The following is a 229,524-nucleotide window of genomic DNA, read 5'->3' on the forward strand; positions in this document are numbered from 1 at the left end:
GTGGGGCATCGCAACGGTGCCAACCATGCCAATCCGACCCGCATTCCTCACCACGAGCCGTCACGGAACTTACTATTTCAGAATCGTGACTCCGAAGCCCTTGCGCTCAGCATTCGGCCTGCAACGAGAAATCCGGCGCTCATTGAAAACCGACAGTCTTAGACTGGCGCTTCGCTGCGCACGGCAATACGCTGCACGCTTTGAAGCTGCTTTTGACAGGGTGCTACGCGTGGTTGACCAAGACGATTACGTTCCGACAGACGCAGATTACGAGCTCTACATTCATGAGATAGAGCAAGCTGAGTCTGCTGGCGCATGGGCGAGCCACTCGGCTGAACCAGCACAGAGCACCAAATCGGCCATTTCAGACGAAGATTGGCAAAAAATCGAAATTCAGCAACGCTGGAATGCCATAGCTGAAGTGCTAACCGGCAATGCTAAGCGGGCTATCCCTGAGAGCCAGAGGGGCCTCGCAGATCAGATTTTTACCGCAGGCAATGGAATCCCGTTCACAAGATTCCGGAAGCTGCTGCCAAAGCTATTAGATGAGCTAGCTCTGCAACAGCTCAGTAGGCCGGACGCAACCGCAGCAGCGCCAGCCTCGGCCCCCGCACCGTTAGTGCCAAAACTTCCAGGCCCTACCCTGTATGAGCTTTGGATGCTTTTACGTGAGACTGACCAGCGCCTGAACAGAAAAAAATCAGCCAGCGCCCACGCTGACGAAAAGGGACACGCCCTCAGGCTAACCATTCTGAGCGGTAACAGGCCGTTTGACTCTCTTTCGCTAGAAGATATCAACCAGCTGTATCAAGCCACTAGGCAGGTCAAGGCCCTTCGCGGCAGAAAAATTCCGCCGCCGGACTCACCTATTGAATCGATCCTTGCCTCGCAAGGGGATGATCTGATTAGCGGCCCAACCATTGAAAAGATGATAATCCGGCTCAGCGTGCTGCATAAATTCGCTTACGCCAAAGGCTACACAGACATCGAGCCAGGCAAAACTGAAGTTCCATCTGTCAACACTGAGGCCGGGCGTATCGCTCGACAGGACAAACCGTTCTCAACCCAAGAGCTGCACGCGATCTTCTCAGGCTATCTCTATGAAGGAACTGATAGCGGCTCAGCCAATCTTGTCTTCCCGTACCAATTCTGGCTTCCGCTGCTTGGCATCTTTACTGGAGGGCGACTCAATGAACTCTGCCAGTTGGAAACTGCTGACATTACTCAAGAGGTGGGTACCGGAATTTGGTTTGCTCGACTCGTTGAAGAAGGCACAAAATCGCTGAAGAACGATAACAGCAATCGATTCATGCCTATCCATAGCGAACTGATCAGAATCGGCTTCTTGGATTTTGTGGCGCAAGCTCAAAAAGAAGGTCGGAAAAACCTATTTTCGGATGGGCTCACCTATCAGAAAATCAAAGGCTGGGGCGGAATCGCGACCACCTTCTTTACCCGGATGCCAAGCGCTAGCACAACGTATGGAGGCTATTTCTATAGCATCGGTATTCGCAAGCGTCTCTCTGATGGCAAGCCCGACGGAAAGAAATTCCATGCTTTCCGCCATACCTTTGTTGATCTGCTTCGGAACACCAGTGATGAGGCTGACCGACTAATCCCAGCCTTCACTGGGCACGCGGCGAAGAACAAAAATCAGTCTGATGATTACGGTTCAGGGTATTCGCTCTCAAAACTCCATCGGGTGCTGCACACCGTACAGTTTCCCGTATGCCTCTCAGGCATCACCTATGCCGACTTTGAACAGCGACTGGGGCACATACTGAATCCTTGTATTCAAGAGCACCGCGATACACACGGCCTGAACCCAGCGCAGCAGCCGGTCGGCTAATCTCCGTAGCCATTATCAGAGTGACCCAATCAAATTGTCACCGGGTCGGCTCGCTCCGATTGCAGGCAGTCTTGTTGTACAGACTCAACCGTTCTACGATCAAGCGGCATCATGGCGGTGGCACTACACACGGGTCGACCTGGATAGTCGTCTAACCGGACACAGGGGCCGTCGAATTACTGTTCACGAGGATGGCTTCATAGACGGGCACCCTCGAATGATCCCGGATAACTAACATGTCATTCTCGTTCTCAATCCCTATTAACGGGCCGAAAGATACTCTAAAGCTGACGGTAAACGCTGGGCAGATGCTATTTGTCCTTGGTGCGAATGGCACTGGAAAATCGAGCCTTCTACAGTTGTTTGCTTCGGTTGGTGGCGACCAGACGCGGCGCATCACCGCTCACCGCCAGACTTGGTTTCGATCAGGATCACCCACGTTCACCGGCAAACAGCGCGCAGATTATGGGCAGCATGTACTCAATCATGATCGGCAGGTAGACGCGCGTTGGAAGGATGAATACTCCGAGCAGCGCGCTCAGATGGCGATCTACGACTTAGTCAACTCTGAGAACGTGCGAGCCCGCGAAATCACGCGGGCCGTGGACGCAAAAAAAGTAGACGACATCGAAAGGCTTTCCGCTAAGAGGGTGTAGACAAAATAAAGTAAGCTGTTTGTCCTTTGCCTACACAGCATTGCACCATGCCTAAGGAAGGTCTGAAAAAGCCTTTTCTTCAAAAGTCGAAGCCAGTAAATACAGGCGCTCCAGCCCGGTTCCTCTCCAAAAAAATGGGCTTTTTCAGAGGATACCTAAGAGGGTGTAGACAAAATCATGTAGTGAGTCGGCGCGCGAGTATTCGAGCCTCAGCCAACCAAACCCATGCCTCGCTTACCGCAAAAAGGCGATCATGATGCATGATCAGTCGCCGAGCTCTCTCATTCCAGGCATGAGTTCGCTCCACTACCCATCGCTTGGGCATGACCACAAATCCAGTCTGAACAGGCTCCACGGAAAATAGATCGCCTTGTTCAGAGTGCCATTGCCCTGTTCTTCTGTTATTCGGGCCACGGATCACTTGAACATCGATAGCGTGCAGTTGATGGGTGCGCTGTGCCCATTTTCCTGCGTACGCACTATCAACAAAAAGCGTGCTCAGTGACGGATATTTTTCCTTCGAGTACGCCACCGCATCATCCGCCGCGTCACGATCCTGCACGCTTGCAGCACTGATACTGACAGCCAGCAGCAGGCCCAATGTATCGACAATCAGACTTCGTTTACGCCCCTTCACTTTTTTGCCTGCGTCGTAGCCGCTGTCACCGCCTTGAGGAGAACTGCGGGTCGACTGTGAATCCAGGATCGCTGCTGACGGGCTGTCAGCGCGTTCTTCCCGCTCACGCCATTGAGCTCGCAAGCGATCATGCATTTGCTCGAACTTGCCTTGAGCGCTCCACCGGCGGAACGTTTTGTAGACATTGTCCCAATGAGGAAAATCGCGGGGTAGCATTCGCCATGAGCACCCCGTGCGTACGACATAGCAACAGGCTTCCAGCAACGTGCGCCGAGAGTGAAGCGGTGGCACTCCTCGTCCGCCCTGGCTTTCAAACAGGTCGGCGACCAGTGCCCACTCGGTATCTGTCAAGCAACTCGGATATAGCTGCTCCGGCAGTTGGCGGCGGTGGGTTTCATTGTAGCCATAGGCTTTATTAGGTTCAGGTGACTGAAAACTTCCCTTGGCCCGCTGCTTTACACGCGTAATCCCTGCCATTTTCAACGCTTTTGCAAAGGTGTCGGGATGCGCAGTGATACCGGTTTCGGCGAAGAATACGAGCGCCAATTCGGCCTGGCTGGAATAGGGCTGTGCATGAGCGAGTTTCACCAGCACGGGATAGTGCTCGGCGGCAATCGAGCGAGGACGTCCGGTTTTAGGCATGGCTTGAGGGCTATTCAGACAAGGGAGTGAAAGTTTAATTTATTTTGTCTACACCCTCTAAGGAGACGCTGATTTATTCTAAAACCCAGCTGTTGCCCCCAGATAAATCAAGGCCTCCAGAGCGTTGCAGGGACGAAAAATCGAATAAATCAGCGCCTCCCTAAGGAACTTAAATTCAAAAACACAGTCTCAGGTTACTTGCAAAAGGCCCGTTTCAAATGAAACGGGCCTTTTTCATGGGCGACTCAAATTACTCTGAGCGTCAGACAATCCGCGCCGATTCTACCGAGCGCTCAAGACGGATCGCCACGAACTTCGACGTTGGCGTGCTGCTGCCTTCGCCGACGCTCTCCAGCGGCACCAGCGGGTTGACCTCGGGATAGTAAGCCGCAGCCTGACCTGCCGGGATATCGAACGGCAGCAGCGTGAAGCCTTTGACGCGGCGTTCGCGGTTGTCGCCCCAGATCGAAATCAGGTCGGCCTTTTGACCCGGCTGGAAGCCCAGGCGAATGATGTCCGCCTCATTGACGAACAGCACGTCGCGCTGACCTTTCACGCCGCGATAACGGTCGTCCAGGCCATAAATAGTGGTGTTGTACTGATCGTGGGAGCGCATCGACTGCATGATCAGGTCCGGCACCTCACCGGTCGAGCTGATGCCTTCGTGGATCAGTTTGAGCGGCAGCGTATTGGACTTGAAGTTGGCGCGGGTCGACGCGGTATTCCAGCGCCGCGCACCGGCTGCGTTGCCCAGATAAAACCCGCCAGGATGCTTGATGCGCTCGTTGAAGTCCTTGAAGCCGGGAATGGTGTCGGCGATCAGCTCACGAATACGGTTGTAGTCTTCCACCAGCCACAACCAGTCCACCGGTTTTTTGCCCAGTGTCGCGTTGGCGATACCGGCAATGATGGCAGGCTCCGAGCGCATCTGCTTCGACAGCGGCTGCAACTGGCCGTTGGAGGCGTGCACCATGCTGAACGAATCTTCCACGGTGACGGCTTGCGGGCCGTTGGCCTGAATGTCGATGTCGGTACGACCAAAGCACGGCAGAATCAGTGCGTCTTTGCCGTGGAACAGGTGGCTGCGGTTGAGCTTGGTGCTGATCTGCACCGTCAAATCACAGTTGCTGAGGGCTTCGGCGGTACGATGGCTGTCCGGGGTCGCCTGCGCGAAGTTGCCGCCCAGCGCGATGAACACCTTGGCGCGGCCTTCGGCCATGGCGTGGATCGCTTCGACCACGTTGTGCCCGTTGTCACGCGGCACCTGGAACTGAAAGCGTTTTTCCAGCGCATCGAGGAAGAACACCGGCGGGCGCTCGTTGATGCCCATGGTGCGGTCGCCTTGCACGTTACTGTGACCGCGCACCGGGCACAGACCAGCTCCAGGGCGGCCAATGTTGCCGCGCAGCAGCATCAGGTTAGCGATTTCCTGAATGGTCGCCACCGAGTGACGATGCTGAGTGATGCCCATCGCCCAGCACATGATGACGTTCTTGCCTTTGGCGTACATGCGCGCCGACTGCTCGATGTCAGTCAGCGGCAGGCCGGACTGCTCGACGATCTCGTCCCACGATGTTTCATCGATGGCCGCCAGGTAATCCAGCACGCCTTCGGTGTGTTCGTTGAGGAATGCGTGGTCAAAAACCGACGGTTCATTCGCCAGTTGTGCATCACGTTCCCATTGCAGCAGGAACTTGGCCATGCCGCGCAGCAGCGCCATGTCACCGCCCAGCGCAGGGCGGAAATAAGCGGTATTGGTCGGGCGGTCGCCGTTGGTGAGCATTTCAACCGGGTGCTGCGGGTGCTGGAAACGCTCCAGACCGCGCTCTTTGAGCGGGTTGACGCAGACCACCTGAGCGCCGCGCTGTACCGCTTCACGCAACGGTTCCAGCATGCGCGGGTGGTTGGTGCCGGGGTTCTGGCCGAGGACGAAGATGGCATCAGCGTGTTCGAAATCATCGAACGTCACGGTGCCTTTGCCGACACCGACGCTTTGCGACAGTGCAACGCCACTGGCTTCGTGGCACATGTTCGAGCAGTCAGGGAAGTTGTTGGTGCCGTAGGCGCGCACGAACAGCTGATATAGATAAGCCGCTTCGTTGCTGGCGCGGCCCGAGGTGTAGAACTCGGCCATGTTCGGGCTGGGCAGGTTGTTCAGGTGTTTAGCGATCAACGCATACGCGTTATCCCAGCTGATGGGCTTGTAACGGTCGGTTTCTGCGTCGTAAACCATCGGCTCGGTCAGGCGACCCTGATATTCGAGCCAGTAATCGCTCTGCTCCAGCAGCGAGCTGACGCTGTAGCGCGCAAAAAAGGCCGGGTCAACGCGGCGCTTGGTGGCCTCCCAGTTGACCGCCTTGGCGCCGTTCTCGCAAAACTTGACCATGCCGCTTTCCGGCGAATCACCCCATGCGCAGCCCGGGCAGTCGAAGCCGCCGTTCTGGTTGGTCTTGAGCATAATGCGCAGGTTTTTCAGCGCGTTGTCACTGCCCAGCCATGCCTGAGTCACGCTGATCAGTGCGCCCCAGCCGCCTGCTGCGCCTTTGTACGGCTTGTAGCGGGGGGTAGGTGTCTTGTCGGCTTGATGATGAGTGCTCACGGTTGAATCTCCATCGCAGGGCTATAAACCCGCGGCGCACTGTGCTGCGGCAGGTGAATTAAATTGAGGTTGTGACGGCGAGCCCATTGCAGGGCAAGTCCGGTGGGCGAAGACAGGCTGACCAGGGTCTGGATGCCGGCGCGCAATACTTTCTGAATCAGTTCCAGGCTGCAGCGGCTGGTCACGATAGCAACGCCGCCGACGGTCGAAATGTCCTGGCGCACCAGCGCGCCGATCAGCTTGTCCAGCGCGTTGTGGCGGCCGATGTCTTCACGGCCCATCAGCAACTGGCCATTACCGTCCATGAACACCGCCGCGTGCACGGCGCCGCAATGACGGCCGAGGGGCTGGAATTCGCCGATGCGTTGGCGCAGACCTTCCAGCCACTCAATCGGCGGCAAAGGCGCGCCGGGCAGGACGTTCAGTTCCGGCAGCGCCTGTTCGACCGCTTCAACACCGCACAATCCGCAGCCGCTGGTGCCCGCCAGTTGCCGACGCTGCTGCTTGAGTTCCCAGAAAGCGCGGCTGGCGATTTCGACCTCGGCCTGCATCGCCGAGGCGCAACCGCTGAGTTTGAAGTCGTAGATTTCATCGGGCGAGGCAATGATGCCGCTGCCCAGGCTGAAGCCGACGATGAAGTCTTCCAGATCGGTTGGGCTGACCAGCATGACGGCCTGGCTGATGCCGTTGTAAGCGATGGCCAGCGCCACTTCTTCGGCAAGCGCGTTGCGTGCAGCGTCCTTGCCCTCGAGATTCGAGTAGCTGTAAGACTGACTTGCGTCGGGGGCGGGCGCAGAAACGGGCGCCGAGCTGACCTTGCGCGTAACGGGCATGGGCTTAGATACCGGCAGATTGACATCTGCAAGACTAGGCGTCTTATCAGCTACCGTCTAATCGCTAGTGCCAATGCCCCGATAGATAACGTCGATCAGCGTTTCAGCGGGGGATCTCCGCGACCAGTGCAAAGCACGCTTCAGCCAGCGCAGACCGCGGTGCACTGCGGCGCATGATCAGCCCGAGCCGCGCCAACGTGCGCGCATCGGCAATCGGATGCAGGCGCAAATGCTCGGTGAGCGTTTCCAGGCCACCGTCCAGCGGCATGATTGCGCAGCAGAATCCGCCATGCACCGCTTGTAGCAACTGATGAACGGCATCGGTCTGGATCAGTGGATGAGGCTGCAGGTTGCGACTGTGGAAGTTATGGTCGATTGATTGGCGAAAATGCATGCCGCTGGTCAGCATGCCCAAGGGCAGCTCGACCAGATCCGCCCAGCTCAGCGGTTCCTCGCCACACGAAAAATGCCGCTGGTCGTACAGCAACCCCATGCGCGTGTCGTCCAGGGTCAGCGAATCGAAACGCTCGTTGTCCAGTCGCTCCAGATAAGACACGCCCAGATCGATGCGATTGCTCGCCAATTGCTCAAGCACTTGTTCGGAACTGAGTGATGACAGCTCGAAGCGCAGGTTGGGGTGCATCTGATGCAGCCGGTGCAACAGCGGCAACGGATCGAAACTCGACAGTGGCACTACACCCAGGCGCAGGGTGCCGACCAGATGGCCTCGGCACGCGGCGGCCTCAGCCTGCAGGCCGTCATAGGCTGCCAATACGGTACGCGCCCACGCCAGGACCCGTTCGCCGGGCGCCGTGAAACCTTCAAAGCGCTGGCCGCGATTGACCAGTGGCAAGCCAAGCTCTTCCTCCAGATTGCGCAAACGCATCGACAGCGTCGGCTGGGTGATATTGCAGCGCGCAGCCGCCTGGCCGAAATGTCTCGTTTCATCGAGGGCGATCAGAAATTTGAGTTGCTTGATGTCCATATTCTCTCCGGTGGGCAGTCCAGACCGCCGATTCTACGCGTCCAGGCTGAACCATGGTCGAGCAACGTTGGTCGGAAGCCTGCAGCCCTTGATTTACAAGGGCTACACTTTTAGCGGCATTCATCGAACCACACTATGGGAGAACCAGAGAATGAGCCTTATCAGTTTCCTGAAAGAAGCAGGCGAGAAAATTCTGGACGCGCTGACGCCAGACAAGGCCAACGCCGACGAAGTGTTGAAAGAGCATATTTCCAAAGTCGGTCTGGGCAATCCCAATGTGCAGACCGAAGTCAACGGCAGCACTGTGATCGTCAAAGGCCAGGTCGCCAATCAGGAGGAAAGGGAAAAGATTGTCGTGACGCTGGGCAATATTCATGGCGTGGATAAGGTCGACGACCAAATGACTGTTGCGGGCGGCGAGACTGCTGAATCTCAATACGTCGAAGTGAAGTCGGGCGACACCCTAAGCGCTATTTCCAAGCGCGTGTATGGCGATGCCAACCAGTACCAGAAAATATTCGAAGCCAACAAGCCGATGCTGAAGAGTGTCGACAAGATTTATCCGGGTCAGAAGCTTCGTATTCCGAAGTGATCTGAAGCACGTGCCCACTGAGAAGTGGGCACGCATTCGCTTCACAACCCTTTAACCAACTCGCGATAGTCGTCTACTGCGGCAAACTCTTCGGTGTCTTTCGGGCCTTTCTGGCTGTTCGGTTGACGGACTGCCAACAGATGGGCCACGCCAAATTGCCGGGCGCTGCGCAGGACCGGCAAGGTGTCGTCGATAAACAGGCTGCGTGCCGGATCAAAATCCGTTTCGGCCTGCAAGGCGTCCCAGAATTGCTGGTTTTCTTTCGGGAAACCGTAGTCATGAGAGCTGATCATGAGCTCGAAGTAGGGCGCCAGCTCGATGCGCTCCATTTTCAGCGACAACGAATCTCGATGCGCGTTGGTGATCATGATCACGCGCTTACCGGCGTCCTTGATGGCGGCCAGAAAGGTTTCTGCATCGGGGCGCAGGGCAATCATGTGCGCGATTTCACGTTTCAGGTCGCGCACCGATAGTTTCAGCTCTTTACTCCAGAAATCCAGGCAATACCAGTTGAGCGTGCCCGCGTTGTTTTCGAACAGGGGTTTGAGTTCCAGCCAGGCCATGGCGAAGCTGACGCCATGTAATTCGGCATAACGCTGCGGCAGGTGTTGCATCCAGAAGTGTTCGTCGTAATGCAGGTCGAGCAACGTGCCGTCCATATCCAGCAGGACGGTATCGATTTCGCTCCAGGGCATGGAAAGCATTCTGGCCTCGTCAGGGGTGAGTGTCGGGCAAGCATATCCGACACAGACTTCAGGAAAAGCTCGGTATAGTACCTCGTTCATGTAAAGGAGCCTGTCATGCGTCAGAAACCTACCGTACTTGCTCGTGCAATCGTTGCCAGCAGTCGTCTGTTCCGCGTTGAAGAGCTGCAACTGCGCTTTACCAATGGCGTCGAGCGGACCTATGAGCGTCTGGCCAGCAAAGGCGGCCCCGGCGCAGTGATGATCGTGGCCATGCTGGATGCCGATCACGCCGTCTTGATCGAAGAATATTGCGGTGGCACCGATGAGTACGAGTTGTCTTTGCCCAAAGGTTTGATCGAGCCGGGCGAAGACGTGCTGGACGCCGCCAACCGTGAACTCAAGGAAGAAGCGGGGTTCGGTGCGCGCCATCTGGAGCTGCTTACTGAACTGTCGCTGTCCCCGGGCTACATGAGCCAGAAAATCAAGGTGGTGCTGGCGACCGACCTTTACGAGGAGCGGCTGGAGGGTGACGAGCCCGAGCCGATTCGGGTCGACCGGATCAACCTGCGGGAACTGTCGAGCCTGGCGCAGAATGCCCAGTTCAGCGAAGGCCGCGCGCTGGCGGCGCTGTACCTCACCCGTGACCTGTTGACCCAGCGTGGACTGTTCCAGCCATGACCGATTCGCTGAAAAACCTGCCCCATCCGCTGCTCGCCCCGGTGATAGAGCTGGCACGACTGGCCGGGGACGTGATCCTGCCGTTCTGGCGTGCCAACGTCACCGTGACCACCAAAACGGACGATTCCCCGGTAACCGCTGCCGATCTGGCTGCCCATCAGGTGCTGGTCGAGGGCTTGCAAGCGCTTGATCCGAGTATTCACGTGCTGTCCGAAGAGGACGCCGACATCCCGCTCAGTGAACGGGCAACGTGGCAGCGCTGGTGGCTGGTCGATCCGCTGGACGGTACCAAGGAATTCATTTCCGGCAGTGAAGAGTTCACCGTCAACGTGGCGCTGATAGAGAATGGTCGCGTGGTGTTCGGTGTGGTCTCGATGCCGACCAACAACCGTTGTTATTTCGGCGGTGCCGGGCTGGGTGCCTGGCGCAGCGATGATATTGATCATGCCGAGCCGATTGCGGTGCGCAATGAGATTGGCAGCGGGCAGACGTTTACCGTGGTCGCCAGCCGCCGCCATTCCAGCCCCGAGCAGGAGCATTTGCTGGCCGGCCTGGCGAACGGGCTTGGGCCGCTGCAATTGACCAATATCGGCAGTTCACTGAAGTTCTGCTTGCTGGCCGAAGGCGCTGCCGACTGCTATCCAAGGCTGGCCCCGACCTCGCAATGGGACACCGCTGCGGCACAAGGCGTGCTTGAAGGCGCTGGAGGCGCGGTGTTGCAACTGGACGGCAAACCTTTCAGCTACCCGCCCCGCGAATCGCTACTCAACCCATTCTTCCTGGCCCTGCCCGCCAACGCCGCCTGGCGCGAGAAACTGCTGGTGCTGGCACAGTCCTGAAGGCAGGGGTGATCCGCATTGCTCGCCCGGCTCACACATAAGCTCGTCAACCCTGCAGATCGCGAAGACGATGGTTCAGACGATGAGTTTTCGTGCGCTGGCTTCACCGGTGCAACACAAACTGCCCGACAAACCGCACGGCCTGTTCTTCGCTGTCCTGCGCGCTGATGCCGGTGTGCAGGGTCAGGCGGGCGCGGCCTCGGCGTTGGTAGGTGGTGATGAATTTTTCCCACTGCGTCGCATCCGGCGCATCGCACCGGGCAATTGCATCGCATCGCACCGGCAGTGGATAACTGATCTGCCCGTCCTGAATCACGATATGGCCGTCGGTGATTCCCGCTTCGTGCAGCCTCAGGTGTAACCAGCCCCAGCCTGCCAGCACTGCGCCGCAATACAGGCTGCCGCCGAACAGCGTGCTCTTGTGATTGACGTTGGGGGCCAGCGGCAGGTGCAAACGCAGCGTATGGTCGCGCCAGTCAATCACCCGCATGCCCATGTCGCGGGTCAGCGGAATGTCGTGGTGCAGCACCCGTTCCAGCTCGCGGGCTGCGTCGCCTTCGGGCTCAATCGTTGTCATCGGAGGCTCCGCTGCTGTCGCCAAAATTCAGACCGTGCTTGCGCAGTTTGTCGTGCAGGGTTTTGCGTGGCACGCCCAGCGCTTCGGCCAGGCTGCGCACCGAGCTGTGCGGACGCGCCAGCTCGGCGGCGATCAACGCTCGCTCGAAGCTTTCGACCTGATCGCTCAAGCCTCCGCCCGGCGGCGGAGCCTGCTCGGCGTCACCGCCTTCCAGCTCCAGTTCCAGTCCCAGCGCGAAGCGTTCGGCGGCGTTTTGCAGTTCGCGGACATTGCCTGGCCAGTTATGGCGCAACAATAGCGCCCGCTGGCCAGGCTTGAGCTCCTGTTTGGGAATACCGTGGCGCATGCTGGCCGCATCGGCGTTGTGCTCGAACAGCATAAGCGCGTCTTCACCACGCTCGCGCAACGGCGGAATGCGCAGCGAAGCCACGTTCAGCCGGTAATACAAGTCAGCCCGGAAGCGGCCCTGATCGGCAGCCTGACGCAGATCTTCCTTGGTCGCCGCGATGATGCGGATATCCAGCGGGATCTGCTGATTGCTGCCCATCCGCTCAACCACGCGCTCTTGCAGCAGACGCAGCAGCTTGACCTGTACATCCAGGCTCATGCTTTCGATTTCATCGAGGAACAGCGTGCCGCCATTGGCAAACTCGAACTTGCCGATGCGCCGCTTTTGCGCGCCGGTAAACGCGCCGGGCTCGTGGCCGAACAGTTCGCTTTCAACCACCGACTCGGCCAGTGCCCCGGCGTTGATCGCCACGAACGGGCCGTTGCGGCGGTTGGACAAATCATGCAGCGCGCGGGCGACGACTTCTTTGCCGGCGCCGGTTTCACCCAGGATCAGCACATCGGCGCGCGTTCCGGCCAGAGCGCCGATCTGTTCGCGCAGACGCAATATCGAAGGCGACTGGCCGATCAGCCGGGTGCTCAGTTGCTGGCGGTCGCTCAGTGCCAGACGCAGGCTGCGGTTATCCAGCACCAGTCGGCGTAATGCCAGGGCGCGGCGCACGCTGTCGAGCATGGCGTCGCTGGCAAAGGGCTTTTCCAGAAAATCGTAAGCACCGGCGCGCATGGCTTTCACCGCCAGCGGCACATCGCCATGGCCGGTGATCAGCAGCACTGGCAGGTCGGGGTCCTGTTCGTGAAGTTGATCGAGCAGCTCCAGACCGTCCATGCCCTGCATGCGGATATCACTGACCACCACGCCCGGCCAGTCGCGACCGATGCGTTCGGCCAGGCCAGTGGCCTGGGGCAGCGACAGAACGTTCAGGCCGGCCAGGTCCAGCGTCTGGCGCAAGGCCTGGCGCAGGTGCGAATCGTCGTCGATCAGCACCACTTGAATCTGGCCGTCGATGGCTGTGTCCGAACTCATGCGGAAAGGTCCTCTGGCGGTTGAAGATTGGCCCCGGAAGCCCCCGCACGCAGGCGCAGGGTGAGTAGCGCGCCGCCGCCGGGATGGTTGGCGAACAGCAATTCGCCGCCCAGCGCACGCATCAGCGTATCGCAAATCGCCAGGCCCAGCCCGAGACCCTGAGTACGCGTCTTGGTGGTGAAGAACGGCTCGCGGGCCCGCGCCAGTGCTTCCTGAGAAAAGCCGGGACCGTTGTCGCGAATGTACAGGTTGACGCCCTCGGCGGTTTGCTCGGCACTTATCCACAGCCTGCGCGGCGGACCTTTTTCGGTGAGGGCGTCCAGCGCGTTGGCCAGCAGGTTGCCCAGCACTTGTCGCAAACGGGTCTCGCCAGCCTGCACCCACAGCGTCGCGTCCGGCAGATCGCGGATCAGCTCGACTTCCATGGCCCGCCGCCGCTTGGCCAGCAACGCCAGTGCGTCGTCCAGCGCCGGTTGCAGCGCGACACTTTCAGGCGCGTGACGGTCACGTCGGGCGAAGGCGCGCAGGTGAGCGATGATCGAGGCCATGCGCCCGGTCAGTTCGCTGATCAGCTTGAGGTTGCCGCGCGCCTCTTCGGTGCGCTGGTGATCGAGCAGCACTTCGGCGTTCTCCGCGTAACTGCGGATGGCGGCCAGCGGTTGATTCAGTTCATGGCTGATGCTCGCCGACATGGTGCCCAGCGCGGTGAGTTTGCTGGTCTGGACCAGTTCGTCCTGAGCCTGCACCAATTCCTGCTGCGCCTGTTCGCGCTCCAGCACTTCCTGACGCAGGCGGCTGTTGAGGCCTTCCAGATCGCTGGTACGTTCGATCACGCGCATCTCCAGCTCGCGCCGCGCTTTGGCTTCGAAGGCGATACGGTCCAGATAATGGCGACGACGCTGCATCATCAGGCCCAACAGCAGCATCAGCACCAGAAGTGTCGCGCCGCCAATCGCCAGCACGGTGCGTACCGGGCGGTCGATCAGGGCACGCGGGGCGAGGATGTTCACGTTCCAGCCGGTTTCTTCGATGGCTTGGGTCTGGGTCAGCCAGGCATGTTCATCGATGCGCAACGGTCGCGGATCATGAGTCGGATAGGGCTGTATGGCGGTGATGGTTTTTTTCTCTTCCTCCGACAGGTCGCGGGTCGCCCGGAAGCGCCATTCGGGGTTGGAGGTCAGAATCACCACGCCGTTCTGGTCGGTCAGCAGCAGTTGTTCGGGTGTCTTGCCCCACAGGGTTTCAGTGTGGTCCAGATCGACTTTGATCACCAGCACGCCGATAACCCGATCACCGTCACGTACTGGCGCGGCGAAGAAGTAGCCGCGCTTGACCGACGTGGTGCCCAGGCCGAAAAAGCGTCCGGTCCGGCCCGCCAGCGCATCGATGAAATACGGGCGGAACGAGAAGTTGCGGCCGATGAAGCTGTCTTTCTGCTCCGAATTCGAAGCGGCCAGGGTCAGGCCGTTAGCGTCCATCAGGTACATGACATCCGCGCCGGTCTGGCGCGTGATGTCGCTGAGCAAGCGATTGGCGTTTTCCAGCGTCGTGCTGTCTTTCGGGTCGGCCAGCAGGCCGCGTAACGCGGGCAGGTCGCCGAGAATCTGCGGCAGGGTTTCGTAGCGGTGCAGGGTGCCCAGCAGGTTGGCGACGTACAGGTCGAGGGTCTGACGGTTCTGATTAGCCAGCACGTTTCGGTAGTAACGCTCGGCCAGGTGTTCCAGCGGCCACAGCAGCGGCGCCAGGCACAGCGCCAACAGGGCAAGGCTGCGCCAGCGGGGGCGGGGCGGCAGAGTGGGGGTCATGGTCATCGATTGGCCGTCGCCGAAGGGTTGACGATGCCGGTTGCGAGGAGTCGCAACCGGCAACAGAAACACCCGGTCGATCCTGACGTGGGCATCAGGCGCTTATTATGCCCGCCGCCGACGTGTCAGGCACCCGGACATTGCGCCACGGTGCCTGCGGTTATTCACTCAGGGAAACAGATCGGCTTCTTTCAGGCGTTTGCCTTGCTGATCCTTGGCCGACAGACTCGGCTGGCCGTCCAGCTGCCAGTCGATGGCCAGGTCCGGGTCGTCCCAGGCGATGCAGCGCTCGGCCGAAGGCGTGTAGTAGTCGGTGGTCTTGTAGAGGAACTCGGCATGCTCGCTAAGTACCACGAAGCCATGCGCAAACCCTTCCGGAACCCATAACTGACGGGCGTTTTCAGCGGACAGCTCGACGCCGACCCACTGACCGAAGTTCGGCGAACTGCGGCGGATGTCCACAGCCACATCCAGCACTTTGCCGACGGTGACGCGCACCAGTTTGCCCTGGGCGTTTTCGATCTGATAATGCAGGCCGCGCAGCACGCCTTGTTGCGAGCGCGAATGGTTGTCCTGCACGAACTGCCGGGTCAGGCCGGTAGCTTCCTGAAAGGCTTTGGCGTTGAAGCTTTCATAGAAAAAGCCTCGTTCATCACCAAAAACTCTGGGTTCCAGAATAAGGACTTCCGGCAATTGTGTGGCTACTACGTTCACGTGACTTCCCCTGCAATCTTCGATAAATAGTGGCTGTTCGACAGTCTGCACTCAGGTGTGCCAATCGAAAAGTGCGGCGATCAGGCGATCAGATCTTTGTTTTCGCTGAAGCCCAGTCGCTCGCCCTGATAGCTGCCGTCCTGAACCCTGCGGCACCAGTCCAGATTGTCCAGATACCACTGCACCGTCTTGCGCAGCCCGGACTCGAAGGTTTCTTCAGGTGTCCAGCCGAGGTCTTTGTCGATCTTGCTGGCGTCGATGGCGTAACGCTGGTCGTGGCCCGGCCGATCAACCACGTAGGTGATCAGGTCGCTATAGTGCTGAACGCCTGCCGGATGGTGCGGGGTCAGTTCATCGAGCAGCGTGCAGATACCGCGTACCACGTCGATGTTCTTCTGCTCGTTATGGCCGCCGATGTTATAGGTCTCGCCGACCTCGCCCTCGGTGACCACTTTGAGCAGTGCCCGCGCGTGGTCTTCGACGTACTACCAGTCGCGCACTTGCAGGCCATTGCCGTACACCGGTAGCGGCTTGCCCGCGAGGGCGTTGAGAATCACCAGCGGGATCAGTTTTTCGGGGAAATGGAACGGGCCATAGTTATTGGAACAGTTGGTCACCACCACCGGCAGGCCATAAGTGCGATGCCAGGCGCGAACCAGGTGATCGGACGCAGCCTTGCTTGCCGAGTACGGCGAGCTGGGCGCATAGGGTGTGGTTTCGGTGAATAGATCGTCGACACCGTGCAGGTCGCCATACACTTCATCGGTGGAAATATGGTGGAAACGGAAGGCCTGACGTTCGGCCTCCGGCAGCTTCAGCCAGTAGGCGCGCGTGGCCTCCAGCAGGCTGTAAGTGCCGACGATGTTGGTTTGCACAAACTCTGCCGGGCCATCGATGGAACGGTCGACGTGGGATTCAGCCGCCAGGTGCATGATCGCGTGCGGTGCGAACCGCTCCAGCACTGCGCTGACCTTGGCTTGATCGCAGATATCGGCCTGCACGAACTCATAGCGTGTGTTGGTCGCAATCGACTGCAGCGACTCAAGGTTGCCGGCGTACGTCAATTTGTCGAAGTTCAGCACGTCGTGTTCGGTGTTGTTTATCAGATGGCGGATCAGTGCGGAGCCGATGAAGCCCGCGCCCCCAGTGACGAGTATTCGCATGAACTGACCTTCTTGTGAGTTCTGAAAGTAGTGCAGCATAGCGCTTGAGCGTGTATGACAGGATGAGGCCATTAAACCTGAGTGGGGCGCTGAATAGAACTGCCGCAGATTTCCCGACCTGAGGTGCCGCGCCGGTTTGGTGGCGAGCGTCAATCGCCCTATAGTTGTCCGATTGCCCGTGAAGCGCTGTCCATTGCATCGGGGTGTGACAATAATTGAGGTCTCCCATGCCGCTCGCCACGCTTATCCGCCGCTCCAGCCTGCCTTGCCCCGATGTCAGTGTGGATCAGGCGCGGCAATTGCTCGCGCAACATTACGGGCTGAGCGGCGTGTTGAGCGCCTTGGGGAGCCAACAGGATCGTAACTTTTTGCTGCAAACCGACACGCGGCGGTACGTTCTTAAAATCTGCCATGGCGCTTATTCGACTGCCGAACTGAGCGCCCAGCACGCGGCCTTGCAACACCTCGGCCGCCACGGCGCTGTCAACGTGCCTGGCGTGATCCGTGCCAATGATACCGAGCAATTGTTGTCCGTCGAGATCGATGGGCAGGCGGTGCATGTGCGCGTGCTAGAATTTATCGACGGGCAATCGTTGGGGCACGCCGGGCATCTGAGCCGCGCGGTCGTGGTCGGGCTTGGCGAGCTGTGCGCGCGGGTCGATCTGGCGCTGGCCGATTTCGCACACCCAGGCCTTGAGCGTATTCTGCAATGGGACCCGCGTCATGCCCATGCGCTGATCAAGCATCTGTTGCCGGTGCTCAAGGATGCCGGCGCCCGCGCCTGCGTGATCGAGGCGGCAGAGCAGGCTCATCATCGTTTGTTGCCATTGATTGCGGCGCTACCGATGCAGGCGGTGCATCTGGACATCACCGAGCACAACGTGGTCTGGCAACGTGATGGTCGCCGTCAATGGCAGATACAGGGGCTGATCGATTTCGGTGATCTGCTCAGCACCTGGCGAGTGGCCGATCTGTCGGTCACCTGCGCCGCACTGCTGCACCACGCCGATGGCGATCCGCTGTACATCGTGCCTGCGGTGGTTGCTTATCACGCGCTCAATCCACTGAAGACCGAAGAGTTGCAGGCGCTCTGGCCGCTGATCGTCGCCCGCTCTGCCGTGCTGGTGCTCAGTAGCGAGCAACAGGCGAGTGTCGAGCCTGACAACACTTATATTCAGGCCAATCTGGCGGGCGAATGGAACATTTTTGACGTTGCCACTTCGCTGCCAATGGCGTTGATGGAGACGGCAATCCTGCAGGCCGTGGGGATGGATTTACCTTCCGTCGAGCAGCCAGCTTACCAACCGCTGCTGCCCGGTCTGCAAGGGCTCAAGCCGACACAGGTCGATCTGGGCGTGCTCAGCGAGCATTTCGTGGCAGGCAATTGGGAGCAGAGCGGGATTGATGAATATTTGCTCTCGCAAGCGGCCGGTGGTCACGGGCTGGCGGTCAGCCGTTTTGGTGAGTACCGCCTGTCACGCACTCTGCCTGACTGCGCGAAGGAGCCTGAAACATTCGCGTTGCACGTCGAACTGCATGTACCGGCCGAGACAGCGCTGCATGCGCCGTTCAACGGCACGCTGCGCCTGACCGCCGATGCTGCGTTGCTGCTGGTCGGCGACGGCATCACGTTGAAACTGTGGGGCGTGCTGCCGGATGCTGCGTTGTCTGGTCAGGTTCAGGCTGGCGCGCTGATCGGGCAGGGAGGCGGCTCGCTGCTGCTGCAATTGTGTACGGCGCCAGAGCTCAACCCGCCGCTGTTCACCACACCGTCATGGGCCGCTGCCTGGCGCCGGTTTTGCCCATCACCCTCGACCTTGCTGGGCTTCGATTGCGACGCGCCAGCACTGGAAGATGCCGCGCTGTTGCTGGCGCGTCGTGATGCCAGTTTTGCCCGTTCGCAGAAACACTATTATCAGGCACCGCCGCAGATCGAGCGCGGCTGGCGCAATCATTTGATCGACATGCACGGCCGCTCGTATCTGGACATGCTGAATAACGTCGCGGTCCTCGGCCATGGCCATCCGCGCATGGCCCACGAAGCGGCTCGGCAGTGGTCATTGCTCAACACCAACTCGCGTTTTCATTACGCGGCGATTGCCGAGTTTTCCGAACGCCTGCTCAAGCTGGCACCTGACGGCATGGACCGGGTGTTTCTGGTCAACAGCGGCACCGAGGCCAATGATTTGGCAATCCGGCTGGCGTGGGCCTTCAGCGGCGGGCGCGACATGCTCAGTGTCTTGGAGGCCTATCACGGCTGGTCGGTGGCGACCGATGCCATTTCCACTTCAATCGCCGACAACCCGCAGGCACTCAGCACCCGGCCGGACTGGGTGCACCCGGTCACCGCACCCAACACGTATCGCGGGCCGTTTCGTGGCGCGGACAGTGCGCCGGAGTATGTTCGCAGCGTCGATCAGGTGCTGGTAACGCTGGCCGGGCAAGCGCGCCAGGTGGCGGGGTTCATCTGCGAACCGGTGTACGGCAATGCAGGCGGTATTTCGTTGCCGCCTGGCTATCTGCAACAGGTCTATCAGAACGTTCGCGCGGTCGGCGGTGTGTGCATCGCCGATGAAGTGCAGGTGGGTTATGGCCGTCTCGGTCATTATTTCTGGGGCTTTGAAGAGCAGGGCGTGGTGCCGGACATCATCACTCTGGCCAAAGGCATGGGCAACGGCCATCCGCTGGGCGCGGTCATCACCCGTCGCGAGATTGCCGAGGCGTTGGAGGCCGAGGGCTATTTCTTCTCGTCCTCCGGTGGCAGCCCGGTGAGTTGCCGGATCGGCATGGCGGTGCTGGATGTCATGGAAGAAGAAAAGCTGCGGGACAACGCGCGGATTGTCGGTGATCACTTCAAGGCGCGATTGCAGGCGTTTGCCGATAAACATCCGCTGGTGGGCGCGGTGCACGGCATGGGTTTCTACCTGGGCGTGGAACTGGTTCGCGACCGCCAGACCCTCGAACCCGCCAGCGAAGAAACCGCCCGGCTCTGCGAGCGCTTGCGCGAACTGGGCATCTTCATGCAGCCCACCGGCGATTACCTGAACATCCTGAAAATCAAACCCCCGATGTGCACCACCCGCCAGAGTGTGGATTTTTTCGTCGATAACGTGTCGAAGGTCCTTTACGAACTGGAATAGAGGACGCAGAGCGTCCGGAACGGCATACCCACGCAGAGTGAAGTGACCCCGAAAAATGGGGCTAAAACCGCAGCATCATCCGGAGTCAAGATCACTGTGGGAGTGAGCTTGCTCACGAAGATGATAGTCCAGGCGGCCTATTTCCTGGGGCTGTACCGCGCTTTTCGTGAGCAATGCGGATCGCCGCCTTGGTTGCCCCACGAGACTTGTATATAACGCTGGGCACTCCAGCGTCGGAACGCATTGCCCGCCACGAGTGAGTGCCAAGCCAGACAGATATGCAGATTTATATCGGTATAAATTCTATCTATTCATTTTTATTATCGGCTTTAACCTTTTAATACCGATTTTTATCCGCTATAAAGCCCCCCATAATCGTCATCGCTTGTCTGCTATGGTGTTAAGTCCCCTGCAACCGCCCCTGGAGAAATTTTCATGAGCCGTATCGTTTCTGTCGCCGCTACCCAGATGGCCTGCTCCTGGGATCTGGAAGCCAACATCGAGACCGCTGAAAAGCTGGTGCGTGAAGCTGCCGCCAAGGGCGCACAGATCATCCTGATTCAGGAGCTGTTCGAAACTCCGTACTTCTGCCAGAAGCCGAACCCGGACTATCTGCAGCTGGCGACCACCCTTGAAGCCAACGTCGCGATCAAGCATTTCCAGAAAATCGCCAAAGAACTGCAAGTCGTATTGCCGATCAGCTTTTTCGAGCTGGCGGGTCGTGCGCGTTTCAACACCGTTGCAATCATCGACGCAGACGGCACCAACCTGGGCATCTACCGCAAGAGCCATATCCCGGACGGCCCTGGCTACCACGAAAAGTACTACTTCAACCCGGGCGACACCGGCTTCAAGGTCTGGCAGACTCGTTACGCAAAAATCGGCGTCGGCATCTGCTGGGATCAGTGGTTCCCGGAGTGCGCGCGCAGCATGGCGTTGCAGGGCGCAGAAATCCTCTTCTACCCGACCGCCATCGGCAGCGAGCCGCATGACAAGACCATCAGCTCCCGCGACCACTGGCAGCGCGTGCAACAAGGCCATGCCGGCGCGAACCTGATGCCGCTGATCGCCAGCAACCGTATCGGCAATGAAGAGCAGGACGGCTACGACATCACTTTCTACGGCTCGTCGTTCATCGCCAACCAGTTCGGTGAAAAAGTCGCCGAACTCGACGAAACCGAAGAAGGCGTGCTGGTGCATAGCTTCGACCTGGACGAACTGGAGCACATTCGCAGCGCCTGGGGCACGTTCCGTGATCGCCGTCCGAACCTGTACGGTGCGATCAAGACCCTCGACGGTTCGCTGGAGTCCTGATCGCCATGACCACGCTCAACAGCACGCCACGCGCCGACGGTTTCCACATGCCAGCCGAATGGGCGCCGCAGACCCAGATCTGGATGGTCTGGCCCGAGCGCCCGGACAACTGGCGCCTCGGCGGCAAGCCCGCGCAGGCCGCCCACGTTGCCATCGCCAAGGCCATCGCCCGCTTCGAGCCGGTTACGGTGGCGGTGTCTGCCGGGCAATACGACAACGCCCGAGCACGTCTCGACATGCCGAACATCCGTGTTGTGGAAATGAGCAGCAACGATGCCTGGGTGCGCGACAGTGGGCCGACCTTCGTCATCAACGACCGGGGCGAAGTGCGTGGCGTGAACTGGGAATTCAATGCCTGGGGCGGCTTCAACGGCGGGCTGTATGCGCCGTGGAACCTTGACTCGCAGCTGGGCAGCAAGGTGCTGGAAATAGAGCGTTGCCCCCGTTACGCCACCGAAGGTTTCGTGCTGGAAGGCGGCTCGATCCACGTCGATGGCGAAGGCACCCTGATTACCACTGAAGAGTGCCTGCTCAATCGCAATCGTAATCCGCACCTGACCCGCGAGCAGATCGAAACAGTGCTCAGCGATTATCTGGCTGTGGATAAGATCATTTGGCTGCCTGATGGCCTGTTCAATGACGAAACCGACGGGCATGTGGATAACTTTTGCTGCTATGTGCGTCCGGGTGAAGTGTTACTGGCGTGGACCGATGATCCCGAAGACCCCAACTACTCGCGTTGTCATGCGGCGATGAGTATTTTCGAAAACACCCTGGATGCGCAGGGGCGCTCGTTTATCGTTCATAAAATGCCGATTCCCGGCCCATTGTTCGCCACAGAAGAAGAATGTGCCGGTGTGGATCAGGTGCACGGCAGTCAGGAACGCAACCCATCGGTGCGTCTGGCCGGTTCCTACGTGAACTTTCTGATCGTCAATGGCGGCATTATCGCGCCGAGCTTCGATGATCCGATGGACGAAAAAGCCCGTGAAATCCTGCAAAAGCTGTTTCCAGAGCACGAGGTGGTGATGGCACCTGGCCGGGAATTGTTGCTGGGTGGCGGCAATATCCACTGCCTGACGCAGCAACAACCAGCCCCCTACAAAGGGTAATACTTCGTAACTAGTTGTATCTTGCAGTAACTTAATGGTCTCGATCTTGCTCTACTAAGCCCATCATCTGATGGGCTTTTTTATACGTTACTGTATAACCTCCCTCATCAGATTTATCAGCGTTGACAGTAAATTCGATTGGCGTAAACCCGTTTTACTAGCTTGACTGTCACATGGCATCAGTAGATTTAGCCCCTCATGAATCAAGAGGTTTTCGTTATGAACGCAGTGATGAGCCCGCAGTACGTTCGTGGTTTATCTGCTTCTCACAGTAACGAGGCCCGCCAGGTAATGGCGGATTGGTTAAGGATGACCAGGCCCGCGAAACCCAGGCCAGACGTGCGCGCAATGCTGTTGCAGCGTTACCCGGCCGGCCTGTTCAACGACGCCGAGTTTGAAGCGCTGCTTCACGTGCTGACAGATTAAGTCACACACCGGGCTTCAGAGCGGCCACTTGTGCGTTTGACACCCTCAGGCACCGGGACTAGGATTCGCGCCCCACTGCCTGTGGCCCCATTCCTTGTACGTGCATCAGTAGTCCTCCACTGCAATGACTTTGTGCGGCTCTCTATACTGCTTGTTCAGAGGCTGGAAGCCAGGACGGCCATGAGCCGTCGCCACAGCGCATGTCAATTTGCAGGAAAAAGGAAGACAAGATGCTTAACAAACGTATGGGTATGCTCGCTTTGGGCATCATCAGCGCCAGTCAGGCCATGGCCCAGGGACAGGCAGATTCAAAAGGGTTTGTCGAAGACAGCAGTCTGAACGTCAACCTGCGCAACGCTTACATCAATCGCGACTTCAAGAATGGCCGTGAAGACAAGTCCGAATGGGGTCAGGCCTTCATGGGCACCTTCGCGTCCGGTTTCACTCAAGGCACGGTTGGCGTGGGCGTCGATGCCTTCGCGTTGTACGGCATTCGCCTTGATGGTGGCAAAGGCCGCAGTGGTAATGGCGGCATCGACTTCTTCAAGCAGGGTGACAGCGGCGCTGCTGCAGATGACCTGTCCCGCGCAGGTGCTGCGGTAAAAGCGCGCTTCTCGAACACCGTCATCAAGTACGGCGACCAGATGCCGCTACTGCCGGTACTGAGCTACGACAACTCCCGACTGCTGCCGGAAAGCTATACCGGCACGATGATCACCTCCAAAGAGATCGACGGGCTTGAAGTGGTTGCCGGACGTTTCACGCAGGAAGCGCGCAAAAGCGCCGAAGGCCGCGACAGCGGTGACCTGAAAAGCATCAACGTCTATGGCGCCAGCTACAAATTCACCGATGAATTCAGCGCCGCGTTCTACGCCTCCGACAACGAAGACGTGCTCAAAAAGCAGTACCTGAACCTGAACTACGTTTTTGCCTTGCCGGAAGATCAGTCGCTGACCCTCGACTTCAACGGCTACAAGACCACGCTGGATAAAGACTTCACCACCAGCGATGCGCGTGACAACAAAATCTGGAGCCTGGGGGCGACCTGGGCAGTCGGCATTCATTCCTTCACCCTGGCGCATCAGCGCAGCAGCGGCGACATGGGTTACGCCTACGGCGGCTACCGCAACGACGGCGGTTTCGGCGATGGCGGCAACACCATCTACCTCGCCAACTCCTACTGGTCCGACTTCAACGGCAAGGACGAGCGCTCGTGGCAAGCAGCCTACGGCATCGACCTGTCCGGGCTGGTCCTGCCCGGCCTGAGCTACAAAGCCGCCTACGTGCGCGGCGACAACATCGATGATGGCACCGTTGGCAGCGGCGACGGCACCGAGCGCGAGATCTTCAGCCAGCTGACCTACGTCGTCCAGAACGGCCCGGCCAAAGACCTCTCGATCCGCCTGCGCAACTCATTTCTGCGCGTGTCAGACGATGCACAGGCTTACAACAGCGACGGTAACGAGACCCGCATTTTTGTCGATTACCCGATTAGCGTTTTTTGATGGGGGAGGCGGCTTGACGAAAAAGTCGCCTGCGTCTTGATCGTGCCCACCGCTCCAGCGTGGGCATGCCTCTCGTGACGCTCTGCTTCACAGGCGGCCATTGCAGGGCTACGTCTACCTCCGCTCTAAAGCCGATGGCCCTCAGTCCGCGATCAACTGCACGAACACTGCGAAGCTGCCAAGGAAAATCCAGAAAAAGCTGAACAGCCAAGGGGTGCGCTTGGAGAACAGCAGGGACTTTTTCGGCCCGGTCTCGCTGGATTCCCAGTCGCTGAACAGTGGCGAGTCATCATAGGTCAGCCCGATCACCGGTTCGCTGCGCAACAGTTGTGCTTGCTTGTGATGCCAGTGCTGAATGATGTCGCACGCCGCCCGAATACCGGGCCAGGCGAACAGCGTGCTGAGCAATCCCAGCAACGCCAGCATGGGCGGAACGACGAGCGTGAACATCACGCCCCACTCCGGGTTCATGTTCGCCATCGACGACGCATAGGCAATCACCAGAAACGACTGTGCCGACAGATACGCGTTGGTGCGGTTGGACAAGTTGGTGGTTTCGTAATGAATTTCGCGCCGATAAAAATCCAGCCGTTCCTTGGGCGAGCCAAATAGCTTGGTCTGCTGCTCATCTGCCACAGTCTGAGGCGTCTGATCCGTAATGATTCTGGGCACTAGGCTTTCCGATGTATAAAAGATGTTGCATAGACCTTGATTCGCGTCGCACAGTTCGGCGTAAATCCCCGGTACAGAGACCGTTCATCCTGTAGGAACTACTGACCGAGAAGGAATTCGTCGTGAGCGCCACACCGACTTTGCAGACTGATCGGCTATTGCTGACACCACTTCGGCTGGAGGATGCAGCCAGCGTCCAGCGGTGCTTCCCGCACTGGGACATCGTGCGCTATCTCAATAACCGCGTCCCTTGGCCCTACCCGGAAGAGGGTGCGCTGCGTTACATCGAGGACGTCGCACTGCCCGCCATCGCCCGAGGCACGGAGTGGCACTGGATGATCCGTCTGCAAAGCGCTCCTGACGACATTATCGGCAGCATCACCCTCATGACCCAGCCCGGTAACAACCGCGGCTTCTGGCTGCACCCGAACTACCAGCGCAACGGCTATATGACGGAAGCGTGCCAGGCCTTCAACCGTTACTGGTTTGAAGTGCTGAACATGGACCTGATGCAGGTTCCCAAGGCCGTCCTGAATGAAGCGTCCCGCCGCATCTCGATCAATGAGGGCATGCGGGTGGTGGGCACGCATGAAGATGAGTTTGTTGGTGGGCGGTATGCGGTCGAGGTCTGGGAGATGACGAGGGAGGAGTGGAGGGCGAGGGGGCAATAGTTTGGTCCATGCTTTGATCAGTCCTCTCCTGCTTGCAAAAACGAGCCTTTACCTCAGCGTAAAGACTAATGTCATTACACATGGAGGCCGCTCTGATGGCATCTATAAATATTCGTATCGATGACGATCTCAAAGCGCGTGCTTTCCGGGAACTGGAAAAGCTTGGCGTTACCCCATCTGAACTGATGCGTCAGACCCTGCAGTACGTAGCAGAGCGCGGACAGCTACCATTCAAGACAGTCTTGATGACCGAGGAAGATGCAGCGCTACTGGCGAAAGTGCGTGAGCGTCTTGTTGCTCCACAACGGGTCAAGGTTTCATTGGATGACTTATAGCCTTGAGTTCGATGCCCGTGCTTTGAAGGAGTGGCGCAAATTAGGTCCCATAGAAAATTTTTTTGGGGTTAACGGCAGTGGTAAGGACTCTCGCTGCGCAGTTCCTCGCCGGTCTTGGCGTCACGAATGATCACCGTAGCACCCGGTGCGTTAAGGCAGAAGGCGTTACGTATAGGGTAAATGTTATGGCCCTGGGCGACGAAAGTGCCGAGCTTTTCTATCTGTGCGCCGGAAGCGTCGTGGGCCGTCACGGTGTATTCGCCCGACATGGTCAAGCAGCCGCTCAGAGCCAGTAGCAAGGTGACGCAGATTGTATGTTTCACAGGTAATGTCCTTAAGGAGGCGCTGATTTATTCGATTTTTCGTCCCTGCAACGCTCTGGAGGCCTTGATTTATCTGGGGGCAACAGCTGGGTTTTAGAATAAATCAGCGTCTCCTTAAAGATTTCAATGCCGATTCTTCCAGAATTGAGCGATGTATTTGTAGCTTCATTCTGCCGATTCACAGGCTTTCAACGGTTCCTCAGTGCGCAATGCACAGACATCGAAACCATAACGCCGGGTGTAGCCCGCTCGGCTCATACATACAAATCGCTATGCCCTCTCCTAAAAGCCGATACCGACGCCGGCGCTGCTGCCTTTGCTGTCGGTGTTTTGCTGGCTGGTGTTGTTGGCGGCCAGCAGGTTGATGTCGCCGTCGGCCATCAGGCTGGCATCTCGCCCGGCCTTGATCTGGCTGCCTTGTACGGTGATGTCGCTGTCTGCACCGGCGCCGGTCGCGCGCAGGCGCACGTCGTTACCGGCGGTGATGGTCGACCCGGCGGCGCTGTCGCTGGTCTGGGTGGTTTTGCTTTCGTTTTTCTTGGTGCCCAGCGACAAGGGAACTATTGGTTTTTCTGATAACTGCGTTATTCGTAATGATAATTTTTTAAGTAGAGTATTTTTTCTGAGTAATCCTCATGTATCTTTTTGTACAAATGTCATCCAGTAGTCATACGCCTCCCGGAGCCGTTTGCTAGGGAAGGTCTGAAAAAGCCTTTTCTTCAAAAGTCGAAGCCAGTAAATACAGGCGCTCCAGCCCGGTTCCTCTCCAAAAAAATGGGCTTTTTCAGAGGATACCTAGTTTTTGTTCCGTCAGCGATACCGCATATAAAAGCATTAACGACTCTTATCGGGTTTATCGGCATGACGTTCTGCCCGAGTATTACGGGTTGACCGTAATCTGCATTCTTTTTACTTCCTTTGAGTTGTGCCCAATGTAATTTTGTATTGTTCTTCACAGAAACTTCGCCATAATACATCCCTGCATGAACTGCTAGGGAGGCGCTGATTTATTCGATTTTTCGTCCCTGCAACGCTCTGGAGGCCTTGATTTATCTGGGGGCAACAGCTGGGTTTTAGAATAAATCAGCGTCTCCCTAGCGATAATTCTTCATCAGTTAAGCTAGTTTTTTCTGGTGGTTTTTTACTGATATTAGGCTCTGCTTGTTTTTCACCTTTTCCGTGGTGTGAGCGATTTTTCATAATTCTATGGGCAAGCCATTCGCCAAGAGTATCTAAAGAGCTTGGAGTAAAGTCCGCGCTCCAATCCTCAAATCCAGGCGTCTTCCATATTTCATGGATTAAGTCGTCTAGGGAAGGTCTGAAGTAGCCGGATGTTTTCCGGCTACCGAGTCCTCAGCACTTTTCAAAAAACGATGCATGTCGAAATTTGCTCAATTATCTTCGCTTTTTAGCTCTTTCGGCCGCTGCAAAGCCTTTTGCGGTAACCATTTCCTGCATTACACGCGCACCTCTCCTGCGCTCGCCAACAAATGTCGGCGGGCCATCCACAGGTTTGACAGGGCGAACAACGTCACCATCTGCGCGGTGTTCTTGGCCAAGCCCCGAAAGCGCACTTTTTCATAGCCAAACTGGCGTTTGATGACCCGAAACGGATGCTCGACCTTGGCGCGAACCTGGGCCTTGGCCTTCTCGATTTTGCGGATCGCCTTGTACAAAATACTGCGTTTTCCGTGCTTTTTGTAAGTGCTGCGGCGGGCGGCAATCTGCCAAATGACCTTGCGCCCAGCGTGTTCTTCGCGCTTCTCGACCCCGGTGTAACCTGCGTCGGCGCAGACTACGTTTTCCTCGCCGTGCAGCAGTTTGGCAACCTGCGTGACGTCTGCCACATTGGCCGCTGTTACTACCACGCTGTGCACCAGGCCTGACTCGTCGTCGGCGCCGATGTGAGCCTTGGCGCCGAAATAGTACTGGTTACCTTTCTTGGTTTGATGCATCTCAGGATCGCGTTTGCCATCCTTGTTCTTGGTCGAACTGGGCGCGTGAATCAGCGTGGCATCGACGATGGTGCCTTGACGCAACGACAAGCCACGGTCGCCCAGATAACCATTAATTACGCCGAGAATCCCGGTCGCCAACTCGTGCTTTTCCAGCAGACGACGGAAGTTGAGAATGGTGGTTTCGTCTGGAATTCGCTCCAGGCTCAGGCCTGAAAACTGACGCAGGATGGTCGTCTCATACAGCGCTTCTTCCATCGCCGGATCGCTGTAGCCGAACCAGTTCTGCATCAGATGAACACGCAGCATCGCCATCAGTGGGTAGGCGGGCCGGCCACCTTCTCCTTTTGGATAATAGGGCTCAATCAGGGCAATCAAACCTTTCCAGGGCACCACCTGATCCATCTCGATCAGGAACAATTCCTTACGGGTCTGCTTGCGCTTGCCGGCATACTCGGCGTCGGCGAAGGTCATCTGTTTCATCATCGAAAAGCTCGGCGACTGGTGTCCGGAGATTTTGCCAAATTAGGAAGTCTTTTTCAGAGTTTCCCTAGAGGGTGTAGACAAAATAAATTAAACTTTCACTCCCTTGTCTGAATAGCCCTCAAGCCATGCCTAAAACCGGACGTCCTCGCTCGATTGCCGCCGAGCACTATCCCGTGCTGGTGAAACTCGCTCATGCACAGCCCTATTCCAGCCAGGCCGAATTGGCGCTCGTATTCTTCGCCGAAACCGGTATCACTGCGCATCCCGACACCTTTGCAAAAGCGTTGAAAATGGCAGGGATTACGCGTGTAAAGCAGCGGGCCAAGGGAAGTTTTCAGTCACCTGAACCTAATAAAGCCTATGGCTACAATGAAACCCACCGCCGCCAACTGCCGGAGCAGCTATATCCGAGTTGCTTGACAGATACCGAGTGGGCACTGGTCGCCGACCTGTTTGAAAGCCAGGGCGGACGAGGAGTGCCACCGCTTCACTCTCGGCGCACGTTGCTGGAAGCCTGTTGCTATGTCGTACGCACGGGGTGCTCATGGCGAATGCTACCCCGCGATTTTCCTCATTGGGACAATGTCTACAAAACGTTCCGCCGGTGGAGCGCTCAAGGCAAGTTCGAGCAAATGCATGATCGCTTGCGAGCTCAATGGCGTGAGCGGGAAGAACGCGCTGACAGCCCGTCAGCAGCGATCCTGGATTCACAGTCGACCCGCAGTTCTCCTCAAGGCGGTGACAGCGGCTACGACGCAGGCAAAAAAGTGAAGGGGCGTAAACGAAGTCTGATTGTCGATACATTGGGCCTGCTGCTGGCTGTCAGTATCAGTGCTGCAAGCGTGCAGGATCGTGACGCGGCGGATGATGCGGTGGCGTACTCGAAGGAAAAATATCCGTCACTGAGCACGCTTTTTGTTGATAGTGCGTACGCAGGAAAATGGGCACAGCGCACCCATCAACTGCACGCTATCGATGTTCAAGTGATCCGTGGCCCGAATAACAGAAGAACAGGGCAATGGCACTCTGAACAAGGCGATCTATTTTCCGTGGAGCCTGTTCAGACTGGATTTGTGGTCATGCCCAAGCGATGGGTAGTGGAGCGAACTCATGCCTGGAATGAGAGAGCTCGGCGACTGATCATGCATCATGATCGCCTTTTTGCGGTAAGCGAGGCATGGGTTTGGTTGGCCGAGGCTCGAATACTCGCGCGCCGACTCACTACATGATTTTGTCTACACCCTCTAGGAAACCAGGGGCGATTCAGTTAGCTGCCACCACTCATAAAAATGGCCCCTACGCTATTGTCGAGCGAAGGGGCCAATTTGAAATCGCACCTGTTATGGATATTTCAACAGCTTACCGACCTTGGAAAGGCACTGGCACCGTCAGACTGTCGGCACGTTAAACCTCACGTGAGGGGTTAACGGCCTGCTCGGCCTGCAGGATAGTTTGATGCATGCGATTGATGTGCTCGACAGCGGTGTGACCTTGGGCCAGATGATAGACAAAAATCTCGCTCGTCTTGGTGAACCTATGGCCTATGCGCACGGTGTACGAACGGAACATCCAGCTGAAAAACCCCGTGTAGTACATGGCATCTTCAATGTCACGCCATTTGACACCGCGAACCCCTTTGCTCCAAGGCAAAATTCCTCGAAAAATCCATACGCCAATATCATCTGTATAGAGGCGAACACTTTTGAGGAAAAGTATCCTGTAAATACCTATAGCCAGCGAGACCACCAGTACGAACACGCTGAACGTAATGCCAATCTTAAAGGCCGAATCAGATTGAGCATTATGTTTCGTCCACGAGCCGATGCCTAACGACACAGCAATCAAAAAAATTGACGTCATGATCACGTTGGCATATGCAAGCCAAGACAATCTGTAGACAGCGTGCGCCGGGGTGTCGCGGGTAGGGTGTTCATATCCGTTCACGGTGCTAGCTCCTTTAAGGAGACGCTGATTTATTCTAAAACCCAGCTGTTGCCCCCAGATAAATCAAGGCCTCCAGAGCGTTGCAGGGACGAAAAATCGAATAAATCAGCGCCTCCTTAAAGACGACTGTTGGTTGAGAGATAACGGTTTCATACGGTCACTCCCTGTTTCATTCCTTGAACGCTATCGAGCCACCTCGTTAGGGCTTCTGCCACGCATGGCGGAGCCATGTGGCCAGCAAATTCTCTCAGTAGATGCAAATATTTTGGGTCTGAAAGCTGACATAAGTGCAGGTTTCGGACTGTGTTATATTCTCGCTCGGACATCATCTTCTCTCACAGGTTGGTTTTGTTCACGCTGGGGGATGGTTACAGCCATTCCCCAGCATCTTTTAAACTGATTCGATTTCACCCTCCTACAAATCCGCTCAAACGCTGAATGCTTCAAATGACGCAATGACGCTATTTTTTGCTTTCCGTGAGGCTATTGGGCAGCTCCGGCTCTATTCATAAATTCTTCCAGTGCCTGCATAGTGACTTTCTTCACGCTGACTCTGTGGTCCAAAGCAAATTGGTCTACACGCCTTTTAAACTCATCTGGGACGCGCAGATTCATAGGCACGTCTTTTTTGGCTTATGGTTTTTCGGTGTTGTTACCAACAACCGTTGATAGGTCGTCGCTGCGGGGTGGCGTGCCTTTGCCTGTTACTCGTGAAGGCGGCTTAGGAATGTTAACCATTTGAACTCCTCATATAGCGTCAATGCGTCAAATGACGCTTTTGTCATTTTGCGGCAGAGAGCTTATGCGGTCAACAATAGATTGGACCAAACGATCTGCCTGTTCTCGAAGCCCTTTGTGAGAAACTTCGGTCACGGAAAATCCAGAGTCATGGGCACGGCGATACAACACTTTTTCATACAGCGTGCCAGCAAGTAAATGATAAGGTGTTGCAGAGAGATACGAGCGAGCCTCCACAATTTCTTTGTCACTGTCGCCTCCACGAACTAATGCCAAAGCGATTCGGTCTGGTGAAATGCCGTGTTTATCCACCAACCTGTTAGCCAGTCGAACGGTAGGGGTTAGGTCATCAAGACTGAGACCGGTCGGAAGAATCATAAGATCAACTGATTTACCCATGTCGACCGTACCGGCATGTCAACGCCAACTAAAAAGTGACCCCCTTCCGTGCTAAATCGCCAACTTAGTTTTGACCACCCTCGGGTTCATATTTTCGAGCCGGTTCGGCCCGAGAAGAGTTGGTTCCTGCTTTGCGCTTGTCCTTGAGTCGATAGCTTTCACCTGTCATCTGCACGATATGGGCATGATGTAACAGCCTGTCCAGCATGGCCGCTGTCAGTGTTTGATCATCCGCAAAGGTTCCGGCCCACTGGGTAAACGGCAAGTTACTCGTGAGGATCAGGCTGCCTTGCTCGTAGCGCTTGGCGACAACATTGAAGAACAGGTTGGCTTCATCACGACCAAACGGCAGGTAACCGATTTCATCGATGACCAACAACCCGGGGGCCATCACCACACGACTGAAGTATTCCTTGAGCCGTTCCTGGCGGTGCGCAGCGGTCAGTTGCAGCATCAAGTCAGCCGCAGTGACGAAGCGGGTTTTGATACCGGCCATCACCGCCCGGTAGGCCAGCGCGATGGCCAGGTGGCTCTTGCCTACACCACTAGGCCCCAGGAACACGATGTTCTCGGCACGTCCAACAAAACTCAGTGCTGCCAGCTCCTGGAGCTGTGCCCGAGGGACGCCGGTGGCAAACGCGAAGTCGTATTGCTCCAGCGTTTTCACGGCGGGCAGCGCGGCAGTTTTCAGCAGGGCCTGTCGAGAGCGTTCACTTCGGGCATCGGTCTCGGCAACCAGCAGCTTTTCGAGGAAGTCGGCAAAGCTGTCTTCGCCGCTTGCTGCTTGTTGGGCCAGGTGCGGCCAGTCCACCCCGACGCGCTCAAGCTTTAGCCCCTTGCATAGTTCTGTCAGGCGAGCATGTTGAAGGTTCATGCTCTCACCTCCAGCAGTTGCTCATAAACCGACAGCGGATGCTGCAAGCTCTCGTACGGCAGGACCCGCCCCAGGCGTAGGCCTGGGGCGGGTTGTGGGCGCAGGCTCTGTGTTGGCAGTGGTAATAGTACCTGCTGCTCTTGGGCCAGACGTACCGCCGGTTGAACACCCGTCGTGCCGTGAATCCGCTGATGAGCGACTTCGTCGAGCCATTGGCCGATATGTGCGTTGGCCGTCACCACATCCAGCGTCAGACCCGCACTCTTGAGCGTAGCGGCCAACGGGGTAATGAAACTGCCCTTCAGATACCCGTTGAAGCGCTCAACCTTACCCTTGGTCTGGGCACGGTAAGGGCGGCAGACCTTGGGAATAAAACCAAACTCATCGGCCAGCGCAGCCAATCGGGGATGCCAACGATGCTGGCCCTCCCCAAAAGCATCTCGCTCGGTGATGATGGTTCCGGCGTTATCAAACAATGCCTGCTCGGGCACGCCGCCAAAGTAAGCGAACGCCTCCCGAAGCCCTGTCAGCCAGGCTTCGCTGTCCTCTCGCTCGGAGAAACGGACAAAGCTTGCTCGACTAAAACCAAGTGTCGCCACGAACGCCTTAAGCGGCTGACGGCCTCGTCGAATGGTGGTGAAGTCCACCTGCATCTGCTTACCGGGCAGAGTCTCGAAACGTACCACCGGCTCTTCTGCCTTACGTTTGAAGGGGCGAATATAAGCCTTCAGACGACTGACGCCGCCGCTGTACCCCAATGCCGTGATCTCACGCAGCAGGACGGTCGCCGGAATCCAGTGCGGGCGCGCCGCCTCAATACGCTCGTGCAGGTAGTCCTTGAAGGGGTCGATTTTGCACGGACGTGCGGGTCTCACCTTGTCATTGGGTAGCGACCGGGCCTTTCGCAGGTACTTGCGCACGGTGTTACGCGAAATACCCAGCTCACGGGCGATGAATTTGATGCCATGGCCCTGACGGGCCAACACTTTAATTTCCACAGACTGCTCCTGGGTCAACATATTGGCAGCTCAAAGCCGCCAGTTTTACCCAGGGGGGTCAATTCTAGGTTGGCGTTAGGGGGTCATTTTTACAGTGGCGGTGACACCGGCAGTCGCTTGAGGGCCCCCATCAAATATAAGCAAATCTACGTCATCTGAGCTGGAAGCCTTGAGCGCTTGGCTAAAAGTTCCAAACGTCTCCACCCTTATTATGGGCTCAATCCCAGCTTTCATACGGCGCAGGTTCCAGTCGTGACACGTGGATTGGTCAATGTCCAAGTCGCAGATTTTGACTGTCCATCCAGCTGATGCATACGTCGTAGCAAGAGCGCGAGCAATGGCGCTCTTGTAAACGCCCCCTTTTTGAGATGCCGTACCGATACGAAGTGCCATACCGCCTCCAGTCAAGTTCAGTGCGTTATTGCGTTATTGCGTCAATTAACGCAAGTAATCGTAATCCTCATTCATTGCACAAGCAAGAGAATTATAACGCTTTGACGCTTTGACGCTTTGACGCTTTGACGCAAAATTAGGTAGGGATATAGCTCAGAACGTAATATGGAAGGAAACCAATCATCATGGCGTAAAAGGTAGGCTCATTGTGACCTAGCTCTAAAGGGTCGCGTTTAGGCCGATTGATCCATAGCTAATGAGCAGAGCTTCGTCGGGTATACCAAAATGGGCCATATGATGACGACTCTCAATGTTGCGCGGGTGTACCTGCGTGTCAGTACTGAAGACCAGGACTTGCAGCGCCAAGAAGCGATCATTGGCAATGCGCGAGCATCGGGCTACTACGTGGCTGCGGTCTATCGCGAAAAAGCCTCGGGCGCTCGATCCGACCGTCCCGAGCTGTTGCGCATGATCGAGGACCTGCAACCAGGTGAAGTCGTCATCGCTGAGAAGATCGACCGAATCAGCCGTCTTCCCTTGCTCGAAGCAGAAAGGCTTGTAGACGCGATCAAGGCTAAGGGCGCACGCTTGGCGGTGCCTGGCATCGTCGATTTATCGGAATTGGCTGAGGCATCCAGTGGCGTCGCCAAGGTGGTGTTGCAAGGCGTACAAGACATGCTGTTGCGTGTGGCACTGCAAATTGCGCGTGACGACTTCGAGGACCGGCGAGAGCGACAGCGGCAAGGCATCGACTTGGCCAAGAGCGCTGGTCTATATAGAGGACGCAAGCCGAATGCTAAAGTGCATGAACAGATCATTGCCCTTAAAAGCGGCGGGTGTAGCATTGCAGAGACTGCGCGGCTGGCGGGTGTCAGTGTCAGCCAGGTAAAGCGTGTCTGGGCTCAGAACCAAGAAAAAACTAAGTTCTGAACGTAGCAAGACGAGGCAGTGCAGGCGCATGATTTTTAACTATAAACAGAAAGGAAGCCTATGGCTTGGATCTGAATATAATAGGCCATCATTCAAGCAAGGAGCAGTATCTATGCCCATTGAAGACATTAAGCAGCTGATTACCAAGACGCATCAAGGTCCGGCCCAGAAACTTCTAGATGACGGCTGGACGCTGCTGGCCGTATGCGTGAAGCAGGACGGTGCTGATCAATACGCAGAATATCACTTAGGGCATACTGAAAAGGCCGAGACGACGGCAATGAAGATATCACCGGCGGCTCTGGCCAAAGCCGCAGAGAAGAAAAGCTAGGGTGAGGCTTTACAATAACGGGGGCCATGTTCATTTTCCCACGCAAGCAAGCAAACCCCAGACTTGATGGACTTTTTTTGAGCCTTCGGGACGTAAGCCCCCGCCCAGGGGACTGGTCTACACTTCTGCGGGGTAGTGGTTGAGGCGAAGACGCAGGTGATTCCCAAGAGGAGATAATGGGCACGACTCAAGCAGTGGAAGTGGAGGCAGATCTGTTGTTGGAGGCATGGAATCAGCAGTGGCTTATACAGGGTAATGATGTGTTGTGCCGCAGGTGCCATAAGCGACAGCGCTTGGTTGGAGCGCATGAGGTTTTTATCCACTCTCGCGCCTGCATGTGGCATGTGCTGAAAAAAAAACACTACTCTCCGCTTGGTTGGGCTCACATATTACTGACAGGCGAATACCTCTGGCCCAAGCCGTAAGTTCTTAACGTGTCATTTCGCCCCCAACCGGAACCGACCCCTCAGTACAGAATCTTGGGGCATTTGACAAAAGTGGAATTAAAGTACGTTAAAGCAGTCAGGCCATCTGCCGGATACGTACCAAGTCCGTGAATGCCGCCACGTCCATCAACCACGCTTGCTGGGCAGGCGTATAGGTCTGATGCAGGCCACGAGGCAAGACGAGTTGCAGGCACTTGCTCGCCATTTCGTCGGTCTGGTGCGTGGAGATAGCTGTTTCCAGGGTCAGCAGGTGTTTGTTGTTGATCCTGTCAGCCTCAGCGAGCACCTGCCGCCAGCGATCCTTGCAGGTTGATTTCACGCCCAGCATAGTAAGCTTCAACGAGTCATACGCCGGGTTGTGGTATTCCGCCATGCCAGGGAACAGAAAATCCGGCTTCGCCTTGTTTTCTGTGACAGCGGTGCGTGCGTAGCGCAAACCGTTTTCCGCAAACAACAGTTCAAGATGGTTTTCCAGCGCAAGGCCGACCCGGCTCTTGCGACGATTTTGCACCGACAGAGAAAATGACAGGAAGCCATCCACGTCAACGCCTACATCCACTTCGCCTGCGAATCCTTTTGATAAACGGTCGGCGATAAGGTAGCGTTCAAGCGTGCGAAACAGGATTTCTTCGCGCTCCATCCAAGTCATTATCACGAGGTCTGGTTCGGCGCGTGCGTCAAGGTCTTTAAGGGTCGAACGTGCATAAGCCGAAAATTCGCGGGTGGTTGGAAACTTCCCTTTGAATTTTTCAAGCATGACATCAAGGTAAGTTTCGGCAGATGTCTCGACTACAACGCCGATGCTTTCCAGAATGAAGCGCGATGCAAATTCGATGCGATCCTGTTCCGTTTCCAATTCGGATTTAACAGAAAATCCGGGATGTGCAAGATCGGCAAAACCAAACAACCATTCAATCTGCCTGGCGATGCTCGACCCGCTTTCAGCAATGACAACCAGCAGACTGCCATCGCGGGGCTTCGCAATCACAAGCAGATCGCCAGCAGCAGCATTCAGCGAAACATTGGTCGTCTTGAAATATAGGCGATATTCCCAGCGCATTACACCACGTTCGTTTCGTGCCCGCTGCCGTGCGTCATACCATGTCAGCGTACTGTCTTCGACTATGGGTTCATCGTCTTGGTCGGTGAGATACATCAGCTTTGCCTGATATTGCACCTTGCCTTCCGGCTCGCCCAGAATCTCCCGCAAGCCCTCTACGCCGTTGAACTCATGCTGGTGCGATTTGATGACATCGGCTTCGACCGCGCTCAAACGCTTGGCTGCGACGCCCTCGAAATACTCGGACAGATACCCTCGTTTCATCCCCGCTCCTCGATAAATCGGGCACTGCCTTGAAGCCAGTCGGCAAGGCTTTGTGCGACTGCCTCAATGTTTTTACTCGCACCACGAATGGCGCATTCCCAGACGATGCCAACCCGCCACCCGCTCGCAAGCAGGGCTTCGCTCGCTTTGTGATCGTTTGTGCGGTTCCGTTCGATTTTATCTTGCCAGAAGTCCGGGCGCGTGCTGGGCCATTTAAACAACGGGCAGTCATGTCTATGCCAGAAGCATCCATGCACGAATATCACTGCATGGTAACGTGGCAGCACGATATCGGGCTTGCCCGGTAATCGCGGACATGGAGACGGAACCGGAAGCCCTTACGGTGCAGCAGACTTCGAATCAGAATTTCCGGTTTCGTGTTGCGCCCCCGTATGCTGGACATCAGCCTGCTACGGGTGGCACTGTCCACTACATCGACCATCAGGCAAACAACGGCAACGCAAGCGGAGTGCCGTCACGCTCATGCGCTATCAGCGCCTGAACGTGGGGAACCATGATGCGGGCCACTTCCTGCATGACCGGCATCACGACACTATTGCCGAACTGGCGATACGCTTGCGTATCGCTTACCGGGATTCTGAACGTATCGGGAAACCCCATCAGACGTGCGCACTCTCGTGGCGTAAGGCGGCGCGGGCGTTTCTTGCCTTGATTGACCAGAATTTCCGAGCCATCCTTGTGATACCGCGCAGACAGGGTGCGCGTCACACTATCTGGAAACGCCATGCCAAAACCGAAGCCGTTACCGGCTGCGCGGTGTTTTTCGGCGTAAGCTTGGAGGTAGGCCCACAGGTTAGGCGTCAGTGTGTATTTTGGTTGAACAACACGTTTTTTGTGATCGAAAAATCTGTCTTCGTCCCATGGCAAAACGCGTTCTGTTCCATCGGTCTTGTGCAGGATCGACGCCAGACGTGGCCCGTCTGTTGGCAGGCGCAAGTCGTCCCATGAAAACCCTGTTTTCTCGCGAAAGCCGACGATGATAATCCGCTCGCGGTGCTGCGGCGTGAAATGCTGGCCGTCGATTACCTTGTAATGCACATCGTAACCAAGCTCTTCTCGTAGCGTTTGCAGGATTACCTCGAATGTGTTGCCCTTGTCGTGCGAAAGCAGGTTTTTCACGTTCTCCAGCAGGAACGCCGCAGGCCGTTTGGTAGAGATCATGCGGGCAACGTCGAAAAACAGCGTTCCCTGGGTGGTGCATTCAAAACCGTGTGGCCGTCCGAGCGAATTCTTCTTGCTCACCCCAGCGATACTAAACGGCTGGCATGGAAAACCGCCCAGCAGTACATCATGATTGGGCACGTCTTCAGCAGGAAATGGCACGATATCGCCGACGAACTGGTGGCGGTCGCCATAATTTTCGATGTAGGTTTTTTTCGAGAAGTCGTTCCACTCGCTTGTGAACACGCATTCACCGCCATGCGCCTCGAAGCCCATGCGAATACCACCGATGCCCGCGAACAGATCAACGAAGCGAAAGCGATGATCGCCAGTCACAGTACCAGTTGTCAGCGTTTGCAGCATGTCGCGCAACGCCGGTTCAAGCATGGTCGGACACGGAGTCTCCCCCTTTTCCCAGCGTCCTATGGTTTTGGCATTCTTTCCGACGCGCTCGGCGATTTCGCGTTGGGTAAAACGGCTTCGTGCCTGCTTAAGCAGTTCAAGCGGCTGGGCATGTGTCATTTTTTCCTCTCTGGGTATATTTACGGACATTATGACCTATATCATTCCCTTTACATAGGATTTTCTGAAAGGGGTTGTAAGCCGGAATCCCAGAAATTTCCGTCATGGTTTGGAAGCCAGTACGGGTGCGGATTAACGCCAAACAGTTATTTTCCGGCTGCGACGTCGCCAAGCCGAAAACTGTTTGATTGAGCGGCCAAAAGGGGTCGGTTTCGGCAGGGGGCGAAATGACACTCTAAGAGGGTGTAGACAAAATCAAGTGGTAAGTCGACGGGCGAGCATTCGAGCTTCGGCCAACCATACCCACGCCTCGCTCACATCAAATAACCGATCGTGATGCATGATCAGTCGCCAGCGAAGGGCAGCATTACCGGATTGCTGGGCTCAACCTGCTCACCGCAATCATTATCTACTGGAACACTATCCACATCGGTAACGCGGTCACCGAACGACAAAGGGAAGGGCTAGATGTGCCACCCGAACTTCTGGCACACATCTCTCCGCTTGGTTGGGCTCACATATTACTGACAGGCGAATACCTCTGGCCCAAGCCGTAAGTTCTTAACGTGTCATTTCGCCCCCTGCCAGAACCGCCCCCTTCCAGACATTGCACCAGGCTCGCGTTGCGGTAGGGCTACCGGATTACGCATCAATCCGGTCTCCCTTTCTGGAAGGGCCGGATCTATACCCAGGCACTTCTTTTCGCAAGCAAACGCATGTGCAGATTTGCATAAGAGAGATGTCCTGCATTAAGGGATATTTCCTGCCCAGAAATGCTGATGGTTCGCTCTTCCAACTCTAGGCAGTAGGCCTACCTAGTTTGTCATACTCAATACTTCACCTGAATGGAAATTTCGGGCATTCCGGCTTACACCCCCTATTTGCAATGTCGCGTGGCCAACGCCTCAATGCGCGGATTGAATTCTTCTGGCCGCAGGCTCTCCAGTGGGCCGTGTTGCGGCCACACCTGGAGAACATTGGCGCGTCGCTGAGGTATCGGGCCACCGCAGTATTGCGAACAGGGCAGCCTGCGGCTGCAAATCGCCCGTTCTTGCGATCGCGTAGCAGCAGAAACATGGATTTGAGCTTTGTCATGAGGCCCATTATTGATCATCATGAAGCCTGCTTACCCACCGTTGCTGCTTCAGATGAGTCCAGCCTACACACCTCGACCACTCAAAAACCTCTTCACCGCCAATCAATGCTGGGCACACCTCCTCGAGGAGGGCGGCTTGCGCGACATCGAAGTCGAGTCCGTCACCAAAATGCTGGCCTGCGGCACCTCGATCCTGGGCGTCAAACACTACACCTGCGGCAACGACAGCTGCCCGCACGCCAAATACCTGTGCAACACCTGCAGCTGCCGCGCCTGTCCATCCTGCGGCAAAAAAGCTACCGATCAGTGGATCGCCAATCAACAGCACCGCTTACCCGAGTGTACCTGGCAACACCTGGTGTTCACATTGCCTGACACCCTGTGGCCACTGTTCTTTCATAACCGTCACTGGCTCGATGCCTTGTGTCGCCTGGCCGTCGACAACCTGCTCTATGCGGGCCGACGCCGGGGCGTGGAGGTGGGTGTTTTCTGCGCCATCCACACCTACGGCCGGCGACTTAACTGGCACCCCCACATCCATGTCTCGGTCACCTTGGGTGGGATCGATGACGCAGGTGTCTGGAAAGATCTGTCGTTTCATCCATCAGCCTTGCGTCGGCGCTGGATGTGGAATGTACGCCAGTACCTGCTCAGTCAGTGGGAGCACACCACCGTCCCACCTGAAAACGCTCATCTGCAGAGCGAAAATGACTGGCGTCACCTTGTGCTCAACGCCGGTGGTCAGCACTGGCACATCCACTTGTCGAAGAAGACGAAAAACGGCCGAAAGACCGTCAATTACCTGGGCCGCTACCTGAAAAAACCGCCCATCTCGGGCAGTCGTCTGGCGCACTACACCTCCGGTGCCACGTTGAGCTTCACCTACCTGGATCACCGCACCAAGACCTATCAGCAGGAAACGCTGAGCCAGACCGACATGCTGCGCCGGGTGGTGCAGCACATCCCCGAAAAGCACTTTCGGATGATCCGGTATTTTGGATTTCTGGCCAACCGCGTCTGTGGCCGACAGCTACCCCGGGTGTATGAGGCGCTACGCATGGAAAGGCGTGGCAAAGCGCCAAAACTGTATTTTGCGCAGATGAGCAAAGCGTTCTTGCAGCGGGATCCGTTCAGCTGCGTGCTGTGCGGAGCGCAGATGGTGTACACCGCAGCCATCGCCGGCCTGACGGTGCAGGGCTTGATCAACAACGCTCAAAGCATCGCGCAATTGAGGTACGTGCCGGCCTGATACGGGAGAGGTGCGTCCAAAATCTGGAAAAGGTACAGAAAAGTCGCTTTCAATCCATTTTTCGGCGTGGGTGATGGGTGAAAAAAGCTTTTTGCCGACATCGACGCCACGTTGGCATCACGCAGAGGGTGCCTTTTTAGGAGGATTACCCTGTATAGGAATTATTGAAATTCCTATACATCAAGCCTTTCCAGGGCACCACCTGATCCATCTCGATGAGAAAGCGCTCGCGGCGAGTCTGCTTGCGTTTACACGCGTACTGGGGGTGTACGCCGGAATCCCAGAAAATTCCGTCGGAAAACATCACCAGAGTGGTTCCTGGCTGCTTGTGTTACCCGATACGGTTTTCCGTACATATTTGGCCGCTCAATCAAGCCGTTTTCGGCTTGGCGGCGTCGCTGCCGGAAAACAACTGTTTGGCGTCAATCCGCACCAGTACTGGCTTCCCGCCCATGACGGAAATTTCTGGGATTCCGGCTTACAACCCCATTCAGGTGAAGTATTGAGTATGACAAACTAGGTGGGCCTACTGCCTAGAGCTGGAAGAGCGAACCATCAGCATTTCTGGGCAGGAAATATCCCTTAATGCAGGACATATCTCTTATGCAAATCTGCACATGCGTTTGCTTGCGAAAAGAAGTGCCTGGGTATAGATCCGGCCCTTCCAGAAAGGGAGACCGGATTGATGCGTAATCCGGTAGCCCTACCGCAACGCGAGCCTGGTGTAATGTCTGGAACACAGCGCAATCTAGTTTACGTTTGAGATTGTCCTGATCGCCATTAAACCCAGGGGTGTTGAGTGGTATGTCCTCGGACGTAGCAACAAGGATGTCGTAAGCAGCTCGAAGCTCATCAAGAGCACCTTCGTCCGTCAGATTTAGACATAAACCTAAGGAGGCGCTGATTTATTCGATTTTTCGTCCCTGCAACGCTCTGGAGGCCTTGATTTATCTGGGGGCAACAGCTGGGTTTTAGAATAAATCAGCGTCTCCCTAAGTCGATCACAGCGCCAACGACAAATGGCCGCTTGATCGCCCCTTTGCCACGGCCGGAGTGCTTTTTGATGTGTTGGGCATAGCTCAAAGCACGCTCTGGACTGTTTTCCCAGAAATATGCGCCTTCACCCAACCAGTCATAATCATTGACACTCTGAGCAACATGCTCACCAGCGAGCACAGCTTCCCCGATTTTTCGATCGCAACCGTGAAAACCGAGAACAAATGAGGGAAGCTGTTGATACATCAGCGATAGGCGGCCTTCAGCTGGCCGTTTGTGTTATACACGCCTGTTTTAAGGCGGAAAGCCTTAGCTTCAGCAGGATCGCCAGCAAGAATCTGAGCCAGCTGGCGAAATCGCTCCGCAGCTTCAATATGCGGGTTTTCAGTCTTGCTGGTTTTTTTGGCTTTTGCAGTCATGTCGACCTCCCAGAGGGATCGGCTGGATGTACGCTCATTTTATAGACAATCGAAGGGTTTGTCAGTTGACATTTAGTGATGACCCACTGCAATAGTCATGCGGTGGGTATTGCCCCATCGGACTTGTTCGCTGCTTCGGCAGCAGCACCTTCATGCCCTTGTGACCAAGCGTATGCTGAGGCTTATCCAACCATTGCTTCCCAATCCGTTTTCGGTTTCGGGTCGACCGGTCCGGCCTTTCCAAGGACATATACGGATCCGACGCGCTCACGCTGTGTGATAGCTAACAACTTCCCCCCTTCCTGTTGGATTCGCTGATTGGCTTCTTCAACGCCCAATGCTTCCACCAGTTGAAACGCTTCATGCAGCTGCATTAATAATCCCCCATATACTCACTTGCGGTTTTCGGCGCGCCCTCACCCAAATATCCGATCTTAACCTTAGCTTGGTTCTGTGCCCACACACGTTTTACCTGGCTGACACTGACCCCCCGCCAGCCGCGCAGTCTCCGCAATGCTACACCCGCCGCCTTTAAGGGCAATGATCTGTTCATGCACTTTAGCATTCGGCTTACGTCCTCTATATCGACCTGCGCTCTTGGCCAAGTCGATGCCTTGCCGTTGTCGCTCTCGCCGGTCCTCGAAGTCGTCACGCGCTATTTGCAGTGCCACACGCAACAGCATGTCTTGTACGCCTTGCAACACCACCTTGGCGACGCCACTGGATGCCTCGGCCAATTCCGATAAATCGACGATGCCGGGCACCGCCAAGCGTGCGCCCTTAGCCTTGATCGCGTCTACAAGCCTTTCTGCTTCGAGCAAGGGAAGACGGCTGATTCGGTCGATCTTCTCAGCGATGACGACTTCACCTGGTTGCAGGTCCTCGATCATACGCAACAGCTCGGGACGGTCGGATCGAGCGCCCGAGGCTTTTTCGCGATAGACCGCAGCCACGTAGTAGCCCGATGCTCGCGCATTGCCAATGATCGCTTCTTGGCGCTGCAAGTCCTAGTCTTCGGTACTAACACGCAGGTACACCCGCGCAACATTGAGAGTCGTCATCATATGGCCCATTTTGGTACACCCTTGTGAGACAAGTGGATGAGGCGCTTTTTGCGTCTCAATAGGGTGGCTTTTCATTTTTGATATGATAAGTTCTCAACTTCTAGAGCCTAAAGAGACAAACCTGACGATGGCCCTTTACGGATACGCTCGTGTTTCCACAAGTGATCAAGATTTCGTTCTGCAAGAAAAAACTTTGCGTGAAGCGGGTTGTGATGTGGTGCGCGCCGAGAAGAAAAGCGGGGCTAGCCGGGTTGGTCGGACGGAGTTGAAAACACTGCTCGATTTTCTGCGCCCTGGCGATACATTAGTGGTGACGCGTGTTGATCGTCTTGCACGAAGCATCAAGGATCTTCAAGACATCGTTTATACACTCAAAGAGCGTGGGGTTAGTCTCAAGGCGACGGAGCAACCAATCGATACGCAGAGCGCAGCCGGAAAAGCATTCTTGGACATGCTGGGCGTGTTCGCTGAGTTTGAAACCAACCTGCGACGAGAACGGCAGCTTGAAGGAATTGCTGACGCTAAAGCTCGTGGTGTTTACCGGGGCCGCAAACCGTCGATTGACCCGCTGGAAGTTCAGCGCTTATGGATCGAAGAAAATCTAGGCGCCACAGAAATTGCCCGAAAGCTTGGCGTTGGTCGTGCTTCAGTGTATCGAGCTCTAGCTCAAAATGGACGCCAAGCGTAGTTCCATTCCTGTTGACTCGTTGCTGCAATTGCGGCAACGGCTCGACCGCTTGCCGAAGAAAAGCCCGGAGCGGGCTACACAAGTGGCCGCGATAGCTGAGTTGTACGGCGTGTCCCCCAGCACCGTGTACCGGGCGCTGAACCTCATCCATAAACCCCATACGGTCCACCGTGCCGATCGCGGTAAGCCGCGTGTATTGCAGCGGGCCCAGCTGGAACGCTACTGCGAGCTGATCGCTGCGCTCAAACTACGTACCACTAACAAGCAAGGGCGGCACCTCTCCACTCGCCGTGCTATCGAGCTGTTGGAAGATTACGGGGTGGAAACTGAGCAAGGCTTGGTCAGAGCACCCAAGGGTATTCTGACCCGTAGCACGGTGAACGAATACCTCGGTCGCTGGCTCCTGAATCAGTCGCGATTATTGCGGCAACCGCCCGCCGTTCGGTTTCAGGCTGAGCACAGCAATGACTGCTGGCAATTCGACCTGTCACCTTCCGACCTCAAGCACATCGACAAGCCTGAATGGATTGACCCGAGCAAGGGTGAACCGACGCTGATGCTGTTCAGCGTGGTAGATGACCGCAGCGGTGTGGCTTACCAGGAATACCACTGCGTTTACGGTGAAGACGCGGAAACGGCGCTGCGCTTTCTGTTCAACGCCATGGTACCGAAGGCTGACCCGACCTTTCCGTTCCAAGGCCGTCCCAAGATGATCTACCTGGACAACGGCCCCGTGGCCAAACGTCGCGTTTTCCAGAACGTCATGCAGGCGCTCGGCATCGAGTGGCAGACGCACATACCGGCTGGCAAGGATGGCACCCGCACCACGGCTCGCTCAAAGGGCAAGGTTGAGCGGCCCTTTCGTACCGTGAAGGAAGCTCACGAGACGCTGTACCACTTCCACAAGCCGGAAACCGAGGTGCAGGCCAACGAATGGCTGATGCGTTACCTGGTGCGCACCTACAACGTGCAAGGCCATCGTTGCGAACCGCATTCGCGTATTGAGGACTGGCTGGCCAACCTGCCCGCCGAAGGCCTGCGCGAGATGTGTACCTAGGAGCAGTTCTGCCGCTTCGCTCGCGAGCCAGAGAGACGCAAGGTTGGCATTGATGCACGCGTCACCATTGAGGGCACAACCTTTGAGGTCGAGCCTGACATGGCGGGAGAATCCGTGGTGTTGCTCTGGGGACTGTTTGATAACGAGCTGTATGCTGAGTTCAATGGCGAGCGCTTCGGCCCTTTCTACCCGGTGTCCGGACCCATTCCGTTGCATCGATACAGAGCGTTCAGCCGTGGCAAGGCCGATGAACGATCCGAACGCATCCGTTCACTGGCCGATCAGTTAGGCCTGCCCATCGCCGCGCTGGCCGGGAACGACGTGAGGCTGACACCGTCCGCCGTTCCCGTGGAGTTGCCACGTCTGCCCTTCGATGCCGAAGCGCATGAGTACCACTTTCCCAGTGTTATCGCCGCCAAGCTGGCCGTCGCCAACGAACTGGCGCAGCCATTGGCCAAGCTTTCGAAAGAGGATCTAGCGTTTATCCACCAGGTGGTGAGCGAGACCTTGATTCGACGGGTTGTCCTTGAACGCGTCAGAAGCTACTTCCGCAACAAGAAAACAGGAGACGAACATGCGGGTTGAAGTGATGCATCACTACGGGCTGACTTTGCCGCTGAACCAGGCCGGTTATTTTGAGACTTCCCACCATCAGCAACTGATCAAAGACATCAAGGGCGCGATCTTCGAAGGCCGCCTGATTGCGCTCTGTGGCGTCATCGGCAGTGGCAAAACCGTGATGCTGCGACGGCTTCAACAGGTGATGGAGGCAGAGAAGAAGATCACCGTGTCCAAGTCCCTCGCCATTGAGAAGCACAGCATCAAACTGGCCACCTTCATCGCCGCGCTCTACTACGACCTGTCCACCGAAAAACAGGTACGCATCCCGACCCAAGGGGAAAAGCGTGAGCGCGATTTGCGCGAGCTGGTGAAGAAGAACAAACGCCCAGTGGCGCTGTTCGTAGATGAGGCCCATGACCTCAATGGCCATACGCTGACCGGACTTAAGCGCTTGATGGAGCTGGTCGAGGACGGTGACGGTCGGTTGTCGGTGGTGCTGGCCGGGCATCCCAAACTGCGCAACGATCTGCGCCGGCCGACGATGGAGGAAATTGGCTACCGCACCGACATCTTCTCACTCGACGGCATCGCTGGCAGTCAGCGTGAGTACATCCACTGGCTGCTGGAGACCTGCACGGAGGCAGGGTTGACGCTGAATCGATTCTGACCGAAGACGCCATCGACCTGCTCGCCACCAAGTTGCGCACACCGCTGCAAATTCAACTGCACATCAGCCTGGCCTTGGAGGCCGGTTACCTGACCGGAGAAAAAACCTGTCTCAGCGGAGTTGGTGGAATCCGTGCTGTCGCGACAACTGGATGATCTGGAACCAACCCTGACGCGCCATGGCTACCGCATCAAAGATTTGGTTGAGCAGTTTGACGCCAGACCCACCGAGATCAAGGCGCTGTTCAGTAACGCACTCGATCCGGCCCGAGCCGCTGAACTGCGCGACAGAATGCTGGCCGCGGGGTTACCGATCTGAGGCCTAGGGAGCCGCTGATTTATTCGATTTTTCGTCCCGGCAACGCTCTGGAGGCCTTGATTTATCTGGGGGCAACAGCTGGGTTTTAGAATAAATCAGCGTCTCCCTAGGCGATTTGCAGTTGATCTGCCCACTCAGATACCGCTAAAGACAAAAGCCCAGACAGATACAAAATGACCGTGATCGATGCAGGCCTATCGTATCATATGTTTGAAAATTCAACCGAGCCTAACGAGGCGCTCCGCAATATTCTTGCCTTGCGCGAAGGGCTTTTGATGGAATTCATCACCGTCGACTTTGACAAGTTGATCGACCGATCTGCATCCTGCCTTGAATACCCCCTTCAACGGTCTTTGGAGGACTTGGCTGATGAAGAACCGTTCAACGGGTCCCAGATGGCAAGTCGATGACTCGACCCAATACCAAAGATACTAGCCGCAGTGACTTTCTCGGGGGGCAAGTTACGCTTCTCGGTATAGGTGTCCACTGCTCGCTGAAGGAGGGATGATGCACCGGTGTTACAATTCCCGACCTTGTCAGTTGTGTGCGGCGGCAATCTTTGAAATTTGGGGGTGGAAGCCACCAAGTTGTCACGGCGTTGAGCATCTACTTTCGGCTTAAAGCCTGCAGATGGGACTCCTGTTCCGTCGCGGCCCAACATCTCGTCCTGGTAAAGCTGATGAAGCGTAAACTGTCTCTTAGCTTCCAGCAGGTCGATGCTGTCCACGTTAGATACTTTCTTCAGCTGAGCTTTTCGCCCGATGTCTTTTGGTAGATTTTCAAATGCGCGAAGATCCCGCTCCGGCGCTGCCGGCCTTGCGACCCTGTAATCATCTGCCTTCTTTGGCCACATTTCCATCGTGGACAAAGGCAGAAGGCGATAGATAGAAGAAATCTCGTTGTGCCGCTCCAATGGATCAACGGCATCACCCCTAACCGCACAATAGGCGTCATAAAAGTCTTCGCGAGTAGCAAATGACGCTCCAGCAAGCGCTGAAATCGCAGCCTTGACAGGCGCCGATAACTTACTAGAAGTTTTCGAATCGGACCTGCCTACAAGATGACCGAGCAGTTTCTCATCCAAGGCCACAGGGCCACGTTTCGGATCACCTCCTACCCCATACAAAACTGCGCCACTTTTTCGCCCCCTGTTGGGATGACCAGCGACCACATAGCCATGCGTAGGAATGACGTAACCCCGCGTATTCCTATTAACGTAATACACAGGAACCTTAGACAACGTTTCAGCGCCCCTGAACTTCAGTTCTTGAAGTACAGTTTTAAAGGCTTCCCGCTCATTTCCTTGAGGTAGCAAAGGAAATCTGCCGGGATGTCGTGCGTCTACTACCTTACCATCGCTGTCGCACTGGAAATCGATCAAGGCCGCTTCCCCTTTGATAACACGCGTTGCCCTCATCCACCCATCGCCTAGATCGAGTATCGTTGCGTCTGGCTTCCCCTTTCCATCGGCCATGAATGCGACGAACGCCTGAACACGAGACTCGGCATCTCGCATCCCCAGCAGGGATTGAATCTTGTGGCTGATTTTCCCAGCAACTCCGTTTGCCTGTGTCCAATTTGTCCTCTTTTTCTCAGCATAAAGACCAGCTACTTTTTGCGAATCGCCGGCGATTTTACTGCCCACCACTTGCCCAGGCACGCGAGCTTCAGGGCCGCTGGAAGCGGCACGTGTTGGAGCGTAGCGCAAACCATCGGGACGGGCACGCGAGGCTTCGAGTTGCCCCTGCCCATTACCGCCCGCTTGGCAAAGCGTCAACTTTGGCTCGACGACCTCACGACTGCGCATAGACGTTTCGCCCTGGTAGCTCGATACCTCATTCGATTGCGGCAAGAGATCGTTGGCACGCAACTGCTGAAGTAGCTCTCCGGCCTCTTTCGCCAGGGAGCGGAGATCATCCCGAATAGGCGAATCTGGACAATTTTCCGTCAATGCCGCCAAAGCATCCGGCAACCTCTCAAGTTCTAAAATCGTATCGGCGTGAGGATGGAGCAAAAGAGCAACTTCGTTGGAAGCGTTACGGAGGTTTTCACTCAGTTCCGCAGTGCGGGCCTTTGCCATGCAAATAAAACTGCTAAACTTCACGTAGGAAGGCATGCCGACTGGCTTCTCGGCTAGAATATCGGGGTCAAGCTGGATCAGCGCCAAAAGATCCGGAACGCCCCGCACCTTCGCGTGCGCCTCACCGGTCATCTGGCTTATTGACTGATGCAGCCGCGCCTTTTTCAGATTTTCACAAACCTGAGCCAGCAGATCATAAGAAGCATCAGATGCAGGAGTGTGTGCCAGCTGGCTTTTGCATCGGTCTATCATACCTTTGAGTGTCTGCTGTTCGTCGCGACCCAACCAATGCCCGCCCTGATCGCCCATCGCCGCGTCTGCAAGCTGATTAGCTAGTTCGGCGAGATCCGGAAACGCCGGGGTCTTTTTCTCCAACTCACGCTGAAGGGTACCCAGAAGGCTTGTGAAGTCCTGCGCAGAGGCAGTGGAGGTCCGTCCGAACGCCGCATTCAGTTCACCAGACGCGCCGAACGCACGAGTAAGAACCTGCTGCGGCGATTGCGCATGACTGTTTTCGGCTGAAGAGGAAGTACCAGTAAAACTTGGCGGGAATGAATGAGAGGTGCGGATGATCTGAGCTGGACTCATTGGTCTATTCCTTACTATAAGCAGTGTAGCTTTCCATAAGACGACATGAGTGGTGCTCCAACCAGAAAAGTTCCTGTAGGCGCGGTAAAAATCCATCGCTGCCTACACTGCCAAAGCACACAAGGCAGGCTGCGGGCTCAGCTTAAAAACCAAGGCTATTTCTACATTCAGACCTCATCTTTAGCCTGGTCCTGTGCCCAGATACGTTTTACTTGGCTGACACTTCCCCCCGCCAAACGCGCAGTCTCAGTACTGCTACACCCACCGTTTAAAGGGGAGCTCGCAGAATTCGGAAAAAATCGTACGGAAAGCAATGTCGGCAGGAGGCAGGTCCCTCGTCTCGCTTGGGCTGTGTCCTTGTTGCATAGGAATTTCAATAATTCCTATGCAAGGTAATCCGCCGAAAAAGGTCCCCTCGGCGCGATGCCAACGTGGCGTCGATGTCGGCAAAAAGCTTTTTTAACCCATCACCCACGCCGAAAAATGGATTGAAAGCGACTTTTCTGTACCTTTTCCAGATTTTGGACGCACCTCTCCCGTATCAGGCCGGCACGTACCTCAATTGCGCGATGCTTTGAGCGTTGTTGATCAAGCCCTGCACGGTCAGGCCGGCGATGGCTGCGGTATAAACCATTCGTGCTCCGCACAGCACGCAGCTGAACGGATCCCGATGCAAGAACGCTTTGCTCATCTGCGCAAAATACAGTTTTTGCGCTTTGCCACGCCTTTCCATGCGTAGCGCCTCATACACCCGGGGTAGCTGTCGGCCACAGACGCGGTTGGCCAGAAATCCAAAATACCGGATCATCCGAAAGTGCTTCTCCGGGATGTGCTGCACCACCCGGCGCAGCATGTCGGGCTGGCTCAGCGTTTCCTGCTGATAGGTCTTGGTGCGGTGATCCAGGTAGGTAAAACTCAAGGTTGCGCTGTTGGTGTAATGGGCCAATCGGCTGCCCGAGATGGGCGGTTTTTTCAGGTAGCGGCCCAGGTAATTGACGGTCTTTTTGCCGTTTTTCGTCTTCTTCGACAAGTGGATGTGCCAGTGCTGACCACCGGCGTTGAGCACAAGGTGACGCCAGTCATTTTCGCTCTGCAGATGAGCGTTTTCAGGTGGGACGGTGGTGTGCTCCCACTGACTGAGCAGGTACTGGCGTACATTCCACATCCAGCGCCGACGCAAGGCTGATGGATGAAACGACAGATCTTTCCAGACACCTGCGTCATCGATCCCACCCAAGGTGACCGAGACATGGATGTGGGGGTGCCAGTTAAGTCGCCGGCCGTAGGTGTGGATGGCGCAGAAAACACCCACCTCCACGCCCCGGCGTCGGCCCGCATAGAGCAGGTTGTCGACGGCCAGGCGACACAAGGCATCGAGCCAGTGACGGTTATGAAAGAACAGCGGCCACAGGGTGTCAGGCAATGTGAACACCAGGTGTTGCCAGGTACACTCGGGTAAGCGGTGCTGTTGATTGGCGATCCACTGATCGGTAGCTTTTTTGCCGCAGGATGGACAGGCGCGGCAACTGCAGGTGTTGCACAGGTATTTGACGTGCGGGCAGCTGTCGTTGCCGCAGGTGTAGTGTTTGACGCCCAGGATCGAGGTGCCGCAGGCCAGCATTTTGGTGATGGACTCGACTTCGATGTCGCGTAAGCCGCCCTCCTCGAGGAGGTGTGCCCAGCACTGGTTAGCGGTGAAGAGGTTTTTGAGCGGTCGAGGCGTGTAGGCAGGACTCATCTGAAGCAGCAGCGGTGGGTAAGCAGGCTTCATGATGATCAATAATGGGCCTCATGGCAAAGCTCAAATCGATGTTCATTGCTCCCCGGCCCTCATATTTCCCCGCAGGCTGGGAACTGCCGGCTGGTGCGGCTCCACTAACACTTCCGTGCTCTCTACAAGCAATCGTATTTTTTGGTTTACGTATAGAGCCTAGTCATTCATTCTATTTATAAGAACCAGACAAGAGGACAAGTGCTATGAACAGGCTTCACAAGACCAGTCTGCTGGCGGCTATATTGACCGCATCCCCCTGCATTATGGCAGCTAAGGAGACGCTGATTTATTCTAAAACCCAGCTGTTGCCCCCAGATAAATCAAGGCCTCCAGAGCGTTGCAGGGACGAAAAATCGAATAAATCAGCGCCTCCTTAATGGTATCTATATCGCGCCGGAAACGTTTGCTGGTTGGGAGGGGAACTGGGTTTCTCAACCACACAAGAAACACTCCATTAAAGAGTTTTCCACTGCTTTATATCTTTCAGTGGATAAAAGTCAGAAGGGAGGAACATTGACTAACTGTAGTTATTCACTAAGCGGAGATAATGGCGTAATAGATCTTGAGTATCGAAAAGCAGGAAATGAGAATAGACTAAAGACACTTATCGTTTCCATTGAAGGTCAGCACAATTGGATTAAAGAGCGTGGCGCGGTTGGAATTCAAGGATATGAATGTACAAAGTCAGCATCTGAGTGTCAGTTCGTTCCGCTGCGGCTAAACGAGGACTGATGAGTTTATGCATGGGGATTTTAAGATGCCTATGCATCAAGTTGACGTTATGAAGAAGGCGTCATGTCTTCATAGCCCCCTTCGAGGAGATGTGCCCAATACTGGTTAGCGGTGAAGAGGTTTTTGAGCGGTCGAGGTGCGTAGGCTGGACTCATCTGAAGCAGCAGCGGTGGGTAAGCAGGCTTCATGATGATCAATAACGGGCATCATGACAAAGCTCAAATCAATGTTTCTGCTGCTACGCGATCGTAAGAACGGGCGATTTGCAGCCGCAGGCTGCCCTGTTCAGAGTGCCATTGCCCTGTTCTTCTGTTATTCGGGCCACGGATCACTTGAACATCGATAGCGTGCAGTTGATGGGTGCGCTGTGCCCATTTTCCTGCGTACGCACTATCAACAAAAAGCGTGCTCAGTGACGGATATTTTTCCTTCGAGTACGCCACCGCATCATCCGCCGCGTCACGATCCTGCACGCTTGCAGCACTGATACTGACAGCCAGCAGCAGGCCCAATGTATCGACAATCAGACTTCGTTTACGCCCCTTCACTTTTTTGCCTGCGTCGTAGCCGCTGTCACCGCCTTGAGGAGAACTGCGGGTCGACTGTGAATCCAGGATCGCTGCTGACGGGCTGTCAGCGCGTTCTTCCCGCTCACGCCATTGAGCTCGCAAGCGATCATGCATTTGCTCGAACTTGCCTTGAGCGCTCCACCGGCGGAACGTTTTGTAGACATTGTCCCAATGAGGAAAATCGCGGGGTAGCATTCGCCATGAGCACCCCGTGCGTACGACATAGCAACAGGCTTCCAGCAACGTGCGCCGAGAGTGAAGCGGTGGCACTCCTCGTCCGCCCTGGCTTTCAAACAGGTCGGCGACCAGTGCCCACTCGGTATCTGTCAAGCAACTCGGATATAGCTGCTCCGGCAGTTGGCGGCGGTGGGTTTCATTGTAGCCATAGGCTTTATTAGGTTCAGGTGACTGAAAACTTCCCTTGGCCCGCTGCTTTACACGCGTAATCCCTGCCATTTTCAACGCTTTTGCAAAGGTGTCGGGATGCGCAGTGATACCGGTTTCGGCGAAGAATACGAGCGCCAATTCGGCCTGGCTGGAATAGGGCTGTGCATGAGCGAGTTTCACCAGCACGGGATAGTGCTCGGCGGCAATCGAGCGAGGACGTCCGGTTTTAGGCATGGCTTGAGGGCTATTCAGACAAGGGAGTGAAAGTTTAATTTATTTTGTCTACACCCTCTAAGGAAGGTCTGAAAAAGCCTTTTCTTCAAAAGTCGAAGCCAGTAAATACAGGCGCTCCAGCCCGGTTCCTCTCCAAAAAAATGGGCTTTTTCAGAGGATACCTAAGTTACTGTTTTAACTAAGGAGGCGCTGCAAAAATAGCCAACTGTCCCCACCCTTGGCACACTAAGTTCCTTCAACAGCTCCCTCTCCGTGAGCGTTACGCGCGTGCAGAAGACCTTCTCCGAACTCGAATATACCGGCAAGAAAAAGCAGACTCGCCGAGATCGCTTCCTGGCTGACCTTGAACAGTTGGTGCCCTGGGCCCTGCTGGAGGCGCAAGTGGCGCCGTTTTATAGCAACACCGCAGGCAAGCGCGGACGCCCTGCGATAGGGGTGTCGCGCATGTTGCGCATGTACGTCGTGCAGCAGTGTTTCGGTTTCTCCGATGAAGGTTGCGAAGATGCCGTCTACGACAGCCAGGCCATCCGCGGTTTTATGGGTATCGACCTGGGTCGCGAGTCTGCACCGGATGCCACCACCTTGCTGCGTTTTCGCCGCTTGCTGGAAGTCCATCAGCTAACCCGGCTGCTGTTTGAAACGATTAACCAGCATCTGGCCAGCCGGGGGCTGCTGCTCAAGGAAGGCACTATCGTCGACGCTACTCTGATCGCCGCGCCGCCCTCGGTCAAGAACCGAGAAGGCAAGCGTGATCCTGAGATGCATCAGGCCAGGAAAGGCAATCAATGGCACTTTGGGATGAAGGCCCACATTGGTGTAGACGCCACGTCGGGGCTGGTGCACAGCGTAGTAGGGACGGCCGCTAACGTGGCGGATGTCACCCAGGTTGGCCAGTTGCTTCACGGTGACGAAACCTATGTTTCGGGTGACGCTGGATACACCGGTGCGGCCAAGCGACCGGAGCATGCTGAACGGGACGTTATCTGGTCGATTGCAGAACGGCCAAGCAGTTACAAGCAGCACGGCGAAGGCAGCGTGCTGTATCGGGTCAAGCGCAAAATTGAATATGCCAAGGCGCAACTGCGTGCCAAGGTCGAGCACCCCTTCCAGGTAATCAAGGTGCGCTTCAATCATCGCAAGGTTCGCTACCGTGGGCTGGAAAAGAATACAGCGCAGTTGTTCAGTTTGTTTGGGTTGGCCAATCTGATGCTGGCCAAGCGGTATTTACAACAGACGGCAGGATAAATCCGTCTGAAAGGCGGGACTGGCCCGCCTTTCAGCAAAATGAGGGCAGAAATCTGCTCGAGAAACGTAAAATAAGGCCGGCAGGTTGAAAAAAACCGGCTTGGAAATGGGGACGGTGCAAACGGGTTAATTGTTCAGCGTCTCCCTAAGAGGGTGTAGACAAAATCATGTAGTGAGTCGGCGCGCGAGTATTCGAGCCTCGGCCAACCAAACCCATGCCTCGCTTACCGCAAAAAGGCGATCATGATGCATGATCAGTCGCCGAGCTCTCTCATTCCAGGCATGAGTTCGCTCCACTACCCATCGCTTGGGCATGACCACAAATCCAGTCTGAACAGGCTCCACGGAAAATAGATCGCCTTGTTCAGAGTGCCATTGCCCTGTTCTTCTGTTATTCGGGCCACGGATCACTTGAACATCGATAGCGTGCAGTTGATGGGTGCGCTGTGCCCATTTTCCTGCGTACGCACTATCAACAAAAAGCGTGCTCAGTGACGGATATTTTTCCTTCGAGTACGCCACCGCATCATCCGCCGCGTCACGATCCTGCACGCTTGCAGCACTGATACTGACAGCCAGCAGCAGGCCCAATGTATCGACAATCAGACTTCGTTTACGCCCCTTCACTTTTTTGCCTGCGTCGTAGCCGCTGTCACCGCCTTGAGGAGAACTGCGGGTCGACTGTGAATCCAGGATCGCTGCTGACGGGCTGTCAGCGCGTTCTTCCCGCTCACGCCATTGAGCTCGCAAGCGATCATGCATTTGCTCGAACTTGCCTTGAGCGCTCCACCGGCGGAACGTTTTGTAGACATTGTCCCAATGAGGAAAATCGCGGGGTAGCATTCGCCATGAGCACCCCGTGCGTACGACATAGCAACAGGCTTCCAGCAACGTGCGCCGAGAGTGAAGCGGTGGCACTCCTCGTCCGCCCTGGCTTTCAAACAGGTCGGCGACCAGTGCCCACTCGGTATCTGTCAAGCAACTCGGATATAGCTGCTCCGGCAGTTGGCGGCGGTGGGTTTCATTGTAGCCATAGGCTCTATTAGGTTCAGGTGACTGAAAACTTCCCTTGGCCCGCTGCTTTACACGCGTAATCCCTGCCATTTTCAACGCTTTTGCAAAGGTGTCGGGATGCGCAGTGATACCGGTTTCGGCGAAGAATACGAGCGCCAATTCGGCCTGGCTGGAATAGGGCTGTGCATGAGCGAGTTTCACCAGCACGGGATAGTGCTCGGCGGCAATCGAGCGAGGACGTCCGGTTTTAGGCATGGCTTGAGGGCTATTCAGACAAGGGAGTGAAAGTTTAATTTATTTTGTCTACACCCTCTAGGTATCCTCTGAAAAAGCCCATTTTTTTGGAGAGGAACCGGGCTGGAGCGCCTGTATTTACTGGCTTCGACTTTTGAAGAAAAGGCTTTTTCAGACCTTCCCTAATGACCATGGCGCAACTCCAGCAACTATCAGTCTTGAATTGACCACACTGAATCAAGCAGGTAAGCAAATGCTTCAGGAGCGGGTCAGCAAGGTTCTCGGGACAGGATCAGGGTCGTTGGCAATGGATGTCTCCAATAAGACGGCCGCGAGTTGCTACGAATACTCCAAACAATTAGTTCAAGTTTCCGACCGGGGATTTATTACCACCTCGGCTGCGATTGCCCACCACCATACTTCCATCCACACTAGTAAACGCTGGCCGGGCGGTACATTGGTGATTATCTCTGGGACGACGGACACGGACAACAAACGGTGCTTAATTATCATCAAGGCCGAACAGCAGGCTGGTTTCACCGAAACTGAAGAGGACGGCAAGATTACTCTCGCTTACCTTGAAAATCTGATTCTCACACCGCAATCTAAACTTTATAAGATCGGTATTTTTTATGAGACAGTTGCCAGAACCAACGGTGTTGTGGATGACCTGCATGCGCATGTATTTGACAGCAACATCAAATCCGATGACGATCGTCAAGCTGCGAAATATTTCTATTCTAGCTTCTTAGGGAGGCGCTGCAAAAATAGCCAACTGTCCCCACCCTTGGCACACTAAGTTCCTTCAACAGCCTCCCTCTCCGTGAGCGTTACGCGCGTGCAGAAGACCTTCTCCGAACTCGAATATACCGGCAAGAAAAAGCAGACTCGCCGAGATCGCTTCCTGGCTGACCTTGAACAGTTGGTGCCCTGGGCCCTGCTGGAGGCGCAAGTGGCGCCGTTTTATAGCAACACCGCAGGCAAGCGCGGACGCCCTGCGATAGGGGTGTCGCGCATGTTGCGCATGTACGTCGTGCAGCAGTGTTTCGGTTTCTCCGATGAAGGTTGCGAAGATGCCGTCTACGACAGCCAGGCCATCCGCGGTTTTATGGGTATCGACCTGGGTCGCGAGTCTGCACCGGATGCCACCACCTTGCTGCGTTTTCGCCGCTTGCTGGAAGTCCATCAGCTAACCCGGCTGCTGTTTGAAACGATTAACCAGCATCTGGCCAGCCGGGGGCTGTTGCTCAAGGAAGGCACTATCGTCGACGCTACTCTGATCGCCGCGCCGCCCTCGGTCAAGAACCGAGAAGGCAAGCGTGATCCTGAGATGCATCAGGCCAGGAAAGGCAATCAATGGCACTTTGGGATGAAGGCCCACATTGGTGTAGACGCCACGTCGGGGCTGGTGCACAGCGTAGTAGGGACGGCCGCTAACGTGGCGGATGTCACCCAGGTTGGCCAGTTGCTTCACGGTGACGAAACCTATGTTTCGGGTGACGCTGGATACACCGGTGCGGCCAAGCGACCGGAGCATGCTGAACGGGACGTTATCTGGTCGATTGCAGAACGGCCAAGCAGTTACAAGCAGCACGGCGAAGGCAGCGTGCTGTATCGGGTCAAGCGCAAAATTGAATATGCCAAGGCGCAACTGCGTGCCAAGGTCGAGCACCCCTTCCAGGTAATCAAGGTGCGCTTCAATCATCGCAAGGTTCGCTACCGTGGGCTGGAAAAGAATACAGCGCAGTTGTTCAGTTTGTTTGGGTTGGCCAATCTGATGCTGGCCAAGCGGTATTTACAACAGACGGCAGGATAAATCCGTCTGAAAGGCGGGACTGGCCCGCCTTTCAGCAAAATGAGGGCAGAAATCTGCTCGAGAAACGTAAAATAAGGCCGGCAGGTTGAAAAAAACCGGCTTGGAAATGGGGACGGTGCGAACGGGTTAATTGTTCAGCGTCTCCCTAGGAGGGAATATTCGCATGTAGCTCAGACGTCCCTGCCAAGCGTGGAGATCAAACGTATCACAGGGCATGGCCTTTTGCTGTCATCATTTCCTCTTCCACCGTCTTGGACATTCAAAGGTGCAAAGCTTCTAGGTTCTCTGAGCGACGCGTAAACTGATGAGTAACTGTTCATTTGTACAGTATTCTATGCGAGGCAACAAGGAGCTATGCGCACGGCTCTCGACCTTAGGTCAGATTCGATAGGCTAGATTTGGTCCAGAATGTAGTTGAATAGCTTAGGGCTTGCGCGCGAGACCTTATCTGACGAGTCGACAGACTCAGGTATTCTCGTAACTGCGCTCGTGCGTATCTGCTTGTATTTACGGGAGTTCTGCTGCCTGTCACCAGGGGCAAGCTTGGCCAACAACAGACTGCTACTGCTGATGTAAAGGAGCAGACATCCTATAAACAATTGCCAGAAGGCTACGGCACAACGCCGAGAACGTTTACGCCCTTTAAAGTGCACTTACAAAAAAGGGCCCTGCTCAGACTGTGTGAAAACCTAGCAATCTGCGCAGCGCTCAAAGAAAATGCTCCGTATCGAAAGATACAGAGCATTTTTCGTTATGGCCTACATCCAAGGTGAGTCCCGCAGCCAGACCAGCCTATTCCCGGTCTCGCTGGAAGAGTTGATCCCCGAGGATCACCTCGTTCGTGTCATTGACCTGTACGTTGCCAGGCTCGATCTGGTGCAACTGGGCTTCGATAAAGCGATTCCAAAAAGCACGGGGCGCCCTGCTTATGATCCCGCCGATCAGCTAAAACTCTACCTCTACGGCTATTTTCAGCGGATTCGCTCATCGCGACGTCTTGAAGCCGAGTGTCAGCGCAACATCGAAGTGATGTGGCTGATCAACCGGCTCAAGCCCGACTTCAAGACCATCGCCGATTTTCGCAAGAACAATAAACCCGCCTTCATCGCGACCTGCCGTGCTTTCGTTCGGTTTTGTCGCACGGCAGGCTTGATCGCCGGTGAGTTGGTGGCCATCGACGGCAGCAAGTTTCAGGCGGTCGCATCCTCACGGCGTCATGTGAATTTGAAGCAGCTCAAGCGCCAGGAAGAAAAACTGGATAAGCGCATCGCTCAGTATCTGGCCGAGCTGGATGAGGCCGACAAGGCTGAAACCACAGATTCAATTGATCGCAGCGCAATCAAGGTAGCCCTGGCACAGCTTGAGGCTCGACAACAGGATAATCAGAGTTGCCAGGCACTGATGCGTTCGATGGGCATCGAGCAGTTCAACACCCATGAAAGCGATGCCCGAATGATGCGCACGGCCAAAGGGCCACGTGTGGCCTACAACGTGCAAACCGTCGTGGACGCCGAGCATTGCCTGATTTTGCATCATGAGGTCACCCAAGATGGCGATGACCGAAAGCAACTGGAGCCGATGGCCAAGGCCGCCAAAGCAGAGTTACAGCAAGATGATCTGACGGTCACTGCCGATGCCGGCTACTCCAATGGCAAGCAGTTTCAGGCCTGCGAGGATGCTTCGATTACGGCCTATGTACCGCCCAATCGTTCGAAAAACCCTGGCAGTCAGGAAGAGCAGCTCTTTGAGCGAAAAGACTTTATCTATGAGACCGGACACGATCGTTTCCAGTGTCCGGCAGGCAAATGGTTAACGCTAAAACAGCACAACAAAGGTGATCGGATCTATCAGGCTGAGGTCGATGACTGCGCCAACTGCGCGCTGAAAACGCAATGCACTCGAGCCCGGCGCCGTTATGTCTCACGACATGCCCATGAAGAGGCTTTCGAGCGGATGGAGCAAAGAATGCAGGCGCATCCTGAGATGATGGCCAACCGAAGATCCATCGTTGAGCACCCCTTCGGCAACCTCAAGCAATGGCTATTTGGTAATGGCCGTTTCTTGCTGCGACAACTGGAGGGTACAAAAGCTGAAATGGCCTTGGCGGTGAATGCCTATAACCTGAAACGAGCGATTAAAGTGCTCGGTGTGCGCCATCTGATGGCTTTGATGGGCTGAGCGGACATTTTTTTCGTCTGCTGCCAATACAAAAAAAACGCCCCGAACAAGTCGGGGCGTTTGCTTGGGCCTTCATCAGTGTGTTTTCACACAGTCTGAGAAGGTGGGTTTTTTTGCAGCCGACAGAATCAATTACTTGATTTTGCCTTCTTTGTAGATCACGTGCTTGCGTACAACCGGATCGAATTTTTTGATTTCGATTTTATCCGGGGTAGTACGTTTGTTCTTGTCGGTGGTGTAGAAATGGCCTGTACCAGCGCTCGACACCAAACGGATCAATTCACGCATGATTCTCTCCCTTAAATTTTGCCGTCGCGACGCAGTTCAGCGAGCACAACTTCAATGCCACGCTTGTCGATGATACGCATGCCTTTAGCAGATACGCGCAGACGAACAAAACGCTTCTCGCCTTCAACCCAGAAGCGGTGATGCTGCAGGTTTGGCAGGAAACGACGACGGGTTTTGTTGTTTGCGTGGGAAATGTTATTCCCAGTCACCGGACCCTTACCGGTAACTTGACATACTCTCGACATGCCTCAGCCCTCTAAAACCACATGCCCAACCCGGCATGGGTTGGCCGCTTAATCTCTCAGTCATTTGGCGCCAGGCGCCGCGTTTCTTTAAGGGTCTTACCGGCTACACCTACAGTGAAGGAACCGGGCCCCTAGAAAAGAGCGCTGCTTTATACCAGAAACCCCAAGGTGCAACAACAGGCAAAGCACTTTAGTGCAGCGGAGCAGCCCTCGCATTGCTGTGTGCTCAAGCATTGGCGGGCGCGCTGGCAAGCCGACCGCTCGTCGCGCCATGAAGATTGTTCTGCGTCAGCACATAGTCTAGGGTAAGTCCCTCACCAGACTGCACCGGCAGATGGGCCCCTTTCTGATCTGAACAGGAAATACCGCCATGCGTCTAGCTGCACTCCCTTTTTTGCTGGTTCCGCTGTTGCTTCCGATTGCAGCCCAGGCCACCAGCCTCGCGGTCTGCACCGAAGCCAGCCCTGAAGGTTTCGACGTTGTGCAGTACAACTCGCTGACCACCACCAACGCGTCGGCAGACGTCTTGATGAATCGTCTCGTGGACTTCGATGCCGAAAGCGGCAAGCTGGTGCCGAGCCTGGCGCAAAGCTGGACCGTGTCGGCCGACGGCCTGACGTACGATTTCAAATTGCGCGCCGGGGTGAAATTCCATACCACGGACTACTTCACACCGACTCGCGAACTGACGGCAGACGATGTGCTGTTCAGCTTCCAGCGCATGCTCGACCCGCAGAACCCGTGGCACAAAGTCGCCCAAAGCGGTTTTCCGCACGCGCAGTCCATGCAGTTGCCTGCGCTGATCAAGCATATTGAAGCGCCTGACCCGCACTCCGTGCGTTTTACGCTCAATCGCGCCGACTCGACCTTTCTTGCGACGCTGAGCATGGGGTTTGCCTCGATCTACTCGGCTGAATACACCGCGCAATTGCTGAAAGCGGGCACCCCGGAAAAGCTCAACAGCCAGCCCATCGGCACCGGGCCGTTTGTGTTCAAGCCTTTCCAGAAAGATGCAGTGGTGCGCTACGAAGCGTTCAAGGACTACTTTGCTGGCAAGTCTGATGTCGACACGCTGGTGTATGCCATTACGCCAGACGCCAATGTGCGTTTGCAGAAGATCCGCCAGAACGAATGCCAGATCGCCCTTTCCCCCAAACCACTGGATATTCAGGCGGCCAGCAAGGACAACTCGCTCAAAGTCGAGAAAACCGAAGCGTTCATGACCGCGTTTGTTGCGATCAACAGTCAGCATCCGCCGTTCGACAAGCCGGAAGTGCGCCAGGCGCTCAACCTTGCTTTCGACAAGGACAATTACCTGAAAGCGGTCTTTGAAGGCACCGCTGTAGCGGCCAACGGTATTTATCCGCCGAAAACCTGGAGCTATGCCAACGACCTTCCGGGGTATAAACATGATGTTGCCAAGGCCAAAGCATTGCTGGCCAAGGCAGGCGTCAAAGATGGTTTCAAGACCACTCTCTGGACGCGGCCTTCCGGCAGCCTGCTGAATCCGAACCCGGCCCTGGGTGCCCAGTTGTTGCAGGCTGACCTGAAACAGATCGGTATCAACGCCGAGATCAAGGTGATCGAATGGGGCGAGCTGATTCGGCGCGCCAAGGCCGGTGAGCATGATCTGTTGTTCATGGGCTGGGCGGGCGACAACGGTGATCCGGATAACTTCCTGACCCCGCAGTTCTCCTGCGCGGCCGTGCAATCGGGCACCAACTTCGCCCGCTATTGCGACAAGACGCTGGACACGCTGATCACCGATGGCAAGTCCACCAGCGATCAGGCTGCGCGCAGCAAGCTTTATCAACAGGCCCAGCAGCAGATTCAGCAGCAGGCACTGTGGATTCCCCTCGCCCATCCGACCGCTGCAGCGTTGGTCCGCAAGGACGTGACGGGGTATCAGGTCAGCCCGTTCGGGCGGCAGGATTTTTACAAGGTGCAGGTGAAGTAAGTCGCGGGCTTGCATCTTTATGATGCGCGCGCCTCTTCGCGGACAAGCGAAGCGTCGCCCGGTCCGCTCCCACAAGGTTGCCGTGAGCTCTTGTGGGAGCGGACTTGTCCGCGAAGAGGCCCGTACAATCGCCGAAAATGCAGTGTTCGCCGCCCGAGCCCTCCTTCCCGCACTCGTCGGCAATTAAGGCCCTACATCAAGCCCTTCTCCACCATCGACAGCGGCTCGCCGTCGCCGATGATCACGTGGTCCAGCACCTGCACGTCGACGAGCAGCAGCGCCTCCTTGAGGCGCTTGGTCAGGTCGATGTCCGAGCGGCTGGGCGTGGTGATGCCCGAAGGATGGTTGTGGCAGAGAATCAGGCTGGCGGCATTGTGCGCCATGGCGCGTTTTACCACCTGGCGCGGGTGCACATAGGCGGCATTGATCGTCCCGTGAAACAGTATTTCGAAGGTTATGGCCCGGTGCTTGGAGTCCAGAAAAAGGCAGCCGAACACCTCGTGGGGTTCGTGCCGAAGCAGCGCCTTGAGGTAGCTGCGCACCTGAGCCGGATTTTCCATCGCTGAATCCCTGCGCAAGGACTCGGCCATGTGCCGACGGGCCATTTCCATTACCGCTTGTAACTGAGCAAACTTTGCAGGCCCCAGACCCAACTGAGAGGTAAACGCAGACAGGTCTGCGTCCAGTAATGGCCTGAGCCCGCCGAATTGATTCAGAAGATGACGCGCGAGGTCGACAGCGCTTTTTCCGGCCACCCCGGTACGTAAAAAAATAGCCAGCAACTCGGCGTCGGAAAGCCCCTTTGCCCCCAGCTCCAACAAGCGTTCCCGCGGGCGTTCTGCCGCGGGCCAACTGCGAATACTCATAGCACCTCCATGTGATTGGGCACCGCTGTCCCGCTGCGGTCGCTGTGCTATCTTAGCCCATCTTTTTTGCGCGACGATCTGGCCTGGGGAGGCGTCAAGTCGCGTAATTCACTCGATCAAAAAGGCAGGTCTATGCAGCGGCTGTATCGAAAACGCATCGTTCTGGGCGTCGGCGGCGGCATCGCGGCCTACAAGAGCGCCGAACTGGTCCGTCGTTTGCGCGATCAGGGCGCGGAAGTGCGTGTGGTGATGACCAAAGGCGGCGCGGAGTTCATCACGCCGCTGGCCATGCAGGCGCTGTCCGGGCATCCGGTGCATCTGGACCTTCTCGACCCGGCCGCCGAAGCTGCGATGGGGCATATCGAACTTGCCAAATGGGCCGATCTGATCCTGATCGCTCCGGCCACCGCTGACCTGATCGCACGCCTTGCTCAAGGTGTCGCCAATGACCTGCTGACCACCATTGTGCTGGCCACCGACGCGACCGTCGCCATCGCCCCGGCGATGAATCAGGCGATGTGGCGCGATGCGTCCGTGCAGGCCAATACCCGTCTGCTCGAAGAGCGCGACTTCCGGGTGTTCGGCCCGGCCTCCGGCAGTCAGGCCTGTGGCGATGTCGGCTTCGGGCGCATGCTGGAAGCCAACGATCTGGCCCAGTGCGCCGCTGATTGCTTCCAGCGTCATAGCCTGACCGGCAAGCATGTCCTGATCACCGCAGGCCCGACTCAGGAAAACATCGACCCGGTGCGCTACATCACTAACCACAGCTCCGGCAAAATGGGATTTGCCCTGGCCGAGGCAGCGGTCGAAGCCGGTGCCCGCGTCACGCTGATCACCGGGCCGGTCAACCTGCCGACGCCGGATCGCGTCTCACGCATCGACGTAGTCAGCGCTCGCGACATGTTGGCGGCCTGTGAGGCGGCGATCCCGTGCGACCTGTTCATCGCATCGGCAGCGGTGGCCGACTACCGTCCGGAAGTTGTCGCCCCGCACAAATTGAAGAAAGATCCTGCAAGCGGTGATGGCTTGCTGCTGCAGATGGTCCGTAACCCGGATATTCTGGCCACCATCGCCACCCGCCCCGATCGCCCGTTCAGCGTCGGTTTCGCTGCCGAGACCGAACACCTGCTCGACTATGCCGCACGCAAGCTCAAGGACAAGAACCTCGACCTGATCGTCGCCAATGATGTGGCCAACCCCAGCATCGGCTTCAATAGCGAAGAGAACGCTTGCAGCGTGATCGACCGGGCGTTGCACGCAACGCTTTTTGCCCAGACCAGCAAGGCCAAGATTGCTCGCCAGCTGATCACTTTTATCGCCGACCGCATGACTCAGGTTTAATTACGAATGCACGCTCTACAAGCCAAGATCCTCGACCCCCGCATTGGCAACGAATTTCCGCTCCCGGCCTACGCCACTGTCGGGTCAGCCGGCCTCGACCTGCGCGCCATGCTCAAGGAAGATACCGTTCTCGAACCGGGTCAGACCCTGCTGATCCCTACCGGCCTGTCGATCTACATCGGCGATCCGGGCCTTGCCGCCCTGATCCTGCCGCGCTCCGGCCTGGGTCACAAACACGGTATCGTGCTGGGCAACCTGGTTGGCCTGATCGACTCGGATTATCAGGGCGAATTGATGGTGTCCTGCTGGAACCGTGGCCAGACCGCCTTCAAGATTGCCGTCGGCGAACGAATGGCCCAGTTGGTGCTGGTGCCGGTGGTGCAGGCGCACTTCGAACTGGTTGAGGCCTTCGACGAAAGCCAGCGCGGCGCAGGCGGCTTCGGTCATTCCGGAAGTCATTGATCGTCAATTGATCCTTTCGGGGTCAGCCTCAGGGAGAGGTCGGTGAAAGGCAGTCAGCATAGCGCTTCGAAACAAGCCACACCGGCCGAGCACTCACCTCCGGCCGCGACCCTTCATGCTCTGGCTCCGGGCCTTGTGCCTGCGGCTATCGGCCTGATCATCGCAGCGGCCATAGTCTGGGTCGCGCTGATGACCGGCCCGCAGCAGCAGAGCCAGCTTGCGCACGCCTGGGGCGGCAGTCAGGCGGCCGCAGTCAGTGTGGCGCTGCGGCAGATCAACGCCGACACCCAGGCTGCCGCCGCTGGCGCAGCACTGGTTCAGGCGTTGCAGGAAAACACTGCGACGGCATTGGCGGCTGCACAGGCGGGGCTTACTCAATGGGGCGGTCTGGCGGGTGCTCGGCTGTTCCCCAAGGGGCTGGCCGACGTCGATCAGCAAGGTGCGCTGCCGGTCAGTTTTGCGACGCTGGATATGCTGAACAAGGCCGCGCAAGGCGAAATCGTTGCCCCCGAGGCCCGCAAGGTCGGCGAGCGCTGGTTGATCTACAGTGTCTCGCCGGTGCGTGCGGGCGCAACTCAGCCGGTCTTGGGCACGTTGTTGCTGGCATTCGACATGCAGCGCCTGCTCGGTGCCGTGCCTGCGCTTCCCGCCGAAGCCGGGCAGATTATCCTCAGTCAGCAGTTTGGCAATGCGCCTGCTCAGGTCTTTCTGCAGCGCGGCCAGGCCGGCGATAGCGAGCGGCAGAGCTTCGATACAGGCTATGCCGGCTGGAAACTCGAATTTACGTCCGGTCCGGCACTGGAAAATTCACCGCCCGTCCTGCTCCTGTTGCTGGCGTTTCTCATCGCTGCAGCGGGCGTATTGCATGGTCTTCATCTCCATGAGCGGGCCTTGCAGCGGCGAATTTGTGCCGACGCGCGACAGCTGGATCAGCTGCTTCAAGAACTCTCGCGCGGAAAAGCCGTCAAACCCTTCGGTTTGAGCCTGCCAGCACTCAGTGGTCTGGCTCAGGCCCTTGCTCGTGTTTCGCTACGTATCCAGCCGCAGGCAGTTGCCGTCTTGGCTGTGGGCGAACGGCACGGCGCAGATATTACCGAAAGCAGTGCTTCGCCTGCAGTCGCTGCATCGCGCACCGACTGGACCGATCCGCTGTTCCAAGATACCGATATTCTAGATATCGACCTTCTCGACGAAAACCAGGACTTCCTGAGATCGGAGCATCCCCTCGTTATGAATAGCCCAGCTTCCGTGGCACCCCAACTTCCCGAGACTATTTTTCGCGCTTACGACATCCGTGGTGTCGTAGGGGATACGCTCAATGCCGAAACGGCCTATTGGATCGGTCGTGCGATCGGCTCCGAAAGCCTGGCGCAGAACGAGCCTAACGTCAGCGTTGGCCGCGATGGCCGCCTGTCCGGCCCGGAATTGGTACAGCAACTGATTCAAGGTCTGCACGACAGTGGTTGCCATGTCAGCGACGTCGGTCTGGTGCCGACGCCTGCCCTGTATTACGCCGCCAACGTGCTGGCGGGCAAGACCGGCGTGATGCTGACCGGCAGCCACAACCCGAAAGACTACAACGGTTTCAAGATCGTCATCGCCGGCGATACCCTCGCCAACGAACAGATCCAGGCGCTGCACGAGCGCATCAAGACCAATAACCTGACTTCGCAGAAAGGCAGCATCACCAAAGTCGATATCCTTGATCGCTACTTCAAGCAGATCAAGGACGACATCGTCATGGCGCGCAAGCTCAAGGTCGTGGTCGATTGCGGCAACGGCGCAGCAGGTGTGATTGCCCCGCAGCTGATCGAAGCGCTGGGTTGCGAAGTGATTTCCCTGTTCGCAGAAGTAGACGGCAACTTCCCGAACCACCATCCGGACCCGGGCAAGCTGGAAAACCTGCAAGACCTGATTGCCAAGGTCAAGGAAACCGGGGCTGATCTGGGCCTGGCGTTCGACGGTGACGGCGACCGCGTCGGTGTCGTGACCAACGCTGGTAATGTGGTTTATCCGGACCGCTTGTTGATGCTGTTCGCACTGGATGTACTCAAGCGCAATCCTGGCGCCGACATCATTTTTGACGTCAAATGCACCCGTCGCCTGTCGCCGCTGATCAGCGAGCACGGCGGTCGCCCGGTGATGTGGAAAACCGGTCACTCGCTGATCAAGAAAGAAATGAAGAAAAGCGGTGCGCTGCTGGCCGGTGAAATGAGCGGCCACATTTTCTTCAAGGAGCGCTGGTTCGGTTTTGACGACGGCATCTACAGCGCCGCGCGCCTGCTGGAGATCCTCAGCCAGGAGTCAGCGAACGCCGAAGACCTGTTCGAAACCTTCCCGAACGATATTTCGACTCCGGAAATCAACATCAAGGTGACGGATGTCACCAAGTTCAGCATCATCGAAGCCCTTGAGAAAGATGCACAGTGGGGCGACGCCAAGCTGACCACCATCGACGGTGTTCGTGTGGACTATCCGAAGGGCTGGGGTCTGGTTCGCGCCTCCAACACAACACCGGTCCTGGTGTTGCGTTTCGAAGCTGAAACCGAAGCCGAACTGCAGCGTATCAAGGATGTATTCCACGCCGAGCTGAAGAAAGTTGCCCCGGATCTCGACCTGCCATTTTGATTGCTTTTCCTTTTGACTGGAGCCCTGAATGACCCTCGAACGTGATGCCGCCTCTAATGTAGCCAAGGTCCTTTCCGAAGCGTTGCCGTACATTCGCCGTTTTGTCGGCAAGACGCTGGTGATCAAGTACGGCGGCAACGCCATGGAGAGCGAAGAGCTGAAAACCGGCTTTGCGCGCGACATCGTGTTGATGAAAGCGGTTGGCATCAACCCGGTGGTGGTGCATGGCGGCGGGCCGCAGATCGGTGATCTGCTCAAGCGTCTGTCCATCGAGAGTCATTTCATCGATGGCATGCGGGTCACTGACGCGCAGACCATGGATGTGGTGGAGATGGTGCTGGGCGGCCAGGTCAACAAGGACATCGTCAACCTGATCAACCGCCATGGCGGCAGCGCTATCGGTCTGACCGGCAAAGACGCTGAGCTGATTCGTGCGAGAAAGCTCACCGTCACGCGCCAGACGCCGGAGATGACCAAGCCTGAAATCATCGACATCGGTCAGGTGGGCGAAGTGGTTGGCGTCAATACCGGCCTGTTGAATATGCTGGTCAAGGGCGATTTCATACCGGTCATCGCACCTATTGGCGTGGGCCCGGAGGGCGAGTCCTACAACATCAACGCCGATCTGGTGGCGGGCAAGGTTGCCGAGGCCCTCAAGGCCGAGAAGCTGATCCTGCTGACCAACATCGCCGGATTGATGAACAAGCAGGGCGAAGTATTGACCGGTCTGACCACCGAGCAGGTCGATGGCCTGATCGCCGACGGCACCATCTACGGCGGCATGCTGCCCAAGATTCGTTGCGCGCTGGAAGCGGTTCAGGGCGGGGTCAACAGCTCGCACATCATCGACGGTCGAGTGCCCAATGCGGTCTTGCTGGAGATCTTCACCGACAGCGGTGTCGGCACCCAGATCACCAATCGCAAGCGGCATTGATTCAGGCAGCACCCAAAGCCCCGTGAGCTGACGCTGACGGGGCTTTTTTGCGGGTGATTGCTGGCTGGCTTCAGTCCGCCGCGCGACGCAGATTTGTGACGCGGAGCGTCACCCAAGGCATTCCTATCTCAACTATCGTGCGACGCTCCGCGTCGGCATGCCGTTCCGGACGCTCCGCGTCCGGTCTTGAAGGCGTAACCTACTGCGTCAGCCGCTGCACGCGCGCGCGATCTTCGGCAAAACCGGCTTCGGCTTTTACTCGCGCAGCCTGATACCCGGCGATATCGGTTTGCAGCTTCTGCTGTTGATCACGCAGGTCGGTCAGTTGATCGACGAGCGTTTGCGGAACCGGGCGCCCTGCGCGCTCCAGGTCGGCGGCCTGGCCTTGCAGGTTGCGCTGTTGCGCAGCAAGCCCCTGAATGTTGCCTTGGGCAACGCCGACCAGCGCATCCAGTTCGGCGAGCTTGCGGGCTTTGACGCGGTCTACCTCCCCTACGCTGCTGTACAGGCTTAACAGCTGTGCATCGGCGGCGGCCTGGCGCTTGTCGGCTTCGGCCTGGCGAATCTCCTCGGCAGTCGGTGCGGGCGGCACCACCTGTATCACCCGGCCACGGCCATTGAGCACTTCATACCCTTTGGCGATGTAGTCAGGTGGTACGCCTTGCGTATCGATCACTGTCACACCGCGACCGTCGACATAGCGGTAAAGGCGAGCCTCGGGCGCGTCGGCGGCCTGGGCGGCCAAGGATGCAAGCATGCCCAGAGAAAGCCAGAGCCCTGCAACGCTCAGCGCACCGCAAACCCAACCCTGCCTTGTGCCGACGACTGCCATAGGTCTGCCTCAGATCCCGTATTGCGCGCGATAAGCCTCGACAGCAGGCAGATGCTGCTTGAGCTGCGGATCGTCAGCGAGGAACTCGAGCACTTGATTCAGTGACACGATGCTCACCACCGGAATGCCGAAGTCGCGCTCGACCTCTTGGATTGCCGACAGCTCGCCGTTACCACGCTCCTGACGATTGAGGGCGATCAGCACGCCAGCCGCCGTCGCGTTCTGATCCTTGATGATCTGCATGACTTCGCGGATTGCGGTACCGGCAGTGATGACATCGTCGATGATCAGCACATTGCCCGCCAGCGGAGAGCCGACCAGGCTGCCACCCTCGCCGTGCGCCTTGGCTTCCTTGCGGTTGAAACACCACGGCAGGTCACGGTCATGATGTTCGGCCAGCGCCACGGCGGTCGCGGACGCCAGCGGAATGCCTTTATAGGCCGGGCCGAACAGCACGTCGAAGGCAATACCGCTCTCGACGACTGCCGCCGCATAGAAACGCCCCAGCTGCGCCAGCGCCGAACCGGTATTGAACAACCCGGCATTGAAGAAGTACGGGCTGGTGCGACCGGACTTGAGGGTGAACTCACCGAAGCGCAGAACACCGCGATCGATGGCAAAACGGATGAAATCGCGTTGATACGCTTGCATGAAAAAAGCCCCGAATACCACGGATTTAGCTAATTGGTTTGAGCTCGGGTATCATACACGCACGTGATTTTTGGGGCCATTTATGCGGATCATCAGTGTGAACGTAAATGGCATTCAGGCGGCAGTCGAGCGCGGTTTGCTCAGTTGGCTGCAAGCTCAGAATGCCGACGTCATCTGCTTACAGGACACCCGCGCCTCCACCTTTGAACTGGATGATCCAGCCTTTCAGCTGGATGGCTACTTCCTTTATGCCTGCGAAGCCGAGGTTCCCGCTCAGGGTGGCGTTGCGCTTTATTCGCGGTTGCAGCCAAAGGCGGTGATCAGCGGACTGGGCTTCGAGACAGCCGACCGGTACGGGCGTTACCTGCAAGCGGATTTCGACAAGGTCAGTATTGCCACCCTGCTCTTTCCATCAGGGATGAACGGCGATGAGGACCTGAATCAGAAATTCAAGCTCATGGACGATTTCGGCAAATACATGGACAAGCAGCGCCGCAAGCGTCGCGAGTACATCTATTGCGGGTCGCTCTACGTGGCGCAGCAGAAGCTCGACATCAAGAGCTGGCGTGACAGCCAGCAGTCTCCTGGTTTCCTGGCGCCCGAGCGTGCCTGGATGGACGAGATTGTCGGCACCATGGGCTACGTCGATGCCCTGCGCGAAGTCAGTCGCGAAGGCGATCAGTACAGCTGGTGGCCGGATAACGAGCAGGCCGAGATGCTGAATCTGGGCTGGCGCTTCGATTGTCAGATCCTGACACCGGGTCTGCGCCGCTTTGTGCGCAGTGCTCGCCTGCCACGTCAGCCACGTTTCTCGCAGCATGCGCCGCTGATCGTGGACTACGATTGGACCCTGACTATCTGATACTCAGGCTGACAGTTCAGCTGGCAGCGCACACAAAAAAGCCGACTCAATCAGACTGTGTGAAAACCTAGCAATCTGCGCAGCGCTCAAAGAAAATGCTCCGTATCGAAAGATACAGAGCATTTTTCGTTATGGCCTACATCCAAGGTGAGTCCCGCAGCCAGACCAGCCTATTCCCGGTCTCGCTGGAAGAGTTGATCCCCGAGGATCACCTCGTTCGTGTCATTGACCTGTACGTTGCCAGGCTCGATCTGGTGCAACTGGGCTTCGATAAAGCGATTCCAAAAAGCACGGGGCGCCCTGCTTATGATCCCGCCGATCAGCTAAAACTCTACCTCTACGGCTATTTTCAGCGGATTCGCTCATCGCGACGTCTTGAAGCCGAGTGTCAGCGCAACATCGAAGTGATGTGGCTGATCAACCGGCTCAAGCCCGACTTCAAGACCATCGCCGATTTTCGCAAGAACAATAAACCCGCCTTCATCGCGACCTGCCGTGCTTTCGTTCGGTTTTGTCGCACGGCAGGCTTGATCGCCGGTGAGTTGGTGGCCATCGACGGCAGCAAGTTTCAGGCGGTCGCATCCTCACGGCGTCATGTGAATTTGAAGCAGCTCAAGCGCCAGGAAGAAAAACTGGATAAGCGCATCGCTCAGTATCTGGCCGAGCTGGATGAGGCCGACAAGGCTGAAACCACAGATTCAATTGATCGCAGCGCAATCAAGGTAGCCCTGGCACAGCTTGAGGCTCGACAACAGGATAATCAGAGTTGCCAGGCACTGATGCGTTCGATGGGCATCGAGCAGTTCAACACCCATGAAAGCGATGCCCGAATGATGCGCACGGCCAAAGGGCCACGTGTGGCCTACAACGTGCAAACCGTCGTGGACGCCGAGCATTGCCTGATTTTGCATCATGAGGTCACCCAAGATGGCGATGACCGAAAGCAACTGGAGCCGATGGCCAAGGCCGCCAAAGCAGAGTTACAGCAAGATGATCTGACGGTCACTGCCGATGCCGGCTACTCCAATGGCAAGCAGTTTCAGGCCTGCGAGGATGCTTCGATTACGGCCTATGTACCGCCCAATCGTTCGAAAAACCCTGGCAGTCAGGAAGAGCAGCTCTTTGAGCGAAAAGACTTTATCTATGAGACCGGACACGATCGTTTCCAGTGTCCGGCAGGCAAATGGTTAACGCTAAAACAGCACAACAAAGGTGATCGGATCTATCAGGCTGAGGTCGATGACTGCGCCAACTGCGCGCTGAAAACGCAATGCACTCGAGCCCGGCGCCGTTATGTCTCACGACATGCCCATGAAGAGGCTTTCGAGCGGATGGAGCAAAGAATGCAGGCGCATCCTGAGATGATGGCCAACCGAAGATCCATCGTTGAGCACCCCTTCGGCAACCTCAAGCAATGGCTATTTGGTAATGGCCGTTTCTTGCTGCGACAACTGGAGGGTACAAAAGCTGAAATGGCCTTGGCGGTGAATGCCTATAACCTGAAACGAGCGATTAAAGTGCTCGGTGTGCGCCATCTGATGGCTTTGATGGGCTGAGCGGACATTTTTTTCGTCTGCGCCAATACAAAAAAAACGCCCCGAACAAGTCGGGGCGTTTGCTTGGGCCTTCATCAGTGTGTTTTCACACAGTCTGCAATGTCGGCTTTTTGTGTTGCTTGTGAACGCTATTTGATCAGGCGCCAGGTAAACGGATAGCGATAATCCACGCCGTCGTTGGCTTTCACTCCGGCGATGATCGCCAGCACTGCCGCGCCAATGCCTACCAGCGTCAACAACGCAAAGCCGATCACCAGCAGGATCAGCAGCATGCTGATGGTCGCCGCAATGGCTACCGTGATCTGAAAATTGAGCGCTTCCTTGCCCTGCGCATCGATAAACGGGTCGGAGTCTTTCTTCAGCTGCCAGATAATCAGCGGCCCCAGCAGGTTGCCGAACGGGAACACCAGCCCGGCAAATGCTGACAAGTGACAGAACATCGCCCACTGACGAGCGCTTTGCGGCGGTTTGCTCAACGGTTGCAAGCTGTCACTCATTTTCAGACTCCCAAAAGTATCAGTCGGCCAATGCGGCACGCTGCAGTTCGAACAATTCGGTCATGCCTTTCTGGGCCAGTGCCAGCATCGCATTCAGCTCTTCGGGCTGGAACGGCGCGCCTTCGGCAGTGCCCTGTACTTCGATGAAACCGCCGGCACTGGTCATCACCACGTTCAGGTCAGTTTCGGCGGCGGAGTCTTCAAGGTAGTCCAGGTCGAGCACTGGTTCACCTTGATACATGCCGACGGAAACCGCCGCAATCATCTGCTTGAGCGGGTCGCCGCCTTTCAGGCCGCCACGCTTCTTGATCACCTTCAGCGCGTCAGCCAGTGCAACCATCGCGCCGGTAATGGACGCGGTGCGAGTGCCGCCGTCAGCCTGAATGACATCGCAATCGACATACAGGGTGACGTCGCCCAATTTGGACATGTCGAGTGCAGCGCGCAGCGAACGACCGATCAGGCGCTGGATCTCGAGGGTGCGGCCGCCCTGCTTGCCACGGCTGGCTTCACGCTGGTTACGCTCGCCGGTAGCACGCGGCAACATGCCGTACTCGGCGGTCAACCAGCCCTGGCCCTGGCCCTTGAGGAAGCGTGGTACGCCGTTTTCGACGCTGACGGTGCAGATCACCTTGGTATCACCAAACTCGACCAGTACAGAACCCTCGGCGTGTTTGGTGTAGTTGCGAGTGATGCGGATCGAGCGGAGCTGATCGGCGGCGCGACCACTTGGACGTTTCATCTGGGATACCTGTACTGAGACGGAAAACTGTCGGTCATTATAGAGGCCACAGCTGCCGCTGGGCATCTCTAAAACTCGCCGTGGCCAAACCTGTGTGATTCGCAGGCTCTGAAAAACGGCGCGAAACGCCTGTGCATAACGATTTGCAGCGCTTTGTATCTCTTGTCACGTTGCCGGATTGGGAGCGGGCGTCGCACTGCGCTACAATCCTGCGCCTCTGCAGCCAGTCGGCTTTCACGACACCCACGACCGCCGACCTGGCGCGTTCATGGACTGAATCAAGAGGTACTTCGCATGGTGCACAGTATGACCGCCTTCGCCCGGGTAGAGCGGGCCGGCGCCCAAGGCACGCTGAGCTGGGAGTTGCGCTCGGTCAACCACCGCTACCTCGAGCCGCACCTGCGCCTGCCGGAATCATTTCGTGATCTGGAAGGCGCGATCCGTGAAGCGCTGCGCCAAGGGCTGTCGCGTGGCAAGGTCGAATGCACCCTGCGCTTTGTCGAAGAAACCGCCGGCAAGCCGCTGCAAGTCAACCGCGAGCGTGCCGCTCAACTGATCGCGGCGGCAGAATCGGTTGCCGGCCTGATCAATCAGCCGGCAGCGCTGAACCCGCTTGAAGTGCTGGCGTGGCCCGGTGTACTGGTGCCCGACGCCAATGATCCGCAGGCGCTGAACGCCGACGCGCTGATGCTTTTCAATGAGGGACTGGCGGAATTGAAGGCCGGGCGTGGTCGCGAAGGTACCGACCTGGCCCGGCTTCTCGACGAACGGTTGACGGTCATTGTCCAGGAAGTTGCCACCTTGCGTACGCTGGTCCCGCACATGCTGGCCGCCCAGCGTCAGAAGGTGCTGGATCGCTTTGCCGACATGAAGGCCGAGCTGGATCCGCAGCGTCTGGAGCAGGAAATGGTTTTGCTGGCGCAGAAGAGCGATGTCGCCGAAGAGCTGGACCGCCTCAGCACGCACGTTACCGAAGTGCGCCGCGTGCTCAAGGCTGGCGGTCAGGCGGGTCGCCGTCTCGACTTCCTGATGCAGGAGCTTAACCGCGAAGCGAACACACTGGGCTCCAAGGCCTTTGATCCACGCAGCACGCAAGCTGCCGTCAACCTTAAAGTGTTGATCGAGCAGATGCGTGAGCAAGTGCAGAATATTGAGTAAGGCTAAACCTGACATGACCCATATCACTGGCACCCTGTACATCATTTCCGCCCCGTCCGGCGCGGGCAAGACCAGTCTGGTCAAGGCGTTGATGGACGCTCAGCAAGAGCCCCAGCACGGCGCGCAGGCAAAGATCCGCGTTTCGGTCTCGCACACCACACGCGCCATGCGCCCCGGCGAAGTAGACGGCGTGAACTACAACTTCGTCGATCGTGCCGAGTTCCTGCGCATGATCGAACATGGTGATTTTCTCGAGCAGGCCGAAGTGTTCGGCAATCTGTATGGCACCTCGCAAAGCCATTTGCAGCAGACGCTGGATGAAGGCCACGACCTGATTCTGGAAATCGACTGGCAAGGCGCGCGTCAGGTTCGGGCGCAAATGCCGCAGGCACGGTCCATCTTCATTCTGCCGCCGACCCAGCAGGCCTTGCGTCAGCGTCTGACCAACCGGGGTCAGGACAGCGACGAGATCATCGAAGCGCGTATGCGTGAAGCGGTCAGTGAAATGAGCCATTACAACGAATACGAGTACATTGTGGTCAACGACGATTTCGCTGGCGCGCTGGAAGACCTCAAGGCCATTTTCCGCGCCAATCGCCTGACCCAGCAGCATCAGCAGGAACAGTACAGCGAGCTTTTTCAGGAGCTGCTGGCCTGATCGAGCGGTTTTCAGGCATCGGCTTACAGCTTAAAACCTTACCGTTTGTGGCTTGCCGCTTGATGCCTGACCTTGTCCGCTTGTAAACTACCGAGTCCGCTCGCCCATCCGGGCATCGCGCATCCGCATTTGCTACGAGGAATACCCATGGCCCGCGTAACCGTTGAAGACTGCCTAGAACACGTGGATAACCGCTTTGAGCTGGTCATGCTCTCCACAAAGCGTGCCCGTCAACTGGCAACCGGTGGCAAAGAGCCAAAGCTGGCGTGGGAAAATGACAAGCCTACCGTTATGGCACTGCGCGAAATCGCTGCTGGCGTGATGGATTATTCTGTAATTGCAGAAGCCGAAATCGTTGAAGATGAGCCATTGTTCGCAGCGTTCGAGGACGAGTCCAACGAGGCCGTCTAAGCCTATGCCGGGTCGACGCGGTACGGCGCAGGGTAAAAGCCATTGGCAGGGGGTAGCGCCTTGCCGAGCATAGACGCCCTCGCCGACAGACTGTCGGCCTACCTCGGCAAAGACCAGGTCAATCTGGTCCGCCGAGCGTATTTCTATGCCGAACAAGCCCACGACGGCCAGCGCCGTCGCAGCGGCGAAGCCTATGTCACCCACCCGCTCGCGGTGGCCAATATTCTTGCTGACATGCACATGGACCATCAGAGCCTGATGGCTGCGATGCTGCATGACGTCATCGAAGACACCGGTATTGCCAAGGAAGCGCTCAGTGCGCAATTTGGTGAAACCGTCGCGGAACTGGTTGACGGGGTCAGCAAACTGACCCAGATGAATTTCGAGACCAAAGCCGAAGCTCAGGCGGAAAACTTCCAGAAGATGGCCATGGCCATGGCGCGCGATATTCGCGTGATTCTGGTCAAGCTCGCCGACCGGCTGCACAACATGCGCACGCTGGAGGTTCTGTCCGGCGAGAAGCGTCGCCGCATCGCCAAGGAAACCCTCGAAATCTACGCGCCCATCGCCAACCGGCTGGGCATGCACAACGTGCGTATCGAATTCGAAGACCTTGGCTTCAAGGCCATGTACCCGATGCGCTCCTCGCGAATCAACCAGGCGGTCAAGCGCGCCAGGGGCAATCGCAAGGAGCTGGTCAACAAGATCGAAGAGTCCCTGAGCCATTGCCTGGCAGTCGACGGTATCGAAGGCGATGTCAGCGGGCGGCAGAAACATCTTTACGGTATTTACAAAAAGATGCGCGGCAAGCGCCGGGCCTTCAACGAGATCATGGACGTTTACGCGTTCCGTATCATCGTCGACAAGGTCGATACCTGCTATCGCGTGCTGGGTGCTGTACACAATTTGTACAAGCCATTGCCCGGCCGCTTCAAGGATTACATCGCGATTCCAAAGGCCAACGGCTACCAGTCGCTGCACACCACGCTGTTCGGTATGCACGGCGTACCTATCGAAATCCAGATTCGCACCCGTGAAATGGAAGAAATGGCCAATAACGGGATTGCCGCGCACTGGCTGTACAAGTCCAGCGACGACGAGCAGCCCAAGGGTACTCATGCTCGCGCTCGGCAGTGGGTCAAGGGCGTGCTGGAGATGCAGCAGCGCGCGGGCAACTCGCTGGAATTCATCGAAAGCGTCAAGATCGACCTGTTTCCGGACGAGGTCTACGTGTTCACGCCGAAAGGCCGGATCATGGAGCTGCCCAAAGGCTCCACCGCCGTAGACTTCGCCTACGCGGTACATACCGATGTCGGCAACAGCTGCATTGCCTGCCGGATCAACCGTCGACTGGCCCCGCTGTCCGAACCGCTGCAAAGCGGCTCCACGGTCGAGATTGTCAGCGCTCCCGGCGCACGTCCGAACCCTGCATGGCTGAACTTTGTCGTCACCGGCAAGGCCCGTACGCACATTCGTCACGCGCTCAAGCTGCAACGCCGCTCCGAGTCGATCAACCTTGGCGAGCGCCTGCTGAACAAGGTGCTCAACGGTTTCGAATGCAGCCTGGACAAGGTGTCCGAGGAGCGTATCCAGTTGGTGCTGACCGAATACCGGGTCGAAGTGCTGGAAGACCTGCTTGAAGACATCGGCCTGGGCAATCGCATGGCCTATGTCGTCGCCCGTCGTTTGTTGGGCGAGGGCGATCAGTTGCCAAGTCCGGAGGGTCCGCTGGCCATTCGCGGCACCGAAGGCCTGGTACTCAGTTACGCCAAATGCTGCACGCCGATACCGGGCGACCCGATTGTCGGTCACCTGTCTGCTGGCAAAGGCATGGTCGTGCACCTGGATAACTGCCGCAACATCAGCGAAATTCGTCACAACCCGGAAAAATGCATCCAGCTCTCGTGGGCCAAGGACGTTACCGGCGAATTCAACGTCGAATTGCGTGTCGAACTGGAGCATCAGCGCGGCCTGATCGCCTTGCTGGCCAGCAGTGTCAACGCGGCCGATGGCAATATCGAAAAAATCAGCATGGACGAGCGCGATGGTCGCATCAGCGTGGTTCAACTGGTGGTCAGCGTGCACGACCGTGTGCACCTGGCCCGCGTGATCAGGAAATTGCGCGCCCTTGCCGGGGTCACTCGTATTACCCGGATGCGCGCGTAACCAATTCAATAATAAGGAGTTTTCATGACCAAGACTGTCATCACCAGCGAAAAAGCCCCAGTGGCCATTGGCCCTTACTCTCAGGCGATCAGAGCTGGCAACACCGTCTACATGTCCGGACAGATTCCGCTGGACCCAGCCACCATGGAGCTGGTTGAAGGCATTGAAGCGCAGATCATTCAGGTTTTTGACAACCTGAAGTCGGTTGCCGAGGCCGCGGGTGGTTCTTTCAAGGACATCGTCAAGCTGAACATCTTTCTGACTGACCTGTCTCACTTTGCCAAGGTCAACGAAATCATGGGCACTTATTTCTCGCAGCCTTACCCGGCTCGCGCCGCTATCGGCGTTGCTGCATTGCCGCGTGGTGCCCAGGTCGAAATGGACGCGATTCTCGTCATCGAATAACTCCCCCGACGGAGCGTGCCTTGCGCTCCGTTTTCCCTGAAGGAAGGAATCCGTTATGCGCTCTGCGCTCGTCATCTCGCTGCTCGCCGTTATTCTGGGCGGCTGCGCCAGCCACGCCGACCGCAATCCGGACGGCACCTGGATCAACCAGACCGCCATCGATGCTGCCGTCAAGCAAGGCAACCTGCGTCAGGCACTGCTCGCCAATGGCCCCAACCTTGAGTGGAAGGTCAACACCAAGGCTAATCAGGCCATTTATTCCAATGGTTTCGAGCTGGGCGAAGGCAAAATCGTCAGTGCTGCCGAAGGCAAGCTGCACATCGATTTCTACGGTAACTTCTTCGAAGACCTGAGCGTGAAGGGCGACGAACTGGTTCAGGCCGCCAGCGAGTCAGGTCCGGAACAGCACTTCCAGAAGCCTGAGAAGCCGGCACCCGAAGGCGCGCAGCCAGGCAGCAGCTTCGAGCAAGCCTTGTACGGCGCCTACATGGGCGGCAAGTGGACGATCGTCGAAGGTGACGGCCAAGGCAGCACCGTGCAATTCATGCCCGATGGCAGTGTGCAGGGGCTTCCGGAAAATGATCGTTTCGCGCTCTGCCTGGCCGGTGATTGTGCGGCCATGAGTGGCGAATACGACAGTATGTGGCTGGAAAAGGCCGAGAAAGGCAATCCGTGGATCTTCGCCCGCAAAGGCAAACAACTGGAAATTTTCCAGGCAGTGAACAATGCCGGCGCGGACCAGATGCCTGAATTGCGTCCTGGCCCACGTCGCTGGTTGCTGGAGCAGCAGTAATCGCTTGATGAATCAGGAGTGCCGTTTCAGGCGCTCCTGATACGCGTTCTTTTTAGCCCAGCAAGGCCGCATAGCCAGCGCGGTAATCCGGGTACATCGGTGCCCATCCCAGCGCTCGGGCCCTCGCATTGCTACAGCGTTTGCTGCCGACGCGCTGCACGCTGACGTCTTCCGACCATTCGGTCACGCCCAGGTATTCACGTATCCACGCCACCACATCGGCCAGCGCGGCAGGATCGTCGTCGACGCCCAGATAGCAGCTTTCCAGTGCCACGCCGCGGTGGTCCGCTTGCAGCAGATGCGCCAGCAGGCTGGCTGCATCATCGGCATGAATACGATTGGCATAGACCGGCGGATCGATCCTCACGCTGTGCCCCTGACGCACTCGATTCGACAAGTCGCTGCGGCCAGGACCGTAGATGCCCGTCAGTCTCGCGGCGGTAGCAGGCAGCCCGCTGTTCAGCGCCAGCTGCTCGGCTTCCAGCATGACTGTGCCGGTGTAGCTGCCAGGCTCGGTGGTCGAGTTCTCATCGACCCATTCGCCATTCTGCTGACCATAGACGCCGCTGCTGGAGACGAAGATCACCCGTTTTGGCCGCTGCCCGGACTGCTCCAGCCAGCCCAGAACATTTCTCAGCCCTTCGACATAGGCCATACGATAGCCCGCTTCGTCACGCTGGGAAGGCGTGGCGCAATACACCACATAGTCGAGCGGCGCAGTCGGCCATTGCTCAGGCTTTTCAGCCCTGAACAGATCGCCTTCGACACCGATCACCCCGTCCGGGAGCTCTGAAACCGTACGTCGCAGCCCATGCACAGCCCAGCCATCCGACATCAGCCGGATGGCGAGCCGAGAGCCGATATCGCCGCAACCGGCGATCAGAAGGGAGGGCGCAGTCATTCGAAATCTCCAAGATGAAGGTGGCATCAGCACCTTAAAACGCTTCGTAAAAGCACGATCATTGACGTGAATATGTAAAAAAGCTACCACATTGCTTTTGTTAACAAGAACGATTTGCAATAATGGCAGCCCATTTGTTCCCTGTGAACGTCGAAAGCACCACGCGACGTCTGGAACCATCCCCTATTTCTCTCTCAGGTCCGGCCAGCATGACACGCGATCAATCAATCGCTTCGCCAACCAAGCTACCTCGCTTGCCTCGCGCATGGCGCGGTATCGCGGCCCTAGTCTTGGGCCTGATGCTCGCGCCGATGGCACTTGCGGATCAAGCAGCACCAACGTCTGCACCTGTCACTGCTCCGGCAGCGACTGCGCCAGTTGCAACCGATGTCGCTGCACCTGACGCGGCGCCTGCGCAGGCGCTCGAGCCGGTAGCCGAGGACAACAGCCTGGGCATGGCGCATGACCTGTCGCCATGGGGCATGTACCAGAACGCCGACGTGGTCGTCAAAGCCGTCATGATCGGCCTCGCCATCGCTTCGGTCATCACGTGGACCATCTGGATCTCCAAGGGCTTCGAGCTGCTGGGGGCCAAGCGCCGTTTGCGTGGCGAGATCGTCAATCTGAAGAAAGCCCGCTCCCTCAACGAAGCCAGCGCCAGCGCCAGCAAGGAAGGCACGCTGGCCCACCTGCTGGTGCACGACGCCCTTGAAGAGATGCGTCTCTCGGCAAACAGTCGTGAGCGTGAAGGCATCAAGGAGCGGGTCAGCTTCCGTCTCGAGCGTCTAGTGGCGGCTTGCGGCCGTAACATGAGCATGGGCACCGGCGTGTTGGCGACCATCGGTTCGACTGCGCCCTTCGTCGGCCTGTTCGGTACGGTGTGGGGCATCATGAACAGCTTCATCGGCATCGCCAAAACCCAGACCACCAACCTCGCTGTGGTTGCGCCAGGTATCGCCGAAGCCTTGCTGGCAACCGCACTCGGTCTGGTGGCCGCGATTCCGGCGGTAGTGATCTACAACGTCTTCGCCCGCTCCATCGCCGGTTACAAGGCTCAGGTTTCTGACGCTTCAGCGCATGTTCTGTTGTTGGTCAGTCGTGATCTGGATCACCTGCCAGAGCCGACCGAGCGCAATCAACAACAACCGCACATGGTCAAGGTGGGCTAATACGTGGGCCTGCATCTTAACGAAGGCGGCGACGATCTCGCCGAGAACCACGAAATCAATGTGACGCCGTTCATCGACGTCATGTTGGTGCTGTTGATCATTTTCATGGTGGCTGCGCCGCTGGCAACCGTTGATATAAAGGTCGACCTGCCAGCCTCCACGGCGAAACCGCAGCCCAGGCCTGAAAAGCCGGTTTTCCTCAGCGTCAAGACTGACAAGAGCCTGTATCTGGGCGACGAGAAGGTTGCGCGCGAGCAGATCGGTCAGATCCTGGATGCCCGCACCAAGGGCAAGAAGGACACCACGATCTTCTTCCAGGCCGACAAGGGCGTGGATTACGGTGATCTGATGGAAGTCATGAACACGCTTCGGGGTGCGGGTTACCTGAAGGTCGGTCTGGTGGGTCTTGAGACGGCTGGTAAGAAATGATCAGTACGCGCCAAAAACTGACGCGCTATAGCGGTAGTCTGTTGTTGGTGCTGGCCGTGCACGCGATTGCGATCATTGTTGCCCTTCGGTGGCCCGCCTCTCAGGCGATCGAGTTGCCACCGGCTGCCATGATGGTCGAGCTTGCGCCGTTGCCAGAGCCTGCACCGCCGCCACCTCCTCAGGTCGTTCAGCCACCACAGCCGCCTGCACCGGAAGAGCAGGCGCCGATGCCGGAAGTCGTTGAGGCGCCAAAGCCGGAAATCGTGGTGCCCAAAAAGGTCGAAAAGCCCAAACCCAAGCCTCAGCCGCCAAAGCCGCAGAAAAAGCCTGAGCCGCCTCAGGAAAAGCCTGCTGCTGAGAAGCCGGTCGATACACCGCCGACGACGGCCAAGCCAGAGAAGTCGACTGCACCGACGCCGCCAGCTCCTGCGCCTTCGCCACCCAGTAATGCATTGCCAAACTGGCAGGGCGATTTGTTGAGCCATCTCGGCAAGTACAAGAAATACCCTGAGGATGCGCGCCGTCGCGGCATGCAAGGTGTGGCCCGCCTGCGCTTCGTGGTCGACGCTGATGGCAACGTGCTGTCTTACTCGATTGCCAATACGTCAGGCAGCCCGGCGCTGGATCGGGCAACCATGGAAATGATTCGTCGCGCTCAGCCGCTGCCCAAGCCGCCCAAGGAAATTCTCAACAACGGCACCATAGAAATCCTCGCGCCGTTCGTTTATTCGCTGGATAAACGCTGAATCGCACTTTTGTTACGCATCAGTGCTTCTGATAACGTGCGTCTATCGATTGCACCCGCTATGCTGGGGCCGCAACTTCATGGACGCACGTTATGACCCTTACAGAATTGCGCTACATCGTTACGCTCGCCCAAGAGCAACACTTTGGCCACGCTGCCGAGCGCTGCCACGTCAGCCAGCCAACGTTGTCGGTGGGTGTCAAGAAACTCGAAGACGAACTCGGTGTGCTGATTTTCGAGCGCAGCAAAAGCGCTGTGCGCCTGACACCGGTAGGCGAAGGGATCGTGGCCCAGGCCCAGAAGGTGCTGGAGCAGGCTCAGGGCATTCGCGAACTGGCCCAGGCTGGCAAGAATCAGCTGACCGCGCCGCTGAAAGTCGGCGCGATCTACACCGTCGGTCCTTATCTGTTTCCGCACTTGATCCCGCAACTGCACCGGGTCGCCCCGCAGATGCCGTTGTACATCGAAGAAAACTTCACTCACGTATTGCGCGACAAGCTGCGTAATGGCGAGCTGGACGCAGTGATCATTGCCTTGCCGTTCCACGAAGCGGACGTACTGACTCTGCCGCTTTACGATGAGCCGTTTTCCGTGCTTATGCCGGCTGGTCACCCGTGGACTCAGAAAGAGACCATCGACGCTGCTGCGCTGAACGACAAAAGCCTGCTGTTGCTGGGCGAAGGCCACTGCTTCCGTGATCAGGTTCTGGAAGCCTGCCCGACGCTGGGCAAAGGCAACGAAGGTGCGAAGCACACGACGGTCGAGTCCAGCTCGCTGGAAACCATTCGCCACATGGTCGCTTCGGGATTGGGCATTTCGATCCTGCCGCTGTCGGCAGTCGACAGTCATCACTATGCTCCCGGCGTGATCGAAGTCCGCCCGCTGACGCCGCCAGTGCCGTTCCGTACGGTCGCCATCGCTTGGCGTGCAAGCTTTCCGCGGCCGAAAGCCATCGAGATCCTCGCTGACTCCGCACGCCTGTGCTCAGTGGCTCGTCCGAAAACAGAAGCGAGCTAGGCAGAAAAACAATGAGCGAGCTTTCCAAAGTCTCGGTCACTGCGCTCAAAGGCGTCGGTGAGGCGATGGCAGAAAAGCTGGCCAGGGTCGGTCTGGAAAACCTGCAGGACGTGCTGTTCCATCTGCCGTTGCGTTATCAGGACCGGACCCGCATCGTGCCTATCGGCGCGTTGCGTCCCGGTCAGGATGCAGTGATCGAAGGCGTCGTCAGTGGCGCCGATGTGGTCATGGGCAAGCGTCGCAGCCTGCTGGTTCGTCTGGGCGACGGCACCGGCGTGGTCAGTTTGCGTTTCTATCACTTCAGCAATGCCCAGAAAGAAAGCATGAAGCGCGGCACGCACCTGCGTTGCTTCGGCGAAGCTCGTCCCGGTGCGTCCGGTCTGGAAATCTATCACCCGGAATACCGGGCGATTACCGGCGATGAGCCTGCGCCTGTCGAGCAGACGCTTACGCCGATCTATCCCACCACCGAAGGCCTGACTCAACAGCGTCTGCGCCAGCTGTGCCAGCAGAGTCTGGCAATGCTCGGCCCTAAAAGCCTGCCGGACTGGCTGCCTGAAGAGCTGGCCCGCGATTATCAATTGGCACCGCTGGATGATGCGATCCGCTACCTGCATCATCCGCCCGCCGATGCTGACGTCGATGAGTTGGCCCTTGGGCATCACTGGGCCCAGCACCGGCTGGCGTTCGAAGAGCTGCTGACTCATCAGCTTTCCCAGCAACGCTTGCGTGAAAGCCTGCGCTCGCAGCGTGCCCCGGCACTGCCGGTGGCGAAGAAACTGCCGAAGCAATTTCTCGCCAACCTCGGTTTTGCGCCGACCGGTGCTCAGCAACGGGTCGGCAAGGAAGTGGCTTACGACCTCAGCCAGCCAGAGCCGATGCTGCGCCTGATTCAGGGCGACGTGGGCTCGGGCAAGACGGTGGTCGCTGCGCTGGCCGCCTTGCAGGCGCTGGAAGCGGGTTATCAGGTGGCGCTGATGGCGCCTACCGAAATTCTGGCCGAGCAGCACTACATCAATTTTCAACGCTGGCTTGAACCGTTGGGCGTCGGTGTAGCCTGGCTGGCGGGCAAGCTCAAGGGCAAAGCGCGGGTTGCGTCACTGGAGCAGATTGCCAGCGGTACACCGATGGTGGTCGGCACACACGCGTTGTTTCAGGATGAAGTGCAGTTCAAGAACCTGGCCCTGGTGATCATCGACGAGCAGCACCGTTTCGGGGTTCAGCAGCGTCTGGCGCTGCGTAAAAAAGGTGTCGGCGGCTTGATGTGCCCGCACCAGTTGATCATGACCGCCACGCCGATTCCGCGCACGCTGGCCATGAGCGCCTACGCCGATCTGGATACCTCGATCCTCGACGAACTGCCGCCCGGCCGGACGCCGGTCAATACCGTGCTGGTCGCCGACAGCCGTCGTCTGGAAGTCGTCGAGCGCGTGCGTGCCGCCTGTGCCGAGGGTCGTCAGGCGTACTGGGTCTGTACTCTGATTGAGGAGTCCGAGGAACTGACCTGTAAAGCCGCCGAAACAACGTATGAAGAACTCAGCAGTGCGCTGGGTGAAGTGCGCGTCGGGCTGATCCACGGACGCATGAAGCCCGCTGAAAAAGCCGCAATCATGGCCGAATTCAAACAGGGTGCGCTGCAATTGCTGGTGGCGACTACCGTGATCGAAGTTGGCGTCGACGTGCCGAATTCCAGCCTGATGATCATCGAAAACCCCGAACGCCTCGGCTTGGCCCAACTGCACCAGTTGCGTGGCCGGGTAGGGCGCGGCAGTGCGGTCAGTCATTGCGTACTGCTTTATCACCCGCCGCTTTCCCAGATCGGACGCCAGCGGTTGGGCATCATGCGCGAGACCAACGACGGTTTTGTCATTGCCGAGAAAGATCTGGAATTGCGCGGACCTGGTGAAATGCTGGGCACACGGCAAACGGGCCTGCTGCAATTCAAGGTTGCTGACCTGATGCGCGACGCCGATCTGCTGCCGGCGGTACGCGATGCGGCACAGGCTCTGCTTGAGCGTTGGCCGCAACACGTCAGCCCACTATTGGATCGATGGCTGCGTCATGGCCAGCAGTACGGCCAGGTGTGATGCAGGCTACGCTTTGAAAACCGCGTGCGACCCAAAATGAATAACGTGGTTATACTTCAAACAATGTAGGAATTTGGACAAAGACCATGACAGAAGTTGCCCACGTCAATGATTCGCACCACGCGCCGCCTGTTATCCGGCAGTTGCTGGAAAAGTTGGCGATCAGCTATCACGAAGTCCTGGACGACAAAAACCTGCCTCCTGCCCGCAAGGTTCAGGCCGTACTGGTCGAAGACGCCGTCGGTGCCTTGCTGATTCTGTTTCCGCAAAGCCAACTGCTCGACCTCAGCCGGATCACCGAACTGACCGGCCGCCAACTGACCGCCGTGCCGCATGAGCGGCTGACGCGCATGCTGACCAAGCACCACCTGCAAGCGTTGCCGGGGCTCCCGGCATTGACTAGCTCGCCGTGCCTGTATGACGAACGCTTGTTGCAGGAGCCATTGCTGCTGGTCGGCTCGGGTGAGCCGGATTTGTGGCTGGAAATCAGCAGTGACGATTTCAAGTCCATGCTGAGCAAGGCCAGCGCCGCGCATTTCGGCCAGTCCGTGGCGGCGATTCATCCCAACCTGGATCGTCCCTATGATGATCCGGCAGAAATCACCCAGGCCATGCACGCTTTCACGGCACGCCGTATCCAGCAGCGTCTGGAAGCGACGCTGGAAATTCCGCCGCTGGCAGGCACCGCACAGAAAATCATCAAGCTGCGGGTCGACCCGGACGCAACCATCGATGACATCACCGGCGTGGTCGAAACCGACCCAGCGCTGGCGGCGCAGGTTGTCAGCTGGGCAGCATCGCCTTACTACGCGTCGACCGGCAAGATTCGTTCGGTCGAAGACGCGATCGTGCGCGTGCTGGGCTTCGACCTGGTGATCAATCTGGCACTCGGCCTGGCACTGGGCAAAACCTTGAGCCTGCCCAAGGATCAACCGCAACAGACCACGCCTTACTGGCAGCAGTCGATCTACACCGCAGCAGTGATCGAAGGCCTGACCCGTGCCATCCCGCGTGCCAAGCGCCCGGAAGGCGGCTTGACCTATCTTGCCGGCCTGCTGCACAACTTCGGCTATCTGCTGCTGGCGCACGTGTTTCCGCCGCACTTTTCGTTGATCTGCCGCCAGCTTGAGGTCAATCCGCACCTGCATCACAGCTACATCGAGCATCACCTGCTGGGCATCAGCCGCGAGCAGATCGGCGCCTGGCTGATGCGCTACTGGGACATGCCGGACGAGCTCGCCACTGCACTGCGCTTCCAGCATGACCCCGACTATGCAGGTGAACATCACGCTTACGCCAACCTGGTCTTCCTCGCCGTGCGCCTTCTACGCGCCAACGGTGTAGGTTCCGGGCCTCAGCAAGAGATTCCTGACGAACTCTTCGAGCGTCTGGGCCTGACCCGTGAAAAGGCCAATGAGTCGGTCAGAAAAGTGCTGGAAGCCGAGGTCCTGCTGCGCGAACTGGCTTCGCAGTTTGGTCAGTGATCGACCGCTCAGCGCTTTGAAACAGGGGCGAAAAGGGTAGTGATATGCCTTGCTCGCCCGGTCTGTGTTTCAAGTAACGGATCTTCATCGCACTAGCCTCTTCGTGAGCCATGTGGATCGCCGCCCCGGTCACTCCCACCCGTGATGTTGCGATGTGCTGCGTTGTACAGGGCCAGTTCACCCAGGCTCACCCTCATCCCCCGGTAAATCCTCATCCAGATGCAGCCATGGCAGCCGGTTTTCTATCCAGATATGGCGAGACGGCGCTGCCTGTTCGGGGTGGTCGAGCGTTGCGATGGTGACGTCTATCTCGTCCGGGCTGTTGCGGGTGAACAGCGCCATGTGGGCCCCGCAGTTGCCGCAGAAATAACGGACGCAGGTCGAGGCGGAATCGTAGGTGGACGGGCTGCCTGTCAACCAGCGAAAGGAATTCAGCGGCACGCTGATCCAGGTCATGACGGTTGCGCCCGATGTCCTTCGGCAGATGGAGCAGTGGCAGTGCGCGATGTCCCGCAACGGGGCGTCGAACTGATAGCGAAGGCTGCCGCAATGGCAACCTCCTGCATGGCTCTGGCTCATCGGCATGCCTCCTGGTTATGGGCTATAACCCTTGTGACAATAAAAATTTCATAACCACCGATTGAAAGGTCGGTGAAAGCTTGGGCCATTAGCATCAGCCCACTTCCGGCAAAAAGACCGGTTGGCCAGGAACGGATTCCGAGGTGTTTCAGGCCCAATTAACAACAATAATGGTGATTCCGATGCTTGCTGATTTCTCAATCCGTACCCTCCTTGCGCAACCCCTCCACGTACCGCTCCTACTGAGCTGAATCGTTCATTTCAACGTTCTGTAGCCGTATTACGTCTGGAGTATTCCCATGCTGACTTTCCTTGGCTTTGCCATGGTTATTGCGTTCATGTACCTGATCATGAGCAAGCGCCTGACCGCGCTGATCGCCTTGATTCTGGTCCCGATCATCTTCGCTTTGTTCGGCGGCTTCGCGTCGCAGATCGGCCCGATGATGCTTGCCGGTATCACCAAGCTTGCGCCGACCGGCGTGATGCTGATGTTCGCCATTCTGTACTTCGCGCTGATGATCGATTCCGGCCTGTTCGACCCGGCCGTGCGCAAGATCCTGAAAATGGTCAAAGGCGACCCGATGCGCATTTCGGTCGGCACTGCCGTACTGGCGCTGGTGGTGTCCCTCGACGGTGACGGCGCGACCACCTACATGATCTGCGTGGCCGCCATGCTGCCGCTGTACAGCCGCGTTGGCATGAGCCCGCGCATCATGGCCGGCGTGATTATTCTGGCCGGCGGCGTGATGAACATGACGCCATGGGGCGGCCCGACGGCTCGTGCGGCCAGCGCCCTGCATGTCGATGCATCCGATATCTTCGTTCCGATGATCCCGGCCATGCTGGCCGGTGTTGTGGCGATTCTGGCAATTGCCTACTTCTACGGCAAACGCGAGCGCGCTCGTCTTGGCGAACTGCACTTGCAGGGTGATGACGTTGACCACAGCGAGATCAGCGTTTCGCAATTCCCTGATGCCCGTCGTCCAAAACTGATCTGGTTCAACGGCGCGCTGACCCTCGCGCTGATGGTCGCCCTGATCATGGGCCTGTTGCCACTGCCGGTGCTGTTCATGATCGCGTTCAGTATCGCGATGATCATCAACTACCCGAACCTGCAGGATCAAAAGGACCGCGTCTCGGCCCACGCCGGTAGCGTGCTGGCGGTGGTCGGCCTGATCTTCGCTGCAGGTATCTTCACCGGAATCCTGTCCGGCACCGGCATGGTCGACGCGATGTCGAAAAGCCTGCTGGCGGTGATTCCGGAAGCGCTGGGTCCCTACCTCGCGGTGATTACGGCGCTGGTCAGCATGCCGTTCACCTTCTTCATGTCTAACGACGCGTTCTACTATGGCGTACTGCCGGTGCTGTCGGAAGCCGCCTCCCACTACGGCATCAGCCCGGTGGAAATGGCTCGCGCTTCGATCGTCGGTCAACCGGTTCACTTGCTCAGCCCGCTGGTGCCTTCGACCTACCTGCTGGTTGCTCTGGCCGGTATCGAGTTCGGTGATCACCAGCGTTTCACCCTGAAATGGGCGATTCTGGTCTGCATGTGCATCCTGGTCGCCGCGCTGCTGATGGGCATCTTCCCGTTCTACAGCAGCATGTAAGCCTCGCGACCTGTCACCAAGGCTCGCCGTCGACTTGAACGTTGACGGCGAGTTTTTGCGTTGTGGGTGTTCAATTACTTGAAGGCCGATACTGCAATGCTTCGGCCAGATGGCTGCGAGTGATTGCGTCTGCCTGCTCAAGATCTGCCAGGGTTCGGGCTACCTTCAGCAGCCGATGCGCTGAACGCAATGACAGCGTCAGACGCTCGCAGGCAGTTTCCAGCCAGCTTTCGTCGGTGCTCGACAGCGCGCAGTGTTCATGAAGCCCTGGCAGGTCAAGAAACGCATTGGCGCAGCCCTGACGGCGTTGCTGACGTTCGCGAGCCTGCGCGACCACCGCTGCGGCACTTGCGGTGTTTTCACTGGTGGTAGGGTCGGGGTTGAGCGCGGTGGCTTCACGGGCGACGGTCAGGTGCAGGTCGATCCGGTCCAGCAACGGGCCTGATAGCTTGTTGCGATAGCGCTGCACCTGCTCGGTGGAGCAACGGCAGCGTCCGGTCGGTTCGCCGAGATAGCCACAGGGACACGGGTTCATCGCCGCTACCAGCTGAAACCGCGCCGGAAAGCGCACGCGATCCCGCGCCCGGGAAATCACGATATGCCCGGATTCCAGCGGCTCTCGCAACACCTCCAGCACGCGGCGATCAAACTCTGGCAGCTCATCGAGAAACAAAACCCCGTGGTGGGCGAGGGTAATTTCACCGGGTTGCGGACGACTGCCACTGTCGGCTTTCGAAATAACTGAGAAAGGGCTAGGCTAGAGGCCTTTGTTGGCCATAAAACGCTTCTGAAATTACTGAGAAGAATGTCGGTAATAAATGAGACCAGATAAAAAATGATCGGAAATAAATGCGACCAAATTAAACCGGTCCGGAAGATCAAGCCGACTCGCCGTAGCATTTCAGGAGTGATGGCTTTCAAGGGGCTCGGTGGTGTTGCTTTCGAATCGTCGTTGGAAAGGGATTTTTTGAAACGGATGCGGTTCTCTCACCAGGTCGAGTCGGTTATCTCCCAACCGGTTGAGGTTCCTTTCACCGACTCTTTGGGCCGTCCCCAGATCTACACTCCTGATTACCTTGTTTTCTATCACCAGCAGCACCTGCCCTATTTCGGCGCAATGCAACCGCTGCTGGTGGAGGTCAAGCCGAGGGAGCAATGGGTAGAAAATTGGCGAGACTGGTCAGGTAAATGGAAGGAGGCTCGCCGGTTGGCCCGTAGCCAGGGGTGGCAGTTCCGCATTTATGATGAATCGCGCATTCGCGGTCTCCCGCTCGAAAACATTGTGTTCCTGGAACGTTTCGAGCGAATGATTTTTGAACAAGGCGACATCGTTGCTGTGTTGAAGACGCTGCGTGAGATGGAAGTCGCCCCAGTGCACTACCTTCTGGCACGGCACTTCAATGGTATTTTCCGTGACCGGGGCGTGTCGCTGCTTTGGCACTTGATCGCCACGCGTCAGGTCGACTGCGACATCACCGAACCTCTGAACCACGATCTCGAACTGTGGGTCCCCGATAATGAAACTGTATGAAGACGACACCAGCGAGCACCTGGTTCCGTTTGAACCTGCTCGGTCACGCGTTGCCATTGAAGTCGGCGCGATGGTGCGCCGGGACAAGGAAATTTACCGGATCGTTCAAATCCTAGATCTACAAACGGTGATCGGGACCGAGGTCGAGACGGGCCGCAGTGCGGCCCTTCAAATTATCGACCTCAGAGCTGTAGATCCGGAGAAACTGGACGGGCTGTACGTTAACCACGATATCAGCAGCATCAGTTCGGATGCCTGGGCTATAGCGCAAAAGCGCTATTCCGCGATTCTGCCTTTATTGGGCAACACGGTGTTGTCCAAAGAGACAGTGGCAGCGCGTGCGAAGGCCACCGGGATCAGCCCGGCAACCCTTTATCGTTGGCTGGATCGTTACAGTCGATGGAATGAGGTTCTGGCTCTTGTTCCGCGCAAGCGCGGTTGGCGCGAGGGCAGCACACGTCTTTCTGTCGAAGGAGAAAAGCTCGTACAGGACGTGCTGGATGATTACTACCTGACGGTGCAGAGGTACACGGTTCAGTCCACGATTTCGGAGATTGAGCGCAGAGCGCGAGCGCTCGATATCCAGCCTCCTGGCGCATCTGCTATCAGGGCGCGGATTAGGCAGATTCCCGAGGTGGTGAAGCTTCGTCGGCGTGGTTATGCCGAGCAGGCGAACAACAGACACACTCCTTCAGTCGGACAGTTTCCGGATGAGGGCTATCCGCTGGCCGTTGTGCAGATCGACCATACCCCGGTCAACCTCATTGTGGTGGACGAACGACATCGTAAGCCAATTGGCCGGCCTTGGCTCACCCTCGCCATCGACGTCTACTCCTGCATGATCGTTGGTTACTACTTGGCGTTCGAGGCGCCTTCCGAGACATCTGTGGCGATGTGCATCGCACATTCAATACTTCCCAAGGAGGCTTGGCTGGCTGCTCACGACATTCGTGGTGAATGGCCTGTTTGGGGGTTTCCACGAACAATTCATACTGACAACGGTGCTGACTTCCGGGCGCAGAACATCGTGGATTCCTGTAAGAACTACGGGATAGACAGCGTCTTCCGGCCATCCAAAGTTCCAAAATACGGTGGTCGAATTGAGCGGGTGCTTGGCACTTTCATGAGAATGGTGCATGAGCTGCCAGGCACTACCTTCAGTAACCCTCAGGAACGCGAGGGCTATGATTCGGATGCTAAAGCCGTTCTCACGATGGCGGAATTCGAGGTATGGCTGGTTCGATCAATTTTGAAGTACCACCAGACCTATCACAAAAAGATCCACATGAGCCCTGCTCGCAAGTGGCAGTTGGCGTTCTTCGGCAATCGGGAGGTTGATCCTCTGGTCAGTGTGCCGGCGCGGCCCACCGATCCTTTGGCTGTCCAGTTGGATTTCCTACCATCGGTTCGCAGGACTGTGCAGACGTACGGTGTGCAGTGGGATCTGTTCTACTATTCCGAAGCGCTGCGTCATTGGATCAATCAAAAGGATCCCGCGACCGGGAAGGCAATCAAGTTGCTCTTCAGGCGTGACCCGAGGGATGTCAGCGTCATTTGGTTCTATGACCCTGTTCTGAAGCAGTATTTTCGCGTACCGGCCTCATACCAGGCATTCCCTGCGGTGACGCTTTGGGAATATCACGCTGCCAAGGATAAAGCTGTCAGCGAAGGGCGGGGGAACATTGACGATGCATTGATCGCCGAGTACGCCGTCGAAAACCGAAAGCTAGTCGAGGAGGCTTCTGCGACCAGCAAGAGAGCTCGCAAAGACGCTCAGAAGAGTCGTACCCACAGCAAGAAAGGTACACCGGCCCAACCCACAAAGCCCGTAGCCAAGCTGGTGCTGGATCTCGTGCAGGAGGATTCTGACCTGCTTATGCTTTCGGAAGTCGAATCGACAGGTGAAGTCGAATGAGCACATACGACCACATCCATCCTGATTTTCGACCAGTGTTGCAGTTGAGCGACCGGGAACGGATCCTCTTCATAGGAGAGGAACGTTGGATAGGTTATGCATTGGCTCGCACAATCCTCGACACGCTCAATGATCTGATTGTCATGCCCAAGCGAGCCCGCATGCCTAATTTGCTGATCGTGGGGGATTCCAATAACGGTAAGACGACCGTTATCAGGCGATTTCAGAAAACGCATGGCGAAGGGTACGTCGACGAAAATGATGATCCGGTCCGCCCCCTGATTTTGGCAGAGGCCCCATCGACTGCTGACGAGAAGGCGCTGTATGTGGCTCTTTTGGAACAGCTATGGATGCCTTACAGGATCACGGATACCAAGTTGGCGTTGCGCTACCAGGTTATTCACTCCTTCCGCGAGCTTAAGGTCAGAATGCTGATCATTGATGAGTTCCATTCATTGCTCACAGGCTCTGCAATCAAGCAGCGTGAGGTGATGAACGCTTTGAAGTCCCTCTGCAACGAGCTGGTGATTCCAATCATTGGTGTTGGAACCACGGATGCTGTTCGCATCCTCCATCATGATCCACAACATGCCAGTCGCTTCGATGTTATCAAGCTCGATCAATGGAAGCTCGATCCCGAATTTCAGCGCATGCTCAAAGGCTTTGAGTCGATACTGCCTTTGAAAAAGCCTTCTGGGCTGGCACATCCAGACAAGGCTCGGCGTGTACACGCGATTTCCGGCGGTAACCTTGGGAATGTACACCGGCTTCTGATGGAGTGCTCGAAGCAGGCCATAGTCTCCGGCAAGGAATGCATTGACATAGAACTCATCGAGAGCATGTCATGGTTGCGTCCTACTCGTGGCATCCGGGAGCAGTCTCTGTAAACCCGGTCTGGCCTCTTAGTAAACCGCTGCTTACGGACGAGCTTCTGACTTCCTGGATTATCAGGATGGCTCTGGCTCACGGCTGCTCACCAGCAGCGTTGACAGCAATCGCATGGCCTGGCACTAGGGCTTGGGCAAGTGATTTGGATCGATCTGTTTCAGTGAGTAGGCTTGCGGTTCTGAGTAAGCAGTCGGGTGTGCCCTGCGCAAGCTTGCAGTCTGCTACCCTCAAAAATGTTATGACTTCGATTGTGCGTCAGCCGCACAGATTACTGCGCGCAAGCTGGCCTTGGCTGACGGTACTGGGTTGTCGAGGCGGTCATCATAGCGGAGGGCTGCAATGCTGCCCGGATTGCATTGCGCAATCCAATTCACGTTTTTTCATCCAGTGGCGTTTGGCCTGGCATACCTGCTGCCCTATACATGGGGTGCAGTTGATTGAGCGGTGCGGGCATTGTCTGGCGCCTATGCAACCGGAGCTGCTGAGAGCCGGTGCTTCGCTCAGTGATTGCTACAGGTGCGGTGCTGCGCTAAGCGATGGCGCTCGGTGCGACGCTGCAGAAGCTGCGCTGGCTTTCCAGATATACGTGGACGAAAACATTGGCCGCTGGCCCTTGTACGGCTCATCGCCACTCGACTTTCGCGATTGGTTAACTGTTGCACGAACTTTGGTGAGCTTTGCTCAGGCAGCAGTGCGTCGCCATAGCGCTGCGGCTGAAAGATTCTTCGAATCACTAGGTATACCGCTTGAGTCCCTTCAACCGATTCCGTTGGGGTTGCCCCTTGAATACCTGTCTCCCGCTGAGCGCTCTGTCCTGCTCAGCATCGTGTGGGTGATAATGTCAGCCGGGCCACAAAGATTTATCGAAGCGGCACGGCATGAGTCACTTCCAGCCTCGACGCTGCATTTACCCACCAGTGGTTCTCCTCCAGTTTTGCTGGATCTGGTCGCCGCATTGCAGTCGCCCAGGCATCATCTGGTGAGCGGTGTTGACCGTGAACATCCCAGTAGCCCCGCGCAAACGCTGCGTATGTGGTTGCGACTGAAACGAAAGGTCAGACGACGTGGTATCCGTTGAACATTTGGCTCGCTGTGAATGCGACGGCTGCGGCCGTGCCATTGAGCAGCCTAAGAGGATTTACCAAGAAAAGCGCTATTGCGGCAACTGCTACCCGCGGCTGTTCAAGCGTCGACTATGTCCTGCCTGTGGCAATTTCGCCAGACTCCCGACATTCGATAAGACCGCTCGCTGCAGTGCCTGTTTAAGACGCGGTTCTTGTGCCCGATGCAACAAAGTCGATTTTAAGATAGGGCGGATCACCCCCTATGGGCCTGTATGCAAACCCTGCGCAGTGCACTTTCGTGAACCGGCAATCTGTGACGCCTGTGGAACGCTTTCTCAGCGAACAGCGAGGAACTCGCTGACCGGCAGATTGCTCTGCCCAAAATGCAGCGGCCCTGCTGCCGAAACCTGTCCTGATTGCCGGCGCCATCGCGTACTGATTTCGGAACTTGATGGTCGCAAGCGCTGCAAGGTATGCATTGAGCAGGGTGTGCTTGCGTGCGCGACTTGTGGTGTCAGCACACCAGCCGGGCGAGGCAAGGAATGTGAGAGGTGCTATTGGGAGCGAACCTTCCAAAAGCGCCTGGCAATCAATACCAGCGGTTTAAGCGTGCTATCTATGGCGCAGCGATTTGAGCGTTTCGGAAACTGGGTTTTGCTTGAGCTCGGACCCAAGGCTGCGGCCTTGAAAATCAACACCTATTACAAGTTCTTTAAAGAGCTCGAAAACGTCTGGCAGGGTGTGCCTCAGTACTCTCAGCTGCTGCGGCATTTCTCAGCCGAAGGATTGCGCCGTTCTCGTGTGCCGATGAGCTGGCTGAGCGAGTTCGACGGATTAGTGGTGTGCGAACAAGCCCGTGAGGAGGATTCGGAGCACCGACGTGTGCAGGGCATCATGGAGCAACCCCGAGAGTCTTGGCCTCAGCAGTTGATCACTGGTTATCACCGTATGTTGCAAAGTCGGCTGGCGGCCGGTGACATCAGTTTACGGTCCATCAGGCTCGCCTTGCGATCTGCTTCTGACCTTCTGGATCATTCGCGACTGAAGGCTGCCGCCATGATTGACCAGAAAGTACTCGACGGCTATTGGCGTAAGTCGCCGGGGCATGTGGCAAGTGTCACGGGGTTCGTCGGGTACTTGAATCAGGTCTACAACGCAGGGCTGAACTCTCGCCCGGATCCGAGGTGGGCAAGGCAACAGAAACAAGCGAAGCGCGAGAGAGAGCTTGTCGAATTGCTGCCACAACGCGACGAGACTAGCGATTTTGAGTCACGATGGATCGTTAAAGCCTTGGCTTATTTCCATGGGATTGGCAGGGTCAGTCGCAAGGGGCTGGTATATACGCCGGCAACCTACCAGGGGACTGCTGGATTCAACATCGAATGCTCACAAAGGGGGCTCTGGGTGCCATCAGCGAGCACCTATGAGCGAACCATAGAAGAATGATGGTGAGTCATGGAGGCTGACCTGCTGTTTGCTTTCGACCTGACTGCCACGTGGAGATTTACAGGCATGGCGGTCTTCCTTGGAAAAAGCTTGCTGAAACCTCAATCCTCTCGCGCTTGACCACCGCGGGACACTAGTGGTGACGGGACAGAGATCCAGGTTAGCTGAGCGTGATCCCAAGCTCGCTGAATTTGTTGATGAGGATGCTCCGGTAAAGAATTTCTTTATCGTGTTTGCCGTGGTTGAAGGTGACGTAGTCTGCTGGGTAGAGCTTGTTGAGCTTGCTGAACACCCCTCTGTAGCCAACGATTCTTCGGCACAGCTCGTTGACGAAATTTTTGAACGCCTCTTCATTTTCGCTGAATTTCATCAACAGTCCGGCAGATCCGGGGGGTATTTCACCTTTTTTGCCGTCCTTGCGCTGAACCTCGACGCAAAAATAGTTGCCCTTGATGGTTTTGATGCGCACGATCAGTATGCCTCGTCGCAGTCCAGCGCTCCGGTCCAGATACAGCCAGGACCGCACATCTGATGGCAGATCCTCTTCATTTTCGACCGCGAGTTCAACAATACCGAGGGGCGGCTTACTGCTGAATCGCGCCACGGGTGTGTACCAGTCCACGCGCAGAATCTGTTTCGGATTTTCAGCGCCAATCGACTTGAGCGCTTTCCAGATGTCCATGAAAAAGCCTTGGGTTTCGAGCACCACGTCGAGCGCAGCCTCATGCTCCTCATCCGATACCGTCTCTAACTTGCCAACTTGCTTTCCACTTCCCGTGCCGGTACCTGCGGAAACTCCATCTGCCTCAGGTGGTGCTGGCCCAAGGCGGCTTTTGTTGGCCTTCACCACGGATTTTGTTTTCTTCACTGGGCGCTTTGCGCCGAGTACTTTAAAAGGCGCCGCTTTCGCCTCATAGATTTCGGCATGCCGATCCGGCTCAACCGTGGATCGTTCTTGGAGAAACTCTTCGAGAGCGGCGCTTTTGATTGGGCGTGGCAGCACGAGCCTTCCCAAGCCATCCACACCTTCGCTGCTGTCGAACTTTAGCTTCTGAAATTCAACTTCCGGACCTTTGGGCATGTTCGTTCCCATAAGATCCAAGCACAAAAACGTTTTCCCGCCATTCAGCCATTTACCCCGGGCGAGGATTTCACCAGGGCCTTCGAGCCAGGGTCGGCATTCGAGGAGTATGGGCTTGCCCGGTGACTGGGAAATAAACTGCGAATTCACTCTCTTTACAGCGCTGGTTGTGCGTGGGTCATAAAGTATATGAGCCAGAAACACCGCATCGAAGAAACGCATTCTCGGGCCGGGGCGAACCAGCCAGACTGGCAGATTACGTTCTGCTACCGGGTTCTGAAAAAGAACGTTAGAAACATCGCTCCAGCGCAAATTGGCTAAAGCCCTGCAAATCTCCATGTTTCTGGCATAGGCACGTACAAAGTATTCGGTGCACGGGATCAGCAGATTGCGACCATCATCGAGCGAGAAGTTGAGAAGTTGAGAAGTTTGCAGCGATCGTCGTTTCCCAAGATTAGCGGATACTCCTCATCTGCAAAGAGGTGCCCTTGACCTGAAGCGATGAGCGCTCTGCGTGAGGTAGTCCGCCACTTCCCTGCATTGAAGTTGACCGCAAGCCTCTCGGTGTCGAGCTCGGTGTCAGAAATGCAGCGACCATTGCGCCAAATGGTGCCGACCCTGTAATGGGGAAGGCTAGGGAGACGCTGAACAATTAACCCGTTCGCACCGTCCCCATTTCCAAGCCGGTTTTTTTCAACCTGCCGGCCTTATTTTACGTTTCTCGAGCAGATTTCTGCCCTCATTTTGCTGAAAGGCGGGCCAGTCCCGCCTTTCAGACGGATTTATCCTGCCGTCTGTTGTAAATACCGCTTGGCCAGCATCAGATTGGCCAACCCAAACAAACTGAACAACTGCGCTGTATTCTTTTCCAGCCCACGGTAGCGAACCTTGCGATGATTGAAGCGCACCTTGATTACCTGGAAGGGGTGCTCGACCTTGGCACGCAGTTGCGCCTTGGCATATTCAATTTTGCGCTTGACCCGATACAGCACGCTGCCTTCGCCGTGCTGCTTGTAACTGCTTGGCCGTTCTGCAATCGACCAGATAACGTCCCGTTCAGCATGCTCCGGTCGCTTGGCCGCACCGGTGTATCCAGCGTCACCCGAAACATAGGTTTCGTCACCGTGAAGCAACTGGCCAACCTGGGTGACATCCGCCACGTTAGCGGCCGTCCCTACTACGCTGTGCACCAGCCCCGACGTGGCGTCTACACCAATGTGGGCCTTCATCCCAAAGTGCCATTGATTGCCTTTCCTGGCCTGATGCATCTCAGGATCACGCTTGCCTTCTCGGTTCTTGACCGAGGGCGGCGCGGCGATCAGAGTAGCGTCGACGATAGTGCCTTCCTTGAGCAGCAGCCCCCGGCTGGCCAGATGCTGGTTAATCGTTTCAAACAGCAGCCGGGTTAGCTGATGGACTTCCAGCAAGCGGCGAAAACGCAGCAAGGTGGTGGCATCCGGTGCAGACTCGCGACCCAGGTCGATACCCATAAAACCGCGGATGGCCTGGCTGTCGTAGACGGCATCTTCGCAACCTTCATCGGAGAAACCGAAACACTGCTGCACGACGTACATGCGCAACATGCGCGACACCCCTATCGCAGGGCGTCCGCGCTTGCCTGCGGTGTTGCTATAAAACGGCGCCACTTGCGCCTCCAGCAGGGCCCAGGGCACCAACTGTTCAAGGTCAGCCAGGAAGCGATCTCGGCGAGTCTGCTTTTTCTTGCCGGTATATTCGAGTTCGGAGAAGGTCTTCTGCACGCGCGTAACGCTCACGGAGAGGGAGGCTGTTGAAGGAACTTAGTGTGCCAAGGGTGGGGACAGTTGGCTATTTTTGCAGCGCCTCCCTAGGGTCTGTTCCCGTTTGCACGTAACCCATTGATCCTTATGAGAACAGCCCCGTATTGTTGGAGTTCTCACACAACACCAATACGAGCCTGCAATGCCCCGATTAATGCTCAGTGATGAGCACTGGCCGAAGCTACGAGAAATTTTGCTACACGAATCGATCTACAACAAGCGAGATTTGCGCACCACGGTTGAAGGCATGCTGTATCGCATGCGTGTGGGTTGCCCTTGGCGAGACCTGCCGAAAGCGTTTGGAAACTGGAGCAAGGTCTACAAGCGGTTCAATGCCTGGTCTGCTTCAGGCAAGTGGGTCAAGGTGCTTGAGGTGCTGATGACTGATCCTGACATGGAGTGGGTCTTCATTGATGGCAGCTATGCCAAGGCTCATCAGCACAGCGCAGGTGCTGCCAGCACGCAGGACCAGGCCATCGGAAAAAGCCGAGCCGGTAACACCAGCAAGATTCACCTGGCTGTAGACGCTTGTGGGCTGCCTATTGCATTTGACGTGACCGCAGGCCAGACCAATGATTGTTCGCAGGCGGCCTCGTTGATTGCCAAGGTGCCCGATGCAGAAGTGATCATTGCGGACAAGGGCTACGACACTGAAGCGATACGGGCTCAGGTCGAGCAGCAAGGCAGCAAAGTGGTGATTCCACGAAAGCGCAATTCTCTGAAAGGGAACGCAGATCTGGACAAAGGGTTATATCGCAATCGACATCTCGTAGAAAACGCCTTCGCCCGGTTGAAGCATTTCCGGGCGGTGGCTTCTCGATTTGACAAACTCAAGAGAAACTATGAAAGCGTCATAGCAATGGCCTGCGCTTTTCTGTGGCTACCAATGTGAAACGGGAACAGACCCTAGGGAGACGCTGAACAATTAACCCGTTTGCACCGTCCCCATTTCCAAGCCGGTTTTTTTCAACCTGCCGGCCTTATTTTACGTTTCTCGAGCAGATTTCTGCCCTCATTTTGCTGAAAGGCGGGCCAGTCCCGCCTTTCAGACGGATTTATCCTGCCGTCTGTTGTAAATACCGCTTGGCCAGCATCAGATTGGCCAACCCAAACAAACTGAACAACTGCGCTGTATTCTTTTCCAGCCCACGGTAGCGAACCTTGCGATGATTGAAGCGCACCTTGATTACCTGGAAGGGGTGCTCGACCTTGGCACGCAGTTGCGCCTTGGCATATTCAATTTTGCGCTTGACCCGATACAGCACGCTGCCTTCGCCGTGCTGCTTGTAACTGCTTGGCCGTTCTGCAATCGACCAGATAACGTCCCGTTCAGCATGCTCCGGTCGCTTGGCCGCACCGGTGTATCCAGCGTCACCCGAAACATAGGTTTCGTCACCGTGAAGCAACTGGCCAACCTGGGTGACATCCGCCACGTTAGCGGCCGTCCCTACTACGCTGTGCACCAGCCCCGACGTGGCGTCTACACCAATGTGGGCCTTCATCCCAAAGTGCCATTGATTGCCTTTCCTGGCCTGATGCATCTCAGGATCACGCTTGCCTTCTCGGTTCTTGACCGAGGGCGGCGCGGCGATCAGAGTAGCGTCGACGATAGTGCCTTCCTTGAGCAGCAGCCCCCGGCTGGCCAGATGCTGGTTAATCGTTTCAAACAGCAGCCGGGTTAGCTGATGGACTTCCAGCAAGCGGCGAAAACGCAGCAAGGTGGTGGCATCCGGTGCAGACTCGCGACCCAGGTCGATACCCATAAAACCGCGGATGGCCTGGCTGTCGTAGACGGCATCTTCGCAACCTTCATCGGAGAAACCGAAACACTGCTGCACGACGTACATGCGCAACATGCGCGACACCCCTATCGCAGGGCGTCCGCGCTTGCCTGCGGTGTTGCTATAAAACGGCGCCACTTGCGCCTCCAGCAGGGCCCAGGGCACCAACTGTTCAAGGTCAGCCAGGAAGCGATCTCGGCGAGTCTGCTTTTTCTTGCCGGTATATTCGAGTTCGGAGAAGGTCTTCTGCACGCGCGTAACGCTCACGGAGAGGGAGGCTGTTGAAGGAACTTAGTGTGCCAAGGGTGGGGACAGTTGGCTATTTTTGCAGCGCCTCCCTAGGGGGATGGACATCGCCCTGTTATTGCGCATCGCAGGACCATACCACCAGACAATGTAGTCGCCTGACCAATCTTGAGTTTTGGGATCAGGATTTCTGAGATCTGGCCTTCCGTATGCAAAATTGCAACGCGTCACTGCTTCAGTCACCGACCGCTTTCTCCTGGCTTTCAGCTCAATCTATTCCGCGCTTCATCGGCTCACCGATGTGCTGCTTACTTGATATCACTATCCAGTGTAAGGACCAAGCGCTCTGATGTGAACTCTCTGGGGCCTGTTGTCACGGCAATCGCGTCTTTGGGAAAAGGGCTCTAGCTAGAGCCTCGTCCATCAGAAATAACTGGTGTGAACACCGATCTTCTTGAAACGAATGTCATTAATGGGGCATGACCTGATCTCGTCGCCAGATGGTTCCAGCAATGGCAGCTGGCTTGAAGTCAGTGATGCCTGCAGAGCCCAATGGGGAAGTGGCTTGTAGTGGAGGATCAAGACTAAGCGTTTGCCCGGTGCTGAGCTGTAGCTGTGTGAAATACACATCGTATGAGTCGTTGATCTTGTTGATCAGACGTCCAAACAAGCGGCTACCTCGTGCGATTGCCACGTTGTCGTAGTCGTCGTAAACATTCTCGTACACCATCGCCGCAACATAGTTCGGGTCCACACGCTCCAGCGTCAGATTGAGGAACGTCCCTTCAGTTACCTCATACGGTACGCTTACGGGGCGCTGAGCGACTGCCGCCGGCTGTTGAGCCTGCGCCCAACCTGCAAAAATCAATACGTGAGTCACCACAGTGACCCAAACGAGTTTTTTACCTACCATCAATAACTCCTGACATCAGCGAGCCACCACGCGCAAACAACTCGCATTGGACGAAAAATTATTTTATGAATCTACTTGGGCGATCATCAATCGTCAGCGTCTGACTGCGCCTTGCGAGGCACCGATACCGACGGAGTGAAAAACATGGTGCGTTGAGAGGCCGGCATCAGGATGTCAGTTGACTTGATGCTGCTGCCTTTGCGGCGCTTGGTTCGCCTATCCTTGTCGAAGACTTCGATGTCCTTGCACAGGATCGGCAGGTGAAGCGCTTCACGAACGATGCTCTCGTTAGCCATAGTTCCGTTGGCCATGCCCCTCATCATCATTCTAAACGACTGCGTTGGCCGGTCGTAGATCTTGCGTGGCAGAAGTTCAGATAGCTCCGTCTCGATCCGCTTGCCGGTCACGCCATCGAAAAAATGCTCTTCACCGAAACCCAGGTTTCGCTGATCGGTCACCTGAATGTCGCGCTTGGTGTCGTAGCCAACAAACAATGCAGGCGTCATGGAGTGCGAAAAATGGTTGCCGTACTTCCAGTGGATTTCTTTCATTACCGCATTGGCGCGATAGCTATTGGCGAGGTGGATGAACCAGTAAGTCCTTGGATTGGAACCGAAGGGTGTAATAAAAAAGACCGTCATGAATTCCGCACCGCTTTCTTTAAGGAGCCGCTGATTTATTCGATTTTTCGTCCCTGCAACGCTCTGGAGGCCTTGATTTATCTGGGGGCAACAGCTGGGTTTTAGAATAAATCAGCGTCTCCTTAGGGTCGATAAAAAAGAAGGTGAAGTTATGCGATGCCCATGCGGCAATCTCAGGAATTTTGGTGGTGTAATCGCCTTGGATGCAGTCTGCTGCAACGCAGGAACTCGAATCGTCGTCGAGAAAGCTTTTCAGCTTTGAGAAGGCTTCTTTGTTTTTCTCGATGTATAAGGCGCGAAATTTAACTTTGCAGCCATGGACCTCTTCGAGCGACTTGGCGCAGTCTTTCATCAGCTTCAGTGAAATACCAATAGAGGTGTCGCGTAAATCCTCTGATTCTTCAGACCACGGTCCAGCGAAACAGTCTACGTAATTGATATCTGTTTCATTTCTGCCAATAATCATGAAAAGCCGTTGGAGATAGGTCTTTAGAATCGTGTGCTTTACGTAAGCCTGTTCCCGACCGTGGTACTCCACTGGTATCGCCGCCATAACACTTCCCTGTTGATGCGCTCGTTCACTGGTTAGCTAGGGAGGCGCTGATTTATTCGATTTTTCGTCCCTGCAACGCTCTGGAGGCCTTGATTTATCAGGGGGCAACAGCTGGGTTTTAGAATAAATCAGCGTCTCCCTAGACGAACAAGATGGATATTTCGTAGTGGCGATACGATATCTGAGCCGTTACGGGATGGCTACGCTGAGGACGTCCAGCGAGCTGTCGCTTTCTTGGTCATTACGCCCTAACAGAAGCATTCCTTCTTTGGCTTGTGTGAGCAATTCCTCTACCCGATTTGTTCCGGGGGTAGTCGAAAGCATTTCGATGGGCATTCTACCTGAAAACTGCGACTTGGGTTTGGAGAGCCAGCACTTAGCTTTTTCGACGTCCCCACAGAAAGATTCTGCGAGGGCCAAGATATGTGCGATTCGATAGAGGTAATCACTTTCGCTGTTACTCAGCCGTGCATCGCTCGATTGCAGTGGCTGTACGTCAATATTCACGATTCCAATAGCCCGCAATCCCTGAAGGCTGCTCCCTGTCAGCCCCGTCTCCACCAGCTCGTGGAGCTGCCCATCGGTTGCATCTGTTGAGATGTTGAGATGTTGAGATGTTGAGATGTTGAGATGTTGAGATGTTGAGATGTTGAGATGTTGAGATGTTGAGATGTTGAGATGTTGAGATGTTGAGATGTTGAGCAAATATCTCAAGCGGTGGCGATAGGTGCGAGAGAAGTCTTGCCGCGCAGCCACCCCGATCCTCGCCTGCCGCGTTGCCAAGTCTGATATCGGCCTCAGGATGATTGAGCGTCCGACAACATCAACCGCCAGATCATCGCCGATTGCCAAAGCCATTTGGTTCAACAACTCACTTGGCAAATTGATGATGAGATCGCCGCTACAATCGTTGGTCTCTTGGCATTGAATCGTCCACAGATGATGACTACTCATATCCGGCCACCTCGAACCTTCTAATGACGATGTATTTCAGCCTGGAGTTGCTCACTATCACTGCCCCACGAGGGCGTTGAGCTCATCAAGAGTGATCCCCTGTCGATTGCCCCAGCCAAGTAAAACGTACACGGTGTTCTTGGTCAGGAAATAACCTGCCGATTCAAAACCGATCTGAAAGGATATGCGCACCCAATCGCGGGGTTGGTAGCGTCCACGGCTGTCGAGACAACACACAGCGTGTAGACCAAAACCGGTTCCAATCCACGCGTGTGTGGCGCATTGAGTTCTTCGGCGTTGACGTCAATGTCCAGAATGGTCCAGTCGCTGACCAAGCAATATGGACGGGAAGCGAATTTTTCCTGTACAGCAAGGGCGGCTTCCTTTAGGGATAAACTGCACCCATCTGTCGGCTTACCTTGTCCGCTGAAAAGCCTTGCCAATCCTGTCAGGTTCATCATCAGTTCCTACCACATCAGCGATGTGCGTACATTCTGCGCTTCCTCATAAGACAGCGCTGGGGTCGTCCGATCCGGTCACATTTCTATCGGAGCCCTGATGCCAGAAGCTCTCTTCTATAGATCCTGAGTAACCCACTGAAATATAGGACTAACGCATCACTACGCTCCGGTTTGCGCCTGCGGACCTCAAGATCTGCGCCAATGGTATTTACTAGTAATCAGGATATTTGTGTTATCTGAACGCCTGCTGTCTGGAGCAGGTGGTACAACGTGGCAATTTTCGTGCGGCCCCCGCGTTTGGCACAATATGTGAAAATCACGCGCTGCTTGGCTCGGGTGAAGGCGACAAAAAATCCGGCGGTTGCTTCAATCTCATCGTTGGAAAAACTCCACCATGCTCCGTCGTCCAAGCCAACAAAGATGACAGTGTGATACTCCAGCCCTTTGCTTTTGTGAATGGTCATCAGTGGAATGGCATTGACGCCTTCATAGGTGTCGAGTGCCGAAGGCCAATCTGCACATTTGATTGCACAGTTAAATAGATGTGTTGCAGCAGCGTCGAGCACCTTTTCGAGCCATTCTCCTTGTGCGTAAGCAGGGTGTCGGCTCTTGAGGTGGCCAAGTCCAACAAAGCCCATGACCTCATCAACTAGTGATCGTGCGGCTTTCAGCGTAGTCGGTAAACTTGACCGGTTCGCACCAAGCCAAATCGCGCAGGCGTCCAGTTCGCGTGTGAGTTTGGAGTGCCCGATTTCATCGTCGAACTCGACTCCCCGCAACGATGCCATCCATTTTTGGCATTCAGACCAGTAGCGTCCTGCCCGGAGTGTCATGGATAGGCGAAGTAGCGAAACCAGAAGTACCGAGACCTCCTCGACGAGCAACTCCTGCAACATAATCGCTCCGACCAGCCCTGCCTCATTGCGTAAGCTCAGTCCCTGAGCCGTAAAAGCCGGCTCTAGCACCTCGGCATATTCCCCCGCCTTCTGGCGAACAAGGAGAACGAAATCGCGTGGTGTGAGTTTGCCCGACGCGATGTTCGACGCAACAGATACGGCTAGATTGTGTGCTTCTGCATGTGGGCTGGGGAAGTCGAAAACCGTGCAGCTTTCTTCGTTAATCGTACCTGCCGTCTGTGAAATGGGTTCAACCGCTGCGATGTCCAAGGCCTGAGCCAAAATATGCTGGATACGTACCAAGTCAGGCGAGGAGCGGTAGTTGTTGTAGAGGGACGTCCGCTTAGCCGAAAAATCTGCGTCGAATTCGGAGAAAGGGTCATCCATTGCCATAGCCCAGCGCATGATTTGCTGTTTGTTATCACCGACGGCGGTTAATACGGTGTCAGTACCTCGGAAAATGGTACTCACAAGATCGTATTGGACCTGCGTCGTGTCTTGGAACTCGTCCATGAAAAGATGAGAGTAAGTCAGCCGAAGCGCGTCACGTGCCATGGAATTAACTCGCAGTAAAAGCTCTGCGAGTCTGCCTATCATGGGGAAAGACAAGACACTTTTTTCACCACCGTGGAGGGATGCCCGCCAGAATAAATCCGCAGCCCATTGGCCGACGGTCGGACACAGCCATCCATCAATCGGGAGCGGTTGGCCGAGTACATAGTTGCGCTCGAATATTTTCGGTCCGACTGCGCGTAGATCCGCCCTTGTGCCAATTGTCGTTGGAGGCAAGCCAACGTCTTGAAAGAGGAAGTCTTTGTAGTCGCGCTCGTAGTAGCTTGTGATTTCGTAATCGGGTCGGGGTCGCCAACGCTCGGGCAGTGATTGGCCGAAGCGATCGACCAGGCTCTTTGCAAACGCATCAAACGTCATGGAGTCCAAACGACCGGCATGGTCAGGGTGACAGCGCTTTCGCACGCGGCTGGCGAGGTTGGAGGCAGCATCTCTTTTGAAACTGATCGCAAGAATACGTCTAGGCGCAGGTGCTGCACCGGTTTGTAACAAATAGGCGGCACGCTGCGCGAGTAATTCAGTCTTGCCCGCGCCGGGGCCTGCGATGACGGATCGGTTTACGTGTGAACAAACCACCTCAAACGCGTGCTTTTCAAGAGATTTTACCCCTACCGGTTTCCAGTTTTCTGAGCTGACTCTTCGCGACGATAAGGTCATGTTCAGTCCCGCCTCAACGACGCGGAAATGTGTTTGAGCACTGAAGCAAGCACAACTGGCATGTGCGCTACCAGTTGCGCCTTTGTGATATGAGTCAACGCTGCAAGGTGGGTTGCAGGCTTACTGTTAGTGAGAAAGTGGTAGCGGTAACTCGGGAATTGAGGGGGATAACCAACAAAGGGCCCTGTGTAGGCTTTTAATCCGGGACCTGCCGTTCCCAATACCACTTCGGCGGCTTTGTCAGCGGCCATGCGAGAACCCCCGCGCTCGGGGACGATGGCTGCATAGGCGGCAGGGAATGCTTCCAGCATTGCTAGATCTAAATCCAGCGGTGAGGAGAAATACACTCCATGAGCTTTTAGGTTGTTGTTGATCCATGACAGGAGGCCGCTATGATCGACCGAATCAGGCCAATTATGCATGTTCGCTAAGTCGGCATCGGATAAGATGCCAGTTGTAATTCTCAGCACTTCGGCTTTCGGTGCACCGAACTCGATCAGCTTTTCGATCGCCGTTTTGACTCGTCTAAAACCGCCTCCATCGCGCCCTAGGTCAAGATCCAACAGCGTGGCGTGAGGAATACCCAGATGTTTAAGCAAGCGCCAAAAATGCTGAACATGACGTCCACCCAATGGGACAATAGCGACAAAGGCTGGATCGATCAGCAAATTCAGCGCCTCTGCGAGTCGCGGTAAAACAATTCTTTCCGAATCTCCCTCAACCAGCAAAACAAACCGCGCAAAATAAAGCTCTGGGTAGGCCAACATCGCACCCCTTACAAACTTGCTAGCCTCCACGTCGTTGACTGGAAGCTTAATCCGCTTGACCGTAGACACGCGCGTTTTGGGGTCGCATCTACAGTATCGAACTTCCGTCGGATTGACGCGGCTAAGTACTGCGGGTGAGTGACTGGTGACAATGGCTTGCGCGCTGCCATCGGTTGTGAGTGATCGGACTTGGCGGATGATGCGAGCAAGGAAATATGGCGAAAGGTGGTTCTCTGGTTCCTCCAAAGCGAAGATCGTCAACGCAGGTATCCGCAGAGCGTCACTTCGGAAGCCCTCAATTGATCCCGCTACAACCTCACGCTCTAGGTCGAAGACGGCCGCAGCCAGAGCGAAGTAAAAGAGCGATTGTTGACCGTCGCTGAGCGCCTCGATACCGCGCTCCTGACCGTCAGGTCCCTGCTCGAACATGACTGCAATTTTGTTGACGACCTCCTCGAACCTGCGACTTACCAGACTCAGGCGCGGATTAGTGTCGACGACGTCATCATGAAGTGCCGACCACCGCGTCTGTAGAGCTTCTGTGATTGCGGCAATTGCCGCTTCTTCCTCGAAGGCAGAGGCAAGATTTTCGGTAGCGTCATGAACCGCCTCTTCGGTATCGGACGACCACTCGATCGCGCGTAACAAACGAGCCGCCAATGCTCCGGCAGTCGCCCGGGTCTGAGCAGCAGCGTCTCTGCTTGCCGGTGTGTAATACAACTGAATTAATCCCCGATCGGCTACGGAGACGGGGTGGCACTTGTCTTCTGGCGGTGCATCGTCGAGCGTGTCGACCCAGTGCAGGGTTTGCGAAACCTCGCCTTCCACGGTTCCATCGTCCTCCCACTGAGCGTCAAGCCGAAGACGACAGACGGGAGCATCGTCTGGTCGCTCGATTAGCATATGCCGAAATGAAGGTGCGATCGTTTCTGGCGTTGCAGTTCCATCAATCAGTTCGGGAAGGGCGATCAAAACCTCAATGTAGAGGTGCTTTGATTCAAGACTGGTGGGATCGTCATCAGGTCCCAAGTGAAAGTCCGAGCGACGTACGGTGCGTTGTGCCCGAGTCACTCCAAACAGCTTCGCCAACGCGTGTAGAAGCGCAGTTTTCCCTGCCGCGTTGGGGCCGACGATGGTCGTGATCTTTGGCGAGATTGTTACGCTGATAGGACGGGGCGCAAAGCAACGGAAACCAGATAGGACGGCAGATTCGATTAGCACAGGATCCCTTCCTCTATGCCGCGACGGATATGGGTTTATCGCGGGCTGACATAGCGTAGGCAGGAGAAGAGCGTCTTGCCACTAAGAGCGCTGAATTTGAAGCACTAAAGGAGCAAATTAGCCCCTTAGGAGACGCTGATTTATTCTAAAACCCAGCTGTTGCCCCCAGATAAATCAAGGCCTCCAGAGCGTTGCAGGGACGAAAAATCGAATAAATCAGCGCCTCCTTACCAATCACTGGTCTTGTCCTTTCAGGAAGAGGCATCGCGCTCTGTCGCACTAAAGGCAGTGCGCCCGCACGATAGGGCAAATCGTAGCCTCATTTGGTGTGCTCACCGAAATAAGAACCACCGGCCCGAAATTCGTCACGCGTCGAGACCAAGCTCGACGCGTGAGGGTGGACGCAACAACTGGCTCTTTGCTGGATCACTACGCAGTGGACAACGGGCGGCGGCAATCATGAGCTTGATCCGTATGCGTATCTGAAAGACGTGTTCACGCGTCTGCCGACGCAGCGGGCGAGTGAAATCGATCAGCTGTTACCGCATAAGTGGCAATCGGTTTAATCACGCAAGGCGTGATGGACGGACGCATGCGGCGAATTTCAACAGCTTGCCAGAGAGCAAATATTTCCCAATAGGCTAGGAACTGCAAGCTGGTGCGGCTCCACTAAAACCTCCGCCCTCTCCACAAGGGTAAAAATGAGGACTGCAGGCCTGCTCCTGCACCGTAATTTTTTTGACAAAGAGGTTTTCAATGAATCGCATTTCAACCAGCTCAGTAAATTCCAGCTTCAATTACACGGCCCCTACGGAGGAAGCGCAAAACCGCTTCGCCTCAGCGCCCGACAATTCCCCTCTAGTTGTCACCACAACATCTATCGCCCAAGCGTCGGAAGGGCTACAAAGGCCGGGGGCAACGCTAAGCATGCAGGCCCAGCGACTGCGCCAATTGATGGGGAGCCCGTCTGAGCAGTGCCGGAGGGACACAATGTTAGCTAAAGCTTTTGATGCTCAACGCCTAAACATTAACACTCAAGCAGGCTCTTCCAACAGCCCACACTTGAACGCTCTCAACACGCTCCAACAACGACACTTCAAACCTGCGGCTGGTGGGCTAGAAATCCCAGTTACATCCAACTCCTTATTGGGCGGTGGCAGGCAAGTCTATCAAATTGGCTCATCGTCACGCGAGCTAAGCCACCGACCGGTCAATGATCAGGACCGCGCGCCCTTCAGGGCGCTTGAGCGGCTGCACGCCGAGTTGTTTAGAGGTGGGCCGATTGAGTTTGTGCCTAGAGGCAGCAACGTGTTGGCCTCAAACGTGAGGGATGTCGACATGGACGAGTTCGATGTCATCAACTCTAAAGACGGCTGCCAAGGCATTGGCACCACTGGCCTGGGACCCTGCATTGCAGTGTGTGCAAGAGGCATGGATAGAGAAGGGCTTCCGGTGCTGGGTGTCTATCACCACAGTGGTATCGGCTCACCAGAGGATACCATGGCTACTCTCGATCAAGCGATGCGCGATAAAGGTGCTTTGCAAATCAAATACTCCCTGGTAGGCGGCATGATCATGCCTAAAGAGGAAGAGGCTGGCAGCTATGACGACGAGCTAAGCTTTTTGGCATTGAAAGGCAGTTATTCAATCGAAGGGGCGCGCTTGCATGTATCCGAAGGCGAAGAGGACGTGCATACCGGCGAGTACAACAGTGTCAATGTTCTGCTGATGCCTGACCGCGTTCTGTACGGTCGCGACACGCTCTACTGCTGAGTGGGTTGTGGTGAAAGTGACCACTACACAGGTACCTGGTCAGATTCAGTGCAAAAGAATTTTTAGCCCGAATTTTGCTAGCGCGTCAAAGCTCACGGCGAGATATCTAGGGGGGATTGGGATGCCTGTATCGTTTAAAGGATGAACAGGCATTCTCCTGTGTCGATCAGTTTTGCGTAGGTGTGGATCTATCAGAGCTTTAGGGAGGCGCTGCAAAAATAGCCAACTGTCCCCACCCTTGGCACACTAAGTTCCTTCAACAGCCTCCCTCTCCGTGAGCGTTACGCGCGTGCAGAAGACCTTCTCCGAACTCGAATATACCGGCAAGAAAAAGCAGACTCGCCGAGATCGCTTCCTGGCTGACCTTGAACAGTTGGTGCCCTGGGCCCTGCTGGAGGCGCAAGTGGCGCCGTTTTATAGCAACACCGCAGGCAAGCGCGGACGCCCTGCGATAGGGGTGTCGCGCATGTTGCGCATGTACGTCGTGCAGCAGTGTTTCGGTTTCTCCGATGAAGGTTGCGAAGATGCCGTCTACGACAGCCAGGCCATCCGCGGTTTTATGGGTATCGACCTGGGTCGCGAGTCTGCACCGGATGCCACCACCTTGCTGCGTTTTCGCCGCTTGCTGGAAGTCCATCAGCTAACCCGGCTGCTGTTTGAAACGATTAACCAGCATCTGGCCAGCCGGGGGCTGCTGCTCAAGGAAGGCACTATCGTCGACGCTACTCTGATCGCCGCGCCGCCCTCGGTCAAGAACCGAGAAGGCAAGCGTGATCCTGAGATGCATCAGGCCAGGAAAGGCAATCAATGGCACTTTGGGATGAAGGCCCACATTGGTGTAGACGCCACGTCGGGGCTGGTGCACAGCGTAGTAGGGACGGCCGCTAACGTGGCGGATGTCACCCAGGTTGGCCAGTTGCTTCACGGTGACGAAACCTATGTTTCGGGTGACGCTGGATACACCGGTGCGGCCAAGCGACCGGAGCATGCTGAACGGGACGTTATCTGGTCGATTGCAGAACGGCCAAGCAGTTACAAGCAGCACGGCGAAGGCAGCGTGCTGTATCGGGTCAAGCGCAAAATTGAATATGCCAAGGCGCAACTGCGTGCCAAGGTCGAGCACCCCTTCCAGGTAATCAAGGTGCGCTTCAATCATCGCAAGGTTCGCTACCGTGGGCTGGAAAAGAATACAGCGCAGTTGTTCAGTTTGTTTGGGTTGGCCAATCTGATGCTGGCCAAGCGGTATTTACAACAGACGGCAGGATAAATCCGTCTGAAAGGCGGGACTGGCCCGCCTTTCAGCAAAATGAGGGCAGAAATCTGCTCGAGAAACGTAAAATAAGGCCGGCAGGTTGAAAAAAACCGGCTTGGAAATGGGGACGGTGCGAACGGGTTAATTGTTCAGCGTCTCCTTAGAGAGCTTCTCACCACTGAGCATGATTCAAACGAAATGCCGAGTTCTCTCCAGAATTCTAGCGAGCAAGCCTGCTTCGACAGACGAGACTGCTGGTCGGCGGAACTCTACGACATTACATTCAGCTAAAGGATAGGCGTGTGAAGACTCTATGATCGTTGCCACAGGCAGGTACGATTGATCGCCGATGTCCAAAGCTTCGAATGACAAAGTCAGCTGAGTGCCCTGTTCTGAGTAATCAAATTCATCAACGATTTTCATAAAAATGCTCCAATGCTGCTACCGATAACCGGTTGATCTCAAATGCCGCGCGAGGATAAACCCTGAACGATGAGAGATTCAAGAGTCGGAATAGCTTCCATTGTGACAAAAGCGACGGGATGAGCCTCCCTGGTTTGCATAACGCCCTCCGAGTTTTTCCGACCTTTGGGGTGAGCAGAGAAGAAGCGAAGAAATCGTGAGGGCGCTACGCCATCGAACGGCATCACTCTCACCTTATCCGTTTCATTCTCATTTTCAGTTATAGCATCCTCGTGAAGCTTCGTCGCAAGGCTCTTCCGGTAGGGCTCCAAAAAGTAAACCTCACGTACACCAGCTGCGACGATGTGCCGCGCACATGAATGACATGGATACGTGGTCACAAATAGTTTCCCATCACGGATTTTCCCGCCATCGGTGCTTCCAGCACTGAGTAAAGCATGCATCTCGGCGTGCACAGCACGAGAAAACTCAATCAGGCTCTTGAGTTGGGATTTCTTCCGTATTGCCTTGTAGACCTTTTCGCGGTTTGCTTCATCGATGAGCCCTTCGCTCGATAGCAAATCGACGATAGCGTTCGAGATGACCTCTTTCTCCTGATCGTTGGAGCATCGACCGCCTTCGAGGTTCCAGCAGCGTCGATCTTCATCTGGGGAGCTTCCATAAGACTCTGTCTGGTAGAGCCCGCCGAAGGCTTTGGGTACGTCATTCCACCCCGTTGCTAATATTTCCCCTTCCTCGCTTGTAATTGCAGCGCCGACCTGACGGGAGAGGCATGCGGAATTTCGTGCGGCGGAAAATGCTGCATACATAGCGCGCTCGTTGAGGGTTGGCGTCGCGATGACTGTTCCCAAAATGAGATCAAGGAATCGTTTAACGCGTCCTTTGCGATGCGTGTCGGTCGTTTTTTCTACGCGTAAGAAGAAGTCTGCTTGCGGAAAGGTGTCTTCGACTCGTTGCCCGTGATCCATCTCTTCGCCGGAGTCTCGATCGATCAGATCGTGAATCTGATCGCCTTGGCCTTTGTAGCGTTCTAGCCTGGTGATTCGTAGCTCAATCGGGGAATAGACGCCTACCACATGCAGCATGTCCCCGTAGACGGAGCGCAGCAGGCGGAGTTCGTCGATATGTTTAATTGAGTCGATAATGTGGCAATAGCGGACAGTGATCTTTGGAGTCGGCGGCGAACCCGAAGTGTCGAAAAGGTCAGGCTCTTGAATTTTTTCAGCAGCCTGCTGCGCTTCTTCTCGTTCAAGGGTAATTCGACGAATGGCGAAGCGCGCCAAGATCTCGTTTCCATGTTCTTCGCGAAGTTTGTTACCTGCTTCAATTAGCTTGAGGATCGACTTCTCACCCGTCAGCGACTTTTGCTTACGGATTTCGTCACTCAGCCTGATGATGTTTACTTTTTCGTAGTTGTAATCGGTGCCAAGTAGCAGTTCCTGGAATGTTTTTGCCACGTCGTGCAACGGTGTTCCCATCGGTCCGCACAACGCGATAACAATCTCTGGAGTGATCGTTTTACCGATTGCACCGATGTCGTCGAAATGCCCGCCTTTATTACTGTTAGCCGATGCTATGAGACGAAAATCCGGAGCTGCCATAACGATCCCTGCTGGTAGGTGAGCTTCACTGGTGAATCATCGCACAATGACATCACCGTTTAGTAGCTTTGCGTTAAATAGCGTCTCCAAGCGTAGTCAGCAGTCGCATTAATTTCGAGAATTTCTCATTTATTTCGAAAACCGACAGCCACCGCCCACCAACGCCGGCCCCGATGCCGAGTGATGCGGTTGCCGAAACGGCCGCTGCGGCCAACTGGTCAGCGGCACCTGACTGGCGACCGACTGGATCGCCGCCACTTCCAGCGCTTCGTGCTCATCCAGCGGCGGCAACAAACCCGGCAGGCGACTGGCGAGCAACGTCTTGCCGGTGCCAGGCGGCCCACTGAACAACAGGTTATGTGCACCGGCAGCGGCAATCACCAATGCACGTTTCGCTGCGGTCTGGCCCTGCACTTCGCTTAAATCCGGATACGGCTTGGGCTGGTGCAACAGACCGCTGGACTGATACGGCGCAATCACCGTGCGCCCGTTGAAATGCGCGACCAGCTCCAGCAAATGATTGACCGCGAGCACCCGCAACCCCGACGCCAGACAGGCCTCCTCGGCATTCACCGCCGGAATGATCAGTGTCCGCTCCGCAGCACGCGCCGCCAGCGCAGCAGGCAACACCCCCTGAATCGGCCGAAGCGCCCCCGACAGCGCCAGCTCGCCCAGACACTCAACATCCTGCAACGCAACCAACGGGATCTGCCCGCTCGCCGCCAACAAACCCAGCGCAATGGCCAGATCAAAACGACCGCCATCCTTGGGCAAATCAGCCGGCGCAAGATTGAGCGTGATACGCCGCGCCGGAAAATCCAGCCCGGAATTGAGAATCGCACTGCGCACCCGGTCCTTGCTCTCCTTGACCGCCCCCTCCGGCAAACCGACCAGCGTCAGGGCTGGCAGGCCATTGGTCAAATGCGCTTCAACAGTGACCGCCGGGGCTTCCACTCCAACCTGGGCACGACTATGGACGATAGCCATCGACATGGATCATTCCTTGATATGGGCGATGGGTGGGTATGGTGCTTTATTTGAGGCGCGGGGGTGGGTGGGGAATGGATACAGGGTGTGAGGGGGAGAAAGGTGTCACAAATTAAAGATGGTACGGCCTACGCCCTGAGAACGTACTTGCACACCTGCCTAGCGTTACAGCACGATGCCTGGCTCAAGACTAAGGACAGACACGATGATCAAGCCCCCTGAACAAGAAACCTCAATGTGAACTCACCTGTTTGTAAGGTTGGGAACGAAGATCTCGGTAACCGCATGATGAAGGTTGATCATGCGGGTGAGCATGGTGCGATCTGTATCTACAGCGGGCAATTGTTGATGGCCCGGCTTTTCGTTCCGAGCATGGTGGACGAGCTCAAAGAGTTTCTCTCCCATGAGCGACGCCATCGAACAGTCTTTCAGGAGGAACTGCAACGTCGTAATTATGCCCGCTGCCGCAGTTATTGGTTGTGTGGCATCGGCGGCTTGGCATTAGGTCTTCTGACTGGCATCTGCGGCCGCAAAGCCATTGTCGCTACTACCGTCGCGGTTGAAAGTGTGGTGCTCAAGCATTTGGCGCACCAGCTTGATGTGCTCGTCAATATTGATCCCTATGCGGTGGCGGCCATTACTTCGATTGTGGAGGAAGAGCAGCATCATCATGACCACTCAGCGGCCCAGATTGATGTGCGCGATCCTTGGTTTCGAATGCTGACGCCCATGGTGACGGCATGGACTGAGGCCGTAATCTGGATGGGTATGCGCTCTTGAAAACGTGTATGACGCGTCGGTTTTAGTTCAGCTCCAGAATCTGCTGCTCCAACTGGCGATTTCGTTGCTGCTCATTGGTCAATGGCTTGCCAATTCCCGGCTCACCCAACAGTTCGGCCTTTTATTGCTCAACCATCGCCGCACTGCCGTATCACTCAGATTCATGTCGAGACAGACCGAGTTCACACTCTGCCCCTGACCAATGATGAGCTTGCAGACATCAAGCTTGAAGGCTGCATCGAATTTTCTGTATTTCTTGGTCATGGTGATTCCTCAATGGGTGTAGTGTCACCCACTGAGGTGTCCGGGGTTATTAGACCACTACACTGGACGCTTCGAGCGCCTGCTATCGCGTCGGCTATGAAAGCCCGTCGCAATTCAGCAGGGAGTACAGCCGTGAGTTTGGCTGTCCGCCTTCGACAGATCTCAGCCGAGTGCGGCAGATCGGCTGATATCCCCGTCCGACATCAGCGTCCGGGCGCGGTCGACCGCGCATATTGGTCCTGACTGATCCACCCGGTAAACGAACGATCATCGGCATTGATGAACTCGTCCGGCTTGTGCCCCTGCTCCATGCTGCCCGGCCCGCAGACCACTGCCGGGATGCCTGACTGGTTGAACGACCCACCTTCGGTTCCGAAGGCAACCGTGCCGAACGCGCGGGAGCCACAGAAACCGGCGATCAATTCCGCCGCCTGGCGGTGCAGGGGACTATCCAGCCCCGGATAGCTCGGCAGTTCCGTGAAGCGAATCTCGCTCCGGGCACTGACCATCACGTCACTAATTATCCAAATGAAGGAAAAGTCCCACATGACTTGCCGAAGGGCCGCATTGCAGGTCGTCGTAATGGCAAATAAAGCATTGTATTAACGAATAACGTTAAGCTTTAATCATGATTGTGAGCTTTAAATGTATGCACACGAGATCTCTATTTTTTCATGGCAAGACGCGGTTATGGCCATCAATCAAGTCTGTTGCCGAGCGCAAGCTTGCAATGCTTGATGCTGCTACCTCGACGCTGGATTTGCGTTCTCCGCCTGGTAACCGACTGGAGGCGCTCGATGGAAGTCGTTCTGGCCAATACAGCATCCGTATAAACGCTCAATTCAAGATTTGCTTCGTCTGGGGCACCAACGGCCCCGAGGATGTGGAAATTGTCGATTATCACTGAGGTACCCCAATGACCAAAAACGGAATGCGCCCTGTCCACCCAGGCGAGGTCTTGAAAGAGGAATATCTTAAACCGATGGGGCTGACCGCTGCAGCTCTGGCCAGGGCCCTCAACGTGTCGACGCCGACGGTGAACGACATTGTGCTCCAGCGCAGAGGCGTGAGCGCTGATGTGGCGCTGCGTCTTGCTGCATGCCTTGATACGAGCGCCGAGTTCTGGCTGAACCTGCAACTCGCTCACGACCTGCGCAAGACAGAAATGGAAAAGGGCGCTCAGATTCGTGACCAGGTCACGCGCCTGGCCTGCTGTGCATGACAATGCTCAGCGCTGCAGCACTGACAGCAATACAAGAGAAGCCCTTATTCGGCTTTTTCAGTCCCTGCGGCCCCGCCGACTTTCCCTTCCAGCTCGGCCATTTTGGCCTCCAGCGCCTCAAGACGGGCGCGGGTGCGGGTGCGGGCGAGGACGGCCATCTGGCTGTCGAATTCTTCGCGGCTGACCAGGTCCAGTTTGCTGAAGCCACTTTGTAGCAGGGCCTTGAACTGAGTTTCGAATTCACTGCGAGGGACGGGCGTTTCGCCATTGAACAGGCGCGAGGCGTGGCCGCTGAGGGCGTCGAGGAAAGCTTTGGGCGCGATCATGATGATTTTCCTGAATCAGTTGGGCAGCAGTGTAACACGCAGCGTCTATAGTCATTTCTGGAGGTGTCAGGTGCACGCTTATGGAGCGTCGCCGGATGCAGGTGCGCACCATGCTTGTGCGTTGCCTGCGGGCGGGGTCGTCCATTACCGCCCTGAATACGCACAAGAGCCTGTATTCAATGAATATTCACGAGATGGCAAGCTTTCTGCTTAGTGGCTTATGACCCATGCACTGATGCAGTCGCTGTGACGAATGCAGTGCGGCAGGCGGAGCGGGGATGTGTTTCGTCACAAGCGGTTTTCTGGCGTCGGTCTGGCCTGATCAGGCGGCCGACACGTTACAAAGCCAGACACTGCGCTTAGACTTGAGTCGGGTTTGTTTTCCTGGGGCAAGTCCACCAATTCGGGAGAAAGTTTTCATGAAGCTAGTCACTGCCATCATCAAGCCGTTCAAATTGGATGACGTGCGCGAGTCGTTGTCTGAAATCGGCGTGCAGGGCATCACCGTTACTGAAGTCAAAGGCTTCGGGCGTCAGAAGGGTCACACCGAGCTGTACCGCGGTGCTGAATACGTCGTCGACTTTCTTCCAAAGGTGAAGATCGACGTTGCCATCGATGACAAGGATCTGGATCGCGTCATCGAGGCCATAACCAAGGCCGCCAACACTGGCAAGATCGGTGACGGCAAGATTTTCGTGGTCAATCTGGAACAGGCCATTCGCATCCGTACCGGCGAGACCGATACAGACGCTATTTAAGCCGCCAAACCCCAACGCCCCAGGAGAAAACAATATGACTCTGCGTCAATTCGCAGGGCTCGGTGCCCTGTTGTCCCTCGCATTACCTGGTCTTGCCCTGGCGGCTGATCCAGTGGCCGAGCCGGTGCTGAACTCTGGCGACACCGCATGGATGCTGACCGCGACCGCTCTGGTCCTGTTCATGACCATTCCCGGCCTCGCGCTGTTCTACGGCGGCATGGTTCGCTCAAAAAACATTCTGTCCGTGATGATGCAGTGTTTCGCCATTACCGGCCTGATCAGCATTCTGTGGGTCGTTTACGGCTACAGCATTGCGTTTGACACAACCGGTATGGAAGCGGGCGTCGTCAACTTCAATTCCTTCTTTGGCGGTATGGGTAAAGCGTTCCTGGCGGGTATCACGCCGGCGAGCCTTACCGGTCCTGCTGCATTGTTCCCTGAGGCGGTGTTCGTCACCTTCCAGATGACCTTTGCAATCATCACCCCCGCGCTGATCGTCGGTGCTTTCGCAGAGCGCATGAAGTTCTCCGCGATGCTGATCTTCATGGGTATCTGGTTCACGCTGGTCTACGCGCCAATCGCTCACATGGTCTGGGGCGGCGTCGGTGGTCTGATGTGGGACTGGGGCGTTCTGGACTTCGCAGGCGGCACCGTGGTGCACATCAACGCCGGTGTAGCCGGTCTGGTGGCGTGCCTGGTACTGGGCAAGCGCAAAGGCTTCCCGACCACCCCGATGGCTCCGCACAATCTGGGTTACACCCTGATCGGCGCAGCAATGCTCTGGGTCGGCTGGTTCGGTTTCAACGCCGGTTCCGCCGCTGCAGCCAACGGCACTGCCGGTATGGCGATGCTGGTGACTCAAATCGCTACCGCTGCCGCCGCGCTGGGCTGGATGTTCGCCGAGTGGCTGACGCACGGTAAGCCAAGTGCGCTGGGCATCGCTTCGGGTGTGGTTGCCGGTCTGGTTGCCATTACTCCGGCGGCCGGTACTGTTGGCCCGATGGGTTCTCTGATCATCGGTCTGGCTGCAGGCGTGATCTGCTTCTTCTGCGCCACCAGCCTGAAACGCAAGCTTGGCTACGACGACTCCCTGGACGCCTTCGGTGTGCACGGTATCGGTGGCATCGTCGGCGCGATCCTGACCGGCGTGTTTGCAGCCCCGGCACTGGGCGGCTTCGGCACCGTGACTGACATCGGCGCTCAAGTCTGGATTCAGTTCAAGGGCGTTGCATTCACCGTCGTCTACACCGCGATTGTGACCTTCATCATCCTCAAGGTGCTGGATGCCGTGATGGGTCTACGGGTCACTGACGAGGAAGAATCGGTTGGTCTGGACCTTGCGCAACACAACGAGCGTGGCTACAACCTGTAAGCACTAGCCCGCCAAAAAGAAATGCCCGGTGTCCGGGCATTTTTTTTGTCTGAGGTTTGTGGATAAACCCGGTGTTTTTGCTGTCATTGATCTTGCCCGCGTCAATGATCCCGGTTCGATGACGCAGCGCAGGTGACGTGATTGCAGGTGGCTGTGCAGACGTAGTCGTGAGCATTGCCATGACGGTCTTCGTCAACTTGCAGGGAAGCCGGTTTATTGCGCGCTTTGCTTTTTTCTCAGTCGAGTTAGAATGCGCGCCGAAGGTGCGGAGAACGGTATGTGGCATCAATCCAGAATCGCCTTGCGGGCCAGGCCTCGTGGGTTTCATCTGGTTTCCGACGAAATACAGGCAGGCCTGCCTCCGTTGCGGAATTGTCGTGTCGGATTGCTACACTTGTGGCTGCAACATACCTCGGCGTCGTTGACCGTCAACGAAAACGCCGACCCGGCGGTGCGTCGTGACTTCGAGCGTTTTTTCAACCGGCTGGTGCCCCAGGGCGTTGACGGCTATGAGCATGACGACGAAGGCCCTGATGACTTGCCCGCACATTTCAAGGCCAGCCTGCTGGGCTGTCAGTTGGTTTTGCCGGTAACGGAAGGCCGACTGGCGCTGGGCACTTGGCAAGGTATTTACCTGGGCGAACATCGAGACGCTGCCGGGTCTCGTAACGTCCTTGCCACCCTCCAGGGTGAATGGACATAACCGCTGGAGTCAGCGGTTGTTGAATTTTTCCGGCCACCTTAGTAATTCCGGGTGGTTGGGCTATAACTAATCAGCTTTCGCAAGTCATGAGGTAGAACATGAGCGACGACGACATTGATGACGACTTGGTAGACGACGTAGAAGGCGAGGATGACGGTGAGGAGCTTGCAGCTGCTTCTCCGGAAGACGAAGCGGTCGAGGTAGACGACTCCGACGTTCCGGCGGCACCCGCCAAAGGCAAGGCCAAGGCCGCAGTTTCGGTCGAGGAATTGCCCAGCGTAGAAGCCAAGAACAAAGAGCGGGATGCACTGGCGCGTGCCATGGAAGAATTCCTGGCGCGTGGCGGCAAGGTGCAGGAAGTGGAGGCCAATGTGGTCGCTGATCCGCCCAAGAAGCCTGAAAACAAGTACGGCAGCCGTCCTATCTGAAGTTGTGACTGCCTTGTGATAAAGAAAAGCCCGCCGTCGCTGCGGGCTTTTTCTTGGGCGCGTTTTGTACGGGGCGGGGCTAGGCCCAGCGGGCGAGTACTTCCGGCAACTGCGACAGGTTGTGGATCTCGGCATCCGGCAGCCTGTCGGCATCCCAGACTTTGCCTTGCGGGTTGTACCAGATGGCACGCATACCTGCCTGTTGAGCGCCTGCGATATCGTCGCTGGGGTGGTCGCCGACGTGGACAGCCGCGCTGGCGTCGGTCTTGCCGCGTCTGAGCGCTTCGAGAAACAGCGCCGGGTCGGGTTTGCCGATACCCAGGTCTTCGGCGCACAGGGCGAAGGTAAAGTAGTCCGCCAGCCCCAGCCGCCGCACATCGGCATTGCCGTTGGTGATCACGCCGAGCGTGAAGGTCTTGGCGAGAATTTCTAGGGTGGGTTGCACATCCGGGAAAATCTGCACCTGATGGCGGCCATGCAGGAACACTTCAAATGCCTGATCAGCGAGATCCTGCGCTTCGTCGGGCTCGTAACCGGCGTCTTCCAGGGCATGAAACAGCACCCGCCGCCGCAGTGCGCTGATCCGGTGCTTCAAGGTGGGATCAGCGGCCACCAGGCGTGAGCGGATCTCCCATAGATGCTCGACGGGAACGGGGCCGAGCCTGGGCGCGTGCTCGGCCAGCCAGTCACGCAGCGTGGCTTCGGCACCGACGATCGCCGGTGCGGTATCCCAGAGCGTGTCATCGAGGTCGAACGTCACCAGCTTAATCATCTGCAGATCCTTTACGTTTGGCGCGTGGATGGGCACTGTCGTAGACCGTCGCCAGGTGCTGAAAGTCCAGATGCGTGTAGATCTGCGTGGTTTTGATATCGGCGTGGCCAAGCAGCTCCTGCACCGCGCGCAGGTCTTGCGATGACTCCAGCAGATGGCTGGCAAATGAATGACGCAGCATGTGCGGGTGCAGGTTCTGCCCAAGCTCGCGCTCGCCAGCGGCCTTGACCCGGTTCTGCACCGCACGTGGCCCGAGCCGTTTGCCGTGTTGGCTGACGAACACTGCGTCGTCCTGCGGGTTGGTCAGGGCGCGCAACGGCAACCATGACTCCAGCGCCTTGCGCGCCTTGCTGCCGACCGGCAACACGCGTGTCTTGCTGCCTTTGCCGAGCACTTGCACCAGCCCGGCGCGCAGGTCCAGTTGATCAAGGTTGAGCCCGGTCAGTTCGGACAGCCGCAACCCTGACGAATAAAGCAGCTCCAGAATGGCCTGATCACGTTGCGCCAGAAAGTCTTCCTCGACAGCACCGTCGAGCAGTTGCGCCGCGCGGTCGGTGTCCAGGGTCTTGGGCAGGCGTCGCTCGCCTTTGGGCGGCGACAGGCCGTTCGCGGGGTCGTGCTGGCAGATGCCTTCCCGATTCAGGTATTTGTAGAACCCGCGCACGGCCGACAGCATCCGCGCCAGGCTGCGCGAGGACTGGCCTTGCTGATGCTGGCGGGCCGTGAAACTGCGCAGGTGCTGGATATCCAGATTCGTCCAGCTCGACAACCCGGCTTTCTGGCAGAACGCGAGCACTTTGCCCAGATCGCGTCGATAGGCTTCGAGCGTATGCGGCGACACCTGGCGCTCACTGCGCAGGTGCATGCAGTAGGCATCCAGGTGGTGTTCCATGGCTAGCGAACCGAACGTAGCGAGTGGGCGAAGCGAGGCAGCAGGCGGCTCAGTACGTCAGCGATGTAACTGAGGAACAGCGTACCGACCGAGCTTTTGTAGTGCTGAGGGTCGCGGCTGCCGATGGCCAGCACCCCATGCAGGCCTAAGTGGTTCAGGCTGGCGATGGCGGTCGAGCCGACTTCCCCGGCCTGTTCTGCGCCAAACAGAAAGGCCAGTTCATGCTCGCGCAGGGCGCCGCAGATGATTTTCTCGCCAATCAGGCCGCCGATGGCTTTCTGGGCCTCGGCAGTGCTGACCCAGCGCCCCACCGGCATGGGGTTGTCGCTGAACAGAATCAGGCTGACAAAGGGCACCTGAAAGTCCTGACGCAGGCTGTCTTCCACCGCAATCACCAACTCGTCCAGGCTTGTAGCGTCCATCAGCGCAAGGTTCAGGCGGCGGGTCTTTTCGAACAGTCGGTCGTTGTCGCGGGCGACGTCCATCAGTTGCGAGAGGCGATGGCGCATTTCGATATTGCGCTCGCGCAGCAGCTTGAGCTGGCGTTCGACCAGCGAAACGGTGTCGCCACGCTGGTGAGGAATGCGCATCGACACCAGCAGCTCGTCGTGCTCGGCGAAGAACTCGGGGTGCTCGAGCAGGAAAGCGATGACCGCCTCTGCTTCAAGGTCTGGCGCTGCGCTATCGACAGGCGATTCGCTGGGGGGGCTGGTGGAAGCTGGAGGCTGGTCGGTCATCGTATGTACTCGCTTAAAGACGAACTTGGCCTTCGTAGACCCGAGTCGCAGGGCCGGTCATCATGACGGAGTGTCCCGGGCCGGCCCATTCGATGGACAGGCGACCTCCGGGCAGGTCGATCAGCAGTGGCGAGTCCATCCAGCCCTGGCTGATGGCAGCAACTGCCGCCGCACACGCCCCGGTGCCACAGGCCTGGGTTTCCCCGGCACCGCGCTCCCAGACCCGCAACTGCGCGCGCTGGCGATCGACAATGTGGAGGAAGCCGACGTTGACCCGTGCCGGAAAGCGCGGGTGATGTTCGATTTTCGGGCCGAGCGTGTGCACGGGGGCATTGTTGATGTCATCGACGCGCAGCACGGCGTGCGGATTGCCCATCGACACAGCGGCCAGCTCGACCGTCTGCCCGTCGACTTCGACCGAATAGCGGGTGGCTTGCTGCGCTGCCTGAAACGGAATTTCTTCCGGAGCAAAGCGCGGCGGGCCCATGTCGACGCTGATCTGCCCGTCGCTGCGGATATCCAGTTCGATGATGCCGCCCTTGGTCTCGACGCGGATCTGCTTCTTGGCGGTCAGACGCTTGTCGAGCACGAAGCGCGCGAAACAGCGTGCGCCGTTGCCGCATTGTTCAACCTCGGAACCGTCCGAGTTGAAGATTCGATAGCGAAAGTCCACATCCGGGTTGTTCGGCGCCTCGACCAGCAATAGCTGATCGAAACCGATACCGGTGTGGCGGTCGCCCCACTGTTTGGCGTGTTTGGGCAGGATATGCGCGTGCTGACTCACCAGGTCGAGGACCATGAAGTCGTTACCCAGCCCGTGCATCTTGGTAAAACGCAGCAGCATGGGATTACTCCGGCAGCAGGCTTTCGCCAGCGAACAGCTCGGCCACGGTTTCGCGACGACGCACTTCAAAAGCCTGGGAACCGTCGACCAGTACCTCAGCGGCACGGCCACGGGTGTTGTAGTTCGAGCTCATGACAAAACCGTAAGCGCCGGCCGAGTGCACCGCCAGCAGATCACCTTCGGCCAGGGCCAGTTCGCGGTCCTTGGCGAGGAAGTCGCCGGTCTCGCAGATCGGCCCGACGATGTCGTAGGCACGCGCTTCGCTGTCGCGCGGGCGTACCGCGGTGACGTCCATCCAGGCCTGATACAGGGCAGGGCGGATCAGGTCGTTCATCGCCGCGTCGACGATAGCGAAATCCTTGTGTTCGGTGTGCTTGAGGTACTCGACCCGGGTCAGCAGCACGCCCGCGTTGGCCACAATAAAGCGCCCTGGCTCGAACAGCAGGCCCAGATCCCGGCCAGCGAGCCGCTCGCGCACGGCCTTGATGTAGTCAGCCGCCAGTGGAGGCTCTTCATCGCGATAACGCACGCCAAGACCGCCACCCAGATCAATGTGGTGCAGGTGGATGCCGCAATCGCCCAGCCGGTCGACCAGATCCAGCAAGCGATCCAGCGCATCGATAAAGGGTTCGAGGGTGGTCAGTTGCGAGCCGATATGGCAATCGACGCCGATGACTTCCAGATTCGGCAACTGCGAGGCACGAATGTAAACGTCTTCGGCAGCAGCAATGGCGATGCCGAACTTGTTTTCTTTCAGGCCTGTGGAAATGTACGGGTGGGTGCCCGCGTCCACGTCCGGATTGACGCGCAGCGAGATCGGCGCACGAACGTTGAGTTCGGCAGCCACTTCTTGCAAGCGCTCCAGCTCGTCGGTGGACTCGACGTTGAAGCAATGCACGCCGACTTCAAGCGCGCGGCGCATGTCTTCGCGGGTCTTGCCAACGCCGGAGAACACGATTTTTTCGGCTTTGCCACCAGCCGCCAGCACACGCTCCAGCTCGCCGCGGGAAACGATGTCGAAACCGGCGCCGAGACGCGCCAGGACATTGAGTACGCCCAGGTTGGAGTTGGCCTTGACCGCAAAGCAGACCAGATGCGCCATGCCGTCCAGCGCATCGGCGTAGGCACGGTATTGCGCTTCGATGTGAGCGCGCGAGTAGACGTAGGTCGGCGTACCGAAGCGCTCGGCAATGCCGGACAAGGCTACCCCTTCCGCGAACAGCTCACCGTCGCGGTAGTTGAAGGCGTCCATTTGAATCCCTTAAAGGTGCTGTGATTGCGATTTGGCTTGTTCTTCCGGGGTTTTGGTGTCGTCCGGCAGATACAGCGGGCCTTTCTGGCCACAGGCTGTAACAAGACACGCGACCGCGACCAGCGCAGCAAGCGAAGAGATCAGGCGCTTCATGGCGAAATCCTTTGTAAAAGCATTAATTGCGCCCGAGTATACCGACCACCCGGCGGCTTGCCTATGCGAGGGCCGTCCCGTCTGGCGGGCCTCGGGCATTATTACGATGATGAAACACAAACTGACGGGTAAGCTTTGCATTTGCCTGGCGGCGTCCGTATCTTGCCCGTCTGCGCCATCAGCAGACAATTATCGAGGTTTCCGTAATGAGTTTGACCGAAGCGCGCTTTCACGATCTGGTCGATGCGACTCAGCAGAATATCGAAGACGTCTTCGACGAGAGTGGTCTGGATGTGGATCTGGAAAACTCGGCCGGGGTGCTGACCGTCAAGTTCGAAGGCGGCACGCAACTGATTTTCAGTCGTCAGGAGCCGCTGCGTCAGCTCTGGCTGGCCGCTAAATCGGGTGGTTTTCACTATGACTACAACGAAGAGACTTTTTGCTGGGCATGCGATTCCAGTGATGAGCTGCTGAGCGAGATGCTTACGCGCTTTACCAAAGAGCAGGCCGGCGTCGAGCTGGATTTCTCCGAGATCTGATCGTGAGCCAGACACCCGCTCGTCCGCCCAAACCGCTTTTCAGTAACGTCAGCCCGGCGGTCGCTTCGCCTTGTATCAGTCTGTGTCGGCTCGATGAGCAAAAGGTCTGCCTGGGGTGTTTTCGCCACGTCGAAGACATCCGCGAATGGCGCTCGGCCGATGATGACCGGCGTCGGCAGATCCGCCGTGAAGCAGATGAACGGCGCGCTGGCTTCGAGGCAGGCCAGGCTGCGGGCTGAGCGCTGGCCGGGTTGTGTATTTGTTGCGCTGTGTTAGTGTCGAAGGCTGCTTCTCCCGATGGAGAGGCCCGTAAACCCCGCCCGTACCGGCGGGGTTTTGTTTTATTCATGGAGAATAAAGGAGTCTGCCCAGACCATGACCACTGCACCTGCCATCATCCTCACCCGACTCGACGTACAGCGTCTTGAGACTCTTATCGCCAGCCAGGACGAAGACACGCCGGGCCTTCAGGCGTTGCAGGCCGAACTGGATCGCGCCGAACAAGTGGTTGGCCACGATGAAGTGCCTGCGGGCGTTGTGACCATGAATTCACGTGTGCATTGCCGTGAAGAAGTCAGCGGCAAGGATTACCACCTCACACTGGTCTATCCGCAGGATGCCGGGGTAGAAGGCACTGTTTCGGTCCTCGCCCCGATGGGCTCAGCCCTGCTCGGCCTGCAAGTCGGCCAGCACATCGACTGGCCCGCTCCGGGTGGCAAGACCCTCAAGCTGACGCTGCTGGCAGTGGAATATCAGCCGGAAGCTGCGGGCGAGTACGAGTAACCGAAAAGCGGGGCCTCCGGAGCGGACCGACCGGCGCTCCATTTGTCTGCGATCTCGGTTTTGTTGGAGCGGACCGGGCGACGCTTCGCTTGTCCGCGATGGGTTGCAAGGCAACCCCAAAACGAGCAGCCTCGGCTGCATCTGATATACCGAGGCGGCCGGTTTTACTGTCGGTTCCCGACAGATCGCGGACAAGTCCGCTCCCACAAAAACCGACAGATCGCGGACAAACGAAGCGTCGCCCGGTCCGCTCAAAAACACTGGGTTCCTAGCGACAAGGGCACGTCACGCCTGCGCCATCGCCTCGTTCAGCAGTTTTTCCAGCGCAGCCTTGTGCCGCAGGAAGAGGATGCTCTGCCCGTGCTTGCCATCCAGCAGGCCGGAAAGGTCGAGGTCGGTGATGTAGCAGCGGTAGCGCTGCGGCTCCTGGCGCTTGCCGAGGATCTGTTGCGCAACGGCGGCGTACAGTTGATCGCCATGCTCCAGCTCGGAAAACTCGCTGTTGTCGCAATACAGGGTGACGTTGATCTGCCCCGGTGAGGCCTCTTCGATGATTGCCTGCACGTCGTAATACGGCCTGTCCGCAGCCGTGGGGGCCGGGCGATGTTCGATGCGCCGCGTGACGGCCGCACCGGACGGCAGGACCTGATAGTAGAGCGTTTCCAGCAAAATAGGCTCGAACGGGTTATCCAGCGGCAGTGAAGCGCCTCGGCGATAGTCCAGCGAGTGAAGAAAGCGCTGCAGCGGCATCAACAGGCTGTGTTCATCGTGATACGGCACGCGCTGGTGCCAGAGCGAATTGTGCTCATCCAGCACGTACAGGTCGGCATCCGGTTCGTTGATCCGGTAAAACACCTGAATGCACTCCGGTTGCCCGAACGGCAGGATCAGCGCCAGGTCATGGTCATCCAGCGCGTGGGGGTCGAGATGCAACGGGCTGTACGTCGGCAGTTCTTCGCCCAGGTATTTGAACAGCCCGGGCAGGCTGTTGACGACGATATGACCGACCCTGCCTGGCGCGATCTCCAGAACGTGGTATTGCTGCTGCACCTGAATCAAATAGCGATGATTGAGTTTTCGGGCGAGCAGCAACTGCGCCGTGCTGATCAGTTCCTCGACCCGCTGAGCGATGGCTGGCGCCCGGTTGTGGCAAAAGCACCGCACGCGAATCTGCGGCTGCTGACCGTGCTCCGGCAGGCTGGCGAGCAGTTCGCTCATGCAGTCGAGTAGGGCATGCGGCCCGTCGTAGCGGCTGACCAGCGTTTCGTTCCAGGTATTGAGCGTGATCTGGTCCAGCGTCAGCACCAGGTTCTCTCGAACGCCCGCGTAGCTGAGCGAGTCGGTGCGCTGCGTGGTCATCAGAATGTTGAGGTCGCGGTGATGCTTGAGCGGGTCGACCCCGACATTCACCAGCAGCAGTATTTCCTTGGGCACGGCGGGTTGCAGCAGCGCTGCGTCGCTGACGTCAGCCAGTGGCAGCTCGATGCTTTGCTGCAAAGCGCCGAGCAGATTGAACAGCTCGAATTCGGTCAGGTCGCTGATGCCCGGATGCAGCGCCACGCGGGTCGTGGCGTCGATCACGCTGTTGCGATGGCACCAGGTCAGGATATCGAGCAGTTCACGGCTGCGCTTGATCGGCGAAAAGTCCGGCCATTCATGTATGCCCAGGTTGCCGTTGTACAGCGCCCATTGATGTTTGCCCGGTTCACGTTTATTGGGTGAATTGACCAGCGTCAACGTGTCTTCTGCGAGGTCTAGCGCAATGCCCGGGTTGATGAATTCGATCTTGCCCGCCTTGCGCTCGAAGGCGGCATAAAGGCGGCGCCCGAGGATGGTCAGGTCGCGTGCGTCCAGTGCATCAGCGTTGCTCTGGGTGCGGGCAAACCGGGTCTGAAAGCGATAGCTGTAATTCAGCTCGTTGACCAGCGCGCGTCGCTCATGAACCACCTGGCGGACTTTCCACTGGCTGCGGCTGTCGAGCAGGGTCAACTGGCGCTCGTCCCATCCCCATTCCGAGGTCAGGCGCTCCAGCAGCAGGCGTTGCCAGCCATTACTGCGAAGACGGGGTGAGCCGGTCAGCTTCTTGTTGACCTTCAGGTACAGGCTGCGCCGCACCAGCTCCAGGCGCTCGGGTTCGTTACGCGCTTGCAGATGCTCTTCGATGCGCCGGTAAACGACTACGTAGGGGTCCAGCTCATCCAGGTCCAGCTGGTTGGCGAACACCGCTTGTTTGAAGCGCAAGCTCAGGCATTGCACGCGCGGATGTTCGCTGGAATACACCTCGATCAGCAGCAGTTTGAGCACGGACTTGTAAGGCGACTCAATACCTTTGAAGAGTTGCCACAACCCGGCACCGACAAACTCTGCGGGCGGAATAGGCGACATCGGCCCCAGATCGAGCACTTCGCTGGCGCGGATAAAGCGTTTGCTGAGCAGCGTGTGGGTGTAATCCTCGTAATTTTGTTCTTCATAGACCGGCACCAGCCACCACATCGGCGTGCGACCCGCGAGCCAGATCGCGGTGCGATAAAACTCGTCGAGCAACAGGTAATGCTGGGTGGTGCCGCAATCGTCAGAGCTGAGCTGTGAATCGCGGTCGCCGCGCCGGAATCGCTCCGGGTCAATCAGGAAAAAATGCGCCTCTGCGCCCATCGTGGCGGCCCACGCTTCAAGTGCCTGGCACTTCTTGCGCAGCTCGATAATAGCGTCCGGTTCCAGCGCGCTGTCATGGCAGACCCATACGTCCATGTCGCTCTGTTCAGCCTGGGCCAGCGTGCCGAGGCTGCCCATCAGAAACAGGCCGTGGATCGGCTGCGCAGGATTGCCGTGCCGTGCTTTATACGAGAAAGAGCGCGTCAAGCGCTGCGCTTCGCTCAGTACCGGCGCGTCAGGCTCGTACTGCGAGACGCCCGCAGGCGTGCTGCCGGAAACGTAGCCGGGCAACAGCGGATGATTGACGTGAAAGAACAGCGGCAACAGTGTCATGACGCTCTGTTGGCGAGTCGACATGCCTTCCAGGGCACGCGCGTATCTCCCGTCATTGACCGACAGGAAGCGGTTACGCAACTGGCTGAGCACCTTGCGGTCGATGCCCTCGTCCAGATCAGGGCGAATTTCAGGGTTACGCGTCATCACAACTCAAGGCATCTGGCCCGGGCAGGCGTGGAATTACTGAGCAAGATGGCGAAGAAGGTTTGCAGCCGAGAGAAGCGGGTTCGGTCGGGTTGCCATTCAGGCGCCAATGGCTGTTATCGGCCGACGTTCCGATAAGTGAAGGGCCTGCGACATTTTTTGCTACGCAGGCCCTGCGCGGTTCAAGCTGCCTGTTTCGAGACGCTGAGAATGGTCAGCAGTGACTGCGCATGCTGGGCAGCCTCAAGCCCGAGGCTGGTCAGATAGCCGCCATCGACCTGGGTCGTGAGGCCTTTTTCGAAAAGTCTTTGTGCTGCTGCGACGGCAGTGGGGGCGGCGACGTGATGAACTTTGAGGCCTTCCTGGGTGTTTCCCAGATTGAACAGTGCAAGGATTTCCAGTTCGGCAACCAACTCAGGGGTATACGACATAGCTACTCCAGACTTTTTATAGTGATACGACCTCGCCGGCTGGCGGGTGTGTCTGGAATCGACGTGTCGGTGTCTGTGCTCGTCGGTTCTAGAGACCGTTGAAGCCGGCTTGGCGTGATAGCCCCGGAGGATCAAGCGGCAGCGGGGCCTCTGCAGTGTAGACAGCGTCTGAACGCTTTGCAGCATATATCTCACCGGCATGGTGGCGGCGGGTGGTTATTTCTCGGGTGGCAACTCGGGCAGTGCGCGCAGTGCGGCTTCGTACCATTGCGTGTCGAACGGGCGGTCCTGCTCAAGCAGGGCATCGATCTCGATGGCCAGAACGTGTGCCATCATTTCAAGAATGTCTTCGCGCTCGTAATTAACCAGGCTCAGCATGTTGAACACGGCTTTGGCCGCTGGCGGGTTACCGGCTTCGATCTGGTTCTCGATGGCTTCGATCAGGGTCGAGGCAGCAAATTCTTCTTCGTCATTGTCGATTGCATCGGTCATGTTAAATCCTCAAATAAGGCGGGCAGTCTAACCGGCGGCCTGAAAACAACAAACCCCGGAATTCCGGAGTTTGTGAGCGCAAAGGCTGAGGAATCAATCAGCCGTCGGCTGACCCAGCGGCACGGGTTCCTTGCTACGCCAGTGCGGCAGGGAATTCCAGTAGCGCTCGCCCTTGGCATCGTCGTACATGCCTTCCCAGCGCGAGATGACCAGCACTGCCAGCGCATTGCCGATCATGTTCAGGGCGGTACGCGCCATGTCCATGATCCGGTCGACACCAGCGATGAACGCCAGGCCTTCCAGTGGAATACCTGCGCTGCCCAGCGTTGCCAGCAACACCACGAAGGAAACACCCGGTACGCCCGCGATGCCTTTCGAGGTCACCATCAAGGTCAGCACCAGCATCAGTTGCGCACCAATCGACAGGTCGATGCCGTACAACTGCGCGATGAAAATCGCCGCGATGCTCTGGTACAGCGTCGAGCCGTCGAGGTTGAACGAGTAACCGGTCGGCACCACGAAGCTGCAGATCGCTTTCGGTGCGCCGTAGGCTTCCATTTTCTGGATCACGCGCGGCAGCACGGTTTCGGAGCTGGCGGTGGAGTAGGACAGAATCAGCTCGTCCTTGAAGATGCGCATCAGCCTGATGACCGAGAAGCCGAAAGCGCGAGCGATCAGCCCGAGGACCACGAAGGCAAAGAAGGCAATGGCCACGTAAACCAGAATCACCAGCTTGGCCAGCGGCAGCAGCGAGGCAAAGCCGAAGTTGGCCACCGTCACCGCAATCAGGGCGAAGACGCCGATCGGCGCGTAGCTCATGATCATGTGAGTGACCTTGAACATGGCTTCCGACACGCCTTGAAACAGCTTCACCAGAGGCTCGCGGACTTCGGCTTGCAGGCTGGAATGCCCCAGCCCGAACAGCACCGAGAAGAAGATGATCGGCAGCATTTCGCCGCGCGCCATGGCCGCGAAAATATTGGATGGGATCAGGTTGAGGATCGTTGCGATGAACGCGTGATCGTGCTGAACCTCGGCAGTGGTCTGCTGATACTTGGATATATCGACGGTGCCGAGGGTGCTCATGTCGATGCCCGTGCCCGGATGGAACACGTTGGCCAGTACCAGGCCCACCAGAATGGCAATGGTGGTGACGACTTCAAAATACAAAATGGTTTTGAGGCCGATGCGCCCCAGTTTCTTGGCATCGCCCACGCCCGCAATGCCCACAATCAGCGATGCGACAACGATCGGGATAACGATCATCTTGATCAGGCGAATGAAGATGTCACCTGCCGGTTGCAGGAGGTTGGTGATCCACCAGGCTTTTTCAGCACTGAAATGGTTGAGCAGCGCACCTACGGCGATACCCAGTACCAGTCCGATGAGAATCTGCCATGCCAGACTCAACTTTGCCTTCTTCATATTTTTACCCTTGTTTGAAGTCGCTTGGATCGTTTCAGAACCGACGCACTGACAGGGCGTTGCCACGGCAATTTCAGAGCGCGGATACGTTGAAAGATCCCCAGAGAGGGCCACTGCAGCCGAGCCTTTCGGTTCGTGTGCAGACGAAAAAAGTCGCAACTATTCCCATGGCGTGCGCATTCGTCTAATGCCGTAAATGACTACCTTATGCGTAATCGGCATATGAGAGCGCTGAAATGTGTTGATTTGTGTCGAGGATATAAAACGGTGATTCGGCGCAAAGGTGGCTAAAACGTCGCCTATGGCCTGGTTGAGAGATGCGGGGAACGTGAAGGGATGTGGCCGTGCTGAATCGATTACTTAAGTTAATTTCCAGATATACGGTATTAAGTGCCCAGGCCGGTGCGTAATGACGCAGGTAGTTGGCCTGGGTACTTGAATCGGTTTTACCCTTTGCCTTTGGTGCGCGTCATGTGCGGGCCGCTGTTTTTTTCCAGGTATTCGATGATCATCCCGGCGACGTCCTTGCTGGTCGTCACTTCAATGCCTTCAAGACCGGGTGACGAGTTGACTTCCATCACCAGCGGGCCGTGATTGGAGCGCAGGATATCCACACCCGCCACACTCAACCCCATCACTTTGGCTGCGCGCAATGCCGTCATGCGCTCCTCCGGCGTGATCTTGATCAGGCTGGCGCTGCCGCCGCGGTGCAGGTTGGAGCGGAACTCACCCGGTTTGGCCTGACGCTTCATCGAAGCGATGACCTTGTCACCGACCACGAAGCAGCGAATGTCGGCCCCGCCAGCTTCCTTGATGTATTCCTGCACCATGATGTCCTGCTTGAGGCCCATGAACGCTTCGATCACCGATTCGGCGGCGGTGGCGGTTTCGCACAGCACCACACCGATGCCCTGAGTGCCTTCCAGCACCTTGATGACCAGCGGCGCGCCGTTGACCATCTGGATCAGGTCAGGAATGTCATCCGGGGAGTGAGCGAACCCGGTCACCGGCAAGCCGATGCCACGACGTGAAAGCAATTGCAGCGAGCGCAGCTTGTCGCGCGAGCGGGCAATCGCCACCGATTCATTGAGCGGAAACACGCCCATCATTTCAAACTGACGCAACACCGCACAGCCATAGAAAGTCACCGAAGCCCCGATACGCGGAATGACCGCATCGAAGCCTTCCAGCGGTTTGCCGCGATAGTGGATCTGCGGCTTGTGGCTGGCGATGTTCATATAGGCGCGCAGGGTGTCGATCACCACCATCTCATGGCCACGCTCGATACCAGCTTCGACCAGACGACGGGTGGAATACAGACGCGGATTACGCGAAAGCACAGCGATCTTCATGCAACACCTGAGGAAGTAGAGGCCGGGAACACCGGCTTGTCTTGTACGTATGTAATGCCCGGATTAACCACCAGATGGCCGTCAATCAGGGCTTTGGAACCCAGCAGCAGTCGATAGCGCATCGATCTGCGGCAGGCCAGTGTGAATTCCACTGGCCATATGCGATCACCCAACGCCAGCGTGGTACGAATCACGTAGCGCACCTGCGCATGGCCGTTGGAGCTTTTAATGGTCTTCATGGCAACCAGTTGCGCCTCGCAACGACGGTGGCGCAACTGAACCACCGTGCCCAGATGCGCATTGAACCGCACCCATTTCTGCCCGTCGCGCTCGAAAGGTTCGATCTCGGTAGCGTGCAGGCTTGAGGTGCTCGCGCCGGTGTCGATTTTTGCGCGCAGGCCTGCGACTCCAAGGTCGGGAAGCGCCACCCACTCGCGCAGGCCGATAACTGTCAGGTGATCAAATGTCTTCAATGCAATTCCGTACGTCTCAAGACTTCTTCAACGCCTCAGGGGCGACCTGGGCCAAGGCTTTGAATGCAGGTTTGGCGAAAAAATAACCCTGCATCAGGAAAATGCCGCAATCGATGAGAAAGTCCCGCTCTTCGACGTGCTCGATGCCTTCTGCGATGACTTTAATCCCCAAGTCCGAACACATTGTGACAACCCCGCGAACAATCGCCTGACGCACGCGATTACGATGAACATCACGGATCAGGTTCATGTCGAGTTTGATCAGATCGGGTTGAAAATCGGCGAGCAGCGTCAGGCCTGAATACCCGGCGCCGAAGTCATCGATCGCCGTCATGAAGCCGAACTCTCGATACTCACGCAGGATGTTGCTCAAATGGCCATTGCTGCACACATGTTCGCTTTCGATGGTCTCGAAAATCAACCTGTCGATAGGGAAATCGTGTTTTTTGGCCGCTTCCAGCGTGCTGCGGATGCACAACTCGGGACGATACACGGCATTGGGCAGAAAATTGATCGATAAACGCTCGGTCATGCCCAGCTTTGCCGCACCGGCAATGGCGGTGGTGCGACACATCTGGTCAAACCGATAGCGGTTCTGGTCGGTGACCTGACTCAATACCGAATAGGCACTTTCCCCGCTGGGGCCACGCACCAGTGCTTCATGAGCGAACGTCGTCTGATCCCGCAGATCGACAATCGGCTGGTAAGCGTAATCGAACGAGAAACCCAGTTCGGGGCTGCCCGTGCATCCCTCACACCTTTTTCCGGGGGAGGTTAACGAAGTTGGAAATTCTGTCACGTCGCACTCCATGTGAGGTCGGGGCAATAAAATGATGAATGGCTGATTTTGACAAGCAATGATCGGTTACTACATGTTCGTGAGAGATCTGCCGGTCCGCCGAACGGTGCGGCCGCTGTTCCCGATCAGCCTGATAACGTTCAGACTGCCACACTGATGAGGAATTCACATGGCGCAAAAGCTGGAAGACGACGACAAGGTTCGTCTGGATAAATGGTTGTGGGCGGCGCGCTTCTTCAAAACGCGTGCGCTGGCCAAAGCGGCCATTGAAAGCGGCAAGGTGCACTGTCGTGGCGAACGTTGCAAGCCCGGCAAGGAGCCCCGCCTTGGTGACGAGTTCCAGATTCGTATGGGCTTCGATGAGCGCACGGTGGTCGTGGAAGCACTATCGGTGGTTCGCCGTGGTGCGCCGGAAGCGCAGACGCTGTATCGCGAGACCCCGGAAAGCCTCGCGAAACGGGAAAACGCCGCCGCGCAACGCAAGGCTGGCAACCTCGGCGTCACCACCGATGGAAAGCCGACCAAGAAGCAGCGCCGGCAGCTTTTTGATTTTCGGGGCAGCCAGCACAGTGACTGAAACAGGGTGGATAGCACGCCCGGTGATCGGCCCGGAAAGTCATCCAGCTTGGAAGCGCGCCGGATAGCTCCTAAAATGCTGGTCAACGCGTATGGTGCACAGCGTTTTCAGGTGCCGAACGGCGCTTGCTGCTGATGGCCATCCATTGTCATTACCTCAGATACCCTCTTCCTATGCATGATTTCCCCGACATCGATTTCACCCAGCGTTTCATTTTCGACGAAAGCGACGTTCGTGGAGAGCTGGTCGCGCTCGAGCGCAGCTACGCTGAAGTGCTCGCCAAACATGCTTACCCGGAGCCGGTCGCGCAATTGCTTGGCGAACTGATGGCGGCTGCGGCGCTGCTGGTCGGCACACTCAAGTTCGACGGTTTGCTGATCTTGCAGGCCCGCTCCAGCGGCGCTGTTCCGCTGTTGATGGTCGAGTGCTCCAGCGAGCGTGAGCTACGTGGCATTGCCCGCTACGACGAAGCGCTTATCACCCCTGGCGCAGGCCTGCAGGACCTGATGCCGGACGGCTCGCTGGCTTTGACCGTCGACCCGCGCCAGGGCAAGCGCTATCAGGGCATCGTCGCGCTGGATGGCGTCGACCTGTCGGAAAGCCTTTCCAATTATTTTGTGATGTCCGAGCAGCTGGGCACGCGTTTCTGGCTCAAGGCCGACGGCCATCGTGCTCGCGGCCTGTTGCTGCAACAGCTGCCCGCTGCCGAGATCACCGACCCTGAAGAGCGCGATGCCAACTGGGAGCATGTCATTACCCTGGCCAGCACCCTGACGGCCGAAGAAATGCTCAGCCTGGACAACCCGACCATTCTGCATCGCCTGTATCACGAAGACCCGGTTCGCCTGTTCGATATTCAGCCGATCTGCTTCCGGTGCAGTTGCTCTCGCGAGCGATCCGCCAATGCGTTGGTCAGCCTCGGGCTGGAGGACGCGCAGCAACTGGTGATCGAGCACAACGGCTCGATTGAAATCGACTGCCAGTTCTGCAACGAGCGCTATCTGTTCGATGCCACTGACGTTGCGCAGCTGTTTGCTGGCGGCGGCGTCGATTCTCCGTCTGACACGCGCCATTAATCAAAGCGTAAAGAGCCTCAGAATACGGTGTGGGTCCCTGTAACGCTGTTCTGACAGGAGGGTCCTACCATTTCCGGGCATTTCTGGCATAATCCGGCCCACTTTTACGCTGTAGTAGTGGTTGTTTTTTTACTACAAAACCGTTTGAAGCACTCGGCCAGCGGCCGACGGGGAACCTCATGACGCAAACCAACAACGCTGTGTACACCGATCTGAGCACCGACGAACTGGTCAAGGAAGCCCTTACCCGCAAAGAAGGCGTACTGTCCGATACTGGCGCACTGGTTGTGGAAACAGGCCATCGTACTGGCCGTTCGCCTGCTGATCGCTTCATTGTCGAAGAGCCGAGCACTCAGGACGCAATCGCTTGGGGTCCGATCAACCGCAAGTTCCCGGCCGAAAAGTTCGACGCCTTGTGGAACCGCGTAGGCGCTTACCTGGCCGAGCGCGAGCGCTTCGTTTCCCACGTTCATGTAGGTTCGGACCCGGCGCACTACCTGCCGGTCAAGATGACCACCGAAACGGCGTGGCACAACCTGTTCGGCCGCTGCCTGTTCATCAACCCTGAACAGTACAACCCGGCTGGCAAGGACGAGTGGGAAATCCAGAACGCGCCTTGGTTCGTCTGTGATCCCGAGCGTGATGGCACCAACTCCGATGGCACCGTCATCATCAACTTCGCCGCTCGCAAAGTGCTGATCGCAGGCATGCGTTACGCCGGCGAAATGAAGAAAGCCATGTTCTCGGTGCAGAACTTCCTGCTGCCAGCCGCTGACGTGCTGCCGATGCACTGCGCAGCCAACATGGGCGAAGAGGGCGATGTGACGCTGTTCTTCGGCTTGTCCGGCACGGGTAAAACCACGCTGTCCGCTGACGAAAGCCGTTACCTGATCGGTGACGACGAGCACGGCTGGGGTGAAGGCGTGGTGTTCAACATCGAAGGCGGTTGCTATGCCAAGTGCATCGACCTGTCCGAGCAGAACGAGCCGGTCATCTGGAAAGCCATCCAGCATGGTGCTGTACTGGAAAACGTCGTACTCGACCCGGTCACCGGGAAAGCCGATTACGCCGACAGCAGCCTGACCCAGAACAGCCGTGCGGCCTACCCGCGCGAGCTGATCGAAAAACGCGCACCGAAAAATCTCGGTGGCGAGCCAAATGCTGTGATCTTCCTGACCTGCGATCTGACCGGCGTGCTGCCGCCAGTGTCGATTCTCAGCGAAGAGCAGGCGGCTTATCACTTCCTGTCCGGCTACACCGCGCTGGTCGGTTCGACCGAAATGGGTTCGGGGTCGGGCATCAAGTCCACCTTCTCCACTTGCTTCGGCGCACCGTTCTTCCCGCGTCCGGCTGGCGAATATGCAAACCTGCTGATCAAGCGCATCCGCGGTTTCAAATCCAAGGTCTATCTGGTCAACACCGGCTGGACCGGCGGTGGCTACGGCGTCGGCAAGCGCTTCAACATCCCGACCACCCGTGGCGTGATTGCAGCGATCCAGAGCGGCGCTTTGATCGGTGCAGAAACCGAGCACCTCGACATCATCAACCTCGACGTACCTAAAGTGGTTCCGGGCGTAGACACCGGCCTGCTCAACCCGCGCAACACCTGGGCTGACAAAGCTGCCTACGACGAAGCCGCCAAGGCACTGGCTGGCCTGTTCGTGGAGAACTTCAAGAAGTTCGACGTGAGCGACGCCATCAAGGCTGCGGGTCCGAAGTTGTAATTAAACATCTTCGTGGCCGCACCGACGTGCGGCCCCGGAAATGCTCAGGCAAACGCCCCGACTCATCGGGGCGTTTGCTTGTCTGGGCGACTTGTTTCTGTGGTGGGTGATGACCGGGAGGTGGGTGGCTGCTCAACCCAACGGACTGAACCCGCTCGCGGCACTGCAATAGCGTTGCCGGCTGGCTGACTCCGCGAGACGCTTGCACTGCTCTTTGAAGTACACCTTGGCGCCCTTGCGGCATTCTCGGTGCTCGATCGAGCCCCCACGCCAGTTGCGGCATACGCTGGTGTCGTCAATCTGATTGTCTGTAACGACCCACTCGGCGCGATAAGTGCGCGTCCTGTCCCACTGCAACACGATGGCCGACTCGACGAATTGCGCGGCGGCGAGCTTTGGCTGCGGAATCTGCCGTTGCGCTTTGTACTGGCTCATGTAGCGCGCAGACACCATGCCCTGTGCGTTTGAGCGGTTAACCGCCTTTTGGCTGTTCCCGAATCGACAGGCAATGACTGCTTCGTCGATTAGATTATCTGCGCCCAAGCACTCGGGCAGCGTCAGGGGGCGACTTGGTGTTTCGATCATGGGCGGTGGAGCAATAACAGGAGCGTTGGTGACGACGACGGCTGGTGTTGACGCGGGGCTGAAATCAACTGTTTTCGGCACATGGATGTAATGGAGCAGCCCGTAGCTGCATAGCCCGATGACCACCAGCATCATGAATCGATTGCGTTGGCGCGTCCGAGCATTTCTTGACTGGCTTCGGGGAGAACGGGCAATTGCGTCCTCCTCGTCGACACTCAAGGCCTCGTATGCGTCACTGCCGTTCTGCTTATCGGGCACTCAGGCCTCCCGTAGATCCGACTGGCTTTTCAGGTGAGTGAAGATATCCATGGCGGCGCCGTCTCCCGATGTAATGTTGGCGGCGTAGTTCGCAGGGTACTGGGCTTTCTCTATGGGCGGCAGTTGATCGTAGTGAGCGAGAAGCATCACCAGTGTTTGAGTGCTTTTGCCGGTTTCGTTGTATTCGTCGACATATCTTTGGCAGATGGCCCTTTTCCATACTTGCTCTTGAGCGTAGTTTTCGGAGTACGCAGCACTTCTTTCGTTAATTGTGGAGTCGCTATCTTCATCGTAAATGATCAGCCTCAGTTGATCTTGAGATAACCCCGCGAACGGATTTGCTCCTGACCCGTTCTTGAACGAAGTCGCTTGCCTGGCCCTTTCGAGCAGTTCAGGGTCGTCCGTATCTGGTATCTCTGCATCGTGCAGTTTTCTATTCGAGTAATAACTGTTGCCTGCAATTTTGTCACTGATGCTTTTTGCCAGAGAGCCTAAGCTTTTGAAGTCAAGACTGCTGTCGCGAGTCTGGGCGCGTGCGGCACTATTGCTCAATTGACTGGACAGTTTCGAGAAGGTGGCGCCGTCAATGGCTGGCTCAGAAGTGAGCTCTTTTAGGCTGTAACTTATATTCTTGACGGAGGTGCTTTTCCCGACAGTCGTTCTTGTGGTGTTATGGGTGAGGTGGGCGACGGATGTTGTATCAAGCATGCTGCGTCCTCGCTGCTGAAGCCAATCCATGGCTTTATATTCACTTCCTGTATCGGCCAAACCAGAGTCAGCTTTAGCTTTCCGTTGAAAAACGTGCGTGTCAAAATGCGACACGCACGCTCCGGCGCTTATTTCATTGTGAATTCAGCAGCCCACGCATAAGTGGAAAGATTGGTGGCACGAGACGTCGCCGTGCAGACAGCGCCACCTTCAGAGTTTGCGGTCCGGTTCCACTTTGGCACCTTGACACCACCCGCACCGTGAAGCTTTATGAATGTGGTCGAGAATACGCAAACCTTGGAGCCCATGACGTAGCGAACACTGGCGTAGTTTGTATCCGGTGATAGAGTGCTTTGCATGGAGTAACTATCTGAATCCCCAGGTTGGACTTTTGGTGCAATAGTCGTTCTGGTATTACGCTGAGTCGATATTTCGTTGCGAGTGACGACTTTATACTCCGCCACCTCCGTCCCCAGATTTTTAAATGTCACAGTCACCGGTGGGCCTGCGTGCACAGTAACGGCGGTGCACAGTGTGGCAAGAACAATCGAAGTCAGTAAGATTTTATGGGTTTTCATAGTGGGTAGTTCCTGAGTCAATTCATTGAGTTTTAGTTGTTTAAATAAGTCAGGTGCGAGGCGGTGCTTGGCGAAAATTTATTCGCGGCCGCGACCTGTCGTTCAGATCAAAGTCTGTGATGTGTCAGTGCGCAGAATGCGTGCGCCGGTCACTTACAATATTGTTGATGCAGATGATGTTCCGAGGAGAGCCCTGCGCTGAAATACGGGCCGTTCCATTGGGCGGGTAGCAAGAAAATAGTGATTTTCCGCAATCCGTGGTGATGTTTTAGCACGATGGGCGGGGAAGAAAAGTAGGAAGTTTCTGATTCTTTGCAAATCAGCTAAGTATCCTCTGAAAAAGCCCATTTTTTTGGAGAGGAACCGGGCTGGAGCGCCTGTATTTACTGGCTTCGACTTTTGAAGAAAAGGCTTTTTCAGACCTTCCCTAATGAATATTATTGTTCTTGTCTTTTAGTGTCGAGTTGGATTAACTGCGCTGGCAGAAGTTATAAGTGTGCAGGTTAGAGCGCCCCACAGAGCTGAAGGGCGCCACCCTGTGTCTCACGTCACCGCATAAAACTTGCGTACATACGCCGTGCTGGTCCATTTGCACGGTGCGCCTTGGGCGACGAATACGGTATCGCCTGTGTTCACGGTCAGGCTCGGGCCGTTTTCCAGGCTCAGTTCTACGCTGCCTTCGATCAGGTTCATCAGTTCATGGATCTTGTGCGGGCGCGAGATGCGTTCGTAGGGCGTGGAGTCCCAGACGCCGATGCGCAGGGTGCTGGCCGTGTCTTCGAACAGGCTGTTGCTGCGGCACTGCGGCAGCGCGCTGATCATGATGCTCGGGTCTGGCGGTGAGGACGGTGTGAGCATGGCGAGGCGGTCGAGCGGGACGATACCGGCTTTGTCTGGCCCGCTGGCTTGGGTGGATGCGCAGAACGCCCAGAGGCTGTCTGGTTGCGCGTCGATGCGCACTTGAGTGCCGCGACCGATCACCGCGCTTTCGCCGTTGCTGACAGTGACGCTGTCGGTGCCGGAGGTCAGGGTGACGCTACCCCGATGCATGACCAGCATTTCGGTGTAGGGATAGGCGTCTACTGACAGCGACGTGCCGAAATGAACCAGGCCTGCAGCAATGCCCTGATCATCGATGAATGCTGTGCGACGGCCTTCATCGAACGGGTCGTGAGCGTCAAGCGGGCCGGTGGTGAATTCGGTGTCTACCGGGCCGAGGTCGGCTCGGGCGAGGATTAGGGCGGTTGGTTGGGGCATTGGGTTTGGCTCCTGAATTGAGAGTTGGTGATCGTTCCCACGCAGAGCGCTCAGCGTTTTACGCAACTCTTGTGGGAGCGAGCTTGCTCGCGAAGAAGGTGAATCGGCACTGCTTTTCCAGCGAGATACTGGCCCTTTCGCGAACAAGTTCGCTCCCACGGCCTTCGGCCAGAATCAAAAACAGAGGTGCGTATGACGACGTGTGCGGATCTTTGTGCACACTCAACCGATCGCCTGGGTGATCAGCGCAAACTGGCGCACGCCCTGGCTGGGTTGCGGGACTGCGCCCATGCTCATGCAGGTCACGCTGTCGACGCGCTTGAGGCCGGCTTCTTCCAGCCAGTCGGCCAGGCCGCAATCGGTCGGGATGTCGATGCGGACAAAGGCGTAAGGCACTTTTGCCAGCAGTTGTTCGATCATGTGCCGGGCTTGCTCGACGGTCTGGGCAACCACCGGGCCGATGCACAGGCCGCGGCCGAAAGGGCGCAGCAGGGCGAAGGCCTGTAACTGGCCGTTATGCTCGATGCCCACCGCGTGTTCGAGATCCTTCAGCACGTCACCCAACGTGACCGAGCGGTCCATGCCCGAGCCAGCGTTGGCCAGTTCCAGTACGCGAGCGTGGTCGGCTTCGGTCAGCGCCCGGCAGTTTTCCTCTGCCTTCAATGCTGTCACACCAGGCGGTTGCGCCTGACCCTGGCGCTGCTGGACCTCGCCAAAACTGACAAAACCCAGTTTCTCGTACAGCGGCGCGCCTGCCAGGGTGGCATTGAGCACGGCTGTGCGTGGCGGAACACTGCTTATGGCCAGCTCCATCAGCTTGCGGCCAATGCCCTTGCCTTGATAGTCATCGCTGACGATCACCAGGCCGATGGTGGAGAACTCACCCTGATGGCAGGCAAACGCACTGCCGACCAAGCGGCCGTTGTGTACCGCAACGAAGCCCTGAGCGACACGTTGCAGCATGGCCCAGTCTTCAAGTCGGTGCGGCCACTTCAGGGCAATGGACAGCTCATGAGCATTGCCGACATCGGCTGCGGTCATGGGGCGGTATTCAAAGTCGAGGCGTTGCTGAGCGAGCATGACGTGTCTCCGTCCAGAAGGATGCACAGGCAAATAACGGTGCGGCAGACGCTCTGTATCCCACCTGCCGAGAACGCTGACAAGAGGCCGGCGAGCATTCGGCAGATTCCACAAACCGCAGTTCTTCAGACCACAGTTACTGCTTAAAACGGTCGGAGGCCCGGCAGCAAATGCTTGTGGTTTTTTATCCGGATCAAGCTCTTTATATAGCTGCTGTATTTGCCCACTCGCCGGTCAACTGTGCGGCGCAGTTTCTGCGGCGTAAAGCCCCGTGTTTGAGCCTGAGCGCCCTGAAAAGGGTCAAAAAAGCGCCAAAAACCGGGGTTTGCCCAAGGCTGGAGCGCCCCGCAAAGTCTGCTGAGCGCACACCTCAAAACGGTGCTTTCTATCAAGCAGCCATCACTTTTAACGCCATATGCTGATTTCACGGTGTTGTAATGAGGGTGTGCTGCAGCGTGCATCACCGCCCTTCAGACGAAGCCGGATTGTGCGTCATGCCATGCCCTCAACGAACTTTCAGGACCGCACACAATGAGCTTTCTTCGACCAAAATTCATTACGTTCGACTGCTACGGCACCTTGACCAACTTTCATATGGGCACCATGACGCGCGAGATTTTTGCCGACCGCGTTCCGGCTGAACAGATGGACCAGTTCGTCAAAGACTTCTCGGCCTATCGCCTGGATCAGGTCATGGGCGACTGGATGCCTTATGACGAAATCCTGAAAGTGGCACTGGCCCGCACCTGCAAGCGCTGGAACGTTGAATACCGCGAAGAAGGCCAACTGTATTACGACGCGGTGCCGACCTGGGGCCCGCATGCCGATGTACCGGCCGGCCTGTCGAAAATCGCCGACAAGATCCCTCTGGTGATTTTCTCCAACGCCAGCGACAGCCAGATCATGTCCAACGTCGAAAAGCTCGGCGCGCCGTTCCACAAGGTATTCACTGCCGATCAGGCCAAGGTCTACAAGCCGCGCCTGGCTGCTTTCGAGTTCATGCTCGACAACCTGGGTTGCGGCCCGGAAGACATCTTGCATGTCTCTTCCAGCTTCCGTTACGACCTGTTCTCGGCGCATGACATGAAAATCAGGAACAAGGCATTCGTGGCACGCGGTCACGAACAACCAGCCAACAGCTTCTACGAGTACCACCAGATCCCGGACATCGGTGGTCTGGCCGGGCTGGTCGGCCTCTGACCGGATAAGCGCCAACGGCAACATCGGCATTTTTCAGGGGGCTCTTCCATGAGTGACAAGGGGAACAAGATGCGCAGTGAGTCCTACTGGCTCGATACGGCTCCAGACTTTACCGGCGCGCAGGATGGCGCGGTGGAGGGGCAGGCTGACGTGGTGGTGGTCGGTGGCGGTTTTACCGGTCTTGCGGCAGCGCGTGCATTGGCCTTGAAAGGTGCCAGCGTGGTGGTTCTGGAATCAGGCCGGGTGATCGGCGAAGCCTCTGGCCGTAATGGCGGACAGTGCAACACCGGTGTCGCGCAGGACTATGCGTCGCTGAGCGCCAGCCTGGGTGCCGATCAGGCTCGCGAGTATTACAAGGCTTACGAAAGTGCGGTGCAGAGCGTCGTTACTGTGATTGAGCAGGAAAGCATCGCCTGCGATATCAAGCGTAACGGCAAGCTCAAACTGGCGGCCAAGCCAGGGCATTACGAAGGGCTGGCGCGCACCTGCGAGCTGATTCGTCGTGAAGTCGATGCCGACGTCGAGCTGCTGTCGGCTCAGGACGTTCGCGCTGAAATCGATTCCGACGAGTTCCACGGTGGCCTGTTGCAACGCAATGGCGTGCAGATCCACGTCGGGCGTTTCGGTCTGGGGCTGGCGGACGCGGCGGTGCGGCATGGCGCGCGGGTGTATCAGGACGCTACCGTCAAGGACTGGAAAGCCAACCGCGGCGGCTTTGTGGTCAACACCTCGAAGGGGTCCATTCAGGCCGGACAAGTGCTGCTTGCCACGGGTGCCTGTCAGCATGGCGGCCTGGGCTGGTATCGCCGCCGCATCGTGCCGGTCGGCAGTTTTGTGATCGTCACCGAAGTGTTGCCGCAGGCGCTGATCAACCAGCTGTTCCCTAACCAGCGCGCTTACGTGACCAGCCGTTTGATCGGCAACTATTTCCGGCTCACTCCGGACAATCGCCTGCTGTTCGGCGGTCGGGCGCGCTTTGCGATGTCCAACAGCAGCTCCGACGCCAAGAGCGGCAAGGTGCTGCAAGCAGCGATGGTGCAGATGTTTCCGCAACTGGCCCACGTCAAGGTCGACTACTGCTGGGGTGGTCTGGTGGACATGACCTCCGACCGTTTGCCGCGTGCAGGCGAGCACGGCGGAGTCTTCTACTCGATGGGCTACAGCGGCCACGGCGTGCAGATGTCAGTGCACATGGGCCAGGAGATGGCCGAGGTCATGGAAGGCAAGGCGCAAGCCAATCCCTGGAAAGACCTGAGCTGGCCAGCCATCCCCGGCCATTTTGGCAAGCCCTGGTTTCTGCCTCTGGTCGGCGCTTACTACCGCTATCAGGACAGTCGCCACTGAGTTTTTGTTTAACCGTCGTCGTGTGCGCATGAAGGATGCTCCGGCCCCCGTGAGCAACTCGGAATTTCCCCTTTTCGACAGGTAGAACTGATATGGCTGACAAGAAAACCGATTCCCCGCTGATCACAGGCGAAGACAGCCTGCGAGTGTTCGAGGGTCTCAATCGCGGTCTGTCGCGTCGTGACGCACTGCGTATGCTGGGCGTTGCAGGTGTGGTCGCGGCTGGCTCAAGTAGCCTGTTCGGTGCAGCGGGCAAGGTCTTTGCCGACGACGCCGATGCACCGGTCAAAGGCAAGCCGGGCGGCCGCATTCGGGTGGCGGGCATGTCCAGTTCCACGGCTGATACGCTTGACCCGGCCAAAGGTGCGCTGTCCACCGACTACGTTCGCCATTTCATGTTCTACAACGGCCTGACCCGCTTCGACAGCCATCTGGTTCCGCACATGGAGCTGGCCGAGAAGATCGAAAGCGACAACGCCACCGTCTGGACCGTGACCCTGCGTCAGGGCGTGACCTTCCACAACGGCAAAGCGCTGACCGCAGGCGATGTGGTGTTCTCCCTGTCGCGCCACAAAGACCCGGCCACCGGTTCGAAAGTCCTGCCGCTGATGGCGCAGTTCTCCGAGATCAAGGCCACCGGCCCGATGGAAGTGCAGATCACCCTCAGCTCGCCGAACGCCGAGCTGCCGTCGATCCTCGCAGTTTCGCACCTGCTGATCCTGCCCGAAGGCACCACTGATTTCAGCAAAGGCATCGGCACCGGCCCATTCACCGTCAAGGAATTCAACCCGGGCGTGCGTTCGGTCAGCGCGCGTAACCCCAACTACTGGAAGCCGGGCCTGCCGTATCTGGACGAGATCGAATTCATCGCCATTTCCGATGAGCCATCGCGGGTCAACGCGCTGCTCTCCGGCGATGTGCACATGATCAACGAGGTCAACCCGCGCTCGACCACGCGCATCGCTGCCAGCGCCAAGCACCGCGTGGTGGACGCGCCGTCCGGCAACTACACCGACCTGATCATTCGTCAGGACCAGATGCCCGGCAAAAGTCCTGAGTTCACCGAGGCCATGAAGTACCTGCTGGACCGTGAACAGGTCAAATCCGCAGTGTTCCGTGGCTATGCCCGTGTCGGCAACGACCACCCGATCTCGCCAGGCTCGCGCTACTTCAACGCAGACCTGCCGCAACGTGCCTACGATCCCGAGAAGGCCAAGTTCCTGCTCAAGAAAGCCGGCATGGAAAAGATCACCATGGCGGTGGCAGCATCGCCTGCTGCGACCGGTTCGGTGGACATCGCCGTGCTGCTGCAACAGTCGGCCAAACAGGCTGGCCTGACCCTCAACGTCAACCGGCTGCCAAGCGATGGCTACTGGTCCAACCACTGGATGAAGCATCCGCTGAGCTTCGGCAACATCAACCCGCGCCCGAACGCTGACGTGATCTTCTCGCAGTTCTTCCAGTCCACTGCGCCGTGGAACGAGTCGGGCTGGAAGAATGACCAGTTCGACCAGTTACTGCTGCTGGCCCGTGGCGAAACCGACGACGACAAGCGCGCCAAAATGTATGGCGACATGCAGACCCTGGTCAGCCAGAACTGCGGCATCGGCATTCCGGTATTCATCAGCAACATCGATGGCGTGGACAAGCGTATCCAGGGCTATTCCAGCAACCCGCTGGGCGGCTTCATGGGTTACATGTTCAGCGAGCAGGTCTGGCTGGACGCGTAAATGCAACGCTGAACCGAGCGGGAGGATGCAGATGAATAGCAACACACTCTGGTTGATCGTGCAGCGCTTCGGCGCGGCGATCGTGACGTTTCCATCGTGGTCTTCGCCATTACGGCGGTGCTGCCAGGAGACGCCGCGCAACAGGCTCTTGGGCAATTCGCGACGCCTGAACAGGTCGCGGCATTGCGTACAAAACTGGGCCTGGATCAGCCGGGTGTGGTGCGTTATCTGCATTGGTTGAGCAACCTGCTGGGGGGTGACTTCGGCGAGTCGGTGTCCAATGCGATGCCGGTTTCCGAGCTGATTGCCGGGCGCTTTCCCAAAACCCTGATGCTGGCGGCAACCACTGCGCTGGTGTCGGTTCCGGTGGCGCTGGCGCTTGGTATCGGCGCTGCGATGGGCCGGGGTGGCCGCATCGATGGCGCTCTGAATTTCATTACGCTGACGTTGGTGGCGGTGCCCGAATTTCTGGTGGCAACGCTGGCCGTGCTGATTTTCGCCGTCAACCTGGGCTGGCTGTCGGCCTTGTCGTATGGTGGTGACGTCAGCTCGCCCTGGCAGTTCATGCGCACCTACGCCTTGCCGGTCATGACCCTGTGCAGTGTGATCGTGGCGCAGATGGCGCGCATGACCCGCGCTGCAGTCATCGATCAACTGGACAGCCCTTACGTGGAAATGGCCAGGCTCAAGGGCGTCAGCCCGGTGCGTATCGTATTGCGTCACGCCTTGCCCAACGCCATCGGGCCGATTGCCAACGCTGTGGCGCTGAGCCTTTCGTATCTGCTGGGCGGGGTGGTGATCGTGGAAACCATCTTCAACTATCCCGGCATCGCCAGCCTGATGGTCGATGCCGTGACCAACCGTGACATGGCGTTGGTTCAGGGCTGCACCATGCTGTTCTGCGCCGCTTACCTGGGTCTGGTGCTGATGGCCGACCTGTGTGCAATTCTTTCCAACCCGAGGCTGAGAACCCAATGACTGAATTCATTGCGAAATCGACGCCTGTTGCGCCAGAAGCCGTGCCGCGCAAAAAAACGGTCCGCCCGACTTCGTGGCTAGGCCTGCTGGGCGCGACGGTGTGCTTCATCTGGCTGATGGTCGCGCTGTTCGGCCCCTGGCTCGCGCCGCATCCGGTGGGCGAAGTGGTCTCCGACAACATGTTTGAAAACATGAGCGCGGCCTATCCGTTCGGTACCGATTACCTGGGCCGCGACATGCTCAGCCGGGTGTTGATCGGCGCGCGTTTCACGGTCGGCCTGGCATTGATCTCTGCCGTGCTGGCCAGCGGCATCGGCACGTTGTGCGCATTGCTGTCGGTGGTTGCGCCCAAATGGCTGGACGAAATCATCAGCCGCCTGATGGACGCATTCATCTCGATCCCGAGCAAGATGCTGGCGCTGATCATGGTGTCGGCGTTCGGCTCGTCCGAAGTGCTGCTAATCTGCACGGCGGTGCTCAGTTACACGCCGGGGGCGTTCCGTATCGCGCGCAGCCTGGCGGTGAACATCGAGGCGCTGGAATATGTGCAAGTGGCGCGCACCCGTGGTGAGGGCCGTGTGTACATCGCTTGCCGGGAGATCCTGCCGAACATGCTCAACCCGGTTCTGACTGACCTGGGCCTGCGTTTTGGTTTCATCGTGTTGCTGCTCAGCGGCATGAGTTTTCTGGGGCTCGGTGTGCAGCCGCCTGATGCCGACCTGGGGTCGCTGGTGCGCGAGAACATCGGCGGCCTCAGCCAGGGCGCGCCAGCCATCGTGATTCCGGCGCTGGCGATTGGCACGCTGACCATCGGCGTCAACCTGTTCATCGACCGACTGGCCTCACGGCGCGGTCGCCGTTCGGGAGGGCATTGAGATGAGCCAGTTGATTAGAGTGCAAGACCTGCGCGTGGTCGCCGAGAGCGATCACGGTGAGCTGGAAATCGTCAAAGGCGTCAGCTTCGCGTTGGAGAAAGGCGAAGTGCTGGCGTTGATCGGTGAGTCCGGCTCCGGCAAGACTACGATCGCCCTGGCGCTGCTGGGTTATGCCCGGCGCGGCTGCAAACTGGCGGGCGGCGTGGTTCAGGTTGGCGAGCACGACATGCTCAGCCTGCCTGAAAGCCAGCTGCAAGGCCTGCGCGGCAATCGCGTTTCCTACATCGCACAAAGCGCCGCAGCGGCGTTCAACCCGGCGAAAAAGCTCATCGATCAAGTGATCGAAGGTGCGTTGATTCATGGTCTTGGCAGCCGCGCAGTGCTGGAAGCCAAGGCTGTCGAACTGTTCCGCGACCTGGCGCTGCCCAACCCGGACAGCATCGGTCAGCGTTACCCGCATCAGGTGTCGGGCGGTCAGTTGCAGCGCGTCATGGCAGCGATGGCGCTGATCAGCGATCCGTTGCTGGTGATCCTCGACGAGCCGACGACTGCACTGGACGTCACCACGCAAATCGACGTGTTGCGCGCGTTCAAACGGGTGGTCCGCGAACGTGGTGCGACAGCGGTTTACGTCTCTCACGACCTGGCCGTCGTAGCGCAGATGGCCGACCAGATCGTAGTGCTCAACGGCGGGCAGATTGTCGAAACCAGCAGCACCGCAGCGTTGCTCAGCGGTCCTGAACAAGCCTACAGTCGCAGCCTGCTGGCGGCGGCACGTCCGGACAAGGTGCTGAAACCGGCCAGCGACGTGGCCAAGGACAGCACCCTGCTGACCATCAAAGGCCTGACCGCGGGCTACGGCAAAAAGAACCTGCAAGGCATGCCGATGATTCGCGTGCTGGAAGACATCGACCTGACCATTCGCCGAGGCCAGGCCATTGGCGTCATCGGTGAGTCGGGTTCGGGCAAATCGACCCTGGCCCGCGTGGTTGCCGGTTTGCTGGACCCGGCGCTCGGCAGCCTGACCTTCGACGGTGCCGAATTGTCCGGCACTCTGGCGGGGCGCACCGAAGAGCAGTTCCGGCGCATCCAGATGGTGTTCCAGAACGCCGACACCGCGCTCAACCCGATGCATAGCATCAGCGCGATTCTTGCCCGGCCGCTGAAAATGTATTTCGGCCTCAAGGGCAAGGCGTTGAACGAGCGCATCGGCGAGCTGATGGATCTGGTGCGTCTGCCCCGCGAACTCGCCGAGCGACGCCCCAACGAACTGTCCGGCGGCCAGAAACAGCGCGTCAACCTGGCTCGCGCCCTGGCGGCCAAGCCGGACCTGATCCTTTGCGATGAAGTGACCTCGGCGCTGGACACCGTGGTCGGTGCCTGCATTCTTGAATTGCTCGGTGAACTGCGCCGCAAACTGGGGGTGTCTTACCTGTTCATCAGCCACGACATTTCCACCGTGCGAGCCCTGTGCGATGACATCGTGGTGATGTACAGCGGGCACAAGGTCGAAGAGGGCAGCCGCGACGCCTTCAGCCGCGTGCCGTTCCATCCGTACACCGACTTGCTGGTGCACTCGGTGCCGGAGTTGCGTCAGGGCTGGCTGGAAAGCTGTGGCGTGACCAGCGGCAAGCTGTCGCCGATCAGCGCGCCGTCCAATCACCCGGAGCTGTGCACCTTTCTCAATCGCTGCCCTGCGCGCATCGAAGGCCTGTGCAACAAGACCGCCCCCGGCCGTCGCCGGATTGCAGGCGGCAGCGAAATCCTTTGCCATCGCGACAGCGACGAACTGCAAGCCGTACAAGAAAATCTTAATCCTGAGACCGTGGGAGCCTACGCATGAACGGCCGTTTTGTGAGACTGGGCGAGCGTGATCGTCCGGCCGTGAGCCTGATGGTCGATGGCGCGTCCATCGAAGCCCTGCAGGGCGACACCCTGATGGTGGCACTGCTGACCCGCAAAGCGACGTTGCGCCAGTCTGAATTCGATTCGGGGCGGCGTGCCGGGTTTTGCCTGATGGGCGCCTGTCAGGACTGCTGGGTCTGGACCCGCAGCGGAGAACGACTGCGCGCCTGCTCCAACGAAGTCCGCGACGGGCTCGATATCGTCACCACCCAACCGGAGGCGAAATGGCCACTTCTTCACGGTTAGATGTTCAGAACCCTGCCAGCCCGCGAGTCGTCATCATTGGCGCTGGTCCGGCCGGCACGCGCTGTGCGCAAACCCTGCTGGCGGCGGGCATCAAGCCGATTCTGATCGACGAAAACCGCCGCGACGGCGGGCAGATCTATCGTCGCCAGCCGGAAGGCTTCAAGCGCGATTATTCGGCGCTGTACGGCACCGAAGCAGCCAAGGCGCGAGACCTGCACGAGAGCTTCGACCGCCTGCGCAAACAGATCGACTATCGCCCCGATACGCTGGCCTGGAACCTCACGCAAGGTGAGCTGTGCTGCGCCAGCAAGGGCGTGCACACCGTGGTCGAATATGACGCGCTGATACTGTGCGCCGGTGCCACCGACCGCTTGATGCCGATCAAGGGCTGGCAACTGGCAGGCACGTACAGCCTCGGCGGTTCACAGATTGCGCTCAAGTCGCAATCGGTGTCCATCGGCAGCCGCGTGGTGTTCATGGGCAGCGGGCCGCTGCTGTATCTGGTTGCCAGCCAGTACGTCAAAGCCGGTGCCGACGTGGCCGCCGTGCTGGATACTTCGCCGTTCAGCAAGCGCGTCGGTGCGATGCCCAAGTTGCTCGCCCGGCCCGGTCTGCTGTTCAACGGCATGAAATTGCTGGCGCAGTTGTACAGCGCCAAAGTGCCGGTGCATCTGGGCGTGCAGCCCGAAGAGATCATGGGCAGCGAACAGGACGGCGTGACCGGCGTGCGGGTAAAACTCGCCAACGGCAATGCGCTGAACGTCGATTGCGATGCCTTGGCGCTGGGCTATCACCTGCGCCCGGAAACCCAGCTCGCTGATCTGGCCGGCTGCCAGCTGCGCTTCGACGACGCGTCCGGGCAATGGGTGCTGGCCGTCGATGAAGAAGGTCGCACCTCGGTCAAAGGCGTTTATGCCGCTGGCGACGGCGCGAAGATTCGTGGCGCGGATGCGGCCGAGCAGGCGGGGCGGCTGGCAGCGATGGCGCTGCTGGAAGACCTTGGCCGGCCTGTGGATAACTCACGCCGCGAAGAAGTGCGCAAGAACCTGGTGGTCATGGACCGCTTTCGCGTCGGTCTGGCCGAAGCCTTTCCATGGCCTGCCGCCCAAGCGGCAGCGTTGCCTGACGAAGCGATTGTCTGCCGTTGCGAAATGATCAGCGCAGGCGAGTTGCGGGGCGTGGTACGTGAAAAAGGCGCATGCGAAGTCAATCGTGCCAAGGCGTTCAGCCGCGTCGGCATGGGCCGCTGCCAGGGCCGTTATTGTTCGCAGGCTGGCGCCGAGGTGATCGCCGCCGAAGCCGGTGTGCCGGTCGAACAGGTCGGCCGCCAGCGCGGTCAGGCACCGGTCAAACCGTTGTCGATGCTGGTTGACGAGGTGGTGTCATGAAGCAACCGAAAGTCGATGTGCTGATTGTCGGTGGCGGCTTCATGGGCTCGGCGTCGGCGTTCTTTCTGCGCCAGCGTGGCCAGTCAGTGACCCTGCTGGAGCGCGACGTGATCGGCCAGTACGCCAGCGGCGTGAACTTCGGTAATGTGCGGCGTCAGGGTCGTCACCTGGGGCAACTGGAGCTGGCCAACCGTTCCAGAGCGCTGTGGCAGAAGCTGCCGCAGCTGATTGGGGAAGACCTAGAGTTTCTGCCCAGCGGGCACATGCGCGTCTGCTATCGCGAAGACGAAATTGCCGAACTGGAAGCCTACGCCGCTGCGCCAGAAGCACATGAGCTGGACTTGAAAATCTATCGCGGCAAAGCGCTGCGCGAGCGTTTTCCGTTTCTCGGGCCGGACGTGAAGGGCGGCTCCTACGCGCCGCACGATGGTCACGCCAATCCGCGTCTGGCGGCGCCTGCTTTCGCCCGCGCTGCGATTCGTGCCGGCGCGCGGATCGAAGAGCGAACCGAGGTGGCGCATGTCGAAAAGGTTGGTAACGAATTCGAGGTCACGGCCACTGACGGGCGAATCTTCACGGCTGAGCAATTGCTGATCACCGCAGGCGCGTGGGGGCAGAAACTCTCCGCGCAGTTCGGCGAACCGGTGCCGCTGGATACTCACGGTCCGCAGATGGCCGTGACCGAACCAGTGCCTTATGCGCTGCCGACCGTGATCGGCGTGTTTACCAAGATCCCCCACGAAGTGATTTATTTCCGGCAGATCGCGCGCGGCAACATCGTCATCGGCGGTGGCTTTCGCAGCAAGCCGGACATGGTCAATCGCCGCGCTTATGTCGAGCCGCGCAGCATCATCAATCAGGTGCAGCAGATGCGTCGGCTGTTGCCCGGCGTCGGCAACCTGAACATCATCCGCGTGTGGAGCGGCATCGAAGGCTACACGCCGGACTCGCTGCCGGTGATGGGCCGCAGCGGCAAGGTCGACGGGCTGTTCTACGCCTTCGGCTTCTGCGGTCACGGCTTCCAGCTCGGCCCGGGCGTGGGCGACGTGATGGCCGAACTGATCAGCACCGGCACGACCAGCACATCGATCAGCCCGTTCGACATTCGTCGTTTCGACCTCTTCACCGAACAAGCGAGCAAAGCCTCATGAGCCCCCGCGCACTGGAAATCCTCAAGCGCCTGATCGCCTTCGACACGGTGTCGTCCGAGCCGAACATGGCACTGATCGACTACGTTCGCGAGCTGTTGGCGAGCAAGGGCATCGAGTCGCTGGTCGTCAAGGACGAAACCGGCAAGAAGGCCAACCTGTTCGCCAGCACCGGCCCGCGTGACGTGCCGGGCGTGTTGCTTTCCGGCCACACCGACGTGGTGCCCGCTGCCGGTCAGGCGTGGACGATGCCACCGTTTCAGGCGACGCTGCGCGACGGACGCATCTATGGTCGTGGCACCTGCGACATGAAGGGGTTTATCGCGCTGGCGATCGACGCCATGCTCGATGCTGCGGACATGAATCTGCTGCGTCCGCTGCAACTGGCCTTGTCCCACGATGAAGAAATCGGCTGTGTCGGCGTGCGACGGCTGCTGGACGTACTGCATCTGGCGCCGGTGCGCCCGTTCCTGTGCGTGGTCGGCGAACCGACTCTGATGCAGTTTGCCGTCGGGCACAAAGGTAAGGCGTCCTACCGCACCTTCTGCCGGGGCCAGGAAGCGCATTCTTCGCTGGCGCCCCGGGCGGTCAATGCGATTCATCTGGCCAGCGATTTCATCGCCGAACTGCGCAACAGCCAGAAACAGATCGAGCGGCAGGGCGTGCGTGACGAGGGTTACGACATTCCCTACAGCACTGTGCACATCGGCCGTATTGATGGCGGCAAGGCGCTGAACATTGTGCCTAATCTGTGCACCCTGGAATTCGAGTACCGCAACCTGCCGGGAGACAATCCCGACGTGCTGCTGGAACAACTGCGCGAACGTGCCGAGGTGCTGGTACGTGAAGCGCGGCAGCTGTCCGGCGTGGCCGCCATCGACATCGAAGTGATGAATGAATACCCGGCGCTGGAGACTCATCCAAGCGTCGAGGCGGTGCGCATGCTGCACGCGTTTGCTGAACCGGGGACGCAGCACATCAAGGTCTCCTATGGCACCGAAGGCGGGCTGTTCGCCGGGCGGCTCAACGTGCCGGTGGTGGTGTGCGGGCCGGGCTCCATCGAGCAGGCGCACAAGCCGGACGAGTTCATCGAAGAAAGTCAGATGGATGCGGGCGAGCGCTTTTTGCAAAGTCTGCTGGGCTCGCTGAAGCAGTAGAGGCTGCCGTCCGGGCTTCAATTTCAGCATCGGACGCTGCCGTTATCCTGCTTTCAGCATCCTGGACTGCGACGCCTGCCTAGACTGGCAGGTATCCCGGAACAGGACTCGACCATGCTCAAGAATCAGTTGAAAGACCCCAGCCTGCTGGTGGACCGCGCCTACATCGATGGGCAATGGATCAGCGCTGACGATGGTGCAACGCTGACGATAACTGACCCGGCGACCGGCGAGATGATCGCGCAGGTTCCGGCCCTGCAAGGCGTCGAAACCCGGCGTGCCATCGAAGCCGCTGAGCGGGCCTGGCCTGCCTGGCGCGCGCGTCCTGCCGCCGAGCGTGCGGCGCTGCTGGAACGCTGGCATCAGGCGATGCTCGACAACGTCGAAGACCTTGCGCTGATCATGACCCTTGAGCAAGGCAAGCCGCTGAACGAGTCGCGTGGCGAGATTCACTACGGCGCGAGCTTCGTCAAATGGTTCGCTGAAGAGGCCCGTCGTTCCTACGGCGAAACCATCCCGACGCCCAGCACAGATCGCCGGCTGATGACGCTCAAGCAGCCAGTCGGTGTCTGCGCGGCGATCACGCCTTGGAACTTCCCCAATGCCATGATCACCCGCAAATGTGCCCCAGCGCTGGCTGCCGGTTGCCCGATCATCGTCAAACCGTCGGACCTCACGCCGCTGTCCGCGCTGGCGCTGGCGGTGCTGGCCGAGCGCGTAGGCATTCCGGCCGGAGTGTTCAACGTGGTCACCGGCATGCCGACCGGCATCGGTGAAGAGCTGACCGGCAACCCGGTGGTGCGCAAGATTTCCTTCACCGGCTCGACACCGGTCGGCCGCCTGCTGATGCGCCAGAGCGCTGAACACATCAAGCGCCTGAGCCTGGAACTGGGTGGCAACGCGCCGTTTATCGTCTTCGATGACGCCGATCTGGAGCAGGCGGTGGCGGGCATCATGCTCAGCAAATTCCGTAACGCAGGGCAAACCTGCGTGTGCGCCAACCGGATTCTGGTGCAGAACGGCATTTACGACCGTTTCGCGGCGCGATTGGTAGAAGAGGTCGCCAAGCTCAAGGTCGGCAACGGTCTGGAAGACGGCGTGACGATTGGACCGCTGATTAATCCGGCAGCGGTCAGCAAGGTTGCCCGGCACATCGACGATGCGCTGAATCAGGGGGCGAAGTTGCTGTACGGCGAGCGTCCCGACGGTGAAAGCCAGTTCGTGCAGCCAACCGTGCTGGGCGATACTCACGCAGGCATGCTATTGGCCAACGAAGAAACGTTCGGCCCGGTCGCTCCGCTGATGCGCTTCACCGACGAGGCCGAAGCGCTCGCGCTGGCCAACGCTACGCCTTACGGCCTGGGCGCATATTATTTCACCCAGGACCTACGTCGCTCATGGCGTTTCGGCGAAGCGCTGGAGTTCGGCATGGTCGGCCTCAACACCGGCATCATTTCGATGGAAATCGCCCCGTTCGGCGGCATCAAGCAGTCCGGCCTGGGCCGCGAAGGCTCAAGCTACGGACTGGACGAGTACCTGGAAGTGAAGGCGTTTCATGTGGGCGGCTTGTAACACGGGATGACCCTGCGCAACCTTCAGGATCGCCTCTAGTAGGGGCGATCGGCCTGGTGCGCAGCCTTGCTGTCTCTCTGCGTCAACAGATCCGACGCCAGGGTGTAATCTTTCTGGAAGGCCGGGCTTTCGATCCACTCGATGGCGGTGTCCTCGTCCTCATCGTGATACATGGCGCGGTACACGATAAGCAGGCCCATCATGAAGTCCGTGGCCGGGTCTTCTTCCTCTTCCGACACCACCAGGGCCAGCACCGGGTATTGCAGGAAGACCACGCACAACGCCAACTGGCTGATCGCCTCGGCCGCTCTCATGGCGACGAACAGGTCATCGTAGTCAGCCGGGTCGAAGCCGTTCTCGACGATGTCGTTGAAGTCGAAAGTATTGAGGTCGAGTTCGATGTCATCAAACGGCTGATTGACCAGCGCAGAGCCAAATACGGGATGGACCAGTCGAGTCGGGGCTTTGCCCGAGCGGTTTTGCTTGGCTTTGATCTTCGCGCGTTTGGCGCGTTTCTGCTGCTTGTCTGGCGAGGCCATGAGCGGTCCTTTGGCGGGCGGTGTAAGGCAATGGCGGCTATTGAAGCGCAGAAGCAGGCAATAACCAAGGTCTGGCCGAAAATTGCGCGCTGCCCGGGCAATAAAAAACCCGCCATAAGCAGGTTTGATTATTTTCATAACGCGTCAGCGTTTGCCTGGCTTGGCAAACGCCTCTGCTTCGTCCATGCGATTGGCGAACATATTGACCGCCTCTACCGCATCGCTCGCACCGTCCCGAATCTGCACGATCACCTGACCGGCCTGATCCGCCAGCATCACACCTCGATTGGCGCCTTCTTGAGTGGCGCTCATGCTGGCGACGGCATCGCGGGTTTCCGCCAGGATCTTGCCGATCATTTCAGCGATTTCCGTGGTCGAGCCGCTGGTGCGCCCCGCAAGCTGACGGACTTCATCGGCCACTACCGCAAACCCGCGCCCCTGATCACCCGCGCGGGCCGCTTCGATGGCTGCGTTGAGTGCCAACAGGTTGGTCTGGTCCGCGATGCCGCGAATGGTGTTGACGATAGCGGTGATCTGCTCGGAACGAGCACCCAGCTGACTCACCAGCTTCGCCGAGGCACCAATGTTTTCGGCAATCTGCCGCATCTCCCGCGCAGTGTCCTGAATGACCAGAGTTCCTTGTTCGGCCACTTTCTCGGTTTCCGCCGAAATATGGTAGGCCCGCGATGCGCCATGCGCGTCCGCGTCCTGCTTTTCTACACGTGCAGTAATGTCGCTGGCGAACTTCACCACTTTGTAGAGTTTGCCGTCGACATCGAATACCGGGTTATACGTCGCTTCCAGCCACACCACCCGACCATTCTTGCCAATGCGCTTGAACTGCCCGCCGACGAACTCGCCATGGTTCAGTTTGCGCCAGAAGTCAGTGTATTCCGGGCTGTTGACCAGCGACGGTTCGCAGAATGTTCTGTGGTGTTTGCCTTTGATTTCGGTCAACGCATAACCCATGACATTCAGGAAGTTGCTATTGGCGGCGATCACATTGCCAGCGGGATCGAACTCACAGATCGCCATGGCGCGATCGACAGCGGCCAGCTTGCTGTTTGTCTCGTTCTCGAGCATCACCTGGCGGGTCACATCCAGCGCGTACTTGACGACCTTGAAGACCTTGCCCTGCGCATCGCTCACCGGGTTGTAACTGGCCTCCAGCCAGACATTGCTGCCGCTCTTGTTGATGCGTTTGAATTTCCCCGAGATAAATTTCCCGGCCCGCAGAGACGCCCAAAGATCAGCGTACTCGCGGCTGCGGACCATCTCGGGCTCGCAGAAATCACGGTGCGTCTTGCTGGCAAGCTCTTCCGACCGATAGCCCATCGTCGTCAGAAAGTTCTCGTTTGCGCGAAGGATCTTGCCATCGACGTCCATCTCAACGACAGCCATCGACCTTTCCAGCGCGTTCATCAATCCTTTGAGTCCATCTACCTCAGCCTTCATGGCGGTCAGTTCAGCCTTGCTCTTGTTTCCGAACATAACGTGCCCCTAGTGTTTTTACGGACGGATTGTGATCAGGCTATCGACGTGAATGACGGCGACATTAATTTGTCGGACAGCAAAACAGACAGACGGATTCTGACCCGTTTTCAGCGTCAAAATATGGACATGCGTTTGGATGGGAGCTTGTCGGAGAAGTCGTTGTGCGGATGCCTGGCGGTGAAAGCAGGCGCTGACTGCCAGATGGGCTATCTGGCCAAACAGCAGACAAAGAAAAGCCCGCGATGGGGGAGCGGGCTTAAGGATTCACACTTGGGAGCAGCTCTACAATGCCGTGCCGACTGTGAAAAGTTTGTGAAGAGTTTTCACTTTTTTTCTGGCTGAATCGTGTTGGTCACTTCGGACGTCGGCACAAAGGTCTTCGACTCTTCGGCAGCAGCTTCTTTGGACGCCGCTTTATCCTTCGCCGCTTCAGTGTTCTCTTTGGCAGCCTCGTTCACCTTGTCCTGAGCAGACTCCATCTTCTCTTGGGATTTTTCCTGGTGAGCCTGAGCATCCTGTGCTTTCTGCTCGGACTTGCTGTCGCAGGCAGCCAGACCCAGGGTGGCGGCGATGATGAGGGCAGAGGCAGTAAACTTGAGCACGTGATTTTCCTTCGGATAGCAAATGTACGGCTTCGAGGGCGAGTGGGGGGAGTTAGTTCAATGGGATGGAGGTGGCAGGGTTCTGGAAGGCTGGTATGAGTAGCAGAAGGCTGCTGTGATCTTCTCAAGTGTTGCTTTGAACAGCAGCTTTACATGCCGCGAGACTAGTCACCCTGTGGGTCAAGCGACTTTCAGCTCGGACTCTTTCCACTGTGTTCCGTCCAATTCGAACGCGGCTCCTTCGTGGGGTTGAGCGTTTCGTTCGAAGATGATCGGACCAAAATTGGCATGGATGTAGGCAGCGTAAAAAGCCCTCATGGCAACGTCAGCTGGTCCTGGTATTTCTTGAGATTCGCGCTTTTCCCAGTTGGCAATGGTCTGCACATCGACCCGGAAAATGGCTGCAGCCTCCTCCTGAATGAGATCCTGCTCCTTTCTCAAAAAGCGAAACTGACGCCCGGTCATTGGCGTTTTCTGGCCAATGATATCCACAGCTATCGCCCGATGAAGTCCGTCGATATCTTCGATCTTCACACCCTCGCCGTACGGCGTTTCAACGATCGTATATCCATTTTTCAAGAAGATGCCGTCCAGTCCACTGCCTTTATATTTGTACATTTTCATACCTCCCACACCGTAATTGCGAAAAGCTCGTCAGGCTCAGGACTTGGATTGACGGCTACTACCATGCAGACAACATCCCTCGGCGCTAGCTCGCTCATCCTGAACTCGAAGTTGCCGTGCTTCTCGCTGTACGTAGGCCCTCGGATGATTGCTCCTCGACGCAGGCATCTCAGGGCCTCGGTGGCGGTTATGCCGCGCTCAAAGAGGCGCTCCAGGCAGTGCTCGCGAAAGACGACTTTGGAGGAGTCTCTTGCCAGGACATGAACAAGATCCTCAAGCTGCTGCTTGCTCCATAAGGGCTGCCTGTTTTTCATACTGCCTATAATCCTTATAGGTGACACCATAGTAGGGTGTCGTCCTTGCGTCGTAAATAATGATTATTTTCCGCCTGGGGCAGCGCGCTTTGAGCCTTCGAAATTAGCGGGTTGTGGTTTGCCGAGGCTTGGCTACCTTGTCACGCGCCGCGAAATGCAGGCAAGCGAATAAGCAGGATGGCGGCCGACGTGCAGCGCAGGAAGAGGCGACACGTGCAGTAGTCTGATTCGATAGGTCTCTTCTGCGCGGACAGGGTGCAGACACGTCTGTAATCCAAAAAATCAGACAACAAAAAGCCCGCACGAGGCGGGCTTCTTGTGTGCTTTCAGGTGTGCTTGGCATCACCTGAAAACGAAAGGTGGTGCCCAGAGACGGAATCGAACCGCCGACACGGGGATTTTCAATCCCCTGCTCTACCGACTGAGCTATCTGGGCAACGGGGCGCATTAGACGTGTTTTTCAGGAGGTCGTCAAGCGTGTTTTTTCAAAAATTTGAATTATTACCGACGCTTACGACCTTCACTGCGTGAAACGCTTTATTTTTCGGGGGGAACGTAGCCTTCGGCCTGGGCGTATTCTTCGCCGGAGAGGAACTTGTCCATCTCGGTCTGGAGAAATTTGCGGTCTTCGGCGTTCATCATGTTCAGGCGACGTTCGTTGATCAGCAAGGTCTGGTGTTTCTGCCAGTCGGCCCATGCTTTCTGTGAAACGTGGTTGAAGATGTCTTCGCCTTTGGCGCCAGGGTATGGGGCGCGCTCCAGGCCGGGCAGTTCTTCTTTGTATTTGCGGCACATTACGGTGCGGGTCATGACGACTCTCCTGCGTTCAATACGTCGGCTGCGCGTTTGAGCAGCTTTTTCACCGGGGCGGCAAGGCCCAGGCGTGGCGGGGTGGCGAGGTTATACCAGAGCCAGTCGGCCTCGGCCACGTGATGGGCGGACTCCTGAACTTCGATCAGCCAGGGTTCGATGCTCAACTGGAAATGGCTGAAGGTGTGTATCAGGCCCGGCAGCTCATGGTGCTCGCCCAGTTCCAGTGCGTGTTGGGTGGCCAGATGTTTCAGGTCTTCGAAGTCGTCCAGTTCCGGCAGGCTCCACAGGCCGCCCCACAAGCCGCTGGAGGGGCGACGATAAAGCAGAATCGCGCCCTCGCGGTTGGCAAGCATTGGCATGAGTGTGCGCTTCTGCGGAACCGTTTTGCGTGGCTTGGGGATCGGGTAGCGGGTTTCCAGGCCCAGCAGGTGCGCCTGACAGCCGCGTTCAAGCGGGCAGAGCAGGCAACTGGGTTTGCTGCGGGTGCAGAGCGTGGCGCCGAGGTCCATCATCGCCTGGGTATAGTTGTTGACCCGGCTGTACGGTGTGAAGCGTTCGGCGGTGGCCCACAGCTGTTTGGCGACCTTGGGTTCGCCGGGGTAGCCTTCCTGCGCCGTGAAGCGCGCCAGCACCCGTTTGACGTTGCCATCGAGAATCGGCGCGCGCAGGCCCATGCTCAGACTGGCAATGGCCCCGGCGGTGGAGAGGCCAATGCCCGGCAGCAGGATCAGTTTTTCGATGTCGCGGGGAAACTCGCCGTCGTGATCGGCAACCACGATTTTTGCGGTTTTTTGCAGGTTGCGGGCGCGGGTGTAGTAGCCCAGCCCGGTCCACAGGTGCAGCACTTCGTCTTCGGGGGCTTCGGCGAGCGCCTGCACGGTCGGCAAGGCTTCCATGAAGCGGTCGAAGTAATTCAGGACGGTGCTGACCTGCGTCTGCTGCAGCATGATTTCCGATACCCAGACCCGATAGGGCGTGATGCCCTGTTGCCAGGGCAGATCGTGTCGGCCATGACGGTCGTACCAGTCCAGCACGGCGCTGGAGAATTGTTCAGGTTGCATGGCCGGGAGGGTTCTCGTCGTCGGGGTGTAAGGTCTTTGGCGGTGAAGCGTCACGGAGCGCCTTCATCGACGCTCCTGAGCGGTACGCTAGCGTTTGAACAGCCCCTTGAGGGCGTCCTTGAACTCGGGACTCACTTTGTCGCCCAGTTTCTCGTTCAGCTTGTCCTCAAGCTTCTCGCTGATCCGGTCGCCGGCCATTTTTGCAGCGATCTGGCCGACGCCTTCCTTGTCCAGGCGACAGGCTTTGGCGCCCAGTTCCAGCGGGCCACGGCACTGCACCGGCCATTCGATACCGACAAAGCGCGGGTTGATCTCGCAGGCCGGGTCCGGCATGTCGCTCTTGTCGCCTTCGACGATGATACCGACACGGTAATTCATGCCCAATACGCGCAGATCGACATCGCCGTTGCCGTTGACGGCCATGCCCGGCGTGCGCACTTTGAGGTCCGGGTTGCTGGCCACGCCGTTGCGCACCACCAGATTACCGTTGAGCTGCTGGAACGGCGTGTCCTTGGCGCGCGGTTCGCCGCTGAGGGTTTTGCGGTTCAGGATCGAAATCCCTTTGCACAGTTGCTGTTCGAGGTTGGCGTTGACCAGCACGCCATTATCGACGGCGAAACTGGCCGTGCCGTTCAGGCCATCGATCAGGGCTTTTTCACTGTTGCCTTTGCCTGACAGGTCGCTGTTGAGGGTCAACATGCCGCGCACCGGCGGATTCTGGCCCTGGCTTTCAAGAATGCGCTCGATCGGCACTCTGGCAATGCGCGTCTGTACGCTGACCACCGGTACATCAGGACGAGTGTCCAGGTTACCTTTGACGTCGAAGTTGCCGTTATAAAGGTCGCCGCTCAACGTATCGAGCCTGATCACGCCAGCGTTGGCCTGGGTTTTGAGGGAGGCGTTGTTGATCGGCAGTTTTTCCAGGGTCAGCTTGCCGAAACTCAGGTCAGCCTCGACGTCCAGCGTGCGCAAGCGCTCCAGTGGCAGCAGTTTAGCGGTGCTCCACGCGGCTTTGGTCGGTTGCTCGGGCAGCGGCGAGTCACCTGCGACGGCAGCGGCTTCGCCACTCTGCACTTCTGACTGCCGCGCAGCCTTGGCGCCTTTGCTCTCTTCGCTTTCGGCAGGGCGGTAGCGGTCGGCGTCGAAGGTGTCGCCTTTGAGCTGCACACGCAGCGCCTGTCTGGTGAAATCTTCTACGGCAATACGACCGGTGAAGGTGCTCTCGTCGACTTTCACGCTCAGGCCTTCCAGCGCCAGGCTGGTGGGCGTGCCATTGAGGCGGGTGACCATCTCGACTTTGCTTAATGCGCCTTCGGCCATGGCTGGCAGCGGATGGCCAATGTTTTCCAGGAACGTGCGCAGATCGAGCTGGGCTATGGACAGGCCGCCACTGATTTGCGGCGTTTTATCCAAATCGCGGGCACGCAGTTCGCCCAGCGCGCGCAACTGGTTGGCGGAAAACTTCAGGCTGTTCCATTCGGCGATATTGGCGGCCAGGTCCACCAGCAACTGACCCTGAGCCGAGAAGGTCACGGTCTTGCCTTGCAACGGTTCACCTGCGATTTCACCGGACAGGCGCATGTCTTCGAACTGATAGCGCTTGAGCACACGATCCATGCGCAACTGGCCGACCAGCTCGGTCTTGGCGCGAACCACTGGCTGATTGGTGCTGAGGAAAGCCGTCAGTTTGATCGGAATATCCGACGCTTCGCGGATCGGGCCGGTGCTCAACTGGATGCTTTCGGCCATGAAGGTGCGGCCTTTTCTGGCATCGCTGTAGTCCACGCGGGCGTTGTTGACGGTAAGGCTGTCGATGTCCAGCCTGAGGGGTTGCGAGGGACGATCCGGCTTTGGTGCTTCGGGCGAAGGAGGCGGGGTTGTTTCAGGCGTTCCGGTCGATGAAACAGCCGGCTTGCCGATATCTTCCCAATTGCCATGACCGTTTTCGTCACGGTGCAGTGTCAGGTTGAGGCCTTCGACGCGGATGTCGCTCATCTGCACCTGGCGGCGCAGCAGCGGCAGGACTCGAACGGACAGGCCGAGCATCTGCACATCGGCGAAGGGCTGGTCCGGGGCCGTCAGGGTGGCGACGTGGGTGTCGTGCAATTCCAGGCCGAGCCATGGGAACAGGCTCCAGCCGATATCGCCATTGAGCGTCAGCTCGACGTTGGCTTTTTCACGGGCCAACTGTCGAATCTCGTCTTTATAGTCGTTGGGATCAAACAGGTGGGTCAGGGCAAAGCCGAGAGCCACGATGATCAGCAACAACCCGAGAATAAACAGCCCCAGGATTTTGCCGAACGCTTTCATGGGCGAGTCCTTGTGTCGATGTTCAAAAATAGCCCACGAGTATACCGCCCCTGCGCGTGTCTCGGGCTGTGGATACCGTTATTGCCGAGCGAATCCTTTTTTGCGGGTTCGGCCGTCTTCGAATGCTCGGTACCGCTGGCGGGTAAAGGTCAGGGATGAGCGGATTTTTCTGATCATCTGCGCGGCATTGGCAGCAGGTGAAAGTGCGCTTTTCAGCGCCGCACGATATAGCTTTCGGGTTTGTTACAGCGTCATTTCTATAACAAGTTTGTTGGCTATGAATAAACAGAAACGCTGTTTTATCGGGTGATTAATCGGTTGCCTCTATGGGCTAATAGATGGCGTGGATTGACGCGCGGATTCTGATAATAAAAAGGCTGTAACAAGATGCTTATTTGCCATCAGACAGTGGTAGTCTCCGTTTTTGCTGGCTAAGGTGCGTCTTTTTGTCACGTATCTGAATACCCTGCCGATAAAACAGACATGGCCGCATGGCATCGAGTCTGTGGCGGGCCAGCGGACCATCTGCGAGCTTCACACATTGGGGTAATTATAATGAGCACAAGCACAGCCTTGGGCGGCGAAGCCGTTCAGCCTGCGTTCTTGTCCAAAGAGCGCATTATCGCCAAGCCCGGTTTCAACCGTTGGCTTGTTCCACCAGCAGCACTGGCAATCCATCTTTGCATCGGCATGGCTTATGGCTTTTCGGTGTTCTGGTTGCCGCTGTCGAAGGCTATCGGTGTTACCGCACCTGTCGCTTGTACACCGGACATGGGTTTCTTCGCGCAGATGTTCGCGTCGACCTGTGACTGGCAGATATCCATGCTGGGCTGGATCTACACGCTGTTCTTCATCTTCCTGGGTTGCTCGGCTGCCATTTGGGGTGGCTGGCTGGAGCACGCGGGTCCGCGCAAGGCCGGTGTCGTTTCGGCACTGTGCTGGTGTGGTGGTCTGCTGATTTCCGCGCTGGGTATTTACACGCACCAGATCTGGCTGATGTGGCTGGGCTCGGGGGTGATCGGCGGTATCGGTCTGGGGTTGGGCTATATCTCCCCGGTGTCGACCCTGATCAAGTGGTTCCCGGACAAACGCGGCATGGCGACCGGCATGGCGATCATGGGCTTTGGTGGCGGCGCGATGGTGGGCGCACCGCTGGCTACTGCGCTGATGGGCCATTTCGCTTCGGCTGAAGGCGTGGGCGTCTGGCAGAGCTTCGTGGTGATGGCGGTGATTTACTTCGTCTTCATGATCGGCGGCGCCTTGGGCTACCGTGTTCCGCCAACCGGCTGGAAACCCGAAGGCTGGACCGCTCCGGCTGCCAAGGCCAAGAACTCGATGATCACCAACCGTCACGTGCATGTCAGCGTGGCCTGGAAGACACCGCAGTTCCGTCTGGTCTGGCTGGTGCTGTGCCTCAACGTGTCGGCCGGTATCGGCATCCTGGGCATGGCTTCGCCACTGTTGCAGGAAGTGTTCGCCGGCAAGCTGCTGGGCAACGATCTGACCTTCGGCGAGCTGAATGCCGATCAACTGAAAGCCATTGCTGCAATCGCTGCCGGTTTCACGGGGCTGTTGAGCCTGTTCAACATCGGTGGTCGATTCTTCTGGGCGTCGTGCTCGGACTACATCGGTCGTAAAGCAACGTACTTCGTGTTCTTCGCGCTGGGCTTCCTGCTTTACGCGTCGGTTCCGACCCTCGGGCACATGGGCAGCATCGCGCTGTTCGTGGCCGCATTCTGCGTCGTGCTGTCGATGTACGGTGGCGGTTTCGCGACGGTTCCGGCGTATCTGGCCGACCTGTTCGGTACACAGATGGTCGGCGCGATCCACGGTCGTCTGCTGACTGCGTGGGCTGCGGCAGGTGTTCTGGGTCCGGTATTGGTCAACTACCTGCGCGAGTATCAACTCAGCCATGGTGTTGCGCGTGCCGATGCCTACAACATCACCCTGTACATCCTCGCCGGTCTGTTGGTGCTGGGTTTTATCTGCAACCTGCTGATTCGTCCGGTTGCCGACAAGTACTTCATGACTGACGCCGAACTGGCCGCTGAACAAGCCATCGGCCACGACAAGGGCGCCAATGCCACCACTTCGCTGGAGTGGAAAGCATCCGCCAGCAGCAAGCCGATGGTCATCGCGGCCTGGCTGGCGGTCGGCATCCCGCTGGCGTGGGGCGTCTGGATCACCCTGCAAAAGACCGCAGTGCTGTTTCACTAAAAGCCTGTAGATAGCTAAAAGCGCTTGCACCTCGGTGCAGGCGCTTTTTTTTGCCCACAGACTCAACACGTTGCCGTTGAATGAGTCGGTTGGCTCGATGCACCGCCCGTTTCCCTGCAGACGCTGCTACATTAGCAACCCCTGTGTTTATTGCCTGAAGGAGTTGTTTGCATGCTAGCCCACGTGGAGTCGTACGCCGGTGATCCGATCCTTTCGCTCATGGAAACCTTTGGCAAGGATTCACGTGCAGACAAGGTCAATCTGAGCATCGGTCTGTATTACGACGCTGAAGGCCGTATCCCGCAGCTGGCATGCGTCGCCACAGCGCAAAAACAATTGGCTGAAGGCGAGCAGGCTGCTTCTGTGTACCTGCCGATGGAAGGCTTGGCGGCTTACCGGCAGGCGGTGCAAACCCTGCTGTTCGGTGCCGACCATCCGCTGGTGCAGGCCGGTCGCGTGGCGACTATCCAGACCGTGGGCGGTTCGGGCGCGCTGAAGGTGGGTGCCGACTTCCTTAAATATGCATTCCCTGATTCTCAAGTGTGGGTCAGTGATCCGACCTGGGAAAACCACCTTGCGCTGTTCGGCGGGGCGGGCTTCAAGGTCAATACCTACCCTTACTTCGATGCCCAGACTGGCGGCGTCAGGTTCGAGGCCATGCTCGACACCGTGCAGGGTCTGCCGGCGCAAAGCATCCTTTTGCTGCACCCGTGCTGCCACAACCCGACTGGCGCGGATTTGTCCGTCGAGCAGTGGGACCGCTTGATCGAAGTGATCAAGGATCGCCAGCTCATCGCGTTTCTGGATATCGCCTATCAGGGCTTCGGCAAAGGCATCGACGAAGACGCCTACGCCATCCGTGCGATGGCCGACGCGGGCATCACCACGCTGGTCAGCAACTCGTTCTCGAAAATCTTCTCACTGTATGGCGAGCGGGTCGGCGGGCTGTCGGTGGTTTGCGAAGACACCGCATCGGCCGCCAACGTATTCGGCCAGCTCAAAGCCACTGTGCGTCGCAACTATTCCAGCCCGCCTGCGCATGGCGCGTTTCTGGTGTCGAATGTGCTCAACACACCGCACCTGCGTGATCAGTGGCTGAGCGAAGTCGAAGCCATGCGCTTGCGTATCATCGACATGCGCAAGCGTCTGGTTTCGGTGCTGACGCAGAAAGTCCCCGGACGGGATTTCAGCTTTATACTCAGGCAAAGCGGTATGTTCAGCTACACCGGGCTGACGCCGCAGCAGGTTGACGAGCTGAAAGACGTCCACGGTATTTATATGCTTCGCAGCGGCCGGGTGTGCATGGCAGGTCTGAACGAAGGGAATATCGACAAGGTGTGTGACGCAATCGCGAGCCTGTTCACGCACTAAATGCCCTGCTGGTCGTCTGTTTGCTTCATGGCGAGCGCTTCTGAGCCTATAATGCTCGCCTTTTTTCGCCCAATGATTTTGCGGAGCTGGTGATGGCCGAACGTAAGGCGTACGTCGAGCGCAATACTCTGGAAACCCAGATCAAAGCCTCGATCAACCTGGATGGCACCGGAAAGGCCCGATTCGATATCGGCGTGCCTTTCCTTGAGCACATGCTCGACCAGATCGCCCGGCACGGGTTGATCGACCTGGACATCGAGTGCAAAGGTGATCTGGCAATCGACGATCACCATACCGTCGAAGACGTCGGGATCACGGTGGGTCAGGCGTTCAGCCAGGCCATCGGTGACAAGAAGGGTATTCGTCGTTATGGCCACGCCTATGTGCCGCTCGACGAAGCGCTGTCGCGTGTGGTCATCGATTTCTCGGGTCGCCCGGGTTTGCAGATGCATGTGCCGTACACCCGCGCCACCGTTGGCGGCTTTGATGTGGACCTGTTTCAGGAGTTCTTTCAGGGCTTCGTCAACCACGCGAACGTGACACTGCACATCGACAACCTGCGTGGCACCAACACTCACCACCAGATCGAAACCGTGTTCAAGGCGTTCGGTCGTGCGCTGCGCATGGCGGTCGAGCTGGATGAGCGTATGGCCGGGCAGATGCCATCCACCAAGGGTGTGCTCTGATGCAGACGGTTGCGGTCATCGATTACGGCATGGGCAACCTGCACTCGGTCGCCAAGGCGCTGGAGCATGTGGGCGCAGGCCGTGTACTGATTACCAGTGACGCCAAGGTGATTCGTGAAGCCGACCGTGTGGTGTTTCCGGGTGTGGGCGCAATTCGCGACTGCATGGCTGAAATCCGCCGTCTGGAATTCGATTCGCTGGTCAAGGAAGTCAGTCAGGATCGTCCGTTTCTGGGCATCTGCGTCGGCATGCAGGCATTGCTCGACAGAAGCGAAGAAAGCGGCGGCGTAGACTGCATCGGCTTGTTTTCCGGTCAGGTGAAGTTTTTCGGCAAGGACCTGCATGAAGAAGGCGAGCACCTGAAAGTGCCGCACATGGGCTGGAATCAGGTAACTCAGGCGGTCGATCATCCGCTGTGGCATGACATTCCAGACCTGGCGCGCTTCTACTTCGTGCACAGCTTCTACATCGATGCCGCCAACCAGCGTCAGGTGGTCGGGCGTGGTCACTACGGCCTCGACTTCGCTGCCGCACTGGCCGACGGTTCGCGTTTCGCCGTGCAGTTCCACCCGGAGAAGAGCCACACCCACGGTCTGCAATTGCTACAGAACTTCGCCGCCTGGGATGGTCGCTGGTAAGCGCATGAGCAAAGCCAAAGGCAAGCCACCCATTCTGACCCTTTCGCCCGAGCACGAGCAGCAGGCGATTGACAAGCTCAAGCGCCTGTTTGCAGATCGCTTCGAGCTGGAATTGGGAACATTTGAAGTGGCGGAAGTGCTAGAGCTGTTCACGCGCGAAATCGCCCCGCATTACTACAATCGCGCCATTTTCGATGTTCAGCAGCACCTCAAAGAGCGGTTCGAGAGCATCGAAAGTGATTTGTGGTCACTCGAAAAGAATTAGATAAAGCAGCTTCAAGCGTTGAGCTTCAGGCTGCAAGAATTGGTGAGTACGCATATTTGCAGCTAATCGCTTGCAGCTTGCCGCTCTTTTGACGAAGGAATAAGCATGCTGATTATCCCCGCTATCGATCTCAAGGACGGCGCCTGCGTACGTCTGCGTCAGGGCCGGATGGAAGATTCCACGGTGTTCTCCGATGACCCGGTAGCCATGGCTGCCAAGTGGGTCGACGGTGGCTGCCGCCGTCTGCATCTGGTTGACCTGAACGGTGCGTTCGAAGGTCAGCCGGTCAACGGTGACGTGGTTACGGCCATCGCCAGACGCTACCCGAACCTGCCGATTCAGATCGGTGGCGGCATTCGTTCGCTGGAAACCATCGAGCACTACGTCAAGGCGGGTGTGAGCTACGTCATCATTGGCACCAAGGCGGTCAAAGAGCCGGAGTTCGTGGCCGAAGCCTGCCGTGCGTTCCCCGGCAAAGTGATCGTCGGTCTGGACGCCAAGGACGGTTTTGTCGCCACCGACGGCTGGGCTGAGGTGAGCAGCGTGCAGGTCATCGATCTGGCCAAGCGCTTTGAAGCCGACGGCGTGTCGGCCATCGTGTACACCGACATCGCCAAAGACGGCATGATGCAGGGCTGCAACATCCCGTTCACCGCAGCATTGGCGGCCGCCACGCGGATCCCGGTGATCGCGTCGGGCGGCATTCATAACCTGGGTGACATTCAGGCGCTGTTGAACGCAAAGGCTCCGGGCATCATCGGCGCAATCACCGGCCGTGCGATCTACGAAGGCACGCTGGATGTGGCTGAAGCGCAGGCGCTCTGCGACCGCGAACAACGCTGAATAGCTGGAGACTGACTCTGTGGCCCTAGCCAAACGCATCATTCCTTGCCTGGACGTCGACAACGGTCGAGTGGTCAAGGGCGTAAAGTTCGAGAACATTCGCGATGCTGGCGATCCGGTTGAAATTGCGCGTCGTTACGATGAGCAGGGCGCCGACGAAATCACTTTTCTCGACATCACGGCCAGCGTGGATGGCCGTGACACCACGCTGCATACCGTCGAACGCATGGCCAGTCAGGTGTTCATTCCGCTGACCGTGGGCGGTGGCGTGCGGACCGTGCAAGACATCCGCAACCTGCTCAACGCCGGCGCCGACAAGGTCTCGATCAACACCGCCGCCGTGTTCAACCCGGAGTTTGTCGGTGAAGCGGCTGCCCGTTTCGGCTCGCAGTGCATCGTGGTCGCTATCGATGCCAAGAAGGTCTCCGGCCCCGGCGAAACCCCGCGCTGGGAAATCTTCACCCACGGTGGACGCAAGCCTACCGGGCTGGATGCGGTGCTCTGGGCGAAAAAGATGGAAGACCTGGGCGCTGGCGAAATCCTCCTGACCAGCATGGATCAGGACGGCATGAAAAACGGCTTCGACCTGGGCGTTACTCGCGCCATCAGCGATGCGCTGGGCATTCCGGTGATCGCTTCGGGCGGCGTCGGCAACCTTGAGCACCTGGCTGCCGGCGTGATCGAAGGCCACGCCAGTGCCGTGCTGGCGGCGAGTATTTTCCACTTTGGCGAATACACCGTTCCCGAGGCCAAGGCTTACATGGCCAGTCGCGGTATTGTGGTGCGTTAAATCGTGCTGCAAAAAAGCGAGCGTCGCCTGTTTCAGACTATGAGCTTGAAACAGGCGGTGCTCGTTTTCGTTTCAGGCCCTTCGTCACGGTTTATTGTCTGTATGCGACATCGCAGAGTACCGGGCTAGACAGTGCTCCGGGTTACCGGCACTCTGCATGCGTCGTCCACGATCGAGTGCCGGAACAATGTTCAAACGTCTGCTTTTTGCCCTGATCGGGGTCGGCGTCCTGTTGAGTGATGGAGCTCGTGCCAGCAACTCACCGCCCTATTCCATGGTGCTGCTGACCGAGAATTTCCCGCCGTTCAATATGGCGGTCGATGGCAAGAACTTCGCTCAGGAAAACAACATTGACGGCATTTCCGCCGAAGTCGTGCGCGAGATGTTCAAACGCGCCAATATCGGCTACAGCATGACCCTGCGCTTCCCTTGGGACCGCGTTTACAAGCTTGCCCTTGAAAAGCCCGGCTACGGCGTGTTCTCCACCACACGTTTGCCCGAACGCGAGAATCTTTTCAAATGGGTTGGCCCGGTAGGTTCTTATGACTGGATCATGCTTGCGCGTGGCGACAGTCCCATCACCCTGACTTCGCTGGAGCAGGTCCGGAATTACAGAGTGGGTGCCTATAAAGGCGACGCCATTGGCGAGCGCCTGAACACTATGGGGCTCAATCCGATCCTGATGTTGCGTGATCGGGACAACGTTAAAAAGCTGGTCAACGGGCAGATCGATCTGTGGGCGGTAGGTGACCCGGTAGGGCGCTATCTGGCGAAGCTGGAAGGCGTCACCGGGCTGAAGACGGCGTTGCGTTTCAACAGCGCCGAGTTGTACTTGGCCATCAACAAAAGCACGCCCGACGAGATCGTCAATCGCTTGCAAAAAGCCCTCGACGCAATGCGCGCCGAAGGCTGGGTCGACGCCGTCAAGGCGCGCTATCAGTAACTGCTGAGCCTGCTGCGGGAACGATATCCTCGCGTACGGCGGAGGGCTGCCCATTGATGTCATGGGCATAGGTGCAGATCTTCAACGGCAGCGACTTGGCACGCAGTGTCAAATCGCGGAACAGAGTTTTGAAACCTTGCGGGTCGGCACAGTCAGTAGTGTTCGGCGGGCCCATCTTGACCGTGTAATGGTCGATCAGGCGATGTTCGTATGACCAACTGACCGTTGATGCGCCAAAGCGGTTTTTGCCAATAATCACCTGTGCCTCAGGCGTTGGTCCCGCCGGTTGCAGCTCGATGGCGAGTGTCAGTGCATTGCGCATCAGACCGACAGTGGGTAGGTGTTGCGCCGAAGACACGCCGATCATGCACAGCCAGTTGATTCCGATCTGCCTATCCACAGGATCATCAATGGCCGCATCCTGTGAGCTGATGGTGTGGCTGTAACCCACCGGGTCTTCGCATTGCATGGCAGAGTCGACTTTCTTGTAGCGGTACAGCGGCGTGTCGATCAGAAACCTCAGGTCCCAGGATGGATAGACATTTCTGCCTTCGGCATCCAGTTGCACCCTTGCAAGCCGCGCCGGCTGCCTGCCCAGCATATCAAAGTCGACCGAGAACGTTGGAAATAGGTCACAGATTGCCGGATCCGTACTCAACGTGCCGCCGCCAAAGCATTTTTTCAGCAGCGTGACAGGGTTGCCATAGTTACTGTCGGCGACCATGGGTGGAAAGCCGGGTATTTCATCACTGAAGTCTTCAGTGGCGTCAGCCGACGAGGCTTGGTTGGTGAGGTTCAGGACCGCATAAATCTCGTTGTTTTTCCGGGTCAGAAGCGGGCTGCCGGAGGCCCCGGTATCGACATCCCTGCATTGATTGCGAACCGTGTGACGCCAGACCCAAGGCTGCTCCATGATCACCTCCGACGTCTGATGAACACACGCGGCCATGCGCAGATGGCCCGTGTCTTTGTTGAGCGGAGCTCCTACCCATAGAATTTCGCGGTCCTGCTCCGGCATCTCGCTGGCCAGTTTGAGCGGCTGAATGCCGTCGTCGATCAGCGATTTGAGCGTTGGCTGCAGTTCGACAATGGCCAGGTCCACACCCTGCATGCTGCTCCAGTTGACGCGTTTCAGCGGGTAGCTGCGTGCCGTGCTGTCAGTGAAGAAGTTGAACTGGACGCTGCCTTCAATCGCGCTGTCGGTGATGATCACGCCGTTCTGCCGACTGATGCAATGGCCGCTGGTGAGCACATAGGCCGGAGCGTCGGCGGGCTGTCCGCGCTGCGCGTGTCGATCAGTGACGCGGTACAGCTCGACCCGCCCTTGCTCTGGATGCGGCCGATACCGTTCCAGTGGTCGCGTGAGCTATCGGCGTTGAGCAAAACTCTGGACGGGGCAAGGGAAAGCATTCCCTCGCCCAGATCGGTGGCGTGCGCAGAAAAGGGCATCAGTGCAACGACGCAGAATGCCCCGGTGGTTGTAAGCAGCTTCATCATTATCGTCCTTGATAATCGTGTCTTGGCCTCCGTTGTAGAGGCCTTATCCTTTAAGCCGGAATTGACAGGGTTATCAAGACTGAAACGGTGATGGGCAATAAAAGCAGATTTTGCTTACTTCTTTTTTGGAAAGTGCTTACGCAGAACAGGCGGTTTCGCTTCCGGACAGGGTTCAGGCTGCGTTATAGAGGCGGCCGAACCTTGCCCGATCACTGCCCGCTTAGTTAACGTAAGGCCGGATGGCGCTCAAGCGTTGTGAAGGGTAGGGGAAGCCGAGTGCGTTCACAGCGACCCACACTTCGGTGTCCTTGATTTTAAGCAGACCCCAGTCGGCAAAAAACTCCGTGAGGTTGCGCTTGGCCGCAATACACGCCGAGAGCACGAAATATTTAAGGTCTCGTTTTTCGCCAGGATTTTCTCTGATGTAACGATGCCATGCAGGCATAAAGCCTTCGCCAAGTCCTTTGCGAAGTTGGCCAAGCATGGCTAGCGGGTCCGACTCAGGCGCGCCGTATATTTTTGCGGTGCGTGGTAATGACAGCCAGTTCACAGTGCCAGGCCAGCGATCAGGGAAGACGTATGTGTATTCGTTTATGTAGTGCAGACCGACTGCAAGGGCATATAAATTGACGGTGACTTCGCCAAAAGGACCGTACGAGTTGTAAGAGGTCTGATAATGATGGCCATATTCGTGCAATGTAACCCATCGCTCGGCTGCCAGCCCCCCAAGTAGGGACTCGTTATACTGGCTGATATGGTCCGTGTGGGGCAGGGCGATGCAACCTGTGGTTGCATGGGGGTTTGCAGTGCCTGAACCTTCCACTGCATAGATCAACAAAGCAGGCCTGGTATGAATAGGGGCAGAGCCATCCAGCCCGCTGACCTCTGCTTCCAGTCGCATCACTTCTTCATGAGAGTGCATCACCGCTTGAGCGTCGACATTCGAGAACTTGAGCGCCGTCTCTTTAAGCGCCGCAACGACTATGCGTGCACCCACCAACTCCACTTCGGGCGCTTCTGTCAGCAGCAGCATTAATAGCCATTGTAGTTGGGCAGTGGCACCACTGACATAGTAGGGCATCGGTATCGCCCCACGCATAAACACAATCCGAGCTGCGCCGGACGTGTTTCCGATTAATTTACGGATGTGAACCGCGCCTCCCAAGGGATCTCGAATAATGTTCTTTCCTCGGAATAGCGGTGTCTCCCGCATGTTTTCGGATTGCCTGAACGGGTTGTTTCGGTCCGCCATGCCTTGTGTGCCGACCAGCACGGTCAAGTTCTCAGTATTGCCCGATATCCATAGCTCAACGTCTGTTCCCGCCGGCGCAAAATATCCTGTTGGCTGATAATCGGCCCACCTTAATCGCCAAGACATCGCCGCCTGCTCTGCTGCGGCAGATTGCAGCGGTTGAATAAGCACCGACCGTGGATGAGGGAAGCTGACCCCCGACCACCGAGCCGATAGAGGCCCAGATGCCGTCCGCTCTGAACGCCTCAACTCTCGCCCCAGGCGCTCCGCTGACGCCGACGATAACCTCGACCTGATCATCTGAAATGGCCGCTATGCTGGTTGCGACAATTGAAATTGCACGCGTTGATTGCTCTTCAGGGTATGAAATGTCGGTGCCGCAGATAAATTCTTGCGCACCCTTTGCTCCTGCATTGACTGTCGTAAAGTCGTCCCATTGAATCATTACCTCTTGCTGCCCCGAATACGTTGTATCCAGGAAAAACAGTCGGGTAGGGTAAGCATCGCGGGTGAGACACCGTGCGCTCGCGCCTACAATCGTCTGGTACAACAAAAGGGGGGGGGACGGGTGCAACAGGATGCTGCCTACCGCGCTGTTACCGCCATGTCCAAACCAGTTCAGCGCAGTATGAGTCGGCTCTTGGCAAAAGATTACTAGCAGAACTGATAGGTGCGTTTGTCGCTTGCAGAATCAGCGATACAGCCCGTTCTTGCCATGCGCCGCACTCGCCTGATTACCGCGTTCGCTGATCATGCTGCGCAGGTCGATCCATTCGACACCTTGAGCCTTGAGCTTGGGCAGCTCGCGTTCCAGCACGTCCAGCGTGACCGGGTAGGGGTGACCGATGACCGCGGCCGAACCCTGCTTTTTGGCCAGTTTGATTGCCGTCTGCAATTGCCGGGTGATGGCTTCGGCAGTGCGCTCGTCGTCCAGAAACACATCGCGCGAGACGCTGGCCAGACCCGAGCGTTGCGCCTCGGCGGCGGCCACGGTTTTCGCGCTGGTGCGGCTGTCGACGAAAAACAGGTGACGTCGCTGCAATTCCGCCATCAGCCAGGCCATGGCCACAGGTTCGGCCGTCATCCTGCTGCCCATGTGGTTATTGATACCGGCGGCATACGGCACTTTCAGCAGCGCGGCATTGAGGCGGCTTTCCAGTTCCGCCAGGGGCAGTTCAGGGTGCCAGGCGTAAGGGCCGGTCGCCGGGTCCATCGGCATGTGCAGCATCACCGTTTTACCGGCGCGATGAGCCTGGCGGGCGAAATCGGTGGCGTGCGGGGTGTCGGGCATGATCGCCAGCGTGACCGGGCCCGGTAACGCCAGCGTGCGGCTGTCGCGCTCCGGATTTTGCCCCAGGTCGTCGATGATCAGGCTGAGGTAGGCCTTCGCAGGTTTTTCAGCATGCTCGGCTGACGCTGCATGCGCAGCGCCAGTGATCGAGAGTGCCAGCAGCAACGAACCGAGAAAACGCATCCGTCAGTTGCCGCGGGTGATGCTCAGCCCCTTCAGCAGACTGAGCGCCTGGCTGAGCTGGAAGTCATCATCCTGTGGACGCGCCTTGGCCGCAGCGCCACCTTTGACGGTCGGCTTGTCCGCGCCACCGTTGCCATTGCCCAAGTGGCCCAGCAGATCGGCTTCCTTATAGTTCTCGCCGTCTGCTTCGCTGGTGACCTTGGCCCGACGAACCACGATGTCCGGGTTGATGCCCTGCGCCTGAATGGAACGGCCGTTCGGCGTGTAGTACAGCGCCGTGGTGATTTTCAGCGCCCGGTCGTTGTTCAGCGGCAGCACGGTTTGCACCGAGCCTTTACCAAACGTGTCGGTGCCCATCAGGATGCCGCGTTTCTGGTCTTGCAGGGCACCGGCGACAATTTCCGATGCCGAGGCGCTGCCACCGTTGATCAACACCACCAGCGGAACGCCTTCGCTGGCGTCTGCCGGGTCTGCCGAGAAGCGTAGTTCGGAGTTGGCAATGCGGCCCTTGGTGTACACGATCAGGCCTTTGGTCAGGAAGTGATCCGCCACCTGCACCGCCGATTGCAGCACGCCACCCGGGTTGTTGCGCAGGTCGAGAATCAGCCCGCTCATTTTCTTGCCGTTTTCCTTGCGGAACTGGGCCAGCGCCTTGCCGACTTCATCACCGGTCTTGACCTGGAACTGGGTAATGCGGATATAGCCGTAGCCGTTCTCCAGCATCTGCGCCTTCACGCTCTTGACCTGAATGGTCGCCCGCGCCAGTGTCACATCAAACGGTGTACCGCCGTCGCGCACCAGCGTCAGGGTGATCTTCTCGCCGATCTTGCCGCGCATCTTGTCGACCGCTTCCTGCATGTTCTGACCTTGGGTCGGCGTGCCGTTGATCTTCACGATCAGGTCACCTGCCTCGATGCCAGCCTTGGACGCCGGTGTGTCGTCGATGGGCGAAACCACTTTGACGAAACCGTCTTCGACGCCCACTTCGATGCCCAGACCGCCGAACTCGCCGCTGGTGCTTTCCTGCAACTCCTGGAAATCTTCCGGGCCGAGGTAGGCGGAGTGCGGGTCAAGATTGCTGAGCATGCCCTTGATGGCGTTCTCGAGCAGCGTTTTGTCGTCCACTGGCTCGACATAGGCGGCCTTGACCCGATCCATGACCTCGGCAAACGTACGCAGCTCGTCCAGAGGCAGCGGCGGTTTTGCATTGGCATTGGCAGGCGCAGCTGCTGCAGGAGCGGCTGGCGCGGTCTTTTCGGCAGCTTGCGCCAGCGGCGCGCCGATAACGATGGCAATTGCCAGGGCCAGCGAGGTGAGGCGGGACAAATGCAGCATGTCTAACGAACTCCTACAGATATTGGTGCCGGCTTATCCTTGAGTGCGGCACCATTGGGCCGGATCGCTCGGGCGACCCTGCTGACGAATAGCAAAGTACAGCGCTGCCGTGTCCTGACCGCCACTATTGCCGACCGTGGAAATCGCTTCACCGGCTTTTACAATGTCACCTGCCGACTTGAGCAGGCTCTGGTTGTGCCCATATAGGGTCAAATAGCCATTGCCATGGTCGAGAATGACCAGAAGCCCGGCACCGCGCAACCAGTCTGCGAACACCACTCGTCCGCCGTGCACCGCATGCACCTGACTTCCGGCTGCCGCGCTGATCATGACGCCGTCCCATTTGGTCCGTTCGTCATCACCGCGGGCCTCACCGAAACGCGCAAGCAGTCGACCATTCACGGGCCATGGAAGTTTTCCCCGGGCCTCGGCAAATGGTCCGCCGTAAGAAACACCGGCACTGGAAACGACTGCGCCGGGGGCTTTGACCGGGCGACGCGGTGCTGGTTCATCGTCGGCCTTGCTGCTGGTGCTATCGTTGTTGCGGGCCACGGCCTCAGCTTCGCGCTGACGCTTCTCTTCGGCTTCGCGAGCGGCAACCAGCGCCTTCTGACGAGCCTCTTCGGCTTCACGGGCCTGACGGGCCAGGGTTTCTTCGATGGTCTTGAGAACCTTGGCCAGATCGGCCTGATCCTGCTGGCGGGCCTGCAATTTCTGATCGCGGGCCTTGTAGTCCTGATTCAGCCTGGCCAGCGCCTGTCGGCGTTCCTGGCGAACCTTGGCCAGTTCTTCGGTCTGGTTTTCCAGGTTGCTTTTCTGCACCAGCAATTGCGCCTGTTGCTGATCGATATCTTTTTCGACGCCGGCCAGCTGGCGCAGCGTTTCATTGAAGCTGCGCAATTGCTCTAGGCGCGCCTTGCTCAGGTAATCGTAATAGGTAAGGGTGCGAGCGAACTTCTCGGGGTGCTGCTGGTTGAGCAGCAGTTTGAGGTATTCCTGGCGACCGCTCTGGTAGGCGGCGCGAGCCTGGATGGCAATCAGGCGTTGCTGTTCAACGCGAGCGGCGTTGAGTTTTTTTTTCTCACTGTCGAGCTTTTGCAGCTCGGCTTCGGTCTTTTTTAGTTCCTTTTGCAGGACCTCGACCTGCTTTTCCAACTTCCCCATGTCGGTTTCAGTGGTGCGCAGATCCTTCTGGACGCCTGCACGTTCTTCCTGAAGTTTGCTCAGGGCTTGCTGCAGCTCCGTCACGTCCTGACGCGCAGCATCTATCTGTTTTTGGGTTTGCACACGCTCGTCTTCGGCAAACGCCGGATTGAGCAGGCAGATCAAAGCAAGGGCAATCAAGGCGCGGAGCATGTGGGTGGGCGATACCGAGGAATTGTGAGAAAAAATGTCAGGCCTAGTATGCCCGCCATGCGCTGCAAAAAAAACGCCTCGAAGCCACTGCTTTGAGGCCTTGAGCATAAAAAAACGGCCCTGCCTAATGGCTAAGGGCCGGTTTTCAGCGGTTCATTCGTTCACGAGGATCGAATGGCCGGTCATTTCCGGTGGTCTCTCCATGCCCAGCAGATGCAGCATGGTCGGCGCCACGTCAGCCAGAACGCCGCCTTCGCGAACGTTCAGCGGGCGTTTGCCTACGTACACGAACGGCACCGGTTCCGAAGTGTGCGCAGTATGCGCCTGGCCGGTGGAGTCATCGGTCATCTGTTCGACGTTGCCGTGGTCGGCCGTGATCAACGCTTCGCCGCCGACTTTTTCCAGCGCTTGGGTGATGCGCCCGACGCAGACGTCCAGGCATTCAACCGCTTTGATCGCCGCCTCCATGATGCCGCTATGGCCGACCATGTCGCCATTGGCATAGTTGACGATGATCACGTCATAACGCTGATGCTCGATGGCATCGACGATTCTGTCGGTCACTTCCGGCGCGCTCATTTCCGGTTGAAGGTCGTAGGTCGCGACTTTCGGCGATGGAATCAGGATGCGCTCCTCGCCGGGAAACGGTTCTTCACGTCCGCCGGAGAAGAAGAAGGTGACGTGTGCGTATTTTTCCGTCTCGGCGATGCGCAACTGGGTCTTGCCGTTGGCTGCCAGGTACTCGCCCAGCACGTTCTTCAGGCTGCCCGCAGCAAAAGCGGACGGTGCCGGGATGCTGGCCGCGTACTGAGTCAGCATCACATAGTTGACCTTCGGCTGGCGGGCGCGCTCGAAGTCCTTGAAATCGCCTTCCACGAATACGCGGGTCAGTTCACGGGCGCGGTCGGCGCGGAAGTTCATGAACACCACTGCGTCGCCGTCTTCCACCCGTGCGGGTTCGCCGATGCGTGTGGCTTTGACGAACTCGTCGTTCTCGTCGCGTGCATAGGCCGCTTCAAGCCCGGCAACGCCTGATTCAGCGTGAAATTCCGCGGTGCTGTCAACGATCAGGTTGTAGGCAGATGCAACCCGGTCCCAGCGGTTGTCACGGTCCATGGCGAAATAACGGCCGATGATCGTGGCGATGCGGCCCTTGCCCAGGCGAGCGAAGGTCTGGTCCATCAATTCCAGGGATTTCTTCGCGCTGCGCGGTGGTGTGTCGCGACCGTCGAGGAATGCGTGAAGGTAAATTTTGTCGGCGCCGCGCCTGACGGCCAGTTCGGCCATGGCGACCAGATGATCCTGGTGGCTGTGAACGCCGCCATCGGACAGCAGGCCCATGATATGCACGGCCTTGCCTGCGCTCACTGCTTTATCCACCGCAGCACAGATGGTCGGGTTCTCGAAGAACTCGCCGTCCCGAATCGCTTTGGTCACGCGAGTGAAGTCCTGATACACCACACGACCGGCACCGAGGTTCATGTGCCCGACTTCGGAGTTACCCATCTGTCCATCCGGCAGACCGACATCCATGCCCGATCCGGAAATCAGGCCATTGGGCATGGTTTCGTAGAGACGATCCATGACTGGCATCTTGGCGGCCAGAATGGCATTGCCCTTGTGGCTTTCGCTGTGTCCGAAGCCATCCAGGATGATAAGGACCAGAGGTTTTGGCGTGGCAGTCATAGAACCCACTCGATGCTGGTTGGATAAAGTACAAGGGAACGGCATTTTAAGGACAAGTTCAAACGGCGTCACTGCCGTACGGACTTTGGCCGACCTTGGCTGCTGTGTATACTGGCCGACATTTTAACGCCCTGGAACCTACTGATGGTTGCTCACCTGCTTGAATTCGCCACTAACCACTATTTGATCACCAGTGCCTTCGTCATTCTGCTGGCACTGCTGATCGCTTACGAACTGAGCAAAGGCGGCGCCAGCCTGAGCACCCGCGAGCTGACTGCGATGGTCAATCGCGATGAGGCGGTGGTCATCGACGTACGCTCGAAAAAGGATTTCACAGCAGGCCACATCGTCGGTTCCCTGAACTTTCCGCAGGACAAGGTGCTGACCCGCACCGCCGAACTGCAGAAATACAAGGACAAGACGTTGATCATAGTCGATGCAATGGGGCAGCATGCGGGCAGCACCGCCCGTGAACTGCTCAAATCCGGCTTCAAGGCGGCCAAGCTGTCCGGTGGTATTTCCAGCTGGCGCGGCGATAACCTCCCTCTGGTGAAGTGAAAATGGCTCAAGTCATCGTTTATTCCAGCGACTACTGCCCGTATTGCATACGTGCCAAACAGTTGTTGCAGAGCAAAAGCGTGGCTTTCGAGGAAATCCGTGTGGACGGCAAGCCGCAGCTCCGCGCCGAGATGACGAAAAAAGCCGGTCGCACTTCTGTACCGCAGATCTGGATCGGCCCGACCCATGTGGGCGGCTGCGATGATCTGTTCGCGCTGGAGCGTGCCGGCAAGCTCGATGCGCTGCTGGCCTGATTCCCTTTAATCTTTCAGCCCTATCTGACAAGGATCCGAGATGACCGATCAACCGAACACTGGCGCTGTTGAAAACGAAGAAAACGGCCCACAATTTTCCCTGCAGCGTATCTACGTTCGCGACCTGTCGTTCGAAGCGCCAAAAAGCCCGGCGATCTTCCGTCAGGAATGGACGCCAACCGTCAGCCTCGACCTGAACACCCGCCAGAAGCAACTGGAAGGTGATTTCTACGAAGTCGTGCTGACCTTGTCCGTGACCGTCAACAACGGCGACGAAGTGGCCTTCATCGTTGAAGTGCAGCAGGCCGGCATCTTCCTGATCAAGGGCCTGGACGACGGCGCAATGAGCCACACGCTCGGCGCGTTCTGCCCGAACATCCTGTTCCCATACGCTCGCGAAGCCATCGACAATCTGGTCGTCCGCGGCTCGTTCCCTGCGCTGATGCTGGCCCCGGTGAACTTCGACGCGCTGTACGCGCAAGAGCTGCAACGCATGCAGGAAGCTGGCGAAACGCCAACTGTTCAGTAAGCGTTACCGCTGCACGCAAAAAGCGCCTTTCGGGGCGCTTTTTTGTGTGCGGTCGATGGCGCTACGCAAACCCGTGCTGACGCCAGGCTTCATAGACAGCCACAGCGACGGTATTGGACAGGTTGAGGCTGCGGCAGCCTTCGCGCATGGGCAGTCGCAGACGATGATCGCTGTCCAGTGAATCGAGAATGTCGGCGGGCAGCCCTCGGCTTTCCGGGCCGAACAGAAAAGCGTCGCCCGGCTCGAAGCTCGCATCGTGAAAAGGTCGCGAGCCCTTGGTGGTGAAGGCGAACAAGCGTGGGTTGCCGATTTTTTCCAGGCAACTGGCCAGGTCAGCGTGGGTCTGTAGCGTGGCATACTCGTGATAGTCGAGACCGGCACGCCGCAGGCGCTTGTCGTCCAGTTCGAAACCCAAGGGTTCGATCAAATGCAGGGTGCAGCCGCTGTTGGCGCATAGCCTGATGACGTTGCCGGTATTCGGCGGAATTTCTGGTTGAAAAAGGATGACGTGAAACATGCACGGCTCCGAACGAAAGGACGGGATGCATTCTACCCCCGAAGAGGACCCGAGACCGAAGCTATGGCCGCGTGTTCTGGGTTCGATGGCGATTGTCGGTTTCACTGTGGGCACAATTATCGGTCGCCTGCAGCAGCCAGACCCTGTCGAACTGGAGCAGATCGAGGAATTGCCGGCGGGCCTGGCGCTCTGGTTCAACGAAGAGCCGAAGTATCGGGGCACGACGGTGGATGGCGCTGTGGTGCTCAACGTCGACGCGTCAGGGCGGCCATGGACGGGCCAACTGAGATTCGACAACAAGGTGGCGCGCTGGAAGGTGGAGCGAGGAGAGAAGGGCTTGGTGCTGACGCTCCTGGCGGCCCGTCCACTTCATGGCGACTGGCGCACTGAGAAGGTGGACGGGCGCTGGAGACTGGAGGTCAGTCTCCGGGAGGAATAAAAGAGGGGAATCCCCGGCCTGCCTGTACCAAGGTCCCCAAAACTGGTTATGTATAAGCTAATGCAGAGGGCGTGCCAGTTTTCATCAATTAGCCCTCGGAAATGCTCTTATCGGCGGGCTCAGGCTGTGCCTTTTCAGTCTCCGTATCTTTTATGAATTCATAACTATTTGAATTAATTGTTTTTTATGTGCCTTGGCGCATCCGTCGCCGTGCATGGTTGTCCGCCAAAAAGCTTCGATCTTTTTTAAGATCACCCTCTCCCGAGCCTGCCTGCTTTCAGAGCCGCACTCAATTTGCGCACCAGAGCAGCGCATCAACCCATCCTGATGCACTTGCTTGTTTGAGCCCAGCGCTCAGCCTGGTGTTCTCCTGCACATAAATGCCGCATTGCGCATCTGCCAACTGGCTTCACGGTGCTGCACGACACTGAAATTGCCTTTTTGTTCATCTGAGCTACAGTGAGATACGGGTTTTTAGCGCCAAAAAGCCTTGGAAATGGCCCAAAAAACCAATGTGAATATTTTTTTTTGTGCTACGAGAAGGTGCATCGCTGAAGTGATGACAACTGTCACATTAACTGGCTAGTCTCCCAGAAGTGCCCGGACTGCAAGGCTTTCATCGGTTGGCCACTATTGTGCCTGCTGTGAAAATCGTGACCGGATCGGCTGCATTTTTGCGGTCGAGCACAAAAAAACAAGAGATCTGACGAACGGTACCAAAATATATTTTGGGAAATGGGTAATTAGGTCGATACACTCCGTGACGTTGGTGCTGACACGAGTTGTGACATATGACTGAAAGTTCTCAAGACTCTTGAGGCGATTTCTTCAGTGCATAAAGGTAGTTCGTCAACGTGTTGCCACCGACAAACGCGGTCTAGTCAAAAGTCAGGGTCAACAGAATCCATTGATCTCGGATCGGGACTGTCGCCTATCGCTAATCCGTGGGTCAGGGCAAAGCCCGGCACCATGGATATAAAAAATTAGATTCACGAGGAGCGTAGTAATGAAGAAGTCCACCCTGGCTTTGGCCGTCACTGTCGGTGTATTGGCTCAGCAGGCCAGCGCAGCTGGTTTCCTGGAAGACAGTAAAGCGTCCGTCAGTTCTCGTACCCTGTATTTTGACAATGATTTCCGCGAAGGCACCACTCACAACAACCGTGAGACAGCCACTGGCCTGAAATTCGACTACCTGTCGGGCTTCACCCAAGGCACTGTCGGCTTTGGTCTGGACCTGCAAGGTCTGGTCGGTGTTCATCTTGATGGTGGTCGTGGCAACCATTCTGCTGCACTCAATGGTGGCATTCTGCCTACCGACAGCGACGGTTCTGCTGTCAACGAGCGGAGCCGTCTGGGCGCCAACGGTAAAGTGCGCTTCTCGAAAACCGAGCTGAAAGTCGGTAACGCACTGGCGCCGAACCTGCCGATTCTGGTCAGCAACGACGGTCGTCTTCTGTCTCAGGCTTTCCAGGGCGGCATCCTGACTTCCAAAGATCTGGACAACGTGACCTTCACTGCTGGCCAACTGGACAAATCCATCGGCCGTGCCTCGAGCAACTGGACTGACCTGTCCATTGCCGGCGCTTCGCAGACCAGCGATCAGTTCCGCTTCGCCGGTGCCGACTGGAAAGTTACCAAAGACCTGACCTTGCAGTACTACTACGCCAACCTGGAAGACTTCTACAAGCAGCACTTCCTGGGTCTGGTTCATGTTTACCCGATCAGCGACAACCAGTCTTTCAAGACTGACCTGCGTTATTTCAACAGCAGCTCTGACGGCAAAAACAGCGACGCCGCGACTGGCTACCGTTTCAACAACAACGGTTATGCCAAGAACGCTGGCGAAGTGGATAACTCCACCTGGTCTGCCATGTTCACTTACGCCTTGGGCGGTCATGCGTTCATGGTTGGTCATCAGCAGATTGGCGATGACGGCGGTATGGTTTTCCTGAACCAGGGTAACGTCACCAAAGACGGCACCACCCGCACTGGCCTTGAAGGCAACGGCGGTTCGAGCTTCTACCTGTTCACTGACTCGATGATCAACGGCTTCAACCGCGCCGGTGAGAACACCACCTTCGGTCAATACTCGTATGACTTCGCCAAACTGGGCGTTCCAGGCCTGAAAGCAGCTGTTGCCTACCTGCACGCAGACGACATTCGTGACCGTACTACCGGTAACGAAGAGTACTCCGAGTGGGAAACCGACATGCGCGTTGACTACGTCATCCAGAGTGGTCCAATGAAGGGCTTCGGTACTACCTTGCGTCACGGTACCTACCGCGCCGATGGCGACCTGAACAACTCGACCAACACCGATCAAACCCGTCTGATCTTCAACTACACCTACAACTTCATGTAAGTGTATTGATGTTCAAAGGAACCCCGCCCCGCGCGGGGTTTCTTTTGTCTTTTTTTTGATATGCCCGATGGGTATAGGGCGATGATTATTTATTCTTTTTGATTTTCCGCTTTCAAGCGCACAGTGAGGTTAGAGCACGACATCCCGAACATGACCAGGAGCAACACCATGACACTGCGACTTGGCGACATCGCCCCGGACTTCGAGCAGGAATCCAGCGAAGGTCGTATCCGTTTCCATGAGTGGCTCGGCAACAGCTGGGGCGTATTGTTTTCCCACCCGGCAGACTTCACGCCTGTTTGCACCACCGAGTTGGGCTTCACTGCCAAATTGAAAGACGAGTTTGCCAAGCGCGGCGTCAAGGCGATTGCGTTGTCGGTAGATCCGGTCGATTCGCACATCAAGTGGATCGAAGACATCAACAGCACTCAAAACACCCAGGTCAACTTTCCCATTCTGGCCGACGCGGATCGCAAGGTTTCCGACCTGTACGACCTGATTCATCCCAATGCCAATGACACGCTGACTGTTCGCTCGCTGTTCGTCATCGATCCGAACAAGAAAGTGCGCCTGACCATTACCTATCCGGCCAGTACCGGGCGTAATTTTCACGAAATTCTGCGCGTCATCGACTCCTTGCAACTGACCGACAACTACAAAGTTGCCACGCCTGCCAACTGGGTAGATGGCGATGATGTCGTGATCGTGCCGTCGATCAAGGACGAAGCCGAGATCAAAGAACGCTTCCCCAAAGGCTACAAGGCCGTCACGCCTTACCTGCGCCTGACGCCACAGCCAAACCGCTGATCTCCGGTTTACCAAGTGTGGGGTTATTCGGGCCGATTTATCGGCCCTTTTTTATGAACTGTCGAACATCTTTTGTTCACTTCAGCGCATGGCTACCAGGATCGGACGCAGAGCGTCCAGAACGGCATGCCGACGCGGAGCGTCGCACGATAGTCGAGATTGTCCCTGTGGGAGCGAGCTTGCTCGCGAAGAGGCCGGGGCAGCCCCCAGAAACAGGGCGTCTGGACCAGTATCTTCGTGAGCAATGCGGATTGCCGCCCCGGTCCACTCCCGCACACCACTTATCTCATGACCGACCGCAGAGCAAATCTGTGCCTATCGCCAGTTCAAGACCGGATGCAAAGCGTGAGAGCGATCATTCTTATATTCATTTATGGAATAACTAAATGAATAAATAAGATTTATGGATATAAAAAACAGCTGTTAAGGTCATCCATATTCCCGTCTCGTTCGCCTATGACTGGCTGAGCAGGCACTACCCAATACCCGGTAAAGGAGCGCATATGCGCACTGTCATCTTGCGTCGAGGCCTTGTTGCGCTGTTTGCGGCTGCAGTCGCTCTTGGGGCGGTCACGCAGGCTCAGGCCGAAGACCTGCGCATCGGTTATCAGAAATACGGCACGCTGGTCTTGCTCAAAGCCAAGGGTTCGCTGGAAAAGCGCCTCGCCGAGCAGGGCGTCAACGTGCAGTGGACCGAATTCCCGGGCGGCCCGCAGCTGCTTGAAGGCCTGAACGTAGGCTCGATCGATTTTGGTGTAACGGGTGAAACACCGCCGGTTTTCGCTCAGGCAGCGGGCGCTGATCTGCTGTATGTCGCCTACGAGCCGCCAGCCCCGACCAGCGAAGCGATTCTGGTGCCCAAAGATTCACCGATCACCTCGGTCAAGGACCTGAAAGGCAAAAAGGTCGTCCTTAACAAAGGCTCGAACGTTCACTACCTGCTGGTGAAAGCGCTGCAAGACGCAGGCCTCAAATACACCGATATCCAGACCGTGTTCCTGCCGCCAGCCGATGCGCGTGCCGCTTTCGAGCGGGGCAGTGTGGACGCCTGGGTTATCTGGGACCCGTACCAGGCTGCGGCTGAACAGCAATTACAGGCGCGCACGTTGAAAGACGGCACCGGCATCGTCGATAACCATCAGTTCTATCTGGCGACCAAACCTTACGCACAGAAGAATCCGAAAGTGATTCAGGCGCTGATCGAAGAAGTCCGCGCGGTTGGCGAGTGGTCCAAGGCTCACCCGGAAGAAGTGACCAAACAAGTCGCGCCGTTGCTGGGCCTGCCAGCTGACATCACCCTGACCTCGGTTAAACGCCAGGGCTACGGTGCGCTGTTCATGACACCGCCGGTCGTGGCAGCGCAGCAGAAAATCGCTGACACGTTCTACCAGCTCAAACTGATTCCCAAGCCGCTCAGCATTGCTGATGTGGTCTGGACGCCACCTGCTGCTGTGGCCCAGGCACAGTGATCAACAGGCCCTTCGAGGAGAAAACTCCATGAGCCTCAGCGCTTCACAACGCATCGTTCATCGGCTGGCACCTTGGGCACTTCCGGTTCTGCTGCTGGCGGTGTGGCAACTGTCGGTCAGCGCCGGCTGGCTGTCCACACGCATACTTCCCGCACCCAGCGCCGTCATCGAGGCAGGCGTCAACCTGGTGGCCAGTGGTGAAATCTGGACACACCTGGCAATCAGCGGCTGGCGCGCCGGGATCGGCTTTGCCATCGGCGGCGGCATCGGGCTGGCGCTCGGCTTCATCACTGGCCTGAGCAAATGGGGCGAGCGCCTGCTGGACAGCTCGGTACAGATGATCCGCAACGTGCCGCACCTGGCGCTGATTCCACTGGTCATCCTGTGGTTCGGCATCGACGAAACCGCCAAGATATTTCTGGTCGCGCTGGGCACCCTGTTTCCTATTTACCTGAACACCTATCACGGCATCCGCAATATCGATCCGGCGCTGGTAGAAATGTCGCGCAGCTATGGCCTGTCAGGCTTCAGTCTGTTTCGGCACGTGATCCTGCCGGGTGCCATGCCCTCGATTCTGGTCGGCGTGCGCTTTGCGCTGGGCTTCATGTGGTTGACGCTGATCGTAGCGGAAACCATTTCGGCCAGCTCGGGTATCGGCTATCTGGCGATGAATGCGCGGGAATTCATGCAAACCGACATCGTGGTACTGGCCATCGTGTTGTACGCCGTCCTCGGCAAGCTGGCCGATCTGGCGGCGCGTGGCCTTGAACGTGTCTGCCTGCGCTGGCATCCGGCCTATCAAACGAGCAAAGGCGGTGCCGCATGACCAGTCTGAAACAACAACCCCCGCACTTGCTGCGCGGTATTCCGCTGGCGGTACAAAACCTGAAAAAGGCTTTTGGTACCCGCGAAGTGCTCAAGGACATCGACCTGCACATTCCGGCCGGTCAGTTCGTCGCCATTGTCGGTCGCAGTGGCTGCGGCAAAAGCACCTTGCTGCGCCTGCTTGCCGGTCTCGACAAACCAACCGAGGGCCAGTTGCTCGCAGGCTCTGCGCCGTTGGACGATGCCCGCGAAGACACGCGCTTGATGTTCCAGGAGGCACGCTTGCTGCCCTGGAAGAAAATTATCGACAACGTCGGCCTGGGCCTCAGTGGCAACTGGCGACCGCAGGCACTCGAAGCGCTTGAGGCCGTCGGGCTCGCTGAACGCGCCAACGAGTGGCCAGCGGCATTGTCCGGCGGCCAGAAGCAACGCGTTGCACTGGCTCGCGCGCTGATTCACAAGCCGCGCCTGTTGCTGCTCGATGAACCACTGGGCGCGCTGGATGCGCTGACACGAATCGAAATGCAGCAACTGATCGAAAAGCTGTGGGGCCAGTACGGCTTCACCGTGCTGCTGGTCACCCACGATGTCAGCGAGGCCGTTGCGATTGCCGACCGCGTGATCCTGATCGAAGAAGGCCAGATAGGCCTGGACCTGTTGGTCGATCTGCCTCGTCCACGCGCCCGCGGCTCGCATCGTCTTGCGGCGCTGGAAGCCGAAGTGCTCAACCGCGTATTGGCCATCCCTGGCTCGCCACCCGACCCCGAACCATTTTCGCCACTGCCCACGCAACTGCGCTGGGCAAATTAACCCTGATCCTCAAAGGAAGACACGCCATGACTATCAAAGCCATCAATGTTCGCAACCAGTTCAAAGGCACCATCAAGGAAATCGTCCACGGCGACGTATTGTCGGAAATCGACGTACAAACCGCCTCGGGCGTCGTGACCTCGGTCATCACCACCCGCTCGGTAAAAGAGCTGGAACTGGTCGTAGGCAGCGAAGTGATTGCCTTCGTGAAATCGACCGAAGTCTCCATCGCCAAGCTGTAAACGATGAGTAAAAAACACCCCGGACGGTCCCGACCCTCCGGGGTTTTTGCTGTTTACCTAGTAGTTTTGCGAGGTAGGCGGTGTAACGGTTTTGCTGGATGCTGAAGGCTGATTCCCTCTGAAGCATCTGGCCATGACTTCTTCAAATCAAACAGTGTTATGCCGCTACAGTTATGACCCGCTGGACCGTCTGGCTTCCAGCATGCCGAATGGCCAGGCGGGTATTCAGCGCTTCTATCAGAAGAACCGTTTGGCGACCGAGATACAGGGCGCGCTACGGCGTACGGTCTTTCAGCATGAAGACCTGTTATTGGCCCAGCAACGGCGTGTTGACGGTGCGCTGGAAACCACACTGTTGGCGACCGATCAGCAGCGTTCTGTCTTGCAGCTTGTGGACAAGGCTGGCACTGAGCCTATTGCTTACAGTCCCTACGGTCACCATCCGACTGAAAGCGGCTTGACCAGTTTGCTGGGGTTCAATGGCGAGCGACGCGATCCGGTGACCGGGCATTATCTGTTGGGGAATGGGTATCGGGCTTATAACCCGGTGCTGATGCGGTTCAATAGCCCGGACAGTTTGAGCCCGTTTGATGAGGGCGGGTTGAATGCGTATGGATATGTGGGTGGGGATCCGGTTGGGTTTGTGGATGAGACGGGGCATATGCCGTTTAAAAAATCCTGGAATAACCTACCAAGGCGCGCGATGCGCAATGCTACGGTGGCTCGTGAAGAAAGCATTAGGCTTTACAGAGCTTGGGACCGTCCGATCAGGCGCAACGTCAAGGCGCTCAATCGAAATACGCCAAGCCCATTAGTAAATGAGCTGGCAGCGATAACAGCACATACCTCAGCAGGCCCTGACTCTCCAATTGCTTCAACCTCAAATTACAGCGCGGGCGCAAGCTCTCCAAGGGGAGCGTCATTGTCCGAACAGGAATTGAAGAATACTCGGGCTAGGGAGACGCTGATTTATTCTAAAACCCAGCTGTTGCCCCCAGATAAATCAAGGCCTCCAGAGCGTTGCAGGGACGAAAAATCGAATAAATCAGCGCCTCCCTAGGCTAAGCTATAGGTTGGCCGATGGTATGTCTGACAGTGAGCATACTGCAAAAAATACTTTAACAATTCGTCAGAACAGGGTGGCGGATGCTAAAAAGATGAAAGAATATTACCGCGGTTCTGATGTTGATTATTTTAAGTTCTTCAAAGACGTTTTAAAGCGCGAGAAGCTTGAGTTAAAAGATTACAGCAAAGCTTTTTATATCAAGCATCCCCATTTCATACGAAACCCTGATCCACCTACTTTGGGGTCAGCTACATAAGTACGATAGATCACGCTTTGGCTATGATCAGTCTCTTCCCCAAAAACACCGGCAAATACAACCCCAAATAAGCATCAAACACCCGCATGCCTTCCTCGGCCATGCGCGGTGTAATTTCATCATGCAACTGAATCGACCGCGCATACACCCGATCCCCCAGTTCCATTGCCAGCGCAAACACGTCCACGTCATCCGGTAGCGCAGGCAACTGGAAGTGGCGATCAAACACCTCGAGCATCAACTGCCCCAGTTCGATGTCGTGCTGGCGGTCGGCCTGGTTGATTTCGGTCAGGCCGTGCTGGGCGAGGATCAGTTGGCGGGCGGCGGCGTCGGCGTTGTAAATGGCGAGCATGCGCAGTTCGACGATGCGTGACAGGTCGCGCCAGGTGGTGAGCTGTTCATGATCGATGGGCGCTTGCAGCGATGCGCGGAAAGCGGCGTGGATGTCGGCGGTCAGTGCTTCAAGCAGCGCCGGAACGCTGGCGAAGAAATGGTACACCGACGAAGGTGGAATACCGGCGCGCTCGGCAACACTGTAGATCGACAGGCTGGCCACCCCTTGCTCGGCAAGCAACGTGCGCGCGGCTTCGAGAATCGAATCGATTCTGGCCTGGCTGCGTGCTTGCGGTTTGCGGGGAGTGGCGGCGCGTGTCATGGGCGTGGCTCTTGATTGGGCTGGCGGCATTGTAAGGGATTCTGATGGAGCGAATCTTGATCGTTCTCGCGCAGAGCTATATGCACGTCTACTTCAGATTCTGGCCGGAGGCCGTGGGAGCGGACTTGTCCGCGATCTGCCGGGAACCGGCAGCAAAGCCGGTGCACACGGTACATCAGGTAAAACCGAGGTCACAGACTTTGGGGCCGCTTCGCAGCCCATCGCGGACAAGTCCGCTCCCACGCCCTCCGGGCAGAAACCGCGTTTTCGGGCTATCCGCATACAAAAACGCCGCAAAGCTTCAGGCTTTGCGGCGTTGTGTATTGCTCAGCCTCAATCAGACCGTATGCAGATACCAGTTGTATTCCAGGTCGGAGATGGAGTGTTCGAACTCTTCCAGCTCGCTTTCCTTACACGCCACGAAGATATCGATGTATTTCGGATCGATGTACTTGGCCATGACCGGGTTGTCGTCCAGCTCGCGCAGGGCGTCGCGCAGGTTATTGGGCAGGCTTTGCTCGTGCTGTTCGTACGAGTTGCCTTCTACCGGAGCGCCCGGTTCGATCTTGTTGACCAGACCGTGATGCACGCCCGCCAGTACCGAAGCCATCACCAGATACGGGTTGGCATCGGCGCCGGCAACGCGGTGTTCGATACGCACGGCATCCGCCGAACCGGTGGGCACGCGGACCGCGACAGTACGGTTGTCCAGGCCCCAGGTCGGCGAATTGGGCACATAGAACTGCGCACCAAAGCGCCGGTACGAATTGACGTTCGGGCACAGGAACGCCATCTGCGCAGGTAGGGTCTCGAGCACACCGCCGATCGCGTGACGCAATGCGGCGTTCTGCTCGGGATCCTCGCTGGTGAAGATGTTCTTGCCATCGCGATCGAGAATCGAGATGTGGACGTGCAGACCATTACCCGCCTGGCCCGGATAGGGCTTGGCCATGAAGGTCGTGTCCATTTCGTGGTCGTAGGCGATGTTCTTGATCAGGCGCTTGAGCAGAACGGCGTAATCGCACGCCTTGATCGCATCGGCAACGTGGTGCAGGTTCACCTCGAACTGCGCCGGGGCGCTTTCCTTGACGATGGCGTCGGCAGGAATGCCTTGCTCCTTCGCACCTTCGAGGATGTCCTGCAGGCAGTCGACATATTCGTCGAGATCGTCGATCAGGTAAACCTGAGTCGAGTGCGGGCGTTTGCCGGAGATCGGCGAGCGCGGCGGCTGCGGACGACCGTTCACGTTCTCCTGATCGATCAGGTAGAACTCCAGCTCGAACGCGGCGCAGATGGTCAGCCCCATTTCATCGAACTTGGCGACGACCTGGCGCAATACTTCACGCGGGTCAGCGAAAAACGGATCGCCTTCGAGCTCGTGCATGGTCATCAGCAATTGCGCGGTAGGGCGCTTCTGCCAAGGCTCGTTGCACAGGGTGTCAGGAATGGGATAACAGATTCGGTCAGCATCGCCGATGTCCAGGCCCAAGCCAGTGCTTTCCACCGTGGAGCCATTGATATCCAGAGCAAATAAAGAGGCAGGCAGGTTGATGCCCTTCTCGTAAACCTTATGGAGGCTGGTGCGTTCGATGCGTTTGCCACGCACCACACCATTCATATCTGCAATCAGAAGGTCAACGTACAGAACCTCAGGATGTTCCTTAAGGAACGCGTTCGCTTCGTTAAGCTGAACGGCACGCGGGGGTACCGACATGATGCAACACCTTTGTTGTTAAAAATATCAATCATCAATGATTGCGGATCTCAGTCAATCCGAAAGCCATGATGAAGTCAATAGAGCCTTTTTTGCCCTAAAACTGCGCCATTTGGCCTTTTTTGCTGCTATTTAGGGCGTTTTTTCCTGTTTTTGGCCGGCGTTAAATGCGCGCTGCCACAGCCTGTCTTCTATCTTTAACGGGTTGTTGTATAAAAAAATGAACGAGGCTAAGCTCGATCGCAACCCATGGCGCAACAACAGCGGGTGTTCGATGTTTCACCGTCCGCCGATCGGCACGCAGATATCCAGCCCGTACAGCGCTCATCATGCCTGTGATATCAGTGCTCGTGGTGTTTTGACGCACATTGCACCATTCCCCGAGCGGCCAGCGGGGCTCGCCTGTTCTACGCTCACTCCTCGACACTATCACTATAGCGGCCATGTCTGTGTGACGGTGGCTGTCTGGAATGTCGAGCCGACAAGTGCCACTTTACCCCTAATCGGCTCCTGCCGAAACGAGTTGTACACCATGACGCCGATGCGTCTAGAAAACGCCTGATCGCGATCAGGACATGAAAACCCTGAGGTATTTATGAGTACCAACCTCGACCAGCTCACCGATTGGTTGAAAGAACACAAGATTACCGAAGTCGAATGCATGATGTCCGACCTCACCGGGATCACTCGCGGCAAGATCTCGCCGACCAACAAATTCATTGCTGAAAAGGGCATGCGTCTGCCCGAAAGCGTTTTGTTGCAAACGGTTACCGGCGACTACGTGGAGGACGAGATCTACTACGAGTTGCTGGACCCGGCGGACATCGACATGATCTGCCGCCCCGACCAGAACGCGGTGTATCTGGTGCCCTGGGCCGTAGAGCCTACCGCGCAGGTGATCCACGACACCTACGACAAGCAAGGCAACCCCATCGAGCTGTCGCCGCGCAATGTGCTGAAGAAGGTCCTCAAGCTCTACGCCGATCAAGGCTGGCAGCCCATTGTGGCGCCGGAGATGGAGTTTTACCTGACCAAGCGCAGCGACGACCCGGATTACCCGTTGCAGCCGCCTATCGGCCGTTCCGGGCGTCCTGAGACCGGGCGTCAGTCGTTCTCGATTGAAGCCGCCAATGAATTCGATCCGCTGTTCGAAGACGTCTACGACTGGTGCGAGCTGCAGAATCTGGATCTGGACACGCTGATTCACGAAGACGGCACGGCGCAGATGGAGATCAACTTCCGTCACGGCGATGCCCTGTCGCTGGCGGACCAGATTCTGGTGTTCAAGCGCACCATGCGTGAGGCCGCGCTCAAGCACAACGTTGCGGCGACCTTCATGGCCAAGCCCATGACCGGCGAGCCTGGCAGCGCAATGCATTTGCACCAGAGCATCATCGACATCGAGACCGGCAAGAACATCTTCTCCAATGAAGACGGGACCATGAGCGAGCTGTTTCTCAACCACGTCGGCGGTTTGCAGAAATTCATCCCCGAGCTGTTGCCGCTGTTCGCGCCCAACGTCAACTCGTTCCGCCGCTTCCTGCCCGACACCTCGGCACCGGTAAACGTCGAATGGGGCGAAGAAAACCGCACCGTCGGCCTGCGGGTGCCGGACGCCGGGCCGCAGAACCGGCGCGTTGAAAACCGCCTGCCGGGTGCCGATGCCAACCCGTATCTGGCCATCGCCGCCAGCCTGCTGTGTGGCTTCATCGGCATGGTCGAAGGCATCAACCCGAGTGCGCCGGTGGTCGGGCGCGGCTACGAGCGTCGCAATCTGCGTTTGCCGTTGACCATCGAAGACGCACTGGAGCGCATGGAAAACAGCAAGACCATCGAGAAGTACCTGGGCAAGAAATTCATCATCGGCTACGTCGCGGTCAAGCGCGCCGAGCATGAAAACTTCAAGCGTGTGATCAGCTCGTGGGAGCGGGAATTCCTGCTCTTCGCCGTCTGATTCCGCAGAGCGCCGCCGAACCTCAGCGCGGCGCTCTGATTACTGACCTGAAACAAAGGAAGTGCTGCATGAGTGCCAACAACAACCCGCAAACCCTCGAATGGCAGACCCTGAGCAGCGAGCACCACCTGGCACCGTTCAGCGACTACAAACAACTGAAAGAAAAAGGCCCGCGCATCATTACCCGCGCCGAGGGCGTTTATCTGTGGGACAGCGAAGGCCATAAAATCCTCGATGGCATGTCCGGTCTGTGGTGCGTGGCCATTGGTTATGGGCGCGAAGAGCTGGCCGATGCGGCCAGCAGACAGATGCGCGAGCTGCCGTATTACAACCTGTTCTTCCAGACCGCCCATCCGCCGGTGCTGGAGCTGGCCAAGGCCATTTCCGAGATCGCTCCGCCGGGCATGAACCATGTGTTCTTCACGGGTTCTGGCTCTGAAGGCAACGACACGATGCTGCGCATGGTTCGCCATTACTGGGCACTGAAAGGCCAGCCGGACAAGAAAACCATCATCAGCCGCGTCAACGGCTATCACGGCTCCACAGTTGCCGGTGCCAGCCTGGGCGGCATGACGTATATGCACGAGCAGGGTGATCTGCCGATTCCGGGCATTGTTCACATTGCGCAGCCCTATTGGTTTGGTGAGGGCGGCGACATGACGCCCGACGAATTCGGCGTGTGGGCTGCCGAGCAACTGGAACAGAAAATCCTCGAACTGGGCGTCGAGAACGTCGGTGCTTTCATCGCCGAACCGATTCAGGGCGCTGGCGGTGTGATTGTTCCGCCCGATTCTTACTGGCCGAAGATCAAGGAGATCCTGGCCCGCTACGACATTCTGTTCGTCGCCGATGAGGTGATCTGTGGTTTCGGGCGCACCAGTGAGTGGTTCGGTAGCGATTTCTATGGTCTCAAACCGCACATGATGACCATCGCCAAAGGGCTTACCTCCGGTTACGTGCCGATGGGCGGCCTGCTGGTGCGTGATGAAATCGTCGCGGTGCTTAACGAGGGCGGCGATTTCAACCATGGATTCACCTATTCAGGGCATCCGGTAGCCGCCGCTGTGGCGCTGGAAAATATTCGTATCCTGCGCGAAGAAAAGATCGTCGAACGGGTCAAGTCGGAAACGGCACCGTATTTGCAGAAGCATTTGCGTGAACTGGACGATCATCCGCTGGTGGGCGAAGTACGTGGCGTCGGGTTACTGGGGGCCATCGAGCTGGTAAAAGACAAAGTCACCCGCGAGCGCTACACCGACAAGGGCGCGGGCATGATCTGTCGAACCTTCTGCTTCGACAATGGCCTGATCATGCGCGCCGTGGGCGACACGATGATCATTGCGCCGCCACTGGTGATCAGTTTTGCGGAAATCGATGAGCTGGTGGATAAAGCCCGCAAGTGCCTCGATCTGACGCTGGCGGCCTTGCAGGGCTGAATCTGTAGAAAGTGTGGGGATGTGCGTTGTTTAACAAGGGGTAGCTTGAAAGCCTGCCCTGGAACTTGCCAGACTAATGGCTACAAGCCGCTAACCGACGGTCAGTGATAAAAATACAGTGGAGCTACGCATGAAAAAATTTGGCAAGACCCTTCTCGCGCTGTCCCTGATGGGCGTCGTGGCTACCGCTGCGCAGGCCGATGACAAAGTGCTGCACGTCTACAACTGGTCCGATTACATCGCGCCGGACACCGTTGCCAAATTCGAGAAAGAATCGGGCATCAAGGTGGTTTACGACGTTTTCGACAGCAACGAGACGCTGGAAGCCAAATTGCTGGCCGGCAAGTCCGGTTATGACATCGTCGTACCGTCCAACAACTTTCTCGCCAAGCAGATCAAGGCCGGTGTTTATCAGGAGCTGGACAAGTCCAAACTGCCGGACTGGAAGAACCTGAACGAATCGCTGCTCAAGGCCGTATCGGTCAGCGACCCGGACAACAAGCACGCTTTCCCGTACATGTGGGGCTCGATCGGTATCGGCATCAACCCGGACAAGGTCAAGGCCGCGCTGGGTGCGGATACGCCGGTCAACTCGTGGGACTTGCTGTTCAAGCCGGAGAACGCTGCCAAGCTGAAGTCGTGCGGCATCAGCTTCCTTGATTCGCCAACGGAAATGCTGCCGATTGCGTTGCATTACCTGGGCTACCCGACCGACTCTCAGGACAAGAAGCAGCTCGCCGAAGCGGAAGCGCTGTTCCTGAAGATTCGTCCGTCGATTGGCTATTTCCACTCGTCCAAGTACATCTCGGACCTGGCCAACGGCAACATCTGTGTCGCGGTCGGCTATTCGGGTGATATCTACCAGGCCAAGTCGCGCGCCTCAGAGGCCGGTGGCAAGGTCAAAGTCGCTTACAACATTCCGAAAGAAGGGGCTGGCAGCTTCTACGACATGGTCGCCATCCCCAAGGATGCCGAAAACGTCGAGGGTGCCTACAAGTTCATGACCTTCCTGATGAAGCCGGAAATCATGGCTGAAATCACCAACGCCGTGCGTTTCCCGAATGGTAACGCGGCAGCGACAGCGCTGGTCGACAAGGAAATCACCAGTGACCCGGGCGTTTACCCGCCTGCCGACGTTCAGTCCAAACTGTATGCCATTGCGGACTTGCCGGCGGCGACCCAGCGGATCATGACCCGTAGCTGGACCAAGATTAAGTCAGGTAAATAAGCCTGTCATGAAACCTGTGGATGCTGCGTAGCCTTGGCCGCGCAGCCTCCGGCAGACAGGAATATTGCCTAAACCTTTGCTGGTTGCACTCATAGGCGGTAAGTTGCGCGCCGGTTTGGTTTTCCGGACGCCCTCCGGCGCTCAGGCCCCTCTGTTAAAAGGACTCATTCTTTGTCTATTTCTATTCTTTCCAAAGCCTTGCTGGCGGCTGCCGGGCTGACACTGACCCTCAGTGCTCAGGCTGAATCCACTGTGCATATTTATAACTGGTCCGATTACATCGGCAAGACCACCCTGGCGGACTTCGAAGCCACCACCGGCATCAAGCCGATGTACGACGTGTTCGACTCCAACGAAACCCTGGAAGCCAAGTTGCTGGCCGGGCGCACCGGTTACGACGTGGTCGTGCCGTCCAACCACTTCCTCGGCAAGCAGATCAAGGCGGGCGCGTTCCAGAAGCTCGACAAATCGCTGCTGCCCAACTACAAAAACCTCGACCCTGCGCTGCTCAAGCGTCTGGAGAAAAACGATCCGGGCAACCAGTACGCCGTGCCGTACCTGTGGGGCACCAACGGCATCGGTTACAACGTCGACAAGGTCAAAGCCGTATTGGGCGTCGACAAGATCGACTCCTGGTCGGTGCTGTTCGAACCCGAGAACATCAAGAAGCTGTCGAGTTGCGGCGTAGCGTTCCTTGATTCCGCCGATGAAATGCTGCCAGCCATGCTCAACTACCTCGGGCTGGACCCCAACAGCACCAAGGAAGCCGATTACAAGAAGGCCGAAGCCAAACTCATGGCGATTCGTCCTTACGTGACCTATTTCCACTCGTCCAAATACATCACTGATCTGGCCAACGGCGACATCTGCGTTGCGGCGGGTTTTTCGGGTGACGTGTTCCAGGCCAAGTCCCGCGCCGAAGAAGCAGGCAAAGGCGTGAAGCTCGCGTACAGCATTCCGAAAGAGGGCGGTAACCTGTGGTTCGACATGCTGGCCATTCCGGCTGATTCGAAAAACATAAAGGAAGCCAGCGCCTTCATCAACTACATGCTTGACCCCAAGGTGATCGCCAAGGTCAGCGATGAAGTCGGCTATGCCAACCCCAATCCCGCCTCCGGCGAGTTCATGGATCAAAGCATCCGTACCGACCAGGCCGTCTACCCGCCACAGGAAGTGCTGGACCGGCTGTTCGTGAACAGCGAGTTGCCACCCAAGGTGCAACGTCTCATGACCCGCAGCTGGACCAAGGTCAAGTCGGGCAAATAACTTTTCAGCACCCGGTCGTTTTGGCCGGGTTGCCTACCTGTTGGGAGTTTCACCCATGGCAGTTGCCTCCGGCGCCTACAAGAAAGCCATCGAAGGCGGTCAGCAACCCAAAGAGGTGCTGGTCAGGATCGATCGGGTCACCAAGAAGTTCGACGAGACGATTGCGGTGGACGACGTGTCCCTGCAAATCAACAAGGGTGAGATTTTTGCCCTGCTCGGCGGCTCGGGCTCCGGCAAGTCGACGCTGCTGCGCATGCTGGCCGGTTTCGAGCGTCCGACCGAGGGGCGTATCTACCTCGACGGCGTCGACATCACTGACATGCCGCCGTACGAACGTCCGATCAACATGATGTTCCAGTCCTACGCACTGTTTCCGCACATGACCGTGGCCGACAACATCGCCTTCGGTCTCAAGCAGGACAAACTCGCCAAGTCGGAAATCGAAGCGCGCGTGGCGGAAATGCTCAAGCTGGTGCAGATGACCCAGTACGCCAAGCGCAAGCCGCATCAGCTTTCCGGTGGTCAACGCCAGCGTGTGGCCCTAGCTCGCTCCCTGGCCAAGAAACCCAAGCTGCTGCTGCTCGATGAACCGATGGGCGCGCTGGACAAGAAACTGCGCTCGCAGATGCAACTGGAGCTGGTGGAGATCATCGAGCGCGTTGGCGTGACCTGCGTGATGGTGACTCACGATCAGGAAGAGGCCATGACCATGGCCGAGCGCATCGCGATCATGCACCTGGGCTGGATCGCGCAGATTGGCAGCCCGATCGACATCTACGAAACCCCGACCAGCCGTCTGGTCTGCGAGTTCATCGGCAGCGTCAACCTGTTCGAGGGCGAAGTGATCGAGGACATGGAAGGCCATGCGCTGATCCGCAGCCCGGAGCTGGAGCGCAACATCTATGTCGGCCACGGCGTCAGTACGTCAGTGGAAGACAAGCACATCACCTACGCCCTGCGCCCGGAAAAGCTGCTGGTCACCACCGAGCAGCCGGCCTTCGAATACAATTGGTCACGCGGCAAGGTCCACGACATTGCTTATCTGGGCGGCCATTCGGTGTTCTACGTCGAGTTGCCGGGCGGCAAACTGGTGCAGTCGTTCGTTGCGAACGCCGAGCGTCAGGGCGCGCGACCTACCTGGGGCGATGAAGTCTACGTCTGGTGGGAAGACGACAGCGGCGTGGTACTGCGCTCATGAAAATACGCAAGATCAAGCGCGCGTTCGAGCGCATAAAGCCCACCGGGCGGCAGATGGTCATCGGCGTGCCGTTCCTCTGGCTGTTCCTGTTCTTTGCCTTGCCGTTTTTGATTGTGCTCAAGATCAGCTTCGCCGAAGCCGACGTCGCGATCCCGCCGTACACCGAGATCTTCAGCTACGCCGACGAAAAGCTGCAGATGGCCCTGAATTTCGCCAACTACACCTTGCTCAGCGGCGATGACCTGTACGTTTCGGCGTATCTGGGCTCGCTGAAAATGGCCTTCATCAGCACCTTGCTGTGCCTGTTGATCGGTTATCCGATGGCCTACGCCATCGCTAGCGCCCGCAAAGACCTGCAAACCGTGTTGTTGCTGCTGATCATGATGCCGACCTGGACCGCGATCCTGATCCGCGTCTATGCGTGGATGGGCATTCTCAGCAATAACGGCCTGCTCAATGCCTTCCTGATGTGGCTGGGCCTGATCGACGCGCCATTGCAGATCCTCAATACCAACCTGGCGGTGTACATCGGCGTGGTCTATTCCTACCTGCCGTTCATGATCCTGCCGCTGTACGCCAACCTCGTGAAGCACGATACCAGCCTGCTGGAAGCCGCGTCCGACCTGGGCTCCAGCACCTTCAACAGCTTCTGGAAAATCACCGTGCCGCTGTCCAAGAACGGCGTGATCGCTGGCTGCATGCTGGTGTTCATCCCGGTGGTCGGTGAATTCGTGATTCCCGAGCTGCTCGGTGGCCCGGAAACCCTGATGATCGGCCGAGTGCTGTGGCAGGAATTCTTCAATAACCGTGACTGGCCCGTGGCTTCGGCGCTGGCGGTCATTATGCTGCTGGTGCTGATCGTGCCCATTATCCTGTTCAACCGCAGTCAGGCTAAAGAACTGGAGGGCAAGGCATGAACCGCTTTCGATTCTCGAACCTGATGCTGGTCCTGGGTTTGCTGTTCATCTACGCGCCGATGGTGATTCTGGTCATCTACTCGTTCAACGCCTCGCAACTGGTAACGGTCTGGGGTGGCTGGTCGGTCAAGTGGTATGTCGGCCTGCTGGACAACTCGCAACTGATGGGCTCAGTGATGCGCTCGCTGGAAATCGCCTGTTACACCGCCGTCGCGGCGGTGGCACTGGGCACGATGGCAGCGTTTGTCCTGACCCGCATCAGCCGCTTCAAGGGCCGGACGTTCTTTGGCGGGCTGGTCACGGCGCCGCTGGTGATGCCGGAAGTGATCACCGGTCTGTCGCTGTTGCTGCTGTTCGTAGCCATGGCGCAGATGATCGGCTGGCCGCAGGAACGCGGCATCATGACCATCTGGATCGCCCACACGACGTTTTGCGCGGCCTACGTGGCGGTGGTGGTATCGGCGCGCCTGCGCGAGCTGGACCTGTCGATCGAAGAAGCCGCAATGGACCTGGGCGCGCGTCCGTGGAAGGTGTTCCTGCTGATCACCATTCCGATGATTGCACCGTCGCTGGCAGCCGGGGGCATGATGTCGTTTGCGCTGTCGCTGGACGACCTGGTGCTCGCCAGTTTCGTTTCCGGGCCGGGCTCGACAACCTTGCCGATGGAAGTGTTCTCCGCCGTGCGCCTGGGCGTGAAGCCTGAAATCAACGCCGTCGCGAGCCTGATCCTGCTGGCCGTGTCACTGGCAACCTTCCTGGTCTGGTTCTTTACCCGCCGCGCGGAAAACAACCGCAAACGCGCGATCCAGCAAGCCATCGAAGAAAGCGCCGCAGACGGCTGGAAGCAGCCCGACCCAAGGCGTGCGCCAGCAGCGTGAGGACCTTCGTGCGTGATACGCAAGTCCGCTCTTGATTCTGCCCGCAGGGCGTGGGAGCGGGCCGGGCGACGCTTCGCTTGCTCGCGAACTGCCGGGGACCGGCAGCAAGGTCAGTGCGCGTGTTCAATCAGATGCAACCTGGTTAGCAGGTTTTGCTGCCGGTCCCCGGCAGTTCGCGGACAAGTCCGCTCCCACAAGGAATTGTGGTGATCGCTACTCCCCCGGCACCAACCGCAAAACCCCTTCCGTATGCTCCGCTACATCCTTTTCGCTAAAGCGCTGCGGCAGGTACTCGCCTTTCACGAACGCCTTGGCCTGATCCGAGTAATGCTTGTCGAACGCTACGCCGCTCTGGCCGACCGGGTTAATGCCCAGGCTGTGGGCCGGGTCGGCGAAGTCAATCAGGCGGCGGGTCGAGGGGCCGTAGCCAACAGGCCATGGGGCAGGGCGGATGCTGGAGGACAGGTTGTTCGGCACTTCATGGGTGCCCGGCGCCGCGTAAGGGCCGACGTTGAAGATTTTACCCAGTGGCGGCTGTGAGCCCATCGGGTGGCTTTGGGTGAGGGTGTGAGCCCTGCCCCAGACCCATTCATCCGGGTTGTTGCCGTACAGCGACTTGAGGTGCGAAACGCTGGCCCGCCAGGCGACCTTGACGGTGTTGGCGCGGCTCTCTTCGTGCGGCGAGTTGCGGTTGTTCCACCACGGCGAATCGGCATCGGCGGCCAGGCGCGGCAAGGCAGAGTCCAGGACACGTGATGACAGCAGGGTTTCGAAAAAGGCATCGCCCAGCTCGTCGTGAAAGGTCTCTTCAGTCAAATCGAACAGGAACTGGGTGAACAACGTGGCACCGACCGAATCGACCGGGTAATCGCCTTTCCAGTTGGCCAGTCGCTCGACCAGCGCTTGCTCGTCCGGGTCGCTGACGACGCTGCGCAGCACCGGTATCAACGGTTTGAGAATGCTCGGTGCGTAATCGGTCCGGGTTTCCAGCTGCAAGGCTTTATTGGCGTTCAGGTCCCATTTCACCGTTGAATCGCTCAACTGGCGGTACAGTTCCTGGCCACGTTCGGCCGGGTTGTAGTAGCCCGGAATCGGCATGCCGGTCGGCGATTCTGGCTGGAAGTTGGCGGACACAATGTAACCCCGCGCCGGGTTTTCTTCGTGCGGGTTGGCGCTGAACGGATAGAAGCCGAGCTTATCGGCCTGCGCCGTGCTGCCATCCAGAATGAAGGCCGGGTTGACGCCTTCCGGGCGGATCGGCAACTGCGCCGCTGCCCACCAGCCAATGTCGCCGTTGGCGTTGGCCCAGACAATATTAACGCCCGGCGACTGAATCTTTTCGGCAGCGCTGCGCATCTTGCCCAGCGTGTCGGCGCGATTGGCCTCGTAGAGACCATCGAGCACCGGGTTGGCGGACATCAGGAATGACCACCACATCGCGATGGGTGCCTTACCGGCGTTCTTGCCCACCACGTTGTTGACGATCGGGCCGTGCGGTGATTCAAGCAGCGTAAGGCTGATCGGGGCCTGGCCTTTCACCGCGATCTGCTGCTCGGTTCGGGTCATGTCCACCCATTGGCCGTGATACCAGACCTGATTCGGATTCTCGGGATTGGTCTTTTCGGCGATCAGGTCCACGTCGTCATTCTGGAACATGGTCAGGCTCCAGCCGAAATCCATGTTGTGGCCCAGGAATGCGAACGGGTTGAGCGCCGGAAAGTGCCCGTACAGCTCGAAACCCGGCGCGGATAATTGGGCTTCGTACCACACCGACGGTACCGAGAAGCGGATATGCGGATCACCGGCGAGGATCGGTTTGCCGCTTTGCGTCCGGCTGCCGGAAATCACCCAGGCATTGCTGCCCTCGAATTGCGGCAGGCCGGCGTCTTCAAGCGCCTTGTGGCTCAACTGTGCCAACTGATTCAGGCTTTTCCAGTCAGCGCTGACCAGTGCCGGTTTCGAGTCGAGCACGCCGTCCGGGTGCCAGTCCAGATCAAATACCTGCAAATACTGCGGACCCAACTGATCGCGCACGTAGGTCAGCAGCGGTTCAGTCCTGAAGGCTGCCGCAAAGCTGTATGCCAGATAGCCGCCGACGCTGAGCGTGTCCTCGGCAGTGAAGCGCCGTCTCGGGATGCCCAGCACGTCGAATTCGATGGGTTTGGCGTGGGTGTCCTGATACTGGTTGATGCCATCGATGTAGGCTTCCAGCGCTTTCCAGGTGGGAGAGTTTTTGTCCTGACGGGCGACATAGGCATCAGCGTGCTCACGAATGCGCAGGCTGCGAAACAGGGTGTCGGTCTCGATCAGATTCGGACCAAGGATTTCGGCAAGCTCGCCGCGCGCCAGACGGCGCAGCATTTCCATCTGGAACAGCCGGTCCTGAGCGTGGGCGTAACCCAGCGCCCGATACAGGTCCGCTTCGTTTTCAGCCCGTATGTGCGGGACGCCGCGGTCGTCGTAACGCAGGGTGACCGGCGCCTGAAGACGGCTCATCGAGATCTCGCCATCACGTACTGGCTGCTTGCTGTTGATGTACCAGCCAGCGCCGCCGGCAAGAATGGCGAGAATGATGGCAAGAATGACGAGGCTGCGTTTCATGCGATTTCTCTGTGTGTAACGTGGTGAATGGCGTGAGGCATGGGTGCAGGCTATGGTTGTGCAATACGGCAACGGACTGGCGCGACGCTCGGGCAATACAGCGCAAAAGCCTACCGCGATTGAGTACAGAGCCAACATGAAGATCGTGTTAGTTGCCGCACGGGCCCGTGCCGACAGACTCATTCATGACTCAAGTGTGCAATTGCGGCGGCGCAGCTTGCCATGCCGGAGCATACAGAAGAATATCGTTACACAATTTTACTCACCGTTTGCCGGAATCTGGAAGCCACATGTCCGCCACGTTCGACCCCGATAAACTGCGCGCCAGCCTGCTGCCGCTGAATATCACCGATCCGCTTTCCATGGACGGGCTGGCCTATCAGCGCTTCTATGGTCTTGCCGGACTGGGCGGCGAAAGCGTCATACGCAGTTGGCTGGGGCGTCTCGACGTCGCGGGCTACGAGATTGTGGGCCAGGTGTGGCTGCCCGACAGCCCGGTTGCCACGCTGTTCTTGTTTCACGGTTTTTACGACCACATGGGGCTGTACCGGCATGTGATCGAGTGGGCGCTGGACCAAGGGTTTGCGGTCATCGCCTGCGACCTGCCGGGGCATGGGCTGTCCAGCGGCAATCGGGCCAGTATCAATGATTTCGCCGAGTATCAGGTGGTGTTGCAACGCCTGCTGCACGAAGCCGAAGGGCTTGGATTGCCGCATCCCTGGCACCTTTGCGGGCAGAGCATGGGCGGTGCGATCGTCACGGATCATCTGCTTTATCACGGTACTGACACGCCGGCGCAAGGTGAAGTGATCCTGCTGGCGCCACTGGTCAGGCCAAGAGCCTGGGGCTGGTCGCGTGTCAGTTATCACCTGCTTCGGCCATTCGTGAACGGCATCGCCCGTCGTTTCACAGAAAACTCCAATGCCCCGGCGTTCCTGCCTTTTCTGCTGGCAGACCCCTTACAGCCCAATCGTCTGCCAACCGCGTGGGTGGGAGCGCTGGAAAAGTGGGTCAGGCGTATTGAAGGCGCGCCCCGCAGCCAGCGCAGCCCGATCATCGTTCAGGGAGAAGCCGACATGACGGTCGACTGGTCGCATAACCTGACGGTCTTGAAAGACAAATTCAGCCAGCCGCAAATCCTCATGCTGGGCCATGCTCGCCATCACCTGGCGAATGAATCGCCGGAAATGCGCGAGCGCTATCTGGACTTTCTTTCCGCACGAATGCGTTAAGGTCTCAGACCTTGCCAGCCTGCAACGCCTTGACCTGTCGGCGCAGGCGAAAGTTATCGACGGTCAGCACCACCACCACCATCAGCGTGCCGAGGACGGCGAAGGCATCCTGGCCCAGAGAACTCCAGAACAGCCAGGCGAAGAAAGCCATGGCGACCGCGGTGGCGAGCAGGGCGATAGAGTCTTTCATACGATAGTGTCCATTCTTTTGAACTCCGGCGCTTTGTAGCCTGAAGGGGTTTTACTGCCCCGGGTTCAAACTCGACGCACTTTGTCCGACTGCCAGCCCCGCACGAATCGCGGCCAGTGCGGCTTGATAATAGGCTTTGCCTTCCGGCGACTCGGCGAAGGTCGAGAACTCTTCAAGCTCCGGGTCGGACAGGTCGCGGTAGACGTACAGCAACGTGTTGTTCAGGTCGGCGCTGATCTGCGCCATGAGGCGTTCGCGCTGGCCTTCGAGCATGCCCTGCGCCTGACCGCCGCCCAGCAGCCCGGGAATCATCTGACTCAGGCTGTCGGCCGCAACGCCTGCAATGGCCAGGCTGACCTCGGCACCGGCCTCTTTGGCAGGAAGCGCCTGGGCCAGGTGACCGATCAGCAACTGGCGTGTTGCATCCGCTTCCATGTGCGGGATGCCTTGGGCGTGCTTGGCCAGTTGATCGGCGCGTGTGGCAGTCAGCTCGGCGTTGACGATCTTGCGGCCGAGCGGCGACTGGAAGAACTGCAGCGCCGGAGCAGGGTCTTTTAGGCTGTCGCGCAGACGCTTTGCTGCGCGTTGATCCATGGCTTGGGGGGCGAAGCGCTGATTGCTGTTGCTGACCAGCGCCTGATAAACCGCAGGCGGCAGGTTGCTGCTGTAGCGTTGCTGGGCAGCCTTGAGGGCATCGTTGAAATGCGCGCGTTGTTCCGGCCAGCCTGCGGCCTTGTACAACTGGTCGTAGCCGTCTGCCCAGGCAGGCATGGTGCAGAATATCAACAGCAAAACAAACAAACGACGCATTGGGGACTCCTGTCGGCAGACAGCTATTCTCCCGGTGTTAGCGTGGATTTGTCGAGTTATGACTGTCCTCCACGAATGAAATCTCGCGCAGATGACGCTGTGCATGCAAGCCGCTGTCGGATTTCAGGGCTTATGGATACTATGCACGCCATGCGCATACCCTCTGACCACCCATTACTGCTGCGAATCGTCGACGACCTAGCCGCCAATGGCTGGTCGCAGCAGAATATTTTCCTGCCCGAAGCTCTGACCCTGGAGCTGGAACAGGAATGCCGCAAACGCGCTGCCGAGGGCGAACTTGAGCCTGCGGGTGTTGGCAGAGGGCCGGCACTGGAAGTCCGCGAGGGCATTAGGGGTGATCGCATTCAGTGGCTGGAAGCGGGGCAGGTGCAGTGCTGCGACAGCTATCTGGAACTGATGGACAGCTTGCGCGAGGCACTCAATCGCGGCCTGTTTCTGGGGCTCGATGATTATGAAAGCCACTTTGCGCTTTACCCGCCGGGGGCTTTCTATCTTCGGCACGTGGACCGCTTTCGCGACGACGACAAGCGCATGGTGTCAGCGGTGCTCTACCTCAATAATGCCTGGTTGCCGGAGCATGGCGGTCAATTGCGCATGTACCTCAAGGATGACTTGGCGTATGACGTCCAGCCCACAGGCGGGTGTCTGGTGGTTTTCCTTTCCGGTGATATCCCCCACGAAGTCATGCCCGCGACCCGCGATCGGCTCTCGTTGACCGGCTGGTTCCGGCGTCGTGGCAACGATCTGTTTCAGTGATATGCCCGTCCGTCTCATGAAAACTGTTTCATGAACGAAGCCCGCTATTGCGCCTGCCAGCGGGCTATCGTGAGAATCCATGAACCGGGAGTTCTAGTGCCGGTCGGACTTATGTCAATTGAATCTGGATCTGGAGCAATCAATGAAATCCTTATTTTCTGGAGCGGTGGTGGCTGGCCTGTTGCTGAGCGCATCCATGCTGGTCAGCGCCGACGACATGCCGCGCACCGCATCGCCCGAAGGGGCTGAGGTGTACATCATTTCGCCCAGTGATGGTGAGACGGTGACGTCGCCGTTCAAGGTTCAATTCGGCCTTAAAGGTATGGGTGTTGCGCCAGCCGGTGTGGACGTTCCCGAGACCGGTCACCATCACCTGCTGATTGATGTGAAAGACCAGCCCGCTGCGAATATGCCGTTGCCGGTCAGCGACCACATCCGCCACTTCGGCAAAGGCCAGACCGAAACCGAAATCAACCTGCCGCCAGGCCAGCACACCCTGCAACTGCTGATGGGCGACAAAGGCCACATGCCGCTGAACCCATCGGTCGAGTCGAAGAAGATCACGATCAATGTGAAGTAGGTATTTGATTTCACGTGCCGGGGTTTGACGCGGAGCGTCACGCAAGGCGTTCCCACGCTGGAGCGCTCATCGTTATGCACAAGTCTGCTTTTGATTCTGGCCGAAGGCCGTGGGAGCGAACTTGTTCGCGAAGGGGCCCATGTAGTCGAAGAAGATGCATCGTCTGACGCACCGTCTTCGCGGACAAGTCCGCTCCTACATGTCGCACGGTCCGCTTCCACGCCCTTTGGGCAGAATCAGAAGCAGACTCAGTCAATTATCGTGCGACGCCCCGCGTCGGCATGCCGTTCTGGACGCTCTGCGCGGTCAGATCAGAACAACACGCGGCTGCGGATAGTGCCTTTGATGTGCTGCAGCTTGGCCTGGGCCAAATCCGAGTATTCGGCGTCGACGTCGATGACCACGTAGCCGACCTTCTCGTTGGTCTGCAGGAACTGACCGGAGATGTTGATGCCGTTTTCGGCGAAGACCTTGTTGATCTCGCTGAGTACGCCCGGGATGTTTTCGTGGATGTGCAGCAGGCGGTGTTTGCCTGGGTGCGCAGGCAGCGCCACTTCCGGGAAGTTGACCGAGGACACCGACGTACCGTTGTCGCTGTACTTGACCAGCTTTTCTGCCACTTCCAGGCCAATATTGGCCTGCGCCTCGGCAGTGGAACCACCGATGTGCGGGGTCAGGATCACGTTGTCCAGGCCACGCAGCGGGCTTTCGAAGATATCGTCATTCGAGCGAGGCTCGACCGGGAACACGTCGATGGCGGCGCCGATCAGGTGCTTGTCCTTGATCGCGTCAGCCAGGGCGTCCAGCTCGACAACCGTACCGCGAGCGGCGTTGATCAGGATGCTGCCCTTTCTCATCGCACGGATTTCTTTTTCGCCGATCATCCACTGGGTTTCGGTGGTTTCCGGAACGTGCAGGGTGACGATGTCAGACATGCCCAGCAGCTCGTTCAGGCTGGAAACCTGGGTGGCGTTGCCCAGCGGCAGTTTGGTCAGCGTGTCGTAGAAGTACACCTGCATGCCCAAGCCTTCAGCCAGAACCGACAATTGCGTACCAATCGAGCCGTAGCCGATGATGCCGAGCTTCTTGCCACGGATCTCGAAGGAATTGGCCGCGCTTTTGATCCAGCCGCCACGGTGGCAGGAAGCGTTCTTCTCGGGGATACCGCGCAGCAGCAGGATCGCTTCGGCCAGCACCAGTTCGGCGACCGAACGGGTGTTGGAGTACGGCGCATTGAACACCGCGATACCGCGCTCGCGCGCTGCGTTCAGATCAACCTGATTGGTGCCGATGCAGAAGCAGCCGACCGCGACCAGCTTTTTGGCGCTGTCGAACAGCTCTTCGGTCAACTGGGTGCGGGAACGGATGCCAATGAAATGAGCGTCGGCGATCTTTTCCTTCAGTTCGGCTTCCGGCAGAGACTTGGTGTGGTACTCGATGCTGGTGTAGCCGGCTGCCTTGAGGACGTCGACAGCGGACTGATGAACGCCTTCGAGAAGAAGGAACTTGATCTTGCTCTTGTCGAGGGAAGTCTTGCTCATCTGCTTAAACCTGTGTCCCGGAGAAAATGGCAGGGGGTGGCCGGATCGGCGCTGGGCACGATTCACGGGGGGCGTATGCTAGCATACGAGCCCCGCGAAACCCCATTCCAGAACGTGAACCGTTCTCAGGATGCCCATGAATTGTCCGAGAGTTGAGTCGATGACCGATCCCGCTTTGATTGATGAGCTCAAGACCCTGGTCGACCCCGGCAAAGTGCTGACTGACAGCGGTTCTCTGGAAACCTACGGCAAGGACTGGACCAAACAATTCACCCCTGCGCCGCTGGCCATCGTGTTTCCCAAGACCACCGAACAGGTCCAGGCCATCGTGCGCTGGGCCAACCAGCGGCGGGTTGCGCTGGTGCCGTCTGGCGGGCGGACCGGTCTTTCAGCGGCGGCGGTGGCCGCCAATGGCGAAGTGGTCGTGTCATTCGATTACATGAACCGGGTGCTGGAGTTGAACATCACCGACCGCACGGCGGTCTGCCAGCCGGGTGTCATTACTCGCCAGTTGCAGGCGCTCGCTGAAGACAACGGCCTTTATTACCCGGTCGATTTCGCCTCTTCGGGCTCCAGCCAGATCGGCGGTAATATCGGCACCAATGCTGGCGGGATCAAGGTCATTCGCTATGGCATGACCCGCAACTGGGTGGCGGGACTCAAAGTGGTCACCGGCAAGGGCGACCTGCTTGAGTTGAACAAGGACCTGATCAAGAACGCCACCGGTTACGATTTGCGACAGCTGTTCATCGGCGCCGAGGGCACGCTGGGGTTCGTGGTCGAAGCCACGATGCGCCTTGATCGCGCGCCGAAGAACCTCACCTCGATGGTGCTGGGCACTTCTGACTTCAACTCGATCATGCCGGTGCTGCATGCCTTTCACGGCAAGCTCGACCTCACAGCCTTTGAGTTCTTCTCGGACAAATCCTTCGCCCGGGTCATGGCGCGTGGTGATGTGCCGTCGCCCTTCGACACACCGTGCCCGTTCTACGTGCTGCTGGAATTCGAAGCGACCACCGAAGACCTGGCCGATCAGGCGCTGGCGACCTTCGAGCATTGCGTCGAGCAAGGTTGGGTGCTCGACGGCGTGATGAGCCAGAGCGAGCAGCAACTGCGCAACCTCTGGAAGTTGCGCGAATACATTTCCGAGACCATCTCGCATTTCACGCCCTACAAGAACGACATCTCCGTCACGGTCTCGAAAGTGCCGGAATTTCTGGCCGAAATCGATGCGATTGTCGCCGAACACTACCCGGACTTTGAAGTGCTGTGGTACGGCCACATCGGCGATGGCAACCTGCACCTGAACATCCTCAAGCCCGAAAGCCTCGACAAGGACGAGTTCTTCGTCAAATGTGCGCGGGTCAACAAGTGGGTGTTCGAAACGGTGGAGAAGTACAACGGCTCGATTTCCGCCGAACACGGGGTCGGGATGACCAAGCGCGACTATTTGACGTACAGTCGCTCGCCAGTCGAAATCGAATACATGAAGGCACTGAAGGCGGTGTTCGACCCCAACGGGATCATGAATCCCGGGAAAATCTTCGCCGTTTGATCCGCCCCAATGACAAGCAGGCCACATCTATCAGCCTCAGGAGACGTCATGAGCTACCAGCACAAATATGTCGATGGAACGAGCATTCACTTCCCGCTGGGCAAAGTGGTGTGTATCGGCCGTAACTACGCCGAACACGCCAAGGAACTGGGCAATCCGGTGCCTACCGAGCCGCTGTTGTTCATGAAGCCTGGCAGCGCCGTGGTTGCGCTGGAAGGCGGTTTCACCATCCCGGCCGACCGTGGATCAGTGCATTACGAAGCCGAAATCGTGGTGCTGATCGGCAAGCCGCTGAGCAAGAATCCTTCCCGCGAAGAAGTGCTCGACGCAATCAGCGGGTTTGCGCCCGGGCTGGACTTGACCCTGCGCGACGTCCAGTCGCGTCTGCGCGAAAAAGGCCTGCCGTGGGAACTGGCCAAGTGCTTCGACGGCGCAGCTGTCATCCCGCCGTTCGTTCCGGCCAGTACCTTTCCTGACCTGACCGACATCGGCATCCGCCTGACCATCAACGGCAAAGTTGTGCAGGACGGCAACAGCAGCCTGATGCTCAACCCGATCGTACCGATGATCCAGCACATGGCCGCCAACTTTTCGTTGCAGGCCGGCGACCTGATCATGACCGGCACGCCTGCTGGCGTAGGCCCGTTCGAAGCCGGTGACCAAATCGTTCTGGAACTGGTCGGGCAAACCCCGTTCGGCAGCGTCGTTCGCTGACCGGATAGCGGTTTCAAGTAATACCCAAGCCACACGGGACCATGCCCGGGTGGCTGTTGTCTGTGCGGTGGCTGATAGCTCAGTCGCTTTTTGCGTTTTTTTCACACCTGCTCTGGATAATCCTGCCGTCCCTTCAAGGGCACCAAGTCGTCATGAAGTCCCATCTGCTCAGGAACACTTGAATGGTCAGTCCCGCCTCAGCGCCACCTCGCGTCACTAAACGCTTCGCTTTCATACGCAAAATGCGCTGGTATTCGTGGTTGTTACTGGCTGTCCTGCTGGGCTATGGGCTGGCGTTCATCATGCATTGGGATGATCGCGCGCTGCTCTGGTTTCAGGAACGCTTCGAGACCAAGGCCGGTCGGCATGCCAGTATCTGGTTGCCGGACTATCATGTAGATATCGATGCCAAACCGTTGCAGGGCATGGAAAAGGACGAGGCGTCGGACCTATCTTATGACCCGGTCAGCAAAACGCTGTTCGCGGTCATGGGCAAAAATGCCTTTCTGGCAGAGTTGACGCTTAAGGGCGATGTGCTACGCAAGATTCCGCTGGTGGGCTGGAGTAATCCCGAAGGGGTTGCGGTCATGAAAAATGGCCTGATTGCCATCACTGATGAGCGTCAGCACAAATTGACCATCGTCAAGGTAACGGCGGACACCAAGACACTGAACATCGCGGACTTCCCCAAGTACGAATTGGGCAAGTCGGATAACCCGAACAAAGGTTTCGAGGGCATTGCCTGGGACCCGCTGCGCCAGCAACTGATACTGGGTGAAGAGCGCCCACCGGCCTTGTACACCTGGAAAAGCGATGGCAGCGATGTGCTGACCGGCGACAAGCAGGCACTTCCGAGCCGTTCGCTGGACATGCGCAACCTGTCGTCACTGAGCATCGACCCGCGCACGGGCCATACGCTGGCGCTGTCGGCTGATTCGCACCTGCTGCTGGAAGTGGACGAGCAGGGCGAGCAGGTGAGTTTCATGACCCTGCTGGGCGGCATGAATGGTTTGAAAGACACGATTCCGCGTGCAGAAGGCGTGGCACTGGATGAGGCTGGAACGCTGTACATGGTCAGCGAGCCGAACCTGTTCTATTCGTTTCGCAAGCACTGAGCCAGGACGGCTGCGACAAAAACGGCCGATACATAATCGGTAAACAAACAGCACCACGCCATTAAGCTTGCTTTCAGAATGGCGTGGTATCAATTCCGCCCGCTCAACCCGTCCGAGTCACCCGTCATGCGTCGCTCTACTCGCTCTTTAGTCCTGCTTCTCGCTCTTGTGCCACTGGTTGTGATCTTCGTGCTCGCCAACCAGAGATACCGCTATGTGGAAAGCGCCCTGTTTGACTGGCAAATGTTCTGGCAGGCCGATTCGCTTCATTCCATCGGTCTGGATCAGTATCGCGTCACGACAGAAGCCCACGTGCTCGACGGGCTCAGAGATGACGTCTCCGGCCTCAGTTACGACCCTGACCGCAAGAGCCTGTTTACGGTGACCAACCAGAATGCCCAACTGATCGAGTTGAGCCTGGACGGCCGCGTGCTGCGGCGCATTCCGCTGACAGGGTTTGGCGACGCAGAAGCCATCGAATACATCAGCCCCGGCACGTATGTGATCAATGACGAGCGGCGGCTGCGGCTGATTCAGATTCACGTCGATGACAACACCCAAAGCCTGAACGCGGCCGAGGCCGAGCAACTGACGCTGGGCATCGATGCTGGCGGCAACAAAGGCTTTGAAGGGCTGGCTTACGACTCGGTCGGCAAGCGCCTGTTTGTCGCCAGAGAGCGTGACCCGGTGCAGATCATCGAGGTGCGCGGTTTCCCCAGGACCAACCCCGACGGGCCTGGCAATCTACAAGTGATCTCCAACAGCAAGCGCGACGGCAGGCTGTCCGTTCGCGATCTGTCCAGCCTGCAATTCGATGAAACCAGCGGCCATTTGCTTGCGCTGTCCGATGAATCGAAGCGGATTCTCGAGCTCGACACCAGCGGCCATCCGATTGGCAGCAGCTCGCTGGCGAAAGGGTCGATGGGGCTGAGCAAGGGCGTGCCGCAGGCTGAAGGGATGGCGATGGACGCTGAGGGCACGCTGTATCTGGTGAGCGAGCCAAACCTGTTTTACGTGTTCCGCAAGCCCTGAGCCGTTGAGGCCATGCCCACTTTGCGTGGGCATGGCCGGGGTACATCAGCGGGTAAGGGTTTTCACGCCTTCAGCGGTGCCCAGCAGCAACAGATCAGCCGGGCGAGCGGCGAACAGGCCGTTGGTGACCACGCCGACGATGGCGTTGATGTTCGCTTCCAGCTCCACCGGGTTGGTGATGCTCATGTTGTGCACATCGATGATGATATTGCCGTTATCGGTCAGCACGCCTTCACGATAGACCGGGTCGCCGCCCAGCTTCACCAGTTGCCGTGCCACATGGCTACGGGCCATCGGAACAACTTCGACCGGCAACGGAAACGCGCCCAGCACCGGCACCAGCTTGCTGCCGTCGGCGATGCAGATGAAGGTCTTGGCCACGGCGGCGACGATTTTCTCGCGAGTCAATGCAGCGCCGCCGCCCTTGATCAGGTTCAGGTGCTCATCGCTTTCGTCCGCACCATCGATGTAGAACTCCAGATCGCTGACCGTGTTCAGCTCGTAGACCGGAATGCCATGGCCCTTCAGGCGTGCCGCGGTGGCTTCGGAGCTGGCGACCGCGCCGTCGAACGCACCTTTGTGTCTGGCCAGTGCATCGATGAAGCAATTGGCCGTGGAACCGGTGCCGATGCCGACAATGCTCTTGTCATCGAGCTTCGGAAGGATGAAATCGACAGCGGCTTGGGCGACTGCCTGTTTGAGTTGATCCTGGGTCATGCGGGCTCCACGGTGCCTGATGTAGATGAAAGGGGGGAAGGGGAAGCAAAACGGCCCGCATTATAGCGGCGACTGCGCCGCAAAGCCCTGTCATTCGTATGGTCGTCCTCCAGCACGCAGGGTAGACTTCCCGACCTTGCCCGCTTCGTCAGTGATGCCGCCCCGATGCTTGAACAGTACGTCAAGAAAATCCTCACCTCCCGCGTCTACGACGTCGCCATCGAAACGCCGCTGCAGGGCGCTCGTCAGCTGTCCGAACGGCTGGGCAATCGGGTGTTGCTCAAGCGCGAAGACTTGCAGCCGGTGTTCTCGTTCAAGATTCGCGGCGCGTACAACAAGCTCGCGCAATTGACCGCCGAAGAAGCGGCGCGCGGCGTGGTCACTGCTTCGGCGGGCAACCACGCGCAGGGCCTGGCGCTGGCGGCGAAAGAGCTGGGCATTCTGGCGACCATCGTCATGCCGCGCACCACGCCGGAGATCAAAGTCGAAGGCGTGCGTTCGCGCGGTGCGACGGTGGTGCTGCACGGCGATTCGTTCCCCGAAGCGCTGGCCTACTCGCTGAAACTGGTCGACGAGCAGGGCTTCGTTTACATCCACCCGTATGACGACCCCGACACCATTGCCGGGCAAGGCACCGTGGCGATGGAAATCCTCCGTCAGCAACCGGGCCGGCTGGACGCGATCTTTGTGCCGGTCGGTGGCGGCGGCTTGATTGCCGGTATCGCCGCGTACGTGAAATACCTGCGCCCGGAGATCAAGGTGATCGGCGTCGAGCCGGACGACTCCAATTGCCTGCAAGCGGCGATGGCGGCCGGTGAGCGTGTGGTGCTGAGCCAGGTCGGGCTGTTTGCCGATGGCGTGGCAGTGGCGCAGATCGGTTATCACACTTTTGAAGTGTGCCGTCATTACGTCGATGAAGTGATCACCGTCAGCACCGACGAAATCTGTGCGGCGATCAAGGATATCTACGACGACACCCGCTCGATCACCGAGCCGTCCGGTGCGCTGGGCGTGGCAGGCATCAAAAAGTATGTCGAACAACGCGGCGTGAGTGGCCAGACGCTGGTGGCGATTGATTCCGGCGCCAACGTCAATTTTGATCGCCTGCGCCACGTGGCCGAGCGCGCCGAGCTGGGTGAGGGTCGTGAGGCGATCATCGCCGTGACCATCCCCGAGCAGCCCGGCAGCTTCAAGGCGTTCTGCGAAGCCATCGGCAAACGGCAGATCACCGAATTCAACTACCGTTACCACACCGACCGCGAAGCGCACATTTTCGTCGGCGTGCAGACCCATCCGGAGAACGACCCGCGCAGCGCACTGATCGCCAGCCTGACCGGGCAAGGCTTTCCGGTGCTGGACCTGACCGACAACGAACTGGCCAAACTGCACATCCGCCACATGGTCGGCGGGCATGCCGAGCGGGTCGAGGATGAAGTGGTGCTGCGTTTCGAGTTCCCCGAACGCCCAGGCGCGCTGTTCAACTTTCTCAATCGCCTTGGCGGGTGCTGGACCATCTCGATGTTCCACTACCGTAACCATGGCGCGGCAGATGGTCGGGTGGTGGCGGGTCTGGTGGTGCCGGAGGATGAACGGCACCTGGTGAGCGCGGCGCTGGACGAGATTGGTTATCCATATTGGGACGAGAGCGAGAACCCGGCGTATCGGTTGTTTTTGGGGTGATGCTGGGCGCGGAGCAGGCTTCTGCCCGGAGGGCGTGGGAGCGGACTTGTCCGCGAAGGGCTGCGAAGCGGCCTTGAAACCGGTAACCTCGGTTGCGTCTGATATACCGTGTGTACCGGTTTTGCTGCCGGTGCCCGGCAGATTCGCTGACAAGCGAAGCGACGCCCGGTCCGCTTCTACATTTCGATTTAAAAGGAACACCCCGCAATGGAATCCATCACAGCCCTCACCACCCTGCACATCGTCGCCATCACGGTGCTGTTGATCAGCGTTCTGGTGCTGGCCAGCGCGGTGATCAAGGTTCGTCTGGAGGGTGACGCGACCATTCAGCACCGTCTGCTCAAGCGGCCGTTGGTGTTTTTCTGGGCGGTGATGGCCGTGTGTCTGGCGACTCTGCCGTTCAGCGGCTGGTGGCTGGTGCACCTGAAAGGGTTATCGCTGGGCCAGACCTGGGTGCTCGGCAGCAGCGTGCTGTACACGGTCGGGCTGTGCAGTTGGGTCTGGCTGGTCGTCAGGCTGAATCGGTTGCGCCTCGGGAAGATAAAGAGCAAGCGCGGATTCACCCTGACGCTGAGCGTGATCAGTGCCTTGTGTTTTGTGGCGCTGGCCGGCCTGATGGGCTTCAAACCGGCCTGAGTGTTCCCGCGAGTCAGTGACGCAAGGTGATGACCGGCCAGCCACGCTGCTCGGCTTCGGCGCGCAATCGGGCGTCTGGGTCGACTGCAACCGGGTTGGCGACTTGCTCCAGCAACGGCAGGTCATTCATCGAGTCACTGTAAAAATAGCTGTCTTCCAGGCTGAACGCATTGTCTTCCAGCCACTGATTAAGGCGTGTCACCTTGCCCTCACGGAAGCATGGAACGCCCGTAGTGCGGCCTGTGTAGCGGCCTTCGACCATTTCGCACTCGGTTGCCAACAGCGTGTCGATGCCCAGGCGCGCCGCAATCGGTGCAGTCACGAAACGATTGGTCGCGGTGATCACCACCAGCTTGTCGCCCGCATCACGATGCTTGCCAATCAGCTCCAGTGCCTTGGGCAGAATCATGGGTTCGATACGATCGCGCATGAACTCACGATGCCATTCCTCGAGCTGCGCCCTGTCAGTCTTGCCCAGAATGTCCAGCGAGAAATTCAGGTAGTCGGTCATGTTCAGCGTGCCAGCCACATAATCCTGATAAAACTCGTCGTTACGGGCTTTGTGAGTAGCCGCATCGAGAATGCCGCGCTGGCACAGGTAATCGCCCCAGGCATGATCGCTGTCGCCGCCCAGAAGGGTGTTGTCGAGGTCGAATAAAGCCAGACGCATAGGGTTACTCGCTGAAATAGTTGAAAAAAGAGCCCCAGAATACGAGGTTTTCACAAGTCTTCACATAAGGTGATAAGCCTCGTTGCTGGTTTGATCGCCTTTGTGGAACAATGCGGCGACATGCGTTTGCGAGGTTGTTGCCGTGATCGACCCCGATGGTTTCCGTCCTAATGTCGGGATTATTCTGACAAACGATGCTGATCAGGTCCTATGGGCTCGGCGTATTAACCAGGATGCCTGGCAGTTTCCTCAGGGGGGTATCAACCCGCAGGAGACGCCGGAAGACGCTCTTTATCGTGAATTGAACGAAGAAGTCGGGCTTGAACGACACGATGTTGAAATACTTGCCTGCACACGGGGCTGGTTGCGCTATCGTCTGCCGCAAAGACTGGTCCGTACCCACAGCCAGCCGCTGTGTATCGGTCAGAAGCAAAAATGGTTTCTCCTGCGCCTGATCTCCAACGAGCAGCGGGTGCGGATGGATTTGACCGGTAAACCGGAGTTCGATGGCTGGCGTTGGGTCAGCTATTGGTACCCGTTAGGCCAGGTGGTGACATTCAAGCGCGAGGTGTATCGACGCGCACTCAAAGAGCTTGCCCCGCGCCTTTTGTCGCGCGACTGACACGGAGTTCGACCCCGAGCCATGCTCAATACGCTGCGCAAGATCGTCCAGGAAGTTAACTCCGCCAAGGATCTCAAGGCGGCGTTGGGCATTATTGTGCTGCGCGTCAAGGAGGCCATGGGCAGCCAGGTCTGCTCGGTCTACCTGCTCGATGCCGAAGTGAACCGTTTCGTGCTGATGGCCTCCGAAGGCCTCAACAAGCGCTCCATCGGTAAAGTCAGCATGGCGCCGAACGAAGGCCTCGTCGGTCTGGTCGGTACGCGCGAAGAACCGCTGAACCTCGAAAACGCCGCCGATCACCCGCGTTATCGCTACTTCGCCGAGACCGGTGAAGAGCGTTACGCGTCTTTTCTGGGCGCGCCGATCATCCACCACCGTCGTGTGGTCGGTGTACTGGTCATCCAGCAAAAGGAGCGTCGTCAGTTCGACGAGGGCGAAGAAGCCTTCCTGGTCACCATGAGTGCGCAACTGGCGGGCGTTATCGCGCACGCCGAGGCGACGGGCTCGATTCGTGGTCTGGGTCGCCAGGGCAAGGGCATTCAGGAAGCCAAATTCGTCGGTGTGGCCGGTTCGCCGGGCGCAGCGGTCGGTGTGGCGGTGGTCATGCTGCCGCCCGCCGATCTGGAAGTGGTCCCGGACAAGACCGTCACTGACATCGCTGCCGAGCTGGCGCTGTTCCAGAACGCACTGGAAGGCGTGCGCAGTGACATGCGCACCCTGTCGGCCAAACTCGCTACGCAGCTGCGTCCTGAAGAGCGTGCGCTGTTCGATGTCTACCTGATGATGCTCGACGACGCCTCGCTGGGTAGTGAGGTGACCGACGTCATCAAGACCGGCCAGTGGGCGCAGGGTGCATTGCGCTCGGTGGTCAGCGAGCACGTAAAACGGTTTGAACTGATGGACGACGCCTACCTGCGCGAGCGGGCTTCGGACGTCAAGGACCTGGGCCGCCGTCTGCTGGCCTATCTCCAGGAAGCGCGGGAACAGACACTGGTTTATCCCGACAACACGATTCTGGTCAGTGAAGAATTGACCCCGGCCATGCTGGGCGAAGTGCCGGAAGGCAAACTGGTCGGTCTGGTCTCGGTGCAGGGCTCCGGCAACTCCCACGTCGCGATTCTGGCCCGCGCCATGGGCATCCCGACGGTCATGGGGCTGGTGGATTTCCCGTATTCCAAGGTCGATGGCATCAGCCTGGTCGTTGATGGCTATCACGGCGAAGTCTTCACCAACCCCAGCGAAATCATGCGCAAGCAGTTCGGCAAGGTGGTTGAGGAGGAGCGTCAGCTTTCCCAAGGCCTGGATGCGCTGCGCGAACTGCCGTGCGTCACTCTCGACGGGCATCGCATGCCGTTGTGGGTCAACACCGGTTTGCTGGCTGACGTGGCTCGCGCCCAGCAGCGAGGCGCCGAAGGCGTTGGTCTGTACCGCACCGAAGTGCCGTTCATGATCAATCAGCGTTTCCCGAGCGAAAAAGAACAGTTGGCGATTTATCGCGAGCAACTGGCAGCCTTTCATCCACTGCCGGTGACCATGCGCAGCCTGGATATCGGTGGTGACAAGTCGCTGTCCTACTTCCCGATCAAGGAAGACAACCCGTTTCTTGGCTGGCGCGGTATTCGCGTCACCCTCGACCACCCGGAAATCTTTCTGGTCCAGACCCGCGCCATGCTCAAGGCCAGCGAGGGCCTGAACAACCTGCGCATTCTGTTGCCGATGATTTCCAGCACCCACGAAGTGGAAGAAGCATTGCACCTGATCCACCGCGCTTGGGGCGAAGTGCGCGACGAAGGCACCGACGTGCCAATGCCGCCTGTGGGCGTGATGATCGAAGTACCGGCTGCGGTCTACCAGACTCGGGATCTGGCGCGCCAGGTGGACTTCCTCTCGGTCGGCTCCAATGACCTGACCCAGTACCTGTTGGCAGTCGACCGTAACAACCCGCGGGTGGCCGATCTCTACGATTACCTGCACCCGGCGGTACTTCAGGCGCTGCAAAGCGTCGTGCGTGATGCGCATGCCGAGGGCAAACCGGTGAGCATCTGCGGCGAAATGGCCGGCGACCCGGCTGCGGCCGTGCTGCTGATGGCAATGGGCTTCGACAGCCTGTCGATGAACGCCACCAACTTGCCGAAAGTGAAGTGGATGCTGCGCCAGATCAACCTCAGTAAAGCCAAGGAACTGCTGGCGCAACTGATGACCAACGATAACCCGCAAGTCATCAGCAGCTCGCTGCAACTGGCACTGAAAAACCTCGGTCTGTCGCGCATGATTAACCCGAGCTCGGTCAAAGGGCACTAGTTTGCACCTGCCTATAAGTCCTGTGGGAGCGAACTTGTTCGCGAAGGCGGATTAATTGTTCAGCAAATCTTCATTGGCTGTACCGGCCCCTTCGTGAGCAATGCGGATCGCCGCCCCGGCCACTCCCACAGGATGATGTTCACTTGTGGGAGCGAGCTTGCTCGCGAAAGCAGGCTGACTGATCAGTGAATATTCAGCGGCTGCACCGACCTGTTTGTGAGCAATGCGGATCGCCGCTGCGGTCACTCTCACCCATGCGCCGCCTGTTTCAAAACCGGACGCAGAGCGTCTAGAAAGGCGCTACCACGCGGAGCGTGGGAGCGATACCGCACGGCTGGACACATCAGGCGGATCTTTTTTCACTTTGTTCAGCCAGCTTCCATCGGTCGCCGCTAGAGCATCCTGCCGGGCTCCGGTAACATGCGCGCCTGATTCAGTCGCTCGCTAGAGCGTTCCAATTGAGGATTCGCAATGCTGCCTTACCCGCAGATTGACCCGGTAGCCGTCGCTATCGGCCCGCTGCAAATTCACTGGTACGGTTTGATGTACCTGGTCGGCATCGGTGGCGCCTGGCTGCTCGCGTCGCGTCGTCTGAATAAATTCGACCCGACCTGGACCAAGGAAAAGCTCTCCGACCTGATTTTCTGGCTGGCCATGGGCGTGATCGTCGGTGGGCGGCTGGGCTACGTGCTGTTCTACGACCTGTCAGCGTACATCGCCAATCCGCTGCTCATCTTTGAAGTCTGGAAGGGCGGCATGGCGTTCCACGGCGGCTTTGTCGGGGTCATGATCGCTGCCTGGTGGTTCGGCAAGCGCAATGGCAAAAGCTTCTTCCAGCTGATGGACTTCGTCGCCCCGCTGGTGCCGATCGGCCTGGGTGCCGGGCGTATTGGCAACTTCATCAACGCCGAGCTGTGGGGCAAGCCGACCGACGTGCCGTGGGCCATGGTTTTCCCGCCGTACAGCGACCCTGCGCAACTGGCGCGCCACCCGTCGCAGCTGTATCAGTTCGCGCTGGAAGGCGTCGCACTGTTCATCATCCTCAATCTGTACGCCCGCAAGCCGCGCCCGACTATGGCTGTTTCCGGCATGTTCGCGCTGTTCTACGGCATCTTCCGCTTTGTGGTCGAGTTCGTCCGCGTTCCTGATGCCCAGCTGGGTTATCTGGCATGGGGCTGGGTCACCATGGGTCAGATCCTCAGCCTGCCGATGATCATCGCTGGTCTGTTCCTGATCTGGCTGGCCTACAAGCGCGACCCGGCTGCCAGCAAGGCAGCGGTTTAACACCGAAACGCCGGGTCACAATGCCCGGCGCGTTCAACAACGCAGGTGATTTATGAAGCAATATCTGGAACTGGTCGCCCACGTCATCAAGCACGGCACCTTGCAAGCCAACCGCACCGGCGTGAACACCATCAGCTTTCCGGGTGCCATGCTGCGTTACGACTTGCAGGAAGGTTTTCCGGCGATCACCACCCGCCGCATGGCATTCAAATCCGCCATCGGCGAGATGGTCGGTTTTCTGCGTGGCGTGAGCAATGCCGCTGAATTCCGTGAGCTGGCCTGCAAGGTCTGGGACCAGAACGCCAACGAAAACGCTCAATGGCTGAACAACCCGTTCCGCAAGGGCGAGGACGATCTGGGCGAGATCTATGGTGTGCAATGGCGTAAATGGCCAGCGTACAAGCGCATCGACGCGGGCAACGTGGCAGCCATCGAACTGGCGCTCGGTCAAGGTTATCGCCAGATTGCCGAATCGGAAGAAGATGGCCAGTCGTTCGTGGTGCTGTACAAGGCCATCGACCAGATTCGCCAGTGCGTCGACACCATCATCAATGACCCAGGCAGCCGCCGCATCCTGTTCCACGGCTGGAACTGCGCCCAGCTCGATGAAATGGCCCTGCCGCCGTGCCACCTGCTGTACCAGCTGCACCCGAACCCGCAAACCCGCGAGATCTCCCTGACGCTGTACATCCGCTCCAATGACCTGGGCCTCGGTACGCCGTTCAATCTGACCGAAGGCGCGGCACTGCTCAGCCTGATCGGCCGCCTGACCGGTTACACGCCGCGCTGGTTCACCTATTTCATCGGCGATGCCCATGTGTACGAGAACCATCTGGACATGCTCAACGAGCAAATGACCCGCGAGCCGTACCCAATGCCAAAACTGGTGATTTCCGACCGCGTGCCTGAATTCGCCAAGACTGGCGTTTATCAGCCTGAGTGGCTGGAGCTGATCGAGCCCTCGGACTTTTCGCTGGAAGGCTACCAGCACCACCCGGCGATGACCGCGCCGATGGCGGTCTGAGCCCGTAAGAGAGCGAATCTAGCGCTGTGCTATAGTTTCAGCGCACACCCCCTGACCCTGTTCAATGGAATCGACTATGTTTTTCAATCGGATTGGACATCGTAGTGATACGAAGAAGGCTGAAGACGCAGCCCTCATGCAGGCAATCAAGAGCATCGACACTCTTGTAGTAAGGGGTGGTCGCATGTCCATGGACGCCAAAGAAATCGAAGGCTTGGTTCGTTCCTCCCGCGATAAGGCTAAAAAACTGGTCACTGCGCAAACCGAATCCTGATAAATGGCTTTTTTACTTCTGTTGCCACTACTCGTCAGTGGCTTTCTGGTGTGCCTGAAGGATCCCACCGTTTATTGCAGGCTGCATCGCTATGAAGGCCAGATGCTTTACTTGCTGGTGGGGCGGTATGGTATTTACTGCTTTCTGGCGGCCATGTTTGTAACCGGAGCGTTTGCAGGCCTGTTCTCGCATGACTGGGGTGTGTTATGCCCCCAGTGGCTCCAGACGGCAAACGCGGCCTCGCCAGTCTGTTTTGCCGTGAACACCGATTTCATGGGCGCTTTAGGTCAAATGGGGCAGGACTTCGACATCACTGGCAGGAATTTTAGCCAGGTGGGTGTGTTCCTTGCCCTGGCAGGTTTACTGACCTTGGCGATGCCAAGCCTGGGAGCTTTTCTTACTGTGAGGATTCTCAAGTGGCAACTGGGCGCCAGTAAAAAAGAAGAAATTGCGGTCTATCTGCTGGGTGAGTCTGTAGAGCACAGCCCTATCTGCTCGACTCTTTTCGATGCGTTTGTCGAAAAGGACGAAGTAATGATCACGATGGAGGATCGAAAGGTCTACGTCGGCTACATCATGGACGTCGGGGCCCCTACCGAAGTGACGGGTGTGAATCAGGAGATTCTGCTCATACCTACCGTCAGTGGCTATCGGGATAAAGACACCCTTAAAGTCGTTTACACGACTGATTATCCAAGCGATACACCGCTCAGGCCTATTGGTTTTCGGCAGGAAAATATCGTCTCGATCAGCGTATTCAGCGAGGAAGTACGCGAAGCGTTCAAGCGCGTTGATTCTGAGCGGGCGGGTGAAGAGGCTGCGAAAGAGAAAGCTGCCAAAGATCAGCTCGTAAAGGCGATCGCTGAGCTTGAGGCGGTGGTGCAGGCTGCACAGCGTTAAACGAGAGATGTCAAACCCACCTCAATGCCCATGACTCCTGCCCACATGTGAAGCCTCGCCCTCGGGCGCTGCAACAGCGCCCGTCACTTCCAGCCTCTCCAGTATCGCGCAGTGCTCTGCCACGCCATCGCTGCAGCGGCGGCGCAGGTCGAGCAGTTGTTCCTGGAGTGCTTGCAGGCTGGCGACCCGGGCGTTGACGTGTTCGATGTGTTCGTCGATCAGCGCATTGACGCTTTCGCACTGGTCTTGCGGGCTGTCGCGCAGATTGAGCAGGTTGCGGATTTCTTCCAGGGTCATGTCCAGGCTGCGGCAATTGCGGATGAACGACAGGCGTTCCATGTGCGCCTGGGTGTACAGCCGGTAGTTGCCGTCGCTGCGGGCGGGGGCCGGCAGCAGGCCTTCGCGTTCGTAATAACGGATGGTTTCGACCTGGGTGTCGGTCAGTTTTGCCAGTTCGCCGATTTTCATATGGACTCATCTCGATTGAGTGCTTGACCCTATAGTGGCTACAGGGTGTTCACTTGGCAACAAGCAGAATCCTGGAGCGCAAAAAATGAGCACGACCATCAAGAATCCACCCGCACATGACCACGATCATAACCATGATCACGGGGCGCACGAACACGAGCAGAAGCCCGTAGAGCCTGCGCATTCGTGCTGCTCCAGCGATGCGCAACCTGCTGTGGTGACGTTTACCGATGCGCCGACATCCGGTAGCCGCTTGAGCAACTTCCGCATCGAAGCGATGGATTGCCCGACCGAGCAGACCCTGATCCAGAACAAGCTCGGCAAGCTGGCCGGTGTGCAGAAGCTTGAATTCAACCTGATCAACCGCCTGCTGGGCGTCTGGCATGATTTGCCGTCCACCGACCCGATTCGCGAGGCCATCAGCTCGCTGGGCATGCAGGCCGAGCCGGTCGAAGAGGGCGCTGCGCCTGCCGCATCGGCTCCTGCGCCGGCAAAACACTGGTGGCCATTGGCTTTGTCCGGCGTGACAGCACTGGGCGCCGAAGTGGTCCATCTGGCTTCGCTCGGGCCGACCTGGGTCGTTGCACTGCTGGCGCTGGTGTCGATTTTCAGCTGTGGGCTTACCACCTACAAGAAGGGCTGGATCGCGCTGAAAAACTTCAACCTGAACATCAATGCCCTGATGAGCATTGCGGTGACCGGCGCGATTCTGATCGGTCAATGGCCGGAAGCGGCGATGGTGATGTTTCTGTTCACCGTGGCCGAGTTGATCGAAGCCAAATCCCTGGACCGCGCCCGCAACGCGATCAGCGGCCTGATGCAACTGACGCCGGAACTGGCGACCGTCAAGCAGGCGGACGGCAGTTGGCAGGAAATTGAAGCCAAAAACGTCGAACTGGGCGCTATTGTCCGAATCAAGCCGGGTGAGCGCGTCGGGCTGGACGGTGAGGTGGTGTCCGGGAACTCGACCATCGATCAGGCCTCGATCACCGGTGAAAGCCTGCCGGTCGAGAAAACCATTGGCGATAAAGTCTTCGCGGGCACTATCAACCAGGCGGGGTCGCTGGAGTATCGCGTCACCGCTGCGGCGAACAACTCGACACTGGCGCGCATCATTCATGCGGTGGAAGCGGCCCAGGGTTCGCGCGCGCCGACTCAGCGTTTTGTCGACAGCTTTTCGCGCATCTATACGCCGGTGGTGTTCGTTGTCGCCTTGGGCGTGGCGCTGATTGCGCCGCTGTTTTTTGGCGGCGAATGGTTTGACTGGATCTACCGGGCGCTGGTTTTGCTGGTCGTCGCGTGCCCATGTGCACTGGTGATTTCTACGCCGGTGACCATTGTCAGTGGTCTGGCAGCCGCAGCGCGCAAGGGCATTCTGATCAAGGGCGGCGTTTATCTGGAGATGGGCGAGAAGCTTGATTACCTGGCCCTCGACAAGACCGGCACCCTGACCCACGGCAAGCCGGTGCAGACCGACTACATGCCGCTGGACCCAACGGTCGCCGACAGTGCACCGGCCATCGCCGCGAGCCTTGCCGGTCGCTCCGATCACCCGGTGTCTCAGGCAATTGCCAAGGCCGCTGACGACAGCCTGACGTTGCACGAGGTGACTGCATTTGAGGCCTTGGGCGGGCGGGGCGTGAAGGGCGAAGTGAACGGCCAGATGTATCACCTGGGCAACCACCGCTTGGTCGAAGAGCTGGGGCTGTGTTCGCCAGAGCTGGAAGCTAGGCTGGATGCGCTGGAAATGCAGGGCAAGACCGTGGTGCTGTTGCTGGATGCGTCCGGTCCGATCGCGCTGTTCGCAGTGGCCGATACGGTGAAGGAAACCAGCCGTGAAGCCATTGCTCAGTTGCATGAACTGGGTATCAAGACTGTCATGCTGACCGGCGATAACCCGCACACCGCCAAGGCGATTGCCGATCAGGTCGGGATCGATGAGGCGCAGGGCAACCTGCTGCCGGCCGACAAACTGAGTGCCATCGAAGCGCTTTATGCGCGCAATCATCGCGTGGGCATGGTGGGCGACGGCATTAATGACGCACCGGCACTGGCACGAGCCGAGATTGGTTTTGCGATGGCGGCTGCGGGGACTGACACGGCAATCGAAACGGCGGATGTCGCCCTGATGGACGATGATCTGCGCAAGATCCCGACGTTCATTCGGCTGTCTCGCCAGACCTCGGCGGTGCTTAAACAGAACATCACCTTGGCCATCGCGACCAAAGTGCTGTTCATCGGTATCACCTTTGCGGGGATGGCGACCATGTGGATGGCCGTGTTCGCCGACATGGGCGTGAGTTTGCTGGTGGTGTTCAACGGGTTGCGATTGCTCAAGAATAAGTCTTGAAGAGCCCGGAAGACAGGGCTTTCAGGCTTCTGCCCGAAGGGCGTGGGAGCGAACTTGTTCGCGAAGACGGTGGTTCAGACGATGCATTTTCGGAGAATATGCCGGCTTTTTCGCGGACGAGCGAAGCGTCGCCCGGTCCTCTCCCACGGCCTTCGGCCAGAAACAAAAGCAGACTTTGTTATCGCTCCCACGCTCCGCGTGGTAGCGCCTTTCTGGACGCTCTGCGTCCGACGTTGTCAGCCAAACCGCTCCTGCCCCCAGGCAATAAAGGTTTTCAGCAGCGGTTTGAGCACGGCGCGAGTCGGTTCGGCCAGGTCTGGGCGGTAGTGGAAGGGCACGAACTCATCCATGTAGGTGCTTTGCGCCAGCTCCAGTTGCACGGCGTGGATGTTGTTGGCCGGGTCGCCGTAGTGGCGGGTGATGTGGCCGCCCTTGAAGCGTCCGTTCAGCACATGGCTGTAATCCTTGGCCGCTGCGCAGACCTGCTCCATTCGACTGGCCAGTTCCGGGTCGCAACTGACCCCGTTAAAAGTGCCCAGATTGAAATCCGGCAGCCGACCATCGAACAGGTGCGGAATGTGTCCGCGAATCGAGTGGGCGTCGAACAGCAGCGCATAGCCGAACTCATCGCGCATCCGCTGCAGTTCCTGTTCCAGCGTCTGGTGATAGGGCGTCCAGATCTGCTCCAGATACCGTGCGCGCTCTTCGGCACTCGGCGTCTGGCCTTCCTTGAACAGCGGCACGCCGTCAAACAGGATCGACGGAAACAGGCCGGTTGTTGCACCCACGTACATCGGCTTGTCGTCTGACGGCCGATTCAGATCAATGACAAAACGCGAATACTCCGCAGCCAGGGTGCTCGCGCCCAGTTCGGCAGCAAAGTCATACAGACGCGGGATGTGCCAGTCGGTGTCTGGCAGGCTCAGCGCCTCGTCCACCAAAGCCGCTTCGACCATCGGCGTCAGCTTCAGGCCGGCATGCGGCATGCTGATCAGCAGCGGGACGCGGCCACGGTTGAATGTCAGAACGTTATCCACAGTGCAGACTCCTTCAGATCGATGACTCGACGCCGTGGCGCACGATACGTTTGTCCAGATCGCCGCCCAGCCAGTACGCCAGATCAGCTGGTCGTTCGATGTTCCAGGCGACGAAATCCGCCACCTTGCCGACCTCCAGCGAACCGTGTGTCGCGCTCATGCCCAATGCCTTGGCGGCATTGAACGTCACGCCCGCCAGCGCCTCTTCAGGCGTCATGCGGAACAGCGTGCAGGCCATGTTGAGCATCAGGCGCAGCGACAGGCCGGGCGAAGTGCCGGGGTTCAGGTCGGTGGAGATGGCAATCGGCACGCCGTGCTTGCGCAGCGCGTCCATCGGCGGCAGCTGTGTTTCCCGCAGGAAGTAGAACGCCCCCGGTAGCAGCACGGCGACGGTTCCGGCAGCGGCCACGGCGATGGCGTCGTCTTCGGTCATGAACTCCAGATGGTCCGCCGACAGTGCCTTGTAGCGCGCTGCCAGGCTCGACCCGCCCAGTGAAGAAAGCTGCTCGGCATGCAGTTTCACCGGCAGCGCCAATTGCCCGGCCGTGATGAACACCTGCTCGACCTGCGCAGGTGAGAACGCCAGGTATTCGCAGAACGCATCCACCGCGTCCACCAGCCCTTCGGCCGCCAGCGCTGGAAGCATGTCGTTGCAGATGTGCTTGATGTAGTCGTCGGCGCGGTCGGCGTATTCCGGGGGAAGGGCGTGGGCGGCCAGGCAGGTGGCGCGCACGGTGACCGGCTGCGTGTTGCCCAAACGACGGATCACGCGAAGGATCTTGCGCTCGTTCTCCAGGTCCAGCCCGTAGCCTGATTTCATCTCGACGGTGGTCACGCCGTCCTTGAGCAAGTGCCGCAGACGACGCTCGGCGCTGGCGTACAGCTCATCTTCACTGGCGGCGCGAGTCGCGCGCACTGTGCTGGCGATGCCGCCGCCTGCTGCGGCAATTTCGGCATAACTCACGCCCAGCAAACGTTGCTCGAACTCGCCGCTGCGGTTACCGCCGAACACCGTGTGCGTGTGGCAGTCGATCAGGCCGGGCGTCACCCATGCGCCGCCCAGATCGATGCAGTTGTCATGTTCCGGTTCGACCAGCTCAGCCTGAGGCCCGATCCACTCGATGAGCGCTCCGGAGGTCACGATGGCGGCATCCTCGATGATCGAGTATTTGCCGTGTGCCATGCTTGCGATGTGACAGTGTTTCCAGAGCGTTTTCATTCCGGGCCTCTCGGTTCAATAGGTTTTGTTGAGCGCCTTTGGCTTGACCCACAACCCGTAGGCGATGAGCAGCAGCACAATCCAGATTGCGCCGACGATCAAGGCTGCACGGTTGTCCGGGAAATAGCCCAGCACGCCGAAGATGAACAGCATGAATACGATCGCGGCGGCGGGCCCGTAAGGCCAGAACGGCACAGCGAATTTCAGCTGTGCGGCTTCTTCGCGGTTCATCGAACGGCGCATGGCGACCTGAGTCAGCAGGATCATCAGCCAGACCCAGACCGTGGCGAAGGTTGCCAGCGAGGCGATCAGCAGGAACACGTCTTTGGGGATCAGGTAGTTGAGCAGCACGCCGCCGAGCAGCGTCACGCCCATTACCAGCACGGTCATCCACGGCACGCCCTGACGCGACAGGCGCGCAAAGCTTGCAGGTGCCTGACCATCACGCGCCAGGCCGTACATCATGCGTCCTGCGCCGAAGATGTCGCTGTTGATCGCTGAAACGGCCGCCGAGATCACCACGATGTTGAGAATGGTCGCCGCCGAAGCGATGCCCAGATTGTCGAAAATCTGCACGAACGGGCTGCCTTGGGTGCCGATTTGCGGCCAAGGGTAGATGCACATCAGCACAAACAGGGTCAGCACGTAGAACAGCAGAATGCGCAGTGGCACGGCGTTGATCGCCTGCGGCAGGCTGCGCTGCGGGTCCTTGGCCTCACCGGCGGTGATACCGATGATCTCGATGCCGCCGAAAGCGAACATCACCACGGCGAACGAGGCGATCAGGCCAGCCACGCCGTTGGGCATGAAGCCCCCGTGCGCCCACAGGTTGCTGATGCCGATTTCAGTGCCGCTGGTCGAGCTGCCGATGCCGAAAATCATGATGC

At 57.7% G+C, this 229,524-nt stretch carries 209 protein-coding genes, 1 tRNA gene and 21 pseudogenes (1 of these 231 only partly in view); 126 read left to right on the plus strand and 105 right to left on the minus strand.

Going from position 1 to position 229,524, the window contains the following annotated elements; all coding sequences use genetic code 11:
* Positions 1-25 precede the first annotated feature (25 nt).
* Entirely contained in the window at positions 26-1,849 is a 1,824-nt protein-coding gene (locus BLT55_RS20125; RefSeq protein ID WP_055001720.1) for a site-specific integrase, read from the plus strand.
* Between the two features lie 236 nt (positions 1,850-2,085).
* Positions 2,086-2,505 (plus strand): ATP-binding cassette domain-containing protein, encoded by a 420-nt coding sequence (locus BLT55_RS20130; RefSeq protein ID WP_055001719.1) that lies wholly within the window; start codon positions 2,086-2,088, stop codon positions 2,503-2,505.
* Positions 2,506-2,680: 175 nt separating this feature from the next.
* Here the strand turns inward: BLT55_RS20130 and BLT55_RS20140 are convergent, their stop codons facing one another.
* The 4 genes from BLT55_RS20140 to BLT55_RS20155 form a co-directional block, all read right to left on the minus strand.
* The gene (locus BLT55_RS20140; protein ID WP_004663854.1) at positions 2,681-3,784 is read right to left on the minus strand and encodes an IS5-like element ISPsy19 family transposase; all 1,104 of its coding nucleotides are present in this window, start codon (positions 3,782-3,784) and stop codon (positions 2,681-2,683) included.
* A gap of 262 nt (positions 3,785-4,046) precedes the next feature.
* Positions 4,047-6,383 carry an FdhF/YdeP family oxidoreductase gene (locus BLT55_RS20145; protein WP_055002048.1) on the minus strand — a complete coding sequence of 779 codons (2,337 nt, stop codon included), beginning with the start codon at positions 6,381-6,383 and terminating at the stop codon, positions 4,047-4,049.
* Positions 6,380-7,216 carry a formate dehydrogenase accessory sulfurtransferase FdhD gene (gene fdhD, locus BLT55_RS20150; protein ID WP_055002047.1) on the minus strand — a complete coding sequence of 279 codons (837 nt, stop codon included), beginning with the start codon at positions 7,214-7,216 and terminating at the stop codon, positions 6,380-6,382. The genes BLT55_RS20145 and fdhD overlap by 4 nt, the downstream gene beginning before the upstream one ends.
* Positions 7,217-7,319: 103 nt before the next feature.
* On the minus strand, positions 7,320-8,201 hold the full coding sequence (locus BLT55_RS20155; RefSeq protein WP_055002046.1) for a LysR family transcriptional regulator: 882 nt from the start codon (positions 8,199-8,201) through the stop codon (positions 7,320-7,322).
* A 151-nt stretch (positions 8,202-8,352) separates the two neighbouring features.
* Between BLT55_RS20155 and lysM the strand changes: the two genes are divergently transcribed.
* Complete coding sequence (gene lysM / locus BLT55_RS20160; RefSeq protein ID WP_007252942.1) at positions 8,353-8,793, plus strand: peptidoglycan-binding protein LysM; 441 nt, start codon at positions 8,353-8,355, stop codon at positions 8,791-8,793.
* 41 nt (positions 8,794-8,834) lie between these two features.
* Here the strand turns inward: lysM and yrfG are convergent, their stop codons facing one another.
* Complete coding sequence (gene yrfG / locus BLT55_RS20165) at positions 8,835-9,497, minus strand: GMP/IMP nucleotidase (protein ID WP_055002045.1); 663 nt, start codon at positions 9,495-9,497, stop codon at positions 8,835-8,837.
* Positions 9,498-9,593: 96 nt separating this feature from the next.
* On the opposite strand from yrfG, the gene nudE reads away from it, so the two are divergent.
* Together nudE and cysQ are read left to right on the plus strand one after the other, a co-directional pair.
* Entirely contained in the window at positions 9,594-10,157 is a 564-nt protein-coding gene (gene nudE, locus BLT55_RS20170) for an ADP compounds hydrolase NudE (RefSeq protein WP_007252944.1), read from the plus strand.
* Positions 10,154-10,996 (plus strand): 3'(2'),5'-bisphosphate nucleotidase CysQ, encoded by an 843-nt coding sequence (cysQ, locus tag BLT55_RS20175; protein ID WP_055002044.1) that lies wholly within the window; start codon positions 10,154-10,156, stop codon positions 10,994-10,996. The genes nudE and cysQ overlap by 4 nt, the downstream gene beginning before the upstream one ends.
* Before the next feature lie 103 nt (positions 10,997-11,099).
* Here the strand turns inward: cysQ and BLT55_RS20180 are convergent, their stop codons facing one another.
* From BLT55_RS20180 to rfbB, 5 genes and pseudogenes are all read right to left on the minus strand, one after another.
* The gene (locus BLT55_RS20180; protein ID WP_055002043.1) at positions 11,100-11,573 is read right to left on the minus strand and encodes a YiiD C-terminal domain-containing protein; all 474 of its coding nucleotides are present in this window, start codon (positions 11,571-11,573) and stop codon (positions 11,100-11,102) included.
* The gene (locus tag BLT55_RS20185) at positions 11,560-12,945 is read right to left on the minus strand and encodes a sigma-54-dependent transcriptional regulator (protein WP_055002042.1); all 1,386 of its coding nucleotides are present in this window, start codon (positions 12,943-12,945) and stop codon (positions 11,560-11,562) included. Before BLT55_RS20185 ends, BLT55_RS20180 begins: the two co-directional genes overlap by 14 nt.
* A complete protein-coding gene (locus tag BLT55_RS20190; protein ID WP_055002049.1) occupies positions 12,942-14,750 on the minus strand; it encodes a sensor histidine kinase in 1,809 nt (602 codons plus the stop codon). The genes BLT55_RS20185 and BLT55_RS20190 overlap by 4 nt, the downstream gene beginning before the upstream one ends.
* Before the next feature lie 168 nt (positions 14,751-14,918).
* On the minus strand, positions 14,919-15,464 hold the full coding sequence (gene rfbC, locus BLT55_RS20195) for a dTDP-4-dehydrorhamnose 3,5-epimerase (protein WP_007252949.1): 546 nt from the start codon (positions 15,462-15,464) through the stop codon (positions 14,919-14,921).
* An 80-nt stretch (positions 15,465-15,544) separates the two neighbouring features.
* Positions 15,545-16,627, minus strand: a pseudogene (rfbB, locus tag BLT55_RS20200) (dTDP-glucose 4,6-dehydratase).
* A gap of 227 nt (positions 16,628-16,854) precedes the next feature.
* Between rfbB and BLT55_RS20205 the strand changes: the two are divergent.
* The 5 genes from BLT55_RS20205 to BLT55_RS20225 all read left to right on the plus strand — a co-directional run bounded on the left by BLT55_RS20205 (position 16,855) and on the right by BLT55_RS20225 (position 24,124).
* Positions 16,855-19,767 (plus strand): aminotransferase, encoded by a 2,913-nt coding sequence (locus BLT55_RS20205; RefSeq protein WP_055002041.1) that lies wholly within the window; start codon positions 16,855-16,857, stop codon positions 19,765-19,767.
* Between the two features lie 435 nt (positions 19,768-20,202).
* Positions 20,203-21,081: an N-carbamoylputrescine amidase gene (aguB, locus tag BLT55_RS20210; protein ID WP_055002040.1), complete on the plus strand. Its 879-nt coding sequence runs from the start codon at positions 20,203-20,205 to the stop codon at positions 21,079-21,081.
* 5 nt (positions 21,082-21,086) lie between these two features.
* On the plus strand, positions 21,087-22,193 hold the full coding sequence (gene aguA, locus BLT55_RS20215) for an agmatine deiminase (RefSeq protein ID WP_055002039.1): 1,107 nt from the start codon (positions 21,087-21,089) through the stop codon (positions 22,191-22,193).
* A gap of 219 nt (positions 22,194-22,412) precedes the next feature.
* The gene (locus BLT55_RS20220; RefSeq protein WP_054086226.1) at positions 22,413-22,619 is read left to right on the plus strand and encodes a hypothetical protein; all 207 of its coding nucleotides are present in this window, start codon (positions 22,413-22,415) and stop codon (positions 22,617-22,619) included.
* Between the two features lie 230 nt (positions 22,620-22,849).
* Positions 22,850-24,124, plus strand: a complete 1,275-nt coding sequence (locus BLT55_RS20225) for an OprD family porin (protein WP_055002038.1) — start codon at positions 22,850-22,852, stop codon at positions 24,122-24,124.
* 141 nt (positions 24,125-24,265) lie between these two features.
* Here BLT55_RS20225 and BLT55_RS20230 read toward each other — a convergent pair whose 3' ends face one another.
* Positions 24,266-24,760, minus strand: coding sequence for a hypothetical protein (locus BLT55_RS20230; RefSeq protein WP_007252955.1), 495 nt, complete (start codon positions 24,758-24,760; stop codon positions 24,266-24,268).
* A gap of 158 nt (positions 24,761-24,918) precedes the next feature.
* On the opposite strand from BLT55_RS20230, the gene BLT55_RS20235 reads away from it, so the two are divergent.
* Together BLT55_RS20235 and BLT55_RS20240 are read left to right on the plus strand one after the other, a co-directional pair.
* Positions 24,919-25,467: a GNAT family N-acetyltransferase gene (locus tag BLT55_RS20235; protein ID WP_055002037.1), complete on the plus strand. Its 549-nt coding sequence runs from the start codon at positions 24,919-24,921 to the stop codon at positions 25,465-25,467.
* Positions 25,468-25,562: 95 nt separating this feature from the next.
* Complete coding sequence (locus BLT55_RS20240) at positions 25,563-25,802, plus strand: type II toxin-antitoxin system RelB/DinJ family antitoxin (protein WP_055002036.1); 240 nt, start codon at positions 25,563-25,565, stop codon at positions 25,800-25,802.
* Between the two features lie 68 nt (positions 25,803-25,870).
* On the opposite strand, the gene BLT55_RS20250 is transcribed toward BLT55_RS20240, so the two are convergent.
* The 3 genes and pseudogenes from BLT55_RS20250 to BLT55_RS20260 form a co-directional block, all read right to left on the minus strand.
* Positions 25,871-26,125, minus strand: a complete 255-nt coding sequence (locus tag BLT55_RS20250; protein ID WP_055002035.1) for a hypothetical protein — start codon at positions 26,123-26,125, stop codon at positions 25,871-25,873.
* A gap of 285 nt (positions 26,126-26,410) precedes the next feature.
* Positions 26,411-26,686: pseudogene (locus tag BLT55_RS20255) on the minus strand (hemagglutinin repeat-containing protein); the annotation flags it as partial.
* Positions 26,687-27,582: 896 nt separating this feature from the next.
* On the minus strand, positions 27,583-28,563 hold the full coding sequence (locus tag BLT55_RS20260) for an IS5-like element ISPsy2 family transposase (protein ID WP_054078085.1): 981 nt from the start codon (positions 28,561-28,563) through the stop codon (positions 27,583-27,585).
* Positions 28,564-28,691: 128 nt separating this feature from the next.
* Here BLT55_RS20260 and BLT55_RS20265 point away from each other — a divergent pair, with 128 nt between their 5' ends.
* Entirely contained in the window at positions 28,692-29,795 is a 1,104-nt protein-coding gene (locus BLT55_RS20265) for an IS5-like element ISPsy19 family transposase (protein WP_004663854.1), read from the plus strand.
* Between the two features lie 175 nt (positions 29,796-29,970).
* On the opposite strand, the gene BLT55_RS20270 is transcribed toward BLT55_RS20265, so the two are convergent.
* The 5 genes and pseudogenes from BLT55_RS20270 to BLT55_RS20295 all read right to left on the minus strand — a co-directional run.
* Complete coding sequence (locus tag BLT55_RS20270; RefSeq protein WP_054998600.1) at positions 29,971-30,510, minus strand: hypothetical protein; 540 nt, start codon at positions 30,508-30,510, stop codon at positions 29,971-29,973.
* A 765-nt stretch (positions 30,511-31,275) separates the two neighbouring features.
* Positions 31,276-31,662 (minus strand): annotated as a pseudogene (locus BLT55_RS20280) (hypothetical protein); the annotation flags it as partial.
* A 49-nt stretch (positions 31,663-31,711) separates the two neighbouring features.
* Positions 31,712-32,521, minus strand: coding sequence for an IS21-like element ISPsy4 family helper ATPase IstB (istB, locus tag BLT55_RS20285; RefSeq protein WP_055000987.1), 810 nt, complete (start codon positions 32,519-32,521; stop codon positions 31,712-31,714).
* Entirely contained in the window at positions 32,518-33,540 is a 1,023-nt protein-coding gene (istA, locus tag BLT55_RS20290) for an IS21-like element ISPsy4 family transposase (RefSeq protein WP_055000988.1), read from the minus strand. Before istA ends, istB begins: the two co-directional genes overlap by 4 nt.
* 84 nt (positions 33,541-33,624) lie before the next feature.
* Positions 33,625-33,912, minus strand: a pseudogene (locus BLT55_RS20295) (nucleotide-binding protein); the annotation flags it as partial.
* A gap of 297 nt (positions 33,913-34,209) precedes the next feature.
* Between BLT55_RS20295 and BLT55_RS20300 the strand changes: the two are divergent.
* Together BLT55_RS20300 and BLT55_RS20305 are read left to right on the plus strand one after the other, a co-directional pair.
* Positions 34,210-34,842, plus strand: a complete 633-nt coding sequence (locus BLT55_RS20300) for a recombinase family protein (RefSeq protein WP_074801457.1) — start codon at positions 34,210-34,212, stop codon at positions 34,840-34,842.
* A gap of 112 nt (positions 34,843-34,954) precedes the next feature.
* The gene (locus BLT55_RS20305) at positions 34,955-35,173 is read left to right on the plus strand and encodes a hypothetical protein (protein ID WP_004666664.1); all 219 of its coding nucleotides are present in this window, start codon (positions 34,955-34,957) and stop codon (positions 35,171-35,173) included.
* Positions 35,174-35,695: 522 nt separating this feature from the next.
* Here the strand turns inward: BLT55_RS20305 and BLT55_RS20315 are convergent.
* The 3 genes and pseudogenes from BLT55_RS20315 to dcm form a co-directional block, all read right to left on the minus strand.
* Positions 35,696-36,943: a type II restriction endonuclease gene (locus BLT55_RS20315; protein WP_004661993.1), complete on the minus strand. Its 1,248-nt coding sequence runs from the start codon at positions 36,941-36,943 to the stop codon at positions 35,696-35,698.
* Positions 36,940-37,385: pseudogene (locus BLT55_RS34845) on the minus strand (very short patch repair endonuclease). The gene BLT55_RS20315 and the pseudogene BLT55_RS34845 overlap by 4 nt, the downstream one beginning before the upstream one ends.
* Positions 37,385-38,647 (minus strand): DNA (cytosine-5-)-methyltransferase, encoded by a 1,263-nt coding sequence (dcm, locus tag BLT55_RS20325; protein WP_055000935.1) that lies wholly within the window; start codon positions 38,645-38,647, stop codon positions 37,385-37,387. Before dcm ends, BLT55_RS34845 begins: the two are co-directional and overlap by 1 nt.
* Positions 38,648-39,000: 353 nt before the next feature.
* Between dcm and BLT55_RS20330 the strand changes: the two are divergent.
* The 3 genes and pseudogenes from BLT55_RS20330 to BLT55_RS33515 form a co-directional block, all read left to right on the plus strand.
* Positions 39,001-39,204: pseudogene (locus BLT55_RS20330) on the plus strand (Tn3 family transposase); the annotation flags it as partial.
* A 558-nt stretch (positions 39,205-39,762) separates the two neighbouring features.
* Positions 39,763-40,992, plus strand: a complete 1,230-nt coding sequence (locus BLT55_RS20345) for an IS91 family transposase (protein WP_074800812.1) — start codon at positions 39,763-39,765, stop codon at positions 40,990-40,992.
* Positions 40,993-41,065: 73 nt separating this feature from the next.
* Positions 41,066-41,512, plus strand: a complete 447-nt coding sequence (locus tag BLT55_RS33515) for a hypothetical protein (protein WP_167359946.1) — start codon at positions 41,066-41,068, stop codon at positions 41,510-41,512.
* A gap of 461 nt (positions 41,513-41,973) precedes the next feature.
* Here the strand turns inward: BLT55_RS33515 and BLT55_RS20355 are convergent, their stop codons facing one another.
* From BLT55_RS20355 to BLT55_RS20365, 4 genes and pseudogenes are all read right to left on the minus strand, one after another.
* Positions 41,974-42,234 carry a hypothetical protein gene (locus tag BLT55_RS20355; RefSeq protein ID WP_223862867.1) on the minus strand — a complete coding sequence of 87 codons (261 nt, stop codon included), beginning with the start codon at positions 42,232-42,234 and terminating at the stop codon, positions 41,974-41,976.
* A complete protein-coding gene (locus BLT55_RS33520) occupies positions 42,234-42,407 on the minus strand; it encodes a hypothetical protein (protein ID WP_005759896.1) in 174 nt (57 codons plus the stop codon). Before BLT55_RS33520 ends, BLT55_RS20355 begins: the two co-directional genes overlap by 1 nt.
* A gap of 182 nt (positions 42,408-42,589) precedes the next feature.
* A complete protein-coding gene (locus tag BLT55_RS20360) occupies positions 42,590-42,781 on the minus strand; it encodes a hypothetical protein (protein ID WP_005759895.1) in 192 nt (63 codons plus the stop codon).
* Positions 42,781-43,411, minus strand: a pseudogene (locus tag BLT55_RS20365) (recombinase family protein). The gene BLT55_RS20360 and the pseudogene BLT55_RS20365 overlap by 1 nt, the downstream one beginning before the upstream one ends.
* Before the next feature lie 187 nt (positions 43,412-43,598).
* On the opposite strand from BLT55_RS20365, the gene BLT55_RS20370 reads away from it, so the two are divergent.
* The 4 genes and pseudogenes from BLT55_RS20370 to BLT55_RS35105 all read left to right on the plus strand — a co-directional run bounded on the left by BLT55_RS20370 (position 43,599) and on the right by BLT55_RS35105 (position 46,762).
* Entirely contained in the window at positions 43,599-44,159 is a 561-nt protein-coding gene (locus BLT55_RS20370; protein WP_019331447.1) for a recombinase family protein, read from the plus strand.
* A gap of 4 nt (positions 44,160-44,163) precedes the next feature.
* Positions 44,164-45,801 (plus strand): annotated as a pseudogene (locus BLT55_RS20375) (transposase family protein).
* Positions 45,791-46,444, plus strand: coding sequence for an AAA family ATPase (locus BLT55_RS20380; protein WP_223862835.1), 654 nt, complete (start codon positions 45,791-45,793; stop codon positions 46,442-46,444). The pseudogene BLT55_RS20375 and the gene BLT55_RS20380 overlap by 11 nt, the downstream one beginning before the upstream one ends.
* A gap of 132 nt (positions 46,445-46,576) precedes the next feature.
* Entirely contained in the window at positions 46,577-46,762 is a 186-nt protein-coding gene (locus BLT55_RS35105; protein WP_244159007.1) for a phosphoribulokinase, read from the plus strand.
* 343 nt (positions 46,763-47,105) lie between these two features.
* On the opposite strand, the gene BLT55_RS20385 is transcribed toward BLT55_RS35105, so the two are convergent.
* Together BLT55_RS20385 and BLT55_RS20395 are read right to left on the minus strand one after the other, a co-directional pair.
* Positions 47,106-49,430, minus strand: a complete 2,325-nt coding sequence (locus BLT55_RS20385) for a HopW family type III effector protein (RefSeq protein WP_055001775.1) — start codon at positions 49,428-49,430, stop codon at positions 47,106-47,108.
* A gap of 541 nt (positions 49,431-49,971) precedes the next feature.
* On the minus strand, positions 49,972-51,201 hold the full coding sequence (locus BLT55_RS20395) for an IS91-like element ISPsy3 family transposase (RefSeq protein ID WP_074801460.1): 1,230 nt from the start codon (positions 51,199-51,201) through the stop codon (positions 49,972-49,974).
* Between the two features lie 206 nt (positions 51,202-51,407).
* Between BLT55_RS20395 and BLT55_RS35110 the strand changes: the two are divergent.
* Positions 51,408-51,480, plus strand: a pseudogene (locus BLT55_RS35110) (DUF3757 domain-containing protein); the annotation flags it as partial.
* 96 nt (positions 51,481-51,576) lie between these two features.
* A pseudogene (gene hopBM1, locus BLT55_RS20400) lies at positions 51,577-51,936 on the plus strand (type III secretion system effector HopBM1); the annotation flags it as partial.
* Between the two features lie 272 nt (positions 51,937-52,208).
* On the opposite strand, the pseudogene BLT55_RS20405 reads toward hopBM1, so the two are convergent.
* A pseudogene (locus BLT55_RS20405) lies at positions 52,209-53,126 on the minus strand (IS5-like element ISPsy19 family transposase); the annotation flags it as partial.
* A gap of 267 nt (positions 53,127-53,393) precedes the next feature.
* Here BLT55_RS20405 and BLT55_RS20410 point away from each other — a divergent pair.
* Positions 53,394-54,371, plus strand: coding sequence for an IS5 family transposase (locus tag BLT55_RS20410; protein WP_007247761.1), 978 nt, complete (start codon positions 53,394-53,396; stop codon positions 54,369-54,371).
* 165 nt (positions 54,372-54,536) lie between these two features.
* Here BLT55_RS20410 and BLT55_RS20415 read toward each other — a convergent pair whose 3' ends face one another.
* Positions 54,537-55,640: an IS5-like element ISPsy19 family transposase gene (locus BLT55_RS20415; protein WP_074800821.1), complete on the minus strand. Its 1,104-nt coding sequence runs from the start codon at positions 55,638-55,640 to the stop codon at positions 54,537-54,539.
* A gap of 133 nt (positions 55,641-55,773) precedes the next feature.
* Between BLT55_RS20415 and BLT55_RS20420 the strand changes: the two genes are divergently transcribed.
* The 3 genes from BLT55_RS20420 to BLT55_RS20430 all read left to right on the plus strand — a co-directional run bounded on the left by BLT55_RS20420 (position 55,774) and on the right by BLT55_RS20430 (position 59,613).
* On the plus strand, positions 55,774-56,418 hold the full coding sequence (locus BLT55_RS20420; protein ID WP_167359963.1) for a hypothetical protein: 645 nt from the start codon (positions 55,774-55,776) through the stop codon (positions 56,416-56,418).
* 39 nt (positions 56,419-56,457) lie between these two features.
* Positions 56,458-57,435, plus strand: coding sequence for an IS5 family transposase (locus BLT55_RS20425; RefSeq protein ID WP_007247761.1), 978 nt, complete (start codon positions 56,458-56,460; stop codon positions 57,433-57,435).
* A gap of 753 nt (positions 57,436-58,188) precedes the next feature.
* Positions 58,189-59,613: an IS1182-like element ISPsy6 family transposase gene (locus BLT55_RS20430; RefSeq protein WP_055001182.1), complete on the plus strand. Its 1,425-nt coding sequence runs from the start codon at positions 58,189-58,191 to the stop codon at positions 59,611-59,613.
* Between the two features lie 132 nt (positions 59,614-59,745).
* On the opposite strand, the gene rpmG is transcribed toward BLT55_RS20430, so the two are convergent.
* Together rpmG and rpmB are read right to left on the minus strand one after the other, a co-directional pair.
* Positions 59,746-59,901: a 50S ribosomal protein L33 gene (gene rpmG / locus BLT55_RS20435; protein ID WP_002551515.1), complete on the minus strand. Its 156-nt coding sequence runs from the start codon at positions 59,899-59,901 to the stop codon at positions 59,746-59,748.
* Positions 59,902-59,912: 11 nt separating this feature from the next.
* The gene (rpmB, locus tag BLT55_RS20440; protein ID WP_002551514.1) at positions 59,913-60,146 is read right to left on the minus strand and encodes a 50S ribosomal protein L28; all 234 of its coding nucleotides are present in this window, start codon (positions 60,144-60,146) and stop codon (positions 59,913-59,915) included.
* A 370-nt stretch (positions 60,147-60,516) separates the two neighbouring features.
* Between rpmB and BLT55_RS20445 the strand changes: the two genes are divergently transcribed.
* On the plus strand, positions 60,517-62,103 hold the full coding sequence (locus BLT55_RS20445; RefSeq protein WP_054999164.1) for an ABC transporter substrate-binding protein: 1,587 nt from the start codon (positions 60,517-60,519) through the stop codon (positions 62,101-62,103).
* A gap of 191 nt (positions 62,104-62,294) precedes the next feature.
* Here the strand turns inward: BLT55_RS20445 and radC are convergent, their stop codons facing one another.
* Positions 62,295-62,969, minus strand: a complete 675-nt coding sequence (gene radC, locus BLT55_RS20450; RefSeq protein WP_054999163.1) for a RadC family protein — start codon at positions 62,967-62,969, stop codon at positions 62,295-62,297.
* A gap of 132 nt (positions 62,970-63,101) precedes the next feature.
* Here radC and coaBC point away from each other — a divergent pair, with 132 nt between their 5' ends.
* The 4 genes from coaBC to argB are packed head-to-tail and all read left to right on the plus strand — an operon-like array spanning position 63,102 to position 68,334.
* The gene (gene coaBC / locus BLT55_RS20455; protein WP_054999162.1) at positions 63,102-64,310 is read left to right on the plus strand and encodes a bifunctional phosphopantothenoylcysteine decarboxylase/phosphopantothenate--cysteine ligase CoaBC; all 1,209 of its coding nucleotides are present in this window, start codon (positions 63,102-63,104) and stop codon (positions 64,308-64,310) included.
* Between the two features lie 6 nt (positions 64,311-64,316).
* Entirely contained in the window at positions 64,317-64,772 is a 456-nt protein-coding gene (dut, locus tag BLT55_RS20460; RefSeq protein WP_054999161.1) for a dUTP diphosphatase, read from the plus strand.
* A gap of 42 nt (positions 64,773-64,814) precedes the next feature.
* A complete protein-coding gene (locus BLT55_RS34565; protein WP_054999160.1) occupies positions 64,815-67,400 on the plus strand; it encodes a phosphomannomutase/phosphoglucomutase in 2,586 nt (861 codons plus the stop codon).
* Between the two features lie 28 nt (positions 67,401-67,428).
* On the plus strand, positions 67,429-68,334 hold the full coding sequence (gene argB / locus BLT55_RS20470; protein WP_007248300.1) for an acetylglutamate kinase: 906 nt from the start codon (positions 67,429-67,431) through the stop codon (positions 68,332-68,334).
* 199 nt (positions 68,335-68,533) lie between these two features.
* Here argB and BLT55_RS20475 read toward each other — a convergent pair whose 3' ends face one another.
* Both BLT55_RS20475 and pyrE read right to left on the minus strand, forming a co-directional pair.
* A complete protein-coding gene (locus BLT55_RS20475) occupies positions 68,534-69,166 on the minus strand; it encodes a hypothetical protein (RefSeq protein WP_055000706.1) in 633 nt (210 codons plus the stop codon).
* A gap of 9 nt (positions 69,167-69,175) precedes the next feature.
* The gene (pyrE, locus tag BLT55_RS20480; protein WP_005744851.1) at positions 69,176-69,817 is read right to left on the minus strand and encodes an orotate phosphoribosyltransferase; all 642 of its coding nucleotides are present in this window, start codon (positions 69,815-69,817) and stop codon (positions 69,176-69,178) included.
* 82 nt (positions 69,818-69,899) lie between these two features.
* Between pyrE and BLT55_RS20485 the strand changes: the two genes are divergently transcribed.
* Complete coding sequence (locus tag BLT55_RS20485; RefSeq protein ID WP_055000705.1) at positions 69,900-70,679, plus strand: exodeoxyribonuclease III; 780 nt, start codon at positions 69,900-69,902, stop codon at positions 70,677-70,679.
* A gap of 131 nt (positions 70,680-70,810) precedes the next feature.
* Positions 70,811-72,235 (plus strand): IS1182-like element ISPsy6 family transposase, encoded by a 1,425-nt coding sequence (locus tag BLT55_RS20490; protein WP_055001182.1) that lies wholly within the window; start codon positions 70,811-70,813, stop codon positions 72,233-72,235.
* 128 nt (positions 72,236-72,363) lie between these two features.
* Here the strand turns inward: BLT55_RS20490 and BLT55_RS20495 are convergent, their stop codons facing one another.
* Complete coding sequence (locus BLT55_RS20495) at positions 72,364-72,732, minus strand: DUF4870 domain-containing protein (RefSeq protein WP_007248297.1); 369 nt, start codon at positions 72,730-72,732, stop codon at positions 72,364-72,366.
* A gap of 19 nt (positions 72,733-72,751) precedes the next feature.
* A complete protein-coding gene (gene rph, locus BLT55_RS20500; RefSeq protein WP_003313989.1) occupies positions 72,752-73,474 on the minus strand; it encodes a ribonuclease PH in 723 nt (240 codons plus the stop codon).
* Positions 73,475-73,768: 294 nt separating this feature from the next.
* Here rph and BLT55_RS20505 point away from each other — a divergent pair, with 294 nt between their 5' ends.
* From BLT55_RS20505 to BLT55_RS20530, 6 genes are all read left to right on the plus strand, one after another.
* Positions 73,769-74,632 (plus strand): YicC/YloC family endoribonuclease, encoded by an 864-nt coding sequence (locus BLT55_RS20505; RefSeq protein WP_054999539.1) that lies wholly within the window; start codon positions 73,769-73,771, stop codon positions 74,630-74,632.
* 13 nt (positions 74,633-74,645) lie between these two features.
* On the plus strand, positions 74,646-75,290 hold the full coding sequence (gene gmk, locus BLT55_RS20510; RefSeq protein ID WP_007248295.1) for a guanylate kinase: 645 nt from the start codon (positions 74,646-74,648) through the stop codon (positions 75,288-75,290).
* 147 nt (positions 75,291-75,437) lie between these two features.
* Entirely contained in the window at positions 75,438-75,701 is a 264-nt protein-coding gene (rpoZ, locus tag BLT55_RS20515; protein WP_003320174.1) for a DNA-directed RNA polymerase subunit omega, read from the plus strand.
* 60 nt (positions 75,702-75,761) lie between these two features.
* Positions 75,762-77,867 (plus strand): bifunctional GTP diphosphokinase/guanosine-3',5'-bis pyrophosphate 3'-pyrophosphohydrolase, encoded by a 2,106-nt coding sequence (gene spoT / locus BLT55_RS20520; protein ID WP_007248294.1) that lies wholly within the window; start codon positions 75,762-75,764, stop codon positions 77,865-77,867.
* 24 nt (positions 77,868-77,891) lie between these two features.
* Entirely contained in the window at positions 77,892-78,272 is a 381-nt protein-coding gene (locus tag BLT55_RS20525) for a RidA family protein (protein ID WP_054999538.1), read from the plus strand.
* Between the two features lie 55 nt (positions 78,273-78,327).
* Positions 78,328-79,065, plus strand: coding sequence for a hypothetical protein (locus tag BLT55_RS20530; protein WP_054999537.1), 738 nt, complete (start codon positions 78,328-78,330; stop codon positions 79,063-79,065).
* A 52-nt stretch (positions 79,066-79,117) separates the two neighbouring features.
* On the opposite strand, the gene BLT55_RS20535 is transcribed toward BLT55_RS20530, so the two are convergent.
* Positions 79,118-79,966, minus strand: coding sequence for an SDR family oxidoreductase (locus tag BLT55_RS20535; RefSeq protein ID WP_054999536.1), 849 nt, complete (start codon positions 79,964-79,966; stop codon positions 79,118-79,120).
* A 209-nt stretch (positions 79,967-80,175) separates the two neighbouring features.
* Between BLT55_RS20535 and exbB the strand changes: the two genes are divergently transcribed.
* The 6 genes from exbB to BLT55_RS20565 all read left to right on the plus strand — a co-directional run bounded on the left by exbB (position 80,176) and on the right by BLT55_RS20565 (position 86,897).
* Positions 80,176-81,135 (plus strand): tonB-system energizer ExbB, encoded by a 960-nt coding sequence (gene exbB, locus BLT55_RS20540; RefSeq protein WP_054999535.1) that lies wholly within the window; start codon positions 80,176-80,178, stop codon positions 81,133-81,135.
* Positions 81,136-81,138: 3 nt separating this feature from the next.
* Entirely contained in the window at positions 81,139-81,564 is a 426-nt protein-coding gene (gene exbD, locus BLT55_RS20545; protein ID WP_007248288.1) for a TonB system transport protein ExbD, read from the plus strand.
* The gene (locus BLT55_RS20550; protein WP_054999534.1) at positions 81,561-82,310 is read left to right on the plus strand and encodes an energy transducer TonB; all 750 of its coding nucleotides are present in this window, start codon (positions 81,561-81,563) and stop codon (positions 82,308-82,310) included. Before exbD ends, BLT55_RS20550 begins: the two co-directional genes overlap by 4 nt.
* Positions 82,311-82,402: 92 nt before the next feature.
* Positions 82,403-83,326, plus strand: a complete 924-nt coding sequence (locus tag BLT55_RS20555) for a hydrogen peroxide-inducible genes activator (RefSeq protein WP_054999533.1) — start codon at positions 82,403-82,405, stop codon at positions 83,324-83,326.
* Positions 83,327-83,337: 11 nt separating this feature from the next.
* Entirely contained in the window at positions 83,338-85,413 is a 2,076-nt protein-coding gene (gene recG / locus BLT55_RS20560) for an ATP-dependent DNA helicase RecG (RefSeq protein ID WP_007248284.1), read from the plus strand.
* An 86-nt stretch (positions 85,414-85,499) separates the two neighbouring features.
* On the plus strand, positions 85,500-86,897 hold the full coding sequence (locus BLT55_RS20565; protein ID WP_054999532.1) for an aminoacyl-tRNA deacylase and HDOD domain-containing protein: 1,398 nt from the start codon (positions 85,500-85,502) through the stop codon (positions 86,895-86,897).
* A 177-nt stretch (positions 86,898-87,074) separates the two neighbouring features.
* Here the strand turns inward: BLT55_RS20565 and BLT55_RS20570 are convergent, their stop codons facing one another.
* A complete protein-coding gene (locus BLT55_RS20570) occupies positions 87,075-87,476 on the minus strand; it encodes a GFA family protein (RefSeq protein WP_054999531.1) in 402 nt (133 codons plus the stop codon).
* A gap of 299 nt (positions 87,477-87,775) precedes the next feature.
* Here BLT55_RS20570 and BLT55_RS20575 point away from each other — a divergent pair, with 299 nt between their 5' ends.
* Positions 87,776-89,083 carry a CitMHS family transporter gene (locus BLT55_RS20575; RefSeq protein WP_054999530.1) on the plus strand — a complete coding sequence of 436 codons (1,308 nt, stop codon included), beginning with the start codon at positions 87,776-87,778 and terminating at the stop codon, positions 89,081-89,083.
* A 70-nt stretch (positions 89,084-89,153) separates the two neighbouring features.
* On the opposite strand, the pseudogene BLT55_RS20580 reads toward BLT55_RS20575, so the two are convergent.
* Positions 89,154-89,804, minus strand: a pseudogene (locus tag BLT55_RS20580) (ATP-binding protein); the annotation flags it as partial.
* A 255-nt stretch (positions 89,805-90,059) separates the two neighbouring features.
* Here BLT55_RS20580 and BLT55_RS20585 point away from each other — a divergent pair.
* The 5 genes from BLT55_RS20585 (at position 90,060) to BLT55_RS33530 (ending at position 95,927) form a co-directional block, all read left to right on the plus strand.
* Positions 90,060-90,614, plus strand: coding sequence for a heteromeric transposase endonuclease subunit TnsA (locus BLT55_RS20585; protein WP_044392676.1), 555 nt, complete (start codon positions 90,060-90,062; stop codon positions 90,612-90,614).
* The gene (locus BLT55_RS20590; protein ID WP_054999438.1) at positions 90,601-92,529 is read left to right on the plus strand and encodes a Mu transposase C-terminal domain-containing protein; all 1,929 of its coding nucleotides are present in this window, start codon (positions 90,601-90,603) and stop codon (positions 92,527-92,529) included. The genes BLT55_RS20585 and BLT55_RS20590 overlap by 14 nt, the downstream gene beginning before the upstream one ends.
* Positions 92,526-93,416, plus strand: coding sequence for a TniB family NTP-binding protein (locus tag BLT55_RS20595; RefSeq protein WP_011102975.1), 891 nt, complete (start codon positions 92,526-92,528; stop codon positions 93,414-93,416). Before BLT55_RS20590 ends, BLT55_RS20595 begins: the two co-directional genes overlap by 4 nt.
* A complete protein-coding gene (locus BLT55_RS34850; protein ID WP_074800258.1) occupies positions 93,374-94,495 on the plus strand; it encodes a TniQ family protein in 1,122 nt (373 codons plus the stop codon). Before BLT55_RS20595 ends, BLT55_RS34850 begins: the two co-directional genes overlap by 43 nt.
* A 604-nt stretch (positions 94,496-95,099) precedes the next feature.
* Positions 95,100-95,927: a hypothetical protein gene (locus tag BLT55_RS33530; RefSeq protein ID WP_054999439.1), complete on the plus strand. Its 828-nt coding sequence runs from the start codon at positions 95,100-95,102 to the stop codon at positions 95,925-95,927.
* 160 nt (positions 95,928-96,087) lie between these two features.
* Here BLT55_RS33530 and BLT55_RS20610 read toward each other — a convergent pair whose 3' ends face one another.
* Together BLT55_RS20610 and BLT55_RS20615 are read right to left on the minus strand one after the other, a co-directional pair.
* Complete coding sequence (locus BLT55_RS20610) at positions 96,088-97,320, minus strand: hypothetical protein (protein WP_244159008.1); 1,233 nt, start codon at positions 97,318-97,320, stop codon at positions 96,088-96,090.
* Between the two features lie 470 nt (positions 97,321-97,790).
* Entirely contained in the window at positions 97,791-98,768 is a 978-nt protein-coding gene (locus BLT55_RS20615; protein WP_007247761.1) for an IS5 family transposase, read from the minus strand.
* Positions 98,769-98,949: 181 nt separating this feature from the next.
* Between BLT55_RS20615 and BLT55_RS20620 the strand changes: the two genes are divergently transcribed.
* Positions 98,950-99,699 carry an IS5 family transposase gene (locus tag BLT55_RS20620; protein ID WP_082438194.1) on the plus strand — a complete coding sequence of 250 codons (750 nt, stop codon included), beginning with the start codon at positions 98,950-98,952 and terminating at the stop codon, positions 99,697-99,699.
* 163 nt (positions 99,700-99,862) lie between these two features.
* Here the strand turns inward: BLT55_RS20620 and BLT55_RS20625 are convergent, their stop codons facing one another.
* The 8 genes and pseudogenes from BLT55_RS20625 to BLT55_RS20660 form a co-directional block, all read right to left on the minus strand.
* Entirely contained in the window at positions 99,863-100,840 is a 978-nt protein-coding gene (locus BLT55_RS20625; RefSeq protein ID WP_007247761.1) for an IS5 family transposase, read from the minus strand.
* A 463-nt stretch (positions 100,841-101,303) separates the two neighbouring features.
* The gene (locus BLT55_RS20630) at positions 101,304-101,747 is read right to left on the minus strand and encodes a TraB/TrbI/VirB10 family type IV secretion system protein (protein WP_055000556.1); all 444 of its coding nucleotides are present in this window, start codon (positions 101,745-101,747) and stop codon (positions 101,304-101,306) included.
* Between the two features lie 86 nt (positions 101,748-101,833).
* Positions 101,834-102,388 (minus strand): hypothetical protein, encoded by a 555-nt coding sequence (locus BLT55_RS20635; protein ID WP_223862823.1) that lies wholly within the window; start codon positions 102,386-102,388, stop codon positions 101,834-101,836.
* A gap of 19 nt (positions 102,389-102,407) precedes the next feature.
* Positions 102,408-102,941 (minus strand): three-Cys-motif partner protein TcmP, encoded by a 534-nt coding sequence (tcmP, locus tag BLT55_RS20640; protein WP_074800831.1) that lies wholly within the window; start codon positions 102,939-102,941, stop codon positions 102,408-102,410.
* A gap of 189 nt (positions 102,942-103,130) precedes the next feature.
* Positions 103,131-103,895 (minus strand): antitoxin Xre/MbcA/ParS toxin-binding domain-containing protein, encoded by a 765-nt coding sequence (locus BLT55_RS20645; protein ID WP_074800834.1) that lies wholly within the window; start codon positions 103,893-103,895, stop codon positions 103,131-103,133.
* A gap of 57 nt (positions 103,896-103,952) precedes the next feature.
* Positions 103,953-104,356: pseudogene (locus BLT55_RS20650) on the minus strand (DUF6957 family protein).
* A gap of 218 nt (positions 104,357-104,574) precedes the next feature.
* Complete coding sequence (locus tag BLT55_RS20655) at positions 104,575-106,479, minus strand: UvrD-helicase domain-containing protein (protein ID WP_011102967.1); 1,905 nt, start codon at positions 106,477-106,479, stop codon at positions 104,575-104,577.
* A gap of 2 nt (positions 106,480-106,481) precedes the next feature.
* Positions 106,482-108,467, minus strand: a complete 1,986-nt coding sequence (locus BLT55_RS20660) for an ATP-dependent nuclease (RefSeq protein WP_055000578.1) — start codon at positions 108,465-108,467, stop codon at positions 106,482-106,484.
* A gap of 399 nt (positions 108,468-108,866) precedes the next feature.
* Here BLT55_RS20660 and BLT55_RS20665 point away from each other — a divergent pair.
* The 3 genes and pseudogenes from BLT55_RS20665 to BLT55_RS20680 all read left to right on the plus strand — a co-directional run.
* Positions 108,867-109,033 (plus strand): annotated as a pseudogene (locus tag BLT55_RS20665) (transposase domain-containing protein); the annotation flags it as partial.
* Between the two features lie 424 nt (positions 109,034-109,457).
* Positions 109,458-110,240 (plus strand): XopAK family type III secretion system effector, encoded by a 783-nt coding sequence (gene xopAK / locus BLT55_RS34030; protein WP_223862821.1) that lies wholly within the window; start codon positions 109,458-109,460, stop codon positions 110,238-110,240.
* Between the two features lie 289 nt (positions 110,241-110,529).
* Positions 110,530-111,507 (plus strand): IS5 family transposase, encoded by a 978-nt coding sequence (locus BLT55_RS20680; RefSeq protein WP_007247761.1) that lies wholly within the window; start codon positions 110,530-110,532, stop codon positions 111,505-111,507.
* A gap of 174 nt (positions 111,508-111,681) precedes the next feature.
* On the opposite strand, the gene BLT55_RS20685 is transcribed toward BLT55_RS20680, so the two are convergent.
* From BLT55_RS20685 to BLT55_RS20695, 3 genes and pseudogenes are all read right to left on the minus strand, one after another.
* Positions 111,682-111,915, minus strand: a complete 234-nt coding sequence (locus BLT55_RS20685) for a hypothetical protein (protein ID WP_054070124.1) — start codon at positions 111,913-111,915, stop codon at positions 111,682-111,684.
* A 38-nt stretch (positions 111,916-111,953) separates the two neighbouring features.
* Positions 111,954-113,516, minus strand: a complete 1,563-nt coding sequence (locus BLT55_RS20690; RefSeq protein ID WP_011102963.1) for an anti-phage dCTP deaminase — start codon at positions 113,514-113,516, stop codon at positions 111,954-111,956.
* Positions 113,517-113,657: 141 nt separating this feature from the next.
* A pseudogene (locus BLT55_RS20695) lies at positions 113,658-114,509 on the minus strand (YifB family Mg chelatase-like AAA ATPase); the annotation flags it as partial.
* Positions 114,510-114,788: 279 nt separating this feature from the next.
* Here BLT55_RS20695 and BLT55_RS20700 point away from each other — a divergent pair.
* Complete coding sequence (locus tag BLT55_RS20700) at positions 114,789-115,283, plus strand: demethoxyubiquinone hydroxylase family protein (protein WP_054999750.1); 495 nt, start codon at positions 114,789-114,791, stop codon at positions 115,281-115,283.
* A 28-nt stretch (positions 115,284-115,311) separates the two neighbouring features.
* Here the strand turns inward: BLT55_RS20700 and BLT55_RS20705 are convergent.
* Positions 115,312-115,547, minus strand: a pseudogene (locus BLT55_RS20705) (transposase); the annotation flags it as partial.
* Positions 115,548-115,624: 77 nt separating this feature from the next.
* Between BLT55_RS20705 and BLT55_RS20710 the strand changes: the two are divergent.
* A pseudogene (locus BLT55_RS20710) lies at positions 115,625-115,735 on the plus strand (AraC family transcriptional regulator CmrA); the annotation flags it as partial.
* A gap of 15 nt (positions 115,736-115,750) precedes the next feature.
* On the opposite strand, the pseudogene BLT55_RS20715 reads toward BLT55_RS20710, so the two are convergent.
* A pseudogene (locus tag BLT55_RS20715) lies at positions 115,751-116,053 on the minus strand (hypothetical protein); the annotation flags it as partial.
* 122 nt (positions 116,054-116,175) lie between these two features.
* Here BLT55_RS20715 and BLT55_RS20720 point away from each other — a divergent pair.
* Complete coding sequence (locus tag BLT55_RS20720) at positions 116,176-116,454, plus strand: type II toxin-antitoxin system RelE/ParE family toxin (protein WP_074800843.1); 279 nt, start codon at positions 116,176-116,178, stop codon at positions 116,452-116,454.
* Between the two features lie 9 nt (positions 116,455-116,463).
* The gene (locus tag BLT55_RS20725; protein ID WP_054999748.1) at positions 116,464-116,769 is read left to right on the plus strand and encodes a HigA family addiction module antitoxin; all 306 of its coding nucleotides are present in this window, start codon (positions 116,464-116,466) and stop codon (positions 116,767-116,769) included.
* A gap of 44 nt (positions 116,770-116,813) precedes the next feature.
* Here the strand turns inward: BLT55_RS20725 and BLT55_RS20730 are convergent, their stop codons facing one another.
* Positions 116,814-117,095: an accessory factor UbiK family protein gene (locus BLT55_RS20730; RefSeq protein WP_054999747.1), complete on the minus strand. Its 282-nt coding sequence runs from the start codon at positions 117,093-117,095 to the stop codon at positions 116,814-116,816.
* 419 nt (positions 117,096-117,514) lie between these two features.
* Between BLT55_RS20730 and glnK the strand changes: the two genes are divergently transcribed.
* The 4 genes from glnK to sutA all read left to right on the plus strand — a co-directional run bounded on the left by glnK (position 117,515) and on the right by sutA (position 120,356).
* The gene (gene glnK / locus BLT55_RS20735) at positions 117,515-117,853 is read left to right on the plus strand and encodes a P-II family nitrogen regulator (RefSeq protein ID WP_002555808.1); all 339 of its coding nucleotides are present in this window, start codon (positions 117,515-117,517) and stop codon (positions 117,851-117,853) included.
* Between the two features lie 34 nt (positions 117,854-117,887).
* Positions 117,888-119,225, plus strand: coding sequence for an ammonium transporter (locus BLT55_RS20740; protein ID WP_007253166.1), 1,338 nt, complete (start codon positions 117,888-117,890; stop codon positions 119,223-119,225).
* Positions 119,226-119,502: 277 nt separating this feature from the next.
* Positions 119,503-119,928: a secondary thiamine-phosphate synthase enzyme YjbQ gene (locus BLT55_RS20750; protein WP_007253167.1), complete on the plus strand. Its 426-nt coding sequence runs from the start codon at positions 119,503-119,505 to the stop codon at positions 119,926-119,928.
* A 98-nt stretch (positions 119,929-120,026) separates the two neighbouring features.
* Positions 120,027-120,356: a transcriptional regulator SutA gene (gene sutA, locus BLT55_RS20755; RefSeq protein ID WP_007253168.1), complete on the plus strand. Its 330-nt coding sequence runs from the start codon at positions 120,027-120,029 to the stop codon at positions 120,354-120,356.
* 79 nt (positions 120,357-120,435) lie between these two features.
* Here the strand turns inward: sutA and BLT55_RS20760 are convergent, their stop codons facing one another.
* The 6 genes from BLT55_RS20760 to lptM are packed head-to-tail and all read right to left on the minus strand — an operon-like array spanning position 120,436 to position 125,006.
* The gene (locus BLT55_RS20760; RefSeq protein ID WP_054999746.1) at positions 120,436-121,128 is read right to left on the minus strand and encodes an HAD family hydrolase; all 693 of its coding nucleotides are present in this window, start codon (positions 121,126-121,128) and stop codon (positions 120,436-120,438) included.
* A complete protein-coding gene (xerC, locus tag BLT55_RS20765; RefSeq protein WP_042914294.1) occupies positions 121,121-122,020 on the minus strand; it encodes a tyrosine recombinase XerC in 900 nt (299 codons plus the stop codon). Before xerC ends, BLT55_RS20760 begins: the two co-directional genes overlap by 8 nt.
* 2 nt (positions 122,021-122,022) lie before the next feature.
* Entirely contained in the window at positions 122,023-122,757 is a 735-nt protein-coding gene (locus BLT55_RS20770) for a DUF484 family protein (protein ID WP_054999745.1), read from the minus strand.
* A gap of 13 nt (positions 122,758-122,770) precedes the next feature.
* Positions 122,771-123,601 carry a diaminopimelate epimerase gene (gene dapF, locus BLT55_RS20775; RefSeq protein ID WP_054999744.1) on the minus strand — a complete coding sequence of 277 codons (831 nt, stop codon included), beginning with the start codon at positions 123,599-123,601 and terminating at the stop codon, positions 122,771-122,773.
* Between the two features lie 4 nt (positions 123,602-123,605).
* On the minus strand, positions 123,606-124,853 hold the full coding sequence (gene lysA / locus BLT55_RS20780; protein WP_007253173.1) for a diaminopimelate decarboxylase: 1,248 nt from the start codon (positions 124,851-124,853) through the stop codon (positions 123,606-123,608).
* Positions 124,854-124,862: 9 nt separating this feature from the next.
* Positions 124,863-125,006, minus strand: coding sequence for an LPS translocon maturation chaperone LptM (gene lptM / locus BLT55_RS20785; protein ID WP_074800846.1), 144 nt, complete (start codon positions 125,004-125,006; stop codon positions 124,863-124,865).
* A gap of 206 nt (positions 125,007-125,212) precedes the next feature.
* On the opposite strand from lptM, the gene cyaY reads away from it, so the two are divergent.
* The 3 genes from cyaY to rnk all read left to right on the plus strand — a co-directional run bounded on the left by cyaY (position 125,213) and on the right by rnk (position 126,328).
* Entirely contained in the window at positions 125,213-125,545 is a 333-nt protein-coding gene (cyaY, locus tag BLT55_RS20790) for an iron donor protein CyaY (RefSeq protein WP_007253174.1), read from the plus strand.
* Positions 125,546-125,547: 2 nt separating this feature from the next.
* Positions 125,548-125,784, plus strand: a complete 237-nt coding sequence (locus BLT55_RS20795) for a DUF1289 domain-containing protein (protein WP_007253175.1) — start codon at positions 125,548-125,550, stop codon at positions 125,782-125,784.
* A 136-nt stretch (positions 125,785-125,920) separates the two neighbouring features.
* Complete coding sequence (rnk, locus tag BLT55_RS20800) at positions 125,921-126,328, plus strand: nucleoside diphosphate kinase regulator (protein WP_007253176.1); 408 nt, start codon at positions 125,921-125,923, stop codon at positions 126,326-126,328.
* A gap of 285 nt (positions 126,329-126,613) precedes the next feature.
* Here rnk and BLT55_RS20805 read toward each other — a convergent pair whose 3' ends face one another.
* The 7 genes from BLT55_RS20805 to rimA all read right to left on the minus strand — a co-directional run bounded on the left by BLT55_RS20805 (position 126,614) and on the right by rimA (position 134,432).
* Positions 126,614-129,460 (minus strand): class I adenylate cyclase, encoded by a 2,847-nt coding sequence (locus BLT55_RS20805; protein WP_054999742.1) that lies wholly within the window; start codon positions 129,458-129,460, stop codon positions 126,614-126,616.
* 182 nt (positions 129,461-129,642) lie between these two features.
* Complete coding sequence (locus BLT55_RS20810; protein WP_007253178.1) at positions 129,643-129,891, minus strand: TIGR02647 family protein; 249 nt, start codon at positions 129,889-129,891, stop codon at positions 129,643-129,645.
* A 216-nt stretch (positions 129,892-130,107) separates the two neighbouring features.
* Positions 130,108-130,383 carry a hypothetical protein gene (locus tag BLT55_RS20815; RefSeq protein WP_007253179.1) on the minus strand — a complete coding sequence of 92 codons (276 nt, stop codon included), beginning with the start codon at positions 130,381-130,383 and terminating at the stop codon, positions 130,108-130,110.
* A gap of 93 nt (positions 130,384-130,476) precedes the next feature.
* Positions 130,477-131,808 carry a glutamate/aspartate:proton symporter GltP gene (gltP, locus tag BLT55_RS20820; protein WP_054999741.1) on the minus strand — a complete coding sequence of 444 codons (1,332 nt, stop codon included), beginning with the start codon at positions 131,806-131,808 and terminating at the stop codon, positions 130,477-130,479.
* A 446-nt stretch (positions 131,809-132,254) separates the two neighbouring features.
* The gene (gene rimK / locus BLT55_RS20825; protein WP_003318100.1) at positions 132,255-133,160 is read right to left on the minus strand and encodes a 30S ribosomal protein S6--L-glutamate ligase; all 906 of its coding nucleotides are present in this window, start codon (positions 133,158-133,160) and stop codon (positions 132,255-132,257) included.
* The gene (gene rimB / locus BLT55_RS20830; protein ID WP_007253181.1) at positions 133,157-133,633 is read right to left on the minus strand and encodes a retropepsin-like aspartic endopeptidase RimB; all 477 of its coding nucleotides are present in this window, start codon (positions 133,631-133,633) and stop codon (positions 133,157-133,159) included. Before rimB ends, rimK begins: the two co-directional genes overlap by 4 nt.
* A 16-nt stretch (positions 133,634-133,649) precedes the next feature.
* Positions 133,650-134,432 (minus strand): S6 modification regulatory phosphodiesterase RimA, encoded by a 783-nt coding sequence (gene rimA / locus BLT55_RS20835; protein WP_007253182.1) that lies wholly within the window; start codon positions 134,430-134,432, stop codon positions 133,650-133,652.
* Between the two features lie 169 nt (positions 134,433-134,601).
* On the opposite strand from rimA, the gene BLT55_RS20840 reads away from it, so the two are divergent.
* The 3 genes from BLT55_RS20840 (at position 134,602) to BLT55_RS20850 (ending at position 137,809) form a co-directional block, all read left to right on the plus strand.
* Positions 134,602-135,009: an RNA-binding S4 domain-containing protein gene (locus BLT55_RS20840; protein WP_007253183.1), complete on the plus strand. Its 408-nt coding sequence runs from the start codon at positions 134,602-134,604 to the stop codon at positions 135,007-135,009.
* Between the two features lie 173 nt (positions 135,010-135,182).
* On the plus strand, positions 135,183-136,085 hold the full coding sequence (hslO, locus tag BLT55_RS20845) for an Hsp33 family molecular chaperone HslO (RefSeq protein WP_007253184.1): 903 nt from the start codon (positions 135,183-135,185) through the stop codon (positions 136,083-136,085).
* Between the two features lie 179 nt (positions 136,086-136,264).
* Positions 136,265-137,809, plus strand: a complete 1,545-nt coding sequence (locus BLT55_RS20850; RefSeq protein WP_054999740.1) for a phosphoenolpyruvate carboxykinase — start codon at positions 136,265-136,267, stop codon at positions 137,807-137,809.
* A gap of 132 nt (positions 137,810-137,941) precedes the next feature.
* Here BLT55_RS20850 and BLT55_RS20855 read toward each other — a convergent pair whose 3' ends face one another.
* From BLT55_RS20855 to BLT55_RS20875, 5 genes are all read right to left on the minus strand, one after another.
* The gene (locus tag BLT55_RS20855; protein WP_054999752.1) at positions 137,942-138,529 is read right to left on the minus strand and encodes a hypothetical protein; all 588 of its coding nucleotides are present in this window, start codon (positions 138,527-138,529) and stop codon (positions 137,942-137,944) included.
* A 123-nt stretch (positions 138,530-138,652) separates the two neighbouring features.
* Positions 138,653-139,360 carry a hypothetical protein gene (locus BLT55_RS20860; RefSeq protein ID WP_054999751.1) on the minus strand — a complete coding sequence of 236 codons (708 nt, stop codon included), beginning with the start codon at positions 139,358-139,360 and terminating at the stop codon, positions 138,653-138,655.
* Between the two features lie 128 nt (positions 139,361-139,488).
* A complete protein-coding gene (locus tag BLT55_RS20865) occupies positions 139,489-139,938 on the minus strand; it encodes a cupredoxin domain-containing protein (RefSeq protein WP_054999739.1) in 450 nt (149 codons plus the stop codon).
* A 543-nt stretch (positions 139,939-140,481) separates the two neighbouring features.
* Entirely contained in the window at positions 140,482-141,195 is a 714-nt protein-coding gene (locus BLT55_RS20870) for a cupin domain-containing protein (RefSeq protein WP_055000036.1), read from the minus strand.
* A gap of 222 nt (positions 141,196-141,417) precedes the next feature.
* Positions 141,418-142,275, minus strand: coding sequence for a GNAT family N-acetyltransferase (locus tag BLT55_RS20875; protein ID WP_055000037.1), 858 nt, complete (start codon positions 142,273-142,275; stop codon positions 141,418-141,420).
* A gap of 531 nt (positions 142,276-142,806) precedes the next feature.
* Between BLT55_RS20875 and BLT55_RS20885 the strand changes: the two genes are divergently transcribed.
* From BLT55_RS20885 to BLT55_RS20935, 11 genes and pseudogenes are all read left to right on the plus strand, one after another.
* Positions 142,807-143,475: a haloacid dehalogenase type II gene (locus BLT55_RS20885; protein ID WP_007253189.1), complete on the plus strand. Its 669-nt coding sequence runs from the start codon at positions 142,807-142,809 to the stop codon at positions 143,473-143,475.
* Positions 143,476-143,544: 69 nt separating this feature from the next.
* Complete coding sequence (locus tag BLT55_RS20890) at positions 143,545-144,819, plus strand: NAD(P)/FAD-dependent oxidoreductase (protein WP_055000070.1); 1,275 nt, start codon at positions 143,545-143,547, stop codon at positions 144,817-144,819.
* A gap of 92 nt (positions 144,820-144,911) precedes the next feature.
* On the plus strand, positions 144,912-146,549 hold the full coding sequence (locus BLT55_RS20895) for an ABC transporter substrate-binding protein (RefSeq protein WP_055000038.1): 1,638 nt from the start codon (positions 144,912-144,914) through the stop codon (positions 146,547-146,549).
* Positions 146,550-146,580: 31 nt separating this feature from the next.
* Positions 146,581-147,527 (plus strand): annotated as a pseudogene (locus tag BLT55_RS20900) (ABC transporter permease).
* Positions 147,524-148,402, plus strand: a complete 879-nt coding sequence (locus tag BLT55_RS20905; RefSeq protein ID WP_055000039.1) for an ABC transporter permease — start codon at positions 147,524-147,526, stop codon at positions 148,400-148,402. Before BLT55_RS20900 ends, BLT55_RS20905 begins: the two are co-directional and overlap by 4 nt.
* Position 148,403: 1 nt before the next feature.
* Entirely contained in the window at positions 148,404-150,245 is a 1,842-nt protein-coding gene (locus BLT55_RS20910) for an ABC transporter ATP-binding protein (RefSeq protein WP_055000040.1), read from the plus strand.
* A complete protein-coding gene (locus BLT55_RS20915) occupies positions 150,242-150,553 on the plus strand; it encodes a (2Fe-2S)-binding protein (protein WP_055000041.1) in 312 nt (103 codons plus the stop codon). Before BLT55_RS20910 ends, BLT55_RS20915 begins: the two co-directional genes overlap by 4 nt.
* A complete protein-coding gene (locus BLT55_RS20920) occupies positions 150,532-151,941 on the plus strand; it encodes an FAD/NAD(P)-dependent oxidoreductase (protein WP_055000042.1) in 1,410 nt (469 codons plus the stop codon). Before BLT55_RS20915 ends, BLT55_RS20920 begins: the two co-directional genes overlap by 22 nt.
* Positions 151,938-153,092: an NAD(P)/FAD-dependent oxidoreductase gene (locus BLT55_RS20925; RefSeq protein ID WP_055000043.1), complete on the plus strand. Its 1,155-nt coding sequence runs from the start codon at positions 151,938-151,940 to the stop codon at positions 153,090-153,092. The genes BLT55_RS20920 and BLT55_RS20925 overlap by 4 nt, the downstream gene beginning before the upstream one ends.
* The gene (argE, locus tag BLT55_RS20930; protein WP_007253198.1) at positions 153,089-154,246 is read left to right on the plus strand and encodes an acetylornithine deacetylase; all 1,158 of its coding nucleotides are present in this window, start codon (positions 153,089-153,091) and stop codon (positions 154,244-154,246) included. Before BLT55_RS20925 ends, argE begins: the two co-directional genes overlap by 4 nt.
* A gap of 114 nt (positions 154,247-154,360) precedes the next feature.
* Positions 154,361-155,818: an NAD-dependent succinate-semialdehyde dehydrogenase gene (locus BLT55_RS20935; protein WP_055000044.1), complete on the plus strand. Its 1,458-nt coding sequence runs from the start codon at positions 154,361-154,363 to the stop codon at positions 155,816-155,818.
* Between the two features lie 35 nt (positions 155,819-155,853).
* Here the strand turns inward: BLT55_RS20935 and BLT55_RS20940 are convergent, their stop codons facing one another.
* From BLT55_RS20940 to BLT55_RS34860, 3 genes and pseudogenes are all read right to left on the minus strand, one after another.
* Positions 155,854-156,357, minus strand: a complete 504-nt coding sequence (locus BLT55_RS20940; RefSeq protein WP_054087768.1) for a hypothetical protein — start codon at positions 156,355-156,357, stop codon at positions 155,854-155,856.
* Positions 156,358-156,501: 144 nt separating this feature from the next.
* The gene (locus BLT55_RS34855) at positions 156,502-157,008 is read right to left on the minus strand and encodes a methyl-accepting chemotaxis protein (RefSeq protein ID WP_375233496.1); all 507 of its coding nucleotides are present in this window, start codon (positions 157,006-157,008) and stop codon (positions 156,502-156,504) included.
* A 69-nt stretch (positions 157,009-157,077) separates the two neighbouring features.
* Positions 157,078-157,848: pseudogene (locus BLT55_RS34860) on the minus strand (PAS domain-containing protein); the annotation flags it as partial.
* 48 nt (positions 157,849-157,896) lie between these two features.
* Between BLT55_RS34860 and BLT55_RS32525 the strand changes: the two are divergent.
* On the plus strand, positions 157,897-158,193 hold the full coding sequence (locus BLT55_RS32525; protein WP_139206413.1) for a hypothetical protein: 297 nt from the start codon (positions 157,897-157,899) through the stop codon (positions 158,191-158,193).
* Here BLT55_RS32525 and BLT55_RS20950 read toward each other — a convergent pair.
* The 7 genes from BLT55_RS20950 to BLT55_RS20980 all read right to left on the minus strand — a co-directional run bounded on the left by BLT55_RS20950 (position 158,175) and on the right by BLT55_RS20980 (position 163,575).
* Positions 158,175-158,453 (minus strand): hypothetical protein, encoded by a 279-nt coding sequence (locus tag BLT55_RS20950; protein WP_004655093.1) that lies wholly within the window; start codon positions 158,451-158,453, stop codon positions 158,175-158,177. The two genes, BLT55_RS32525 and BLT55_RS20950, sit on opposite strands and share 19 nt — an antisense overlap.
* A 180-nt stretch (positions 158,454-158,633) precedes the next feature.
* Complete coding sequence (locus BLT55_RS20955) at positions 158,634-159,077, minus strand: helix-turn-helix domain-containing protein (protein ID WP_055000046.1); 444 nt, start codon at positions 159,075-159,077, stop codon at positions 158,634-158,636.
* Positions 159,074-159,391, minus strand: a complete 318-nt coding sequence (locus tag BLT55_RS20960) for a DUF4258 domain-containing protein (protein ID WP_055000047.1) — start codon at positions 159,389-159,391, stop codon at positions 159,074-159,076. Before BLT55_RS20960 ends, BLT55_RS20955 begins: the two co-directional genes overlap by 4 nt.
* A 360-nt stretch (positions 159,392-159,751) precedes the next feature.
* Positions 159,752-159,827, minus strand: a tRNA-Phe gene (locus BLT55_RS20965).
* Positions 159,828-159,928: 101 nt separating this feature from the next.
* Positions 159,929-160,201, minus strand: coding sequence for an oxidative damage protection protein (locus BLT55_RS20970; protein WP_002555777.1), 273 nt, complete (start codon positions 160,199-160,201; stop codon positions 159,929-159,931).
* Positions 160,198-161,265, minus strand: coding sequence for an A/G-specific adenine glycosylase (gene mutY, locus BLT55_RS20975; protein WP_055000048.1), 1,068 nt, complete (start codon positions 161,263-161,265; stop codon positions 160,198-160,200). Before mutY ends, BLT55_RS20970 begins: the two co-directional genes overlap by 4 nt.
* 87 nt (positions 161,266-161,352) lie before the next feature.
* Positions 161,353-163,575: an AsmA family protein gene (locus BLT55_RS20980; RefSeq protein ID WP_055000049.1), complete on the minus strand. Its 2,223-nt coding sequence runs from the start codon at positions 163,573-163,575 to the stop codon at positions 161,353-161,355.
* 555 nt (positions 163,576-164,130) lie between these two features.
* Here BLT55_RS20980 and BLT55_RS20990 point away from each other — a divergent pair.
* The 8 genes from BLT55_RS20990 to BLT55_RS21025 all read left to right on the plus strand — a co-directional run bounded on the left by BLT55_RS20990 (position 164,131) and on the right by BLT55_RS21025 (position 171,328).
* Complete coding sequence (locus BLT55_RS20990; protein ID WP_042914225.1) at positions 164,131-165,792, plus strand: OFA family MFS transporter; 1,662 nt, start codon at positions 164,131-164,133, stop codon at positions 165,790-165,792.
* Between the two features lie 171 nt (positions 165,793-165,963).
* Complete coding sequence (locus BLT55_RS20995; protein WP_055000050.1) at positions 165,964-167,163, plus strand: amino acid aminotransferase; 1,200 nt, start codon at positions 165,964-165,966, stop codon at positions 167,161-167,163.
* 92 nt (positions 167,164-167,255) lie between these two features.
* Positions 167,256-167,849 carry an imidazoleglycerol-phosphate dehydratase HisB gene (gene hisB / locus BLT55_RS21000; RefSeq protein WP_002551454.1) on the plus strand — a complete coding sequence of 198 codons (594 nt, stop codon included), beginning with the start codon at positions 167,256-167,258 and terminating at the stop codon, positions 167,847-167,849.
* Positions 167,849-168,487 carry an imidazole glycerol phosphate synthase subunit HisH gene (gene hisH, locus BLT55_RS21005; protein WP_055000051.1) on the plus strand — a complete coding sequence of 213 codons (639 nt, stop codon included), beginning with the start codon at positions 167,849-167,851 and terminating at the stop codon, positions 168,485-168,487. The genes hisB and hisH overlap by 1 nt, the downstream gene beginning before the upstream one ends.
* Before the next feature lie 4 nt (positions 168,488-168,491).
* Complete coding sequence (locus tag BLT55_RS21010; protein ID WP_055000071.1) at positions 168,492-168,752, plus strand: DUF2164 domain-containing protein; 261 nt, start codon at positions 168,492-168,494, stop codon at positions 168,750-168,752.
* Between the two features lie 105 nt (positions 168,753-168,857).
* Positions 168,858-169,595 carry a 1-(5-phosphoribosyl)-5-[(5-phosphoribosylamino)methylideneamino]imidazole-4-carboxamide isomerase gene (gene hisA, locus BLT55_RS21015; RefSeq protein ID WP_002551457.1) on the plus strand — a complete coding sequence of 246 codons (738 nt, stop codon included), beginning with the start codon at positions 168,858-168,860 and terminating at the stop codon, positions 169,593-169,595.
* A gap of 19 nt (positions 169,596-169,614) precedes the next feature.
* Complete coding sequence (gene hisF, locus BLT55_RS21020; protein ID WP_002551458.1) at positions 169,615-170,385, plus strand: imidazole glycerol phosphate synthase subunit HisF; 771 nt, start codon at positions 169,615-169,617, stop codon at positions 170,383-170,385.
* Between the two features lie 187 nt (positions 170,386-170,572).
* On the plus strand, positions 170,573-171,328 hold the full coding sequence (locus BLT55_RS21025; RefSeq protein ID WP_055000052.1) for a substrate-binding periplasmic protein: 756 nt from the start codon (positions 170,573-170,575) through the stop codon (positions 171,326-171,328).
* On the opposite strand, the pseudogene BLT55_RS21030 reads toward BLT55_RS21025, so the two are convergent.
* The 7 genes and pseudogenes from BLT55_RS21030 to gpmI form a co-directional block, all read right to left on the minus strand.
* Positions 171,309-172,822 (minus strand): annotated as a pseudogene (locus tag BLT55_RS21030) (trypsin-like serine peptidase). The gene BLT55_RS21025 and the pseudogene BLT55_RS21030 overlap by 20 nt on opposite strands.
* Positions 172,823-173,045: 223 nt before the next feature.
* A complete protein-coding gene (locus BLT55_RS21035; RefSeq protein WP_235810166.1) occupies positions 173,046-174,203 on the minus strand; it encodes a M60 family metallopeptidase in 1,158 nt (385 codons plus the stop codon).
* Positions 174,133-174,522, minus strand: coding sequence for a hypothetical protein (locus tag BLT55_RS34035; RefSeq protein WP_223862738.1), 390 nt, complete (start codon positions 174,520-174,522; stop codon positions 174,133-174,135). Before BLT55_RS34035 ends, BLT55_RS21035 begins: the two co-directional genes overlap by 71 nt.
* A 246-nt stretch (positions 174,523-174,768) precedes the next feature.
* Positions 174,769-175,551, minus strand: coding sequence for a divergent polysaccharide deacetylase family protein (locus tag BLT55_RS21040; protein ID WP_055000053.1), 783 nt, complete (start codon positions 175,549-175,551; stop codon positions 174,769-174,771).
* Positions 175,552-175,554: 3 nt separating this feature from the next.
* Entirely contained in the window at positions 175,555-176,886 is a 1,332-nt protein-coding gene (locus tag BLT55_RS21045) for a S41 family peptidase (RefSeq protein WP_055000054.1), read from the minus strand.
* 33 nt (positions 176,887-176,919) lie between these two features.
* The gene (locus BLT55_RS21050) at positions 176,920-178,242 is read right to left on the minus strand and encodes a murein hydrolase activator EnvC family protein (RefSeq protein WP_055000055.1); all 1,323 of its coding nucleotides are present in this window, start codon (positions 178,240-178,242) and stop codon (positions 176,920-176,922) included.
* 153 nt (positions 178,243-178,395) lie between these two features.
* Positions 178,396-179,928, minus strand: coding sequence for a 2,3-bisphosphoglycerate-independent phosphoglycerate mutase (gpmI, locus tag BLT55_RS21055; RefSeq protein WP_055000056.1), 1,533 nt, complete (start codon positions 179,926-179,928; stop codon positions 178,396-178,398).
* A gap of 144 nt (positions 179,929-180,072) precedes the next feature.
* Between gpmI and BLT55_RS21060 the strand changes: the two genes are divergently transcribed.
* The 3 genes from BLT55_RS21060 to secB are packed head-to-tail and all read left to right on the plus strand — an operon-like array spanning position 180,073 to position 181,269.
* Positions 180,073-180,486: a rhodanese-like domain-containing protein gene (locus BLT55_RS21060; RefSeq protein WP_055000057.1), complete on the plus strand. Its 414-nt coding sequence runs from the start codon at positions 180,073-180,075 to the stop codon at positions 180,484-180,486.
* 2 nt (positions 180,487-180,488) lie between these two features.
* Positions 180,489-180,740 carry a glutaredoxin 3 gene (grxC, locus tag BLT55_RS21065; protein WP_005621585.1) on the plus strand — a complete coding sequence of 84 codons (252 nt, stop codon included), beginning with the start codon at positions 180,489-180,491 and terminating at the stop codon, positions 180,738-180,740.
* A gap of 40 nt (positions 180,741-180,780) precedes the next feature.
* Complete coding sequence (secB, locus tag BLT55_RS21070) at positions 180,781-181,269, plus strand: protein-export chaperone SecB (RefSeq protein WP_005896108.1); 489 nt, start codon at positions 180,781-180,783, stop codon at positions 181,267-181,269.
* A gap of 61 nt (positions 181,270-181,330) precedes the next feature.
* On the opposite strand, the gene trmL is transcribed toward secB, so the two are convergent.
* Positions 181,331-181,786: a tRNA (uridine(34)/cytosine(34)/5-carboxymethylaminomethyluridine(34)-2'-O)-methyltransferase TrmL gene (trmL, locus tag BLT55_RS21075; protein WP_054087750.1), complete on the minus strand. Its 456-nt coding sequence runs from the start codon at positions 181,784-181,786 to the stop codon at positions 181,331-181,333.
* Between trmL and BLT55_RS21080 the strand changes: the two genes are divergently transcribed.
* From BLT55_RS21080 to BLT55_RS32535, 9 genes are all read left to right on the plus strand, one after another.
* Positions 181,785-182,225, plus strand: a complete 441-nt coding sequence (locus tag BLT55_RS21080) for a hypothetical protein (RefSeq protein ID WP_055000058.1) — start codon at positions 181,785-181,787, stop codon at positions 182,223-182,225. The genes trmL and BLT55_RS21080 overlap by 2 nt on opposite strands.
* A gap of 1,006 nt (positions 182,226-183,231) precedes the next feature.
* On the plus strand, positions 183,232-184,587 hold the full coding sequence (locus tag BLT55_RS21085; protein ID WP_055000059.1) for an OprD family porin: 1,356 nt from the start codon (positions 183,232-183,234) through the stop codon (positions 184,585-184,587).
* Between the two features lie 168 nt (positions 184,588-184,755).
* Entirely contained in the window at positions 184,756-185,394 is a 639-nt protein-coding gene (locus tag BLT55_RS21090) for a peroxiredoxin (protein WP_055000060.1), read from the plus strand.
* A 503-nt stretch (positions 185,395-185,897) separates the two neighbouring features.
* Complete coding sequence (locus tag BLT55_RS21095) at positions 185,898-186,863, plus strand: sulfonate ABC transporter substrate-binding protein (protein WP_055000061.1); 966 nt, start codon at positions 185,898-185,900, stop codon at positions 186,861-186,863.
* 28 nt (positions 186,864-186,891) lie between these two features.
* Entirely contained in the window at positions 186,892-187,689 is a 798-nt protein-coding gene (gene ssuC, locus BLT55_RS21100; protein WP_055000062.1) for an aliphatic sulfonate ABC transporter permease SsuC, read from the plus strand.
* Complete coding sequence (ssuB, locus tag BLT55_RS21105) at positions 187,686-188,498, plus strand: aliphatic sulfonates ABC transporter ATP-binding protein (RefSeq protein ID WP_055000063.1); 813 nt, start codon at positions 187,686-187,688, stop codon at positions 188,496-188,498. Before ssuC ends, ssuB begins: the two co-directional genes overlap by 4 nt.
* A 26-nt stretch (positions 188,499-188,524) precedes the next feature.
* A complete protein-coding gene (locus BLT55_RS21110) occupies positions 188,525-188,740 on the plus strand; it encodes a TOBE domain-containing protein (RefSeq protein ID WP_002555770.1) in 216 nt (71 codons plus the stop codon).
* A 133-nt stretch (positions 188,741-188,873) separates the two neighbouring features.
* Entirely contained in the window at positions 188,874-189,800 is a 927-nt protein-coding gene (locus tag BLT55_RS34040; RefSeq protein ID WP_167359964.1) for an RHS repeat-associated core domain-containing protein, read from the plus strand.
* Between the two features lie 25 nt (positions 189,801-189,825).
* Positions 189,826-190,062 (plus strand): hypothetical protein, encoded by a 237-nt coding sequence (locus BLT55_RS32535; protein WP_223862736.1) that lies wholly within the window; start codon positions 189,826-189,828, stop codon positions 190,060-190,062.
* A gap of 10 nt (positions 190,063-190,072) precedes the next feature.
* Here the strand turns inward: BLT55_RS32535 and BLT55_RS21120 are convergent, their stop codons facing one another.
* Together BLT55_RS21120 and BLT55_RS21130 are read right to left on the minus strand one after the other, a co-directional pair.
* Entirely contained in the window at positions 190,073-190,717 is a 645-nt protein-coding gene (locus BLT55_RS21120) for a TetR/AcrR family transcriptional regulator (protein ID WP_055000064.1), read from the minus strand.
* A gap of 337 nt (positions 190,718-191,054) precedes the next feature.
* The gene (locus BLT55_RS21130; RefSeq protein WP_007252721.1) at positions 191,055-192,431 is read right to left on the minus strand and encodes a glutamine synthetase family protein; all 1,377 of its coding nucleotides are present in this window, start codon (positions 192,429-192,431) and stop codon (positions 191,055-191,057) included.
* Positions 192,432-193,026: 595 nt separating this feature from the next.
* On the opposite strand from BLT55_RS21130, the gene BLT55_RS21135 reads away from it, so the two are divergent.
* The 7 genes from BLT55_RS21135 to BLT55_RS21165 all read left to right on the plus strand — a co-directional run bounded on the left by BLT55_RS21135 (position 193,027) and on the right by BLT55_RS21165 (position 201,308).
* Positions 193,027-194,385 (plus strand): glutamine synthetase family protein, encoded by a 1,359-nt coding sequence (locus tag BLT55_RS21135; RefSeq protein ID WP_007252722.1) that lies wholly within the window; start codon positions 193,027-193,029, stop codon positions 194,383-194,385.
* Between the two features lie 68 nt (positions 194,386-194,453).
* Positions 194,454-195,821: an aspartate aminotransferase family protein gene (locus BLT55_RS21140; protein WP_055000065.1), complete on the plus strand. Its 1,368-nt coding sequence runs from the start codon at positions 194,454-194,456 to the stop codon at positions 195,819-195,821.
* Positions 195,822-195,951: 130 nt separating this feature from the next.
* Entirely contained in the window at positions 195,952-197,049 is a 1,098-nt protein-coding gene (locus BLT55_RS21145) for a polyamine ABC transporter substrate-binding protein (RefSeq protein WP_055000066.1), read from the plus strand.
* A 171-nt stretch (positions 197,050-197,220) separates the two neighbouring features.
* A complete protein-coding gene (locus BLT55_RS21150) occupies positions 197,221-198,315 on the plus strand; it encodes a polyamine ABC transporter substrate-binding protein (protein WP_055000067.1) in 1,095 nt (364 codons plus the stop codon).
* Between the two features lie 55 nt (positions 198,316-198,370).
* Positions 198,371-199,513 carry a polyamine ABC transporter ATP-binding protein gene (gene potA, locus BLT55_RS21155; protein WP_007252726.1) on the plus strand — a complete coding sequence of 381 codons (1,143 nt, stop codon included), beginning with the start codon at positions 198,371-198,373 and terminating at the stop codon, positions 199,511-199,513.
* A complete protein-coding gene (locus BLT55_RS21160; RefSeq protein WP_055000068.1) occupies positions 199,510-200,430 on the plus strand; it encodes an ABC transporter permease subunit in 921 nt (306 codons plus the stop codon). Before potA ends, BLT55_RS21160 begins: the two co-directional genes overlap by 4 nt.
* Positions 200,427-201,308: an ABC transporter permease subunit gene (locus tag BLT55_RS21165; protein ID WP_055000069.1), complete on the plus strand. Its 882-nt coding sequence runs from the start codon at positions 200,427-200,429 to the stop codon at positions 201,306-201,308. Before BLT55_RS21160 ends, BLT55_RS21165 begins: the two co-directional genes overlap by 4 nt.
* 213 nt (positions 201,309-201,521) lie before the next feature.
* Here the strand turns inward: BLT55_RS21165 and BLT55_RS21170 are convergent, their stop codons facing one another.
* Positions 201,522-203,909 carry a penicillin acylase family protein gene (locus BLT55_RS21170; protein ID WP_074800858.1) on the minus strand — a complete coding sequence of 796 codons (2,388 nt, stop codon included), beginning with the start codon at positions 203,907-203,909 and terminating at the stop codon, positions 201,522-201,524.
* A gap of 290 nt (positions 203,910-204,199) precedes the next feature.
* Between BLT55_RS21170 and bipL the strand changes: the two genes are divergently transcribed.
* Positions 204,200-205,141 (plus strand): phospholipase BipL, encoded by a 942-nt coding sequence (bipL, locus tag BLT55_RS21175; RefSeq protein ID WP_054999565.1) that lies wholly within the window; start codon positions 204,200-204,202, stop codon positions 205,139-205,141.
* Between the two features lie 4 nt (positions 205,142-205,145).
* Here the strand turns inward: bipL and BLT55_RS21180 are convergent, their stop codons facing one another.
* Positions 205,146-205,331, minus strand: coding sequence for a hypothetical protein (locus tag BLT55_RS21180; protein ID WP_054999566.1), 186 nt, complete (start codon positions 205,329-205,331; stop codon positions 205,146-205,148).
* Between the two features lie 51 nt (positions 205,332-205,382).
* Positions 205,383-206,141, minus strand: coding sequence for a DUF2059 domain-containing protein (locus tag BLT55_RS21185; RefSeq protein ID WP_054999567.1), 759 nt, complete (start codon positions 206,139-206,141; stop codon positions 205,383-205,385).
* A 141-nt stretch (positions 206,142-206,282) separates the two neighbouring features.
* Between BLT55_RS21185 and BLT55_RS21190 the strand changes: the two genes are divergently transcribed.
* The gene (locus BLT55_RS21190) at positions 206,283-206,918 is read left to right on the plus strand and encodes a 2OG-Fe(II) oxygenase (RefSeq protein ID WP_007252734.1); all 636 of its coding nucleotides are present in this window, start codon (positions 206,283-206,285) and stop codon (positions 206,916-206,918) included.
* A gap of 142 nt (positions 206,919-207,060) precedes the next feature.
* Positions 207,061-207,498: a DUF4399 domain-containing protein gene (locus tag BLT55_RS21195; protein ID WP_007252735.1), complete on the plus strand. Its 438-nt coding sequence runs from the start codon at positions 207,061-207,063 to the stop codon at positions 207,496-207,498.
* A 311-nt stretch (positions 207,499-207,809) separates the two neighbouring features.
* Here the strand turns inward: BLT55_RS21195 and serA are convergent, their stop codons facing one another.
* The gene (gene serA / locus BLT55_RS21200; RefSeq protein WP_074800863.1) at positions 207,810-209,039 is read right to left on the minus strand and encodes a phosphoglycerate dehydrogenase; all 1,230 of its coding nucleotides are present in this window, start codon (positions 209,037-209,039) and stop codon (positions 207,810-207,812) included.
* A 160-nt stretch (positions 209,040-209,199) separates the two neighbouring features.
* Between serA and BLT55_RS21205 the strand changes: the two genes are divergently transcribed.
* The 4 genes from BLT55_RS21205 (at position 209,200) to BLT55_RS21220 (ending at position 213,455) form a co-directional block, all read left to right on the plus strand.
* Positions 209,200-210,594: an FAD-binding oxidoreductase gene (locus tag BLT55_RS21205; protein ID WP_054998990.1), complete on the plus strand. Its 1,395-nt coding sequence runs from the start codon at positions 209,200-209,202 to the stop codon at positions 210,592-210,594.
* Between the two features lie 48 nt (positions 210,595-210,642).
* Entirely contained in the window at positions 210,643-211,308 is a 666-nt protein-coding gene (locus BLT55_RS21210) for a fumarylacetoacetate hydrolase family protein (RefSeq protein ID WP_074800865.1), read from the plus strand.
* Positions 211,309-211,490: 182 nt separating this feature from the next.
* On the plus strand, positions 211,491-212,423 hold the full coding sequence (locus BLT55_RS21215) for an SdiA-regulated domain-containing protein (RefSeq protein ID WP_054087729.1): 933 nt from the start codon (positions 211,491-211,493) through the stop codon (positions 212,421-212,423).
* A 126-nt stretch (positions 212,424-212,549) separates the two neighbouring features.
* A complete protein-coding gene (locus tag BLT55_RS21220) occupies positions 212,550-213,455 on the plus strand; it encodes an SdiA-regulated domain-containing protein (RefSeq protein WP_167359980.1) in 906 nt (301 codons plus the stop codon).
* A gap of 45 nt (positions 213,456-213,500) precedes the next feature.
* Here BLT55_RS21220 and rpiA read toward each other — a convergent pair whose 3' ends face one another.
* Positions 213,501-214,172: a ribose-5-phosphate isomerase RpiA gene (rpiA, locus tag BLT55_RS21225; protein ID WP_055000166.1), complete on the minus strand. Its 672-nt coding sequence runs from the start codon at positions 214,170-214,172 to the stop codon at positions 213,501-213,503.
* 165 nt (positions 214,173-214,337) lie between these two features.
* Between rpiA and ilvA the strand changes: the two genes are divergently transcribed.
* On the plus strand, positions 214,338-215,852 hold the full coding sequence (ilvA, locus tag BLT55_RS21230) for a threonine ammonia-lyase, biosynthetic (RefSeq protein WP_074800870.1): 1,515 nt from the start codon (positions 214,338-214,340) through the stop codon (positions 215,850-215,852).
* Between the two features lie 207 nt (positions 215,853-216,059).
* Entirely contained in the window at positions 216,060-216,488 is a 429-nt protein-coding gene (locus tag BLT55_RS21235; protein ID WP_055000452.1) for a DUF2269 family protein, read from the plus strand.
* A 13-nt stretch (positions 216,489-216,501) separates the two neighbouring features.
* Here BLT55_RS21235 and BLT55_RS21240 read toward each other — a convergent pair whose 3' ends face one another.
* Complete coding sequence (locus tag BLT55_RS21240) at positions 216,502-217,158, minus strand: histidinol-phosphatase (RefSeq protein ID WP_055000453.1); 657 nt, start codon at positions 217,156-217,158, stop codon at positions 216,502-216,504.
* Between the two features lie 142 nt (positions 217,159-217,300).
* On the opposite strand from BLT55_RS21240, the gene BLT55_RS21245 reads away from it, so the two are divergent.
* Complete coding sequence (locus BLT55_RS21245) at positions 217,301-217,780, plus strand: RNA pyrophosphohydrolase (RefSeq protein ID WP_055000454.1); 480 nt, start codon at positions 217,301-217,303, stop codon at positions 217,778-217,780.
* A gap of 21 nt (positions 217,781-217,801) precedes the next feature.
* Positions 217,802-220,081: a phosphoenolpyruvate--protein phosphotransferase gene (ptsP, locus tag BLT55_RS21250; RefSeq protein WP_007252748.1), complete on the plus strand. Its 2,280-nt coding sequence runs from the start codon at positions 217,802-217,804 to the stop codon at positions 220,079-220,081.
* Positions 220,082-220,132: 51 nt separating this feature from the next.
* Here the strand turns inward: ptsP and BLT55_RS21255 are convergent, their stop codons facing one another.
* The gene (locus BLT55_RS21255; protein ID WP_139206421.1) at positions 220,133-220,333 is read right to left on the minus strand and encodes a hypothetical protein; all 201 of its coding nucleotides are present in this window, start codon (positions 220,331-220,333) and stop codon (positions 220,133-220,135) included.
* 219 nt (positions 220,334-220,552) lie between these two features.
* Between BLT55_RS21255 and lgt the strand changes: the two genes are divergently transcribed.
* The 4 genes from lgt (at position 220,553) to BLT55_RS33545 (ending at position 223,563) form a co-directional block, all read left to right on the plus strand.
* Complete coding sequence (lgt, locus tag BLT55_RS21260; protein WP_055000456.1) at positions 220,553-221,365, plus strand: prolipoprotein diacylglyceryl transferase; 813 nt, start codon at positions 220,553-220,555, stop codon at positions 221,363-221,365.
* A gap of 52 nt (positions 221,366-221,417) precedes the next feature.
* Positions 221,418-222,389, plus strand: a complete 972-nt coding sequence (locus BLT55_RS21265) for a thymidylate synthase (protein WP_055000457.1) — start codon at positions 221,418-221,420, stop codon at positions 222,387-222,389.
* 76 nt (positions 222,390-222,465) lie between these two features.
* Positions 222,466-222,663, plus strand: coding sequence for a hypothetical protein (locus tag BLT55_RS21270; RefSeq protein ID WP_005737084.1), 198 nt, complete (start codon positions 222,466-222,468; stop codon positions 222,661-222,663).
* Positions 222,664-222,666: 3 nt separating this feature from the next.
* On the plus strand, positions 222,667-223,563 hold the full coding sequence (locus BLT55_RS33545; RefSeq protein WP_055000458.1) for a hypothetical protein: 897 nt from the start codon (positions 222,667-222,669) through the stop codon (positions 223,561-223,563).
* A gap of 21 nt (positions 223,564-223,584) precedes the next feature.
* Here the strand turns inward: BLT55_RS33545 and cadR are convergent, their stop codons facing one another.
* Entirely contained in the window at positions 223,585-224,031 is a 447-nt protein-coding gene (gene cadR, locus BLT55_RS21280) for a Cd(II)/Pb(II)-responsive transcriptional regulator (protein ID WP_055000459.1), read from the minus strand.
* An 85-nt stretch (positions 224,032-224,116) separates the two neighbouring features.
* Between cadR and BLT55_RS21285 the strand changes: the two genes are divergently transcribed.
* The gene (locus BLT55_RS21285; protein ID WP_055000460.1) at positions 224,117-226,381 is read left to right on the plus strand and encodes a heavy metal translocating P-type ATPase; all 2,265 of its coding nucleotides are present in this window, start codon (positions 224,117-224,119) and stop codon (positions 226,379-226,381) included.
* A 236-nt stretch (positions 226,382-226,617) separates the two neighbouring features.
* On the opposite strand, the gene hutG is transcribed toward BLT55_RS21285, so the two are convergent.
* The 3 genes in view from hutG to BLT55_RS21300 are tightly spaced (at most 15 nt apart) and all read right to left on the minus strand, a layout consistent with a single transcriptional unit that may run on beyond the window.
* Positions 226,618-227,418: an N-formylglutamate deformylase gene (gene hutG / locus BLT55_RS21290; protein ID WP_055000461.1), complete on the minus strand. Its 801-nt coding sequence runs from the start codon at positions 227,416-227,418 to the stop codon at positions 226,618-226,620.
* Positions 227,419-227,431: 13 nt separating this feature from the next.
* Positions 227,432-228,637 (minus strand): imidazolonepropionase, encoded by a 1,206-nt coding sequence (hutI, locus tag BLT55_RS21295; protein ID WP_055000462.1) that lies wholly within the window; start codon positions 228,635-228,637, stop codon positions 227,432-227,434.
* A gap of 15 nt (positions 228,638-228,652) precedes the next feature.
* A protein-coding gene (locus tag BLT55_RS21300; RefSeq protein ID WP_055000463.1) for an amino acid permease crosses the window boundary here: on the minus strand, positions 228,653-229,524 show its 3' portion. 505 nt of this gene lie beyond the right edge of the window; 872 of the gene's 1,377 nt are visible here — the last part of the coding sequence; its start codon lies off the right edge, out of view; it ends in the stop codon at positions 228,653-228,655.

The sequence above is a fragment of the Pseudomonas cannabina genome, assembly GCF_900100365.1.
Lineage (GTDB): Bacteria > Pseudomonadota > Gammaproteobacteria > Pseudomonadales > Pseudomonadaceae > Aquipseudomonas > Aquipseudomonas cannabina.

Coding starts and splice junctions, on each gene's coding strand:
- BLT55_RS20190 (WP_055002049.1), bottom strand. CDS start 14,750: ATGACCCCCACTCTGCCGCCCCGCCCCCGCTGGCGCAGCCTTGCCCTG.
- BLT55_RS20860 (WP_054999751.1), bottom strand. CDS start 139,360: ATGCTTGATACAACATCCGTCGCCCACCTCACCCATAACACCACAAGA.
- BLT55_RS20810 (WP_007253178.1), bottom strand. CDS start 129,891: ATGTCGTATACCCCTGAGTTGGTTGCCGAACTGGAAATCCTTGCACTG.
- BLT55_RS20570 (WP_054999531.1), bottom strand. CDS start 87,476: ATGAGCCAGAGCCATGCAGGAGGTTGCCATTGCGGCAGCCTTCGCTAT.
- BLT55_RS20740 (WP_007253166.1), top strand. CDS start 117,888: ATGACTCTGCGTCAATTCGCAGGGCTCGGTGCCCTGTTGTCCCTCGCA.
- BLT55_RS20315 (WP_004661993.1), bottom strand. CDS start 36,943: ATGAAACGAGGGTATCTGTCCGAGTATTTCGAGGGCGTCGCAGCCAAG.
- bipL (WP_054999565.1), top strand. CDS start 204,200: ATGTCCGCCACGTTCGACCCCGATAAACTGCGCGCCAGCCTGCTGCCG.
- BLT55_RS20140 (WP_004663854.1), bottom strand. CDS start 3,784: ATGCCTAAAACCGGACGTCCTCGCTCGATTGCCGCCGAGCACTATCCC.
- BLT55_RS20750 (WP_007253167.1), top strand. CDS start 119,503: ATGTGGCATCAATCCAGAATCGCCTTGCGGGCCAGGCCTCGTGGGTTT.
- rnk (WP_007253176.1), top strand. CDS start 125,921: ATGACCACTGCACCTGCCATCATCCTCACCCGACTCGACGTACAGCGT.
- BLT55_RS20575 (WP_054999530.1), top strand. CDS start 87,776: ATGCTGACTTTCCTTGGCTTTGCCATGGTTATTGCGTTCATGTACCTG.
- BLT55_RS20805 (WP_054999742.1), bottom strand. CDS start 129,460: ATGACGCGTAACCCTGAAATTCGCCCTGATCTGGACGAGGGCATCGAC.
- hisB (WP_002551454.1), top strand. CDS start 167,256: ATGGCCGAACGTAAGGCGTACGTCGAGCGCAATACTCTGGAAACCCAG.
- BLT55_RS20495 (WP_007248297.1), bottom strand. CDS start 72,732: ATGAGTGACAGCTTGCAACCGTTGAGCAAACCGCCGCAAAGCGCTCGT.
- BLT55_RS20475 (WP_055000706.1), bottom strand. CDS start 69,166: ATGGCAGTCGTCGGCACAAGGCAGGGTTGGGTTTGCGGTGCGCTGAGC.
- gpmI (WP_055000056.1), bottom strand. CDS start 179,928: ATGACTGCCACGCCAAAACCTCTGGTCCTTATCATCCTGGATGGCTTC.
- BLT55_RS21265 (WP_055000457.1), top strand. CDS start 221,418: ATGAAGCAATATCTGGAACTGGTCGCCCACGTCATCAAGCACGGCACC.
- BLT55_RS20385 (WP_055001775.1), bottom strand. CDS start 49,430: ATGAGTCCAGCTCAGATCATCCGCACCTCTCATTCATTCCCGCCAAGT.
- BLT55_RS20490 (WP_055001182.1), top strand. CDS start 70,811: ATGGCCTACATCCAAGGTGAGTCCCGCAGCCAGACCAGCCTATTCCCG.
- rpmB (WP_002551514.1), bottom strand. CDS start 60,146: ATGTCGAGAGTATGTCAAGTTACCGGTAAGGGTCCGGTGACTGGGAAT.
- aguB (WP_055002040.1), top strand. CDS start 20,203: ATGAGCCGTATCGTTTCTGTCGCCGCTACCCAGATGGCCTGCTCCTGG.
- BLT55_RS20690 (WP_011102963.1), bottom strand. CDS start 113,516: ATGGCAGCTCCGGATTTTCGTCTCATAGCATCGGCTAACAGTAATAAA.
- secB (WP_005896108.1), top strand. CDS start 180,781: ATGACCGATCAACCGAACACTGGCGCTGTTGAAAACGAAGAAAACGGC.
- BLT55_RS20895 (WP_055000038.1), top strand. CDS start 144,912: ATGGCTGACAAGAAAACCGATTCCCCGCTGATCACAGGCGAAGACAGC.
- pyrE (WP_005744851.1), bottom strand. CDS start 69,817: ATGCAAGCGTATCAACGCGATTTCATCCGTTTTGCCATCGATCGCGGT.
- tcmP (WP_074800831.1), bottom strand. CDS start 102,941: ATGGCGGCGATACCAGTGGAGTACCACGGTCGGGAACAGGCTTACGTA.
- BLT55_RS20940 (WP_054087768.1), bottom strand. CDS start 156,357: ATGGCCTCGCCAGACAAGCAGCAGAAACGCGCCAAACGCGCGAAGATC.
- aguA (WP_055002039.1), top strand. CDS start 21,087: ATGACCACGCTCAACAGCACGCCACGCGCCGACGGTTTCCACATGCCA.
- BLT55_RS21170 (WP_074800858.1), bottom strand. CDS start 203,909: ATGAAACGCAGCCTCGTCATTCTTGCCATCATTCTCGCCATTCTTGCC.
- BLT55_RS33545 (WP_055000458.1), top strand. CDS start 222,667: ATGGCTTTTTTACTTCTGTTGCCACTACTCGTCAGTGGCTTTCTGGTG.
- ptsP (WP_007252748.1), top strand. CDS start 217,802: ATGCTCAATACGCTGCGCAAGATCGTCCAGGAAGTTAACTCCGCCAAG.
- BLT55_RS20960 (WP_055000047.1), bottom strand. CDS start 159,391: ATGAAAAACAGGCAGCCCTTATGGAGCAAGCAGCAGCTTGAGGATCTT.
- BLT55_RS20635 (WP_223862823.1), bottom strand. CDS start 102,388: ATGACGGTCTTTTTTATTACACCCTTCGGTTCCAATCCAAGGACTTAC.
- BLT55_RS21130 (WP_007252721.1), bottom strand. CDS start 192,431: ATGTCGGTACCCCCGCGTGCCGTTCAGCTTAACGAAGCGAACGCGTTC.
- lysM (WP_007252942.1), top strand. CDS start 8,353: ATGAGCCTTATCAGTTTCCTGAAAGAAGCAGGCGAGAAAATTCTGGAC.
- mutY (WP_055000048.1), bottom strand. CDS start 161,265: ATGCAACCTGAACAATTCTCCAGCGCCGTGCTGGACTGGTACGACCGT.
- lgt (WP_055000456.1), top strand. CDS start 220,553: ATGCTGCCTTACCCGCAGATTGACCCGGTAGCCGTCGCTATCGGCCCG.
- BLT55_RS34035 (WP_223862738.1), bottom strand. CDS start 174,522: ATGATTCAATGGGACGACTTTACGACAGTCAATGCAGGAGCAAAGGGT.
- BLT55_RS20935 (WP_055000044.1), top strand. CDS start 154,361: ATGCTCAAGAATCAGTTGAAAGACCCCAGCCTGCTGGTGGACCGCGCC.
- exbB (WP_054999535.1), top strand. CDS start 80,176: ATGACACGCGATCAATCAATCGCTTCGCCAACCAAGCTACCTCGCTTG.
- BLT55_RS21235 (WP_055000452.1), top strand. CDS start 216,060: ATGGAATCCATCACAGCCCTCACCACCCTGCACATCGTCGCCATCACG.
- BLT55_RS20125 (WP_055001720.1), top strand. CDS start 26: ATGCCAATCCGACCCGCATTCCTCACCACGAGCCGTCACGGAACTTAC.
- BLT55_RS20380 (WP_223862835.1), top strand. CDS start 45,791: ATGCGGGTTGAAGTGATGCATCACTACGGGCTGACTTTGCCGCTGAAC.
- BLT55_RS34850 (WP_074800258.1), top strand. CDS start 93,374: ATGGTTGCGTCCTACTCGTGGCATCCGGGAGCAGTCTCTGTAAACCCG.
- BLT55_RS20630 (WP_055000556.1), bottom strand. CDS start 101,747: ATGGTAGGTAAAAAACTCGTTTGGGTCACTGTGGTGACTCACGTATTG.
- BLT55_RS20990 (WP_042914225.1), top strand. CDS start 164,131: ATGAGCACAAGCACAGCCTTGGGCGGCGAAGCCGTTCAGCCTGCGTTC.
- BLT55_RS20995 (WP_055000050.1), top strand. CDS start 165,964: ATGCTAGCCCACGTGGAGTCGTACGCCGGTGATCCGATCCTTTCGCTC.
- nudE (WP_007252944.1), top strand. CDS start 9,594: ATGCGTCAGAAACCTACCGTACTTGCTCGTGCAATCGTTGCCAGCAGT.
- fdhD (WP_055002047.1), bottom strand. CDS start 7,216: ATGCCCGTTACGCGCAAGGTCAGCTCGGCGCCCGTTTCTGCGCCCGCC.
- BLT55_RS21060 (WP_055000057.1), top strand. CDS start 180,073: ATGGTTGCTCACCTGCTTGAATTCGCCACTAACCACTATTTGATCACC.
- BLT55_RS20240 (WP_055002036.1), top strand. CDS start 25,563: ATGGCATCTATAAATATTCGTATCGATGACGATCTCAAAGCGCGTGCT.
- istA (WP_055000988.1), bottom strand. CDS start 33,540: ATGTTGACCCAGGAGCAGTCTGTGGAAATTAAAGTGTTGGCCCGTCAG.
- istB (WP_055000987.1), bottom strand. CDS start 32,521: ATGAACCTTCAACATGCTCGCCTGACAGAACTATGCAAGGGGCTAAAG.
- BLT55_RS21050 (WP_055000055.1), bottom strand. CDS start 178,242: ATGCTCCGCGCCTTGATTGCCCTTGCTTTGATCTGCCTGCTCAATCCG.
- BLT55_RS20885 (WP_007253189.1), top strand. CDS start 142,807: ATGAGCTTTCTTCGACCAAAATTCATTACGTTCGACTGCTACGGCACC.
- BLT55_RS32535 (WP_223862736.1), top strand. CDS start 189,826: ATGTCTGACAGTGAGCATACTGCAAAAAATACTTTAACAATTCGTCAG.
- BLT55_RS20725 (WP_054999748.1), top strand. CDS start 116,464: ATGACCAAAAACGGAATGCGCCCTGTCCACCCAGGCGAGGTCTTGAAA.
- BLT55_RS20130 (WP_055001719.1), top strand. CDS start 2,086: ATGTCATTCTCGTTCTCAATCCCTATTAACGGGCCGAAAGATACTCTA.
- BLT55_RS21120 (WP_055000064.1), bottom strand. CDS start 190,717: ATGACACGCGCCGCCACTCCCCGCAAACCGCAAGCACGCAGCCAGGCC.
- BLT55_RS33515 (WP_167359946.1), top strand. CDS start 41,066: ATGGGTGAAAAAAGCTTTTTGCCGACATCGACGCCACGTTGGCATCAC.
- BLT55_RS21135 (WP_007252722.1), top strand. CDS start 193,027: ATGAGTACCAACCTCGACCAGCTCACCGATTGGTTGAAAGAACACAAG.
- BLT55_RS20505 (WP_054999539.1), top strand. CDS start 73,769: ATGGTGCACAGTATGACCGCCTTCGCCCGGGTAGAGCGGGCCGGCGCC.
- BLT55_RS33520 (WP_005759896.1), bottom strand. CDS start 42,407: ATGACTGCAAAAGCCAAAAAAACCAGCAAGACTGAAAACCCGCATATT.
- hisA (WP_002551457.1), top strand. CDS start 168,858: ATGCTGATTATCCCCGCTATCGATCTCAAGGACGGCGCCTGCGTACGT.
- cadR (WP_055000459.1), bottom strand. CDS start 224,031: ATGAAAATCGGCGAACTGGCAAAACTGACCGACACCCAGGTCGAAACC.
- BLT55_RS20915 (WP_055000041.1), top strand. CDS start 150,242: ATGAACGGCCGTTTTGTGAGACTGGGCGAGCGTGATCGTCCGGCCGTG.
- BLT55_RS21140 (WP_055000065.1), top strand. CDS start 194,454: ATGAGTGCCAACAACAACCCGCAAACCCTCGAATGGCAGACCCTGAGC.
- BLT55_RS21095 (WP_055000061.1), top strand. CDS start 185,898: ATGCGCACTGTCATCTTGCGTCGAGGCCTTGTTGCGCTGTTTGCGGCT.
- BLT55_RS21145 (WP_055000066.1), top strand. CDS start 195,952: ATGAAAAAATTTGGCAAGACCCTTCTCGCGCTGTCCCTGATGGGCGTC.
- BLT55_RS21270 (WP_005737084.1), top strand. CDS start 222,466: ATGTTTTTCAATCGGATTGGACATCGTAGTGATACGAAGAAGGCTGAA.
- BLT55_RS20920 (WP_055000042.1), top strand. CDS start 150,532: ATGGCCACTTCTTCACGGTTAGATGTTCAGAACCCTGCCAGCCCGCGA.
- rpoZ (WP_003320174.1), top strand. CDS start 75,438: ATGGCCCGCGTAACCGTTGAAGACTGCCTAGAACACGTGGATAACCGC.
- xerC (WP_042914294.1), bottom strand. CDS start 122,020: ATGGAACACCACCTGGATGCCTACTGCATGCACCTGCGCAGTGAGCGC.
- rpmG (WP_002551515.1), bottom strand. CDS start 59,901: ATGCGTGAATTGATCCGTTTGGTGTCGAGCGCTGGTACAGGCCATTTC.
- BLT55_RS20355 (WP_223862867.1), bottom strand. CDS start 42,234: ATGTATCAACAGCTTCCCTCATTTGTTCTCGGTTTTCACGGTTGCGAT.
- BLT55_RS20980 (WP_055000049.1), bottom strand. CDS start 163,575: ATGAAAGCGTTCGGCAAAATCCTGGGGCTGTTTATTCTCGGGTTGTTG.
- BLT55_RS20955 (WP_055000046.1), bottom strand. CDS start 159,077: ATGAAAATGTACAAATATAAAGGCAGTGGACTGGACGGCATCTTCTTG.
- BLT55_RS20850 (WP_054999740.1), top strand. CDS start 136,265: ATGACGCAAACCAACAACGCTGTGTACACCGATCTGAGCACCGACGAA.
- BLT55_RS21025 (WP_055000052.1), top strand. CDS start 170,573: ATGTTCAAACGTCTGCTTTTTGCCCTGATCGGGGTCGGCGTCCTGTTG.
- BLT55_RS21045 (WP_055000054.1), bottom strand. CDS start 176,886: ATGCTGCATTTGTCCCGCCTCACCTCGCTGGCCCTGGCAATTGCCATC.
- BLT55_RS21165 (WP_055000069.1), top strand. CDS start 200,427: ATGAACCGCTTTCGATTCTCGAACCTGATGCTGGTCCTGGGTTTGCTG.
- hslO (WP_007253184.1), top strand. CDS start 135,183: ATGCATGATTTCCCCGACATCGATTTCACCCAGCGTTTCATTTTCGAC.
- BLT55_RS20590 (WP_054999438.1), top strand. CDS start 90,601: ATGAAACTGTATGAAGACGACACCAGCGAGCACCTGGTTCCGTTTGAA.
- BLT55_RS20865 (WP_054999739.1), bottom strand. CDS start 139,938: ATGAAAACCCATAAAATCTTACTGACTTCGATTGTTCTTGCCACACTG.
- BLT55_RS21185 (WP_054999567.1), bottom strand. CDS start 206,141: ATGCGTCGTTTGTTTGTTTTGCTGTTGATATTCTGCACCATGCCTGCC.
- sutA (WP_007253168.1), top strand. CDS start 120,027: ATGAGCGACGACGACATTGATGACGACTTGGTAGACGACGTAGAAGGC.
- BLT55_RS20595 (WP_011102975.1), top strand. CDS start 92,526: ATGAGCACATACGACCACATCCATCCTGATTTTCGACCAGTGTTGCAG.
- BLT55_RS20700 (WP_054999750.1), top strand. CDS start 114,789: ATGATGAAGGTTGATCATGCGGGTGAGCATGGTGCGATCTGTATCTAC.
- BLT55_RS20530 (WP_054999537.1), top strand. CDS start 78,328: ATGCGCTCTGCGCTCGTCATCTCGCTGCTCGCCGTTATTCTGGGCGGC.
- BLT55_RS21220 (WP_167359980.1), top strand. CDS start 212,550: ATGCGTCGCTCTACTCGCTCTTTAGTCCTGCTTCTCGCTCTTGTGCCA.
- BLT55_RS20395 (WP_074801460.1), bottom strand. CDS start 51,201: ATGAAGCCTGCTTACCCACCGCTGCTGCTTCAGATGAGTCCTGCCTAC.
- potA (WP_007252726.1), top strand. CDS start 198,371: ATGGCAGTTGCCTCCGGCGCCTACAAGAAAGCCATCGAAGGCGGTCAG.
- BLT55_RS21180 (WP_054999566.1), bottom strand. CDS start 205,331: ATGAAAGACTCTATCGCCCTGCTCGCCACCGCGGTCGCCATGGCTTTC.
- BLT55_RS21040 (WP_055000053.1), bottom strand. CDS start 175,551: ATGCGTTTTCTCGGTTCGTTGCTGCTGGCACTCTCGATCACTGGCGCT.
- gmk (WP_007248295.1), top strand. CDS start 74,646: ATGACCCATATCACTGGCACCCTGTACATCATTTCCGCCCCGTCCGGC.
- BLT55_RS20840 (WP_007253183.1), top strand. CDS start 134,602: ATGGCGCAAAAGCTGGAAGACGACGACAAGGTTCGTCTGGATAAATGG.
- BLT55_RS20770 (WP_054999745.1), bottom strand. CDS start 122,757: ATGACCGACCAGCCTCCAGCTTCCACCAGCCCCCCCAGCGAATCGCCT.
- BLT55_RS21205 (WP_054998990.1), top strand. CDS start 209,200: ATGACCGATCCCGCTTTGATTGATGAGCTCAAGACCCTGGTCGACCCC.
- BLT55_RS20875 (WP_055000037.1), bottom strand. CDS start 142,275: ATGCTCGCTCAGCAACGCCTCGACTTTGAATACCGCCCCATGACCGCA.
- rimK (WP_003318100.1), bottom strand. CDS start 133,160: ATGAAGATCGCTGTGCTTTCGCGTAATCCGCGTCTGTATTCCACCCGT.
- BLT55_RS21160 (WP_055000068.1), top strand. CDS start 199,510: ATGAAAATACGCAAGATCAAGCGCGCGTTCGAGCGCATAAAGCCCACC.
- lysA (WP_007253173.1), bottom strand. CDS start 124,853: ATGGACGCCTTCAACTACCGCGACGGTGAGCTGTTCGCGGAAGGGGTA.
- BLT55_RS20720 (WP_074800843.1), top strand. CDS start 116,176: ATGATTGTGAGCTTTAAATGTATGCACACGAGATCTCTATTTTTTCAT.
- BLT55_RS20550 (WP_054999534.1), top strand. CDS start 81,561: ATGATCAGTACGCGCCAAAAACTGACGCGCTATAGCGGTAGTCTGTTG.
- BLT55_RS20910 (WP_055000040.1), top strand. CDS start 148,404: ATGAGCCAGTTGATTAGAGTGCAAGACCTGCGCGTGGTCGCCGAGAGC.
- BLT55_RS20585 (WP_044392676.1), top strand. CDS start 90,060: ATGCGGTTCTCTCACCAGGTCGAGTCGGTTATCTCCCAACCGGTTGAG.
- BLT55_RS21240 (WP_055000453.1), bottom strand. CDS start 217,158: ATGCGTCTGGCTTTATTCGACCTCGACAACACCCTTCTGGGCGGCGAC.
- BLT55_RS20360 (WP_005759895.1), bottom strand. CDS start 42,781: ATGCAGCTGCATGAAGCGTTTCAACTGGTGGAAGCATTGGGCGTTGAA.
- lptM (WP_074800846.1), bottom strand. CDS start 125,006: ATGAAGCGCCTGATCTCTTCGCTTGCTGCGCTGGTCGCGGTCGCGTGT.
- BLT55_RS20890 (WP_055000070.1), top strand. CDS start 143,545: ATGCGCAGTGAGTCCTACTGGCTCGATACGGCTCCAGACTTTACCGGC.
- BLT55_RS21190 (WP_007252734.1), top strand. CDS start 206,283: ATGCACGCCATGCGCATACCCTCTGACCACCCATTACTGCTGCGAATC.
- argE (WP_007253198.1), top strand. CDS start 153,089: ATGAGCCCCCGCGCACTGGAAATCCTCAAGCGCCTGATCGCCTTCGAC.
- BLT55_RS20185 (WP_055002042.1), bottom strand. CDS start 12,945: ATGAGTTCGGACACAGCCATCGACGGCCAGATTCAAGTGGTGCTGATC.
- BLT55_RS20565 (WP_054999532.1), top strand. CDS start 85,500: ATGACAGAAGTTGCCCACGTCAATGATTCGCACCACGCGCCGCCTGTT.
- radC (WP_054999163.1), bottom strand. CDS start 62,969: ATGAGTATTCGCAGTTGGCCCGCGGCAGAACGCCCGCGGGAACGCTTG.
- BLT55_RS21195 (WP_007252735.1), top strand. CDS start 207,061: ATGAAATCCTTATTTTCTGGAGCGGTGGTGGCTGGCCTGTTGCTGAGC.
- yrfG (WP_055002045.1), bottom strand. CDS start 9,497: ATGCTTTCCATGCCCTGGAGCGAAATCGATACCGTCCTGCTGGATATG.
- BLT55_RS20345 (WP_074800812.1), top strand. CDS start 39,763: ATGAAGCCTGCTTACCCACCGTTGCTGCTTCAGATGAGTCCAGCCTAC.
- coaBC (WP_054999162.1), top strand. CDS start 63,102: ATGCAGCGGCTGTATCGAAAACGCATCGTTCTGGGCGTCGGCGGCGGC.
- BLT55_RS20220 (WP_054086226.1), top strand. CDS start 22,413: ATGAACGCAGTGATGAGCCCGCAGTACGTTCGTGGTTTATCTGCTTCT.
- glnK (WP_002555808.1), top strand. CDS start 117,515: ATGAAGCTAGTCACTGCCATCATCAAGCCGTTCAAATTGGATGACGTG.
- BLT55_RS20870 (WP_055000036.1), bottom strand. CDS start 141,195: ATGCCCCAACCAACCGCCCTAATCCTCGCCCGAGCCGACCTCGGCCCG.
- dut (WP_054999161.1), top strand. CDS start 64,317: ATGCACGCTCTACAAGCCAAGATCCTCGACCCCCGCATTGGCAACGAA.
- BLT55_RS20485 (WP_055000705.1), top strand. CDS start 69,900: ATGCGGATCATCAGTGTGAACGTAAATGGCATTCAGGCGGCAGTCGAG.
- rpiA (WP_055000166.1), bottom strand. CDS start 214,172: ATGACCCAGGATCAACTCAAACAGGCAGTCGCCCAAGCCGCTGTCGAT.
- BLT55_RS34040 (WP_167359964.1), top strand. CDS start 188,874: ATGACTTCTTCAAATCAAACAGTGTTATGCCGCTACAGTTATGACCCG.
- BLT55_RS20260 (WP_054078085.1), bottom strand. CDS start 28,563: ATGAAACAGATGACCTTCGCCGACGCCGAGTATGCCGGCAAGCGCAAG.
- BLT55_RS20730 (WP_054999747.1), bottom strand. CDS start 117,095: ATGATCGCGCCCAAAGCTTTCCTCGACGCCCTCAGCGGCCACGCCTCG.
- BLT55_RS21035 (WP_235810166.1), bottom strand. CDS start 174,203: ATGTCTTGGCGATTAAGGTGGGCCGATTATCAGCCAACAGGATATTTT.
- BLT55_RS20555 (WP_054999533.1), top strand. CDS start 82,403: ATGACCCTTACAGAATTGCGCTACATCGTTACGCTCGCCCAAGAGCAA.
- cyaY (WP_007253174.1), top strand. CDS start 125,213: ATGAGTTTGACCGAAGCGCGCTTTCACGATCTGGTCGATGCGACTCAG.
- BLT55_RS20225 (WP_055002038.1), top strand. CDS start 22,850: ATGCTTAACAAACGTATGGGTATGCTCGCTTTGGGCATCATCAGCGCC.
- BLT55_RS20925 (WP_055000043.1), top strand. CDS start 151,938: ATGAAGCAACCGAAAGTCGATGTGCTGATTGTCGGTGGCGGCTTCATG.
- recG (WP_007248284.1), top strand. CDS start 83,338: ATGAGCGAGCTTTCCAAAGTCTCGGTCACTGCGCTCAAAGGCGTCGGT.
- BLT55_RS20205 (WP_055002041.1), top strand. CDS start 16,855: ATGCCGCTCGCCACGCTTATCCGCCGCTCCAGCCTGCCTTGCCCCGAT.
- cysQ (WP_055002044.1), top strand. CDS start 10,154: ATGACCGATTCGCTGAAAAACCTGCCCCATCCGCTGCTCGCCCCGGTG.
- BLT55_RS20905 (WP_055000039.1), top strand. CDS start 147,524: ATGACTGAATTCATTGCGAAATCGACGCCTGTTGCGCCAGAAGCCGTG.
- BLT55_RS20430 (WP_055001182.1), top strand. CDS start 58,189: ATGGCCTACATCCAAGGTGAGTCCCGCAGCCAGACCAGCCTATTCCCG.
- trmL (WP_054087750.1), bottom strand. CDS start 181,786: ATGTTTCACGTCATCCTTTTTCAACCAGAAATTCCGCCGAATACCGGC.
- BLT55_RS33530 (WP_054999439.1), top strand. CDS start 95,100: ATGGCGCAGCGATTTGAGCGTTTCGGAAACTGGGTTTTGCTTGAGCTC.
- rph (WP_003313989.1), bottom strand. CDS start 73,474: ATGAAACGTCCAAGTGGTCGCGCCGCCGATCAGCTCCGCTCGATCCGC.
- ilvA (WP_074800870.1), top strand. CDS start 214,338: ATGCTTGAACAGTACGTCAAGAAAATCCTCACCTCCCGCGTCTACGAC.
- BLT55_RS20265 (WP_004663854.1), top strand. CDS start 28,692: ATGCCTAAAACCGGACGTCCTCGCTCGATTGCCGCCGAGCACTATCCC.
- BLT55_RS21010 (WP_055000071.1), top strand. CDS start 168,492: ATGAGCAAAGCCAAAGGCAAGCCACCCATTCTGACCCTTTCGCCCGAG.
- BLT55_RS20415 (WP_074800821.1), bottom strand. CDS start 55,640: ATGCCTAAAACCGGACGTCCTCGCTCGATTGCCGCCGAGCACTATCCC.
- BLT55_RS21085 (WP_055000059.1), top strand. CDS start 183,232: ATGAAGAAGTCCACCCTGGCTTTGGCCGTCACTGTCGGTGTATTGGCT.
- BLT55_RS21080 (WP_055000058.1), top strand. CDS start 181,785: ATGCACGGCTCCGAACGAAAGGACGGGATGCATTCTACCCCCGAAGAG.
- BLT55_RS21210 (WP_074800865.1), top strand. CDS start 210,643: ATGAGCTACCAGCACAAATATGTCGATGGAACGAGCATTCACTTCCCG.
- hutI (WP_055000462.1), bottom strand. CDS start 228,637: ATGAAAACGCTCTGGAAACACTGTCACATCGCAAGCATGGCACACGGC.
- BLT55_RS20815 (WP_007253179.1), bottom strand. CDS start 130,383: ATGACCGATGCAATCGACAATGACGAAGAAGAATTTGCTGCCTCGACC.
- BLT55_RS20180 (WP_055002043.1), bottom strand. CDS start 11,573: ATGACAACGATTGAGCCCGAAGGCGACGCAGCCCGCGAGCTGGAACGG.
- BLT55_RS20855 (WP_054999752.1), bottom strand. CDS start 138,529: ATGATGCTGGTGGTCATCGGGCTATGCAGCTACGGGCTGCTCCATTAC.
- dcm (WP_055000935.1), bottom strand. CDS start 38,647: ATGACACATGCCCAGCCGCTTGAACTGCTTAAGCAGGCACGAAGCCGT.
- BLT55_RS20155 (WP_055002046.1), bottom strand. CDS start 8,201: ATGGACATCAAGCAACTCAAATTTCTGATCGCCCTCGATGAAACGAGA.
- grxC (WP_005621585.1), top strand. CDS start 180,489: ATGGCTCAAGTCATCGTTTATTCCAGCGACTACTGCCCGTATTGCATA.
- xopAK (WP_223862821.1), top strand. CDS start 109,458: ATGTTAGCTAAAGCTTTTGATGCTCAACGCCTAAACATTAACACTCAA.
- ssuB (WP_055000063.1), top strand. CDS start 187,686: ATGACCAGTCTGAAACAACAACCCCCGCACTTGCTGCGCGGTATTCCG.
- BLT55_RS21110 (WP_002555770.1), top strand. CDS start 188,525: ATGACTATCAAAGCCATCAATGTTCGCAACCAGTTCAAAGGCACCATC.
- BLT55_RS21215 (WP_054087729.1), top strand. CDS start 211,491: ATGGTCAGTCCCGCCTCAGCGCCACCTCGCGTCACTAAACGCTTCGCT.
- BLT55_RS20620 (WP_082438194.1), top strand. CDS start 98,950: ATGCCCCGATTAATGCTCAGTGATGAGCACTGGCCGAAGCTACGAGAA.
- BLT55_RS20300 (WP_074801457.1), top strand. CDS start 34,210: ATGACGACTCTCAATGTTGCGCGGGTGTACCTGCGTGTCAGTACTGAA.
- BLT55_RS20370 (WP_019331447.1), top strand. CDS start 43,599: ATGGCCCTTTACGGATACGCTCGTGTTTCCACAAGTGATCAAGATTTC.
- BLT55_RS21090 (WP_055000060.1), top strand. CDS start 184,756: ATGACACTGCGACTTGGCGACATCGCCCCGGACTTCGAGCAGGAATCC.
- gltP (WP_054999741.1), bottom strand. CDS start 131,808: ATGAAGAAGGCAAAGTTGAGTCTGGCATGGCAGATTCTCATCGGACTG.
- dapF (WP_054999744.1), bottom strand. CDS start 123,601: ATGCTGCTGCGTTTTACCAAGATGCACGGGCTGGGTAACGACTTCATG.
- BLT55_RS20525 (WP_054999538.1), top strand. CDS start 77,892: ATGACCAAGACTGTCATCACCAGCGAAAAAGCCCCAGTGGCCATTGGC.
- BLT55_RS20305 (WP_004666664.1), top strand. CDS start 34,955: ATGCCCATTGAAGACATTAAGCAGCTGATTACCAAGACGCATCAAGGT.
- argB (WP_007248300.1), top strand. CDS start 67,429: ATGACCCTCGAACGTGATGCCGCCTCTAATGTAGCCAAGGTCCTTTCC.
- ssuC (WP_055000062.1), top strand. CDS start 186,892: ATGAGCCTCAGCGCTTCACAACGCATCGTTCATCGGCTGGCACCTTGG.
- serA (WP_074800863.1), bottom strand. CDS start 209,039: ATGAGCAAGACTTCCCTCGACAAGAGCAAGATCAAGTTCCTTCTTCTC.
- BLT55_RS20445 (WP_054999164.1), top strand. CDS start 60,517: ATGCGTCTAGCTGCACTCCCTTTTTTGCTGGTTCCGCTGTTGCTTCCG.
- BLT55_RS21285 (WP_055000460.1), top strand. CDS start 224,117: ATGAGCACGACCATCAAGAATCCACCCGCACATGACCACGATCATAAC.
- BLT55_RS20535 (WP_054999536.1), bottom strand. CDS start 79,966: ATGACTGCGCCCTCCCTTCTGATCGCCGGTTGCGGCGATATCGGCTCT.
- BLT55_RS20685 (WP_054070124.1), bottom strand. CDS start 111,915: ATGAAAATCGTTGATGAATTTGATTACTCAGAACAGGGCACTCAGCTG.
- BLT55_RS20645 (WP_074800834.1), bottom strand. CDS start 103,895: ATGAGTAGTCATCATCTGTGGACGATTCAATGCCAAGAGACCAACGAT.
- hisH (WP_055000051.1), top strand. CDS start 167,849: ATGCAGACGGTTGCGGTCATCGATTACGGCATGGGCAACCTGCACTCG.
- BLT55_RS20655 (WP_011102967.1), bottom strand. CDS start 106,479: ATGACCTTATCGTCGCGAAGAGTCAGCTCAGAAAACTGGAAACCGGTA.
- BLT55_RS20760 (WP_054999746.1), bottom strand. CDS start 121,128: ATGATTAAGCTGGTGACGTTCGACCTCGATGACACGCTCTGGGATACC.
- BLT55_RS20970 (WP_002555777.1), bottom strand. CDS start 160,201: ATGACCCGCACCGTAATGTGCCGCAAATACAAAGAAGAACTGCCCGGC.